The 226,690-nt window shown below is 59.9% G+C and carries 205 protein-coding genes, 5 tRNA genes and 7 pseudogenes (1 of these 217 cut by a window edge); 71 read left to right on the forward strand and 146 right to left on the reverse strand.

Annotated features, from left to right (window positions below):
- Positions 1-42: 42 nt before the first annotated feature.
- A complete protein-coding gene (locus tag HHJ17_RS11720; RefSeq protein ID WP_366557540.1) occupies positions 43-351 on the reverse strand; it encodes a type II toxin-antitoxin system prevent-host-death family antitoxin in 309 nt (102 codons plus the stop codon).
- A gap of 54 nt (positions 352-405) precedes the next feature.
- Between HHJ17_RS11720 and HHJ17_RS11725 the strand changes: the two genes are divergently transcribed.
- Together HHJ17_RS11725 and HHJ17_RS11730 are read left to right on the forward strand one after the other, a co-directional pair.
- Positions 406-678, forward strand: a complete 273-nt coding sequence (locus HHJ17_RS11725) for a type II toxin-antitoxin system Phd/YefM family antitoxin (protein ID WP_296505905.1) — start codon at positions 406-408, stop codon at positions 676-678.
- Positions 675-992 carry a type II toxin-antitoxin system RelE/ParE family toxin gene (locus tag HHJ17_RS11730; protein ID WP_296505906.1) on the forward strand — a complete coding sequence of 106 codons (318 nt, stop codon included), beginning with the start codon at positions 675-677 and terminating at the stop codon, positions 990-992. Before HHJ17_RS11725 ends, HHJ17_RS11730 begins: the two co-directional genes overlap by 4 nt.
- A gap of 10 nt (positions 993-1,002) precedes the next feature.
- On the opposite strand, the gene HHJ17_RS11735 is transcribed toward HHJ17_RS11730, so the two are convergent.
- From HHJ17_RS11735 to sucC, 7 genes are all read right to left on the reverse strand, one after another.
- Positions 1,003-3,369 carry an ATPase, T2SS/T4P/T4SS family gene (locus HHJ17_RS11735; RefSeq protein ID WP_296505908.1) on the reverse strand — a complete coding sequence of 789 codons (2,367 nt, stop codon included), beginning with the start codon at positions 3,367-3,369 and terminating at the stop codon, positions 1,003-1,005.
- Between the two features lie 9 nt (positions 3,370-3,378).
- Complete coding sequence (locus HHJ17_RS11740) at positions 3,379-4,032, reverse strand: FHA domain-containing protein (protein WP_296505909.1); 654 nt, start codon at positions 4,030-4,032, stop codon at positions 3,379-3,381.
- 45 nt (positions 4,033-4,077) lie between these two features.
- The gene (locus tag HHJ17_RS11745; RefSeq protein ID WP_296505911.1) at positions 4,078-4,866 is read right to left on the reverse strand and encodes a Stp1/IreP family PP2C-type Ser/Thr phosphatase; all 789 of its coding nucleotides are present in this window, start codon (positions 4,864-4,866) and stop codon (positions 4,078-4,080) included.
- A 6-nt stretch (positions 4,867-4,872) separates the two neighbouring features.
- Positions 4,873-7,263 carry a serine/threonine-protein kinase gene (locus tag HHJ17_RS11750; protein ID WP_296499205.1) on the reverse strand — a complete coding sequence of 797 codons (2,391 nt, stop codon included), beginning with the start codon at positions 7,261-7,263 and terminating at the stop codon, positions 4,873-4,875.
- Between the two features lie 73 nt (positions 7,264-7,336).
- The gene (locus HHJ17_RS11755; protein ID WP_296499202.1) at positions 7,337-8,032 is read right to left on the reverse strand and encodes a TerC family protein; all 696 of its coding nucleotides are present in this window, start codon (positions 8,030-8,032) and stop codon (positions 7,337-7,339) included.
- Positions 8,033-8,156: 124 nt separating this feature from the next.
- Positions 8,157-9,053 (reverse strand): succinate--CoA ligase subunit alpha, encoded by an 897-nt coding sequence (sucD, locus tag HHJ17_RS11760; protein WP_296499198.1) that lies wholly within the window; start codon positions 9,051-9,053, stop codon positions 8,157-8,159.
- A 9-nt stretch (positions 9,054-9,062) separates the two neighbouring features.
- Positions 9,063-10,232: an ADP-forming succinate--CoA ligase subunit beta gene (sucC, locus tag HHJ17_RS11765; RefSeq protein ID WP_296499196.1), complete on the reverse strand. Its 1,170-nt coding sequence runs from the start codon at positions 10,230-10,232 to the stop codon at positions 9,063-9,065.
- Between the two features lie 189 nt (positions 10,233-10,421).
- On the opposite strand from sucC, the gene argC reads away from it, so the two are divergent.
- Positions 10,422-11,357, forward strand: a complete 936-nt coding sequence (gene argC / locus HHJ17_RS11770) for an N-acetyl-gamma-glutamyl-phosphate reductase (RefSeq protein ID WP_296505912.1) — start codon at positions 10,422-10,424, stop codon at positions 11,355-11,357.
- A 75-nt stretch (positions 11,358-11,432) separates the two neighbouring features.
- Here the strand turns inward: argC and recX are convergent, their stop codons facing one another.
- Together recX and recA are read right to left on the reverse strand one after the other, a co-directional pair.
- Complete coding sequence (gene recX, locus HHJ17_RS11775; RefSeq protein ID WP_296505914.1) at positions 11,433-11,882, reverse strand: recombination regulator RecX; 450 nt, start codon at positions 11,880-11,882, stop codon at positions 11,433-11,435.
- 90 nt (positions 11,883-11,972) lie between these two features.
- Positions 11,973-13,067, reverse strand: coding sequence for a recombinase RecA (gene recA, locus HHJ17_RS11780; RefSeq protein ID WP_296505916.1), 1,095 nt, complete (start codon positions 13,065-13,067; stop codon positions 11,973-11,975).
- Between the two features lie 153 nt (positions 13,068-13,220).
- On the opposite strand from recA, the gene HHJ17_RS11785 reads away from it, so the two are divergent.
- From HHJ17_RS11785 to HHJ17_RS11795, 3 genes are all read left to right on the forward strand, one after another.
- The gene (locus tag HHJ17_RS11785) at positions 13,221-13,694 is read left to right on the forward strand and encodes a MarR family transcriptional regulator (protein WP_296505917.1); all 474 of its coding nucleotides are present in this window, start codon (positions 13,221-13,223) and stop codon (positions 13,692-13,694) included.
- A gap of 84 nt (positions 13,695-13,778) precedes the next feature.
- A complete protein-coding gene (locus HHJ17_RS11790; protein ID WP_296499184.1) occupies positions 13,779-14,453 on the forward strand; it encodes a response regulator transcription factor in 675 nt (224 codons plus the stop codon).
- A 45-nt stretch (positions 14,454-14,498) separates the two neighbouring features.
- Positions 14,499-15,956, forward strand: coding sequence for a sensor histidine kinase (locus tag HHJ17_RS11795; RefSeq protein ID WP_296505919.1), 1,458 nt, complete (start codon positions 14,499-14,501; stop codon positions 15,954-15,956).
- A gap of 2 nt (positions 15,957-15,958) precedes the next feature.
- Here the strand turns inward: HHJ17_RS11795 and HHJ17_RS11800 are convergent, their stop codons facing one another.
- Genes HHJ17_RS11800 through HHJ17_RS11810 form a run of 3 tightly spaced genes read right to left on the reverse strand, consistent with a single transcriptional unit; the run spans position 15,959 to position 17,952 of the window.
- Complete coding sequence (locus HHJ17_RS11800) at positions 15,959-16,615, reverse strand: SPOR domain-containing protein (protein ID WP_296505921.1); 657 nt, start codon at positions 16,613-16,615, stop codon at positions 15,959-15,961.
- 33 nt (positions 16,616-16,648) lie between these two features.
- A complete protein-coding gene (locus HHJ17_RS11805; protein ID WP_296505923.1) occupies positions 16,649-17,461 on the reverse strand; it encodes a biotin--[acetyl-CoA-carboxylase] ligase in 813 nt (270 codons plus the stop codon).
- An 8-nt stretch (positions 17,462-17,469) separates the two neighbouring features.
- Positions 17,470-17,952 carry an SET domain-containing protein-lysine N-methyltransferase gene (locus HHJ17_RS11810; protein WP_296499173.1) on the reverse strand — a complete coding sequence of 161 codons (483 nt, stop codon included), beginning with the start codon at positions 17,950-17,952 and terminating at the stop codon, positions 17,470-17,472.
- A 111-nt stretch (positions 17,953-18,063) separates the two neighbouring features.
- Here HHJ17_RS11810 and HHJ17_RS11815 point away from each other — a divergent pair, with 111 nt between their 5' ends.
- Positions 18,064-21,042 carry a DNA topoisomerase III gene (locus tag HHJ17_RS11815; RefSeq protein ID WP_296505924.1) on the forward strand — a complete coding sequence of 993 codons (2,979 nt, stop codon included), beginning with the start codon at positions 18,064-18,066 and terminating at the stop codon, positions 21,040-21,042.
- A 186-nt stretch (positions 21,043-21,228) separates the two neighbouring features.
- Positions 21,229-21,687, forward strand: coding sequence for a YbhB/YbcL family Raf kinase inhibitor-like protein (locus HHJ17_RS11820; RefSeq protein WP_296499411.1), 459 nt, complete (start codon positions 21,229-21,231; stop codon positions 21,685-21,687).
- A gap of 99 nt (positions 21,688-21,786) precedes the next feature.
- On the opposite strand, the gene HHJ17_RS11825 is transcribed toward HHJ17_RS11820, so the two are convergent.
- The 3 genes from HHJ17_RS11825 to HHJ17_RS11835 all read right to left on the reverse strand — a co-directional run bounded on the left by HHJ17_RS11825 (position 21,787) and on the right by HHJ17_RS11835 (position 23,840).
- Entirely contained in the window at positions 21,787-22,917 is a 1,131-nt protein-coding gene (locus HHJ17_RS11825; RefSeq protein ID WP_296499168.1) for an ABC transporter substrate-binding protein, read from the reverse strand.
- Positions 22,918-22,988: 71 nt separating this feature from the next.
- Positions 22,989-23,396, reverse strand: coding sequence for a YchJ family protein (locus tag HHJ17_RS11830; RefSeq protein ID WP_296499166.1), 408 nt, complete (start codon positions 23,394-23,396; stop codon positions 22,989-22,991).
- Between the two features lie 24 nt (positions 23,397-23,420).
- Entirely contained in the window at positions 23,421-23,840 is a 420-nt protein-coding gene (locus HHJ17_RS11835; RefSeq protein ID WP_296499162.1) for a TfoX/Sxy family protein, read from the reverse strand.
- 80 nt (positions 23,841-23,920) lie between these two features.
- Here HHJ17_RS11835 and HHJ17_RS11840 point away from each other — a divergent pair, with 80 nt between their 5' ends.
- The 4 genes and pseudogenes from HHJ17_RS11840 to HHJ17_RS11855 all read left to right on the forward strand — a co-directional run bounded on the left by HHJ17_RS11840 (position 23,921) and on the right by HHJ17_RS11855 (position 26,323).
- The gene (locus HHJ17_RS11840) at positions 23,921-24,301 is read left to right on the forward strand and encodes a hypothetical protein (protein WP_296499159.1); all 381 of its coding nucleotides are present in this window, start codon (positions 23,921-23,923) and stop codon (positions 24,299-24,301) included.
- Positions 24,302-24,485: 184 nt separating this feature from the next.
- On the forward strand, positions 24,486-24,707 hold the full coding sequence (locus HHJ17_RS11845; RefSeq protein WP_296499156.1) for a helix-turn-helix domain-containing protein: 222 nt from the start codon (positions 24,486-24,488) through the stop codon (positions 24,705-24,707).
- 192 nt (positions 24,708-24,899) lie between these two features.
- A pseudogene (locus tag HHJ17_RS11850) lies at positions 24,900-25,040 on the forward strand (IS256 family transposase); the annotation flags it as partial.
- Between the two features lie 113 nt (positions 25,041-25,153).
- On the forward strand, positions 25,154-26,323 hold the full coding sequence (locus HHJ17_RS11855; protein ID WP_296499153.1) for a hypothetical protein: 1,170 nt from the start codon (positions 25,154-25,156) through the stop codon (positions 26,321-26,323).
- On the opposite strand, the gene HHJ17_RS11860 is transcribed toward HHJ17_RS11855, so the two are convergent.
- From HHJ17_RS11860 to HHJ17_RS11880, 5 genes are all read right to left on the reverse strand, one after another.
- A complete protein-coding gene (locus HHJ17_RS11860; protein WP_296499150.1) occupies positions 26,305-26,538 on the reverse strand; it encodes a hypothetical protein in 234 nt (77 codons plus the stop codon). The genes HHJ17_RS11855 and HHJ17_RS11860 overlap by 19 nt on opposite strands.
- Positions 26,539-26,572: 34 nt before the next feature.
- The gene (locus tag HHJ17_RS18785; protein WP_366557541.1) at positions 26,573-26,848 is read right to left on the reverse strand and encodes a transposase; all 276 of its coding nucleotides are present in this window, start codon (positions 26,846-26,848) and stop codon (positions 26,573-26,575) included.
- Between the two features lie 380 nt (positions 26,849-27,228).
- Positions 27,229-29,433: a hypothetical protein gene (locus tag HHJ17_RS11870; RefSeq protein WP_296505927.1), complete on the reverse strand. Its 2,205-nt coding sequence runs from the start codon at positions 29,431-29,433 to the stop codon at positions 27,229-27,231.
- A gap of 496 nt (positions 29,434-29,929) precedes the next feature.
- A complete protein-coding gene (locus tag HHJ17_RS11875) occupies positions 29,930-30,235 on the reverse strand; it encodes a hypothetical protein (RefSeq protein ID WP_296505928.1) in 306 nt (101 codons plus the stop codon).
- Between the two features lie 186 nt (positions 30,236-30,421).
- Complete coding sequence (locus HHJ17_RS11880; RefSeq protein WP_296505930.1) at positions 30,422-30,925, reverse strand: HAD domain-containing protein; 504 nt, start codon at positions 30,923-30,925, stop codon at positions 30,422-30,424.
- Between the two features lie 482 nt (positions 30,926-31,407).
- Between HHJ17_RS11880 and HHJ17_RS11885 the strand changes: the two genes are divergently transcribed.
- Together HHJ17_RS11885 and HHJ17_RS11890 are read left to right on the forward strand one after the other, a co-directional pair.
- Positions 31,408-31,572 (forward strand): hypothetical protein, encoded by a 165-nt coding sequence (locus HHJ17_RS11885; protein WP_296505932.1) that lies wholly within the window; start codon positions 31,408-31,410, stop codon positions 31,570-31,572.
- Between the two features lie 71 nt (positions 31,573-31,643).
- On the forward strand, positions 31,644-32,795 hold the full coding sequence (locus HHJ17_RS11890; RefSeq protein WP_296505934.1) for a replication initiation protein: 1,152 nt from the start codon (positions 31,644-31,646) through the stop codon (positions 32,793-32,795).
- 247 nt (positions 32,796-33,042) lie between these two features.
- Here the strand turns inward: HHJ17_RS11890 and HHJ17_RS11895 are convergent, their stop codons facing one another.
- The 36 genes from HHJ17_RS11895 to trpE form a co-directional block, all read right to left on the reverse strand.
- Positions 33,043-33,807 carry an HNH endonuclease gene (locus HHJ17_RS11895; RefSeq protein WP_296505936.1) on the reverse strand — a complete coding sequence of 255 codons (765 nt, stop codon included), beginning with the start codon at positions 33,805-33,807 and terminating at the stop codon, positions 33,043-33,045.
- A 42-nt stretch (positions 33,808-33,849) separates the two neighbouring features.
- Positions 33,850-35,535 (reverse strand): ATP-binding protein, encoded by a 1,686-nt coding sequence (locus HHJ17_RS11900; RefSeq protein WP_296505938.1) that lies wholly within the window; start codon positions 35,533-35,535, stop codon positions 33,850-33,852.
- A gap of 1 nt (position 35,536) precedes the next feature.
- Positions 35,537-36,739 (reverse strand): HEPN-associated N-terminal domain-containing protein, encoded by a 1,203-nt coding sequence (locus HHJ17_RS11905; protein WP_296505940.1) that lies wholly within the window; start codon positions 36,737-36,739, stop codon positions 35,537-35,539.
- Positions 36,740-36,823: 84 nt separating this feature from the next.
- Positions 36,824-38,821 carry a hypothetical protein gene (locus HHJ17_RS11910; protein WP_296505942.1) on the reverse strand — a complete coding sequence of 666 codons (1,998 nt, stop codon included), beginning with the start codon at positions 38,819-38,821 and terminating at the stop codon, positions 36,824-36,826.
- Between the two features lie 13 nt (positions 38,822-38,834).
- The gene (locus HHJ17_RS11915) at positions 38,835-43,838 is read right to left on the reverse strand and encodes an N-6 DNA methylase (protein WP_296505944.1); all 5,004 of its coding nucleotides are present in this window, start codon (positions 43,836-43,838) and stop codon (positions 38,835-38,837) included.
- Positions 43,839-43,916: 78 nt separating this feature from the next.
- Positions 43,917-46,775 (reverse strand): SNF2-related protein, encoded by a 2,859-nt coding sequence (locus tag HHJ17_RS11920; protein WP_296505945.1) that lies wholly within the window; start codon positions 46,773-46,775, stop codon positions 43,917-43,919.
- Positions 46,776-46,793: 18 nt separating this feature from the next.
- Positions 46,794-52,103 (reverse strand): DEAD/DEAH box helicase, encoded by a 5,310-nt coding sequence (locus HHJ17_RS11925; RefSeq protein ID WP_296505946.1) that lies wholly within the window; start codon positions 52,101-52,103, stop codon positions 46,794-46,796.
- Positions 52,104-52,291: 188 nt separating this feature from the next.
- The gene (gene dcm, locus HHJ17_RS11930; protein ID WP_296505947.1) at positions 52,292-53,758 is read right to left on the reverse strand and encodes a DNA (cytosine-5-)-methyltransferase; all 1,467 of its coding nucleotides are present in this window, start codon (positions 53,756-53,758) and stop codon (positions 52,292-52,294) included.
- Positions 53,759-54,129: 371 nt separating this feature from the next.
- Positions 54,130-55,941, reverse strand: a complete 1,812-nt coding sequence (locus tag HHJ17_RS11935; protein WP_296505948.1) for a recombinase family protein — start codon at positions 55,939-55,941, stop codon at positions 54,130-54,132.
- A 236-nt stretch (positions 55,942-56,177) separates the two neighbouring features.
- Positions 56,178-57,521 carry a site-specific integrase gene (locus HHJ17_RS11940; RefSeq protein ID WP_296498142.1) on the reverse strand — a complete coding sequence of 448 codons (1,344 nt, stop codon included), beginning with the start codon at positions 57,519-57,521 and terminating at the stop codon, positions 56,178-56,180.
- 323 nt (positions 57,522-57,844) lie between these two features.
- Positions 57,845-57,920: transfer RNA gene (locus HHJ17_RS11945), tRNA-Phe, on the reverse strand.
- Positions 57,921-57,975: 55 nt separating this feature from the next.
- Positions 57,976-58,653 (reverse strand): response regulator, encoded by a 678-nt coding sequence (locus tag HHJ17_RS11950; protein WP_296498145.1) that lies wholly within the window; start codon positions 58,651-58,653, stop codon positions 57,976-57,978.
- 38 nt (positions 58,654-58,691) lie between these two features.
- A complete protein-coding gene (locus HHJ17_RS11955) occupies positions 58,692-60,983 on the reverse strand; it encodes an ATP-binding protein (protein ID WP_296498146.1) in 2,292 nt (763 codons plus the stop codon).
- The gene (locus HHJ17_RS11960; protein ID WP_296498149.1) at positions 60,980-61,591 is read right to left on the reverse strand and encodes a DUF4390 domain-containing protein; all 612 of its coding nucleotides are present in this window, start codon (positions 61,589-61,591) and stop codon (positions 60,980-60,982) included. Before HHJ17_RS11960 ends, HHJ17_RS11955 begins: the two co-directional genes overlap by 4 nt.
- Positions 61,572-62,897: a 16S rRNA (cytosine(967)-C(5))-methyltransferase RsmB gene (gene rsmB, locus HHJ17_RS11965; protein WP_296498151.1), complete on the reverse strand. Its 1,326-nt coding sequence runs from the start codon at positions 62,895-62,897 to the stop codon at positions 61,572-61,574. Before rsmB ends, HHJ17_RS11960 begins: the two co-directional genes overlap by 20 nt.
- An 8-nt stretch (positions 62,898-62,905) precedes the next feature.
- The gene (locus HHJ17_RS11970; protein ID WP_296498154.1) at positions 62,906-63,466 is read right to left on the reverse strand and encodes a LemA family protein; all 561 of its coding nucleotides are present in this window, start codon (positions 63,464-63,466) and stop codon (positions 62,906-62,908) included.
- A gap of 113 nt (positions 63,467-63,579) precedes the next feature.
- Positions 63,580-67,797, reverse strand: coding sequence for a DNA-directed RNA polymerase subunit beta' (gene rpoC / locus HHJ17_RS11975; protein ID WP_296498156.1), 4,218 nt, complete (start codon positions 67,795-67,797; stop codon positions 63,580-63,582).
- Between the two features lie 24 nt (positions 67,798-67,821).
- Positions 67,822-71,934 carry a DNA-directed RNA polymerase subunit beta gene (gene rpoB / locus HHJ17_RS11980; RefSeq protein WP_296498159.1) on the reverse strand — a complete coding sequence of 1,371 codons (4,113 nt, stop codon included), beginning with the start codon at positions 71,932-71,934 and terminating at the stop codon, positions 67,822-67,824.
- A 229-nt stretch (positions 71,935-72,163) separates the two neighbouring features.
- Positions 72,164-72,535: a 50S ribosomal protein L7/L12 gene (rplL, locus tag HHJ17_RS11985; protein WP_296498161.1), complete on the reverse strand. Its 372-nt coding sequence runs from the start codon at positions 72,533-72,535 to the stop codon at positions 72,164-72,166.
- A 42-nt stretch (positions 72,536-72,577) separates the two neighbouring features.
- Complete coding sequence (gene rplJ, locus HHJ17_RS11990; RefSeq protein ID WP_296498164.1) at positions 72,578-73,114, reverse strand: 50S ribosomal protein L10; 537 nt, start codon at positions 73,112-73,114, stop codon at positions 72,578-72,580.
- A 269-nt stretch (positions 73,115-73,383) separates the two neighbouring features.
- The gene (gene rplA / locus HHJ17_RS11995) at positions 73,384-74,079 is read right to left on the reverse strand and encodes a 50S ribosomal protein L1 (RefSeq protein WP_296498167.1); all 696 of its coding nucleotides are present in this window, start codon (positions 74,077-74,079) and stop codon (positions 73,384-73,386) included.
- Positions 74,080-74,511, reverse strand: coding sequence for a 50S ribosomal protein L11 (gene rplK, locus HHJ17_RS12000; protein WP_296498170.1), 432 nt, complete (start codon positions 74,509-74,511; stop codon positions 74,080-74,082).
- A gap of 128 nt (positions 74,512-74,639) precedes the next feature.
- Positions 74,640-75,248: a transcription termination/antitermination protein NusG gene (gene nusG, locus HHJ17_RS12005; protein WP_296498174.1), complete on the reverse strand. Its 609-nt coding sequence runs from the start codon at positions 75,246-75,248 to the stop codon at positions 74,640-74,642.
- Positions 75,248-75,631, reverse strand: a complete 384-nt coding sequence (secE, locus tag HHJ17_RS12010; protein ID WP_296505949.1) for a preprotein translocase subunit SecE — start codon at positions 75,629-75,631, stop codon at positions 75,248-75,250. Before secE ends, nusG begins: the two co-directional genes overlap by 1 nt.
- Positions 75,632-75,742: 111 nt before the next feature.
- Positions 75,743-75,818, reverse strand: a tRNA-Trp gene (locus HHJ17_RS12015).
- A 10-nt stretch (positions 75,819-75,828) separates the two neighbouring features.
- Positions 75,829-77,019 (reverse strand): elongation factor Tu, encoded by a 1,191-nt coding sequence (tuf, locus tag HHJ17_RS12020; protein WP_296497000.1) that lies wholly within the window; start codon positions 77,017-77,019, stop codon positions 75,829-75,831.
- Between the two features lie 99 nt (positions 77,020-77,118).
- Positions 77,119-77,193, reverse strand: a tRNA-Thr gene (locus HHJ17_RS12025).
- A gap of 26 nt (positions 77,194-77,219) precedes the next feature.
- A tRNA-Gly gene (locus HHJ17_RS12030) sits at positions 77,220-77,293 on the reverse strand.
- An 89-nt stretch (positions 77,294-77,382) separates the two neighbouring features.
- A tRNA-Tyr gene (locus HHJ17_RS12035) sits at positions 77,383-77,468 on the reverse strand.
- 65 nt (positions 77,469-77,533) lie between these two features.
- Positions 77,534-78,262 (reverse strand): uracil-DNA glycosylase, encoded by a 729-nt coding sequence (locus tag HHJ17_RS12040; RefSeq protein WP_296498200.1) that lies wholly within the window; start codon positions 78,260-78,262, stop codon positions 77,534-77,536.
- A gap of 140 nt (positions 78,263-78,402) precedes the next feature.
- Positions 78,403-79,197, reverse strand: coding sequence for an indole-3-glycerol phosphate synthase TrpC (gene trpC / locus HHJ17_RS12045; protein ID WP_296498178.1), 795 nt, complete (start codon positions 79,195-79,197; stop codon positions 78,403-78,405).
- Complete coding sequence (locus HHJ17_RS12050; protein WP_296498180.1) at positions 79,190-79,330, reverse strand: hypothetical protein; 141 nt, start codon at positions 79,328-79,330, stop codon at positions 79,190-79,192. The genes trpC and HHJ17_RS12050 overlap by 8 nt, the downstream gene beginning before the upstream one ends.
- 1 nt (position 79,331) lies before the next feature.
- Positions 79,332-80,378, reverse strand: a complete 1,047-nt coding sequence (gene trpD, locus HHJ17_RS12055; protein ID WP_296505950.1) for an anthranilate phosphoribosyltransferase — start codon at positions 80,376-80,378, stop codon at positions 79,332-79,334.
- Positions 80,379-80,455: 77 nt separating this feature from the next.
- Positions 80,456-81,040: an aminodeoxychorismate/anthranilate synthase component II gene (locus HHJ17_RS12060; RefSeq protein WP_296498185.1), complete on the reverse strand. Its 585-nt coding sequence runs from the start codon at positions 81,038-81,040 to the stop codon at positions 80,456-80,458.
- Positions 81,041-81,062: 22 nt separating this feature from the next.
- Positions 81,063-83,279: a diguanylate cyclase gene (locus HHJ17_RS12065; protein WP_296505951.1), complete on the reverse strand. Its 2,217-nt coding sequence runs from the start codon at positions 83,277-83,279 to the stop codon at positions 81,063-81,065.
- Complete coding sequence (trpE, locus tag HHJ17_RS12070; RefSeq protein WP_296505952.1) at positions 83,276-84,787, reverse strand: anthranilate synthase component I; 1,512 nt, start codon at positions 84,785-84,787, stop codon at positions 83,276-83,278. The genes HHJ17_RS12065 and trpE overlap by 4 nt, the downstream gene beginning before the upstream one ends.
- A gap of 365 nt (positions 84,788-85,152) precedes the next feature.
- Here trpE and HHJ17_RS12075 point away from each other — a divergent pair, with 365 nt between their 5' ends.
- On the forward strand, positions 85,153-85,737 hold the full coding sequence (locus HHJ17_RS12075) for a chalcone isomerase family protein (protein ID WP_296498192.1): 585 nt from the start codon (positions 85,153-85,155) through the stop codon (positions 85,735-85,737).
- A 124-nt stretch (positions 85,738-85,861) separates the two neighbouring features.
- On the forward strand, positions 85,862-87,637 hold the full coding sequence (locus HHJ17_RS12080) for a methyl-accepting chemotaxis protein (protein ID WP_296498195.1): 1,776 nt from the start codon (positions 85,862-85,864) through the stop codon (positions 87,635-87,637).
- On the opposite strand, the pseudogene HHJ17_RS12085 reads toward HHJ17_RS12080, so the two are convergent.
- From HHJ17_RS12085 to HHJ17_RS12120, 8 genes and pseudogenes are all read right to left on the reverse strand, one after another.
- Positions 87,634-88,089, reverse strand: a pseudogene (locus tag HHJ17_RS12085) (HAD-IA family hydrolase); the annotation flags it as partial. The gene HHJ17_RS12080 and the pseudogene HHJ17_RS12085 overlap by 4 nt on opposite strands.
- Positions 88,090-88,163: 74 nt before the next feature.
- Complete coding sequence (locus HHJ17_RS12090) at positions 88,164-89,249, reverse strand: IS630 family transposase (RefSeq protein WP_296505953.1); 1,086 nt, start codon at positions 89,247-89,249, stop codon at positions 88,164-88,166.
- An 81-nt stretch (positions 89,250-89,330) separates the two neighbouring features.
- Positions 89,331-89,477 (reverse strand): annotated as a pseudogene (locus HHJ17_RS12095) (phosphoglycolate phosphatase); the annotation flags it as partial.
- Positions 89,478-89,562: 85 nt separating this feature from the next.
- On the reverse strand, positions 89,563-92,166 hold the full coding sequence (gene gyrB, locus HHJ17_RS12100) for a DNA topoisomerase (ATP-hydrolyzing) subunit B (protein ID WP_296499421.1): 2,604 nt from the start codon (positions 92,164-92,166) through the stop codon (positions 89,563-89,565).
- A 154-nt stretch (positions 92,167-92,320) separates the two neighbouring features.
- A complete protein-coding gene (dnaN, locus tag HHJ17_RS12105; protein ID WP_296499422.1) occupies positions 92,321-93,427 on the reverse strand; it encodes a DNA polymerase III subunit beta in 1,107 nt (368 codons plus the stop codon).
- A 95-nt stretch (positions 93,428-93,522) separates the two neighbouring features.
- Positions 93,523-94,923: a chromosomal replication initiator protein DnaA gene (dnaA, locus tag HHJ17_RS12110; protein WP_296499423.1), complete on the reverse strand. Its 1,401-nt coding sequence runs from the start codon at positions 94,921-94,923 to the stop codon at positions 93,523-93,525.
- Positions 94,924-95,066: 143 nt separating this feature from the next.
- Positions 95,067-95,915, reverse strand: coding sequence for a 3-hydroxybutyryl-CoA dehydrogenase (locus HHJ17_RS12115; protein ID WP_296499425.1), 849 nt, complete (start codon positions 95,913-95,915; stop codon positions 95,067-95,069).
- A gap of 74 nt (positions 95,916-95,989) precedes the next feature.
- Positions 95,990-96,241: a hypothetical protein gene (locus HHJ17_RS12120; RefSeq protein WP_296505954.1), complete on the reverse strand. Its 252-nt coding sequence runs from the start codon at positions 96,239-96,241 to the stop codon at positions 95,990-95,992.
- Between HHJ17_RS12120 and HHJ17_RS12125 the strand changes: the two genes are divergently transcribed.
- The 8 genes from HHJ17_RS12125 (at position 96,240) to HHJ17_RS12160 (ending at position 105,153) form a co-directional block, all read left to right on the forward strand.
- Positions 96,240-98,078 (forward strand): alpha/beta fold hydrolase, encoded by a 1,839-nt coding sequence (locus tag HHJ17_RS12125; RefSeq protein ID WP_296499427.1) that lies wholly within the window; start codon positions 96,240-96,242, stop codon positions 98,076-98,078. The two genes, HHJ17_RS12120 and HHJ17_RS12125, sit on opposite strands and share 2 nt — an antisense overlap.
- Positions 98,068-98,508 (forward strand): hypothetical protein, encoded by a 441-nt coding sequence (locus HHJ17_RS12130; protein WP_296499428.1) that lies wholly within the window; start codon positions 98,068-98,070, stop codon positions 98,506-98,508. Before HHJ17_RS12125 ends, HHJ17_RS12130 begins: the two co-directional genes overlap by 11 nt.
- Before the next feature lie 65 nt (positions 98,509-98,573).
- Positions 98,574-99,353 (forward strand): enoyl-ACP reductase FabI, encoded by a 780-nt coding sequence (gene fabI / locus HHJ17_RS12135; protein ID WP_296499430.1) that lies wholly within the window; start codon positions 98,574-98,576, stop codon positions 99,351-99,353.
- A 55-nt stretch (positions 99,354-99,408) separates the two neighbouring features.
- Positions 99,409-100,830, forward strand: a complete 1,422-nt coding sequence (locus HHJ17_RS12140; RefSeq protein WP_296505955.1) for a bifunctional enoyl-CoA hydratase/phosphate acetyltransferase — start codon at positions 99,409-99,411, stop codon at positions 100,828-100,830.
- Between the two features lie 9 nt (positions 100,831-100,839).
- Positions 100,840-102,018 (forward strand): acetate/propionate family kinase, encoded by a 1,179-nt coding sequence (locus HHJ17_RS12145; protein ID WP_296499432.1) that lies wholly within the window; start codon positions 100,840-100,842, stop codon positions 102,016-102,018.
- Between the two features lie 108 nt (positions 102,019-102,126).
- Positions 102,127-102,504: an oxidoreductase gene (locus tag HHJ17_RS12150; protein ID WP_296499433.1), complete on the forward strand. Its 378-nt coding sequence runs from the start codon at positions 102,127-102,129 to the stop codon at positions 102,502-102,504.
- Between the two features lie 193 nt (positions 102,505-102,697).
- On the forward strand, positions 102,698-104,707 hold the full coding sequence (gene htpG, locus HHJ17_RS12155; protein ID WP_296499435.1) for a molecular chaperone HtpG: 2,010 nt from the start codon (positions 102,698-102,700) through the stop codon (positions 104,705-104,707).
- A 287-nt stretch (positions 104,708-104,994) separates the two neighbouring features.
- Positions 104,995-105,153: a hypothetical protein gene (locus HHJ17_RS12160; RefSeq protein WP_296499436.1), complete on the forward strand. Its 159-nt coding sequence runs from the start codon at positions 104,995-104,997 to the stop codon at positions 105,151-105,153.
- A gap of 82 nt (positions 105,154-105,235) precedes the next feature.
- Here HHJ17_RS12160 and HHJ17_RS12165 read toward each other — a convergent pair whose 3' ends face one another.
- From HHJ17_RS12165 to HHJ17_RS12180, 4 genes are read right to left on the reverse strand one after another with little or no spacing between them, the layout of a single operon-like run.
- Entirely contained in the window at positions 105,236-106,303 is a 1,068-nt protein-coding gene (locus HHJ17_RS12165; protein ID WP_296499438.1) for a serine/threonine protein kinase, read from the reverse strand.
- Between the two features lie 32 nt (positions 106,304-106,335).
- Positions 106,336-108,870: an ATPase, T2SS/T4P/T4SS family gene (locus HHJ17_RS12170; protein WP_296505958.1), complete on the reverse strand. Its 2,535-nt coding sequence runs from the start codon at positions 108,868-108,870 to the stop codon at positions 106,336-106,338.
- 33 nt (positions 108,871-108,903) lie between these two features.
- Positions 108,904-110,379, reverse strand: a complete 1,476-nt coding sequence (locus HHJ17_RS12175) for a bifunctional serine/threonine-protein kinase/universal stress protein (RefSeq protein ID WP_296499440.1) — start codon at positions 110,377-110,379, stop codon at positions 108,904-108,906.
- Entirely contained in the window at positions 110,376-111,128 is a 753-nt protein-coding gene (locus HHJ17_RS12180) for a metallophosphoesterase family protein (RefSeq protein ID WP_296499442.1), read from the reverse strand. Before HHJ17_RS12180 ends, HHJ17_RS12175 begins: the two co-directional genes overlap by 4 nt.
- A 143-nt stretch (positions 111,129-111,271) precedes the next feature.
- Between HHJ17_RS12180 and HHJ17_RS12185 the strand changes: the two genes are divergently transcribed.
- Positions 111,272-111,688, forward strand: a complete 417-nt coding sequence (locus tag HHJ17_RS12185) for a potassium channel family protein (RefSeq protein ID WP_296499443.1) — start codon at positions 111,272-111,274, stop codon at positions 111,686-111,688.
- Here HHJ17_RS12185 and HHJ17_RS12190 read toward each other — a convergent pair.
- Together HHJ17_RS12190 and HHJ17_RS12195 are read right to left on the reverse strand one after the other, a co-directional pair.
- A complete protein-coding gene (locus HHJ17_RS12190) occupies positions 111,685-112,113 on the reverse strand; it encodes an organic hydroperoxide resistance protein (RefSeq protein ID WP_296499445.1) in 429 nt (142 codons plus the stop codon). The two genes, HHJ17_RS12185 and HHJ17_RS12190, sit on opposite strands and share 4 nt — an antisense overlap.
- A 99-nt stretch (positions 112,114-112,212) precedes the next feature.
- Positions 112,213-112,668 carry a MarR family transcriptional regulator gene (locus HHJ17_RS12195; protein ID WP_296499447.1) on the reverse strand — a complete coding sequence of 152 codons (456 nt, stop codon included), beginning with the start codon at positions 112,666-112,668 and terminating at the stop codon, positions 112,213-112,215.
- A 233-nt stretch (positions 112,669-112,901) separates the two neighbouring features.
- Here HHJ17_RS12195 and HHJ17_RS12200 point away from each other — a divergent pair, with 233 nt between their 5' ends.
- The 5 genes from HHJ17_RS12200 (at position 112,902) to HHJ17_RS12220 (ending at position 118,648) form a co-directional block, all read left to right on the forward strand.
- Positions 112,902-114,494, forward strand: coding sequence for a choline dehydrogenase (locus tag HHJ17_RS12200; RefSeq protein ID WP_296499448.1), 1,593 nt, complete (start codon positions 112,902-112,904; stop codon positions 114,492-114,494).
- 125 nt (positions 114,495-114,619) lie between these two features.
- Positions 114,620-115,978, forward strand: coding sequence for an FAD-dependent oxidoreductase (locus HHJ17_RS12205; protein WP_296499450.1), 1,359 nt, complete (start codon positions 114,620-114,622; stop codon positions 115,976-115,978).
- Positions 115,975-117,063 carry a hypothetical protein gene (locus HHJ17_RS12210; RefSeq protein WP_296499452.1) on the forward strand — a complete coding sequence of 363 codons (1,089 nt, stop codon included), beginning with the start codon at positions 115,975-115,977 and terminating at the stop codon, positions 117,061-117,063. The genes HHJ17_RS12205 and HHJ17_RS12210 overlap by 4 nt, the downstream gene beginning before the upstream one ends.
- 10 nt (positions 117,064-117,073) lie before the next feature.
- Entirely contained in the window at positions 117,074-117,874 is an 801-nt protein-coding gene (locus HHJ17_RS12215) for a lysophospholipid acyltransferase family protein (protein ID WP_296499453.1), read from the forward strand.
- Between the two features lie 6 nt (positions 117,875-117,880).
- Positions 117,881-118,648 carry a glycosyltransferase family 2 protein gene (locus HHJ17_RS12220; protein ID WP_296499456.1) on the forward strand — a complete coding sequence of 256 codons (768 nt, stop codon included), beginning with the start codon at positions 117,881-117,883 and terminating at the stop codon, positions 118,646-118,648.
- On the opposite strand, the gene HHJ17_RS12225 is transcribed toward HHJ17_RS12220, so the two are convergent.
- The 14 genes from HHJ17_RS12225 to HHJ17_RS12290 are packed head-to-tail and all read right to left on the reverse strand — an operon-like array spanning position 118,601 to position 131,112.
- On the reverse strand, positions 118,601-119,923 hold the full coding sequence (locus HHJ17_RS12225; RefSeq protein ID WP_296499458.1) for a cation:proton antiporter: 1,323 nt from the start codon (positions 119,921-119,923) through the stop codon (positions 118,601-118,603). The two genes, HHJ17_RS12220 and HHJ17_RS12225, sit on opposite strands and share 48 nt — an antisense overlap.
- A gap of 18 nt (positions 119,924-119,941) precedes the next feature.
- On the reverse strand, positions 119,942-120,661 hold the full coding sequence (gene fabG, locus HHJ17_RS12230) for a 3-oxoacyl-ACP reductase FabG (RefSeq protein WP_296499459.1): 720 nt from the start codon (positions 120,659-120,661) through the stop codon (positions 119,942-119,944).
- A complete protein-coding gene (locus HHJ17_RS12235; protein ID WP_296499493.1) occupies positions 120,661-121,065 on the reverse strand; it encodes a hydroxymyristoyl-ACP dehydratase in 405 nt (134 codons plus the stop codon). Before HHJ17_RS12235 ends, fabG begins: the two co-directional genes overlap by 1 nt.
- 56 nt (positions 121,066-121,121) lie before the next feature.
- Positions 121,122-121,916, reverse strand: coding sequence for a beta-ketoacyl synthase chain length factor (locus HHJ17_RS12240; protein WP_296499460.1), 795 nt, complete (start codon positions 121,914-121,916; stop codon positions 121,122-121,124).
- Between the two features lie 3 nt (positions 121,917-121,919).
- On the reverse strand, positions 121,920-123,113 hold the full coding sequence (locus HHJ17_RS12245; protein ID WP_296499495.1) for a beta-ketoacyl-[acyl-carrier-protein] synthase family protein: 1,194 nt from the start codon (positions 123,111-123,113) through the stop codon (positions 121,920-121,922).
- 18 nt (positions 123,114-123,131) lie between these two features.
- Positions 123,132-123,803, reverse strand: coding sequence for a phosphatase PAP2 family protein (locus HHJ17_RS12250; RefSeq protein WP_296499461.1), 672 nt, complete (start codon positions 123,801-123,803; stop codon positions 123,132-123,134).
- A gap of 33 nt (positions 123,804-123,836) precedes the next feature.
- Positions 123,837-124,634 (reverse strand): polysaccharide deacetylase family protein, encoded by a 798-nt coding sequence (locus HHJ17_RS12255; RefSeq protein WP_296499462.1) that lies wholly within the window; start codon positions 124,632-124,634, stop codon positions 123,837-123,839.
- Positions 124,627-126,975: an MMPL family transporter gene (locus tag HHJ17_RS12260; protein ID WP_296499463.1), complete on the reverse strand. Its 2,349-nt coding sequence runs from the start codon at positions 126,973-126,975 to the stop codon at positions 124,627-124,629. Before HHJ17_RS12260 ends, HHJ17_RS12255 begins: the two co-directional genes overlap by 8 nt.
- Complete coding sequence (locus tag HHJ17_RS12265) at positions 126,972-127,571, reverse strand: LolA-related protein (RefSeq protein ID WP_296499464.1); 600 nt, start codon at positions 127,569-127,571, stop codon at positions 126,972-126,974. The genes HHJ17_RS12260 and HHJ17_RS12265 overlap by 4 nt, the downstream gene beginning before the upstream one ends.
- Positions 127,568-128,512, reverse strand: coding sequence for an acyl-CoA synthetase (locus HHJ17_RS12270; RefSeq protein ID WP_296499465.1), 945 nt, complete (start codon positions 128,510-128,512; stop codon positions 127,568-127,570). The genes HHJ17_RS12265 and HHJ17_RS12270 overlap by 4 nt, the downstream gene beginning before the upstream one ends.
- Positions 128,509-128,814 carry a hypothetical protein gene (locus HHJ17_RS12275; RefSeq protein WP_296499466.1) on the reverse strand — a complete coding sequence of 102 codons (306 nt, stop codon included), beginning with the start codon at positions 128,812-128,814 and terminating at the stop codon, positions 128,509-128,511. Before HHJ17_RS12275 ends, HHJ17_RS12270 begins: the two co-directional genes overlap by 4 nt.
- Positions 128,811-130,154, reverse strand: a complete 1,344-nt coding sequence (locus HHJ17_RS12280; protein WP_296499467.1) for an AMP-binding protein — start codon at positions 130,152-130,154, stop codon at positions 128,811-128,813. Before HHJ17_RS12280 ends, HHJ17_RS12275 begins: the two co-directional genes overlap by 4 nt.
- 5 nt (positions 130,155-130,159) lie before the next feature.
- Positions 130,160-130,822, reverse strand: coding sequence for a hypothetical protein (locus tag HHJ17_RS12285; protein ID WP_296499469.1), 663 nt, complete (start codon positions 130,820-130,822; stop codon positions 130,160-130,162).
- Positions 130,822-131,112: a phosphopantetheine-binding protein gene (locus tag HHJ17_RS12290; RefSeq protein ID WP_296499471.1), complete on the reverse strand. Its 291-nt coding sequence runs from the start codon at positions 131,110-131,112 to the stop codon at positions 130,822-130,824. The genes HHJ17_RS12285 and HHJ17_RS12290 overlap by 1 nt, the downstream gene beginning before the upstream one ends.
- A 431-nt stretch (positions 131,113-131,543) precedes the next feature.
- On the opposite strand from HHJ17_RS12290, the gene HHJ17_RS12295 reads away from it, so the two are divergent.
- The 6 genes from HHJ17_RS12295 to HHJ17_RS12320 all read left to right on the forward strand — a co-directional run bounded on the left by HHJ17_RS12295 (position 131,544) and on the right by HHJ17_RS12320 (position 136,217).
- Entirely contained in the window at positions 131,544-133,004 is a 1,461-nt protein-coding gene (locus HHJ17_RS12295; RefSeq protein WP_296505960.1) for a hypothetical protein, read from the forward strand.
- Positions 133,005-133,026: 22 nt separating this feature from the next.
- Positions 133,027-133,410 carry a YcfL family protein gene (locus tag HHJ17_RS12300; protein ID WP_296505962.1) on the forward strand — a complete coding sequence of 128 codons (384 nt, stop codon included), beginning with the start codon at positions 133,027-133,029 and terminating at the stop codon, positions 133,408-133,410.
- Positions 133,411-133,470: 60 nt separating this feature from the next.
- Positions 133,471-134,070 (forward strand): penicillin-binding protein activator LpoB, encoded by a 600-nt coding sequence (gene lpoB / locus HHJ17_RS12305; protein ID WP_296505964.1) that lies wholly within the window; start codon positions 133,471-133,473, stop codon positions 134,068-134,070.
- Positions 134,071-134,083: 13 nt separating this feature from the next.
- On the forward strand, positions 134,084-134,986 hold the full coding sequence (locus HHJ17_RS12310) for a hypothetical protein (RefSeq protein WP_296505966.1): 903 nt from the start codon (positions 134,084-134,086) through the stop codon (positions 134,984-134,986).
- Positions 134,987-135,002: 16 nt separating this feature from the next.
- A complete protein-coding gene (locus HHJ17_RS12315) occupies positions 135,003-136,025 on the forward strand; it encodes an alpha/beta hydrolase (RefSeq protein ID WP_296505968.1) in 1,023 nt (340 codons plus the stop codon).
- 63 nt (positions 136,026-136,088) lie between these two features.
- Positions 136,089-136,217, forward strand: coding sequence for a hypothetical protein (locus HHJ17_RS12320; protein ID WP_296505970.1), 129 nt, complete (start codon positions 136,089-136,091; stop codon positions 136,215-136,217).
- Here the strand turns inward: HHJ17_RS12320 and HHJ17_RS12325 are convergent.
- The 8 genes from HHJ17_RS12325 to HHJ17_RS12360 form a co-directional block, all read right to left on the reverse strand.
- Complete coding sequence (locus tag HHJ17_RS12325; protein WP_296505974.1) at positions 136,195-137,835, reverse strand: DEAD/DEAH box helicase; 1,641 nt, start codon at positions 137,833-137,835, stop codon at positions 136,195-136,197. The two genes, HHJ17_RS12320 and HHJ17_RS12325, sit on opposite strands and share 23 nt — an antisense overlap.
- Positions 137,836-138,174: 339 nt before the next feature.
- Positions 138,175-138,330, reverse strand: coding sequence for a hypothetical protein (locus HHJ17_RS12330; RefSeq protein ID WP_296505976.1), 156 nt, complete (start codon positions 138,328-138,330; stop codon positions 138,175-138,177).
- Between the two features lie 235 nt (positions 138,331-138,565).
- Positions 138,566-139,537, reverse strand: coding sequence for a hypothetical protein (locus HHJ17_RS12335; protein WP_296499478.1), 972 nt, complete (start codon positions 139,535-139,537; stop codon positions 138,566-138,568).
- A gap of 13 nt (positions 139,538-139,550) precedes the next feature.
- Positions 139,551-140,051, reverse strand: coding sequence for a type I-E CRISPR-associated protein Cas6/Cse3/CasE (cas6e, locus tag HHJ17_RS12340; RefSeq protein ID WP_296499480.1), 501 nt, complete (start codon positions 140,049-140,051; stop codon positions 139,551-139,553).
- On the reverse strand, positions 140,048-140,473 hold the full coding sequence (locus HHJ17_RS12345; protein ID WP_296499482.1) for a hypothetical protein: 426 nt from the start codon (positions 140,471-140,473) through the stop codon (positions 140,048-140,050). Before HHJ17_RS12345 ends, cas6e begins: the two co-directional genes overlap by 4 nt.
- Positions 140,470-141,117, reverse strand: coding sequence for a hypothetical protein (locus HHJ17_RS12350; protein WP_296499483.1), 648 nt, complete (start codon positions 141,115-141,117; stop codon positions 140,470-140,472). Before HHJ17_RS12350 ends, HHJ17_RS12345 begins: the two co-directional genes overlap by 4 nt.
- Before the next feature lie 182 nt (positions 141,118-141,299).
- Complete coding sequence (locus HHJ17_RS12355; protein ID WP_296499485.1) at positions 141,300-142,136, reverse strand: ABC transporter permease; 837 nt, start codon at positions 142,134-142,136, stop codon at positions 141,300-141,302.
- Between the two features lies 1 nt (position 142,137).
- Positions 142,138-143,061 carry an ATP-binding cassette domain-containing protein gene (locus HHJ17_RS12360; protein ID WP_296499487.1) on the reverse strand — a complete coding sequence of 308 codons (924 nt, stop codon included), beginning with the start codon at positions 143,059-143,061 and terminating at the stop codon, positions 142,138-142,140.
- A 97-nt stretch (positions 143,062-143,158) separates the two neighbouring features.
- On the opposite strand from HHJ17_RS12360, the gene purT reads away from it, so the two are divergent.
- Entirely contained in the window at positions 143,159-144,397 is a 1,239-nt protein-coding gene (gene purT, locus HHJ17_RS12365) for a formate-dependent phosphoribosylglycinamide formyltransferase (protein ID WP_296499489.1), read from the forward strand.
- A gap of 117 nt (positions 144,398-144,514) precedes the next feature.
- On the opposite strand, the gene HHJ17_RS12370 is transcribed toward purT, so the two are convergent.
- A complete protein-coding gene (locus HHJ17_RS12370) occupies positions 144,515-144,817 on the reverse strand; it encodes a DUF2007 domain-containing protein (RefSeq protein ID WP_296499491.1) in 303 nt (100 codons plus the stop codon).
- Between the two features lie 177 nt (positions 144,818-144,994).
- Here HHJ17_RS12370 and HHJ17_RS12375 point away from each other — a divergent pair, with 177 nt between their 5' ends.
- Positions 144,995-145,243 (forward strand): DUF3297 family protein, encoded by a 249-nt coding sequence (locus tag HHJ17_RS12375; protein WP_296497308.1) that lies wholly within the window; start codon positions 144,995-144,997, stop codon positions 145,241-145,243.
- A gap of 41 nt (positions 145,244-145,284) precedes the next feature.
- Here HHJ17_RS12375 and HHJ17_RS12380 read toward each other — a convergent pair whose 3' ends face one another.
- Positions 145,285-145,638 carry a diacylglycerol kinase gene (locus tag HHJ17_RS12380; protein WP_366557550.1) on the reverse strand — a complete coding sequence of 118 codons (354 nt, stop codon included), beginning with the start codon at positions 145,636-145,638 and terminating at the stop codon, positions 145,285-145,287.
- 258 nt (positions 145,639-145,896) lie between these two features.
- Entirely contained in the window at positions 145,897-147,231 is a 1,335-nt protein-coding gene (locus tag HHJ17_RS12385; RefSeq protein ID WP_296497302.1) for a ferric reductase-like transmembrane domain-containing protein, read from the reverse strand.
- Positions 147,232-147,444: 213 nt separating this feature from the next.
- On the opposite strand from HHJ17_RS12385, the gene HHJ17_RS12390 reads away from it, so the two are divergent.
- The 6 genes and pseudogenes from HHJ17_RS12390 to HHJ17_RS12415 all read left to right on the forward strand — a co-directional run bounded on the left by HHJ17_RS12390 (position 147,445) and on the right by HHJ17_RS12415 (position 150,639).
- The gene (locus HHJ17_RS12390; RefSeq protein WP_296497300.1) at positions 147,445-147,711 is read left to right on the forward strand and encodes a type II toxin-antitoxin system Phd/YefM family antitoxin; all 267 of its coding nucleotides are present in this window, start codon (positions 147,445-147,447) and stop codon (positions 147,709-147,711) included.
- A complete protein-coding gene (locus HHJ17_RS12395; protein WP_296497298.1) occupies positions 147,712-148,167 on the forward strand; it encodes a PIN domain-containing protein in 456 nt (151 codons plus the stop codon).
- A 218-nt stretch (positions 148,168-148,385) separates the two neighbouring features.
- Positions 148,386-148,598 carry a hypothetical protein gene (locus HHJ17_RS12400; RefSeq protein ID WP_296497295.1) on the forward strand — a complete coding sequence of 71 codons (213 nt, stop codon included), beginning with the start codon at positions 148,386-148,388 and terminating at the stop codon, positions 148,596-148,598.
- A 559-nt stretch (positions 148,599-149,157) separates the two neighbouring features.
- Positions 149,158-150,204: an FRG domain-containing protein gene (locus tag HHJ17_RS12405; protein ID WP_296497293.1), complete on the forward strand. Its 1,047-nt coding sequence runs from the start codon at positions 149,158-149,160 to the stop codon at positions 150,202-150,204.
- A 40-nt stretch (positions 150,205-150,244) separates the two neighbouring features.
- A pseudogene (locus tag HHJ17_RS12410) lies at positions 150,245-150,466 on the forward strand (type II toxin-antitoxin system HigB family toxin); the annotation flags it as partial.
- Complete coding sequence (locus HHJ17_RS12415; protein ID WP_296497290.1) at positions 150,463-150,639, forward strand: hypothetical protein; 177 nt, start codon at positions 150,463-150,465, stop codon at positions 150,637-150,639. The pseudogene HHJ17_RS12410 and the gene HHJ17_RS12415, both read left to right, overlap by 4 nt.
- 6 nt (positions 150,640-150,645) lie before the next feature.
- Here the strand turns inward: HHJ17_RS12415 and HHJ17_RS12420 are convergent, their stop codons facing one another.
- The gene (locus tag HHJ17_RS12420; protein WP_296497288.1) at positions 150,646-152,139 is read right to left on the reverse strand and encodes an AMP nucleosidase; all 1,494 of its coding nucleotides are present in this window, start codon (positions 152,137-152,139) and stop codon (positions 150,646-150,648) included.
- A gap of 146 nt (positions 152,140-152,285) precedes the next feature.
- On the opposite strand from HHJ17_RS12420, the gene HHJ17_RS12425 reads away from it, so the two are divergent.
- The 5 genes from HHJ17_RS12425 (at position 152,286) to HHJ17_RS12445 (ending at position 156,347) form a co-directional block, all read left to right on the forward strand.
- Entirely contained in the window at positions 152,286-152,861 is a 576-nt protein-coding gene (locus HHJ17_RS12425) for a lipocalin family protein (protein ID WP_296497286.1), read from the forward strand.
- A gap of 71 nt (positions 152,862-152,932) precedes the next feature.
- Positions 152,933-154,495: a glutamate--cysteine ligase gene (gene gshA / locus HHJ17_RS12430; RefSeq protein WP_296497284.1), complete on the forward strand. Its 1,563-nt coding sequence runs from the start codon at positions 152,933-152,935 to the stop codon at positions 154,493-154,495.
- Between the two features lie 373 nt (positions 154,496-154,868).
- Positions 154,869-155,576 (forward strand): VOC family protein, encoded by a 708-nt coding sequence (locus HHJ17_RS12435; protein ID WP_296497282.1) that lies wholly within the window; start codon positions 154,869-154,871, stop codon positions 155,574-155,576.
- A gap of 210 nt (positions 155,577-155,786) precedes the next feature.
- Positions 155,787-155,975 (forward strand): DUF3330 domain-containing protein, encoded by a 189-nt coding sequence (locus HHJ17_RS12440; RefSeq protein ID WP_296497280.1) that lies wholly within the window; start codon positions 155,787-155,789, stop codon positions 155,973-155,975.
- Positions 155,976-156,158: 183 nt separating this feature from the next.
- Positions 156,159-156,347 carry a hypothetical protein gene (locus HHJ17_RS12445; RefSeq protein WP_296505977.1) on the forward strand — a complete coding sequence of 63 codons (189 nt, stop codon included), beginning with the start codon at positions 156,159-156,161 and terminating at the stop codon, positions 156,345-156,347.
- A gap of 40 nt (positions 156,348-156,387) precedes the next feature.
- Here the strand turns inward: HHJ17_RS12445 and HHJ17_RS12450 are convergent, their stop codons facing one another.
- The 4 genes from HHJ17_RS12450 to HHJ17_RS12465 form a co-directional block, all read right to left on the reverse strand.
- Complete coding sequence (locus HHJ17_RS12450) at positions 156,388-157,140, reverse strand: PEP-CTERM/exosortase system-associated acyltransferase (protein WP_296505979.1); 753 nt, start codon at positions 157,138-157,140, stop codon at positions 156,388-156,390.
- Between the two features lie 247 nt (positions 157,141-157,387).
- The gene (locus HHJ17_RS12455) at positions 157,388-158,335 is read right to left on the reverse strand and encodes a PEP-CTERM sorting domain-containing protein (RefSeq protein ID WP_296497275.1); all 948 of its coding nucleotides are present in this window, start codon (positions 158,333-158,335) and stop codon (positions 157,388-157,390) included.
- Between the two features lie 150 nt (positions 158,336-158,485).
- A complete protein-coding gene (locus tag HHJ17_RS12460; protein WP_296497272.1) occupies positions 158,486-159,931 on the reverse strand; it encodes a hypothetical protein in 1,446 nt (481 codons plus the stop codon).
- Positions 159,928-160,656, reverse strand: a complete 729-nt coding sequence (locus tag HHJ17_RS12465; protein WP_296497269.1) for a PEP-CTERM/exosortase system-associated acyltransferase — start codon at positions 160,654-160,656, stop codon at positions 159,928-159,930. Before HHJ17_RS12465 ends, HHJ17_RS12460 begins: the two co-directional genes overlap by 4 nt.
- Before the next feature lie 351 nt (positions 160,657-161,007).
- Between HHJ17_RS12465 and dbpA the strand changes: the two genes are divergently transcribed.
- Both dbpA and HHJ17_RS12475 read left to right on the forward strand, forming a co-directional pair.
- On the forward strand, positions 161,008-162,432 hold the full coding sequence (gene dbpA, locus HHJ17_RS12470; RefSeq protein WP_296497266.1) for an ATP-dependent RNA helicase DbpA: 1,425 nt from the start codon (positions 161,008-161,010) through the stop codon (positions 162,430-162,432).
- A 133-nt stretch (positions 162,433-162,565) separates the two neighbouring features.
- Complete coding sequence (locus tag HHJ17_RS12475; protein WP_296497262.1) at positions 162,566-162,805, forward strand: hypothetical protein; 240 nt, start codon at positions 162,566-162,568, stop codon at positions 162,803-162,805.
- A gap of 15 nt (positions 162,806-162,820) precedes the next feature.
- Here HHJ17_RS12475 and HHJ17_RS12480 read toward each other — a convergent pair whose 3' ends face one another.
- Entirely contained in the window at positions 162,821-164,083 is a 1,263-nt protein-coding gene (locus HHJ17_RS12480; protein ID WP_296497259.1) for a DEAD/DEAH box helicase, read from the reverse strand.
- A 192-nt stretch (positions 164,084-164,275) separates the two neighbouring features.
- Here HHJ17_RS12480 and HHJ17_RS12485 point away from each other — a divergent pair, with 192 nt between their 5' ends.
- Both HHJ17_RS12485 and HHJ17_RS12490 read left to right on the forward strand, forming a co-directional pair.
- On the forward strand, positions 164,276-164,602 hold the full coding sequence (locus tag HHJ17_RS12485) for a DUF6172 family protein (RefSeq protein ID WP_296497256.1): 327 nt from the start codon (positions 164,276-164,278) through the stop codon (positions 164,600-164,602).
- 33 nt (positions 164,603-164,635) lie between these two features.
- Positions 164,636-165,601 (forward strand): hypothetical protein, encoded by a 966-nt coding sequence (locus tag HHJ17_RS12490; RefSeq protein WP_296505982.1) that lies wholly within the window; start codon positions 164,636-164,638, stop codon positions 165,599-165,601.
- 21 nt (positions 165,602-165,622) lie between these two features.
- Here HHJ17_RS12490 and HHJ17_RS12495 read toward each other — a convergent pair whose 3' ends face one another.
- Positions 165,623-167,182: a methyl-accepting chemotaxis protein gene (locus HHJ17_RS12495; RefSeq protein WP_296505984.1), complete on the reverse strand. Its 1,560-nt coding sequence runs from the start codon at positions 167,180-167,182 to the stop codon at positions 165,623-165,625.
- Positions 167,183-167,262: 80 nt separating this feature from the next.
- Complete coding sequence (locus tag HHJ17_RS12500) at positions 167,263-167,724, reverse strand: cache domain-containing protein (RefSeq protein WP_296505985.1); 462 nt, start codon at positions 167,722-167,724, stop codon at positions 167,263-167,265.
- A 192-nt stretch (positions 167,725-167,916) separates the two neighbouring features.
- On the opposite strand from HHJ17_RS12500, the gene HHJ17_RS12505 reads away from it, so the two are divergent.
- Positions 167,917-168,084, forward strand: coding sequence for a hypothetical protein (locus tag HHJ17_RS12505; RefSeq protein WP_296497244.1), 168 nt, complete (start codon positions 167,917-167,919; stop codon positions 168,082-168,084).
- 83 nt (positions 168,085-168,167) lie between these two features.
- On the opposite strand, the gene HHJ17_RS12510 is transcribed toward HHJ17_RS12505, so the two are convergent.
- From HHJ17_RS12510 to HHJ17_RS12540, 7 genes are all read right to left on the reverse strand, one after another.
- Entirely contained in the window at positions 168,168-169,841 is a 1,674-nt protein-coding gene (locus HHJ17_RS12510; protein WP_296505986.1) for a cation acetate symporter, read from the reverse strand.
- Positions 169,841-170,158, reverse strand: a complete 318-nt coding sequence (locus HHJ17_RS12515) for a DUF485 domain-containing protein (RefSeq protein ID WP_296497237.1) — start codon at positions 170,156-170,158, stop codon at positions 169,841-169,843. The genes HHJ17_RS12510 and HHJ17_RS12515 overlap by 1 nt, the downstream gene beginning before the upstream one ends.
- Positions 170,159-170,357: 199 nt before the next feature.
- A complete protein-coding gene (gene icmF, locus HHJ17_RS12520) occupies positions 170,358-173,687 on the reverse strand; it encodes a fused isobutyryl-CoA mutase/GTPase IcmF (RefSeq protein WP_296505988.1) in 3,330 nt (1,109 codons plus the stop codon).
- A gap of 164 nt (positions 173,688-173,851) precedes the next feature.
- Positions 173,852-174,568, reverse strand: coding sequence for an ABC transporter ATP-binding protein (locus HHJ17_RS12525; protein WP_296497232.1), 717 nt, complete (start codon positions 174,566-174,568; stop codon positions 173,852-173,854).
- A gap of 18 nt (positions 174,569-174,586) precedes the next feature.
- Positions 174,587-176,530, reverse strand: coding sequence for a branched-chain amino acid ABC transporter ATP-binding protein/permease (locus HHJ17_RS12530; protein ID WP_296497229.1), 1,944 nt, complete (start codon positions 176,528-176,530; stop codon positions 174,587-174,589).
- A 14-nt stretch (positions 176,531-176,544) separates the two neighbouring features.
- Entirely contained in the window at positions 176,545-177,435 is an 891-nt protein-coding gene (locus tag HHJ17_RS12535) for a branched-chain amino acid ABC transporter permease (protein WP_296497227.1), read from the reverse strand.
- A gap of 128 nt (positions 177,436-177,563) precedes the next feature.
- Positions 177,564-178,766 carry an ABC transporter substrate-binding protein gene (locus HHJ17_RS12540; protein ID WP_296505989.1) on the reverse strand — a complete coding sequence of 401 codons (1,203 nt, stop codon included), beginning with the start codon at positions 178,764-178,766 and terminating at the stop codon, positions 177,564-177,566.
- 251 nt (positions 178,767-179,017) lie between these two features.
- On the opposite strand from HHJ17_RS12540, the pseudogene HHJ17_RS18790 reads away from it, so the two are divergent.
- Positions 179,018-179,518, forward strand: a pseudogene (locus tag HHJ17_RS18790) (MBL fold metallo-hydrolase); the annotation flags it as partial.
- A 174-nt stretch (positions 179,519-179,692) separates the two neighbouring features.
- Positions 179,693-180,130 (forward strand): rhodanese-like domain-containing protein, encoded by a 438-nt coding sequence (locus HHJ17_RS18795; protein ID WP_366557551.1) that lies wholly within the window; start codon positions 179,693-179,695, stop codon positions 180,128-180,130.
- 44 nt (positions 180,131-180,174) lie between these two features.
- Here the strand turns inward: HHJ17_RS18795 and HHJ17_RS12550 are convergent, their stop codons facing one another.
- The gene (locus HHJ17_RS12550) at positions 180,175-181,605 is read right to left on the reverse strand and encodes an amidase (protein WP_296505990.1); all 1,431 of its coding nucleotides are present in this window, start codon (positions 181,603-181,605) and stop codon (positions 180,175-180,177) included.
- A 99-nt stretch (positions 181,606-181,704) separates the two neighbouring features.
- Between HHJ17_RS12550 and HHJ17_RS12555 the strand changes: the two genes are divergently transcribed.
- Positions 181,705-182,472 carry a type III pantothenate kinase gene (locus HHJ17_RS12555; protein WP_296505991.1) on the forward strand — a complete coding sequence of 256 codons (768 nt, stop codon included), beginning with the start codon at positions 181,705-181,707 and terminating at the stop codon, positions 182,470-182,472.
- Positions 182,473-182,555: 83 nt separating this feature from the next.
- On the opposite strand, the gene HHJ17_RS12560 is transcribed toward HHJ17_RS12555, so the two are convergent.
- The 7 genes and pseudogenes from HHJ17_RS12560 to HHJ17_RS12590 all read right to left on the reverse strand — a co-directional run bounded on the left by HHJ17_RS12560 (position 182,556) and on the right by HHJ17_RS12590 (position 188,406).
- Positions 182,556-183,059, reverse strand: coding sequence for an AzlD domain-containing protein (locus HHJ17_RS12560; protein ID WP_296497217.1), 504 nt, complete (start codon positions 183,057-183,059; stop codon positions 182,556-182,558).
- A gap of 81 nt (positions 183,060-183,140) precedes the next feature.
- The gene (locus tag HHJ17_RS12565; protein ID WP_296505993.1) at positions 183,141-184,334 is read right to left on the reverse strand and encodes a M20 aminoacylase family protein; all 1,194 of its coding nucleotides are present in this window, start codon (positions 184,332-184,334) and stop codon (positions 183,141-183,143) included.
- A 45-nt stretch (positions 184,335-184,379) separates the two neighbouring features.
- Positions 184,380-186,098 (reverse strand): annotated as a pseudogene (locus HHJ17_RS12570) (copper-translocating P-type ATPase).
- Between the two features lie 102 nt (positions 186,099-186,200).
- Positions 186,201-186,650 carry a DUF302 domain-containing protein gene (locus tag HHJ17_RS12575; protein WP_296505995.1) on the reverse strand — a complete coding sequence of 150 codons (450 nt, stop codon included), beginning with the start codon at positions 186,648-186,650 and terminating at the stop codon, positions 186,201-186,203.
- Between the two features lie 101 nt (positions 186,651-186,751).
- Positions 186,752-187,192: a hypothetical protein gene (locus tag HHJ17_RS12580; protein ID WP_296505998.1), complete on the reverse strand. Its 441-nt coding sequence runs from the start codon at positions 187,190-187,192 to the stop codon at positions 186,752-186,754.
- Positions 187,193-187,272: 80 nt separating this feature from the next.
- Positions 187,273-187,899, reverse strand: a complete 627-nt coding sequence (locus tag HHJ17_RS12585) for an iron transporter (protein ID WP_296506000.1) — start codon at positions 187,897-187,899, stop codon at positions 187,273-187,275.
- A gap of 123 nt (positions 187,900-188,022) precedes the next feature.
- On the reverse strand, positions 188,023-188,406 hold the full coding sequence (locus HHJ17_RS12590) for a hypothetical protein (RefSeq protein ID WP_296506001.1): 384 nt from the start codon (positions 188,404-188,406) through the stop codon (positions 188,023-188,025).
- Positions 188,407-188,610: 204 nt separating this feature from the next.
- On the opposite strand from HHJ17_RS12590, the gene HHJ17_RS12595 reads away from it, so the two are divergent.
- Complete coding sequence (locus HHJ17_RS12595) at positions 188,611-190,701, forward strand: molybdopterin oxidoreductase family protein (protein WP_296506002.1); 2,091 nt, start codon at positions 188,611-188,613, stop codon at positions 190,699-190,701.
- A 5-nt stretch (positions 190,702-190,706) separates the two neighbouring features.
- Here the strand turns inward: HHJ17_RS12595 and HHJ17_RS12600 are convergent, their stop codons facing one another.
- The 18 genes from HHJ17_RS12600 to cydP form a co-directional block, all read right to left on the reverse strand.
- Entirely contained in the window at positions 190,707-191,168 is a 462-nt protein-coding gene (locus HHJ17_RS12600) for a PaaI family thioesterase (RefSeq protein WP_296506003.1), read from the reverse strand.
- A 67-nt stretch (positions 191,169-191,235) separates the two neighbouring features.
- Entirely contained in the window at positions 191,236-192,042 is an 807-nt protein-coding gene (locus HHJ17_RS12605) for a sulfite exporter TauE/SafE family protein (protein ID WP_296506004.1), read from the reverse strand.
- A gap of 10 nt (positions 192,043-192,052) precedes the next feature.
- A complete protein-coding gene (locus HHJ17_RS12610) occupies positions 192,053-192,913 on the reverse strand; it encodes an MBL fold metallo-hydrolase (RefSeq protein ID WP_296506005.1) in 861 nt (286 codons plus the stop codon).
- 25 nt (positions 192,914-192,938) lie between these two features.
- Positions 192,939-193,319 carry a rhodanese-like domain-containing protein gene (locus tag HHJ17_RS12615; protein WP_296497191.1) on the reverse strand — a complete coding sequence of 127 codons (381 nt, stop codon included), beginning with the start codon at positions 193,317-193,319 and terminating at the stop codon, positions 192,939-192,941.
- Positions 193,320-193,441: 122 nt separating this feature from the next.
- The gene (locus tag HHJ17_RS12620) at positions 193,442-194,206 is read right to left on the reverse strand and encodes an extracellular solute-binding protein (RefSeq protein WP_296497188.1); all 765 of its coding nucleotides are present in this window, start codon (positions 194,204-194,206) and stop codon (positions 193,442-193,444) included.
- A gap of 103 nt (positions 194,207-194,309) precedes the next feature.
- Entirely contained in the window at positions 194,310-194,954 is a 645-nt protein-coding gene (locus HHJ17_RS12625) for a peroxiredoxin (RefSeq protein WP_296497185.1), read from the reverse strand.
- Positions 194,955-195,071: 117 nt separating this feature from the next.
- Positions 195,072-196,001, reverse strand: a complete 930-nt coding sequence (locus tag HHJ17_RS12630; protein WP_296497183.1) for an alpha/beta fold hydrolase — start codon at positions 195,999-196,001, stop codon at positions 195,072-195,074.
- Complete coding sequence (locus HHJ17_RS12635; protein WP_296497179.1) at positions 196,001-196,492, reverse strand: hypothetical protein; 492 nt, start codon at positions 196,490-196,492, stop codon at positions 196,001-196,003. The genes HHJ17_RS12630 and HHJ17_RS12635 overlap by 1 nt, the downstream gene beginning before the upstream one ends.
- Positions 196,493-196,511: 19 nt before the next feature.
- Positions 196,512-196,934 (reverse strand): group II truncated hemoglobin, encoded by a 423-nt coding sequence (locus HHJ17_RS12640; protein WP_296497177.1) that lies wholly within the window; start codon positions 196,932-196,934, stop codon positions 196,512-196,514.
- A 9-nt stretch (positions 196,935-196,943) separates the two neighbouring features.
- Positions 196,944-198,380, reverse strand: a complete 1,437-nt coding sequence (gene ccoG, locus HHJ17_RS12645) for a cytochrome c oxidase accessory protein CcoG (protein WP_296497174.1) — start codon at positions 198,378-198,380, stop codon at positions 196,944-196,946.
- On the reverse strand, positions 198,377-198,610 hold the full coding sequence (locus HHJ17_RS12650) for a hypothetical protein (protein ID WP_296497172.1): 234 nt from the start codon (positions 198,608-198,610) through the stop codon (positions 198,377-198,379). The genes ccoG (HHJ17_RS12645) and HHJ17_RS12650 overlap by 4 nt, the downstream gene beginning before the upstream one ends.
- On the reverse strand, positions 198,555-199,076 hold the full coding sequence (locus tag HHJ17_RS12655) for a hypothetical protein (protein WP_296497169.1): 522 nt from the start codon (positions 199,074-199,076) through the stop codon (positions 198,555-198,557). The genes HHJ17_RS12650 and HHJ17_RS12655 overlap by 56 nt, the downstream gene beginning before the upstream one ends.
- Position 199,077: 1 nt before the next feature.
- Positions 199,078-199,380, reverse strand: coding sequence for a cyd operon YbgE family protein (locus HHJ17_RS12660; RefSeq protein ID WP_296497318.1), 303 nt, complete (start codon positions 199,378-199,380; stop codon positions 199,078-199,080).
- A gap of 8 nt (positions 199,381-199,388) precedes the next feature.
- Positions 199,389-199,511, reverse strand: coding sequence for a cytochrome bd-I oxidase subunit CydX (cydX, locus tag HHJ17_RS12665; protein ID WP_296497164.1), 123 nt, complete (start codon positions 199,509-199,511; stop codon positions 199,389-199,391).
- A gap of 23 nt (positions 199,512-199,534) precedes the next feature.
- Complete coding sequence (petA, locus tag HHJ17_RS12670; protein WP_296497161.1) at positions 199,535-200,164, reverse strand: ubiquinol-cytochrome c reductase iron-sulfur subunit; 630 nt, start codon at positions 200,162-200,164, stop codon at positions 199,535-199,537.
- A gap of 34 nt (positions 200,165-200,198) precedes the next feature.
- Positions 200,199-201,335: a cytochrome d ubiquinol oxidase subunit II gene (cydB, locus tag HHJ17_RS12675; RefSeq protein WP_296497158.1), complete on the reverse strand. Its 1,137-nt coding sequence runs from the start codon at positions 201,333-201,335 to the stop codon at positions 200,199-200,201.
- A 22-nt stretch (positions 201,336-201,357) separates the two neighbouring features.
- Positions 201,358-202,914, reverse strand: coding sequence for a cytochrome ubiquinol oxidase subunit I (locus HHJ17_RS12680; protein ID WP_296497156.1), 1,557 nt, complete (start codon positions 202,912-202,914; stop codon positions 201,358-201,360).
- Positions 202,911-203,102 (reverse strand): cytochrome oxidase putative small subunit CydP, encoded by a 192-nt coding sequence (gene cydP / locus HHJ17_RS12685; RefSeq protein ID WP_296506007.1) that lies wholly within the window; start codon positions 203,100-203,102, stop codon positions 202,911-202,913. The genes HHJ17_RS12680 and cydP overlap by 4 nt, the downstream gene beginning before the upstream one ends.
- Positions 203,103-203,307: 205 nt before the next feature.
- Here cydP and HHJ17_RS12690 point away from each other — a divergent pair, with 205 nt between their 5' ends.
- Positions 203,308-204,636 (forward strand): sigma-54-dependent Fis family transcriptional regulator, encoded by a 1,329-nt coding sequence (locus HHJ17_RS12690; protein ID WP_296506371.1) that lies wholly within the window; start codon positions 203,308-203,310, stop codon positions 204,634-204,636.
- Positions 204,637-204,722: 86 nt separating this feature from the next.
- On the opposite strand, the pseudogene HHJ17_RS12695 reads toward HHJ17_RS12690, so the two are convergent.
- The 6 genes and pseudogenes from HHJ17_RS12695 to HHJ17_RS12720 all read right to left on the reverse strand — a co-directional run bounded on the left by HHJ17_RS12695 (position 204,723) and on the right by HHJ17_RS12720 (position 210,558).
- Positions 204,723-205,544: pseudogene (locus tag HHJ17_RS12695) on the reverse strand (MipA/OmpV family protein).
- 44 nt (positions 205,545-205,588) lie between these two features.
- Positions 205,589-206,929, reverse strand: a complete 1,341-nt coding sequence (locus HHJ17_RS12700) for a (Fe-S)-binding protein (RefSeq protein WP_296497150.1) — start codon at positions 206,927-206,929, stop codon at positions 205,589-205,591.
- The gene (locus tag HHJ17_RS12705) at positions 206,926-207,606 is read right to left on the reverse strand and encodes a hypothetical protein (protein WP_296497147.1); all 681 of its coding nucleotides are present in this window, start codon (positions 207,604-207,606) and stop codon (positions 206,926-206,928) included. The genes HHJ17_RS12700 and HHJ17_RS12705 overlap by 4 nt, the downstream gene beginning before the upstream one ends.
- A gap of 165 nt (positions 207,607-207,771) precedes the next feature.
- Entirely contained in the window at positions 207,772-209,169 is a 1,398-nt protein-coding gene (locus HHJ17_RS12710; RefSeq protein ID WP_296497145.1) for a DUF3422 family protein, read from the reverse strand.
- A 37-nt stretch (positions 209,170-209,206) separates the two neighbouring features.
- A complete protein-coding gene (locus HHJ17_RS12715) occupies positions 209,207-209,857 on the reverse strand; it encodes a nitroreductase family protein (RefSeq protein WP_296497143.1) in 651 nt (216 codons plus the stop codon).
- A gap of 164 nt (positions 209,858-210,021) precedes the next feature.
- Positions 210,022-210,558, reverse strand: coding sequence for a DsrE family protein (locus HHJ17_RS12720; RefSeq protein WP_296506009.1), 537 nt, complete (start codon positions 210,556-210,558; stop codon positions 210,022-210,024).
- A gap of 171 nt (positions 210,559-210,729) precedes the next feature.
- On the opposite strand from HHJ17_RS12720, the gene HHJ17_RS12725 reads away from it, so the two are divergent.
- The 6 genes from HHJ17_RS12725 (at position 210,730) to HHJ17_RS12750 (ending at position 215,365) form a co-directional block, all read left to right on the forward strand.
- Positions 210,730-211,260, forward strand: coding sequence for a sigma-70 family RNA polymerase sigma factor (locus HHJ17_RS12725; RefSeq protein ID WP_296506012.1), 531 nt, complete (start codon positions 210,730-210,732; stop codon positions 211,258-211,260).
- Positions 211,261-211,374: 114 nt separating this feature from the next.
- Complete coding sequence (locus tag HHJ17_RS12730) at positions 211,375-212,421, forward strand: permease (RefSeq protein WP_296506014.1); 1,047 nt, start codon at positions 211,375-211,377, stop codon at positions 212,419-212,421.
- 43 nt (positions 212,422-212,464) lie between these two features.
- Positions 212,465-212,701, forward strand: a complete 237-nt coding sequence (locus HHJ17_RS12735) for a thioredoxin family protein (protein WP_296497134.1) — start codon at positions 212,465-212,467, stop codon at positions 212,699-212,701.
- Positions 212,698-213,702 (forward strand): cation diffusion facilitator family transporter, encoded by a 1,005-nt coding sequence (locus tag HHJ17_RS12740; protein WP_296506017.1) that lies wholly within the window; start codon positions 212,698-212,700, stop codon positions 213,700-213,702. Before HHJ17_RS12735 ends, HHJ17_RS12740 begins: the two co-directional genes overlap by 4 nt.
- Entirely contained in the window at positions 213,686-215,008 is a 1,323-nt protein-coding gene (locus tag HHJ17_RS12745; protein ID WP_296506019.1) for a hypothetical protein, read from the forward strand. The genes HHJ17_RS12740 and HHJ17_RS12745 overlap by 17 nt, the downstream gene beginning before the upstream one ends.
- 105 nt (positions 215,009-215,113) lie before the next feature.
- The gene (locus HHJ17_RS12750) at positions 215,114-215,365 is read left to right on the forward strand and encodes a DUF2789 domain-containing protein (protein WP_296506021.1); all 252 of its coding nucleotides are present in this window, start codon (positions 215,114-215,116) and stop codon (positions 215,363-215,365) included.
- A gap of 16 nt (positions 215,366-215,381) precedes the next feature.
- Here the strand turns inward: HHJ17_RS12750 and HHJ17_RS12755 are convergent, their stop codons facing one another.
- The gene (locus HHJ17_RS12755; RefSeq protein ID WP_296506022.1) at positions 215,382-215,618 is read right to left on the reverse strand and encodes a thioredoxin family protein; all 237 of its coding nucleotides are present in this window, start codon (positions 215,616-215,618) and stop codon (positions 215,382-215,384) included.
- Positions 215,619-215,647: 29 nt separating this feature from the next.
- A complete protein-coding gene (locus tag HHJ17_RS12760; RefSeq protein ID WP_296506023.1) occupies positions 215,648-217,096 on the reverse strand; it encodes a permease in 1,449 nt (482 codons plus the stop codon).
- Positions 217,097-217,248: 152 nt separating this feature from the next.
- Here HHJ17_RS12760 and HHJ17_RS12765 point away from each other — a divergent pair, with 152 nt between their 5' ends.
- The 4 genes from HHJ17_RS12765 to HHJ17_RS12780 are packed head-to-tail and all read left to right on the forward strand — an operon-like array spanning position 217,249 to position 223,259.
- On the forward strand, positions 217,249-220,755 hold the full coding sequence (locus tag HHJ17_RS12765) for an EAL domain-containing protein (protein ID WP_296506025.1): 3,507 nt from the start codon (positions 217,249-217,251) through the stop codon (positions 220,753-220,755).
- A 43-nt stretch (positions 220,756-220,798) separates the two neighbouring features.
- On the forward strand, positions 220,799-222,052 hold the full coding sequence (locus tag HHJ17_RS12770; RefSeq protein WP_296506027.1) for an MgtC/SapB family protein: 1,254 nt from the start codon (positions 220,799-220,801) through the stop codon (positions 222,050-222,052).
- Positions 222,049-222,594, forward strand: a complete 546-nt coding sequence (locus HHJ17_RS12775) for a hypothetical protein (protein WP_296506029.1) — start codon at positions 222,049-222,051, stop codon at positions 222,592-222,594. The genes HHJ17_RS12770 and HHJ17_RS12775 overlap by 4 nt, the downstream gene beginning before the upstream one ends.
- Complete coding sequence (locus HHJ17_RS12780) at positions 222,582-223,259, forward strand: tRNA-uridine aminocarboxypropyltransferase (RefSeq protein ID WP_296506031.1); 678 nt, start codon at positions 222,582-222,584, stop codon at positions 223,257-223,259. Before HHJ17_RS12775 ends, HHJ17_RS12780 begins: the two co-directional genes overlap by 13 nt.
- Positions 223,260-223,283: 24 nt before the next feature.
- Here HHJ17_RS12780 and ccoG (HHJ17_RS12785) read toward each other — a convergent pair whose 3' ends face one another.
- Positions 223,284-224,732, reverse strand: a complete 1,449-nt coding sequence (gene ccoG, locus HHJ17_RS12785; RefSeq protein ID WP_296506033.1) for a cytochrome c oxidase accessory protein CcoG — start codon at positions 224,730-224,732, stop codon at positions 223,284-223,286.
- A gap of 265 nt (positions 224,733-224,997) precedes the next feature.
- Between ccoG (HHJ17_RS12785) and HHJ17_RS12790 the strand changes: the two genes are divergently transcribed.
- Positions 224,998-225,462: a MarR family winged helix-turn-helix transcriptional regulator gene (locus HHJ17_RS12790; RefSeq protein WP_296506035.1), complete on the forward strand. Its 465-nt coding sequence runs from the start codon at positions 224,998-225,000 to the stop codon at positions 225,460-225,462.
- Between the two features lie 10 nt (positions 225,463-225,472).
- On the forward strand, positions 225,473-226,690 hold the 5' portion of the coding sequence (locus tag HHJ17_RS12795) for a leucine-rich repeat-containing protein kinase family protein (RefSeq protein WP_296506037.1). Its footprint extends 147 nt past the window's final position; the window shows 1,218 of its 1,365 coding nt (coding positions 1-1,218); its start codon is at positions 225,473-225,475; the stop codon falls past the right edge of the window.

The raw sequence follows: 226,690 nt of genomic DNA on the forward strand, positions 1-226,690 counted from the left end.
ACGTCCTGCCTGGTACTGACCGAGGCTGTGAAACAGCGGGATTTAACCCGTCATCTCGCTGCGCTCGGGGTGGGGGAATTTGAGGTGGCCACAAGTGGGGGAATTTGGGTGGCCATCAGGGAGCGTGACCTTTACTGTTTCGCTACCTTGACGTTCTTTGACGATCTTTGTCAGTTCAAAATCTTCCAACTTATCCAGCAATGCTTCATACGCTCTCGCCGACAACAGATAAGCCGCAGGCTTGTTGTGATTCAGAACGGCAACCGGCGAATCCCCCGCATCTTCAAGGATGCCACTGGGGTTGCGCCTCAAGTCAGTCAGGTTCCTGTCAAGGCGCAAGCCCTCCCTCAAAAAACTTAATTAAGACTAAAATCGGTTTTTACTCTTTTTGCAGGCGCAGCGTTAATGAAACTCTCCACCCATATCAAGCCAATCAGCTATCTCAAAAGCCACACCGCACAAATTGTCAAAGAGCTCACTGAAAGTCGTGAGCCGATGGTCATTACTCAAAACGGCGAAGCCACGCTGGTAGTCATTGACGTCAAGAGCTTTGAGGAGCGGGAAAATACACTGGCGTTGCTAAAGATTTTGGCTCTTGGCAGCCGTGAGCTGGAGCTAGGCAAGTATCAAGATGCAGAGGATGTATTTGCCAACATCGATAAGTCTGATCTCCAATGAAGATTGTCATCCTGGCGTCTGCGGAATATGACTTGAAAGAACTCCGAAGCTACATCATTAAAAACTTCTCGCATGACACATGGCAAAAAACCTATGGCAAGCTAAAAGAATCCATCCGCAATTTAGCAAGTTTTCCTTATCTTGGGTCTATTCCCGAAGAGCTCGAAACACTCAACCTGAGCCAATACCGACAGATACTGTCGGGTATGAATCGCATCATTTATGAAACGAGACAGGACACGGTCTACATCCACATCATTGTTGACTCGCGACGAGATATGAAGTCTTTTCTAATGCGACGGCTTGTGCGGTAATTTGCCCAAATTACTTGATGCACACCTGCCGCACCATCTTGATGTCCGTCAGCCCCAACATGATTTTTTCCATGCCGTCCATCTTCAAGGTGCGCATGCCGCCTTCTACTGCGGCAGCAAAAATCTCGGCGACGCGGGCGCGCTCCTGAATGAGCTTCTTGATGTCGTCGGAGGCGATCAGCAATTCGTGCAGGCCGATGCGGCCTTTGTAGCCGGTCTTGTTGCATTTGTCGCAGCCAACATGACGGTAAAACCGGAGTTGGCCCTCTTGGTCATAGGCCTTATGCCAGCTCTCGATCAGTCTTCGGGTTTCACCTTCAGCGTCAGTTTTCCAGGCAGCCGAGTGCCGGAGTTCATCGGCGTATTCAGCGACAAACAGACGCAATTCTTCTGCGTCCGGCACATACGACTCCTTGCAGTCGCACAGCTTTTTGGCCAGCCGCTGGGCCAAAATTCCTAACAGCGCATCGGCAAAGTTAAAGGGGTCCATGCCCATGTCCAGCAAACGCGTGATGGACTCGGGCGCCGAGTTGGTGTGCAGGGTGGAGAACACCAGGTGGCCGGTGAGCGAGGCTTCCACGCCCATCGCCACCGTTTCTTGATCGCGTGATTCGCCGACCATGATGATGTCGGGGTCGGCCCGCAAAAAGGCCCGCATGACCAGGGCAAAGTCAATGCCGGCTTTGCGGTTGATCTGCACCTGACGCAGTCCTTTTTGGGTGATTTCGACCGGGTCTTCCGCCGTCCAGATTTTGGTTTCCGGCGTGTTGAGGTGCTTGAGAATGGAGTGCAGCGTGGTGGTTTTGCCGGAACCGGTGGGGCCGCAGACATAGAACAAGCCGTAAGGTTTCTCGATGGTCCGAAGAACCCGCTCCTTGTTGTGCGGCGTCAGACCGAGCTTGTCCAGCGGAATGGGCTCGCCACCGGCCAGGATCCGCATCACCACGTCTTCGACACCGCCGGCCGACGGAATGGTGGCCACCCGCAGTTCAATGTCCAGCGGGCCGTATTTTTTGAACTTGATCTTGCCGTCCTGCGGCCGGCGGCGTTCTGAAATATCAAGATCGCACATGATCTTCAGGCGCGTCACCATCGCCTGGCGAAAATGCGCGGGTACCTCGATATACGGTTGCAAGGTACCGTCAATGCGAAAGCGGATGCCGGTTTTAAGCTTGCCTGGCATCGGCTCGATGTGAATGTCCGATACCTTCTGGTGGTAGGCGTCAATGATGACCTTGTTGACGAACTTGACCAGCTCGTTGTCCGCCGCCGCCGATTCCAGCGAGTCGTCGTTGCTGTCATCCATGGGGGCGCCATCCATGTCGGCCAGCAGTTCGTCAATCGAGCCGCCTTCCACCTCGACCCCAAAGATTTGCTTCAGGGTGTCGGCAAACTCGGTTTGCGTGGTAACCCGGTAAGCAAAGCGGGTGATGCGGGGGAAGACCTGCGGCACCACCCGGGCACCGCGCACCGCTTCCGGGTCCACGCACATGATGACCAGCCCCTCGGGCGACTCCTCCAGCGGGATCCAGCCCTGCTCTTCAATGAACTCCCGTTTGAGTGAGCCATGCAGCATTTCCGAGCGAATACGGCCAGAACTGAACGGCTCATAAGGCACACCAAAAAACTTGGCCAGTGAAGCACCAATCTGGGCGGACCGCACTTTGTAATGCGCCATCAAAATATGCTCAACCGAGGTGCCTTCACTGCGCGCCCCCTGCCAGCACTCCTGAAGCTCGTCTGCCGTGATCACTCCATCGGCGACCAGGCCATCGTACTTGGTCGCCTTGCGCCGCAAGCCCACTTCGGCCTTGTGCACGCGCTGCCGAATGGCGGTTGCCAGCGTCTTGCACAACTGGGCAACGCCTTCGACTTCAAGCTCACCAAAAGGTTGGTCACTTTTGTTGTTGATAACCTGCAGCACGCCATGCAGCTTAGTGCCCTCCAGAATAGGCGCCACCAGCATCTGGCGGGTGCGGTAGCCCGAGCGCTTGTCCACTTCTTTCAGAAAGGTCAAGGCCGGGTGGATCTGCTTGAGGGCCTCGTCGTCATACACGTCGGGCAGGTTCAGCAACTGTTTGCTGTAGGCGACGTAACCGGCAATGCTTTGCGGCGTAATCGGCAAGATCAGGTCGCGGCTGCTGTTGAGACCGGTCTTGACCTTGGACACAATGGAGGTCTGATCTTCGTTGACGGCGTAAAGCGTCAGGCGATCGGCATTGAAAAGTTTGCAGATATCGTGGCTGGCCTCCAGCATGATCTGCTCGACATTTTCGGTCTCATGGATGCGGGCCGTGACGTGTTGCAGCTGCTTGTAAAACAGCGCCTCAAACGTCATGCCGCGTTTGACGGCAGGTAACTTGGGCGGTTCAATCATCGAGCCAGATCAGGACTGCACAAACTGCATTTGGGTGCCGGCCAGCTCAATCAGGTCGCCGTTCTTCAGGGCAACCGGTTCCGCCCCGATCGGCAGCCCGTTCAGCGCCGGATTGCCCGCGCCTTCGACGTGGTGAACAAAAAAACTGCGCTGGCGCCGGGTGATCGCGGCAACGGCGACACCGGGTTTACCGATCGTGGTCACCACTTTGGTTAACTGCACCTCACGGCCAGCGGCGGCACCTGACATCACCTTGATGGAGGCATGAAGCGGTTCCGGCGCGGCAGGAGCAGGGGCCAAGGACGGCGCAGAGGAGGCAGTCAAGCCGCCCGCGCTGGCATTGAGCACCGGCGCTTTGTCATAGCTACTGCTGGTAGCGTCGTTGACAAACTTGATCTTGTACTTGCCCACCTCGACGGTGTCACCATCCTGCAGCAACTGCTTCTTGGCAGCTTTGCCATTCACGTAGGTGCCGTTGGTGCTGTTCAGGTCTTCCAGATAGACGTCGCCGCCCTCCATCTGCAGTACCGCGTGCTCGCCACTGACCGCCAGGTTGTCGATCACGATATCGTTGTAGGGACGACGACCCAAGGTGGTGCGGTCCTTGGTTATCTGGACTTCCTTGATCACAACACCGTCAATCGATACGATCATTTTCGGCATGACCGACTCCTGTTCCTGAAACTTGTTATTGGAAATCGCATGAAATTACTTATTTCCGAGCCATCTGGCTATTAATCCGCGCTTCGCAAGCGTGTCTGCGGCTTGTATCAGCAATACCGTGATGTTATCCCGTCCGCCATTTTCGTTGGCCTGGCACACCAGTTCCTCCGACATTTGATCCAGCGACGTTCCGTTTTGCAAAATTTCTGCGATCGATGCATCTTCCATCATGTCAGAAAGACCATCGGAACACATCAAATAGAGATCACCCGCCTCGACATGATGCGCATGGAGCTCCAGCATCACTTCATTGTCGACACCCAGCGCCCGCGTCACCAGATTTTTATTGGGCGATAGGGCCGCCTGCTCCGGCGTCAAGAACCCGGCATCGAGCTGCTCCTGCAAGAGCGAGTGGTCCTTGGTGATCTGCACCAGCTGATTGTCCCGCCACCGGTAGCAGCGCGAATCCCCGATATGACCCACCATCAGCTGGGCATCCTGAAAGACACCCACCACCAGGGTGGTTCCCATGCCCGCATACGCGGGATTGGCGTGGGCGGCATTAAAAATGGAGCGGTTGGCGTTGTCCACGCAAATTTCGATGGCGCGACTGACGACCCCGGCATTGGCCTGGGGGCCGGCTTCGGATAACCAGCGGACCAATTCCGACTTGATGAACGCGGTGGCCATGCCGCTGGCGATCTCGCCCGCGTTGTAGCCCCCCATGCCATCCGCCAAAACACACAAGCGGGTGACCTCATCAAAAGCCACGGCGTCTTCATTGTTCGTCCGCACCCGACCCGGATCAGTTTGCGCGGAAAAGGTGTAATTCATGAAGGGTCAGGCTGTATTTTCTGGTCGGGTATTGCCACCCGATAATACCGCCCGCAAGTCGCGGGCCAATTGATCCCCGTCTTGATAACGCGCCTCTGGGCGCTTGCTGAGTAACCGGGCGATCAAACTCTCCAGCCGTTGCGGCAACTCCGGGTGAATGCTGCGCAGGCTGGGTGCTTCTTCATTGGCAATTTTGTGCATCAGCTCGGCCATGGATTCAGCCCGGAAAGGCAGCACGCCCGTGAGCATCTGGAACAGCATGACGCCCAGCGAGTAAAGATCCGTGCGGCCATCGACCTTTTTGCCAGCCAACTGCTCCGGCGACATAAAACTGGGCGTTCCCAGCACAAGGCCGGTTCTGGTCTTGCTTGCATCGGTGATGCGCGCGATGCCGAAGTCGGTGACCTTGACCGCATCGTGTGCCAGATCAAACATGATGTTGGCGGGCTTGATGTCGCGGTGCACCACCTGCTGCTTATGGGCGTAGCCAAGTGCCTCGGCAATACGCGCCACAATGCTCAGCACCGTAGAAACCGGGAGCAACTGGCCGCTCTTGCAGTAGTGCGTCAAGTCTTGGCCATTGAGGAACTCCATGGCAATGTAGGCGAGCTCGTGGTCTTCACCGGCGTCATAGATCGTGACGATGTTCGGGTGCTGCAGGCGGCCAGCCGTCTGGGCCTCACGAAAAAACCGTTCCCGGGCGTCCGCCAGCGCCTTGCCGGCAAACTCCTCGCTCAAGGCCATGGTTTTAATGGCCACGACGCGTCCAATCTTGGGATCTCGTCCCTGATACACCACCCCCATCGACCCCTTGCCCAGTTCCCGTTCCAGTTGATAGCGACCCAGCATGGCGATTTTTGAGGGGCTTTCAGCCGGATCCACTTTGGGGTTGACGTTCTCGTCATCCTGGCGATCTGCGCGCAAGGCCGTCATGTGCTCACGCACTGCAGAAGCCATATTGAACTGGCGCTTGCGTTCAAAGTCGAGCGCCAAACCATACAAATTACCCATGAGAGCGTCCCCCGCCGGAGCCCGGCGGAAGTGCTCAAACGCCATGTCGAGCTGGCCCTGCCCCTGCAGGGCGAGCCCCATCATCCGGTGGGTCTCCGTCGATTCTTCCTGCACCGTGGGCATGCCCACCTCGGGCCGCAAGAAGCGCTTGATTGTTAAGGCCAGATGCCCGCTGACAAGCAGCATGGCCGGAAAAACCAGCGGCAGCCACAGGGCCATGCCGGTCAGCAAGCCGAATTCCATGCCGAGCAAGGCCATGAACGACAACAAGGTGACGCTGACGGCCCTGCCTGTTGGCAGGCGCGGCAAAACAGCAATCAGGTAGGCGCAAACCAGCAGCAACAGCCCCCACGTCGCCCACCGCCCCCAGCCCGGCTGGACCACAAAATGCTCTTGCAAAATACTGGACGTGACGTGCGCCAAAATTTCCACCGACGACAAGGCCGGATGGCCAGGCACCGCCCACGCTGGACCAACGCCAGCCGCCGTGACGCCAATGAGCACGATCTTGTCGACGTAGCGGGAGGCTGGAATTTTCCCGCTCATCACATCGGCAAACGAGTCCAGTGCAAAGGCCGGCTGGCCGTCACGTCCTTTATAAAACTGCGGCAGCAGGCGCGCCGCGCCATCCGTCCGGAGGCGCAGCTGGCCGATTTGCACGGACCCGTTCTTATTGAACTGGATATCGTCGGCGGTCAGATGGAAGCTCTGGGCGACCGCCAGCAGCGCCAGGGACGGCACGGCTTGGCCCCCGTTATTCAGCAACAGCGCCTCCTGCCGCACGACACCGTCCAGATCCTGTAACTGCTTCAAATGACCGATCCCGGCGACGGCGGTGGCGAGGCTCTCAATCGGTTGCTGTCCGGGTGTCAGCAACGAGGGAATGAGGACGTTGGACGCAGTGTGGAAGCTGCTGGCCAACTGATGATCGGTGTCCAGTGCCACCTCGGCTTCGGCAATCACTCCCAGCAACTGTTGATTGAGCGGAGATGGCGTGCCAGTCGCCTCGCTGGCGGCCAGCAGGCCCTTTATTTGGTGAAGGAAAGGCAGGCCACGCTCAGACGCGGGTTCAAAAAAGAAACCCGTATCCACCATGACGTTTGCCTTCGCCTCCGCCAACTGGTCAATCAGTCGGGCATGGAGGTCGCGCGGCCACGGCCAGCGACCGATGCGGGCAAGGCTCTTGTCATCAATGGCGATGAGGGCAATCTGGTCGGACGGCTGTCGGGCGCTGCGGGTGCTGGCAAAGTCGTAGAAGCGGCGCTCCAGTCCGTCAAAGACGTCGCTCGTCATGTGGAGCGTGACCAGCGCGAGCACAAGCGCCAGAGCAGCCAGGCCATCGGCTCGCCAGAAAGAGCCCGAGCCAGGTAAAGAGAATTTAGTCACGGGCCCGACCCTCCGTCTGAGTAAAAAGCATCTTTGCGGGCGCCGGGGTCTGGCTGCTTGCCACCGTACCGGTTCAGGCGGTCTTTTCCGTGCGCTTTTTCAGCACGCTTCCCACCAGCAAGACCCCCAGTGCACCGGCCAGGCCCAAGCCATAACTCCATACCGCCGTTTGCGGCAACCAATCTCGCACGGCGGGATCACTCAGCGCCATGCTGCCCGCAATCCAGCCCAACAACATGCCGCCCACCGTGATGATGACCGGAAAGCGGTCCATCAGCTTGAGCACCAGCTGGCTGCCCCAAATGATGATGGGAATACTGACCAGCAGGCCAAAAATCACCAGCACCAGTTGATTGTCAGCCCCGGCGCCGGTTGCAACGCCGGCAATGGCGATGACGTTATCAATGCTCATGACCAAATCCGCAATGATCACGGTCTTGACCGCTGACCACAGTTGGTCACTGCCCTGAATATTGGAATGCCCTTCCTCTTCGGGGATCAGCAACTTGACGCCAATCCACAGCAACAAGGCAGCCCCCACCAGCTTCAGAAACGGCACCTGCAGCAGGGTCAAGGCGAAGGCGATGAGGATGACACGCAGCACAATCGCGCCAGCGGTGCCCCACAAAATACCCTTCAGGCGCAGTTGTTTCGGCAACTGGCGGCAGGCCAAAGCGATCACCACGGCGTTGTCACCCCCGAGCAAAATATCGATCATGATGATCTGACCGACAGCGAGCCAAAAATGGGCGGTGAAGAATTCTTCCACGGTGTTCTTTCTCTAGTGATGCCGAAGGCACACAAACAACAAAGCCGGATTGTCCCTCAGGAAATCCGGCTTGCTTTTGAAGATGGCCGCCATGAGCAGCCACATCCGGGTGAACTGTCGCGCCTTACTTCAGCAAGGCCTTCAACAATTTAGCCATTTCGGACGGATTGCGCGTGATCGTGAAACCACACTCTTCCATCACTGCCAGCTTGGCATCCGCCGTGTCGGCGCCGCCAGAGATCAAGGCACCGGCATGGCCCATGCGCTTGCCGGCAGGGGCAGTCACACCGGCGATGAAGCCAACAATCGGCTTCTTCATGTTGAGCTTGCACCAGCGAGCGGCTTCGGCTTCGTCCGGGCCGCCAATTTCGCCAATCATGATGACGGCGTCGGTGTCCGGATCGTCATTGAAGGCACGCATGATGTCGATGTGCTTCAGGCCATTGATGGGGTCGCCACCAATACCGACCGCCGTCGACTGACCCAGACCGATTTCGGTCAATTGAGCCACGGCTTCATAGGTCAGCGTGCCGGAGCGGCTCACCACACCAATGCGACCGGCACGGTGAATATGACCGGGCATGATGCCGATCTTGATTTCGTCGGGCGTGATCAAACCGGGGCAGTTGGGTCCCAACAGCAGGGTCTTCTTGCCGCCAGCGGCTTCTTTGGCGCGCATTTTGTTGCGCAGTTCCAGCATGTCGCGGACCGGGATGCCTTCCGTGATGCAGATCGCCAGGTCCAGATCCGCCTCAACGGCTTCCCAGATGGCGGCGGCAGCACCGGCTGGCGGCACGTAAATAACCGACACGGTGGCGCCGGTATCTTTGGCGGCTTCCTTGACGGAGGCGAAGATTGGAATGCCAAAAATGGATTCGCCAGCTTTCTTGGGGTTCACACCCGCGACGAAACATTCTTTGCCGTTGGCGTATTCCTGGCACTTTTCAGTGTGGAATTGACCGGTCTTGCCGGTGATGCCTTGGGTGATGACCTTGGTGTCTTTATTGATGAGAATTGACATGATGTTTCCTTATGCGGCAGCTTTAACAGCAGCAACCACTTTTTGGGCTGCATCGGCCATGGTGTCCGCGCTGATGATGGGCAGACCGGACTCGGCCAGCATCTTCTTGCCCAAATCTTCGTTGGTGCCCTTCATGCGCACGACCAGCGGCACATTCAGGTTGGTGGCTTTACAAGCCGTGATCACGCCGGTGGCGATGGTGTCGCACTTCATGATGCCGCCGAAGATGTTGACCAGAATGGCCTTGACCTTGGGGTTTTTCAGCATGATCTTGAAGGCTTCCGTGACCTTCTCGGGGGTGGCACCGCCGCCCACGTCCAGGAAGTTGGCCGGCTCAGCGCCGAACAACTTGATGGTGTCCATGGTGGCCATGGCCAGACCGGCACCGTTGACCAGACAACCGATGTCGCCGTCCAGGCTGATGTAAGCCAGGTCAAACTTGCTGGCTTCGACTTCGGCCGGATCTTCTTCGTCCAGATCGCGGTAAGCCACGATTTCCGGGTGACGGAACAGGGCGTTGGCGTCAAAGTTGAACTTGGCGTCAATCGCCTTGATGCCGCCGTTGCCTTCGAGAATCAAGGGGTTGATTTCGACCAGCGACGCGTCGGTGTCCATGTACACCTTGTAGACTTTTTGCAGCACGTCCATCGCTTGCGCGGTTGAGCCGGCAGGCACGCCAATGCTGTCCGCCAGCATCTTGGCTTGTGCATCGGTCAGACCGAGTGCTGGGTCAACGATTTCGGTGATGATTTTCTCAGGCGTGGAATGGGCCACTTCTTCAATGTCCATGCCGCCTTCGCTGGAAACAATCATGGCCACGCGTTGCGAGGCACGATCGGTCACCGCCGACACGTAGTATTCTTTTTTGATGTCAGCGCCGTCTTCAATCAACAGGCGGCGGACTTTTTGGCCTTCGGGGCCGGTTTGGTGGGTGATGAGCTGCATGCCCAAGATTTCACCGGAGATCTTTTTGACCTCGTCGATCGAGCGGGCCAGCTTGACGCCGCCGCCCTTGCCACGGCCACCGGCGTGGATTTGTGCCTTGACAACCCATACCGGGCCGCCCAGTTTTTGAGCGGCTTCCACCGCTTCTTGGACGGTGAATGCCGGAATGCCGCGTGGCACCGGTACACCAGCTTGACGCAAGATTTCCTTGCCTTGGTATTCGTGAATCTTCATGGGGACTCTCTCAGGAGTGGGTGATTTTTTATCCAGCCACAAGCTTTTTTGCTCTGTGGCGGGCACTGGACAACGCAACTTCGGACTGTATCATGCTGCAACGCACCAATAACAGTTCAGCTCGCCGCTTGAATAATTCATAATTATCGAGTGACGATCTGAATTGAAACTGACGAGGAAGACTCAGCCATGCATAAGATATTCATTGACGGCGAAGCCGGCACCACCGGCCTGCAAATTCGGGAGCGTCTGCAAGCGATGCCCGGCATCGAACTGGTCAGCATTGCGCCCGAGTTGCGCAAGGACGCGGCGGCCAAGCGCGCCCTGATGGCCCAAGTTGATCTGGTGATACTTTGCCTGCACGACGAGGCCGCGATTGAATCCGTCGCCATGATTGACGACATGGCGAGGACCAGCGGCCAAATTGGGCCCAAGATTATTGACGCCTCCACCGCCCACCGCACCGCACCGGGCTGGGTGTTCGGCTTTCCCGAGTTGGTGGCGGGGCACGGCGCGTTGGTGGCACAAGCACGCCGCGTCGCCAATCCGGGCTGCTATGCCACCGGCGCCATCGCGCTGATTCGGCCACTCATTGATGCCGGCCTGTTGCCTCAAGATTTCCCGCTCACCTTGCCGTCCATCAGCGGCTATTCGGGTGGCGGACGCCCCATGATCGAGGCTTATGAAAAAGGCGAAGCCCCGGCGTTTGAGCTGTATGGCTTGGGGTTAAAGCACAAGCACCTGCCGGAGATCATGGCCTACACCGGCCTGACGCGCCGCCCGGTGTTTATCCCCTCGGTTGGCAACTTCAAGCAGGGCATGCTGGTGCAATTGCCGCTGCATCTGGACCTGCTGCCCGGCCAGCCCAGCGCCCACGACTTGCAGGACGCGCTGGCCCAGCACTATGCCGGCAGCGAATGGGTCAGCGTCGAGCCGGCCACGCCGGACGACAAGCTGGACGCGGTGGCGCTGGCGGACACCAACAAGATGGAACTGCGCGTGTTCGCCAACCAGGGCGCGCAAGATGGCTTTCGCCACGCCGTGCTGGTGGCCCGACTCGACAACCTGGGCAAAGGCGCCAGCGGTGCGGCGGTGCAAAACATGCAGCTGATGCTGGGGCTGTAACCGCCTTCTGATTGCTATATTATTTATAGCATATTCTACAGGTAAGACGGGGGCTAGCGGCTGATTCGTTATAAATCAGTCATCATGCGCGCCGCCCACCACGCGCCGGATCACATCACCACCGAAGCCGCGTGCGGCCAGAAAACGCATCTGCTTGGCAGCGGCTGACGCGTCCACCGGCGGCGCCCCAAACTTTTTGCGCCAGACCGCCAGCGCCCGCTCATGCTCGGTGGCCTTCAAGCCCACCAAGGCGGCGCTGACGGCGGCGGGGTCCAGCCCCTTGCCTTGCAGTTCTTGCTTGATGCGGGCCGTGCCCAGCTTGGCCGCACGGCGATGCACGACCGATTCAATCACCCGCTGCTCGCTGATAAAGCCTTTGGCTTGCAGTTCGTCCAGCGCCTGCGCCAGCGACCCGGGCTCTTCTTCATAGCTTTTTAGCTTGCGCTCCAGCTCGGCCCGCGAATGCTCGCGGCCGCTGAGCAGCCGCAAGGCGCGGCCTTTCAGAGAAGGCTGGCTAAACGACATGGGGGTCTCCGTCGAACAAGGTGTCAGCCCGTCGTGGCCTGCGCAGGATTGCTACTATTTCAATAGCTTTCTGCGCAGGACCGCTGAGGGCTAGACCGTCTTTTTGCTTGAAACTTTGGCCTTCGCTTCGGGCTCTGCGGCATCGGGCGTCGCACCCGGCAACAAAGGAATGCCCAGCGACAAACGCACCTTGTTTTCAATTTCCAGCGACAAGGCTGGGTTTTCGCGCAGGAACTCGCGCGCGTTGTCGCGGCCCTGGCCGATTTTTTCGCCGTTGTAGGCGTACCAGGCGCCCGACTTGTCCAGAATGTTGGCGGTGACGCCCATGTCGATGATCTCGCCGTGGCGGCTGATGCCTTCGCCGAACAGGATGTCGAATTCGGCGGTCTTGAACGGGGACGCCACCTTGTTCTTGACGACCTTGACCCGGGTTTCGTTGCCGATGGCTTCGTCACCTTTTTTGATGGTGCCGGTGCGGCGGATGTCCAGCCGCACCGAGGCGTAGAACTTCAGCGCATTGCCGCCGGTGGTGGTCTCGGGCGAGCCAAACATGACGCCGATCTTCATGCGGATCTGGTTGATGAAGATCACCATGCAGTTGGTCTTCTTGATATGGGCAGTGAGTTTGCGCAGCGCCTGGCTCATCAACCTAGCCTGCAGGCCGGGCAGCGAGTCGCCCATTTCGCCTTCCAGCTCGGCTTTGGGCGTCAAGGCCGCCACCGAGTCAACCACGATCAGATCGACCGCGCCGGAGCGCACCAGGCTGTCTACAATTTCCAGCGCCTGCTCGCCGGTGTCGGGCTGGCTGATCAGCAAGTCCTGCAGGTTCACGCCGAGCTTCTGGGCGTACTGGATGTCGAGCGCGTGCTCGGCGTCGACAAACGCGCATTGGCCGCCGATTTTTTGCATCTCGGCAATCACCTGCAAGGTCAGCGTGGTCTTGCCGCTGGATTCCGGGCCGTAAATTTCAACCACCCGGCCGCGCGGCAAACCGCCGACGCCCAAGGCGATGTCCAGTCCGAGCGAGCCGGTCGACACCACTTGGATGTCCTCGATCACCTCGCCCTCGCCCAGCCGCATGATGGTGCCCTTGCCAAACTGTTTTTCAATCTGGGCCAGCGCGACTTGCAGGGCCTTGGCTTTTTCGGCATTCACCGGGGTCTGGGCTTTAACGGGTGCGTCCATGAAAATCTCCTTGAATATCAATTACTTAAATCGGGGCTTCAACCTGGCGCACCCTCTGTTGTTAACAACAGGCTGGATGCTTGAACAGTAGTTTATCTTGTGGTTTAAATCTGTAAATAGATTTTTTAGTCAATTTGGCTTACCATTTACGCCATGTTGGATACTTCCCTGCCAGATGGCTGGCGCCAAGCGCACCTGGGACACTGGATGAGCCAGGCCCTGCTGCGCTTTGACGCCCGCGTGCTGTCCCTGATGGCCCGCAATGAAGACGTCCCGTTGGCACTGTCCAACCTGGCGGCGCGCGGGCGTTTGAGCGCCTCCCACATCCACATCACCCGGCATCTGGCCCTTGATGGCTCCCGTCTGAGCGAGCTGGCCCAGCGCGCCAACATGACCAAACAAGCCATGGGCAAACTCGTTGATCAATGTGAAGCCTGGGGTCTGGTCACGCGCCAGGATGACCTCCGGGATGCCCGCGCCCGGCGCATTGTGTTTACCCCCGTTGGGCTGGCTTGGTTACAGGCTTACCGGCAAGCGGTGGCGCAGGCCGAAGAGGAGTTGCGCGCGGCGGTGGGGGCCGAGGTGGCCACCGTCATCGCCATCGGACTGGAGGCTTATGCGGCGTGAAGGTCGCCCCGGAGACGTGTCGGCCTAAAATTACCAAAAACGAGAATGCCGGCATCCGGTGTTCATCCACAAAAGGGGACAACCATGCGAATTCTGATTGCAGAAGATGACCAGGTCTTGGCCGACGGCTTGCTGCGCACGCTGCGCAGTTCGGGCGCGGCGGTGGACCATGTCGCCAGCGGTTCGGAAGCCGATGCCGCGCTCATGACCAACACCGAATTCGACTTGTTGATTCTGGATTTGGGCCTGCCCAAGATGCACGGACTGGAGGTGCTGAAAAAGCTCCGGGCCCGCGGCTCCTCGCTGCCGGTGCTGATCCTGACCGCCGCGGACAGCGTGGAAGAGCGCGTCAAAGGCCTGGACTATGGCGCCGATGATTACATGGCCAAGCCCTTCAGCCTGCAGGAGCTGGAGGCGCGGGTGCGCGCTTTGAGTCGGCGCGGCATGGGTGCTGCCAGCAGCACCATCAAGCACGGCCCCATGATCTACGACCAGGGCGGCCGGGTCGCCACCATCGACGGCGTCATGGTCGAACTGTCAGCGCGTGAACTGGGCTTGCTGGAAGTGCTGCTGCAGCGCGCCGGTCGCCTGGTGAGCAAAGACCAGCTGGTGGAGCGGCTGTGCGAGTGGGGCGAAGAGGTCAGCAACAACGCAATCGAGGTCTACATCCACCGCCTGCGCAAAAAAATAGAAAAAGGACCCATCCGGATTGCCACGGTGCGGGGCTTGGGTTACTGCCTGGAAAAGATCCCGAACTGAACATGACCCCACGCTTGCCGCTGTGGCTGTCGTGACCGCCACGCCGTGAATATCTTCCACCGCGAACAGCGCTCCCTGTTCGGTGAAATCCTGGACTGGATGCTGACGCCGCTGCTGCTGCTGTGGCCCGTCAGTCTGGTGCTGACCTGGCTGGTGGCGCAGAGCATTGCCGGCAAACCGTTTGACCGGGCGCTGGAATACAACGTCGGGGCGCTGGCGCAGTTGGTCACGGTCAGCAACAACCGGGCGCAATTCAACCTGCCGTTGCCCGCCCGCGAACTGCTGCGCGCCGATGACTCGGACACGGTCTACTACCAGGTGCTGGGCTCGCGTGGCGAGCTCCTGAGTGGCGAGCGGGACCTGCCGCTGCCGCCGGAAGAAGAAAAAGCCGTGTTCGGCGAAGTCCGCCTCCGCGATGCCGAAGTCCACGGTATTGACGTCAAGGTCGCCTACACCTGGATCAAACTCAACCTGCCGGGCGCCAAACCAGCGCTGGTGCAGGTGGCAGAGACCATGGAAAAACGCTCGGTGCTGGCGACGGAGATTGTCAAGGGCGTCATGCTGCCGCAGTTTGTCATCCTGCCGATGGCGGTGCTGCTGGTCTGGCTGGCGTTGGTGCAGGCGATCAAACCGCTGAACCAGCTGGAAGAACGCATCCGCGCCCGCAACCCGGATGATTTGAGTCCGATTGACGCCCAGGCGGTGCCGCTGGAGGTTGCCCCGCTGGTCTATTCGGTGAACGATCTCTTGATGCGGCTGAAAGACTCCATCGCGACCCAAAAGCGCTTTCTGGCCGACGCCGCGCACCAGCTCAAGACGCCGCTGGCGGGCTTGCGCATGCAGGCGGATCTGGCGCAACGCGAAGGGGCCAATACCGAAGATCTGAAACAATCGTTGCGCCAAATTGGCCGCGCCAGTATCCGGGCGACCCACACCGTCAACCAGTTACTGGCGCTGGCGCGGGCGGAGAGCAGCGGCGCCGCGATGCCGCGCACCAGTTGTGACCTGGCCGACCTGACCATGGCGGTGGTGCGCGACTGCGTGCCACGGGCGATTGAAAAACACATTGACCTGGGTTATGAAGGCGCACAACCCGACACCGAAGGCGGCCAGTTCGCGGGCAATCCCACCCTGCTCAAGGAACTGATTCGCAACCTGGTGGACAACGCCATCAATTACACCCCGTCCAGCCTGGAAACGCCGGGCGTGATCACCGCGCGGGTGCTGATCGACCGTTTTGGCAAGACGCTGGTGCTGCAGGTCGAGGACTCCGGGCCCGGCGTGCCGGAAGCCGAGCGGGAACTGATCTTCCAGCCGTTCTACCGCGCCCTCGGCACCGAAGCCGATGGCTCCGGGCTAGGCTTGCCGATCGTCATGAAAATCGCCCATCAGCACAACGCCACCATCACCATGGAGGACACCCGGCCCGGGCAGCTGCCGCCAGGGGCTCGCTTCAGCGTGCGTTTTGTGGCCGAATCAAGCGCTGACGTCCCTGCCGCCTAGGGTCAACGGCACGGGCTCCACGCTTTGCCCGCCATCACCGGCTTCAACTCGTCCAAGCGGGCCCGCAGGGCCTCATCGGCCGCCGGCAGCCGCAACAGGGTGCCACTCACCTCCTCGCGCTCCTGCACCACGCGTGCGGTGCGTACACCGCGCCGGCTGAAAGCATCAAGGGCGGCCGTGGCCGCCGCCTGCGTGTTGAACCCGCCCAATGACAGTCCCAAGCCCAGCGCTGGGTTGGTCAGGGGCTCAAACTTCAGGTTCAGGGAGGCCAACTGGGCACGTTTTTTGGCCAACTCCTCGGCGTTGGCGTATTTGCCCATGTAGACAATCCAGCGCGCCGGCTCCAGCGTCTCCTCCAGCGTCCAGCTACCGGCCGGCAAGGTGACCGCCAGCGTGCGGCGCAACTGCGCACTCTGGGTCGCATCAAACAACCCGGCCTGCAGACAGGCGGTCGGCTTGCCGGCGGCACGCGGCGCCTCCGACTGGCTCAGCTCTTGCGCCGTCAGCAGCCGCACCGCATCCGGCCGGATCTGCTGACCCAGCCGTTGCGGCTCGCTCTGCTGTGCCGGCGCAAAACCATAGGCCCGCAAAAAACCTTGTGACCAGGCGAAATAGAGGCCGTTGAGCAGCACCAGGGCCAGAACAATAAATCGCAACATGAGTGTTGAAAAGGTCCAGGGAATGAAGGAAGGCTAGAGCTGTTCGTAGGGCGGCGGCGCCAGGGGGCGCACGCTGACCTCGGAGCTGGTGATTTTTTGCAGCCCCTGCGCCGTCTGCACCTGCAAGGCGCCAACGCCGTCCACCCCCTGCGCAATCCCGCTGGTGCCGTCGCTCAGGGTCACCGTCAGGCCGCCCAGCGCGTCCCGCTCATTGAAGCGGGTCTGAAACGGCGCAAACCCGTGCGCCTCAAACGCCTTGATGGCCTGCACCAGCGGCGCGGCAAGCCGCAACAGCGCCTGCGGCGCATCGATGCCCGGCAAGACTTCCTGCAGCCAGGCCGGTGGCGTCGCCAGACCGGTGGCGTCACGCGCCTTGATGTTGATGCCCACGCCCACCACGGCATAGCGCGCGCCGGGCATGTCGCCCACATTGGCGGTCTCGATCAGAATACCGGCCAGCTTGCAGTCATTCAGCCAAATATCATTGGGCCACTTCAAGCGCAAATCGGGATGCAGGCTCTGCGCCACGCTGACCCCCACGGCGAGCGACAGCCCCGACCAGTCACGCGGCGCCAGAGGCAAGCCCAGTGAAAACGTCAACGAAGATGTTGTTGCCCCCACGCTGGCCTCCAGCCCACTGAACCATTGGCGCCCCAGCCGGCCACGGCCGGCGGTTTGCTGTTCGGCCACCAGCAGCACGGGCTCCAGATGGCCGGCGCGGGCGCGGCGCATCAACTCGGTGTTGGTCGAATCGATCTGCGGCAACACTTCGACCGTGAAGCCCGGCAGGTCCGCCACCACGGCCTCCCAGATTGCCTCTGCCGGCCAGCGTATTGGACTGCTCATGGTCTTGCTCAGCGGCGGCCGCGTTTGGGGGCCAGCAGCGTGCCGCGGCAGTTAGTGGCGCCGCACCAGCACGGGTATTCGGCCTTGAGCTTGGGCGTGTAACGCGCCTCGATGATCAGGCCGTAGTCATAGTTGAGCTCTTCGCCGGCCTGGATGTTGTGCAGGGCCTTGATGAAGATGCGCCCGCCTTGCTCGTCGGCTTCGCAGTTCGGGGCGCAGGCATGGTTGATCCAGCGCGACGAGTTGCCGCCAAACAAGGCGTCAATCACGCGGTGCTCGTCAATGTGAAAATAAAACGTGTGATTCGGATCCTGCGGATCATGCGGGTGACGCGCTTGCGCCTCGGTCCAGCTGATGATTTCGCCCACGTACTCGATGATGGTTTCGCCTTCGGCGATATCCTGCACGGCAAACACGCCTTTGCCGTGTACGCCAGAGCGACGGGTTTGAATGCGGCGATGACTGGCGGCGGCTGCGGCTTTTTGGCTCATTTGGGAACTGGGCAAAAAATTTGGTATGGTGAACTCGTATGGGCGCGTGTGTGCGCGCTCACCTGTGTGTGCGTGCGCCTGTGCGCCCGCGAGAAACTGGATTGTAGTCAGATGAAAACATTAGTAATCGCCGAGAAGCCTTCTGTCGCGCAAGACATCGTCAAGGCGCTCACGCCCGTGGCGGGCAAGTTCGAAAAACATGACGAGCATTTTGAGAACGACCAGTACGTCGTCACCAGTGCCGTCGGTCACCTGGTGGAAATCCAGGCGCCGGAAGAGTTTGACGTCAAGCGCGGCAAATGGAGCTTTGCCCACCTGCCGGTGATTCCACCGTACTTCGATTTGAAGCCGATGGACAAGACCAAGACGCGGCTCAATGCCATCGTCCGGCTCGCCAAGCGCAAAGACGTGGACAAACTCATCAACGCCTGCGATGCGGGCCGCGAGGGGGAGCTGATCTTTCGCCTGATCGAGCAATACGCCGGTGGCGCCAAGCCACTGGGCAAGTCAGTCAGCCGCCTGTGGCTGCAGTCGATGACACCGCAAGCGATTCGCGACGGCTTTGGCGCCCTGCGCAGCAACGCCCAGATGCTGCCGCTGGCCGACGCCGCGCGTTGCCGCTCGGAAGCCGACTGGCTGGTCGGCATCAACGGCACCCGCGCCATGACGGCGTTCAACTCGCGCGATGGCGGCTTCTTTTTGACCACGGTGGGCCGGGTGCAAACGCCCACGTTGAGCGTGGTGGTGGAGCGCGAAGAAAAAATCCGCAAGTTCATCAGCCGCGACTATTGGGAAGTGCACGCCACTTTTGCGGCGCAGGCCGGCGACTACAACGCCAAATGGTTTGACCCCAAGTGGAAGAAGGCGGCCGCCAATGCCGCCGCCGGCAACACCGACGAGATGGACGCCGAACTGAAGGCCGACCGCCTCTGGACCCCCTTTGAAGCAAAGGCGATTGCCGACGCGGTGCGCGGCCAGAAGGCCACCGTCACCGAAGAAAGCAAACCCACCACCCAGGCGTCGCCCTTGCTGTTCGACCTGACCAGCCTGCAGCGCGAGGCCAACGGCAAATTCGGTTTTTCCGCCAAGACCACGCTGTCGATCGCGCAAAGCCTGTACGAACGTCACAAGGCCTTGACCTACCCGCGGACCGACTCGCGCGCCCTGCCGGAAGATTACGTGCCGGTGGTCAAGCAGACCTTCGAGATGCTGGCCGACAGCGGCATGAAACACCTGGCACCGCACGCCGCCACTGCGCTTGCGGGCAACTACATCCGCCCCAGCAAACGCATTTTTGACAACGCCAAGGTCAGTGATCACTTTGCCATCATCCCGACGCTGCAAGCCCCGAGCGGCCTGAGCGAGACCGAGCAAAAGATTTATGACCTGGTGGTGCGTCGCTTCATGGCGGTGTTCTTCCCGAGTGCCGAGTACCAGATCACCACGCGCATTTCAACCGCGGTCGGCCACAGCTTCAAGACCGAAGGCAAAGTGCTGGTGAAACCGGGCTGGCTGGCCATTTACGGCAAGGAAGCCGCAGCCGAGCAACCCGACAACGGCGACAAGAGCGCCGGCAACCTGGTGCCGGTCAAGCCCGGTGAACTGGTCAACGCCCAAGCGGTCGACCCGAAAGCCCTGAAAACCCGCCCCCCCGCCCGCTACTCGGAAGCGACCCTGCTGGGCGCCATGGAAGGCGCCGGCAAAACGGTGGAAGACGACGAACTGCGCCAGGCGATGCAGGAAAAAGGGCTGGGCACACCGGCCACCCGCTCCAGCATCATTGAAGGCTTGATTGCCGAAAAATACATGCTGCGCGAAGGCCGCGAGCTGATCCCGACCGCCAAGGCGTTCCAGCTGATGACGCTGTTGCGCGGCCTGGGGGTGGAAGAACTGTCCAAGGCCGAGCTCACCGGTGAGTGGGAATACAAACTGGCGCAGATGGAACAAGGCAAACTGAGCCGCGAATCTTTCATGGCCGAGATTGCCGCCATGACCGAGCGCATGGTGAAGAAAGCCAAGGAATACGACCGCGACACCATCCCCGGTGACTACGCCACGCTCAGCAGCCCCTGCCCCAATTGCGGCGGCATCGTCAAAGAAAACTACCGCCGCTACACCTGCACCGGCAAAACCGGCACGGAAGAAGGCTGCGGCTTCTCCTTCGGCAAAACCCCGGCCGGTCGCACCTTTGAGGTGGCGGAAGTGGAACAATTCCTGCGCGACAAAAAAATCGGGCCACTGGACGGCTTCCGATCCAAGGCCGGCTGGCCGTTCACCGCCGAGATGGTCATCAAGTTCGACGAAGAGACCAAGAACTACAAGCTCGAATTTGACTTTGGCGACGACAAGAAGGGCGAAGAGTCCGGCGAGCTGATCGACTTCAGCGGCCAGCAAGCGCTGGGCGCCTGCCCCAAATGCGGCAGCGCGGTGTTCGAGCACGGCAAAAACTACGTGTGCGAAAAAGCAGTGCCGACCCTGGCGCAGCCCACGCCGAGTTGCGACTTCAAGAGCGGCCAGATCATCCTGCAGCAACCGATCGAGCGTGAGCAAATGAGCAAGCTGCTGGCGACCGGCAAGACCGATCTGCTGGACAAATTTGTCTCAATGCGCACCCGGCGCGGCTTCAAGGCCATGCTGGCGTGGGACGCCGAGGCTGGCAAGGTCAACTTTGAGTTCGCCCCGAGCAAGTTCCCGCCACGCAAGACCGCCGCCAAACCGGCGGCCAAGGCTGCCGGCACTACCAAAACAGGAGCTGCTCGCGCAGCAACGACGGGGGCTACAGCCAAAAAAGCACCGGCAAAGAAAGCTGCAAGCAAAACGGCAGCGGTCAAGACGCCACGGAAAACGGCGACCAAAACACCTGCCGCCGGCCTGACCCCGAGTGAAGCCCTGGCCGCGGTCATTGGGCCGGAGGCCGTGGCACGGCCGCAAGTCATCAAGAAGCTGTGGGACTACATCAAGGCCAACAGCCTGCAAGACGCGGCCAACAAACGCGCCATCAACGCCGACGCCAAACTGCTGGCGGTGTTTGGCAAGCCGCAGGTGACGATGTTTGAACTGGCGGGCATTGTGGGCAAGCACCTGAGCTGAGGGCGGTTGCGCCGCACTTGATGTGGCGCAACAGGGCAGGCACGCAGGTTCGTACCATCCTGAAGTTTCCACCTTCAGGAGCCCCGCATGAAACCGATCCTTCTGGCCGCCGCCCTGCTCGGCGCCGTCACCCTGAGCCACGGCGCCGGCTTTACGCTGAGCAGCCCCGACATCAAGGCCAACGGCATGATCCCGGCCCGCTTCGAGTTCAATGGCTTCGGCTGCGCCGGCGACAACCAGTCGCCCGCGCTGCAGTGGCGCGGCGCCCCCCCAAACACCAAGGCGTTTGCCGTGACCGTGTACGACCCGGACGCGCCGACCGGCTCCGGCTGGTGGCACTGGATGGTGATCAACATCCCGGCCGAGGTGAGCGCGCTCGCCGCCAACGCCGGTGCGGTCGGCGGCGCCAATCTGCCGAGTGGGGCAAGCCACGCCCGCATCGACTACGGCGTGGCCGGCTGGGGCGGCGTCTGCCCGCCGCAGGGCGACAAGCCGCACCGCTACCTCTTCACCGTGTACGCACTGAAAGACAAACTGGAGGTGCCCGCCGATGCCACCGCGGCCCTGACCGGCTTCATGATCCACGGCAACAGCCTGGGCAAGGCCAGCTTCACCGCCAAGTACGCTCGGCCCAAGGCCAAGTAAACGGTCGCCCCAACCATTCTTACAGATGAAATAGGGCTGTAGCCCTTATGAATAAAGCGCAAGCAGCTATTTAATTTATAGCGGCTTGTTTGACGCCGGCTAGTGAATGAACTTGCCGCCGCGCCCGATGATCGTCAAATCGGTGAAGGTGGAGCCCTGGTGGTCTTTGGCGCTGTAATTGATGGTGAAACCGCCCAGGTTCACATCGTGCATCGATTCCAGTCCGCTGATGAGGGACTCACGCGACAGATTGCGCCCGGCGCGGCGCAGCCCTTCCACCAGCACGCGGGCGGTCAGGTAGCCCTCCATGCTGGAGAAGTCAAACTCTTTTTGGCCCGCCTCCAGCATGCGCTGCTGGTAGTCGCGCACCACGGCGCTGTTCGCCGTATAGGGGAACGGCACTACCTGCGAGATCACCACCCCGGCGCCGACGTCACCCAACTCGTCCGCCAGCGCTTTGGAGCCGACGAAACTGACGTTAAAAAATTGACCACCGTAGCCTTTGACCCGCGCCTGTTTGATGAAGGAGGCCGACGATGTGTAGGCGCTGATCTGCACCACGGCTTCGGGTTCCGCCTTGAGAATCGTCTCCAGCGACTTGGCCACATCGACACTGTTGCGCTCCACCGTGCCGGTCGCCACCGCCTTCAGCTTGCGCTTGGTCAAGGCCCGCACCATGCCCTCCAGACCGGCCTTGCCATAGGCGTCGTTCTGGTAGAACACCGCGATTTTCTTGATGCCCAGGGTCGTCAGGTGCTGCACGATGCGTTCGGTCTCGTCAAAGTAACTGGCCCGCACATGAAACACCTGCCGGTTGAAGGGCTCGCGCAAAGCCTGCGCGCCGGTGAACAGGCCCACCAGCGGCACCTGCTCTTCCGTCAGGATCGGCAGCGCGGCCAGCCCGGTGGGCGTGCCCACCGACCCGGCCAGGGCAAACACCTTGTCCTCGCGGATCAAGGCCTTGACTGCCGCTGCCGCTTTGTCCGGCTCATAGCCATCGTCCCGGGTCAGCAGTTTGATCGTGCGGCCATTGACGCCACCTTGCGCGTTGACGGCATTGAAATACGCCTGCATGCCAAGCTGCATGCGCTGCCCCAGCAGGGCGGCCGGCCCGCTGATGGCGGCGAACTGGCCAATCACGATCTCTTTGTCCGTCACACCGTTCTCGGCCAGGGATAGCGTAGAAGCCAAAACCAGCGTCAAAGAAACCAGCTTTTTGATGATCTTCATGAGTTGCGTCAGTTGTCTAGAATTTCCAGAGCATAACGGCCCCCGCGTTCTGGTCAACTCTCAAGGACTATTTAAGTGCGCTCCGCCATCTGGTCGTCAAGGTAATACCAGCGCTCATTCAGCCGCACAAAGCGGCTGGTCTCATGCATGCGCTGTGCCCGGCCGCTCTCCCGGGAGCGCGCCACAAACTCCACCACCCCGGCGTCGCCCTCCGCGGTCGCGCGCCGCACCTCCAGCCCCAGCCACTTGACGGGCGAAAGCGCCAGTTCAGCCGGCCGCGTGGACGGGTGCCAGGTGGCCAGCAGGTAGTCCACCAGACCCAGCACAAAGGCGCTGTAACGCGAGCGCATCAGCGCCTCGGGCGTCGGCGCATGCACGCCCATGGTCAAACCGGCATGCCAGGGCGCACAACAGGTGGCGTAGGGCCGGCCGCTATCGCAGGGGCAAAGAACCGGGGTTGCGCGCAGGTTTTTCTTCATGCCGCCGATGGTAGCGAATGGCCGCTAGCCCACCGTGCCGCGCGTCTTGGCTTTACTTGCGGCTTTTGCTGCGCCCGCACTCCGGGCGACGGGTTTGGACTGACGCGCCTTCAGTGCCGCTTCAAGCGCCAGTCGGGCCCAGGGGGCCATCAACGCGGGTGACTCCATCGCGTCATCGGGCGCACTGTAGTAGTTCATGCTCATCGGCTTGGCTTTGGCCTGGTAGACAAACCGTTCACAGCCAGCGGCCTCAAAAACCGACCGCGACGCCTCGTCGGCCTTGAGCCAGAGTTTCTCACCCGCCCCCAAATCGGCCAGCACCGCCAGCGTCAAGCCGGCCGTGCTGATGCCATAACCACCAAACATTCGGCGTGCCACGCAAGGGCCGACCGTGGACAGCAAGTCGCAGCAGTACTGGGCAAATTCGTTGGGGGGTGACGCCATGCCAGAACTCTAGCATTCCACTCGGTTGACCGCCTGCAAGCCGGGGAGGTTCATGCGTCGTTGCTGTAGGCGGCGCAGCCATGTCACGCACAGAGCACCGTCTCGGTGCTATGCGATCCGCATTGATGACGTTGGAAGTCAGCAATGCAGTGTTCGAGTGGAGTGAGGTTGACGACCTCAACGGCTTTAGTCGGAGTGCCCGAAGAGACGGCCCGAAATATACCGGAGCCGATGGTTGTGAACGTCAGAAACAGAAATGCCAACCGCATGGGTTGGCATTTTGTAAAGTAAAAACTTTGGTGGCCCGGGGCGGAATCGAACCACCGACACAAGGATTTTCAATGGAGAAAATCGGCTTTTGTGCCGCGCAGCTATCCGCAACTACTAACAAAATCAAGCACTTAACCGCACTCATGCGCAGTCAAACGCAGCTCAGCGCACCCGACCTTCAAAGAGAATGACAGAAAACTGTCAGAAGAATACGCTTCAAGGATTATAAGCCTAGCCCCATCGATGTAAAGCGGACCCCTGCCGTCGGTGCTTCGTCTTGTGGCTCGCCGCTTGCGCTGATGCAGGCCAGGAAAATGTGCGGCCATCACGAGATCTCTTGCCTATACCTTGGATCATTGTTTCCATGGATGGCCTATGACCACCGATTTATCTACGCTGCTCAACAAGTCCGACCTCTGCGCCCACCTGTCGCTGTCCCCGCGGGCCATCGAAAACATGGTCAAAGCCAAGGCCTTTCCGCCGCCGGTGCGCATCGGCAAACATGTCTATTGGAGCGTTACTGCCGTCCAACAGTGGCAGCAGCGCCTGTTCGCAGCCCAGGAAGCCTGGACACCTGGCTGGTCACAAGGCTGCTGACTGCGTTTTGTGCCAGTCCAATAGGCGCTCTGAATTCATGGTGGCACCCTTTGTTGAAGGGTCCCTGTTTTGGGGTTGATATGCGTGAAATGAAAGAAGGCCAAGGACTGCTACGGAAATTGAACGACCGCTTTGCCCAAAGCCGACGGTGACCAGAGACAAAAGCGGTCATTCGCCGTTTAGAAGGAAGGACCCAGTGATGATGCATTGCTGAAATTGTTCTATTTGGCATTAACCAACATCAGCAAGAAATGGACGATGCCGCTCAGAGACTGGAGAGCTGCATTGACCCGGTTTACCATCAAGTTTGAGGAAAGGATGCCAACGCCTTAAAACTCAACGCCCCGTTTACACAAAATTCGGGACACTCTCACGCGCTCTGCTTCATTGTCAGGTACTGCAGCAATAGCCATTGTCATTTTTGTAGCAGCGAATGACAATAGCGCATGAAAACCTTTGATGACATCATCATCCGCCGTCTGGAACTGGCCCAGTCTTATCTCGCTCTTCTGCGTGCCCAGCCCGGGCGGCCCATTGCCTTGTTCGCACCGCGCCGTGTCGGGAAAACCTATTTCCTGGATGGGGACCTGACGCCCGCAGCCGAGAAGGCAGGCCTTTTTCCAGTCTATGCTGACCTCTGGCTTAACCGGTTCGCTCCATTGGCCGCCATCAACCACGCGCTGGAGGAAGCTTTGGATGACGTCAGCGTGCCCAAGACGTCGGCCGGAAAGATTGCAAACACCCCTGTCAAGAAAGTGGGACTCTTCAGTGCCAGCCTGGAATTAGGTGCCGAGCCTGCTCGACGAGAGCTTCCAGCAACACCTGAATTGCGTCTGGACGCCTTGATTACGCGTCTGGCCACGGTATCCGGCAAGCCAGTTCTGCTCATGCTCGACGAAATTCAGTCGCTTTCTCAAGCCCCAAACGGTGAAGCCGCCATCGCGACCGTCCGGTCAGTGCTGCAGAAGCACAAAAAGAAGTTGTACGCCGTTTTCACCGGGTCATCTCAAGAGGCTTTGGGTGCGATGATGGTTGCCGCTGGCGGACCGATGTATCAGTTCGCCCAACTATTGACGTTCCCCAGTCTTGGATCGGACTACTTGAGTTTGCTGGCCGCGCATTACCGGGACGTCCATCCCACCAAAGACCTCAAGATGGTGGACTTGGAGCCGGTGTTCGAACATTTAGGCCACAAACCGGCGCTGATGAAAGACTTGGTCAAGTCGATGTCTGCCGATGGCGTGACCGACGTAACGAGTGCACTCCAGCGTTTCATGGCAGATGACCGCAATGTGGCAGCGTGGCAAGGCTTGTTTGAAAAGCTGTTGCCGCTGGAACAAACTGTCGTGGTCCTGCTGGCGCATGGCATTGCACCCATGGCCAAAGACACACTTGATGTTCTGGCGACCATGCCCGGTCTGAAATCAACCCTGGCAAAAGTTCGCTCTGCATTGAATCGAATGCGCAAATCGGGGCTTCTTTGGAAGCCGCCCCAAGGGACCTTTCAGCTTGAGGACCAGTTGTTTGCGGACTACATTGCCGCCAAGTACGTTTCCAATTTCATTGTTGATCGCAAACTGAAGCTTGCAGTGCCATCTCAAGTTGCGAAGGGTTGAACTGAACTGCCGTTCAAATCTGAATCGTCACTACGGGTACGCCCACTGGCCGCGAAAGCCGCTCGCAAATGAACACTGGCGGCACACACCACCGGTGCTGTGCTGCGCCGCTTGGCCGCTGCGTAATAACCTGAGCGACTGACTTCAAGAGTGCGGCAGGCCTGGCTGACGGTGATGGCCTTCTCTTGCAAGTCTTCAATGAGTCGGTAGCTCATCTGAGTTCTCGGGCAAAGAAGGCCGATGCTTTTTTTATATCTCTACGTCGCCTCGCAGTTGCCGGTTTTCAAGTTCCAACTGCCTGATGCGTTGATGCTCCACGGTCAACGGCTTGCCGGCACCGCTTTGCCCTTGCTGTTCCGCTTCAAATTGGGTGACCCAGCGCCTGACGGCACTTTCGCCAAGTTTCATGTCTTTACAGACTTGACTGATGCTCAAGCCTTGGGTTTTGACCATTTGAGCTACCTGGAGCTTGAAGCTGGCATCGAAGGTTCTTCGGGATTTCGGGTTATTCACGTCTGTCGCCATTTAGGTTTGAAAAAACCTATCGTTGTGTCTTTTTAAATTAGACCACCACAAGCAGTCATTCACCGTTTGGAAGGGAATCGGTTCGGTCGCTGACTACCGATGCCGGGCGGTGGAATTTGAGGTTGCTATCGGCAATGATCTTGAATTATCTGTTTTGGATAATTTAAGATAATTCGGGGCTGGAAGGATCGAGCGACGTAAGGGCTCGATGCCGACGACGGTCTTGTCAGAGCCCAAAACAGACGGTCACGACCTTGAAGACCTGACGTTCGCGGGGTCGACCGGACATGCAACAGCTGTCATTCGGTTTGCGGGATTAACGGGCGATGATTTCGACTGACTTTACGACTGAAAGGGATAGGATCTGCCCGCCTTCGTTATTACCTCGGACCATTACGACCCTTGAGAAGTGCGTATTGGTTTTCCTTAGGCGTGTCAACTGCTGGACGTTTCCAGGATGAGTGATCATAGCCTGGCCCTGTGAAAGATCTTGACGGTAGCTTGCGCCCTGAAACTCTAACCTGCTTAACGTACGCATTCCACGCATGCAATTCAGCAATGGCATTCTCAAAACCATTTTTTTGCAAAAACGCTGCAATGGGGCCAAGTTCGTAATTTAGTCCGTACCTGTCACTCCAAATCTCGAACCACTTACCAAATTCATCTCCGACTTTTAGCCAACGCGAATCTTTGAGAACGGCATCAAATTCGACTTCGTGCGAATACGTTGATTTAGGTGCGGTATGACGGACTTTGCTAACAGCCGGTTTATTTTTCCGAACTACAGAGCCATATCCGTTTGCAAGTCCCGGTGAGATTTCTGGAAATAGAAGCGCCAACAACTTGTCATATTTCCCGTCGCGAAGATAAAAACCTTCGCCAGCACCGATGCTCTGCTTGATATCGTTCACCCATTTTGTGAACCAATCAGGGCGATCGGCCAAATTGGTTGTGCGGTAAGCATTTTCAGCAATCAAGTAAATAGTCAAATTCTTGTAGTTTTCGGTAAAGTTGTCACAGCGAATTTCGTTCATTACATCCAAGATCGATGCTTGCGGATTTGTAATGCTGTGGCCACAGTGAATCGACAGCAGTCGGGGAATGATGCCGCGCTGCGCTCGAATAAGCAACGGGTCTGATGCGCCTGGATAGCCGTGAATCGCTAAATTTCCAGATACCGATAAAACTGATTTTCTTCTATGGTCAATAGCATCGTTTATGGACTCGAACTCGCCCTTGTCAGAATAAGATTTTACGAAGGCATGAACAGCATTCAGATATTCAGTAGCCACTGCCTGCAAAGGCATTGCCATTACACGTATGCGCTCTGCTTTTCCCTGCATGAGTTCAGTAATTTTGGCATCCACTTTGGCTTCGAGAATTTGCTCCTGTATGGCAATTTCAGGATGGTGCAGCCAGCGTTTGGTGTTAATTCCGTGGATGACCAACGCTTTCAGATCTGCCCGTGATATCCGCCCTCCAGACTGGCTTAAGTTGATCTCAATGGTGGGGATGTTTTGTTCACGGATGCGCACCAGCCGCTCATCGGTAATTTGATTGGTCACCGTGACCTCAATCATGATGGCGCCGTACGGATCAGAAACATGGGCAACGACATCAGGAATAACGCGGCCAAACCGCTGCTCCAGTTGCACGTCGAAGATCTGGATTAACTCACTGCTGCGCGACCAAATTTCAGTCATTGGCGTGCCGCCGTCGACATGATTGGTAACAACAGCAATCAGCGCGGAAACCTGGATTTCTTTGGATTCGGCAAGGATCCGCTTGACCTCAAAGTGCAGAAGCGTTTCATGCCGAAATTTAGCATCCACACCAGCCAACAGACTTTCATCCTCGGGGGCTATATCCAAAAGCTCTGCTGCCAGGCGCCGTGCATCCTCTTGCGCTTGCGCTTTAAGTTCTGGATCCTTCCAGTGGTTTACCCAACAAAGGTTTTCGGGAACCAACGTTAGCCGACTTCTCAACTCATCAGGCGACATGGATGCAATGGTCAGGTCATGCAAATCAAGAATCACGGTTGGAATTGGCAGGCCATCAGAATCCAATGATGTTGAAATTGCACCGGTTCCGGTGAGCTGTATGCGCAATTGACGGCCATCATCAAGCGTCAGGATGGCCGCCACCTTGTCATGGAAATCGAAGTCTCGAACGTGAACACGCTCTGGCAGCATCTCAACCCATGCTTCATGTTCAAACCCACTCAAACCAGCTACGCGCCCGTATATTCGCCTGCCAGGCAACATCAGAACACCTTGCTCACGCAGAAGGTGTAACGCCGCCAATCTGGCCGATAGAAACATGCACTCGCTTTTCTCAGCGCCGTTAGGGTGGCGAAAGTGAGGGCGTTTCCTGTATTTTTCCTTGGCGGCATTCACGGCCACCAGCGCAAGATCACAACTTGGACATTCGCATGCGCAGTCGCCACCGGTTCGCGTTGCATCGAGCTCAAGAATGTAAATCGGCTCGCCGGTTGCGATATCCCGCGCCCATGCCATGACTTGGCCAGCGGGAAAGGTTTTGGTGTTGAGCGAATTATTTGTGTTTACAACCCAATTTCGATTCATTCCACATTATCGGCAGCTAAAGGTTTCATTTCTACGGTCATCTCTGCTTCATGCAAAACCACAGTTTCCTACCAAAAACCGAATACACCAAAAGTGACAGCTTTGGGGAATTCGCATCGATAAAGGATCTCTTTGGAGCGACGCTCCCCAATACCAGCTACAGGTCTTGGATTCAACCGGTCGATGCTTTAATTGCCGTTGTCGTTGATTGTCGTAAAAACAGCAATTGCTGTTTTTACGACAACGAACAGCAACGCCCGGTTAGATGTTGACATACAAGAAATTTCCGCCATTCACGAATGCCGGTACAACCATGAGTCCTCTCGTCGGCCTGAACGCTGCTTTGTAACGATAGGGGCAAACGTCGGCCCTTGGTCGTCAAGAGCCATGGCGGTCACAGCCCAAATGGCCCCTGCAGGCACAGCAGGACAGCAAACAAGACGTACTTGCTGGTCATGCCGAAGGGGCTGAGGTGCGACGTGGTGGGCTCCGGATTTCAGCTTAGGCGGTCCAATTTGGCTGAAATCAATTGACTAGCTGCCACGGGGCGGTCTTCAGCGTTGAGGACGCTATCGATTTCAACCAGGGTCAAAGTGCTTCCGTGCAAGACCATCTGCAACTCTGAGGTGACCTCGCGTTTGCGCACGTAGTCCTGTATTTGACGGACAAGGTGCTTCCCTTCGGTTGCATGCGAAAACACGGCAGGTGCTTTCCAGTGAGCCAGGAATTCAGCATCATCTTGACGCCCGTGCATACCGCTGGCGGCATCACGCGTCATTGGGGTGGATTTTGATTTGGCCATGCAATTTCTCTTGATAAGCACCGCACATGCGGCAGAAGATCCCCATTGGTACCCGCTGGCGCACCACGCGAAGCACTTCGGTATTTTGAGCGGTGGGTGCGGGCATAGCCGCCTCAGGCACCACCGCTGAGACGGGTATCGCAGCATGCACCCAGCCGGATTTTGGACACTTGACTTCTAGCTGGGTTACCGGCACATCTCCTTCAACTTTCGTTTGAATTCAATCAGCACGGCTGGCTCGCTGAGACCTTCGTACATATGCGTCTGCACAAATCGTGCCGCGTGCTCCGAAGGCCATCCCTCAGCGTCGTCATCAAGAGCCAGCCAGTCCCGCGGGCGCCGCCGCAAGACGTCTTCGTGCACTTGCTGGCCACGGTGCATATCCTTGAACTCATCGTCTCTCATGTGCCGCGAATGAAAAGTCGCACCGATTACGCGCGCTTGTAGCGAGAGTGGCAGGCGTTTAGTCGTAGCGTCGCAGCCGTAGCGAACCACCCAACTCGTACTCAGCACGATTTGCACTTGTGGGTATGGCTCAAGAATTTGCTCAAGCAGAGATGAATGCTGGAAGAGCGAGTAGCCAGATGGCGCGCAGAGGTACGCGCCTCTCTCCGGGTGCCACAAACAGTTCTCGTGGTGCAACACGCCGTCAAAATCGAGATAAAGCACAAGTGCGTTTGTTCCGTTCACATCTGCTCCATGGGTCACATCAGCGTCCGGCTGCTTTTCGAATTCGTGCCTGTATTTGGTACACGGTTTGTATCCCGACCCCCGTGAGGATCGATACCTCACGAGCTTTCACCCCAGGCCCAAGACGATTAGCGACTTTTGCACGCTGCGGATCTGTGTATTTAGCAAGTAGATGCCGCATTCCACAGAGCTGATGGCCATTCCGGATACGGTCAGCAATATTGTCTGCTGGGGTACCTGGGACAAGATTTTCCAGGCGATTTTCGTGGGGGTCATCATTACGGTGGCCATGGGTCACGTGGAACGCTCTCAGGTAAGTCCATGATTCGAAGCCTCATTTGGACGTAAGGGTAGCCCTGAGATTGAATGCGAGCCATTGGGGGTTTCCTTGATGTCACGAGAAATTCAGATTTGTCAACTTCGGACTCAGCGTGTCATCTGGCCACGCCAAGATGTTCCTGCGTTCTTAATTATTTGGAGACATGCTTCAAGCAGGGAAGCTCATTGGCATTGGCGCGGCTATACCTTTTGAGCGCGCAAAAATTGCCATGAAAGAAACCGTGGCAGCGCGCGAGAGCCATGCCACATTGCACGTCACTGCACGAGTAGCGGCACGGATTATCAAGACCCGCCGCTTCCAGCGGTGAGGAAATATTCGTGAGTAGTACAGAGGCCAGCTAATAGTCTGCTGGAGCGGCATACCCCGAGAGGTGTGCCCATGTCAAACTACGACGACATCATCAAAACTCTGGCTGAGCGCCGGGGAAAAATATCAGCTCGCTTTGATGCAGGCTTGGGAAACTCAGAGCAGGCAATCAGACAAACTATCCAAGCTCTGGATCACCCGGCGAGCCGCTATGTCGATTGCAGCGAAGAAGAGCGAAATAGGGTTCGCCAGGAATGGCAGGAACTGGCTGCCGAACAGGGAGTGAGCCTGGCCACGCCACCCCAGCGCAAAAGAATGCGAAAGGTCCGGCCTCTTCCCGATGCCGTAGTTGAATTCTTTGGGGATTCCAACCGTATTCCATACCGACCCAGGGCCACCGACGACTACAAACACGGGACACGACTGTGTTCATGGCATGTTGCGTATAGGTTGCGTTCAGTTCAACTGAATCCGCCAGGAATGACTCACTGGCTGGTATTCGACTGCGACCATCAAAACGTTGAGCGCTGGCGGTTGGCCGACCTGCCTGAGCCGTCGTTTATTACGCTCAATCCCTTGAACGGCCACCACCACGTGGTCTATCTTCTGAGCAGCCCTGTCTGCACTTCCATCCATGGACGATATAAGCCCATTGCATATCTGCGCGCCGTACGTGAAGCGCTTCGTGCCGCATTGGATGCCGACGAAAACTACACTGGCTTGCTGACAAAGAACCCGCTGCATCTCGCCTGGCTCGTAGTCAAGCCAGCCATCATGCCTGCATACACTTTGGAAGAGCTAGCCGCTGGCCTCGATTTAGAACGAACTCAGAAGCCGCGGAGCAAGTGCAATGATGTTTCCGATTTAGGGCATATCGAAAAGGGCCGGCGCAATCGTGCTTTGTTCGATGCAGTGCGGCAGTGGGCTTACGTAAATGCAAACGACGGCGACGACATAGCGTCCTTTGCGCACCAGTGCAACGAACTGTTCCCCGACCCACTTTCGCACAATGAAGTGGAAACCACCGCAAAAAGCATTGCACGATTTTGCAGCTTACACTTCTCGGGACCACGCCCCCACACCGCCGAATTTCGTGCCCGACAAGCAGATCGGGGGCGCCTGGGCGGTCGGCCACTTACTACTGGGACCACTCGGCCGTGGGAGACCGAAGGGATTTCGCGTGCAACTTGGTACCGCCGGCAGGGGAAAGACCGTAGTGTCTGAGACGTGAGACGAAAGCCATATCAGATGCCCCCGAGAGTAAGAGGTGCAAGCCAGTGAATTTCGGGGCGCAGACCTGAGCACTAGAACTTAGGAACACCAAAGGCAGACGACCATTTCAAATGGCCGGTGTGATTTGTGTGCCACGCAAAAGCGATTCAGTGGTTCACTCTAGGCATGCCCTGCACTCCAAAGATTCGCTGAACAGAATCCGCTCCCCGCCAGCATCTCCATTTACTGCGTACAGTGGTCAGCTGCAAAAATGCTGTCGATGAAAGCGCAAATATGGTCTGTGCTCAGCGGACACCCAACGTAAACGCATGCCAGCGGCAAGTCCCATCTTTTGTTGGTCACTTAGCGTAATGACTTCGGACACCAACAACTCACCCTCATCCGTAAAGCTGACCAGGAAACTGTCGAACAAGACGTCCAGATTGGCGCTGAGTAAAAAGCCGTTGTACACATCCAGCCGCTCTGAGTCAGACGCGCATTCGGCCCACGGTTTGGCGTGGCTGGCACGCAGGGCTTGCGGCAGGGCCAAGCCCGTCACCGAACAGGCTCCGCCCCAATAATCCAACATGGCCTGGCGATAAGCCTGCTGCCCTACCCGCTGGCGCACCATGCGCAGCACTTCGGTGTTTTGTGCGGCGGGTTCGGGCATGGCCGATAGTTCCGCTTGCACTTGCTGCTCAAACGCCGTGACCGCTTGGTTTGGCAGGGCTTGCGACAGCGCGGCGGCACGGCGTAGCCACTGGGCCAGAACGGCCTCCGTCTGCAACACGAATCCATGCGTTACCCGGCCTTCGTTGGGGAAAGTGCGCGCCAATTCCTGCGCCAGCGTGGCCGATCCGGATTGGATAGCCACGTCAAATACATCCCCTACGACTGTCACCGTGACCTGTGCAGGGTGCCGGGCGGAAGCCAACGCCACATGCTCCTCATCCCCTGGCAGCACATGCTCAAAGCCATTGTCATGGCCTGCTTTCTCAATCAAGGTGCGTTGTAGTGGGTTCATATCAGCAAAGCACCGACCCCGAATCGGATATACAGTTGGATTTCATCCGATTTCATCCGATTTCATCCGATCCAATGCACCGATTCGGTAGAAGGAAGCAGGTCCAGCCCCCTCCAAGACCAGTAAATCGGATTGGCACATCCGTTTTAGAAGGCCTTTTACCTGGCCCTCACTCAAACGGCATAGCTCCATCGCCTCGGCGCGCTTGATGCGACCGTGCTGACGGACATAGCTCAGCACCATCTGTTCATTTTGAATAGGTGCGAACCCAGCTTGCCGCGTGTAGGCAGCCTTGTCAGCCACTGCCCCGTACACCGCAGCAGACAGCATGTAAGTGCGTCCCCGGGTGGCACCGTGCGCCTCTACAAAACCAGCTTCGGTCAGCGCCTGCAGCGTGCGCTTGGCCGAAGTCACATCTCGCTGAATACGCTGGGCCAGCTCCTCAGCAGACAAACGCTTCAGCTGACGTAAAGCGCCCAGAGCAATCAGGGAATCGATGGGCATTTCGGTATTACGGCTGCGCTCTTCGTCCACCACCAGACGGCGAAAGTCCAGGTCGGCAGGCTCCGTGGGCATGCGCAACACCACGTTTTGCGAATCGGTGCGGGTGTAGTCGGGCGCGGAGCGGCCAAACTTCAGCATGCCCCGGTAAATCGTGTCCACACCGCGACCGGAGCGCTCCACCACGCCGATACGCTTCATTGCATCGGCCAGCGACCGGTTGCGGGGGCGGGGTTCGGTCACCAGAAGGTTCTGCAGCGTCACGCCATCCACCAAGCCGCCAGGGTTGCTCACCACCAAAGCTTCGTCTTCCAGCCGGATGTGCACGGCCCCCAGACGGTGATAGTCCCGGTGGATCAGTGCGTTGGCCACCGCTTCACGGAAGGCCCCCATGTCCACCATGGGCACCGGCACGCGGAACAGCCCCACCTGCAACTCTTCTTCGGGGTTGTAGGGACGGAAATTGGTTTCCAGCCAGTCCACCGCCTTGAGCAAGGGGTAACGGCGGAATTCGTTGAACTTAACCGACTGCTGCGCCATCACCTGAAAGGCGAACTCATGCGTGGGCACCCATTGCTGCAGCGCAGACTCACGGCCCACCAAAAGCAAACCCGTCAGCGTGGGCAAGCGACTGCCATCGGGCTGACGGGCTGTCAGACCCAACGCACCATCCAAGGCTTCATCGTCCAGCTCCAGCAAAACACGGTCACCACCATATTGCTTGACCGCTTGTCGCAAGCGTTCCCGTTCTAATGGGTCAAAGTCAGCCAACGTGGTGCCCGCCACGGGCTGGGCGGAGACATCCAGCATGCCAAAGCTGCTGGCACGGCTGACACGGTCATGCGGCAGCATGGGCACGCATTCGGGTGTGCCGTCATGCTTGATACGGCGGCGCAAGTACACCCCGCCATTCGTCGCCACTTCTCCTTGTGCCTTGGGCACGTTGATGCGGGCCACAGTCATCCCGCCAGCCTCCACCGACGATACGGTGATGCTGACGGATGGCGACGTTCGCGCAGCCACCATGCCCGCCAACCCCGTCAGCATTAGATGATCGGGGTGCAGGCCGGTAGGCGTGCCATCGTCTTCCACACCCAGCCACAAGTCACCGCCATCTGCATTGGCCAGGCAGACGACTGCCTCCACCAACTCAATGTCTGGCAGACGTTTGCGGTCGCTTTTGAATTCGACGGTGAGGGTTTCGGTTTCTGGAATAGAAGAAGTCATCTCAAATTACGGTGTTACCACAACTATTTACACGACCAGACCTTGACACGTTAAGTTCCATGGCCGCAAATGCCTCATGGGTATGGGTCGCCTGACCATCATCGTACTGCGGGAAAAGAACCAAATTTCTACCATCCTGTGCCACCGCACTGGGGTAAATCAACCCATCCACCCGCTTGCTTTTGGCGTGCTTAAAGGCCTGCGCAAAATACTCGGAAACTACTTGTGTCGGTACATACTCAATATGCTCACTTCCATCGTGGGCTACGGGCTTGGAAATTTCATCCGTGAACTTGTAAAGAAACTGCACCAAGTCATGCTCACGCCTCTTGTCGGAAAAAACTGATGGACACCTGGGGAAGCAACTTAGATCAATGACATGCAAATCGCGGATGGGTGACCATTGGCTAATGGTGACCTGATCCCCCTTCTTTGACCTTGTTTCTGCCAACGCAGTTTTTTCGTCATAGGCCAGGTACAGGTACGGAATGCCAGCCGGATTCATTCTTCCTGCCGATGCTTTCTCTTTAGGAGGTGGGCCTAGTTCCAAAACCGAATGGGGATGCTTGCCGGGCCTAACACGTTGCAAGATCGTTGCTACCGGTAGCTTGCGTACCATGCTGTGTTGACGCACCAATTGCCCCAGAAATGGAAGCATTTCATGCACACTCACCAAGTCATCGCTGTAACTGCGGGGGCGCTTGCGGGTTTGAAAATGGAATCGGCTTTGAAATTTCACCGCATGCGCGAATGACTCCCACGACCAATGGAGGCGCTCATGGTTATACGAACCCATCCAATCCCCATCCGGGGCATCGACCCATCCAGTATTTGCGAATGCCTCGGCCACATCGTTCTTTAGTGCATCCGACCAATCCAGCCCCTCAACATCAAGGACCTGTTCGAGTACGTCTCTTGAAGACATGTATTCAATATTGAACTCTCGGTCATAGGGGCATCCAGCGTTCGCTTCATCGTTGTAGCTGTATTTGACCCCAAACAACACAGCAGCCATCAAAACTGCGATAGGCGCGGCCTTGCGTGTCTTGCTTTTGCAGTATGAACAAGATACGCCACCTAAGTTCTTACGCACCAATTGACGCAGATGCGAGTCTTCGCCTATGCAGTGCTGACACACCCAGGTTTCCGGGTCTTGCCAGCCGCGCTCCTCTTGCTCTAACCATTGGCTTTTGACAATACCCATGGCTATCTCATTGAATTCCACACCACAAATACAAAGCCGCAGACTCAACGCGGATGGTGGTACACCAATCAAACAGAAAACCGATCATTGCCTAAGCTCCGTTTGCATCTGGATTTGTGAATTGAAACGGCTCTTGAACAACAACCCATCATCGCGGCTAGGGTCCAAGGTCAAACGCAGGTAGGGAAGTACCTGAAGGGACTCTGGTGGCGGCGTTGTGGTTGTAATGATGTACTGGAACGGCACCTCTTCCCCATAGCCCTGGGTTTCGATGCGCTCAATCAAATGCAGAAAATCGGCATAGGGGCGAGGTCCCATATCGGCCTCCCGTGGGCAATCGTGAATCAACATACCCGGGAAGGTGCTGGCCGAATTGCTTGCATCCAACAGACACACCAAGTCACCCAACAAAATCTCCAAGACGCGAAATGCCTCACCACCACGAAGCGAGAGGCGGAATGGTCGGAGTTCATCACGCACATCCATGGTCCCGAAGGCCTCCCTCGACAGCAGCTCTTGGGCCAAGGCATCGGTTAGCTCGCCCAGCACACGTTCACGCCCCGATATCTCATGTTGGACAATCGAAAGCTGTGTGCGTGTTGAATCAATTTGTCGTTGAATTGTTGCGCAAAGTTCAGCGGCCTTTACGACCCGTGTAGCAGCCTCTGGCGAACCAGATGCCTGCTCCCAACGAGCAAGCTCTTTCAAAAGCCGCTGACCTCGGTCTTTTTCAACCAGCAATGTGTCACGCCGCAGCTTAGGGGATTTGAGTGCATTGTCTTTGGCGTTAACCTTCGCCAGCGCTAAATTCAACGGCGCATCCAAGTCATTGCGGCGCTTCAGCGCTTGCACGGCGCGCTCTGTCCAATCTTCGGCATTCTTGAGCAAAGCGTTTTGATCACGCTTATCAACAAAACTCAACGTCTTAATTTCTGCCTGTATGTGCTGGCACTGCTGAAACAAAACTTGGCCATATTCACAAGGGCCTGTCGCGCTTTTCAAGTCTTCACGCCTTTTGGCCAACTGCTTGTAGGCAGCCTCATCTCCAAGCCGAGCCGCGTCTGCCATCTTGTATTCGACATCAGCAGCGTTAAACGCATCTTTGACTTGTTTGTACTCAATGCGAACTTGCAACAGGGCTTCCTCCAGCACCGCCATTTCGCGATTCAACTGATCTAACGAGGCTTCGGCTTTCGACTGGGTCTTTGTAATTTCTTGTTCTACGCTGTCTTTAAACAAATCATTGGTAACCATCGGAAGGTCGCGGGGCACTTCCAGCCAAACACGCACTTCCGATTCAATCCGCCCTCGAATCAGGCTAGGTTCTCGCAACAAATTGGTCTGCGCCGTTTGGGCCGCCTCCTGTTCACTTTGCAAGCGACGCAGACGGGCCAGCAAATCCGATTCACGGTTGTCCACCAAACCCAGCACCGCGCGCAAAACGATGGGCGGGTCTTGACGAGGACGCTGTAGCCCTACTCCTTCACCATCTCGCCAGTTAAAAAAACCCTTGAAGCGGGCGGCTTGATCTCTGCCCACCCAGGCCAGCACATGCCGCCACTCAATCACTTGCCCGGTTTCTGGAATCGTCCGGGGCGCAACGCCAGACAACATGGATCCTGAAAGCAGGGTTTCAAATTCCTTGTAGACCATTGACCCACCGTTCGCCAACAGCGATGCCAAATCATCCCCTGGCTCGGCCATTCCTTCGCGGTGGGCATTGAAGTGGCGAAACACGGCGTAAGGCGTGCCTTCAATATGAACAACGGCACCAACTCCTCCCTGAGGCAACTCGGATATCAACTCGGCTCTTAGCTCATCAATCGACTTGCTGCTATCTCCCAAACAATAGCGCAACAAAAGGCAGAGCGATGTCTTTCCCACGCCGTGCCCCGCCGCGTGAATGCCAGCATGCCGACTGGATTCATCCGGCTCGCATGCCCATATCACATTCATTCCACGACGCAGGGAGATGGATCGAATCAGGTGTTCTGGATCTGGCTCCCGAAATAGCTCAAGACGCTCAACCCAAAGACGGGGCTGCGTTCTCTGTGCTGGAAGGTGCTTGCGTAATTCATTCATGGGTCACATGCTCCTATGCGGCTTTCCAACGCAAATCCACTTCCGCAGCCACCTCATGCCCAGCAGGCTGTTGCAATCCGCTGTCCGCCATGCGCAAAAGTGCTTGGGCCACCGCTGGCATATCAGGCTCTAGCGTCAATTCGGGTGGACGTGTGCTTTGGGCAATGATTTCAAATACAGAGCCTTGCTGTTGCACGCGCAAAAAGCCCGCTTTCTCAAACCACTGTAGCCACTGAGACACCCGGCCTACACCCATCGAGCGAAGTTCCGGGTTCGCTTGGTTGTATGCCGTGAGCAGCGCTGCATCCTGAGCAATCAGTCCCGTTACAGGCCACACCCCACTCCGCATAACAGCCACGATATAACTCACATTCAGTCGTGGCAACTTGCCCGTCTGTTCTAGCAAGGTCCACAAGAGCCCCGCGAACCGTGCTTCGTCCTCGCTGCGAATGAGGCCTATTGCCGAATACACGGGCTGCGACTGCTCGCCCGGTGGTGGCACCAACAAGCTTTGATACGGTTGCCCAACAGCATCCGCCAAAGCCATTCGGTCAAATTCTTGCTGTACCAACTGTTGCGTCAAGTATTGATCCGTACCTGGGATGCGTTCCTTGTTCTTGAGCACACGGAAGGTTTCGCTGGGGTAGTCGGCACCCATCACGTCGGCGGGGTCCAGGATGTATCGGAGTTCGTCACGGTCCAGACCATAGAGGCGGGCGTAGTAGGCATCGAGCTCAGCACGCAGAACGGCCCGACGGTCGGGGTCGAAGGCGAAGGGTGGGCCGCTGTAGCCCAGGTCTTGCGCCCAGCCCGACAGGTCGTGCGCGGTGTAGGTGAGTTCGAGCACGCGCGGGACGATGAAGGCGAGGTTGGCTTCGGTGTAGCGGTCGGGAGGCAAGATTGGGAATTGCTTCAAGTAGAAGTAATTCAAAGTAGTTCCACCAATTTTTTGACGTGCCACAAAGTCAAACACCAGTGCTGACAAATTACCCAGAAATGCTGCCGCCTGTCGTGCGGAAATGGAAGTTCCCAGCAGTAACAACGGGATCTTGTTACCTATTCCTGCAAGCGGCATTACTGACGCAATTACCGTCCTTAACACATGACTGCTGGTGATGTCCCGCCACCCCATCAACCACTTCGGACAAGACTTTTGCAGCCAACGCTCGGCCAAGTCCAGTACATCCTGGGCACTTTGCAGCACCATGGCGGGTTCGTACAGGTCGCGATGTCGAGCGGTCAAAGCCAGTATCTGCTCCAGTGCATGCGGATCCACTGCGTACCAAGCGGTACTGGCCCGTTCATTGGACATTGCCACCTCAAAACTCCCCTCGGCGGGCAGGTAGTTGTCATCCACGGGCTTGAAGCATGGTGGGTTATTGCCACACAAGCCCAGTGACACCGGGGCCACTTTCTGGGCATAGGGGTACTGCTGCACAAACGCCTTCCAGGCGGGGTACAAACCCAACTTCGGGTTCACGCTGTGTTGCGCTGCCAGCCAGTGGCCAAATAACAGCTGCGTGGCGCACAGCACCGTGGCCGCTTCATTGCGATCGCGCAAGGCCTTGCGCAAGCCTTCGGGCAGGTTGGTCAAGCGCAACCACACCTCGCGCTGCTCCACCCAGTAGCGCGGGATGGCGCTGCTGTGGGGGTCTTGCTTTTCCGCCAGCGTCATGTCCCGGCTGTCACCATTCTGCGTGTAGGTGGCCCATCGGTGGTCAAACTGGTGGATGAGCTTGGCCTCATAAAGGGGTAGGCGGTTGGAGGTAGTGGTGTTTTTGAAAAGTTCACTGTCACCAGACATGTGAAACATCGCCATGAACGAAATGCCCCATGGGTTTTTCTCTGCTGTCTTGACTTTTGCATCTTTTCCCTTGCCTTCGACCACAGCATCACGGATCAGAACTGGTGCCGCGCGGTACAGCTTGTTAGTCAGCTCGGCATCGCGTCCGCTACGGAACACCGGACAAGTCAGCGTATTGGGATTGATCAAACCAAACTCTGCTTTGGTCAGTTGGAAACGTCTTCTTGGGTCAAGAATTTCTGACGATTTCTGAGCAAAAAACACAAACTCAGCCTGGTCCACTGTACCGAGGGTGACGAGACAGAACCGGAACGAATGGTGAACCGCAGGAAAAATGAACTTTTCGTTGTCGAACGAAAACAGACTCACCAACCGCCCGCTCTGGGTGATGTGGCCAAAGTAGGCCTTGGTACTGTCGTCCGTAGCAATGCCGGTGGGCACGATGAAACCGGCGCGACCTGATGGCGATGTGATTTGCAGAATGGTCTCGGCAAACAAAGCATAGGTGTTCACATCCCCCACACCAGTGAGCGGGTAGCGCCCGCCGTCCACACCATCCACATGCATGAACACACTGGCAGCTTCCGCCACGCGACGTGCGGTGATGAACTCGGCATACAAGCGTTGTTCGGCCCCACTCTCGGTGGGTGTGTGGTGGGCGCTGTCTGTGGGGTAAAGATGCTGACTCAGCACGCCCTCGCTCAACCACTGGATGCGTTGGCTGCGCTCAGCCTTGTTCTTGGCAGCGGCCACCGCCGGATGGCGGGTGGCAAAAAATTCTTCTTCTTGCAGTTTTATGCGCTCCCACGGCGGGTTGCCCAACACGCAGTCAAAGCCACCGGCTGCAAACACTTGCGGAAACGCCAGCGGCCAGTGCAGAACCTGCGCTTGCTGACAGGCAGCATGCGCCCCTGCCACAGCCGCTGCATGCGCGGTTCCCTGCTCTTGCAGGGTATGCGGGGCGGTCAGTGCAGCGTGCAGGGTTTCGCTGGTGGGCACATGCGCGGCGGTGGCCGCAGTTTTGGTCAACAGGTAAGCGCCCACCATCAAATCGGCCGCTAGCCCAAGTGGGCTGTTCGTGGATTGCTCACAAAATTGAATGTAGGCCTGTTCTTTGGCGGCAACTTCTTCCGGGGTGTCGGCGCTCAGGGCCTCAATGGCACGAAGAGTCTGCAGGCCCGTGGCGTTGTCAAACCCCAGCAGCACCTGGCCGCCTTGCAGGTCTTTGGCAATTTGCTTCAGGCCCGCCGCATTTGCCTTGGCCAGCACTTTGCACACAGCCGCATCGTCGCCCGAAAGGGCTTTGAACGCATCTTTGGCAATGCCTTTTTCCAGCGCGTGCAAGTTAGTGAGACCCAGCAGCGCGTCGCCGCATTGCAAGTGGTGGTCCAGAAAGCCCAGCGGGCGGCCTTCTTCAAAGCCTTCCAGCCACAGCGCGGTGCGGGCCAGCTCCACAGCCATGGGGTTGCGGTCCACGCCAAAAATGCAGCGGGCAATGACCTCCCGCAAGGCATGGCGGTAAGCCAACGGGGTGACCGCGCCATCGGGCGAACGCAAGCTGGCCAGGCGCTCGGCCAGGCGGCGCGCAGCAGCCAGCAAGAAGTGTCCGCTGCCACAAGCTGGATCAATCACGCGAATGGCCAGTAAAGTGTCCACCGGGTTGGCGGGGTTGGCGGCCAAGCGCTGCTCAATGACCGGGTCCAGCGCGCTCTTGATGAGCTCTTGCACCAGGCTGTCGGGCGTGTAGTAGCTGCCGGTGAGCTTGCGGTCGTTGCCGGCTGTGCTGCCCACACTGGTCAGGCCCACAAAGCCAAAGCTGCGGGCGTGCAGATCTACCTCGGGCACCAGCTCCAGCAGGCTTTCGTACACGCTACCCAGCTCCTCCGTACCCATGTTGCGGTAATCAATGGGGGCCAAGCTGGCACCGCTCTGGCGTGCCCAACGCAGGCTTTGCATGGCGGCCAGTAGTTCCGCATTGGTGAGCTGTGCGCCATCCAGTGCGGGGCACTGGGCGGGGGCGAACAGCCCGCCCAAGGCAGGCAGACCCAAGCGGGGCTCGCCCTGAGCCAGGCCTTTGAACACAATCTTCACGCCCTGCCACAGATCATCAAACCGGGTGCGGGCGCGGCGGCGCAAAGACATATCGCGCAGACGGGCCAGGGCATAACCCTGGGCATAGGCTTGAGAGGCAGCCAGCTTGGCGCGTGCGGTGGCGGGGTCATCGTCGTTTTGGGGAGCGTTGGGCACCAAGCCACGCTCTTCCACATTAAAGATAAAGATGAATCGGTAGATGAGGCGCAACAGCTGGGCAAAGTAGGCTTCTTTGCTCAGGGAACCGTCTTGCAAGGCTTGGCGCAGGGCATCGTTCGCGGGGTGCTGCACAAAGCCCTGGCCCAGGGTAATGAGGGCTTCGGTCACGCCTAGCCGCAAGCCATCGCGCACGCGAGTTCCCTCTTCTTGGCCAGCTTCGCGCCAGGCCTCCCACACCACGGGGGCGGGAGCATCGGCCGTGCCACCTACCAGACCGGCACGGCTGGCGTGTAGCAAGCGCCAGGCGTAAGCAAACTCGGCAAAGCGCTGGCCGCTGAGCAGGTCCTGGAGGTCAAAGTCCAGGTAACTTGGGCGGGTGAGCGTGGCGGCATCGCGCAGCAGGCGCAGGGTTTTACCGTTGGTGACGATGGCCCACTGGTGGTCTGGGCTGGCGTTGAGCAGTTCTTGCGCCAGTTGGAAAGCTGTCTTTTTGCGGCTGCCGCTGCCCTGAATGGCAAAGCGCGTGTCCGCATCGTCCAGGCCCAAGGTGTGCGGGGCCACCACGATGGGCAGTGCGAGCTCGGGGTTCTGAGGCGAGCTGGCCAAATGGGTAATGGGGTAGCTGCGATCCCCCAAGGTGATGCCAGTGATTGCGCCCACAGCAGCGTAGCCAAAAACATCACGCAGCAACTCGGTCACAAAGGTGGCGGTGGCGTGCTGGGCATCGTAGTCGGTGCGCTCCAGCAGCGGGGCAAAGCTGCGCCACTGGGCGCAAGCGATCTGGAAGGCGCGGCTGTATTCGTCTTTGAGCTTGAGGCCCTTGGGGATGCCGTAATCAGCCTCGGTTTGCAGGCGGGCTTGGCCCAGGGCCGCTTTTTCCAGCATATCGGGCAGGAACAAGCCGCCTTCGAGTTTGAGGGTGGGCAGGTTGAGCGTGGAAGTGGCTCGGCGGACGCTTTTCATGGGCAGGGCAATCTGAATGTCGCTATAAATATAGGAGCTTCTTGCGCAATTTCTACGGGGGCTAGAGGTCGATTTAGCTTATAAAACATCAGGCAGGAGCACGTAAACGCCAATCACATCAACCGGCAAGCAAGGGGCCACGCTGTACTGGCCCACGTCGCGGGCGGCTTCGCGCACGCGGCTATGGTCTGCAAGCAAAACCTTAGCGCGCTCCCGAGCCAAGGCTTCCAGACGCTGGGGGTGGGCCTGCAAAAAGTCCAGCGCAAGCGCCACTTCACGGCTCATGGCCTCACGCGGCAGGTTGCCGGTGGGCTGACATTCCAGCAGCTGGGCGGTGGCGTCGTCACTCAGCCACTCAGGGTTGCTGCGGCCTTTCACGGCCAAGGCGACGGTCTCTTCCGCCATCATTTGGTAAGGCTGGCGGCGGCGCACGTAGCCCAACTGGTGGCGCAAGCGCAGCAGGTAGATGGTGGTGACCACGTCCACCGCATCGGTGATGGTGGCGGCGCACCGCGCGGTAATGCTGGATTCGCCCTGCAAGGCGTTTTCAATCAGGTGGTCGGCAAGCACGGTGACCAGCGGGTGGCTGCGGTGCAGGTCCGCAAAGTCCAGGTTAAGAACGGGCTTGCGGCTATCGGACACCAGGCCTTCGTCGGCCAAGCGCTGGCGCAGGGCTTCGGGCAGGTGCTGGGTGGGCAGGCGGTGGAGTTGGCCGCGGGCGGGCTCCAGCGGGGCGTTCAGGCGGGCGCAGGCACTTTGCACAAAGCGCTGCACATCAGCACTACTTCCAAGGGCGGTTTGCTGTTTTTGCCATTCGGGCAGCACTTCATCGGGCCGGATACGGCGCTGGGCGAAGACGGTGCGGTTGGCCTTGGCTTTTTCCAGGGCATCGGTCCACAGGGTTTGCAAGGGGGCCAGCACCTGCTCGGCCTCGGCAAAGTCAAAACCCAGCTGCTGGCTACGCGATGAGTCGCGCTTCATCAGTGCGGCTTTCACCATGGCCTGGTTGATGCGGAGCTTGTCCTCAGGCATGGGCACCAGTACGCCCAGTTCTTTCTGGATGGCCTCGCCCTTGCGCAAGATAACGTTGAGCACAAAGCCGTCTACCGGGTTGTCCTGGCCATAGAGCATGGTGCAGCGCACCTCGGGGGCTTGCTGGCCGAAGCGGTCTACTCGGCCTTCGCGCTGCTCGTGGCGGGTGGGGTTCCAGGCCAGGTCGTAATGCACCACGGCAGTAAAGAGATGTTGCAGGTTGATGCCTTCGGACAGGCAGTCAGTGGCGACCAGGATGCGGCCACCATTCGTGTCTGCACCCTCCTCCATGCTCTCGATCTTGTCGCGGCGCTCTTCAGGGCTGAGTTCACCCGTCACCACGTCCACCATTACTTTGGGGAAATTCTTTTTCAGCTCGGCAGCCACATAGTGCGCGGTTGCCACATAGCGGCAGAACACCACGGGGGCGAAGCCGTCTTTCACCAGCCCTTCCATATGGGTGACGAGGGCGGCCAGCTTGGGGTCACCTGCTTTGCCGGACAAGCGCTGGGCTTCAAGGATGAGGGCCTGCAAGCGCTGGGCATTTTGCAGGCGGTCGCTAATTTGACCAGCGGGCTCCAGGTCGTTGCTGCCCAGGTCGTCGGCTTGGCCGTCGTGCAGGCGATCGTCTTCAAGCAGTTCATCATCACCTTCAGCCGCCAGGGCTTCGGTTTTGCCTTCCAGGCGGGTAGTCAGCGCCTTGACTGCAGCGGCCGGACTGGAAGCCACGCACCGCAGCAAGGCCAGCGTGGCGTACCAGATCAGGCGGGCGCTGCCTTGCTGAGTTTGCTCCACCGATTCGGCCATCTCGCGGCAGTAAGCTTGTACAGCATCAAAAAAAGCGCCCCAGTCTCCGGTGAGTTTGTAGGTGAGCTCGGTTTTCATGCGGCGGGCAAAGCCACGGCCATCATGGGTTTCAACCTGCCATTCCACAATGTCTTTGCGACGGCGTTGCACAAAGTGACGTGCCAATTGCTGGCGCAACGGGTCATCGGCCGAGGCTCTGGTTTGCAGGCCCAAAAAGGCGGGGTCGAGCAGGGAGAGCAGGTTGTAAAACGCGATCTCATCACCCGAGTGCGGGGTGGCGGTGAGCAGCAGCAGGTGGCGCTCTGCATCTTTGGCAAGGCGTTGTAGCAGCTCAAACCGCAATTGTTTACCAGCACCACTGCTGGCGCAAGTGTGTGCTTCGTCCACGATGATGCATTCAGGAGCGATGGACAAGAAGTGTTCGCGGTGGCGCTCACTTTTGATGTAGTCCAGACTCACCACCACGATGGGGTGCTGGTCAAACAGGCCCACGCCATGGGGCAAATCGCGCTCCACCCGGCTGGCACTGGCAGACGTGAGGGCGATTGCCTGCATATTGAAGTGACCTTGCAACTCCGCTTGCCACTGCTCTACCAAGTGGGGAGGGCAAAGCACGGCTAAACGACTCACTTCGCCACGGTCCATCAGCTCGCGCGCTATGAGACCGGCCTCAATGGTTTTGCCGATACCCACGTCATCAGCAATCAACAGGCGCACAGTGCTCAGACGCAGGGCCATGAGCAGGGGCACCAGTTGGTAGGCGCGCGGCTCCACAGCGATGTTGCCGAAAGAGCGGAAGGGCCCACCACCAGCACGCAGCTTCAGCCGCAAGGCATCGCGCAAGAGCAAGGCGGCAGCGTGGTTGCCGGGCTGCTCAGGGTTGGGCCAGGCAAATGTGGCGGGCTCTACGGGTACAAATTCCAGCTCAGGTATCAGGGTGATGATGTCTTCATCCGCACCGCCCAAGGGGCGCAAGCGCAGCAGGCTGCTGCCGTCAGCTTGCCGGGAATCCAATTGAGTATTGGCCTGCACCACCCACTCACGCCCGCGCGCGCGCACCAGGTTGCCGGGATGGAAATCATGGGTAGCAGTGGTCATGCGTGCAAAGGATTGGAATTAACGAAAGACATGAGGATAAGCGGCGAACTGCTCTGTCCACTGGGCTGAATTAGACATGTTTATGACGGACCAGCCTTTATCGGTGAGCTCGGCCTGCCATGCGGCTTGCAAAGGCTGCAATATCACCAGGGTGCGGGCAGCTTTGTACTGACCCGCCACGATAAGTTGACCGCCGAGCACTGGCAACTGAGTTTGATCCGGCACTTTGTGCCCGCCTGCCTGAAGCGCTTGTTTCCATTGGTCAAAAAGTACGTCATGTGTGCCAGCATCCCCCACCGCGGCGGGCGAGTTAGAAGCGGACGTTTGACTTGGATCAGCAGGTGCGGCAGCTACCTGGGCGTTGGCCAAGACAACCAACATTTCAATGGCCTGCGTGTTGCGGCGGTTGATGTGGTCATGGTCGGGTTGATTGAAATACGACAACAGGCACTGGTAGCAACCGGCTTCGCAAATGCTGTGCCCGTCCTGCGTCTTTTGTTCCAGATCGGGCAAGCCCTCCACCGACCAAGGTCCTGCAGGTTCACTGTAGTGCATCACGCGCAAGGCCGCAGCGGCTACCTGGGCCATGGCCTGGGGCTCTGTGGCTAACCGGGTCAAAACACCGGCACCGCCTTCAGCCGCTTCGTAAAACAGCAGGGCCTTACGGTCGTCCTGTTTGGGCAAGGGCTCGGCTACCAATTCAGATTCTTCAATCTGGAAGGTCATTTCAATGCCGCGCTTGAGTGCGGCTTGTAGGGTGGCCATGGCTTCCAAATCAAGCGGCACGTTGGGGGCCAGGATGAGGATATTGCGATGGTCCTCCACGAAGGGAACGATTTGCTGGTTAGGTACCTTGTCAAGCAAGCCATCGTCACTACTGCCGTCTTCGGTGGCACCTGGCTCGTCTTTCTTGCTCCACTGGCCGGTGATGGGGTTGATGTAGAAACCGAGCTGGTTTTTGTTTTTGCGGCGGCGCCAGCCGCGGTTGATGCGCCAGATTTGCGCCGCGGGAGAATACGTCAGCGCGGCCAAGGCTTGCGCCTCTTCACCGCTGCCACTGCTAATAAGTGACTTGTGCTGCGCGATCTTGCCGTCCAATCCTGGCAGGAAGCGGTAGGTGGTTTGCAGCTCGAAGCCCTGACGCTGGCGGTCTTCATCGTTGATGGAGATGCGCTCAACAGGGATGGTTTCGACAGTTTCAATGCGGTAGAGGTCTCTGACCCAATCGAGGTCGGTCAACAGAGCGCCACAATTTTCGCAGCAGTTTTGGAGTGGCTCAGTGCCATCCTCTCCGCCCATATGGGCATAACCGCACTGGCTGCAGACACGGCTGGCCACGGTAGCCAGGGTGCTATTGCCAGAGATGTGGTCAGACGAGCCGACATTGAGCTTGGCGCGCACCACACGGTACATGCGACCCTGGTGGTAAATGAGACTGCGGGGGCCGAATTCGGACAGCGCCAGAAAACGCGGGCGGCTGACCATGCTGCCTTCGTCATCCTTGCCTTTGGCCCCAGTCCCACCCTTGGCGGGTATCCAGGCCATCAAAGGCAAACGTGGGAAGTTATATCCGGGCAAGAAGCCTTGGCTTGCCAAGTAGCGGTAGGTATAGAAATCAGAGTTCTGACCGTTGCCCGACTTGAGCAAAACACTGTACTGGCGGGCAGCATCACCATAACGGCGCTGGGCATTTTGCTTTTCAGCGTGCGAGGTGGTGTAGCTTTTAACCACCTGATCCGCCATGTCCATTTGCTTGCGTGTGGCATCCACCAATGCACGCCAGCGCTCAAAGGCGGCACTGAAGTCTTGGCCCGCACGCTCAATGGTGGCGGCCACATGGTCGGCGGAGAACCAAGGACTGCTGTTGAGCACGGAAGCAAGTTGGGCAACAAAGCCGTGGGAACTCTGCAGAGCGCGGGCCGTTACCTCGGGGGCATTGAGCTTGTCACGCAGGGCGGGCTGCAATGGTTTATCTACCTGCTCCAAATCGAGCATGGGTGCAATGCTGGTGTCCAGCTGCACCTGTGCGGCAGCCAGCCACACAGCATGCAAGTGGCTTTCAATCAAATCGCGGTTGGCCAGATCCAGGGTGGGCGGCTTGACGATGCCGTGCACCATTTCGGTGGCATGGTGGAAAAACCATTGGTCATGTGGGCTGAGTGCGGCGCAGTAAGTGATGACCAAGGCCTGCTGCCCTGAGCGCCCCGCTCGACCGCTGCGCTGGGCGTAGTTGGCGGGAGTGGGTGGTACGTTGCGCAGGTAGACCGTGTTCAGGGCTGAGATGTCGACGCCCAGCTCCATGGTGGGCGAGCAGAACATGACTGGCAGGCGCTCCAGCGGAGCCTCATGCGCGGGGTTGTCCAGCCAGTCTTTACGGTCTTTTTCGGTGTAGCGGAAGCGCTGCTCCAGCAGCTGACGGCGGGCGGAATCCACTTGCGCAGTGTGTTCTTGGGCCTCAAAGTCGAACAAGGGATGCCCCTGTTGACGCAGGGTCAAGGCCACCGCCTGGTACAGATTGCGGAAGAACTGGTTGTGTTTGCCGTCTTCCAGTGCCCGCGACTCGTCCACCAGCAACCAATCCATGGTGGAAGCGTTGAGGCGCCAGCCAATGACTTGGCTGTCAACGTCAAACTTCTGGACATAGCCATAGTTAGACGCCGCTTGAAGCAACTGCTCCATCAACTCCACCCACTGTGGATCCTTCCAACCGACAACCTGTCCAGCCGCCGCGCTGTCTTTCCAAAATGACGCTGCCTTGAGGTCTTTGAGAAGTCGGGAGCGAGAACCTCCCGGCACCAGGTCGACACGAGGTTTGCCTTTGTATTCAGGGCGTTTGGTCAGGATCAGGTATTTGGCTGTTTCCAGATTCTCATCCGACGCAAATGCCCAACGCTCATTCAGGTACTGGTGCGCTGTCGTCTTGGCCTTGTCTTGTTCCACGGCATCCAGGTAACGCGTTTCCAGGCACAGGCTGCGGCGCATGCTGTCGAAAACCATGCGTGCAAGAATGCCACGCTGCTGCGGACTGATGCGGGTCAAGACGGGGCTTTTGGCAAACAGCGAAGCCTCTGTCGCAAATTCATCAAGTCCCCGATAGGCAATGGACAGCAGGTTGAGCTGGTCCAGATTGGGATTATTGAAACGCCAGCCACGCCGCAGGTCGCGCAAAAGGCGGTAACCGATGATGAAACGCATGGTGCGCTGCGCGTCTTGACGTGCCAGACCCATTAGCTTGGGTGTGCGCAGGTATTCGGCCAGCGTGCCAAAGTCAGTCTTGTCAAACCCCAGCGCCTTAAAGACGGCATCCGCCAGGGTTTCTTCTGTCAATATGCCCTGGTGGTTTTGCAAAGCGCCAATCAGGGCTGAGCGCAGGGTGAGCAAAAACACAAAGTCATTGAAATGCCCCGCCTGCAAGGCGGCATCCTGCCGGTTGTCCGTAAAGCCAAGTAACTTGCGCGGATCAGGTTGGTCGGACGGCATGTCCTTCACATCAAAGAGCTGCCGGATGGCGCTCAGGGTAAGGATCGTGGTCGCCGACGAACGCCCCTCTCCGGAAAGGCTTGCCAGTCGGTTGATGTCTTTGCCATGAACCTCATGGGTTTGGCCACAGTTCAGGCAAAAGCGGAATTTGCCAGGGATGTACCAATAGGACTCACCACGACCCTGCCAGCCCTGCGGACTGACCTGCACGTCTTCCGGAACATATTTTCTGAAGGTACTTTTGACTTTGGGCTCGGCCTTGGCCAGGTCCAACCAGGATTCTGGCAAGTCCTCAATGCTGCCTTTGTAGGACTGACGCAGATTAGATGGGCACAAAAAACCGTAGCGGGCGTTCTCATCATCATCGCCCGAGATGTCGTCAATCTCACGCGGGGTGTATTCCTGCTGGGCCTGACCAGCGCGCCATACGGGGTGGTACTCCTGCCCGCAGTCGCGACAGAAGTGAACCGGGTACAGCTGGGCCCCCTCTTCCTGCCGACCCGGGGCGTAGCGTTGGGCATCCAGGGTGATGTGGCGTACGCCCTCTGGCTCAAGCGTCGCCAGCACCTTGCCAGGGCCGCTGATGAACTGGTGCAATTTGAAGGCGAAGGGTGGCCGACCTTGCAGAGTTTTGACGTCGTGGGCCGCTAGTAAAAAGCGCTGCAAGCCAGCCATGGCCTCATCAAAGGTGCATTGCGCATCGGCCGCCAAACGGCCAGCGGCATCTTTCATCGTGATGGGCTTTGCGCGACGGGGTGGCTCATCTGCGGGTAGCTCAATGCCCAGCGTCAGCTCGACCCAAATGGCCAACGGGTCATCGCTAAAAGCGTCAAAATCTGCCCAAGCATGGGCACATCTCAATAAAACAGCCTTGAGCAGCGACTTGATGGCCTGTACGTCCTTGCCAGGGTTGGTGACACGCTGCAAGGTTTCACCAATCACATCGTGCTCGGTGATGGATGCAGCAAACAACAAACTGGCGACACTTGCCACCGTTTGATTGCGGTCGGCTTGCGTGCCGGTGGAGGACATGGTGGCAGAGGTACCAATACAGACCAGTTGCTCAGCCTTCAGGCGCTCGCGCAAACGACGCACCAACAGAGCCACATCGGCCCCCTGCCGCCCTCGGTAAGTATGGAGCTCATCCAGCACCAGAAATTCAAGCCCCTGGCAGTGCTCGACCACCTGACGGTCTACAGCCTCAAAGCGCGTCAGAATCAACTCCAGCATCATGAAGTTGGTGAGCAGGATGTCGGGCGGGTTGTCGGCAATTTCTTGCCGTTCTGTCTTACTTTCTTGCCCGGTGTAACGGGCCACCGTAAAGGGAGCCTCACCTTTGGGGTAGCCATGCAGGAACTTGTCCAGCTCTTCCAGTTGGCTGTTGGCCAAGGCGTTCATCGGGTAAATAACGATGGCCCGCGTGCGCTTCTGCGGGTCAGTCGCCTTGGCTTTGACGATGCGGTCAATCATGGGAATGAAGAACGCCAGTGACTTACCGGAGCCCGTGCCGGTGGTTACCACGTAGCTTTGCTGGTTCTGAGCCTTGGCCAGGGCCTGCAACTGATGGACATAGAGATGCAAGTCCGATGGCTTACCCTCCGTTTTTCCAGTCTGAAAAATGTGCGCGCAATCAGCGTGCAGTATCCCGTCCGTGGCTAACTGCTGAACCGTGCCACTGCGCTTGTAATTGGGGTTAATTTGAATCAGTGGCTCTGGCCAGTATCGACCACGGGCATATTCTTCTTCTACCTTGGTCAGAATGTCTTGTGCCGCAACCTTGGAAAAGCTGCGTGAAAACGAGCTGTATTCGTCAATGAGCCGGTTGCGAAAACTGAAAACATCATCCATGCCTGAGTCCCTGATTTGTTGGCTGGCATCTGCTTTCCGTAAACGCCACTCCAATTTGTTCGAATTTTCTCCAACTGTAACGGACTCAGAGTTCCCAAACCCGCCCGGTTAAGCCGAGTTCAGGATATCCAGAAGAAAGCAGAAGCGCCAACGGCGCCTCTGCTTTCAAAACGCCCAAATGCCGTGGCCTAACCGGCGGCGATGACCGACTCATCAAGGCCTCCGACGCTTGGGAAAGAGTCGCGCACCTCGCTCTGCGCATGCGTCATTTGCCCCAAAATGGCCTGGCCAAGGCGGGCCACTAATCCCGGCAGCAAGGCATTTCCCATCAAAAACCCCCGTCGTGTGTCCGAAATTCCCGGCAAAGCCGTGAACCCCCTCGAGAAACCCATCAACTCCTCAACTTCTTCGGGAGTCAAGCGTCGCAACCTTCCGTCTGAATGCGCAATTACATGCCGGGTGCGCGAGGCAGAGGCCCCCACCTCAGATGTCAAAACGGTACGTGAAGGCTTGTCGAGCGGGTCCGGAAACGACAGCGCACCTTCACTGAATTGATAGGCGTGGCCGCTTCGACTTACCCTTGCAACGCTTTTGCTTCCTTTTGCATGTTGCCACCGCGACAAAGCATCGCCGTCCAGAAAAAACTTCTCAGCCACGCTGACTGTTTTGGCTACGACTTGCCCAAGGGTTTTGGGGGTGACATTCTCAGCGTATGCTCCATTTGCACAGACAAAATGTGGGCGGACATCCACCGTCCAAACGTTACCGCCCATGCACACACCGGACTTCAGGAAGGGCGTTGTCCCCTTCTTTGTCGGGCAGAAGCTTTCTCCCACCTTTTTGACATCATTTGACACATGCACGTGCTTGAGTTCACCGACCGCTTTTGTCGGAAATGCCTGGCCTAACGGCGACTCGCCGATCAGCCAGTCCAACGGAGCCGCATCGATACAGTGCTGCCACCGCATGTAATCAGACGATGACTCGTGCACTGCAACCATGAAAATCCGACGGCGACGCTGGGGGCTGCCGTAGTCTGCACCGTTAACTACCTGCCAACTGGTGGCATAGCCCAACGCCTGCAGGCTCGACAGCATGGTGGCGAAGTCCCGCCCCTTGCACTTGCCTGGACTGCTCAGTAGCCGGTCCACATTTTCCAGCACCACCATACGAATCGGCTTCCCCGCTTGACGCCGGATATCCAGCAGTCGATGAATTCCCCACCAAAGAACGCCTTTTGCACCTTCGAGCCCTTGGCTTTGAGACAACGGCTTGGCAACCGAGAAATCCTGGCAAGGGAAGCCTCCCACGAGCATGTCTGGGGAGAGCGAGTGCAGGCGACCTAGCTCCGCTTCATCTTGAAGCACCGCAAACAAGTCGCGGTTAACCGGGGCGAGCCCCCAACGGGCCTCATACACGCGGGCTGCATGCTGTGCTTTGCTGCCTGGCTCCCATTGATTGGCCCACACCAACTGAAAGGCTCGTGGTAGCCCTTGGGATATGCGTTGCTGATTGACCCGTTCCAAACCCAGGTGGAACCCACCTACGCCGGCAAACAGCTCGAGAACCCGAAGGGGCGGCTTGTGGTCTTGCTCGTGGCCCTGGCTCGCGCCAAGGGACTGTAAAGAATGCGCGCTGGCATTGTTGTGCGTCATCTATCGACTCCGGTGAAACACCGGTGTCGACGTCAGTGAGCGCTGTGCGACCGCGCAGACTTATGGACTCTGACTGGCGCGTATGAGCACCGGTCAGAGGTATAGGGATTTGGGGGTCACATGATTGCCATGCTCCGATAATTTTTTCGACGCGACCATGGCCGCTCGGTGGCGGTCTGCCCCAAACAGATCGCTTCAACCCTCTTTCGTACGGACTGAATGCATAAACCCTAATTTGTTGCGAAGGGTGACCCATCGGCAACAAATTAGGGTTGCAAAACTCCCTGTATTTACGGTCGCTTTTGACGCCGCCAGCAAAAAGCCCCTGGTCATTGCCCAACACAACGACCAGGGGCGACACAAACGCATCGTCAAGCGGATGAAGTCTCTGTCAAAGGGGGTTCGATTTCATCCACAGTCCAGCTTGGGAACTTGCTGCCTGATGTTGTCAAACGCACCCACAGCACTTCGTTGCCATCCACCAATACTGGCGTGTCCGTGGCCTCTGCCAAGATGGCACCTGGCTTCACATGCACCTCAAAAATTGCTGTGTAGCGATTGGTCTTGCCCCGCAAGATAAGGGCTGGAAAAATTCGGTTCAAAAGAGCCCGAGTCCGCTCGGGGGCGATCGCGTCTGCGAGGAACTGGTCAACCACAGCGCTCAGGTCTATGTCGAGCTGGCGACGAATCGCTTCCACATTCAAATCGCGGAGACCGGTCTCCAGTTCATGGAGCTTGTGCTTGAGCTCCAGCACTTCAGTACGAGTCTTCCGGTACTGCTCCTCCAGCACCGGGTCATCGGCCTCAATTTGCTGCAGCAGCCGGGCTAGGCGAGCTTGGCTGCGCTCAGCTTTTCCCAAATCCTGCTTGGCAGCCTCCAGTTCAGCCTCGCGCCCGCCGACCAAGCGCTCTTTCAAGACCGCGCGATAACGACTCACCACGTCGGCTGAAAGCACCTGCTGGAGTAACCAGCGCAGCATCACGTGTACGCCCTTCATGGACAAATACAAGGGTTGCCGTCCGGGTACGCCAACATTGGTTGCATGCTCACATTGGATGCAATGCAAGGTTCCTGCATTCGAGCGCGGGTGATGGCAAGACAAATACACACCACACGTTCCACACCGGAAAACTCCTGTGAACGGATGCTTGCCGCCGCCATAGGCACCCCGCTGCCCCTTTGTACCCTGGGCGATAAGCTTTTCGGCAACCGGGGGGCTGCGTTTGCCCATCTCCTGGACGACATTCCACTCGTACTCACTCACCAAAGCCAGGTCCGTCATCAGGCGTTGGGCCGTTCGCCGCTCTTCGAGCTTGTCCCTGCCGAAGTTGACTTGGTACAGGCCCTTGTACATTGGGTTTTCCAACAAGCGCCAGATGGCCGACGCCCGCCAGTACAGCTTCTTCTCATGCCCCTCCTGGCGCGATGTCGGAACGCCTCTCCCGTTCAGAATGGCCGCAATCTGGCTCAGACTCATGCCATTTTTCCGATGTCGGAATAACTCCCGAACGACCGTGGCCTCGTCTTCGTTGATGGACCAGATGCACTGTCCGGTAACGTTGCTGCGCACAACGTCGATTTCGTAGCCGTACGGGATGGCAGTGACCATGCTCCCTCGGTCAAACTCCCCGTTCATGCTGCGAAAGACGCGATGCCGCGTCTCGTCGATGAAGAACTCGCTGAACACCGACTTAATGCTGAAGACCAGCCGCGCCGTTTTTTCGTGCGAGTCAAACCCGTCGGCCGTCAACAAGCGCACGTTGTGCTTACTCATGTCGTCCAAGAAGTCCAGTGCTTCCTTGGCACTGCGGGCAAGACGACATTGCTGGTCACAAATCAGCACATCGACTTCACCAGCGCGAATCGCGTCGCGTAACGCAAGATATCGGGTTCGCTTGTGGGTCTTCTTGCCCTGCCCTGATATAGCGTCATCGTTGAAGATGAGCGCATCACAGACAACATAGTCCATGCGTTCGGCCGTTTCCCGGCACATGTGAATCTGGTCATCAATCGACGTCGCTTTTTGCTTGTCGTCCGAATATCGGGCGTAAACGGCAACTCTCATGCCTTGCCCCCTGTTTTCCGGGGTGCTGGTGGATGGGTTGCTTTTGACGGTGGCACTCTCTGTGCTACCGAGTACCGGGGTGACTGGGTCCCAACGGTGGGATTGCTTGTTTTGCATGTATCAGCCTCGCTGTGATGCGGTTTCATGGAAGCAGCGATCTCTGCCAATACCTCGACCAAATCAATAACCTCTGGAATCAGTTTTTTCATGTGTTTCCTGTCCGGACATATGTCCTTTACCTGTGCTGCCAGCCCCGTTGTCACATTTCAAAGTGCAGGGCCATCGACGTATAGGCCAATGCGTGGGGCATGAACACTTCCCCACGCATTGGCTTCAAAAATTTATCCGCAGATTCAGGGACCTGCGCCCCGGCGAACGAATGCGACAACATTGGCCGGCAGGTTTTGCGGCTGCAACGAGGGCGCTCCCGGAAGTGGGCGGACGACTTCTGCGCGGATAACATGCAGCCCTGCTGGTGCGTCGTCGTGATTTAAGGGCCGCCCGTGCAGCAGGCGGGAGACGTCCTCGGGCTTGATGTTGATGTAACGCATCAACTGCGAGTCCGTTTTGTGCCCCGTGATGATTTTGAGCACCGGCATGTTGCCGTGGAGTTCCAAAGCAAATCGTGTTGCGCTCGTATGGCGCAGGTCATGGAGATTGACTCCCTCAACGCCCGCCCGCTCACAGACCCGGTTCCACGCGGCTCGCAGCGCTTCGTAGGTCAGTCTAAAAACGGGCATGGCCGGTTGCACAGGCCCCAAACTCAAAGCATGCTCACGCAACTGACTCATGACCTGCATCGCACCGGGGTTGAGCGGCACCTGACGCCAGCCCGCCTTTGCTTTACGTAACATGAGCAAGCACGTCTCTTCGTTGAAATCCTGCCAACGCACCCGCACCAGCGCTTCTGAGCAACGCATGGCGGATTCAAGCAAAAGTGCGAGAACATTGCTGACGTAAGGGCTGCGGGTCTGTTCCAACGCCGCGCTGATGAGTTTCCATTCCCTGTTGCTGAGCACGCGATCCCGCGCGTTGTCCAAGTCGGGGAGCTCGCGATTGAGGGCGGGATTACCACCGACCAGGGGCCATTTCCAGGTATGAAGCGCATAGTTGAAGAAATGACGCAGCAACGCATGCTCGAGTCGAATCGTTGAAGCGCCTTTGCCTTCGCTCCCTGCGTTATCAATCAGTGTCTGAATATCATGGGAGCTGATATCTGCCACGGGGGTGCCAGCCAACCGTTTACGCAGCGCATCGCTGCGTTGGGTTGTCTGCGCCTGCTTCTGGCGATGCGCACTCAGGCCCTGCGGAATTTTGCGGGGACCGCGAGCACCCTCCAACTCCACGCGCCAGTAAACGACGCTTTTTTCGGTGATTTGCGCCTCATCTTCCACTGAAAACAGTTTGAGGATGGGAAAACCCGCCAGGCGCAGATAGCGGTTGATACGGACTGCCTCCTGTTCGCCGCCCTTCAAGCGGGGCAGGTGTTCACGCCCATAGTCAATGAGCGCCTCGCCCAGCGACGTTTTCCAGGGCCCTTTATGAGCGGGCTTGCCCGTGTTTTTAAGCGCGTGGCGCAAGTTATCCGCCTCACGCCGGGCCAGCGCTTCCGTGGCAAAACCTGTGCGATAGATGTCATCGCCCTTGATGCGCAGGCGGAACGACCAGACACCGCTCTCTTTGTAGGGCTTAGCCATGGGACAGCCCCGCGAAGCGGCAGCGGCTGGCGGCACGGGGAAAGCTGGGGAGGGTCAAGGCCGCGGGGGCGGCTGGATAAAACCCGGTGAAAAGCAACTGCATGGACAACTCCGTAAATAGGGAGTTGCGTATAGCTTCGCAGCGGCATCATGATTTCGACACCACTGCCTGCGCAGTCGACCGCACCCGAGCGCTATCCATCGCAGTGGCTCGCAGGCGTTTTTGCCAGAAAAACGTCAGAAAACCATAAAAAAAGCGACCTTTGAAGGGGTCGCTTTTTTCATCTACCGTCCTAACCTGTTGATTAGCAAGGAGATTGGTTTGGTGGCCCGGGGCGGAATCGAACCACCGACACAAGGATTTTCAATCCTCTGCTCTACCGACTGAGCTACCAGGCCTAAGCGCCAAATTATAGCAGCATCTCTACCCCGAAATTAAGCAGCCAACCACAGGTCAGGCGGCGCTGCGCTTGGACCGCAACAAGTCGACCCCCAACTGCTTCAATTTGCGGTACAGGTGCGTTCTCTCAAGCCCTGTTTTTTCTGCCACCCGTGTCATGGACCCATTTTCTTTGGCCAGGTGGTATTCAAAATAAGCCTTTTCAAATTCGTCGCGTGACTCGCGCAAGGGCTTATCGAGCATGAAACTTTGCTGCGATAGCGGGCCCGTTTCGACGACTAAAACGCCGGCCTGTCCGTCGATGGCCGTCACCTCCAGCACCTGCAAGACGGCCGGGGCCAACAGTGGCGCGACGGGCTTGCGGACCATGCCGCGCGCCAGTCCCTGCTCAACCGCTTTGAGCAGCTTTTGCAGGGTGATGGGTTTTTCCAGGAACGCCAGCGCGCCGATCTTGGTGGCCTCCACCGCGGTTTCAATGGTGGCATGCCCGCTCATCATGATGACGGGCATGGTGAGGGCGCCAGTGGTTGACCACTCCTTGAGCAGCGTCACGCCATCGGTGTCCGGCATCCAGATGTCCAGCAACACCAGATCGGGCCGCTCGCGCACGCGCGCAGCACGGGCTTGGGCGGCGTTTTCCGCCACTTCAACGTTGTGTCCTTCGTCATTCAGAATTTCACACAACAGATCGCGGATGCCGAGCTCGTCGTCAACCACCAGTATGTTTGCCATGATTTAGCGCGTCCCTTGGATATGCCTGGGTCGCCCGGCTAGACCGGTACGACACTCTCGATGGCGAATGATAACGACACTTGAGCACCCACCACTTTACCGTCCAGCACCCGGTTGGCAATATCCACGCGGGAGGCATGCTCGTCGGCGATTTTTTTGACCACCGCCAGGCCCAGTCCGGTGCCCTTGGTTTTGGTGGTGACATAGGGTTCAAACGCGCGTTTGAGGATGTGCTCCGGAAAACCGGTGCCGCAGTCCAGCACGCTCAGGCGAACGCGTCCTGTGCTTTCAATGCATTGGGTTTTGAGGGTCACAGGATGTTCTGCGTCGGTGTAGCCGGCTGTTTCCGTGGCATCCTGCGCGTTCTGCAGCAGGTTGTGCAGCACCTGGCGCAACTGCTGGGCGTCCCCCATCACCCGCGGGTTGCGCGGGTCAAGCTCGGTCTGCACCGGCACCTGGGAGCCTTCGCTGGCATACAGCTGCAACACCTCGGACACCAAGGCATTCAGGTCCAGCGGCTTCAGTTCCGCCGCCGGCAGCCGCGCGTAGTCCCGGAATTCATTCACCAGACGCTTCATGGCCTCCACCTGGTCAACAATGGTTTTGACCGACTTGGTGAGCAGGGCCTGCTCCGCCGGGGCCACCTTGCCCGTCAACTTCATCTCCAGCCGTTCGGCGGACAACTGAATGGGGGTCAGCGGGTTCTTGATCTCATGCGCCAGGCGCCGGGCGACTTCACCCCAAGCCTGCGAACGTTGCGCGGACACGATCTCCGAGATGTCATCAAAGACCAATAGCCTTGTAGCCCCCGGCAATTCTGCGCCACGCGCTACCAAAATAATAGCATCGTCTGCTTGCCTGCCGGTCATGGCGGCGGCGGCGTTTCCCAGTTCGAAGGACTGTTGCCAATGATCCAGGCCATGCTCATTTTGAGCTCCTAGAAACGAATCAAACTGGGCTTGAACCTTCTCGCCAAAGGTCTGCATGCCCTCAATATCGGCCAGGCGCTGGCCTTCGTAAGCCGCCAGCGGCACCCGCAAAATGCGGGTCGCCCCCGGATTGGACGACTGAATGACGCCGTGGGCATCGAGCACCATGACACCCGCTGTGAGGTTGTCGAGAATCGTCTGCAAATTGGCCCGCGCCGCGTTCACCTGCTCCATGCTGGACTCCACTGCCGCGCGGGCATCGGCCAGTTGCTGCGTCATGTCGGCGAACGAGCGGGTCAGGCCATCCAACTCGTCTTTTCCTTGCAGCGAGGCTTTCGGCGTCAAATCGCCGGCGGCCACCTGGCTCACGCCGTCCGCCAGCAGCAACAGCGGGCGCGCAATCTGGTTGCCCAGTACCACGGCCAGCAAGACGGCGCCAAACACGGCCAGAAACAGGCTGAGCGTCAAGGTGCCGATGTACATGCGGCGCAAGCCATCACGCGCCAGCGCCCGTTCCTGGTACTCCCGATTGGCTTCGGTCACCGCCAGCGCATATTCCACCAGCGTGCTGGGCAAGGTCTTGGTCACCAGCAGGAAGCGCGGCTCACTCAACAATCCCAAGCTGGTGCTGGACATCAGCACCAGCGCCTTGATCCGTGCATTGACCGCCTCGCCCGGTACCGCATCATCCAGCCCGTCAATCCAGGTGACGGACTTCTGCGCCCGCGCACTGCGAAACTGCTGCTGGCTGGGCCGCTCCGGATTGAGCTGGTAGCGGGATTGGCCCACGGCGGCAATCAGCTGACCGGAGCCACTCCAGAGGATCACATCACTCGCCCCCAACTGGTCGCGGGCGCGCTCCAGCGGCAAGGCGGCACTGACATTCTGCGTGTCGGCCAGTTGCGCCGCAGCGGCGCGCGCCTTGCTGGCCAAGTCGTTGGACAAGGTTTCCAGCGTGACACGGCCCAGGTTAAGACCGGCATCCAGGGCGCCTTCCACCTTGACGTCAAACCAGCTTTCAATCGAGCGCGACACAAACTGGTAGGACACCACATAAATCAGAACCCCCGGGGCAAACCCGGCCAGCGCAAAAATAGCGGCCAGCTTGACCAGCAGCCGACTGCCAAATTTACCCTGCCGCAGCCGTTTCATCAGGCGGTAGGCAATCCAGATAATGACGACCAGCAGCAGGCCGGCAATCACCATGTTGAGGGTGAAGAGGCGCGCGTAATTGCGCTCGTACATGTCGCGGTTGGTGGTGGCTTGCGTCAACAGGAACAACAGCACCAACCCGACCGCCACCATCGCCGCCAGGCCCGCGCCCACCGTCCAGCGCAGGGTGCGGGAATTCCTCAGGGAGAAGCGGCCGACTAAATCTGTAACTGCCCCTGTGCCGTTCACTTGACGCTCTCCAGCAGCAGCGGCCGGATTGATGAGGCAGAAATGTCCCAGTCAGTCTGGCCTAAGGTGCCAATCTGCAAGGGGCGCGGCAGCTGTGACACATCCAGGCGAAAACGAAAGTCAACCAAATGGTTCTGTTCGAGGTCAATGTCCGAGACGTCGGCTATTTTCCAGCGCGACAGCCGTTGCACGGCCGCCAAGGCGTCGGGCAGGCTCTCGAAGTTCTGATTGAGGGCCATTCCAAGACCGACATTGCTGATCCGTCCGGAGGCCACATTCAGCCGCCAGCGGCGGGTTAGCGGCTGATAGGCCAGCCGCATATGGCGCTCAGCGCTCACCACCTTCTTGTTCATCCAGTACCAGCGTTCGCGCAAGACGTCCGCCTCGGCCACGAAAATGATGGCAACCCCCTTGAGCAGGGCATCCTGGACCGCTGCGGGCAATTCGAATTTGAGCGTGGCGGTCAGTAACACCGCATCGCTGGCACGTTCGAACTTCAGAAGAGAAATTTCTGTGGCCGGCGCTTCCGCCCGCGCCGCTCCAGGATGGGCCCAGACCAGACAGGCACAGGCCAGCAGCCCAATCAGGTCAAGGCGTGCGTTTTTCAAGCAGTGCGTAATAAAAGCCGTCATGGTCACAAGCTAGATTGTCCGGGACGGCATCGCCATTTGCCCCGTTATGGGGCAATAAATGCCCAGGCGAGGGCAGCAAGGTCGCCTGGGTGTTGTGTGCAAGAAACGTTTTGATCTGATCTTCACCCTCGGCCCTGAAAACGGAGCAGGTGCAATACAGCAGTCGCCCGCCCGGCTTCACCAAGGGCCACAAGGCTTTCAACAACCGGGCTTGAATCACGGCCAACTGGCCAATATCGGACTCTCGCCGCAGCCAGCGGACATCGGGGTGGCGCCGCACGATGCCGGAGGCGGAGCACGGCGCGTCCAGCAAAATAGCATCGAACAGCTGGCCATCCCACCAGGCGGCCGTGTTGGCCGCGTCGCCCACCAGCACCTGGGCTTGCAGCTCCAGCCGCTGCAGGGTTTGGTGAATTCGCTCGCAGCGGGCGGGGTCAACATCCAGCGCGGTCACGGTGCAGTCCGCAATCTCCAGCAGGTGCGCCGTTTTGCCACCGGGGGCCGCACAGGCGTCCAGCACACGGAGCGGGCCCATGGCGGTCAGGCCGGACAGCAGCAGTGGCGCGGCGAGCTGCGCGGCGGCATCCTGCACCGACACCACGCCCTGCGCAAAGCCCGGCAAGTCCTGCACCGGTTTGGCTTGCGCCAGGGTAACGCCCGACTGGCCGGCCGCACTGGCGTTCAAACCGGCGTTTGCCAATGTCTGCAAATAAGGCAGCACGCCAGACCGCCGGACATTCACCCGCAGCGTCATCGGCGCCTGGCGGTTGTTGGCCGCCAGAATGGCGCGCCAATCATGGGGCCATTCCTTTTGCAGCCGCTCAATCCACCATTTGGGATGGTTCCACACCGCCACCGGTTTGTTGTCCGTGCTGGCCACCAAACTGTCACGTTCGCGCAAGAAACGGCGCAAACAGGCATTGATGAAGCTGGCCTGGGGCTGGGTTGCCGCACTGCGTTTGGCCGCCTCGACTGCCTGATTGACGAGGGTGAACACCTCATAAGGGGCGTCTTCCTCGCGCCACGCCAAGGCCAGCGCGGTGCACAACAGAGCGTCAGCGGGCGGTGGCGGCGAGCGGCTGGCCAGCAACTGGCGCAGCGCCTCCGCGCGCCCAAGTGAACGTAACACATGAAATGTCAGCGCCTGCACGCCCGGGCGCAAATCAGCCGAGACATCGGCCAGGGCGGCCGTGCCAGATACACCGGAGCGGACGGCCTGCAAGACGCCCGCGACGGCCTGCAATTGTCGCCACAAGGGGATTTTTTGTTCGTTCGTGTCCATCGTCAAACCTATATCGGCTGTGCCGGCTTGAAACCAAATACCCAGGCCAGCAAAAGCGCCGGAAACTGAGCAATGGCTTCGTTGTAATTAACTACCCGTCCGTTGAACTCGGCCCGCGCTAGGTCGACCTGCGAGGCAAGCTGCTCCCACTGCGACTGCAGCGAAGCCGGCAGTGCGGGCCCAGCCAGATCAGCCGGCAAGTTTTGCAGGCGGGACCAGGACAAACGCAGGGTCTCCAGCGCCGTGCCCAAGGCCAGCATCGTCGGTCCCTTCAGAGGCTGTGCATGCACCACTTTCAGCGAGGCATTGAACTGTTCTGCAGCGGCCGTGAGTGCGGCCCAGGCAGCAGAAAAAGCGTCTTGTTCCGGCCTTGCGGCAGGGCCGGCATTGGCCTCACCAGCGTCCGGGCAATTGGTTTTCACCAATTCAAGGTATTGATTCAACAGCCCCTCCAGAGCGGCAAACGCAACCAGACCCTGGGAGCGCAGACGCACCAGCCGGTTGTAGGCCCCCATGGACCAGAACAGCAACACGGCGATGGCCAACCAGACCATGAGGGAATCGCTCATTTCTTTCGCTCTCCAGACCCAGTCAAGTACAAATCTTTAAAAGCAACAATTGAAAACGCCTCAAGCCCGTAGAAAGGGCTTGAGGCGCTATTCTTTAGATAGCAATTCGAGGATTACTCGGTTGCTGAGCCTTCGTTTGCTTCGGTCGCCTCGACCTCACCCGCCAATTCGGCAGCTTCGGCCTCGGAAATGGCGCGACGCTCGGCGTCGTCCATGTTCTCGCGGATTTTGCGAGCTTCGTGATAAGCCATGCCGGTACCGGCTGGAATCAGTCGACCCACAATGACGTTTTCCTTCAAGCCACGCAATTCGTCGCGCTTGCCCATGATGGCAGCTTCGGTCAGAACACGGGTGGTTTCCTGGAAGGAAGCCGCGCTGATGAAACTGTCGGTCGACAAGGATGCCTTGGTGATACCCAACAACAAGTTGGTGAATCGCGCGGGAATCTTGTCTTCGGCGCGCAACGCATCATTGGTGTTGAGCATTTCCGAACGCTCCACTTGTTCGCCGTTGATGTAGGTCGAGTCCCCTGCATTTTCAACGACGACCCGGCGCAACATCTGGCGAACAATCACTTCAATGTGCTTGTCGTTGATCTTCACGCCCTGCAAGCGGTACACGTCCTGCACCTCGTCCACGATGTAACGGGCCAACTCTTCCGAGCCGAGCAGTCGCAAAATGTCTTGTGGATCGGCGGGACCGTCAACAACGCTTTCGCCCTTGTTCACAACCTGACCTTCGTGCACGATGATGCTCTTTTCCTTGGGCACCAGTTCTTCCCAGACGGCACCTTCAGGATCAGTGATTTGCAGACGAATCTTGCCTTTGGTTTCTTTGCCGAATGACACGGTACCGGTCATTTCAGCCAGCACGCCCTTGTCCTTCGGCGAACGGGCCTCGAACAATTCAGCCACCCGCGGCAAACCGCCGGTAATATCGCGCGTTTTCTGACCTTCGATCGGGATACGGGCCAGCACTTCGCCTGGGCCCACGTCCTGGCCATCACGCACTTGAACCAGCGAGCCAATCGGGAAGCCGATCGTCACGGAGTGGTCGGTGCCAGGGATCTTGACTTCGTTACCGGACGCGTCAATCAGCTTGACTTGCGGACGGATAACTTTGGCCGAACCACGGCGTTTGGGATCGATCACCACCATGGTGGACAGACCGGTCACTTCATCCACCTGTTTGGCAACCGTCAGGCCTTCTTCCACATTTTCGAACAGGGCCTTGCCCGCAAATTCGGTAATGATCGGGCGGGTCAACGGATCCCAGTTGGCGAGGATTGCGCCAGACTTCACGGTCTGGTCCGCTTTCACGGCCAGCACGGCGCCATACGGCACCTTGTGGCGTTCGCGCTCACGGCCATGCTCGTCATGAATGACGATTTCACCGGAACGGGAAATGACCACCTGCTCCTTTTTGCCATTCGTCACATAGCGCATCGTGGCGTTAAAGCCGATGTTGCCGTTGGACTTGGCTTCCACGCTGGAGGCAATGGCGGCGCGCGATGCGGCGCCACCGATGTGGAAGGTACGCATCGTCAACTGTGTGCCGGGCTCACCGATGGATTGCGCAGCAATCACACCGACCGCTTCGCCACCGTTGACCAAGCCGCCACGACCCAGATCGCGGCCATAGCATTTGGCGCAAATGCCAAAACGGGTTTCGCAAGTCAGCGCCGTACGTACTTTGACTTCATCCACGCCAAAGACTTCGAGCTCGTCAATCAGGTCTTCGTCCAGCATGGCGCCGGCCGGGGCCAGCACGGAGCGGTTCTCCGGATGCAGGATGTCATCCGCTGCGGTCCGACCCAAAATGCGGTCGCGCAAGGATTCAATGACCTCACCGCCTTCGACAATCGCGCGCATGAGGTAGCCACTGTGCGTGCCACAGTCTTGTTCGGTCACCACCAGATCCTGCGTCACGTCGACCAAACGACGTGTCAGGTAACCGGAGTTGGCGGTCTTCAACGCCGTATCCGCGAGACCTTTTCGGGCACCGTGGGTGGAGATGAAGTACTCCAGCACGTTCAGACCTTCGCGGAAGTTCGCCGTAATTGGCGTCTCGATGATCGAGCCATCCGGCTTGGCCATCAGACCCCGCATACCAGCCACCTGACGAATCTGGGCGGCGGAGCCGCGGGCACCGGAGTCAGCCATCATGTAAATGGAGTTGAAGGACTCTTGCTGCACCTGGTTGCCATGGCGGTCAGTGACCACTTCCTTGGACAACTGGGCCATCATCACCTTGGAGACTTCGTCACCGGCTTTGCCCCAGATGTCCACCACCTTGTTGTAGCGCTCACCGGAAGTCACCAGACCAGACGTGTACTGTTGTCCGATTTCCTTAACTTCCTTCTCGGCGCGATCAATGATGCCCTGCTTTTCAGTCGGCACCAGCATGTCGTCAATGCAGATCGAGATGCCGGCTTTGGTGGCCAGACGGAAACCATACTGCAAGAGTTTGTCGGCAAAAATAACCGTCTCTTTGAGACCGCACTTGCGGAACGAGACATTGATGAGTTTAGAAATTTCTTTCTTCTTCAACGCCTTGTTGATGTTGGCAAATGGCAGGCCCTTGGGCAAGATTTCCGACAACAGGGCACGACCGGCCGTGGTTTCCCACAGCTTGGTCGAAGGCACCAGTTCACCGGTTTCTTTGTCCTTGGTGTACTCGGTCAAACGCACGTTGACGCGAGAAGTCAGCTCAACCTCGCCCGCATCAAAAGCGCGTTGCACTTCACCGGTATCGGCAAAAATCAAGCCCTCGCCCTTGCCGTTGATTTTGTCGCGGGTCGTGTAGTACAAGCCCAGCACCACGTCTTGCGACGGCACGATGGAGGGTTCGCCGTTGGACGGGAACAGCACATTGTTGGAGGCCAGCATCAGTGTGCGGCACTCCACTTGCGCTTCCACGGACAGTGGCACGTGAACCGCCATCTGGTCACCGTCAAAGTCGGCATTGAACGCGGCGCAAACCAGCGGGTGCAACTGAATGGCTTTGCCTTCAATCAGGATCGGCTCAAAGGCCTGAATGCCCAAGCGGTGCAGCGTAGGTGCACGGTTCAGCATCACGGGGTGCTCTTTAATCACCTCTTCCAGGATGTCCCACACCACTGGCGTGCCGGATTCAACTTCCTTCTTGGCGGCCTTGATGGTGGTCGCAATGCCCATCGCTTCGAGACGCGCGAAGATGAAGGGCTTGAACAATTCAAGCGCCATCAGTTTTGGCAAACCGCACTGATGCAGCTTGAGCGTTGGGCCCACCACAATCACGGAACGACCCGAGTAATCGACCCGTTTACCCAGCAAATTCTGACGGAAACGACCACTCTTGCCCTTGATCATGTCGGCGAGCGACTTGAGGGCGCGCTTGTTGGCGCCGGTCATGGCTTTGCCGCGACGACCGTTGTCCAGCAGCGAATCCACTGCTTCTTGCAGCATGCGCTTTTCATTGCGGGCAATGATCTCGGGCGCCTTCAATTCGAGCAGGCGACGCAGACGGCTGTTGCGGTTGATGACGCGGCGATACAGATCGTTCAGATCGGAGGTGGCGAAACGGCCACCGTCCAATGGCACCAGCGGACGCAAGTCCGGCGGCAACACCGGCAACACATCCAGCACCATCCACTCGGGCTTGATGCCGGATTTTTTGAATGCTTCAAGCAACTTGAGGCGCTTGGTGTTTTTCTTGATCTTCAGCTCGGAGCCGGTGGGGTCGTTGCGCAGCTTTTCGATCGAACCGTCAATGTCAATGCTTTGCAGCAAATCCTTGATGCCTTCGGCACCCATCTTGGCTTGAAACTCATCGCCATATTCCTTGAATTTGGCGTCGTAGTCATCTTCCGACATGATGCTGAATTTCTTCAGCGGGGTCATGCCGGGATCGGTCACGACATAAGCTTCAAAGTACAGCACGCGTTCAATGTCACGCAGGGTCATGTCGAGCACCAGGCCCAGACGTGACGGCAGCGATTTCAGGAACCAGATGTGCGCACAAGGCGCTGCCAGGTCGATGTGGCCCATACGCTCGCGGCGCACTTTGGTCTGGGTCACTTCAACGCCGCACTTCTCGCAGATCACACCACGGTGTTTCAGACGCTTGTATTTACCGCACAGGCATTCGTAGTCCTTGATAGGGCCAAAAATCTTGGCGCAAAACAGGCCATCGCGCTCTGGCTTGAACGTGCGGTAGTTGATGGTTTCCGGCTTTTTGACTTCACCGAATGACCATGAACGAATCTTCTCGGGAGAAGCCATGCCAATCTTGATGGCATTGAAATGCTCATCTGGCGTGAACTGCTTGAACAGGTCGAGTAATGATTTCATGTTGAATCCTTTTCTTGTCCGTGCTTAGCTGCGTTCCAACTCGATATCGATACCGAGGGAGCGAATTTCCTTGACCAGCACATTGAACGACTCCGGCATGCCGGCTTCGATCGAATGCTCACCCTTGACAATGCTCTCGTACACCTTGGTACGACCCACCACGTCATCGGACTTGACCGTGAGCATTTCCTGCAGTGTGTAAGCAGCGCCGTAAGCTTCCAGCGCCCAGACCTCCATCTCACCGAAACGCTGGCCACCAAACTGCGCTTTACCGCCGAGTGGTTGCTGGGTCACGAGACTGTAAGGACCGGTGGAACGGGCGTGCATCTTGTCGTCCACCAAATGGTGAAGCTTCAGGTAGTGCATGTAGCCGATCGTGGTTGGACGATCAAACGGGTCACCGCTGCGACCGTCAAACAGATTGGCCTGCGTACGGGCGGCCGTCAGCCCCTTGGCCTTGACGATGTCATCCGGGTAAGCCAGTTTCAGCATGTCGCGGATGTCCTCTTCCGAGGCACCATCAAACACCGGGGAGGCAAACGTGACACCGCCGCTCAGGTTGAGGGCCATCTCCAGCACCTGGTCGTCGCTCAGCTTCGACACATCTTCCTTGCGACCGGCGCCGTTGTACAGCGTGTCGAGGAATTTGCGCAGGTCCGCGAGTTTGGACTCTGCCTGCAGCATGTCGCCGATACGTTGGCCAATGCCTTTTGCAGCCCAACCCAAGTGCACTTCCAGCACCTGCCCGATGTTCATCCGCGAAGGCACGCCCAAGGGATTCAGAACAATATCGCAGGGCGTGCCATCCGCCATGAACGGCATGTCTTCGACCGGGACGATCCTGGAAACCACCCCCTTGTTACCGTGGCGGCCGGCCATCTTGTCGCCCGCTTGCAGATGACGTTTGACAGCCAGGTAAACCTTGACCATCTTCAAGACACCGGCAGGCAACTCGTCACCTTGCGTCAATTTCTTGCGCTTCTCTTCAAACGAGAGGTCGTAGCTGTGGCGGGTTTGCTCCTGGGAATTCTTGATGCTTTCCAGTTGCGTCGCGATGTCATCATCAGCAGGGCGAATATCGAACCAATGGAACTTGTCCACCGAGCTCAAGTACGCCTTGTCGATCTTGGTGCCTTTGGCGAGCTTTTGCGGTCCGCCATTGGCAATCTTGCCGGTCAACAATTTTTCCATCCGGTCAAATGCATCCGCTTCCACAATGCGGAGCTGGTCATTCAAATCCAGGCGGAAGCGCTTGAGTTCGTCATCGATGATCTGTTGCGCACGGCGGTCACGCACGATACCTTCGCGGGTGAAGACCTGCACATCGATCACAGTCCCTGATGAGCCCTGACCCACGCGCAATGAGGTGTCTTTCACGTCACTGGCTTTTTCACCAAAAATGGCGCGCAGCAATTTTTCTTCCGGTGTCAAAGTGGTTTCGCCCTTAGGCGTCACTTTGCCGACCAGCGTATCACCCGGCTGAACTTCAGCACCGACATAGATGATGCCCGACTCGTCCAGACGGTTGAGCTGTTGCTCGCTCAAATTCGGGATGTCGCGGGTAATTTCTTCGGAGCCCAGCTTGGTGTCACGCGCCATGACCACCAATTCCTCGATATGAATGGAGGTGTAACGGTCTTCGGCGACCACACGCTCACTGATCAAGATCGAATCTTCGAAGTTGTAGCCGTTCCAGGGCATGAACGCCACCAGCATGTTCTGGCCCAAAGCCAGTTCACCCAGGTCGGTCGATGCACCGTCGGCAATCACGTCGCCCTTGGCCAACAAGTCACCCTTTTTGACAATCGGGCGCTGGTGAATGTTGGTGTTCTGGTTGGAACGTTGGTACTTGATGAGATTGTAAATATCCACACCGACTTCACCGGCTTGTGCTTCGGCGTCGTTCACGCGAATCACGACACGGGTCGCATCCACATAGTCCACCACGCCACCCCGGGTAGCGGTCACCACGGTGCCGGAGTCAACTGCCGCCACCCGCTCAATGCCGGTGCCAACAAATGGTTTTTCCGGACGCAGAATCGGCACCGCTTGACGTGACATATTGGCGCCCATCAAGGCGCGGTTTGCATCATCGTGCTCAAGGAAAGGCACCAGGGAGGCGGCCACGGACACGATCTGTCCAGGAGACACATCCATGTACTGGACGCGCTCGGCACCGACCAGGATCGACTCACCCGCTTCACGCGCCGAGATCAACTCGCCGGTGAGCAGGCCTTCTTTGTCCAGTGTGGCATTGGCCTGCGCGATAACGTATTTGCCTTCCTCAATGGCGGACAAATAGTCGATATCCATCGTGACCTTGCTGTCCACCACGCGACGATAAGGCGTTTCAATGAAGCCGTATTCGTTCAGGCGGGCATACAGGGCCAGCGAATTGATCAGACCAATGTTTGGACCTTCAGGCGTTTCAATCGGGCACACACGACCGTAATGGGTCACGTGCACGTCACGCACTTCAAAGCCGGCACGCTCACGCGTCAAACCACCTGGGCCAAGAGCCGATACGCGGCGCTTGTGGGTAATCTCCGACAGCGGATTGGTCTGGTCCATGAACTGTGACAGCTGGGACGCACCGAAGAATTCTTTCAGAGCAGCCGAAATCGGCTTGCTGTTGATCAAATCATGCGGCATGAGCGGCTCTTGCTCAGCCTGGCCGAGACGCTCTTTCACGGCTTTTTCAATCCGTGCCAGACCCGTGCGGTATTGGTTTTCGGCCAATTCGCCAACACAACGCACGCGCCGGTTGCCAAGGTGGTCGATATCGTCCACTTCACCGCGACCATTGCGCAAGTCAACCAGAATCTTGACAACGGACAGGATGTCTTCGTTGGTCAGCACCATGGGGCCGGTCGATTCCGGACGACCCATCTTGGCATTGAACTTCATCCGGCCAACACGCGACAGATCGTAGGTGTCGGGGTTGTAGAACAAACGCTGGAACAGTGCCTGCACAGCATCTTCTGTTGGTGGCTCGCCGGGGCGCATCATGCGGTAGATGGCGACGCGTGCGGCAAATTCATCCACCGTTTCGTCGCTGCGCAGGGTTTGCGAAATGTACGCACCCTGATCCAGTTCATTGGTGTAAATACACGGCAAATCCTGAACGCCTGCGGTGCGCAACTTCTTGAGCAGCACTTCAGTGATCTCTTCGTTTGCCTTGGCCAGAATCTCGCCGGTATCGGTGTCGACGAGGTTGCGTGCCACGACGCGACCCACCAGGAAATCCTCCGGGACGCTGACGTGCGTGGTACCGGATTGCTCCAGTTCGCGGGTATGACGTGCGGTGACCCGCTTGTCTTTCGCCACCACCACTTTGCCGCTCTTGTCCGTGATATCAAAACGGGCCACTTCACCGCGCAGGCGCTCAGCCACAAACTCCATCTGGGCACCACTGTCCATCAGACGGAAATTGTCATTGACGAAGAAGTTCGCCAGAATGGACTCGTGGTTCAGGCCGATGGCCTTGAGCAGAATCGTGACCGGCATCTTGCGGCGACGGTCCACCCGGAAGTACAGAATGTCTTTCGGGTCGAATTCAAAATCGAGCCAGGAACCACGATAAGGAATAATGCGTGCCGAAAACAGCAGCTTGCCCGAACTGTGGGTTTTACCCTTGTCGTGTTCAAAGAAAACACCCGGCGAACGGTGCAACTGAGAAACGATCACGCGCTCCGTGCCGTTGATGATGAACGAGCCTTTGCCAGTCATCAGGGGCACTTCGCCCATGTAGACTTCTTGCTCTTTGACCTCTTTGATCACCTTGTTTTGCGAGGTCGAAGATTCACGGTCATAGATAAACAGTTGAACCTTGGCCCGCACAGCCGAAGCAAATGTCAGCCCACGGGTCTGGCATTCACGCACGTCAAACGCGGGCTTGGCCAAGTTGTATTCGAGATATTTCATCTCGACAAAACCGTTGTGGGAGATGATCGGGAAAGCCGCTTCAAAAGCAGCCTGAAGACCCTCTACAGTTCGCTTTTTCGGCGGAACATCGGCCTGTAAGAATGCCGTGTAGGCATCCTTTTGCATTTGCAACAGGTAGGGTATTTCGAGCACGCTATCGCGACTGCCAAAATTTTTGCGAATGCGCTTGCGTTCGGTGTATGTGTAAGCCATGAGATCTCCGGGCAAAGACTAAGGAATCCTGGGGTGCTTCTTGGTGATTGGCCACTACCAATCATTGGCGGACGGCTGCACATTGCGTGCAACCCGAACCAAGGCATCTTCTGAAGTCGGGGTCAGAAGACACTGAAAAACAGACTTTTACTCTGTTTTTCAGTGCGCTCTTATAAGCGCCAAAGGCTGGGGGCTCTTTTGGAGCACCCAGCCTTTTAGCGAAGATCGATTATTTCAATTCGACCTTGGCACCAGCTTCAACCAGCTTCTTCATAGCGGCGTCAGCGTCAGCCTTGGAGATGCCTTCTTTGACATTCTTTGGAGCGCCGTCCACCAGATCTTTGGCTTCTTTCAGGCCCAGGCCTGTGATTTCGCGCACAGCCTTGATGACCGAAACCTTGGCTGCGCCTGCTTCGAGCAGAACAACGTTGAATTCAGTCTTTTCTTCAACTGCAGCAGCAGCAGCGCCGCCAGCAGCAGGTGCAGACATGGCTGCAGCGCTTACGCCAAATTTCTCTTCGATGGCTTTCACCAGGTCGTTGAGTTCCATGACCGTCATGCTGTCCAGCGCGGTCAAAAATGCGTCTTTATCGAATGCCATTTTTATTTCCTAACAATATTGGTTACCACATGCAGGAGGCTATCAAGCCTCAACTGCCTCAGCAGATGCTTCTGCGGGTGCTTCTTCCACACCAGCGCTTCTTTGCTCCGCGATCGCTGCCAGCACACGTGCCGTACGCGAAATCGGGGATTGCATCAAGCCCAGCAACTGTGCCAGCAACACTTCCTTGGAAGGGATGCTTGCCAATTGCTTAACGCCGTTCACGTCCAGGGCTTTTCCGCCGTATGCACCACCGCGAATCACCAACTTGTCATTGGTTTTCGCGAAGTCAGCCACCACTCGCGCGGCAGCCACTGCATCTTCAGAAAAGCTATAGATCAGCGGACCGGTCATCAGGTCAGACACGACGTCAAATCCGCTACCGGCAACAGCACGACGAGCCAAGGTGTTTTTCAACACACTCAGACTTACGCCATTGCTGCGCGCGGTGGAGCGCAATTTGGTCATGTCAGCGACCGTGATGCCACGGTACTCCGCCAGCACGAGCGTTTGAGCTTTTGCGGCGAGGCCAGTCACATCACTGATGACCGCTTCTTTCTCACTGCGATTAAGACTCAAGGTCTACTCCTTCAAAATGTACTTGTCAGCAAATTGCCTTCAAGTACGCCACATTGCAGCGACCAACTGTTTCGGAACTTATTCCATCTGCAGCGGGATCGCCATCTGCGTTGGCTGAGCCTTGGGTGAACCCAGTGCCCACTGATTAAGTGCTTACCCGTACCACTACGGCCTGCACACCAACGGTCTTGGATGACCCGCCCACATTTCGCAATATGAGCAGCCCACCACATCGGACCACCTTTTCAGGCGGTCTGAATTTTTTGCAATTACGCTGCGATGGTTTGCAGGTCCACGCGGACACCGACACCCATCGTTGACGAAACTGCCACTTTTTTCAGGTATACACCCTTGCTGGTAGCGGGCTTGGCCTTGGTCAAGGCGTCCACCAGTGCAGCCAGATTGCCTTGCAGCTTGTCTGTGTCGAATGAACGACGACCGATCGTGGAGTGAACAATACCGGCTTTGTCAACACGGAACTGCACTTGACCGGCCTTGGCGTTCTTCACTGCGGTTGCCACGTCAGGCGTGACGGTACCCACCTTGGGGTTAGGCATCAAACCACGTGGGCCAAGAATCTGACCCAAAGTACCGACGACGCGCATGGCATCAGGGGCAGCAATCACGATGTCAAACGGCATATCGCCAGCCTTGATCATGGCAGCCAGATCGTCCATACCGACGATGTCAGCACCAGCAGCCTTGGCTTCTTCAGCCTTGGCGCCTTGTGCGAACACGGCGACACGTTTGGTCTTGCCAGTGCCATTGGGCAGCACGACAGCGCCACGCACCACTTGGTCAGACTTCTTGGCATCAATGCCGAGCTGCACCGCCACGTCGATGGATTCATCGAACTTGGCGTTGGCACACTCTTTGACGAGGCCCAGAGCATCTGCCAGCGGGTACAGCTTGTTGCTGTCAATCTTGCCCTGGAAGGACTTTTGTTTTTTGGTGAGCTGGGTCATTTAAACACCCTCCACAATCACGCCCATCGAGCGGGCAGAGCCAGCGATGGTGCGAACAGCTGCGTCCATGTCGGCAGCGGTCAAGTCTTTCATCTTGGTGTTAGCAATTTCTTCGAGCTGTGCGCGCGTGATCTTGCCGACCTTGTCAGCCTGTGGACGGGCAGAACCCTTGTCAATCTTCACAGCCTTCTTGATCAGAATCGACGATGGTGGCGATTTGATGATGAAGGTAAAACTCTTGTCCGCGAAAGCGGTAATCACCACGGGCAGTGGCAAACCCGGCTCAATACCTTGGGTCTGGGCGTTAAACGCCTTGCAGAACTCCATGATGTTCAAACCGCGTTGACCCAATGCAGGTCCGATGGGTGGTGATGGGTTGGCCTTGCCTGCTGGAACTTGCAGCTTGACAAAACCGACGATTTTTTTCGCCATGATTTTCTCCTTACGGGTGATATCGCCCTGACCGTGCTTTATATGCGCAGGCCCTGGCTCCCCGGGGTTAACGACTCACTAACTACATTCGCACCGAGTCGAAAAGTGCGAAATCCAATATTTCAAATTCAGGTCTTTTCGATCTGCGAGAAATCAAGCTCTACAGGTGTGGAGCGGCCGAAAATCGTGACAGCGACGCGGACCTTGCTCTTTTCGTAGTTGACGTCTTCCACCGAACCGTTGAAGTCGGTAAAAGGACCATCCTTGACGCGCACAAACTCACCCACCTCAAATTCAACTTTGTGGCGTGGCTTCTCGGTGCCTTCCTGCATCTGGTTGACGATCTTCATCACCTCGGCTTCTGATATCGGAGCCGGACGGTTCTTTGCGCCACCCACGAAACCAGTTACCTTGTTGGTGTGCTTGACCAAGTGCCAAGTCTCATCGTCCATGACCATTTCGACCAACACATAACCCGGAAAGAACTTGCGTTCAGTCGTCTTCTTCTGGCCGTTCTTGATCTCAACCACCTCCTCCATGGGAACCAGAATACGGCCAAATTTGCTTTCCATCCCGGCGCGAGTGATGCGCTCGATGATGTTCCGCTCGACTGCTTTTTCCATACCTGAATAGGCATGGACCACATACCAGCGCAGATCAGGATTAGTCGGCGCCGTCGCCAGAATTTGCGCGGCTGCGGGCGTATCGTTTGACGGAGTTTCTACAACATCATTCATTATTTTTTCCACCCCAGAATTAAGTCATAAAACACCCACTCGAGCGTTTTGTCAGTCAACCAGAGAAACAAGGCCATGACCAGCACAAAGACAAACACATAGGCCGTCATTTGAATGGCTTCTTTGCGTGCCGGCCAGACGACTTTTTTAACCTCACGCCAGGCATCCCGACCAAAGGCGTACAGCGCTTTGCCCGGCTCAGCGGTGAAAAATACCACGACGGCAACAGCCAAACCCAACAGCAAAGCACTCCACTGAGCCAGCGGTCCTTGCTTGCCAAGTAAATAATAGGCCGCCAATGCGGCGACAACCAATGCAACTGCTGCAGCCAACTTGGCCTTATCGATGCCGGTACTGACAGTTTGAACTTGTGTGGTGGCCATTTTTCTCTATCTCGCGCTTTCTCTACGTCAAATCAAACTCAGTCGTCATCAGACGCTGAAGCCCGCTATTCGCATAGCGGGCTTGGAATCCACCTACTCTACACAGTCAGGTGGCAGGGGCGGAAGGAATCGAACCATCAACCTTCGGTTTTGGAGACCGACGCTCTGCCAATTGAGCTACGCCCCTACTGAAAAAATTACGCGATGATCTTGGCAACCACACCGGCACCGACCGTCTTGCCACCTTCACGGATAGCAAAACGCAGACCTTCTTCCATGGCAATCGGGTTGATCAACTTGACGGTGATCGACACGTTATCGCCTGGCATGACCATTTCCTTGCCTTCTGGCAACTCGATCGCACCGGTCACGTCCGTGGTACGGAAGTAGAACTGGGGACGGTAGTTGTTGAAGAACGGGGTGTGACGGCCACCTTCATCTTTGGACAAGACATAGATCTCGCCCGTGAAATGGGTGTGTGGCTTGATCGAACCGGGCTTGCACAGCACTTGGCCGCGCTGCACGTCTTCGCGCTTGGTACCGCGCAACAAGATGCCGACGTTGTCGCCTGCTTGACCTTGGTCGAGCAATTTGCGGAACATTTCAACACCGGTGCAAATGGTTTTCTGCGTGTCATTGATACCGACAATTTCGATTTCTTCGCCGACTTTAACAATACCGCGTTCGATACGACCGGTCACCACGGTGCCACGACCCGAGATCGAGAACACGTCTTCCACTGGCATCAGGAAGGCACCGTCGATGGCGCGCTCTGGCAGGGGAATGTAGGTGTCGAGTGCATCAGCCAGCTTCATGATGGCTTCTTCGCCCAGCGGACCCTTGTCACCTTCCATGGCGAGCTTGGCGCTGCCGTGGATGATAGGGGTGTCATCACCAGGGAAATCATACTTGTCGAGCAACTCGCGAACTTCCATTTCAACGAGTTCGAGCAATTCAGCATCGTCGACCATGTCGCACTTGTTCAGGAACACGATGATGTAAGGCACGCCGACCTGGCGCGCCAGCAGGATGTGCTCGCGGGTCTGAGGCATGGGGCCGTCAGCAGCGGAACAGACCAGAATAGCGCCGTCCATTTGGGCCGCGCCAGTGATCATGTTTTTAACGTAATCAGCGTGTCCTGGGCAGTCAACGTGAGCGTAATGGCGGTTAGCCGTTTCGTATTCAACGTGCGCAGTATTGATGGTGATACCGCGGGCCTTTTCTTCAGGTGCTGCATCGATCTGGTCATAGCCTTTGGCGGTGCCGCCAAATTTAGCGGCCAGCACCGTGGTGATGGCGGCGGTCAGCGTAGTTTTACCGTGATCGACGTGGCCAATCGTGCCGACGTTGACGTGCGGTTTGGTACGTGTGAATTTTTCTTTTCCCATTATCAGACTCCGAAAAGTAACTGGACTGTCAAATCAAAATTATCGTACATCAACCAGCACCAACATCAAGTCAGCACACCAAATTGACACACCCGAAACTGGTGCCCATTCCGGGAATCGGACCCGGGACCTCTCCCTTACCAAGGGAGTGCTCTGCCACTGAGCCAAATGGGCATACTCAACCTAATAACAGGCAACCATGGAGCGGGGTAGGAGAATCGAACTCCTCGCTTTAGCTTGGAAGGCTAAGGTATTACCACTATACGAACCCCGCACTGGCTTGCACTGCAAGCAACCGCTACCGATTCTTCACGCACATTTAAGCGTGCACCCCAACGGCTATCTGTCAATTAATCCATTCACTGGTGGAGAGGGCTGGATTCGAACCAGCGTACTCGTAAGAGGGCAGATTTACAGTCTGCTGCCATTAACCACTCGGCCACCTCTCCAGCGTGAGCCACAGATTATGCCATGAATAATCAAAGCTCTCCGATACTTTTCATGAAACTTAGATTTACCAAGCGATCGGCGCGCTGCCCTGCTGCTGTAAAAAAGCATTGGCCAAGCCAAAATGGCCGCAGCCGATGAAGGGCTGCGGTGGCCGCAGGGCGGACAGCGGCGAGGGGTGATTGGCGGTCAGCACCAAATGTTTCGCCTGCGCCAGGCCGCTATGGTCGGCATGCGCCGCGATCAGGCTCTGCTTGGCCTGCGCATGAGCCCCCCACAACATGAACACGACTGGTTTTTCCTGGCGGGCCACGGCTTGGACGATGGCGTCCGTCAGCGCCTCCCAACCGCGCCGGGCATGACTGGCCGGCAGTCCCTCTTCGACCGTGAGGCAGGTGTTGAGCAGCAGGACGCCCTGGCGCGCCCAGCGCACCAGCGAGCCATCGCCGGGCACAGGCAGCGCCGCGGCGCCAAGCCGGGGGTCGCGGGCGATTTCCTTGAACATATTGCGCAATGACGGCGGCGGCTTGACGCCCGGTGCCACCGAAAACGCCAAGCCCTCGGCCTGCCCCGCTCCGTGATAGGGGTCCTGCCCCAGAATGACGACCTTGACTTGCGCCAGTGGTGTCAGCGCCAGCGCCCGAAATGGCTGCGGCGGATAAATGCAGGCGCCACTCGCCAGACGCGCCCGCACGAACTGCCCCAATTCGTCGGCGGTTGCACTGGCCAGAAAATGATTGACCAGCGGCCGCCAGTCATCGGCCACCGGCCAGCGCTCCGGCGCCCATTCGGTCAGCCGGGGCGGCGCGCCGACGGGGTTTGTCGGGGCCTTCAAATCAAACGGGAAACTGGCCTGTAGCCCTTGTGGAATGGGCACAAGGCCTCCTGAAAAAATAGCAAATCAAAAATTGCAATAGACCGCGCTAGTCAGCGCCTTCAGGCGGCGGCGAACAGGCTGGCGAGCGCCTCACCCGGATCAGACGCCCGCATGAAGGCCTCGCCCACCAAAAACGCATTGATGCCAGCCGCCCCCAGGCGCAGCACATCTTCGCGGGTCTGGATGCCGCTCTCCGTCACCAGCAGGCGGTCGGCCGGCACATCGCGCATCAGCGTCAAAGTGGTGTCCAGCGACACTTCAAAGCTCTTCAGGTTGCGGTTATTGATGCCGATCAAGGGGGTTTTGAGCTTCAAGGCGCGTGCCAGTTCGGCCGCGTCATGCACTTCCACCAGCACCGCCATGTCCAGGCTGCGCGCAATCGCCTCAAATTCTTTCATCTGCGCGTCATCCAGGATGGCGGCAATCAACAAAATGGCATCGGCGCCCATGGCACGCGATTCATAGACCTGATAGGCGTCCACAATGAAATCCTTGCGCAGCACCGGCAACTGGCAAGAGGCCCGGGCCTGCTTCAGGTAGTCCACACAACCCTGGAAAAACGGCACGTCAGTCAACACCGACAAACAGGCGGCCCCATGCTCGGCATAGGTTTGCGCGATATCGGCGGGAATGAAGTCCTCGCACAGCACCCCCTTGGACGGACTGGCTTTTTTGATTTCCGCAATCACGGCCGGCTTGCCCGCGGCGATTTTGGCGCGCAGGGCGCCGACGAAATCCCGCGTCAGCACGCGGGACTCGGCATCGGCACGCACCAGTTCCAGTGATTTTTTGTTCAGCGCCGCAGCGACTTCTTCGCGTTTGGCGGCGACGATTTGGTTCAGGATGTCAGTCATGCTTGGGCGGCTCCTGCGAGCCGTTCTTCAAAATGTTGATAAAAACGCGGTGCATCACCAGACCCACCACGATAAAAAGGGCGGAGACGCCCAGCACAATCCAGGCGCCCTCGCCGTGTAAAAGGCGGGCCATGTCAGACCCCGCTCAGCGCCTGCGCCGTCGCCACCAATTGCGCCAGCTTGGCCTTCGCCGCTCCTGATTCAATAGCTGCTCGCGCTTGTTGCACGCCGGCCGCCATCGAATCGACCACATTGGCCGCATACAAGGCGACGCCGGCATTGAGAATCACAATATCGCGCGCTGCACCGGGCTGATTGTCCAGCACGCCCAGCAACATGGCTTTGGACTGCTCCGGCGTCTCCACTTTGAGGGCGCGGTTGCTGGCCATGACCATGCCGAAATCTTCCGGGTGAATTTCGTATTCGGTGATTTCACCGTTTTTGAGCTCGCCCACCAGCGTGGCGGCGCCCAGTGACACCTCGTCCATGCCGTCCTTGCCATAGACCACCACGGCGTGTTCGGCGCCCAGCCGCTGCAGCGCGCGCACCTGAATGCCGACCAGATCCGGGTGAAACACACCCATCAGAATATTGGGTGCGCTGGCCGGGTTGGTCAGTGGCCCGAGCAGGTTGAAGATGGTCTTGATACCGAGTTCTTTGCGCACCGGCGCCACGTTTTTCATGGCCGGATGGTGATTCGGCGCGAACATGAAACCGACGCCGACCTCGGCAATGCACTGGGCAATCGCGGCGGGCGACAGGTTGATGTTGATGCCGAGCGAGTCCATCACATCGGCGCTGCCGCTCTTGCTGCTGACGCTGCGCCCGCCGTGCTTGCTGACCTTGGCGCCGGCAGCGGCGGCGACAAACATGGCGCAGGTCGAAATATTGAAGGTGTGCGAGCCATCACCGCCGGTGCCGACGATGTCGACCAAATGGGTTTTGTCGGCCACCTGCACCTTGGTGGAAAACTCGCGCATCACTTGGGCGGCGGCGGTAATTTCACCGATGGTTTCCTTCTTGACGCGCAAACCGGTGATAAAGGCCGCGATCATCACCGGCGACCACTCGCCGTTCATGATCTGGCGCACGATGTGCAGCATCTCGTCGTGAAAAATTTCCCGGTGCTCAATGGTGCGCAGCAGGGCTTCTTGTGGCGTGATCTTGTAAGTATTGGGCATGGTAATTAATATGAATGATTTAGGCCTCTAGCCCCCGTGCTACCTGCGTAAGAAGCTATTTTATTCATAGCAATCACTCACACCCGCGGTGCCAGGAAGTTTTTCAGGATGGCGTGGCCGTGCTCGGTCAGGATGCTTTCCGGGTGAAACTGCACGCCTTCAATATCGAGCGTGGTGTGTTTGATGCCCATGATCTCGCCATCCTCGGTCCAGGCCGTGATCTTGAGGCAATCGGGACAGGTCGGGCGCTCAATCGCCAGAGAGTGGTAACGGTTGACGGTGAACTGCGCCGGCAGACCGGCAAACACGCCGTCCTGCGTGGTGTGGATGACGCTGGTCTTGCCGTGCATCAACTGCTGCGCCCGGATGATCTTGCCGCCGAAAGCCGCGCCAATCGCCTGGTGCCCCAGGCAGACACCCAAAATCGGCAGCTTGCCGGCGAAATGCTGGATGGCGGCGACCGAAATACCGGCTTCGGCGGGCGAACAGGGGCCGGGCGAGATCACCAGCCGGTCCAGTTGCCCGGCCTGGAGCCGCGCGTCAATCTGGTCGAGCGTGATTTCGTCGTTGCGGAACACTTCCACCTCGGCCCCCAACTCACCCAGGTACTGGACGATGTTGTAGGTGAACGAGTCGTAGTTGTCGATCATCAAGAGTTTCATGGGGTCTTTCCAGTTGCTAGGTTCAGTGAGCGGCTTGAAACAGTACGAATCGGTCGCGCCCTGCCGTTTTGGCCTGGTACATCGCCGTATCGGCATGACTTGTCAGCGTGGCTTCATCGCGGCCGTGCTCCGGGTAGATGGCAATGCCTGCACTCGACGAGATGCTGACCGTCTGCCCTTCCGCCAAGGTGAAAGGTTGCTTGAGCATTGCGTGGATTTTTTCGGCCACGCCGGTCGCATCTTGCGCCACCTCGATGCTGGGCAGCAGCACCATGAATTCGTCGCCGCCAATCCGGGCCACCGTGTCGGACTCGCGCACGCAAGCCTGCAAACGGTGCGCCACCGCCTGCAACAGTTCGTCGCCGGCCTGGTGCCCGAACTCGTCGTTGACGGGTTTGAACTGGTCCAGATCAATAAACAACAAGGCCAGCCGGCGGCTGTCGCGTTTGGCATGCGCCACCGCCTGATGCAATCGGTCCTGCAGCAGACGCCGGTTGGGCAGGTGCGTCAGCGGGTCATAAAAAGCCAGATGCTTGATCTCTTCATCGGCCGCCTTGCGCAACGTGATGTCGGTGTGGGTCGCCACGTAGTGCGTCACCACCCCCTCTTCGCTGCAGACGGCCGTGATGCAGAGCCACACGGGGAACACGTCGCCGTTTTTGCGCCGGTTCCAGATTTCACCCTGCCAGGCATGGGCATTTTTTATGCCGGCCCAAAGGGCCGCATAAAACGCCGACTCATGCCGACCGGACTGCAAAATCCGGGGCGTCTGCCCCAGCGCTTCGTCTGCGGTGTAACCAAAGAGGTCGGAAAAGGCGTGATTGACGCGAAGAATTACCGCCTGCGCGTCGGTGATGATCATGCTTTCATGCGACTCGAAAGCAATCGCTGCAATGCGCAAATCAGCCTCCCGCAGCTTGCGCTCCGTCACATCCTCGGTCGTTCCGATCAGGCGCGTGGGCGTGCCCGTCCCGTCAGCATGCAGCTCGGCCCGGTTGCGCATAAAACGCAACTGGCCATCCGGGCGCCGAACCTGAAAGGTCAGATCAAACGCCTGTCGTTGTTGGATCGCGGTTCGGGTGGCCGCCCTGATCCGGTCCAGTTCACCCGGCAGTGCAAGCCGCTTCCAGTCGTCGTTGTGGGTGTTGGCCGAGTGCGGGTCCAGTCCAAACAGTTCAAACATCGCGGGGTCCCAATGGTTGCGGCGGGACTTCAGATCAAACTCCCAAATGCCGACACCCGAGGCATCGATCGCCAACTTGAGCCGCTGGTCGCTGACGCGTTGCAGCGCCCGTTGCCGCAGGTAACCGTACAAACCCGCCGCACTCAGCAAGACCAGCAGCAGGTACGCCAGCAACTGGTTTCTGATATCGCGCTGCCAATTGGCAAACAAGGCACCCCAGCCACGGCTGAGCGACACGAGCAGCGGTTTGTCCATCGCCAGGTCCACGGGCTGGATGGTGCGTAAAACAGACAGTCGCTTGTCGCCAGAGGAGATGGCGAGGCCCTCGAAATGGCTGACCGGGCGCTTGCTGGCCAGGTGCTGCCTGAAAAAGGACCCCGGCACCGAAACATTTTTGCCGATCACTTCCGTCAACGCCGGTTGGCTGACAAAGATCTGGCCGTCACCGTGCACCAGCATTGACCGCATGTCTTCGGCATAACGCACCGAATTCAGCAAGATCTGGATGTCCACCGGATCGACCGTGGCCGACACCACGCCCGCAAACTCACCGCGGGGGTCGACGATGGCCCGGGTCAAGTTGATGACATAGGTATTGAGGACCGACTGGAATGGCGCGCTGACGTGAAGCAGCTTGCGATTCTTTGACTGCGCGTGCACCCGAAAATACTCGCGCTGGACAAAATTGCGCCCGATCAACTCTTCACGGTTCGACAGGGTGACGGTCCCCCTGGCATCCAGGACCAAAAAAGTACGCACCGAAGGCATCGAAGCCTCCATGCTCTTGAGCCAGCGGATGGCACGGTCGTGGCCATCGGGCTGGGCCGCCCAATAGGGCAGCTCGGCAGTGACCGATTCCAGCGTCAGGTTCATAGCGACCAGCTGACGCGAAAGGTTGTCTTCAATCACCTTCGACTGGGTCGCCAGCCGCTCGCGCTCCACCGACTCAATGCGCGCATGCTCCTGGTAAAAGTTGAAGACCAGAAAAACGCCGACCCCGCCCAAACAAGCGGCCAGCAGCAACCACGGCCTCCAATAGGTCAGGAAACGGTTCACTCCAGGCCTTCTTCGACCAACTCACTCGCCCGCAACAAGGCGCGCGCCTTGGCTTCGGTTTCTCTCCACTCCAGTTCCGGCACCGAATCCGCCACGACCCCGGCGGCGGCCTGCACGTACAGCGTCTGGTCCTTGATGATGCCGGTGCGGATGGCAATCGCCACGTCCATGTCGCCGGCGTAACTCAGGTAGCCGCAGGCACCGCCGTAGATGCCGCGCTTGGTCGGCTCCAATTGGTCAATCAGTTCCATGGCGTGCACCTTGGGTGCGCCACTGAGCGTGCCGGCCGGGAAGGTCGCCCGGAGCACGTCCATGCTGGTCATGCCGTCATTGAGCGTGCCTTCGACATTGCTCACGATGTGCATCACATGGCTGTAGCGCTCGACGCTGAAGGCTTCGGTTACTTTGACGCTGCCAATTTTGGCAATGCGGCCAATGTCGTTGCGCGCCAGATCGATCAACATCACATGCTCGGCGCGCTCTTTCGGGTCATTGATCAGCTCCACTTCAGCCGCCTTGTCCAGCTCCAGGCTGGCGCCACGGGGCCGGGTACCGGCGAGCGGACGGATGGTAATTTTCTGCTCAGTCTTGCCGTCCAGCGTGACCTGCTCCTGGCGCACCAGAATCTCGGGCGAAGCACCGACCACATGGAAATCACCAAAATGGTAGTAATACATGTACGGGCTGGGATTGAGCGCGCGCAAGGCGCGGTACAGGCTCAGCGGCGACTCGGTGTAGCGCTTTTTGATGCGCTGCCCGACCTGCACCTGCATGAAATCGCCCCCGGCAATCAGTTCCTTGGCGCGCTCGACGGCAGCAATGTAATCAGCCTTGGCAAAGTCGCGCTCGGCCGGGTAGCTTTGCGTCGGCTTGACGATCGGCGCGCTGACCGAGTATTTGAGCTGCTCTTTCAACTCGCGCAGGTGCTTCTTGGTGTTGGCATAGGCTTCCGGGCGGGCCGGGTCGGCGTAGACGATCAGATAGAGCTTGCCTGACAGGTTGTCGATCACCGCCAACTCTTCGCACTGCAACAACAAAATGTCCGGGCAGCCGAGCGTGTCGGGCGGGCAGGAGGCTTCCAGCTTTTTCTCGATGTAGCGCACCGCGTCATAGCCAAAATAACCGGCCAGGCCACCGCAAAAGCGCGGCAAGCCCGGGCGCAGCGCGACTTTGAAGCGTTTTTGGTAGTCCGAGATGAAATCCAGCGGATTGACGCGGGAGGTTTCCACCACCACGCCGTCGGTCACCACCTCGGTCCGCACCTCCAGGCCAAAGCCCATGGAACGCACCAGCGTGCGGGCCGGCAGGCCGATGAAGCTGTAGCGACCAAAGCGCTCACCGCCGACTACCGATTCCAGCAAAAAGCTGTATTTACCGCCTTCTTTGGAGTGCGCCAGCTTCAGGTACAACGACAACGGGGTTTCCAGATCGGCAAAGGCTTCCGCCATCAAGGGAATGCGGTTGTAGCCCTGGGCGCTCAGGCTTTTGAATTCGAGTTCAGAGATCATGCGAAAAGATTCTTTCAATTCAGTGCCGGACCTTGGGCTCGCGGGCTGGGCAGGTGGCCATCAGTGCGCGGTAGGTCCAGCGGGCAGCCCGGTGGGCTGCGGTTCATTCACACAAGGAGAGAGAAAAGTCAGGCTTGCGCCGACGTGTCTTGCTGCGGACGCCAGAGCCAGGCTCCCCGGTCGCGACAACCTGTGATGCGGATGCGGTGAATGAACATGATCTCAGTGTAGCAAACCCTTCACCAGCGGCCGACTCCCTGGTCCGGTCGCCTGGCTCAGAGAAAACCCTGTTGTGCATGACGGCAAACCATCCGAGAATGCCGACACCGCAAAAAGGCACGGTCGTTCTATTCATTAAGGAACCCATGAAGCTCATCAAAAACCTGGCACTGGCCGCTGTCACCGGCCTGTTCGCCCTCACCACCCTGGCCGCCACGCTCGAGATCAATGGCGTCAAGCTGGAAGACACGGCCGACGTGCATGGCAGCCGGCTGCAACTCAATGGTGCCGGCACCCGCTACAAGGGACCGTTCAAGGTCTATGTCGCCGGGCTCTATCTGGGCAAAAAAGCCGGCACACCGGAAGAAGTGGTCAACCAGCTGGCACCGAAACGCCTGAGCATCACCATGGTGCGCGACATTGATGCCGCCGAGCTGGGCAAACTGTTGACCCGGGGCATGGAAGACAACATGGGCAAGGGCGACATGTCCAAACTGATCCCCGGCCTGATGCGCATGAGCCAGATCTTTTCGGAGCAGAAAAAAATGCTGGCGGGAGACAGCCTCCTGATCGAGTGGATTCCCGGCACCGGCAGCGTCATCACGGTCAAAGGCAAGGTGCAGGGCGAGCCGTTCAAGGAAGCCGAGTTTTTCAAGGCCTTGATGTCGATCTGGCTCGGCCCGGCACCGGCCGACTGGAAACTCAAGGACGCGCTGCTCGGCATTAAATAGCCAGGGGGCGGGTTTGTAGGCAGTGGCAGAGGGCAAAAGATACAGCACAATCTGTTCCGCCCGGGCTTCGACTGCCATCCATATGCTTTCTAAGCTGTCATTGACGGGCATTTAGAAAACTTACATGAACAAACTAAAAATATCCTCCCGCCTGGTGATCCTGACCGGCATCCTGTCCTTGTTGCTGGTCCTGATGGGTGTCTTGGGCTTGTATGGCATCAGCAGTTCCAACGAAGGCCTGCGAACGGTTTATGAAGACCGGACCGTCGCTGTGGGACAGCTTTCTGAAGTCCAGCGTTTGCTCTTGCGCAATCGCCTTCGGCTTGATGCCGCGCTGATCAACCCGACACCCGAGGTCATCAAGCAAACCATTTCCGAGATCGAAACGGGTGGCACCGATCTTTCCAAAATTTGGGATGCCTACATGGCGACCAAGCTGACGGGCGAGGAGGAAAAACTTGCCAAGGCATTTGCGGAGAGTCGTGGCAAATTCATCCAGGAGGGTTTGAAGCCTGCGGTGGATGCCCTGAAGGCGGACAACCTGGAAGAAGCCAAACGGGTGGAAATAGGTCCGATCTTCGATCTATACATTCCGGTGCGTCAGGGCATCGAAGCTTTAATCAAACTCCAGCTCGACGAGGCCAAGCAAGAGTATGAAGCGGGTCTCGCGCGTTACGAGAAGGCTCGGCTCCTGGCGATTTCCTTCATCGTTGCCGGACTGGCGTTTGCTCTTTTCTACAGCATGGTTCTGATCAAAGGCATCTCCCGTTCACTTAAACACGCCGTCAAAGTTTCCGATGCGGTAGCGCATGGAGACCTGACCCAGCGCATTGATGTGGACGGCAAAGACGAAATAGCGCAATTGCTGCTCTCTCTCTCGGCCATGCAGACCAGCCTCGCGACGGTTGTCTCCAACGTGCGCCAGGGTTCCGAAGGCGTCGCTACCGCCAGCGCCGAAATCGCGCAGGGCAATAACGATTTGAGTGCGCGTACCGAGAGCCAGGCCAGCGCCCTGGAAGAAACCGCGGCCTCCATGGAACAGTTGAGCGCCACCGTCAAACAAAACGCCGACAACGCGCGCCAGGCCAATCAACTGGCCATGAGTGCGTCGACCGTGGCCATCCAGGGCGGCGAAGTGGTGTCCCAGGTGGTCGAGACCATGAAAGGCATCAACGACGCCTCGCGCAAAATCTCCGACATCATTCAAGTCATCGACGGCATTGCCTTTCAGACCAACATCCTGGCCCTGAACGCAGCGGTGGAAGCGGCCCGCGCCGGGGAACAGGGCCGAGGCTTTGCCGTGGTGGCATCGGAAGTGCGCTCGCTGGCCGGCCGCTCGGCCGAAGCCGCCAAAGAAATCAAATCCTTGATCAACGCCAGCGTGGAGCGGGTGGCACAGGGCACGACCCTGGTCGACCAGGCCGGTACCACCATGACCGAGGTGGTGAGCTCCATCCGGCGCGTGACCGATCTCATGGGCGAGATCAGCGCCGCCAGCAGCGAACAGGCTTCGGGCGTGGCGCAGGTGGGTGAGGCGGTAACGCAGATGGACCAGGCCACGCAACAAAATGCGGCGCTGGTCGAAGAAATGGCGGCGGCAGCCAGCAGCCTGAAATCACAGGCCCTGGAGCTGGTACAGACGGTGGCCGTGTTCAAGCTCGGGGCCCATGATGGCATCACGCTCCCCACCGCTGCGGTACGTTCGCACAAACCGGGCGCCCAGCCCTTCAAGGGCCCCGAGCGACGCGGCGGCGGCATCCCCCAAGGCGCAGCCGCCCGATCGCAGGCACCGAAACCGGCCAAAACTGCCGTGAGCTCGGCCAAGATGGTCGTCGCCAACGCCAAGCCCACCGCTACGAAAGCCGCAGCGGGTGCGGACGCTGACTGGGAAACTTTTTAAGTCAGGCTGCTCAATGAATCGGTGAAGCCATCGGCGTCCACGGCGCGAATCGGTTGGCCGTGGTTGTAGCCGTAGGTGACCAGCAGCACCGGACAGCCGGCCGCGCGCGCGGCCAAGGCGTCGTTGCTGGAGTCACCAATCATCAGGGTTCTGGCAGGCGCAGTCCCCAGCGCCTCGCAGGTTTTGAGCAGCGGCAACGGATCGGGTTTCTTGCGGGCGAAGGCATCGCCGCCAAACGTCAGCGTAAAGAATCCATCCAGCCCCTTGGCCTTGAGCAGCGCCAGCGCAAATGCCGTCGGCTTGTTGGTCAGGCAGGCCAGTTTCAAACCCCGCGCCTGGAACTGCTGCAGGCCGGCCACCACCCCCGGGTAGACCTGCGCATGCCGGCCATTGACGGCCAGGTAATGGCGCTGGTAACTGAGCCAGGCCAGGCTGAAGAGACGCTCTGACTCGTGCGCAGGGGACGCGTCAAGCGGCACGACCTCTGCATCAGAATTAATAGCTACTGGCGCAGTATCGACGAGGGCTAGTGTCCTGAGTTAGAAATTCGCAGACAAAAGCGCTCAATGCTGGTCAGAATCACGTCGGCGGATTTCGTCCAGATAAACGGCTTGGGCTCGGCGTTATTGATTTTTAGGTAGGCGCGAATGGCCTCTTCGAGCTCGCGGGTTGAGCGATGCGTGCCGCGACGAATCTGTTTCTCGGTCAGGGTTGCGAACCAGCGTTCGACTTGATTGAGCCAGGACGCCGAGGTTGGCGTGAAATGAACCTGAAAGCGCGGATGGCGCGCAAACCAGTTGCGAATGGTTGGCGTCTTGTGCGTGCCATAGTTGTCCATCACAAGATGAATGTCCAGATCAGTTGGAACGGATGCCTCAATCGTACGCAGGAATTTCAAGAATTCGCTGCTGCGATGGCGCCGGTGCAATTCCCCTATGACCCTGCCGGTCGCGATGTCCAGGGCGGCAAACAAAGTTGTCGTGCCATGACGCTCGTAGTCGTGGGTGCGCCGCTCAGCGACGCCGGGCGCCAGCGGCAAAATGGGCTGCGTGCGGTCGAGCGCCTGAATCTGGCTTTTTTCATCGACGCACAGCACCATGGCCTTTAGCGGCGGATCAATGTACAGGCCCACGATGTCGCGGGTCTTCTCGACAAACAAGGGGTCGGTGGAGAGTTTGAACGTCTCTTGACGGTGAGGCTGCAAACCGAAAGCGCGCCAAATCCGGCTAACCGCTGTTTGCGACAGCTTCGCCTCGCGTGCCATCATCCGTGTGCTCCAATGGGTGGCATTCATCGGTTGCCCCTCCAGCGTCTTGGCGATGACGGCGTCCACACGCGCGTCGTCTATCGTGCGCGGTGCCCCTGAACGCGGCGCGTCCAGCAAACCATCGAGCCGCGATTGCACGAAACGACCCCGCCACTTGCACACAGTCTGCGGTGTGACCGCGAGCCTGAGCGCCACGGCCCTGTTCTCGGCGCCATCTGAACACGCCAGGATGATCCGCGAACGCAGGGCCAGCGCTTGTGCGGTCTTGCGCCGCCTGGCCCACGCCTGCAGCTGTTCTCGTTCTGATTCGTTCAACACCAACTGCGCTTTTGGTCGGCCTGCCATGTGAGCCTCGCTGTCGTGAATTCAATATTCACAACATAGTCGATATTCAGAATAATTCAACTAATTTCTAACTCATGACACTAGAACACTTTTTATTAAATGCTCCGAGCCTTTGCCGACCAGTCGTGCCACCGTGGCGCGGTCCACCTGATGGCGGGCGAAAGGCGCTGGCAAGTCGGCCAGCATGCCATTGAGCGCCACACAGAAGTCGTCCAAGGTATCGACCATGGTGCCGTCCAGGTCCACGATGACGGCGTCCACATCAAACTGCTTCAACTGAATAGAGTTCCGAACTTCTAACAACCTGCACAATTTAAATATCGATGTTTCCGGCGCGCAGCGCGTTGGTCTCGATGAATTCCCGGCGGGGCTCCACTTCGTCGCCCATCAGCATGGTGAACACGCGATCGGCTTCAATCGCGTCGTCGATTTGCACTTTGAGCAAGCGGCGCACGGTGGGGTCCATGGTGGTTTCCCACAACTGCGAAGGGTTCATTTCGCCCAGGCCTTTGTAGCGCTGGCGTGAGGTGGCGTGTTCGGCTTGGGCCAGCAACCAAGCCATGGCTTCGCGGAAATCGGTCACCTTTTCTTCTTTTTGACGCTCGCCTTCACCGCGCATGACCTTGGCGCCTTCGCTGAGCAAGTCCCTGAAGGTGTTGGCCGCTTCGGCCAGTGCGGCGTAGTCGGAGCCATGGACAAAGTCTTGCGTCAGCACGCTGCTCTTGACGTTGCCATGATGGCGGCGGCTGATCCGCAAAATGGGTTTGTCAGTACGCACATCAAACTCACCGGCGACTTCGGCATCGGGAAGCTTGGCTTGCAGCGCGGCGGCAGAGAGTTCCGCATCCGCCACGGTGTCCAGGTTCAGGACGACGCCATCGGCGACCGAACGCAGGGCTTCGGCGTCCATGAAGTTTTTCAAGCGCGCAATCACGTTTTGCGCCACCTGGTGCTTGCGCGCCAACTCGGCCAAGGTGTCGCCACTGATGGTGGTGCCGTTGTCACCCCCGGTGTGTATCGACGCATTGACCAACGCAATCCGCATCAGGAAGCTGTCCAGCGCGGGCGCGTCTTTCAGGTACAACTCCTCCTTGCCAGCCTTCACCTTGTAGAGCGGTGGTTGCGCAATGTAGATGTGGCCACGTTCGACCAATTCGGTCATCTGGCGGTAGAAGAAAGTGAGCAACAGCGTGCGGATGTGGGCGCCGTCAACGTCGGCATCGGTCATGATGATGATGCGGTGGTAGCGCAGCTTGGCGACGTTGAAGTCGTCGTTGCCGGTGGTGCCGCCGGCCTTGCCGATGCCGGTGCCCAAGGCGGTGATGAGCGTCAGAATTTCGTTGCTGGTCAGCAGCTTTTCGTAGCGAGCTTTTTCTACGTTCAAAATCTTGCCGCGCAGGGGCAGAATCGCCTGGAATTTACGGTCACGGCCTTGCTTGGCAGAGCCGCCGGCGGAGTCGCCCTCGACAATGTAGATTTCGCACATGGCCGGGTCTTTTTCCTGGCAGTCAGCCAGCTTGCCGGGCAGGCCCATGCCGTCGAGCACGCCTTTGCGGCGTGTCATGTCGCGGGCGCGGCGGGCCGCTTCGCGGGCGCGGGCGGCTTCAATGATCTTGCCGACGATGATTTTGGCGTCGGCCGGGCGCTCTTGCAGGTAGTCGTACAGCAGCTTGCTGACGATGTCTTCCACCGGGCCACGCACTTCGGAGCTGACCAGTTTGTCTTTGGTCTGGCTGCTGAACTTGGGCTCGGGCACTTTCACGCTCAACACGCAGCACAGGCCTTCGCGCATGTCGTCGCCGGTGACTTCGACCTTGGCTTTTTTGGCGATTTCGCTGTCGTCAATGTACTTGTTGATGACGCGCGTCATGGCCGCGCGCAGGCCGGTCAGGTGGGTGCCACCATCGCGCTGCGGGATGTTGTTGGTGAAACACAGCACTTGCTCGTTGTAGCCGCTGTTCCACTGCATCGCGACTTCAACGCCAATGTTGGTGTTCTGATCGCTCTGGCGGTCGCCCATGGCGTGGAAGATGTTGGGATTCAACACCGTCTTGCCCTTGTTGATGAAGTTGACGAAGCCTTTAACGCCGCCGGCACCGGAGAAGTCGTCTTCTTTGCCGGTGCGCTCGTCTTTCAGGCGAATTCTGACGCCGTTGTTCAAGAAACTGAGTTCACGCAGGCGCTTGCTCAAAATCTCGTAATGGAAGTCGGAGTTGGTCTGGAAGATTTCCAGATCAGGCGAAAAGTGGACTTCGGTGCCACGTTTTTCGGTTTCGCCAATCACCCGCATCGGGGACACTTCGACGCCATTCACGACTTCGATCAGGCGGTTTTGCACAAAACCTTTGCTGAACTCCATCACATGCACTTTGCCATCGCGACGGATGGTCAGGCGCAGCATTTTGGACAGCGCATTGACGCAACTGACGCCGACGCCGTGCAGGCCGCCGGAGACTTTGTAGCTGTTCTGGTTGAACTTGCCGCCGGCGTGCAGTTCGGTCAGGGCGATCTCAGCCGCCGAGCGCTTGGGCTCGTGCTTGTCGTCCATCTTGACACCGGTCGGAATGCCGCGCCCGTTGTCCACCACTGACACCGAGTTGTCGGAGTGGATGGTGACCAGAATGTCATCGCAATGGCCGGCCAGCGATTCGTCAATCGAGTTGTCCACCACCTCGAACACCAGGTGGTGCAAACCCGTGCCATCCGAGGTGTCGCCGATGTACATGCCGGGGCGCTTGCGCACGGCCTCCAGCCCTTCCAGAATCTGGATCGAGCCTTCGCCATAGGCTTCGGACGCGCCTTCCTGATGCGCATCAATGGTGGGCTGGAAGTTGGAACTGTCGGCGCTACTCTCGCCCGTATGCACGTCGGCCTCGCCGTTGTCGGGGGTCGGAACTGGCTTGTTTTCTTCGGTCATGGCTGGCTTTATTCAGTTGGGGACAGCGCTGGGCTACGCTTCAGTCTGTCTCGCAAAGTTTCAATAATTTCTCAAACTCTTGAATGACTAAACCCGCAATGAACTTTATGTTGATCGCGGGTTCGGGTTTTGTAGGGCTACAAATTATGCGGCGTCAAATACGCATGGGCATCACCACGTATTTAAAGGTGGCGTTGTCGGGGATGGTGAACAAAGCCGAGCTGTTGCCGTCAGATAGCTCCAGCTTCACCATATCCTGGCTCATATTGGTCAGCGCATCAATGAGATAAGTCACGTTGAACCCGATCTCGATACTGTCACCGCCGTAATCAATGTCCAACTCGTCCATGGCCTCTTCCTGCTCGGCATTGTTGGATGCCACGCGCAGCGTGCCGGGTTCAATGTTCAAGCGCACACCCTTGAATTTGTCGCTGGTCAAAATGGCTGTGCGCTGCAGGGTGGCCAGCAAGGCGGTGCGACCCAGCGTGATGCTGTTTTTGTGGTTTTTGGGAATGACGCGGTTGTAGTCGGGAAACTTGCCTTCTACCAACTTGGTCACGAACTCCATGCCGCCAAAGGAGAACTTGGCCTGATTATTGGCAAATTGCATCTCGATCGCGCCTTCGGCGTCGCTCAAAAGGCGTTGCAACTCGATCACCGTTTTGCGCGGCAAAATGACCTCTTGCTTGGGCACTTCGACATCCAGCGTGGCGGAGGCAAAGGCCAGACGGTGGCCATCGGTCGCGACCAGGCTCAGTTGCGTACCTTCGGCGACGAACAGAATGCCGTTGAGGTAGTAGCGGATGTCATGCACCGCCATGGCAAACGACACTTGGCTCAGCAGGCCTTTCAGCGTTTTTTGCGGCACGCTGAACACAGGGCCAAAGTTGGCCGCTTCCTGCACCAGCGGAAAGTCTTCGGCGGCCATGGTTTGCAGGGTGAACTTGCTTTTGCCACCTTTGAGAATGAGTTTGGCGGCGCTCGACTCCAGCGACACCGTCTGATCGGATGGCATGGTGCGCAAAATATCGATCAGCTTGCGCGCCCCCACGGTGGTGGTGAAGTTGCCTGTATCGCCATCCAGCTCGGCGGTGGTGCGGATCTGGATCTCAAGATCGCTGGTGGTGACCTGCAGCGAGGTGCCCGTTTTGCGAATCAATACGTTGGCCAGAATGGGCAAGGTGTGGCGGCGCTCGACGATGCCTGCAACCGATTGCAATACCGCTAAAACTTTGTCTTGTGTGGCCTTCAGGACGATCATGTCAACCTCGTGTTAGATATCTTTAATTCAAATCAGTTACAGACGGGGCGCGTATTGTTGTCAATGCCGCGGGTTCCCCGTTCCCCATCCTACTATCAGCCCTTGAGCGTCTGCTCCAGCACGTGAAGTTGCTGGTTCAATTCGGTCATTTGCTGGCGCTCGCCACCGATCTTGCGCACGGCGTGCAAAACGGTCGTGTGGTCGCGCCCACCAAACAATTCTCCAATTTCCGGGAGACTTTTTTGTGTCAGCTCTTTGGCCAGGTACATCGCAATCTGGCGTGGCCGGGCAATGCTGGCCGGCCGCTTCTTGGAGTACATGTCCGCGATTTTGATCTTGTAGTAGTCTGCCACCGTTTTCTGGATGTTTTCTACCGAAATCTGGCGATTCTGGATCGACAACAGGTCGCGCAGCGCTTCCCGAGCCAGCAAAATCGAGATTTCTTTCTGGTTAAAACGGGAGTAAGCCAGAATCTTGCGCAAGGCACCCTCCAGCTCACGCACGTTGGAGCGCACATTTTTGGCGACAAAGAACGCCACTTCTTCCGGCATATCAATGCCTTCAACCCGCGCTTTATTGATCAGAATGGCGACCCGCATCTCTAACTCGGGCGGCTCGATGGCGACCGTCAAGCCGGAATCAAAGCGTGACACCAGGCGCTCGTGAATATCGGTCAGACCCTTGGGGTAGGTGTCACTGGTCATCACAATGTGTGACTTTTTAGCCAGCAGCGCCTCAAACGCATTGAAGAATTCTTCTTGCGTGCGCTCCTTGTTGGCGAAAAACTGAACGTCATCAATCAACAGCAAATCAAGCGAGTGGTAGCGCTCCTTGAATTCATCAAAAGTCTTGCGCTGGTAAGCCTTAACCACATCCGAGACGAACTGCTCCGCATGGATGTAGAGAACTTTGGCGTTGGGCATGTCCGCCAGCAAGCGATTGCCCACAGCGTGCATCAAGTGGGTTTTACCCAGACCAACGCCGCCGTAGATGAAAAGAGGGTTGTACAAGTGCCCCGGCATGCCGGCGACGTGCATGGCCGCTGCGCGCGCCATGCGGTTGGCGGTGCCTTCGATCAGGGTGTCAAAGGTCAGCGCCGAATTGAGCCGGTTCTTGAGGTTGTTGGGGGTCCGGTCTTCCCCTGACTCGGTCGACTCCTCCATCGCGATCGGCTCCACCGAGCGCTGGGGGGCATGGCTTCTGGCAATGATTTCACGCGGAGCAAGTGCTAACTCTATCTGGACCGACTGGCCTGAAAACTTTTCCAGCAGGCCGGAGATCCGGTTGCTGTATTGCGCCCTGATCCAGTCCAGCTTGAACCGGTTGGCGACAAAGATGGTAACTTTGGAAAGATCGTCTGAGACCTGTGCCGAGAGGGGCTTGATCCAAGTGTTGAACTGCTGCTCAGGGAGTTCCTGGGCCAGTTGGTCGATGCAGGTTTGCCACAGGCTTGGCCCTGCAGAACCAGACTGGCTGGCGTATTGTCCCTCGGTCATTGGTAGTATCAGCTTCTGTGGATAGAGTTAAATTACTGTGCCCTGGATTGTAATTTATCCAGAATTTATCCACAAGCTGAGAGAGCCCATAAACACCGCCCAGCCGCCCGACGTTCAGGTGTGGAACCGCCGGGCGACGCAGGTCAATACTTGTAAACGCCTTGCCCGGATTTGCGGCCCAGACGGCCAGCGGCCACCATTTCCTTGAGTAACGGGCAAGGACGGTATTTGCTATCGCCAAACTCGCTCAAGAACACCTCCATCACGGCCAGACAGACGTCCAGACCGATCATGTCGGCCAGTGCCAGCGGGCCAATTGGCTGATTACAGCCGAGTTTCATACCCGCATCGATGTCCTCGGGCGTGGCCAGACCTTCGGCCAGCACAAAGAGGGCTTCGTTGATCATCGGAACCAGAATGCGGTTGACCACAAAGCCTGGCGCGTTCTTCACCGTGATCGGTGTCTTGCCCAGGGCGGTGGCCATGGCGTGCACGGCATCATGGGTGGCATCGCTGGTTTGCAAGCCACGGATGATTTCCACCAGCGCCATCATCGGCACCGGGTTGAAGAAGTGCATGCCGATAAAACGGTCGGCGCGACCGGTGACGGCCGCCAGCTTGGTGATGGAGATGGACGAGGTGTTGGAGGCCACAATGACTTCTGGCGCCACCAGCGCGTCAATCTGCTTCAGGATTTTGACCTTCAGGTCGTAGTTCTCAGTGGCCGCTTCAATGACCAACTGGGCCGCCTTGAGGTCGTCGTAACTGGTGCTGACCTTGATGTGCGCCAGCGCGGCCTCTTTGTCGGCAGGCGTGATTTTTTCTTTTTTCACCAGCCGGTCCAGGCTGCCCGCGACGGTGGCGATGCCTTTGGCCACGGCGGCGTCTGAAATGTCAACCATGATGACGTTGATGCCTGATACAGCACAAGCTTGTGCAATGCCATTTCCCATGGTGCCTGCGCCAATGATGCCGACGGTAGTGATACTCATGCTGAAGAACTCCAATCAATCAAAAAAGTCAATGTTAACGGCCCACCGCTTGATGTCAGTGCCACTGGCGGAGGTCAAGCGTTCATCATCATCCGCCCAACCCCTGCAAGGGCGACGGTAGCGATGCCGGCAGGGTACCCATAGCGACCATTCGCTACGCGGGTTTGAGATGCCGGTCGGTTGCTATTTTGAGTCCAACCAAGTGATTTTAATAGTTGATCTGCATCAATGATTTCCAGCTTGCCTTCGTGACCGGCTAGTCCACATGGGGTTAACCCGTGCATACTCAACCTTCCACTTCCAACAAGATTCAAGGTCATCGCCATGGAAAAACCGATTTCACCCGCGCAACCTTCTGAACAGCAACGCGAGATTGCCAAGTCGATTGATGAAGCGTTTCATGCGCAGCTGGCCAAGGCCAACATGGGCTTGTCGCCAATTTCACTGACGTTGGCCTATGCGGATTGGGCCATGCACTTGGCCGCCTCCCCGGGTCGGCAAATGTTACTGGGGCAGCAGGCCACGGCACTGTCCAAACAGGCCCTGACCCGTTCATTGCAGCAAGTGCCGCCCGTCGATGCCGATGGCAAGCCGGTCCGCGAAATGGACCCCCGCTTCAGCGACGCGGGTTGGAGCAAGTGGCCCTTCAACGCCATGAAGGAGGGTTTTAAAGCCAGCGACGCCTGGTGGCGCGAGGCGACCCAGGTGGACGGCATGTCCAGACACCACCAGCACATGGTGAATTTCTTCACCCGTCAGGGCCTGGATGCGCTGTCGCCCTCCAACTGGCCGACCACCAACCCCGAAGTGCTGAAGAAGGGCCAGGAGTCCATGGGCCAGAGCTGGCTCAAGGGCTACCAGAGCTATGCCAAGGACCTGATGGAGTATCAGACGGCCCGCCATAGCGCCGATGGAGACACGCTCAAACCGCTCGATTTCGAGGTCGGCAAAGACGTGGCGATAACGCCGGGCAAGGTGGTCTTTCGCAATCACCTGATCGAACTGATTCAGTACACCCCCACCACCAAAAAGGTGTTTCCCGAGCCGCTGCTGATCGTGCCTTCGTGCATCATGAAGTACTACATCCTGGACTTGTCGCCCGCCAACTCGATGGTGCGCTACCTGGTGGGCAAGGGGCACACGGTGTTCATGATTTCATGGCGCAACCCGGATGCCTCCGACCGCGACCTGGGGATGCAGGATTATTTGCAGATGGGCGTGATGGAAGCCATGGCTGCCGTCAAGTTGCACACGGGCGCCCCTCGCATTCACGCCCTGGGTTACTGCCTGGGTGGCACCTTTTTGTCCATCGTCGCCGCGGCGCTCGGTCGCGGCGATCCGCAGGCACAAAGCCTGGTGCGGGGGCAGAACCCGCGGCGGCGCCACGAAGACGTGGCCGGTCTGGACAACCTGCCGGAGCTCGCCACCGTCACGCTGCTGGCGGCATCGACCGACTTCAGCGAACCCGGCGAACTGGGCGTTTTCATCGACGATGACCAGCTCAACACGCTGCGCCAGGCCATGGCACGCACCGGCTATTTGTCGGGTCGGCAAATGGCGGGTTCGTTCCAGTTTTTGAATTCGCGCGACCTGATCTGGTCGCGCAACACGCGCCGCTACCTGCTGGGGCAGGATGAAGTCGGCAACGACATGATGAGCTGGAACGCCGACCTCACGCGCCTGCCCGAGCGCATGCACACGGAATACCTGTCGTCGCTGTTCCTCAACAACGCCTTGGCTTCTGGCCACTACCGTGTCGGGGGTGTGGGCGTGGCGCTGATGGACATCAAGGCACCGCTGCTGGTGGTTGGTACCGTGCGCGATCACGTCTCACCCTGGCAGTCGGTTTACAAGATCCATCTGCTGACCGACACCCAAACCACCTTCATTCTGGCGGCGGGGGGCCATAACGCGGGGATTGTGTCCGAGCCTGGACACGCCCACCGCAGTTACCAAATGGATTGCGTCGAAAAAGGCCACGCCTGGATGGAGCCCGACGAGTGGGTCGCACAAGCACCACTGTTTGAGGGCTCGTGGTGGGAAGCCATGCACACCTGGCTGCAGGAGCGGTCGGGCACGCCAGTGCCGGCCCCGACCATTAAGCCGGCCAGCGTGCTGTGCGATGCGCCCGGTGAAAACGTGATGATTCGCTATGCCGACTGAGCCGCCGTCGGAAGAGGATCCGCAGGCCCAGCGCCTGCACCAAATGGAATCGTCCATCGAAGAACTGAACACCCGCATTGCCCGTCTCGCGATTGGCTTGGGCGTGTCGCTCCAGAACGAGACTGAAATCGCCCGTGTCATGAGTCAGCAACACACGGCCGCAGCGGTAACGACCGAGCGCCGCGACAGTCCGGACCGGCGGGAGGCCTCCCGCACGGGTTCAGGCCCGGACCGCCGCGCGTCCCACATGCGGGAAGAATTGCGCGGCCTGATGGTGCTGCGTTACAGCGTCGAGACGCGCTATGTGGACGAGGTCGGGGTGACCGCCACCCGCCAGATTTTGGTCGAGGCCGAAGCGCACATGGAACGCGTGGGTTTTCAGCCCGGCGCGGACGGCATCAACCTGGACCGGCTGTTTAACGAGTCCTGACACGACCGCGTCACGCGGTTCGCCTACCTTGGTTGCACCAGCGGCTAATTTTTTGAAATGATGACATGACGACTGACCTCCATTCCTTCAGCCTGGCCGGCAAAAAAGGCCTCATCCTGGGCCTGGCTAACGAACACAGCATTGCCTGGGGCTGCGCCCAGTTGGCGCGCCAGCAGGGTGCCGAGGTGGTGGCCTCGTGCCTGAATGACAAGGCCCGGCCCTTCATTGAGCCGTTGACTGCCGCCGCCGGCATCGACCTCAAGACCTGTAACGTTGAGCAGCCTGGCGAGTTGCAGGCGCTGGTAGACCACGCAGTGGCCCGTTTGGGTCGACTGGACTTTGTGATTCACTCCATTGCCTGGGCCCCGCTGGAAGACTTGCGCGGCCAGGTGATTGACAGCACCAGCACCGGTTTTGCCCGTGCCATGGAGGTGTCATGCCATTCGTTTGCCACGCTGGCCAAGTTCTGCGCGCCGCACATGACGGACGGCGGCAGCCTGGTGACCATGACGTACCTCGGCGCCGACGAAGCCGTGCCTCACTACGGCCTGATGGGTCCGGTGAAAGCGGCGCTGGAGTCGCTGGTGCGCTACATGGCGCTGGAGCTGGGGCCGCAGCGCATCCGGGTGCATGCGGTGTCGCCTGGACCGATCATGACCCGCGCTGCCTCCGGCATTGCTTCGTTTGACGAGCTCATGGGACATGCCATCGAGAAGGCCCCGCTCGGCCGTCTGGTGACGCTGGAGGAGATTGCCCAGCTTTGTGCCTTCCTCTGCACCGATGCCTCCTCCGGCATGACCGGACAGACCATTTATGTCGATGCCGGCTGCCACGCCGTGGCGTGATTGCCCGCTATCCCCCGTCAACTCTCCTGCCCCTGTTGTCAAGTAACCCATTGCCATGAATCTCACCATGAACACTGATCTGATTGAAAACGTCACCTACGATGAAATCACGCTGGGCCAAAGCGCCCGCCTGCTGCGCACGCTCACCTTGGCCGACATTCAGGCCTTTGCCGCCGTGTCGGGCGATATCAACCCGGCCCACCTGAATGCTGAATACGCCAACGACACCTTGTTCCATGGCGTGATTGCCCATGGCATGTGGGGCGGTTCCTTGATCTCGGCCCTGCTGGGGACACAGTTTCCCGGCCCCGGCACGATTTACCTGGAGCAGGTGCTGCACTTCACCAAACCCGTTCGCATTGGGGACACGCTCACCGTGACGGCCACCGTGGTCAGCAAGGACGACGCCAAAAAGCGGGTGGAGCTGGACTGCCAGGTGGTCAACCAAAAGGGTGACCGCGTATTGCACGGCACCGCCCGCGTGCTGGCCCCGACCCAAAAGGTGAAGTTACCGCGCATCAATGCCCCGCTGATCCAGTTGTTTGACCCGGAGGCCCGCTTCAAGGAACTGCTGGCGCGCAGCAAAGGGCTGGCCGCAGTGCGCTGTGCCGTGGTGCACCCCTGCGACGCGGAGTCGCTCAGCGGCGCCATGGATTCCGCCGGCTACGGCTTGATCGTGCCGGTGCTGATTGGCCCCGAGGTGCGCATTCGCCACCTAGCCCAGGAAGCCGGCATTGACCTGACCGGCGTCGAGATTATCTCGGTGTCGCACAGCCATGCCGCCGCCGAAATGGCCGCCGATATGGCGGTCAAGGGTGAAGTGGAGGTGCTGATGAAAGGCAGTCTGCACACCGACGAGTTGATTCACGCCGTGCTGGCCCGGCCCGCGCTGCGCACCGGGCGGCGCATGTCGCATGTGTTCCGCTTTGACGTGCCGCTCTACCCCAAGCCACTGCTGATCACCGACGCCGCGCTCAACATCCACCCCACGCTGCAGGAAAAGGTGGACATCATCCAGAACGCCGTCGACTTTGCCCGCATCATGGGCATCGAAACGCCCAAGGTGGCCATCCTGTCGGCGGTGGAAACCGTCAACCCCAATATCCCCTCCACCATTGACGCTGCCGCGCTGTGCAAGATGGCCGACCGCGGCCAGATCAAGGGTGCCATCCTGGATGGCCCGCTGGCATTTGACAACGCCATTTCGCTGCACGCCGCGCAGGTCAAGCACATCAATTCACCAGTGGCGGGGGATGCCGACATTCTGGTGGTGCCCGACCTGGAGTCGGGCAATATGCTGGCCAAGCAGCTGGAGTATCTGGCCGGGGCCAGCGGCGCTGGCCTGGTGTTGGGTGCGCGCGTGCCGATTGCCTTGACCAGCCGAGCCGATGGCCCGATGAACCGGGTCGCCTCGGCGCTGCTGGCCCAACTGGCGGCCCACAATGCGCGGCGCGACCAGCCGCGTCAAGCCTGGTAAGGCGCGGCCATGGCGATTCTTTCCGTCAATGCGGGTTCGTCCTCGCTCAAGTTTGCTATCTACCCGCTCACCGCTGGCCAGGTGGAGAGCAGTGTGCTCACCGGCTGCATTCAAGGGCTGGAGCCGGGCGGTGCGCCAGTGTTGGACTGGACCTTTCAGGGCAACAAGAAACACCTGCAACTGCCCGCCACGACCGATGATCCGTTTGAGCAGGCCCTGCGCAGCCTGAGCGAACTGCTGACGCGCAAACCCTCCATTCCCGACATCCAGGCCATCGCCCACCGCGTGGTGCATGGCGGGCGGGATTTCTCAAACAGCGTGGTGGTGACCGAGGCGGTGCTGGCCCGGCTGGACCGGCTCAATTCGTTGGCGCCCTTGCACCAGCCGCACAACCTGCAAGGCATTCGGGCCTTTCAAAAAGCATTCGCTGCCACGCCCCAGGTGGCGTGCTTTGATACCGCCTTTCATGCCACGCTGCCCGAGGTGGATTACAGCTTTGCCCTGCCGTCGTCGCTGACCGCGCAGGGCGTGCGCCGTTATGGCTTTCACGGCCTGTCGTACCAGTACATCATGGGCGTGCTGCAGCAACGCAGTGAGCAGGCGGGCGGCCGCGTCCTGATGGCGCACCTGGGCAACGGTGCCAGCCTGTGCGCTGCCCAGGACGGCCGCAGTTGCGCCACCACCATGGGCTTTTCGGCGCTCGACGGCCTGATGATGGGTACCCGCAGCGGCTCACTCGACGCCGGCGTCCTGCTCTACCTGCTGGAGCGGGGCTGGGACCACGACCGGCTGCAAACCCTGCTCTACAAACAAAGCGGCTTGCTCGGGGTCTCGGGCATCTCGGCCGACATGCGCCGCCTGCGGGCCGATGGCAGTGCCGCCGCCCAGCGGGCCATCGACCTGTTTACCCACCGGGTGGTGCGCGAATCGGGTGCGCTGGTGGCTTGCCTGCAAGGGCTGGATGTGCTGGCCTTCAGCGGCGGCATTGGCGAACACGACGCGGTGCTGCGCGCCCAGGTCTGCGAACGGTTGAGCTGGCTGGGGGTAGAGATTGACCCCGATCTCAACCAGCAGGCCACCGGCGACGCGGTGCTGGCGATTCACTGCCCGGACAGTCGCGTGCAGGTCTGGGTGATCCCGACCGACGAGGGCTTGGTGGCTGCGCAAGAGGCGGCGCGCTTGATGTGAGAAATAGCGGGTTCCGTCCCGCTGAGTTGGGCGTCACGCCAGAGCGAGCCAACCTCGTTTTTTTGTGACATACAGTACAAGATTCGATACTTCTGGAAATTAAAAATCATGAAAAAAATTCGCATTGTTTTGATCGGCGCTGGTGAAACCGGTACCCCGTTGCTGCGCCAGTTGCTGGGTGTAGATTTTGTCGAAGTGGTCGGCGTTGCCGATTTGAACGACGACCAGCCCGGCATCACGCTGGCCAAGGCGCAAGGGGTGCCCACCACCAATGACTTCATGACCCTGCTCAGCCTGGGCGAGGCGATCGACATCGTCATCGACGTGACCGGCGTGGCCAAAGTGCGTGACCAGTTGCGCAGCCACATGCAGACCTCGGGCAATCACCACACCATCATCATGCATGAGCTGATTGCCGTCTTGTTGATGTCGCTGTCACAAGGCAAGCTGGTGTCGATGAAGCACAACGCCGTCGATTACGTCTGAGAATCGACCGCCATGGCCCGCTGGCCGGCGTCATAATCTGAACTTTCGACCGGCTTAACCGGCCTGCACCGCCGCTTCGGGCCTTATTTCCCGTCGTTGCCCCTTGAAATCTGGCCCGCTGGCCCATAGCTGCGGGTTGATCGCAGTGCCGAGCCTGCGACAGAATTCCGTTTTTGACACCTATTCAACTCCCATGACCAAACAAACTCTTTCCTTTCAGGCCGAAGTCGCCCAGTTGCTGCACCTCGTCACCCACGCGCTGTACTCCAACAAAGAGATTTTTCTGCGCGAGCTGATCTCCAACGCCTCTGACGCCTGCGACAAGCTACGCTTTGAAGCCATCAACGACGGCGGCCTGTACGAGAACGACACGGAGTTGAAAGTCAAGGTCACTTTCGACAAAGACGCCAAGACGCTGACCATCACCGACAACGGCATCGGCATGAGCGCGCAGGAAGCCATTGACCACCTCGGCACCATCGCCAAGAGCGGCACCAAGGACTTTGTCAGCAAGTTGTCGGGCGACCAGAAGGCCGATTCGCAGTTGATTGGCCAGTTTGGCGTCGGTTTTTATTCCGGTTTTATCGTGGCCGACAAGATCACGGTCGAATCGCGTCGCGCCGGCATGAAAGAAACCGAAGGCGTGCGCTGGATCAGCGGCGGTGCCGGCGACTTTGAAGTCGAAACCATCACCCAGGCCCAGCGCGGCACCAGCGTCATCCTGCACTTGCGCGACGACGCCCTGGACTACGCCAGCGCCTGGAAACTGAAAGGCATCATCGCCAAGTATTCCGACCACATCAGCCTGCCCATCTTGATGGAAAAGGAAGAGTGGAAAGACGGCGAGCTGATCAACGCGGGTGACGAAAACGGCGGCCGCCAGCCCGGCGCCATGCTCAAGACTGGCGAGTGGGAAGCGGTCAACAAAGGCAACGCCATCTGGGCGCGCGCCAAGAAGGACATCACACCCGAGCAGTACAACGAGTTCTACAAACAGATCAGCCACGATTTTGAAGCACCGCTGGCCTACACCCACAATCGGGTCGAAGGCAGCACCGAGTACACGCAGTTGCTCTACATCCCCGGCAAGGCGCCGATGGACCTGTTCAACCGCGAGAAGTCGGCCGGCGTCAAGCTCTACGTCAAGCGCGTCTTCATCATGGACGACGCCGAGGCGCTGCTGCCGACCTACCTGCGCTTTGTCAAAGGCGTGGTCGATTCGGCCGACTTGCCACTGAACGTGTCGCGTGAACTGCTGCAGGAAAGCCGCGACGTCAAAGCCATCCGCGAAGGCTGCACCAAGCGCGTGCTGGGCATGCTGGAAGACCTGGCGAAGCACGACAAGTTGCCCGAAGCTGCGGCTTCGGCTGAGGGTGTGACCGACACCACCGCAGGGGTTACCGATGTCTTGAGCGAAGCCGACAAGGCGGAGGCGGCCGCCAACGCCGGCAAATACAGCAAGTTCTACAGCGAATTTGGCGCCGTGCTGAAAGAAGGCCTGGGCGAAGACTTTGGCAACAAAGACCGCCTGGCCAAGTTGCTGCGCTTTGCCTCCAGCACCACCGACACCGTGAGCGTCAGTTTTGCCGACTACAAAGCGCGCATGAAAGACGGCCAGGAAGCCATCTACTACATTACCGCCGATTCCGCCTCTGCCGCCAAGAACAGCCCGCAGCTGGAAGTGTTCAAGAAAAAAGGCATTGAAGTGCTCTTGATGACCGATCGTGTCGACGAGTGGGCGCTCAATTACATGCACGACTTTGACGGCACCCCGCTGCAAAGCGTGGCCAAGGGCGCAGTGGACTTGGGCACGTTGCAAGACGAGACCGAAAAGAAAGCCGCTGAAGAAGCCGCCGAAACTTTCAAGCCCTTGCTCGCCAAGCTGAAAGAAGCGCTGAAAGACAAAGCGCAAGACGTGCGTGTCACCACCCGTCTGGTCGACAGCGCTGCCTGCTTGGTGGTGCAAGACGACGGCATGAGCACGCAACTGGCGCGCATGCTCAAGCAAGCCGGTCAGGCCGCACCGGACGTCAAGCCGGTGCTGGAAGTGAACGCCGAACACCCGCTGGTGAAAAAGCTGGATGGCTCGGTGCACTTCAACGACCTGGCGCACATCCTGTTTGACCAGGCCTTGCTGGCCGAAGGCGGCATGCCGTCTGACCCGGCGGCGTATGTGAAACGGGTGAATGCGCTGTTGGTTTGATTTTTATAGATCAAATCGGCCTCTAGCCCTCGTACTCATTGCGTAAGTAGCTACTAAAAAAGTAGCGAATGAAATGCAAAAAGCCCCGCCAGTCGATCTGACTGGCGGGGCTTTTTCTTTTAAGTGATGGCAATGCTGTGCCGGTATTGGCCTGGAAAATTGATCGGCACAGCCACCGCCTACCGAGTTGCACTGGAATACTGGACCCGCTTTAACGCCCAAACCCTTAGCTTGTGGCGGCTTGCGCCGCGCGTTTTCAGTTAGACTGAACCAAAGGAATCATCACTATGGCAGGCGTATTCGGTAAAGATCCCAACATGAAGAAAAGCAACCACGCGGAGCTTGAAAGGCTCAACCTGGAGCGCAAGCGCAAGTTGGCAGAAGCGGCCGTCAAGTTCACCCAAAAGAAACCTGCCGCGCCAAGCAGCGAAGCCGCCGTGAAATAACGGCTATGCAGAAAAAATGAAGGCCCCAATTAAGGGGCCTTCATTTTTTCTGCTCTGGCTTATCAGGTCGAGACCGTGAACCTCACGCCACCAGCGGTTCTTCCTGCATCGCTTCCAGCTGCTCTTCCAGCATCTGCACCTGGCCTTTCCAGTAGTCGCTGGAACCGAACCACGGGAAGTTAATGGGGAAGGTGGGGTCGTGCCAGCGGCGCGCCAGCCAGGCGCTGTAGTGAATCAGGCGCAGGGTGCGCAGCGGTTCGATCAGCGCCAGTTCACGGCGGTCAAATTCGCGGAACTGTTCATAGCCATCCACCAGCGCGCCCAGTTGCCGGTTTTGTTGCTGGCGGTCGCCACTGAGCAGCATCCACAGGTCTTGCACGGCCGGGCCGCTGCGGGCGTCGTCCAGATCGACAAAGTGCGGGCCGGGGCCGGCGCTGGCCGGCGACTCCAGCGGCGTCCACAGGATGTTGCCGGGGTGGCAGTCGCCGTGCAGGCGGATGCGCTGGATCGGCTCGGAATAAGGGTCTTTTTGGCCGCCAGCCCCTGTCAAGCATGCGTAACCAGCTATTAAATCCAGAGCATCCTGCGAGACTTTGGCCCAGGCGGATTGCACGTCCAGCGGCACTTTGTCGTTTGCTAGCAGCCACTCGCGCGACTCGATGCCGAAGCTTTGCAGGTCCAGCGCCGGGCGGTGGACAAAGGGCTTGGCGGCGCCGACGGTGTGAATGCGCGCCAGAAAGCGGCCAATCCACTCCAGCACGTCGGGGTCGTCCAGTTCCGGCGGGCGGCCGCCGCGGCTCGGACTGACGCTGAAGGCAAAGCCGCCAAAGTGATGGAGCGTGGTGCCGTTCAACACCAGCGGCCCGACCACCGGAATCTCCGACGCCATCAGCTCGGCTGAGAACGCGTGTTCTTCCAGAATCTGCGCTTCGCTCCAGCGCTCGGGGCGGTAAAACTTGGCGACCACCACCGGGCCGTCTTCCAGGTGCAGCTGGTAAACGCGGTTTTCGTACGAACTTAAGCCCAGTTGCCGGCCATCGCCATAAAGGCCAACGCTGGCCAGCGCGTCCATGACGACGTCGGGCGTGAGGGCCTCGAACGCGTGAAGACCAGGGGAGGAAGCAGAAAAATTGGGGGTGAGTGGCGCCATGCCGACATTGTCGGGCCTATCGCCCCCCGGCATCACTGGTTACTGTTGGCGCGCACCTCTTCAATGGTGGTCTGACCACCGAGGACTTTGTAGATGCCGTCTTGCCGCAGGGTGCGCAGGTGCCCGTGTTGCATGCCTTCCAACTGGAGCTGCTCGGGCCGGGCGCCGGTTTGGATCAGGCGGCGCAGGCCGGGCGTGACCATCATCAACTCGTGAATGCCGACTCGACCCCGCAAGCCGGTGTCCTGGCATTTGCTACAACCCGGGGCGCTGTAGTGCGTCAACTGCCCGTTGTGCCCAAATTCGTCCAACCACTCGGCCAGGACTGACTCCCGCGCCGGGCGGAGTTCAGGGGCAAACGAGTGCAGATAGTCTTCAATCAGTTCCTCGACGAAGACCTCTTCGGCTAGCGCGGCCGTGCGGCAATCGGGACACAGCCGACGCACCAGACGCTGCGCCAGCACCGCTAACAGCGAGTCGGCAAAGTTGAACGGGTCCATGCCCATGTCGATCAGCCGGGTGACGGTCTCGGCCGCGCTGTTGGTGTGCAGGGTGGACAGCACCAAGTGGCCGGTGAGCGAGGCTTCAATGGCAATCTGAGCCGTTTCCTTGTCGCGGATTTCACCCACCATGATGATGTCTGGATCGGCCCGCAAAAAGGAGCGTAGCGCTTTGGCAAAGGTCCAGTCAATCTTCGGGTTGACCTGCACCTGGCGCAAATCGGGTTGGGTGATTTCAATCGGGTCTTCGGCTGTCCATATCTTGCGCTGCGGCGTGTTCAGATAGCCCAGCACGGAATGCAGGGTGGTGGTCTTGCCCGAACCGGTGGGGCCGACGCACAACACCATGCCGTAAGGCCGGCTCACGGCCTCGCGCAGATGAGTAAAGTTGGTGGGCGAGAGGCCGAGTTTCTCCATGGCGATGGGTTTGGCCGATGACAGCAGCCGCATCACCACGTCTTCTAAGCCGGCGTAGGTCGGAATGGTGGCGATACGTAATTCCAGCCGATGGTGGCTGGAGAACTTGGCAAAGTCGATCTTGCCGTCTTGTGGCTTGCGGCGCTCGGAGATGTCGAGGTCGGCCATGATTTTCAGGCGCGCCGTCAGGGCCGCGCGGTAGGTGTGGGGTAACTCCAGATAGTGCGACAGCACACCGTCTTTGCGAAACCGGATGCGGGTCTTGGTGCGCCCCGGGTGGGTTTCGATGTGGATGTCGGACACGCCCCGGTTGTGCGCCTCAATGATCATGGTGTTGATCAGGCGAACCAGCGAATTGTCAGACTGCTCAATCTGGTTCTCGGCCACCTCTACATCGCCTTGGTTGAGCTCCATGGATTCCAGTAACTGGCTGGTACTGGCGAGGTCGGCGGGCTGGTGGTCGGTGTTGTGTAGCGCGTCGTTCGGTTGCGTGCTTAGCAAGCCAAATTTTTCATACATCCCAATCAGCGATTGCGCAATATCTACGTCATCCCCCAGTGTGGCGATGACGCGCGCCTGCATCACGAATTCGAGCTCTTCGAGCATGTCGCGCCGCGTTGGGTCACTGGTGGCCACCACCAGCAGGTGGTCGAGCAGCAACAGCGGCATGACACCCAGCCGCTGCGCCATGGGGAGTGCAATCTTGCGTAGCGCTTCCGCCTCAATCGGGAATTGCGTCACATCCACCACCGGGTAACCCATCTTGCGGGCGAGCGCCATGTTCAAGTCGCGCTTCGACAGGAATCCCATGTTGACCAGCAGCTGCCCCAGCGGCACCGAGCGTTCGGTTTTTTGCTTTTCGAGGGCCTGGCCCAGCTGCTCTTCGTCGATGTAGCCCAGTCGGGTGAGCGCCTCGCCGACCCGGATCATCGGTATCTTGGCTTGCTGGTCCAGCGCCACCAGCAGCTGTTCGGAGGTGACGATGGCGTTCCCGACCAGGTGGTCACCCAGTTTGCGGCTGCGCAGGTTTTTTTGTTCGGTGGCCGCTTGCTCCACCTGCTGCTGGGTCACGGCCCGCTGCGCCACCAGCATTTGCCCGATGTGCTCGCCAAAATTCACGCTCAGGTAGGCGCCGCGCGGGATAAACACCCGCTCCACACTGCCCTTGGCGTTGAGTGGGGTGAACACAAACAGGCCAAAATGGGTTTCTACATACCCGACGGTCTGACCGGAGGCGGTGCTGCCATTTTCCAGATGCAAGTGGTATTCGACCGTCGAGCGGTAGCCGAAGATATCGGAAAACTGGGTTTCGGTGACCACCGCTTCGGGGTGAACCGGCTCCTTCAGGGTCAGGCGTAGAAACTGTGAAAACCTCAAGTGGGTAATCGATTTTCCGGGGGGAATCTGGATCGTGATGGTCTGTGCAGCGGGGGTGAGCGCAGACAGCAGGCAGCTGCGAACCGCGCCGTTGAGTCCCATCACCTCACAGACTTGCGGCTCAGTCCAGGGCGGTGCATCACGGTAAATCGCGTAGGGCGGCGAGGGCCAGTAAAACCCATTGAACTTGCTGCTGGCCTCCAGCATGCTGAAGCCGGCGTTTGGCACCAAGGGTGCGGGCACCGGCTCTGAAGATAAGTCGAACGAGTTCATTGGTGACATATTTCAAGTTGAATAAACGAAGGCCTAAAACGGCGCGTCCAGATCCCGGTTCCAGGCCGGTTTCATCTTCGCGGCCTGCTCCACCAGCCGCTCGAACGGCAAGGTCTGCTTGACCAGAATGATGGTGCAGGGCGCGTCCATCGCCACCTTGATCGGCACGGTGGCGACAAAGCGCTGCGTTTTCAGGCCATGCGTGGCGGCGCCCATGACGATGAGGCTGACCTGGTTGCCGGCGGCGTAGTTGACCAGCGCCTGCGCCACATCGCCCGATTCGAGCACGTGGTACGAGGTTTGGCGGCCCGGCATGTCCAGCGGCTGCGCCCACTGGCGCAGGCTGGCGAGGTAGCGCCGGTGCACGCTGGTTTCGCTCTTGTGATCACTGGAGGTACTGGTCTGGCCGGGGGAGATGACGGTCACGCAGGCCAGGCGTGCGCCGGGACGCGTGCCCAGCGAACGCGCCACCGCCTGGCGCAGCGAGTACAGGGTGGCGTCGCTCACATCTTTGTGCGGAATCGCCACCATGATGATCGGCACTTCTTCAATCTGGTGCGCTGGCAGCGGGCTGGGCTGGTAGTGCATGCCGGCGGCCTTGATCCAGCGCTTGAAATGGGTGCCAAAGCCGGTGCCTTTGAGGTTGCGGCCGAGCTCGGTGATGGTGATCTGTTCCGGGTGGCGCAGGTCAAACGCCAGATGGGCTGCCGACGGGTAGCGTTTCGCCGCCTCGGGCTCCAGGCAGCGCAAGATCACTTCCTGCAGCCACTCGGGCAACTGGGGCTGCAACTTGCGCGGCGGCGGCGGGTCCATCCACAGCCGCTGGCGCAGTCCGCCGGGCGTCTGTGGTGCGCCAAAGGGCAGCTCGCCGGTGGCCAGCTGGTAGAGCATGACGCCAATGGCAAAAATGTCGCTGCGCGGGTCACCGCGCACGCCGACCACCTGCTCCGGCGCAATCCAGGCCGGCGAGCCGACCGCCTTGCGCAGCTGCTCGGCCAGCAGATCGGGGTAGAGCGCGTTGCACGACAAGCCAAAGTCCAGCAACACTGCACTGCCATCGGGCCGGATCAGCACATTGGCCGGTTTCAAATCCAGGTGCACCGTGTTTTGCTGGTGCAAGCTGTGCACCGCCAGCGCCACCGCCTCGCCCAGGCGGGCCAATTCATCCGGCGCCGGGCGCTCGGGCGCTTCCAGCCAATGCTCCAGGGTTTGGCCAGACACGTATTCCATGACCAGATAGGGCACGTTTTCCAGGTCGCCCGCCGCCACAAAGCGCGGCACATGCGGGCCCGACAGGGCTTGCATGATCTGGTGTTCGACTTCAAAGCTGATGATGTTTTCGGCGCCGTCGCCAGCCGTCATGCGCGGAATTTTCATGGCCATCGGAAAACCCGGATCGCTGGCCCCTTCGGTGTAGCGCACACGGTAGATGTGGGCCATGCCGCCGGAATGGATGCATTCTTCAATCGTAAAACCGTCCAGCTGGGCGCCGGGTTCCAGTAGTTTCATCGTCCCTGCTCCAGCCGGTCGGCAAAGTAGGCCGGTAGCCCGGCCCGTCGGATCGCCGCCGCCGCCGCATGGTGGTCGTAGGCGACGCGTTGAAAGGTCAGCTGCAATTTGCTGGTGTCAAACAGGGCGTACATGGCCTGTGGATTGCCGTCGCGCGGCTGCCCGACCGAACCGATCGTGGCCAGCCAGTGCCGATGACGCGGCACCGGCACTGCGACGCCCGGGGTGGGCATGAATTTCATCAAGCCCGCGCCGACGCCACGGTAGTACAGGGTCTGCATGTGGACGTGGCCGCCAAACACGTAGCGCACCTCCGGTCTGTCGGCTGCCGCGTCCAGGCTGGCCGCGGCCGCGCGCTCGTCATACACATAGCGCCACAGCGCCGGGTCGTCCACGCTGGCGTGCACCAGCAGCATGGTGTCCTGCTGCAGCGTCAGGGGCAAGTGGTCCAGAAAGAGCCGCTGGCTGTCACTGAGTTGTGCGTGGGTCCAGGTGGCCGTGCTTTCGCCCACGGTTTTAACCTCTGCTGGCGGGGCGACCGCCATCGCGTCGTGGTTGCCCTTGATCAGCAGCGCGCCGCCGGCCGCCAACGCCTGCGCGCGTTCGACCACGGCGACGGGGTCAGCGCCGTAACCGACCAGATCGCCCAACAGGGCAAATTGTTCTGCGCCCTGGTCGCGGGCATGCGCCAGACAGGCCTCAAAGGCGTGCAGGTTGGCGTGAATGTCTGACAGCAAAGCCAGCTTCATGGCGCTCCTTGATGGTTGCTTTTGTGTGTGAGCCCGCATCATGCCCGATCCTACGGGCGCTGCGTCGGCCTATCCGCAAGCGCACGTCTTTTTAAGAAGCGACGCGTCGCACGGGCACCAATGCCCTGTACAGTCGCCCCACTATGAAATGGCAACACCGTACACGATTCATTACCCGGCGCGGGCTGATTTACTCACTGCTGCTGTGTCTGGTGATCCTGGGCTTGGGTGGCGTGGGGTTCTGGATCCTGGAGCCGAGCGCCATCACGCTGAGCGATGGCTTGTGGCTGGCCTTTACCACCGCCGCGACGGTGGGGTATGGCGACATCGTGCCCAGCACCCACGCCTCGCGCGCATTTTCGGTGCTGGTCGTGTTGCTGGGCCTGGCGGTGCTGTCGCTGGTCACCGCCTCGGTGGCGGCCATGTTCGTTGAAACCGAAGAGCGGCAGATCGAGCGCGACCTGATGCACGAGATTAGCGCGCTGCGCACCGAGGTCCGCAGTTTGCATGATGAGTTGCGTGAGCTCAAGGCCCCGCGCCCGCACAGCGGACGCGATTAGGCCAGCGTCAGCATCACCTCAATGTTGCCACGCGTGGCGTTGGAGTAGGGGCAAACTTCGTGCGCCTTGTTGATCAGGGCCAGCGCGGCCTCGCGCCCCATGCCCGGCAGGCTCACCACCATTTGCACCTCAATGCCGAAACCGGCCGGAATCTGGCCAATGCCCACCGTGGCATTGATGGACGCATCCGCTGGCATGGCCAATTTTTGTGTACTGGCCACAAATTTCATGGCGCCAATGAAACAGGCGCTGTAGCCGGCGGCAAACAGCTGCTCCGGGTTGACGCCGCCGCCCGCACCGCCCATTTCTACCGGCACGCGCAGCTTGAGGTCCAGCAAGCCATCCGATGAGCGGATGGTGCCGTCCCGACCGCCTGTGGCGGTTGCGTGGGCTTGGTAGACAACTTTTTCGACTTTGGTGACCATGGTGTTTCCTTGAAAAAAGCTTCTTGAATCGAAGCGGGTTAAAAAGAGAAGGACGAGAGGGGGTGGGTGAGGCGATGCGCGACGGCCCTCAACGCGTCATCAAGCCGCCAATTGGTCGCGCAGGGCTTGTACTTTTTGGGTCAGCGCCATCAGCTCTGGAATGGCGTGGTGGGTGGCACGGATGACACACGCCGGCACCTGGGCGGCGCGGGTTTTGAGCGTGCGGCCGGTGGCCGTGAGGGTGACGTGCACCCGCCGTTCGTCTTGCGCGGAGCGGGTGCGCCGCAATAAATCGGCGGCTTCCATGCGCTTGAGCAGCGGCGTCAGCGTGCCGGAGTCCAGAAACAGGCGTTCGCCCAGCTTTGACACCGTTACATCGTCCTGCTCCCACAGCACCAGCATCACCAGGTATTGCGGGTAGGTCAGCCCCAGTTCGGCCAGCAACGGCTTGTAGAGCTTGGTCATGGCGAGCGAGGCGGAATACAGCGCAAAGCACAACTGGTTGTCCAGCAGCAGGGCGGCATCGGTTGGCGTGGTGCGGGGTTGCGTTGACATGACTTAATTATAGTTCGCAATTAAATTGCGTGCAATTTAATAACCGGGGGTGTGCACCCATACGCCAAAGAAACAGGCGACTGGCAAAGCGCTGGCGAGTGGATCCGACCGGAGGTCCGGCTGTTCCGAGGCGCTGAATCGACGCAATGGGCCTGCTCACGCCTCCTGAAGTTTGCGGTAATGTACGACCCTGGCACACAGCAAAAGAATTCATCAAGTGCCCGGAGGAACCCATGTTTGACTACATCATCATCGGCGGTGGCTCGGCCGGCTGCGTGCTGGCCGCGCGGTTGAGCGAGAACCCCGACATCAACGTGGCCCTGCTCGAAGCCGGCCCGGTCGACCGCAGTGTGTTGATCCACTGCCCGGCCGGCCTGGCCCTGTTGGCCAAGACCGGTCAAGCCAACTGGCAATTTGACACCGTGCCCCAAGCCGGGCTGAACGGACGAACCGGTTACCAGCCGCGCGGCAAGGTGCTGGGCGGCTCCAGCTCAATCAACGCCATGGTGTACACCCGCGGCCACCGCGCTGACTACGACCACTGGGCGGCGCAGGGCAACCCCGGCTGGTCCTATGACGAGGTGCTGCCGTACTTCAAGCGTGCCGAACACAACGAACGCGGCGCCGACGCCTTCCACGGCGGCGGCGGCCCGCTGAATGTGATGGATTTACGCAGCCCGCACCCGGTTGCCCCGCTGTTTGTGCAATCCGGTCTGGAAGCGGGTTTTGCTCACAACCCCGACTTCAATGGCGAGCGCCAGGAGGGTGTCGGCCTGTATCAGGTGACGCACAAAAACGGCGAGCGCTACAGCGCGGCCAAAGCCTACCTGACGCCCAACCTGGATCGCCCCAACCTGCAGGTGTTCACCGGCGCGCACACCACCCGCATCTTGCTGGAGCGCAAACGCGCGGTCGGCGTGGAATTTCATCAGGACGGGCAGGTTAAGCAGTTGCGGGCGGCGCGCGAGGTGCTGCTGTGCGCCGGCGCCTTGCAGTCGCCCCAGATCTTGATGCTGTCCGGCATTGGTCCGCACGCCCACCTGCTGGAAAACGGCATTGCCACCTTGCACGACCTGCCGGGCGTCGGGCAAAACCTGCATGACCATATCGACGTGGTGCAGGTGGTGCATGCGCCGCAGGCCAAGGCATTGTTTGGTCTGTCCTTGACGGGGGCGGCGCGTGTTGCTCAAGGAATTTTTGAGTGGCGCCGCCATCGCACCGGCCTGCTCACCAGCAATTTTGCCGAAGCGGGGGGCTTCATCAAGAGCCAGGCCAGCGAGCCGATCCCGGACCTGCAGCTGCACTTTGTCGTTGGCAAACTGGTCAATCACGGGCGCACCACCCCTTTGGGGCACGGCTACTCGTGTCATGTCTGCCTGCTGCGTCCACGCAGCCGTGGCAGCGTCCAGCTGGCCAGCAAAGACCCGCTGGCGCCGCCCTTGATCGATCCCAACTTTTTGGGCGAGCGCGACGATATGGACCGTCTGCTTCGCGGCTTCAAACTGATGCGTCACATCCTGGCGCAACCGGCCTTGGCGGCCCTTCATGGCAAAGAACTGGCGGTGTCCGCCCGCGCCCGCACCGATCTCGAGATCGAGCACTTCATCCGCGATCACGCGGACACCATCTACCACCCGGTGGGCAGTTGCCGCATGGGCAATGGTCCGCTGGACGTGGTGAATGCCCAGTTGCGCGTGCGCGGCATCGATGCCTTGCGCGTGGTGGATGCCTCCATCATGCCGCGCGTGGTGGGCGGCAACACCCATGCGCCGGTGGTCATGATCGCGGAGAAAGCGGCCGACATGATCAAGGTGGCGCAGACCTGATATCGCGGTCATCCTCCGTGGCGTGCCGGCCACGGGTCCCTGCACCAGGGTCAGCGCTGCTCGTTGGCGGCTAGCGAACGATTAGCGATGGTTTTAATACAATCGAACCTCCTGAAGGGTCCAAATTGAATACTCACACCGATAACCATGCAACGGCCGCAGCGGTCACTCCCTCCGAATGCGATGTGCTCGTCATCGGCGGCGGACCTGCGGGCGCCACAGCGGCGACGTTGCTGGCTGAGCGGGGTTACAAAGTCACCCTGCTGGAGAAAGCCCATCACCCCCGCTTTCATATTGGTGAATCGCTGTTGCCCGCCAATTTGCCTTTGCTGGAAAAGCTCGGCGTTGCCGACGCGGTGCGCGCGATTGGCATGGAGAAATGGGGCGCCCAATTTGTCTCCCCGGTCCATGAGCACGAACAGACGGTCGATTTCGCCGATGCCTGGGATAAATCCATGCCCATGTCGTACCAGGTGCGGCGTGCTGACTTTGACGAAATCCTGATTCGCAATGCGGCCGCCAAGAACGCGAACGTGATTGAAGGCTGCCAGGTCAAAGAAGTCGTGTTTTTGCCCGACTCACAAGGGGCCCGGGTGCAGGCCCGGCACGACGACGGGCGGGAAGAATGCTGGAACACCCGCTTTGTGCTGGATGCCTCTGGCCGCGATACCTTTCTCGGCAATCGCATGAAAATCAAGCACAGCAACAAGAAACACAACAGCACGGCCGTCTATGCGCACTTTTCAGGGGTGAAGCGCAATGAGGGAAAAAATGCAGGCGACATCACCATTTTCTGGTTTGAGCATGGCTGGTTCTGGTTTATTCCACTGACCGATGGCTTGACCAGCATCGGTGCCGTGACCTGGCCTTATTACCTGAAAACGCGCGCTCAAAAACCACTGGATGTGTTCTTTCAAGAAACCATCGCCCTGTGCCCCAAACTGGCGCAACGCCTCGAACAGGCGCACATGGAAACCACAGCGGAGGCGACGGGTAATTTCTCCTACGTCTGTGAGCGCACGCATGGCGACAACTATCTGCTGCTGGGCGATGCCTTTGCCTTCATTGATCCAGTGTTTTCCTCCGGCGTGATGCTGGCCATGCAAAACGCGTTTGATGGTGCCGATACGGTGGACACCTGCCTGCGCCATCCGGCACAGACCGCCGCCGCCTTGAAAAAATTTGACCAACGCATGCGCCACGGACCCAAAGTTTTTTCCTGGTTCATCTACCGCGTGACCAATCCCACCATGCGCGAGATGTTCATGAATCCAGGCAATCCGTTTCGCGTCAAAGAGGCCTTGCTCTCGGTGCTGGCGGGCGATGTCTATGGCACAACGCCCACGGCGCGGTCCATCGTGATGTTCAAGGTTATCTATTACTTGGGTTCGTTATTTAATTTCAAACGTACGTTTGAGGCCTGGAAAATGCGTCGGCACAATATCCGGCCCGTTGAGGCCACGCGTGCTGCGGTGAACGGATGACGATGGATTTGGCGGTATTGAGCAACCAGCACCTGTCGCTGGTGGCGTTGGGGCAACTCAGTGAGGCGCGCGCGCGCCATGTGCTGGGTGCCATTTGCTATGTTGCGGCGCCGCTGACCGAGTCCGCAGCACCCCGGATCGACGCCCCGTTGATCCGGGTGTTGATGCCCCCTTTGGCAGAAATGAAATCGGCCCCCTCGGGTCAAGCGGACACGATGGCCGCAGCCGCAGCCGCTGACCCGGTCTGCGACGTCTGGTTCAGTGGTTCGGCTTTGGAACCGGGGCAGCGCGGTGACATTCGGTACCGCCACGATGGCAGCACCTTGTTTGGGGTGATCGAACTCGCCGAAAGCGCGCCCGAAGCCGGCTCGACGTCGACGCCGCTGCAGCACACCACGGAACGGGCCTACCGGCAAATTTTTGAGCTGCTGGAAGCGCTTGAGTACCCTTATTTGTTTCGCCTGTGGAACTACATGGCGGACATCAACGGTCAAAGCCATGGGCTAGAGCGCTATCGCCAGTTCAATCAGGGGCGCCAAAAGGCCTTTATTGCGTGCCGGCGCGACGTGGTGGGCAATGTGCCGGCCGCTTGTGCGCTGGGTGCCGTCAGCGGTCCGTTGACGATCGCTTTTTTGGCCGGGCGCCAGTCGCCGCTGGCGATCGAGAACCCACGCCAGATCAGTGCCTTTGCCTATCCCGACCACTACGGTCCGCGCAGTCCGACCTTTGCGCGTGCCAGCCTGGTTCGCCTGGGTTCTGAGGCGGTGTTGTTTGTCTCGGGGACGGCCAGCATTGTGGGTCATCGCACCGTGCATCCCGGCGACGTGCAGGCGCAGACCCGCGAAACCCTGACCAATATTGAAACCATTGTTCAGGTCGCCAATCAGCAAGTGGCCAAACCCCTGTTTTCGCTCCGCAATCTTCTGTACCGTGTTTACGTGCGTCACAGCACCGATCTGGCGGCCATTCGAGACGTCATGCAAGAGCGGATGGGGCCGCAGTTCAATGCGGTTTTCCTGCAAGCGGATGTCTGCCGGCACGACTTGCTGGTGGAGATGGAAGCCAGCGCATCGCTTCCCGCGTAGTCGAGCCCTTATGCGCAAAATTATTGGGCTCTACGACTATCTGGTGCTGTACCTGGGCCTGCTTTGGCTGGGCTTGCTCTGTCTGGGGTGGACCTTGGTGGCGGTGGTGCTCTACCCGCTGTTGCCGCTGCACCGGGGCCGTGCCCTCGGCCGCTGGGTCATCATGGTCCTGTTTCGTTGCTATCTGGCCAGTTTGAGTGCCTCGCGGCGCTGCCATTTTGACCTGACCGCACTCGATGCCCTGCGCCATGAAGGTCCGCTCATTATTGCGCCCAACCATCCGAGTTTGCTGGATGCCGTGATGGTGATTTCCCGGTTGCCCAATGTCGCCTGCGTGATGAAATCGAACTTGATGGACAACGTTTTTCTGGGGGCCGGTTCACGCTTGGCACGTTACATCGGCAGCGAGCCGGTGCGCAACATGATCCATTTGTCGGTTAATGATTTCCAGAATGGCAGCCACTTGTTGTTATTTCCCGAAGGCACCCGGACAACGCGCGACCCCGTGAATCCGCTGCGCGGCAGCATCGGCTTAATTGCCCACCAGGCGCAAGTGCCGGTGCAAACCGTTTTGATCGAAACCGATACCAAGTACCTGAGCAAAGGCTGGCCCTTGTTCCGCAAGCCGGTCTTGCCCATCACCTACCGGGTGCGCTTGGGACGCCGCTTCGATCCGCCGACCCATACCCATCGCTTCATGGCTGAATTGCAGGACTACTTTGCAAGCGAATTGATCCAAGGTTCCGCTTTTCATCCCCCCGGCGCACTGTCCGGCAAAGAGGTCGGCGCGCCGACCTCACCTCCCAACTGAATCTCTATGACCGCATCCACAACTCATGTTGTCATCATCCCCAGCTACAACCCTGGCGCGAAAGTCTTTGAAACCGTGCGCGATGCGCGCCAATACTGGAATCCGGTGTGGGTCGTTATCGATGGCAGTACCGACGGCACTGCGGCCGGCCTGCATGACATGGCCGCCCAAGACAGTGCGCTGCGCGTCATAGAACTCCCGCACAACCAGGGCAAGGGGGCGGCCGTGTTGCACGGGCTCCAACTGGCCGCGCAAGCAGGCTTCACCCACGCCCTGACGATGGACTCGGATGGCCAGCACCCGGCCGATTGCATCCCCGCGTTCATGGCGGCCTCCGCGCAGCAACCACAAGCCATGATTTTGGGCGTGCCGGTGTTCGACGCCAGTGCTCCGACTTTGCGTGTCAAAGGTCGGCAGGTGTCCAACTGGTGGGCCAATCTGGAGACCTTGTGGGCCGGTATCGGCGATTCGCTGTTCGGCTTTCGGGTCTATCCGATTGCGCCGCTGTGCCAAGTGATGCGGCGGCAACCCTGGATGCGCCACTTCGATTTTGACCCGGAGGCGGCGGTGCGACTGTGCTGGAGCGGCGTGAAGCCGGTCAATTTACTCGCCCGTGTGCGCTACCTGCGCGCTGATGAAGGCGGCGTCTCGCACTTCCGCTATTTGCGCGATAACGTCTTGCTGACCTGGATGCACACGCGGCTTTTTGTCGGATTTGTGCTGCGCTTACCCGCGCTGCTCATGCGCCGTGCGGTCGGTTTTTTCCGAGCGTGACGGCACCGGGATGCCGATGCGCGGCAGCCAGACCCGCAGCAGCGGCGAGGTCACCACGGTACTGAAAATGGCCATGATGACCAGGATGGTGAACATCTGCTGCGAGATCACGCCGAGGTCGTAGCCGACGTTGATGACGATCAACTCCATCAGGGCGCGCGTATTCATCATCACGCCCATGACTTTGCCCTCCTCGTGATTCATGCCGGCCGCCCGGGCGGCCAGGTAAGCACCGCCAAATTTGCCCAGGGTGGCGAGGAAGACTATGAGCGCACACCAGCCCCAGGCCGCCAGGGTATCCAGGCTGCCGATATTGGTGCGCAGCCCGGTGTAGGTGAAGAAGATGGGCAGAAAAAACACCATAACAAACGGGCTGATGCGGGTGGTCCAGGCGCGGACAAAGGCATGCTCATCGTGCAACAGTACGCCCATCATGAAGCCGCCGAAAATGGCAAAAATGCCCAACTGGTAGGTGGTCATCGCGGACAGGAAAATGCCTGCCAGCACAATGCCCAGCAGGTTGTGCGACAACACGCCCGAGTGCGCATTGCAGCGGTGCAGGATGCGCTTCATCAACGGGCGAATCACCCACCAGCTGGCCAGAAAGAAGCCCAGCACCAGCGCCACTTTGAGGGCAAAGCTGGGTGCATCAAAGTTGGACAGGGACAGCGTGGTGATCAATGCCAGCAGCAGCCAGCCGATGACGTCGTTAATGGCCGCCGCACTGATGGCGATGACGCCAATCGGAGTGCGCGTCATGTTGAATTCCATCATGATGCGCCCGAGAATCGGCAAGGCGGTGATCGAAAACGCAGTGGCCACAAACAGCGCCGTACCCAGCGGGTGCGCGCCCGGTGACAACGAGGCGGCACTGGCTTGGCCGACGATAAACCCCAGGGCAAAGGGCGCCACCATGCTGAAGCTGGCGATCCACATCACGGCCCGGCGGTTACGCCGTGCGCTCAAGTGAGAAAAGTCGAACTCCAGACCAATCTGAAACATCAGCAGCACCAGCCCGATTTGCGACAGCATCTGCATCGGTTCCGGCGCGCCGGAGTGAAACACGTACTGAAAGACATCGGGGGCGAGCAGGCCAAAGAGCGAGGGCCCCAGCAGGATGCCGATCACGATTTCACCCACCACCATGGACTGCCCGATGCGCAAGGCAACACCGCCGCCAATGCGGGCGGCCAGCACGATCACCGTGAGTTGCAGCAGTGTGAAAAACAGCAGGGCTTCGGTCTTGTGGGTGGACAGCGTGGAGGCAATGGTCATAAATTTGAGGGTGACCGGTTAAATCATGCCGCCATTGATGGAGATGATCTGACCGGTGATGTAAGCCGCCTGCTCCGAGGCGAGAAAGCCAATCAGGTCTGCGACTTCCGAGGGTTGACCCACCCGCTTCATCGGTACCAGGCGGGCGATGTCGTCGGCCTTGAACGCCGAAGCGCTCATGGCGGTGTCGATAATGCCGGGGGCGACGGCGTTCACGGTAATGCCGCGACTGGCCACTTCTTGCGCCAGTGATTTGGTGGCCGAATTGATGGCGCCTTTGGCCGCCGAATAATTCACCTGGCCGCGATTGCCGGTAAGCGCCGCGATCGACGAGACATTGACAATGCGGCCCCAGCGACTGCGGATCATGGGCATCATCAAGGTGTGGGTGACGTTGAAAAAGCCATTCACTGACACATCAATCACCCGGTGCCATTGCTCGGCCCGCATGCCGGGAAAAATGGCGTCGTCGTGGATGCCGGCGTTATTCACCAATATCTGGATCGGCTTGTGTTCGATGATCGGCGTCAGCGCATCGGTCACGGCACTGCTGTCCGTCACGTCGAACACCAGGGCTTCGGCACTGCCGCCCCCGGCGCAGATGCGGTCCACCAGCCGCTGTGCCGCCTCCAAACCATGATGGGCATGCACATAAACATGGCAGCCGTCGGCCGCGAGTCGCTGACAGATCGCGGCACCCATGCCGCCACTGCCGCCTGTAACTAATGCAGTTTTCATTAAGATTCTCCGGGAGTGAGTGCCGCCGCATTGAGTACCACGGCGGCGCGTCCTGCCAGCAGCAGTTGACCCGCTGCGCTAACGTTGAATTCGTACAGGATGTTGTTGGGGCTGGCGGTCAGACAGCTGGCCTCAATCCATAGATCGGCGGCAATGTCGTCCAGGCGCGCAACGTGCAGCGTCGTGCTGCGCACACTGACCAGGTAGCCGGCGCGGGGGGTGTCGAGGCTGGGCCCGGCCAGTAACGCGCCATGCAGGGCCATGGCCTGTGCCGCATATTCAATGCCGCAGACCGCACCTAGCCGGCCATGGGCGCGTAACGGATTGGTGCTGTCGCGGTGGCTGATGGCATCACACTGGACCTTGAGCTGATCCCAGGCCAGTACGCTGTTCAGCAGGCACATGCTGCCCTGGTGGGGCACATGGGCGGCAATCCAGGCGTGGTCGCGTGGGGCGAAGTTCAACACGGGGTCACGGTCACGGCAAGACGACTGCTGTCAAGGTAATCCAGCACGAGGTGTTCTTCTGTGCGCAAGGCCAGGGCGCGCAACAAGGGCAGGCCGCGGGCGGCCGGGATGCCTGAACGCAATTGCTCAAGTGCCGGATTTTGCAGGGTGTGCGCTGCGGCGTCGGTCAGGGCCACACGAATGTGCGCCAGACTGTGTTGACTGGGCTGCGGTGCCAATACCAGCGCGATACCAATGGCATCGCTGATCGGGCGGACGCTGTGCAAGGGCTCCGGGTAGGGGGTGTCATAGGCCAGCAGGACGGTCCGGGTGTTGTCTATAACGACCAGGGACAAGGCTTCAAGCAGCCCCGCGCAAAAACTCGCATCGAACGCACTTAAGACGGACGCACTGGTCATCGCCCCCGTAGCGATACCCCAATAACCGGCGGCGGCATTGTGGGTTGAGTTATGAAATCGGGTGGGGGAAATGGAGCGGTCATCCGAGGCCAGCACTTCACAGATGGCATGGCAGTTTTCGCCATCGCCACTGGAGGCGGAAAAAACGCTCGTGAGTTGGGTAGCATCCTGCTCTGCCATGGCGATCGCTTCCAGGCCAATCGCCAGAGTGAGCCGGACAATGGCACCACTGCGGCGGCGCTCTGCGGCGGGCAATAAGGTGGGTACCGGCAACACAGTTTTGCTGGCTTGATAGGGCTGCTGGCCCAAGAAAATGGCGCGGGCACTCGGCCAGTTATTCAAGCCAGGCCCCAGCAGACCAATACCTTCAATGTAGGCGGAGAGTGTCATGAATTATTTGGCTCTTCCAAAAACCAGGCTGCAATTGGTACCACCAAACCCAAAGGAGTTGCTCAGTACATGTGAGAGGGGTTGTTCGCGGTTGGTCATCAGGTAATTGAGGTTCAGCTTGGGATCAAGATGCTCGGTATTCAAGCCCGCTGGCAGCAAGTTGTTTTGCAGTGCCAGCGCACAAATGACGGCCTCAAGGCCACCCGCTGCCCCGAGTGTGTGGCCGGTGGCGCCTTTGGTTGAACTGCACGGGGTCTGCGAGCCGAACAGGGCCAGCACGGCTTTGCCTTCGGCGTCGTCATTGCTTTGGGTTGCTGTGCCGTGAAGGTTGATGTAGTCGATATCAGCGGGGCGCAAGCCCGCCATCTTGAGCGCATCCTGCATTGCCATGCGTGCGCCCAGACCTTCCGGATGCGGCGAGGAGATGTGATAGGCGTCGCTGGATTCGCCGACACCGAGTAACAGCACAGCATCCGCATCAAGAGGCTCGGGCAGGCGTTCCAATAAGGCAAAGGCGGCGGCCTCCCCAATCGAAATACCGTTGCGGTTGGCATCAAATGGGCGGCAGGCCTGCCCGGAAAGCAAGCCCAAGGAGTTAAACCCATACAAGGTGGTCAGACACAGGGAGTCGACGCCACCGACGACCGCCGCGTCAATAAAACCAGCGGCCAGCATCCGGCGCGCCGAGCTGAACACTTTGGCGCTGGACGAGCAGGCCGAGGACACCACGACCGCCGGTCCCGTCAGATCAAAGTAGTGGCTTGTGAAGTCGGCGACGGAAAAAGTGCTGTGCGTGCCGCGGTAATTGAAATCCGGTGGCAAGGCGCCAGTGACGGGGTCACGCCGGCGATAGGCTAACTCGGTCTGCAAAATGCCCGCCGTGCTGGTGCCAATAAAGACGCCGACACGCGAGGCGCCGTAGCGCTCGACCGCCGCCTTGACGGCAGTGGCAAAGCCATCTTGCTCCAAGGCCAGTTGTGCGAGCCGATTGTTACGGCAGTCGAAGGCGGCCAGTGGCGGGCGGAGCCTGACAGCATCAACACCTGGCACTTCGCCGGTGTACGTCTTCAAATCGACCGTGTCGAAGGTGCAGGGCAGCAGGCCACTGCGGCGCTGGCGCAAGGCATCCAGTGTTTCCAGCAGGCCCCGACCGATGGCACTGGTCGCCGTAAAGCTAGAGAGGTGAAGCGATTTCAGCATGAAATTAAACCAAAATCAAAGAGGAATTTGAACACAACGCCGCTGCCGTAATGACAGTTGCGCCACCAGTATGCCCAATAACAAGCCCGCCACGACATCCACCACAACATGCTGCCGGATGGCAATGGTCGAATAAATAATGCCGGTGCACCATGCCCAATTGACGTAGCGTAGCCAGTTGGGCACCCCAAACCGACTCAAAATAAAATTCAGCCAGATGGCTGAAAAAGTCGCGGTGGCCACATGCAGTGACGGGCAGGCATTGCCGGCTGCATCCATGTTTTTGAGATAGTCCATGCCGGGGTACAGGGCCCAATCAACTTGAGATGCCGGCACTGAAGTTGGCCAGAAATAAAAAATCAGCAGACCAATCAGGCAATTGATCGCCATCGCGGCGGCATAGTCAAACAGTTCGCGCCGAGTGCCCAGTATGGCGGGCGGCAATGAAACATAGACCCAGAGCGAAACATACAGCGGCATGGCCGACGGTTGGAAACTGATTAAATGGTCCAGCACGGTGAGCGGCATCACGGTGATTGGAAACGAGGGGCTTTTCAGCAGGTAGAGGTAAGCGCCAAAAAACAGGGCAATGAACAAGGGCGTGACCATTGCCTTGAGCCACAGATGCCGGGGCAAGGCAATGGCGACCTGGCGATACCACGCCAGCGGGGCAAGGGAATTATTCATGGGCTCGTCATTAGAAGGTGTGAGATGCATCAATTACACCTGCTGCAGTGTCACAAACCGCAAATTATTCGCCACGGCGGCGTCCAGTAATGCCGGTAGAACTTCCAGGATGACCGGCGTGCCGGCACGCGTGCGTGCGGCATTGCCATCATGCAGCAGCAAGATAGCACCGGGGCGCAGTCCTGCGACTAAGGTGTTGGTTACTTTGACAGCGTTGCTCACGCGTGTGTCGAAGCCGCGCACGGACCAGCTCACCAGTTGCAAGCCCAAGCGGGTCAGTACCGGGTCAAGGAACGGGTTACGAAAGCCGGCAGGGGCCCGGAAGAACCGGGGACGTTGCCCGGTGAGGCCTGTCAGCGTGTCTTGCGCCGCTTGCAACTCTTTGGTGATGCCCTTCAATCCCATCAAAGCGAAATTATGACGATGACGTTGACTATGGTTTTCAATCGCGTGCCCGCGTCTTGCGATTTCGCGGCACAGCTCGGGATAGCGTTCAGCGCGCGCACCAATGACAAAAAAAGTAGCCCGGACACCATAACGTTCAAGCACCTCAAGGACCTGTGGCGTCACCACCGGATCGGGGCCGTCATCAATCGTCAGCGCGATTTCATGACGTGCCGCCGCAGCTGCGGGCAGTTGCGTCCAGTTCGACCCCATTCCGTGGCTTCGCGGCGAGAGCCCCAGCAGCATGAGAACCATGTGATTGGCGAGCATGACTGCCAGCACCCAGCGCCAATGCATGGGCGACACCAGCAAAGCCAGCACCGCCACACCATGCAGCCATAGCGTGCTGCGTATCAACCAAGTGGGGCGCCAAGCTGATTCAAGCACGGGACGAGCGGGCAAAAATTGCGGCGTAGATCAGGGCCAGAACCACACCCGGCGCCACGGTGACGCCCATCGCCTGCAAGATGGAGACTTTGGAAAACGCCAACAGGCCAAAACCGGCAACGGTCGTGAGATTGGCAAACAGCATGGACGCCAAGGTACTGGGGGTCACTTTTGAATCAGCCTCCTTTTGATCAAAAAACAGGGCGTAATTGGAGCCTACGGCCACCACCAGCAGCAAACCAACCAGATGCAAGATCATCAGCTGCTGGCCGAACAGCGCCAAACCTGCTGTGACCGTGATCACGGCGGCCACCATGGGGGCAATGATGCGAACTGCGCGGGAGGCAGAACGGGTCACCACCAGCAACAAGCCGAAGATGACCGTCAGTCCGCCCAGTGACAACACAATCGCCTCGTTCAAATAGCCGGCGAACAGTCGATCGGCCTCGACTTTCATGTCCATGAACAAGACACTGGGCAGCTGGGCCGCGTTCAGTGCCGATCGAATGCTGTCGGCATTGATATCCTGGTCGGCCAGCGCGGTCAATGGCAATAAAGCACTCCAGTGGCCTTCTTGCTGAACCAGCAGGGCATCCACCGCCATGGCCATGGACGTTTTTTCAAGATCCGCCGCCTGCAACAAAGGTTGCTTGCTGGCCGCTTCGACATCGGCCAGAAAAGAGGCAAACAGGATGGGTTTGACCGGCAAGCCCTGCACTGCTTGCGCCAGATTGGCTTGCAGCACGGCCGTCGCGGGTAGGCTGGCCTGCCTTAAACGTTGGCTCGCCAGACTCGGCAGATAGCGGCTGGGACTCTCAAAGCCGGCCAGATGCCCGCCATTAACCTGGGTTTGCAGCACGGCGGCAACCCGCTCGCTGGCTTGCAACACGTCTTCACGGCTGGCGCCCGAAACCACGACCAGATACCGCACATCGGGTGCGCCGGTGTCCGAGCGCAAACGGGTGTCGAGTTGCACATCCGATTGTGAAATCGGACTTAACGAAGAGATATTGCTGCTCCACAAGGTTTCCCGGTGTTGAATCAAAATCGCCAGCGCCGACACCAGCACAATGAGTGCGGGCCAGCGCAGTGCGGCCGCCCGCTGTACCAGCCACGACAGACGATGGCCAATGAACGACACATCGCGAATGTGGAAACGCGCTGGCAGCAGGTGGGGCAACACATAGCGCGTCATGCCGGCGGCGGTCAGCAGACCCACGGTGGAATACAGCCCCAGTTGGGCCAAGCCAGGAAAGCCCGACCACAGCAATGAGGCGAAGCCCACGATGGAGGTCAAAACGCCCAAGCGGATGGTGGGCCAAAACTTCTTGATCCAGTTTGGCCGATCGCCTGCGACCTGTTCGGATTGCACAAAAAGGTAGATGGAGTAATCCACCGCTTCGCCAATCAGCGCGGTGCCAAACCCCAGCGTGATGCCGTGGACGGTACCAAAACCCAGACTGACAGCAGCGATCCCGGCCAGCGCACCGCTGATGACCGGCAAAAACCCCAACACCAGCGCGAGCAACGAGCGATAAACCAGCAGCAGCAGCGTCGCAATCAAAAGGATGCTGATGAGCGATAACCACGAAACCTGTTCTTTGATGGTGTCACGCGATTTCACCGAAAACACCCCGGGGCCCGTCATTTCGAGCTTGCTGCCTGGGCTCACCCCAGCGACGGTGTTGAAGGCCTGCTGAATGGCCGTCATGGTCGATTGCTGGGCATCCGTATCGGCACCCGAGGCGCGGGTTTGCATCAAGAGCAGCGCGCGCTTGCCGTCGGGCGAGGCCCATGCCCCCTCCAGCATGGCGGGTTGCCGATTGCCATTGAGTTGGCCCAGCAACTGCATCATTTCCCCGGTCGGATCGCGCGGCAGCATAGACTTGACCAAGAGCCCGGCCGGCGAGGCGAGCAGATCGAGGCTCTCGCTCAAGGCGTCATGTAATCCGGCCACGCTGAAGCGCTCCGGCGTCACAGCCGGGCTCAGCAAGTAACGATTGTTGAAAAGATAAGCCTGGTCCCGCTCGGCCGTCACCGGCTCGCCGTTATTGACGCTGACAAACGCCGGGTTCGAGCGCAGGTTTTTCGCCAGTTGTTTGGACTGGTTAGCGCGGGTGCTTGCATCGGTCCCTTCAATGCTGACCAAGATCAGCCGTGAGGCCAGACCATCGCGGATTTGCTCCAGCAACAGTTGCTGCTCCGGGGTGGGGCTGCGCGGCAAGAAGGCCGATAAGTCGTTGGTGAATTGACTGCGGCTGATGATGACGCCACAAGTCAGGACAAACGCCAGCCAGACAAAGATGGCGATCCGGCCCTGGCGCCCAAGCGCTGCCTTCATGGTGTCGCGACTTTCTCGATCTGCATGACGGAACTGTCGCCATCGACTTGCGTGACATGGATGCTGCGGAGTTCATCGCGCACCCCTGTAATGCGGATCAGCGCAACGACTTGCTTCATCTTGCTGTCCAGCGGCACCAGTTTCAGTGTCCAGCCTTGTGCCGCGCCTTCCAGGCTCAGTTGGTAGCTGCGTTCCAGGGCCTTGCGATCGCCGGCGAGCGTGCCACGAATGCTGTCAATGAAGGCGGTCAGTTCAGGATAGGTCTGCAACTGCAATTGGATTTTTTGCCGACCGCGTTCAATTTGCAGGTTGTCCCCGTTCACCACCATGGTTTCGAGTTTGGGTTTGAGGGTGCGTTTTTCCAGCCGATCCGGCGCGGTGTAGAGCAGATCGCCGGACGATTCAACCGGCTGCTCAAGGATGGCGATGGATTTTTTCTCAACGAAACGGGCATGACCTGAACGCGTTTGCGCCAGGCCGTTCATGAGTTGGTCAAGATCCCAATCGGCAGCATAGCTGGGTGCCGACAGGACGACAACCAGCAGCCCGGCGAAGAGCCCTAACAATGGACGAAGGTGGGAGCGAGTAAAAATCATTTTGTTTTTGCGTCAGAGATGGCAGCGGGTGGTTGCCAGAAATCAAAAAAATTAAACCAGTTGTAGGGTGCCTGGCGACAATATTGATCGAGCAGCGCGGCATAGCGGACGACCGCGGCCTCGACTTCGGCCCCGCGTTGCCCGCCAGGCGTTTTGGAAAAATCAGCCAGGGGTTCAAAGTTGATCTGGTAGCGATTGCCGCCCAGATACAAGCCGACCATGAACACCACGCGGCGACGCAGCAAAGCAGCCATCCGAAACGAACCCGTCGGGAAGTAGGCCACGCTACCGAGCAAGGGGATCGGCAGCATTTTATTTTCACCGAGCGTGCGGTCGGCCAGCACGCCAACCACGGCACCCTCATCCAGTTTGTCACGAACCAACAGCATCGAGTCGATACGACCGAGACCGATGATGTCCGTCGAGGCTTGTGGATTGATGGCCGCCAGCATGGCATTGATTTTCTGGGCGTTGTCTTCGTGCATGACCATGCTCACGCGCAGGTTGGGTATTTGTCGGCCCATGGCGCGAATGACTTCAAAGCTGCCCATGTGGGCGCCGATTAAAAACAGCCCACCCTCCTCGGCGAGCATGTCCTGCAGCGCGGCTTGCCCATGTAGCTCAATATCGAATAAATCAAAGCGCTGGTTGATCAGGTAGATGCGGTCGTGAATGGTGGCTGCAAAACAGAAAAAATGCCGGTACAGGTCAGACCATTTGACGCGTCGCCCCAGCGCGCGTTGCAAATACGCTTGTGAGGCACGGCGACTGGTGGGGGCAAACAACAGAAAATACGCCGCGATGAGATGCAGCACGATTCGCCCGGCCGGCCGCCCCAGGCGCAGCGATATCCAGGTCATGATGCGCAGCATGAGCATATTGCTGCGCTCAGGCGTGCGCATCCAGACGGAGGTCTCGGGGGTGGACGACGCTGACGTCATGCCACCGTGCCCAGCATCACACTGCCCGTCGCGATCTTGCGTTGCTCCGCCAGAATGTCGAAGCGTATCGAGCCATTGGCCAGCACCTCGCTCAATAGCACGACGGCAACCCCCGGGGTCAAGGGGCTTAAAAATTTGACCGAACGCAATTCGCAGGCGCTCAAAGACCAGCCCGTGGCGTCTGCAATTGCCAGCAAGGCCTCGTCCAGCAACACCACGCCGGGCACGATCGGGTTACCGGGGAAGTGCCCCGCGAAGGCCGGATGTTGCAGATCAATCGGGAGTGCAGTGTGCGTGATCATGGGCGCTCACCGAGCTGTGCCTGAATCAGGTTTTTTAAGGCCTCGCGCGGCAGTTTGCCCGTGCTGTTGCGCGGCAAGGCCGTGACAAAGAGCAAGGGGCGCGGCAAAAATACCGGGTCAATGTGCGCACGCAGCGCCGTCAGTATTTGGGGGGCGCTTAAGGTCGGTGCAACCACGCAGGCCGCCAGCCGCATGACGTGATCGTCCGATAGGCCGTCAGGCATATAGAACGCGCCGTCCACAACGCCGGCAATGGCGTTCAGCACATGATTCAGGTGGGCCAGCGAACTGCGTTTGCCGGCAATATTGATCATCTCGGCCGTGCGTCCGTGCAGCAAAAAACAGTCATCATGCGTGGGTTCAATCACGTCATTGAGCACGATCGGTTGAATCACATGCCCCCCCGAAGCCGTGACCAACTCGCCTTGCTGGCTAAGCTTGATGCCGGCGAACAAGCGCCACTCACTGGTTTGGGTCGGTCGCCGTGTCGCGAGGGTGCCGGTTTCGGTGCAGCCGTAAATTTCTTGCAACGGGGAGCCAAAACGTGCTTCTACCTCGTGCGCCAGGGTCAGCGACAACGGTGCCGTCGCCGAGAGTGTCTGCGCGACTTCCGGCAGTTTGAGCTCGGCATCGAGCAACATGCGCAGATGCACGGGGGTGGAGACCAAGACGCGCGGCGCCGGCATCTCCGCCAAGGTGGCAACGATATCGGCCGGATAAAACGGCTGCGCACTGCACAGGGCGTGGCCGCTTAAAAGGGCAATCAAAACCGTTGATTCAAAACCATACATGTGTTGCGGCGGCACCGTCCCGACGATCGCATGGGCAGGTGCCGTCGCCGACAAGCCGATGCGCTCGGCTTGCGCCAGGACACTGCGCACCAGTGCACCCCAGTATTTTTGATGCGGCACCGGCGTGCCGGTCGACCCTGACGTGAAGACCACCGCCACCAATTGGGCGCTGTCAATCAGGGGAACGACAGGATCGACATCCGCCACATCAGTTGCCTCTGGATAACGAAACTGCGGCAACGCAATGCTGCAGTTCAGCGTGTCATGCAGGCAAAAGACGTCTGGCGCAAAAGCCAGCATTTGCCGAATCATTTCCGGCGTGTGGGTGGAGGGCAGCAGGCTCACCTTGCCTTTGACAAGGGCCGCAGCCAGCCCGACGGTGAAGCGGTAACGGTCGCCGCACATGTTCAGGATGTAGTGCCGTGGCGGGAGCAGCTGGGCCAGCGCGTTGACATCCGCCAGAAAGCGGGCGACGGTGATCGCTTGTCCTTCATGCCAGGCCACGATTTGATCTGGGCGCGTGTGACCCATCAGCGGCAAACGAGTCATGGTGTTCACTCGGCGTGCTGCGTTCTGGTCATTGGCTTGCTTTTGTTTTTCCAGATTCGGAACGTGTCGGCAATAGGACTGAGGCTTCTCTCGGGGAGCAACTTCCTGCGTACCCAATGTTCCGCAATGAACATTAACGCCACCAGTGGCAACGTCAGAAAATTGGCAAAAACGGACCAGGTGGTTAAGGGGGTGAGGAAAAAGAGCAGCGTAGAAACAGTGGCCATGAGCCCGAAAAACCAGCTCCAGGCCCATGTCACCTGATGCGCGTAGTGCGCATGCTGGGGTGTGATTTCGCCATGCGCCATTTCCGCAAACTGCGTGCACAGCGGTTTGCGTCCTGCCACCAGCGTTCTGGCAAAGGTCATGAACAGAATGCACTGCATGCCGGCATCTTGTAGCCAGTACAACACGCCAAAATGCTGTTCCAGCAAGGTCCAGCTGCTGGCCCCCGCCGCGCCGGTCATGGCGAACAAAGACAGCCAGAGCCAGCGGGGTGACGACTTCAAGGCATACACCAGGCCGATGACAAATACCGGGGCAACCGCCACGACCGCGCCAAACTGGCCGTTGTGCGCATTCACATTGGTGTAGTGCGCCAACACCGGATACCCAATCAGCAACAAGCCAATACCGAACCAGCGCGCCATGCGGACGGCGTTTGACATCAGCGCGTTCTCTGGCTGGCGATGTAAGCAGTCAAACTTGCCAGTGAGCTAAAGAAGCTTTCATTGTCCTGGTTATCCGCACGCATTTGCAGGCCGTAACGCTTGGAAATGACCAGTGAAATTTCCAGCACGTCGATTGAATCCAATCCCAGTCCATCACCATACAAAGGCGCATCCGGTGCAATTTCAGTCGCTTGGATATCGAGGTTCAACGCCTCCACGATCAACTGCGCGACTTCAAGTTGCAGCGCCTGATCATTGGCAAAGGGCGGGGATGTTGTTTCTGTCATATATATTGAATTGCTGATTTACTGGGCATTTTATCTTCCTGCCCGTCAATTTCCAACTTGCCTTATCTCGCCTTGTTACAAGTTGGAGCTGGTGATCGCGCGCGGGAGGCTGCCTTCGAGTACTTGCGTGTTGGCGAGGAGCATGTGTAATCCACGCCCAAGGCTGAGCGGGGTCAATCCAGTTCCTATTGAATCCCCGTCTTGCCAAAACGCGCATGACGATCCAGCGTAATGCCATTTGATGACTGGATGAAGCCGCTGGATGACGACTTCTTTCAATGCAAGCAATGTGAGTTTGGAGTAAGGAGGCTCGTACATAATCGTAACGAAATGTAATATTAAAAACAGGGAGTTAAGCGATGTTCGTTATCAATCCACGCCGTTGGTTGACGGTGCTAGGTGTTGCGCTAGCTTTGTCAGGCTGCGCGAATATGAAAAGCCACGATGCACTGACCAGTCAAATGCAGACGGCGCAGAAAACCAGTGGCATTCCCGGCGCGTTAAAGACGCTTGAGGCCTCGGCCACCAGCGTGGATGAGAAATCCGCACTGCTCTACAACCTGGAGCGTGGTGAACTGCTGCGGTTGGACCACAAATACAACGACAGTACCCAAGCCTTCCTGCTGGCCGACAGCAAGGTCAAGGAATGGGAAGAGTCGACCAAGACCAATCCGCAAAAAATGTTGTCGATGCTGGGTGCAGGCACCATCAGCGAACGCCTGAAGGTTTACGAAGGCCAGGATTACGAAAAGGTCTGGTTGACTACTCGACTGGCGCTCAACCGGGTGGCCGCTGGCGATCTGGACAACGCCCGGGTCGACATCAAACGCACCCACGAACGTGAGGCACTGATTGCTGAGTACCGTGCCAAGGAAACGGCAGCCGCTGAAGAGGAGGCCAAGTCCAAGGGTAAAGGCGCGGTCGGTAAGGAAATCAACGGTTACCCGGTTGAAACCCTGAACGACCCCGAAGTGCTGGCGCTGAAAAACGGTTATCAAAATGCCTTAAGCCATTACCTCGCCGGCTTTTTGTACGAAGTGATGAACGAGCCTGGTATGGCGGCACCGGGTTACCGCAAGGCGATCGAACTCAAGCCTGAAACCGGCGTGCTGGAAGAGGGCCTGCGCGGTCTGGACGCACGCACCAGCTTCACCCACAAGCGCCGCCAGCGCATGACCGATGTGTTGTTTTTGGTGGAAGCAGGCGACGCCCCGGCCCGCAAGCCCAGGGCCTTCACGGTTCCGGTCCCCACGCCGGGTGGATTGCGCACCGTGAGTATTTCGTATCCGACGATCGAACCGTCAACCGACCCGCTGTTGACTAATCTCTCGGTCGCTGGCCGCGAATTCAAACTGGAGAAGGTGGTTGATGTCAACGTGATGGCGCGCCGTGCGCTCAAGGACGAAATGCCTGGCATGGTGTTCCGCGGCGTCACGCGTGCCCTCGTCAAGGGGGTCATGCAGGATCAGTTGCAGAAAAATGCGGGGCTGCTGGGTGCCCTCGTGGGTTCGATCGCATCGGCTGTCACCGAGCAGGCCGATGACCGCTTGTGGCGCATGCTGCCTGGCCGGGTCTATGTGGCACGGGGTTACTTGCCTGAAGGGGAGCACAAGATCCAAATCAACGGCCGCGACTTCAACATCAACGTCAAGGTGAACGGGCAATATGCCATCGTGCCTTTGCGCTTGTACGACAAGGATGTGCTGGTGGGTGACGTTGGCAACTTCGGTGCGCTCGCTGAACAGCCATTGGTGGCGGTGGCAGATATCAAGCCAGCGGCTGCAAGCGCCGGCACAACACCCAAAGCCAAGTCCAAACAGGCGTCCAGGAAGCCGGTAGCGAAACCTGTGGCGATCAACATGGCCACCACGACGGACAAAACTGTCCCATAACCGTTCCAAAACAAGTTAAAAAATGATTTTTACAAAGAAACTGATAGTGGCGCTGGCAAGCACGCTGGCGCTGGCGGCCCATGCCCAGCACGACGCCGGAACCCCCGTTGCCGTGGCCGCCAAGGTGGCACTGCGCGGTGATGCCAATGGCGTGCGCATTTCCGAGATGCGGGTGGTTCGACGCAACGACATCCTGATCGTTCAGGCGGATCTGGCCAACAGCGGCAACTCTGACCGGACGGTGTTCTACCGTTTTCGCTGGCTTGACAACATCGGCAGCCAGGTGGGCGATGGCGAGTCGTGGAAGCAAATGGGTTTGCTGGGCCAGGCCCAACAAACCGTCAAGAGCGTGGCGCCGTCCTCGGTCGTTACCGATTTCCGCCTCGAAATGAATGTTGAACGCTGAATCCCACACGCCGCGCCGCCCCGTGCCACGTCCTGTCAAAACTATCAAGGAAAACCTATCATGTCCCGTCTGATCACCTCCGCCCTGTTGCTGTGCGCCACCGTGGGCCTTTCGGCCTGCCAATCCCTTTCCTCGCCGGTCGTGCGCCTGGACCGCCAGGTGAACTACGGGGACGCCAAGTCGGTTGAACTCGTCACCAACGAATTCGGTTCGACCGATCTGCAGATGATTGCCGAAAAAATGGTCGGCAGCCTGCTGGAAACCGGTATTTTCCAGGGCCGCCCCACGGTCACCATCTCGACGGTCAAGAACAAGACCAGCGAGTACATCGACACCACCAATGTCATGAACTCGATCCAGACCACACTGGTCAAGTCGGGCAAAGTGCGTTTTGTTCGCTCCATCGCTGAAATGCAGCAAGGTGTGGACGAACTGCAGCGCCAGAACCAGAGCGGCATGTACAAGCAGACCAGCACCGCCAAGATCGGCAAGATGACGGCCGCCAAATACACGCTGGAAGGCGAGCTGACCAGCATCGTCAAGCAAAACGCCAGCACCAAGGACGTGTTCTACAAGTTCACGCTCAAGATGATCGATGTGGAAGAAGGCTCGATCGAATGGCAGGATGAAAAAGAAATCCGCAAAACCAGCAAGCGCTGAACCGGGCCACACCATGCAACGACGCACTTTCATCCCCACCCTCTCGGCGCTGGCACTGTCCCTGGGCCTGCTGGCCGCCGCGCAGGCGCAGGCGCAGCCCATGTCGCGCATTGCCGTGACCGACTTGGCCTACACCCAGGCCGTTTCGGAATATTTTGTCGCCGCCACCTACAAGGAAAGCAGCCAATTCCAGGCCACCCGCTACAGCGCATCGGGAAACCACCAGGCCAGCGGCGCCTACGTGGCCGGCAGCTACAGCTACATGGAGCAGCGTGAACTCGGCTCCTTCACCAACGACATCAAGGGCGCGCTGCTCAAGGGCACGTCGTTCCGGCTGGTGCAGGGCAAGGGCTTTGACGCCGGCAACCCGCAGCCGACCAAGGCCGAGCAGGCACTCAACCAGTTGCAAACCGGCAAGGTGGCCAAGCCGGTGCGCCAGCCCGAGGTCAAGGACATCATCGCGCGCATCAAAAAAGGTGAGTTCAGCGGCGCTGACTATGTGCTGTTTGGCACCTTGTCGCACGTCGAGTTTCGCGACCAGTTTTCTCCACTGCAAGGCACCACCAGCGCCACCGTGCAATATGGACTGGACTTGCTGGCCGACTTTTCGTTGATCAACACCAAGACCTTTGAGATCAAGGCGTCTTTTTCGGCCCAAGGCGCCGGCAATGACACCAAGCTCTTGTCCAACCGGGGCGACATCCAGCCGCCGAACCGGGCCAAAGTGATGCGTGAAACTTCGCAAAGCCTGGCACTGAACGTCTACGAGCAAATCGTTTCACAGCTGGGCTATTCCGACCCGAACCTGGCCCGGGGTGTCCGCTCTGGCGTCCAGATGGTGCCGGGGCAGGCCATGTCTGGCATGTCGCAGGGGCAACCGGCACCGCAAGCCGACCAAGTGATGATCCTGAAATAACGCGACGACTCAGCGCGTGCGAGTGCGGATCAACCAGCGCATCGTCGCGCCGCGCCTGCGCTCGGTCATCCTGACCCTGCTGCAGGCGGTCGCCCTGCTGGGCGCGAGTGAAGGGGCGAAAGCCGTGACCGGCGCCATCCCGGACCCCGCGCCGACGCTCCCCGCTGTATGGTTGCTCGGTACTTTGCCTGGTGCCCGCCCGGGTGTGCAGCTGGCGGTGCTCACGCGTCCGGCTTTGGTCCCTCCCGCCCGTTACCGGGTGGTGGTGCTACCGGGTTCGGGTTGTACCGGCTGGCTGCCCGTGGCGGCGCGCTATTTCGCCGGACTGCTGCATGCCGAGTTGCTGGTGCTGCACAAGCCGGGGGTGAACGTCAACGCCGGCCCGGCGACCGAGTGCACGACAGCCTTTGTTCAAAATGACACCCTGTCCAGTTGGCGCGACCACGCCCGGGCGGCCTTGCAGGCGCACCACACCCGTTTCCAGCTCAACCCTCCGCCGGGCTCTGGGCTGCCCGTGCTGCTGCTGGGTATTTCCGAAGGGGCAGAGCTGTTGCCCGATCTGGCCGCTGACCTGTCGAATCTGGCTGGCGTGGTGATGATTTCTGCCCCCGGACTCGATCCGCGCGACGCCGGCGAGCTGCAGGCACAGCGTCTCGGGCAATGGCCGGCCTGGCAGGCACTGGCGCGGGCCCAAGCCTCAGAGGCCAGCGACGACACCGTGTTGGAGGGGCGCACGCTCGGCTACTGGCGCGACTTTTGGCACTGGCGGCTGGCCGATCCGCTGCGGGAGGCGCCGTGGCCGTTGCTGCGCGTCTGGGGTGACGCCGATAAGCTGGTTTCTGTTACTGCGTATCAGCATTTTGCGCAGCAACTCACGACCCGTGTTGCGCCCTTTTGTGACCTGCGCTTGCCTGGTGCCGACCACGGCTTGCAGAGCGAACAAGACGGTCCGCGCGATGGTCTGCAATGGTTGTGGGCCAGGCTTGAAGTGTGGGCGCGCAAGCCAAGCGCTGGTTTTTGTGAGCAGGTGCTGCCTTGATGACTAACAGTCTGGCGTTGGCTGTGGCCTTGTTTGGTCAGCACCTACGCGCAAGTGGTAACTTTGGACTCCATTTCCTACCTGCTGATGGTGCCGCTGTTTGTGATGCCGCCGGTGATGCAAAAAATTGCCATCTATTCCCCCATGAACTGGGGTTTGGCCTGTTGCCTCACCACACTCGCACGCCGTTGAACTGTTGGTAGTGTTCGCTCGCCACCGACACGACGCCGTCAATGATCTCCAGCTTGCCCGCGTCCATCAATGCATGCAAATCGCGGCGTAGCAAAATCCCCTCGGTGTGATTGGTACGCCAGCCGCCTTTGCTCCCCAGGTGCGCAGCCTCCAACGCAGCAGGCTCATCGCAACCGCTGATCGGGCAACGTCCACCAAACTTTTCAACCATGCGTTTCCTGAACTCGGCCTGCCGGGTGCGCAACTCCACCGTGCCAAAGCGCGACTGATAGGCAGGGACAAACCGGATTGGCAGGGCCTTGACGAACTCCGCCCGGTCAAAACGGCTCTCCAGCAAGTGCAGCGTGCATACGGCATCCGGTGTGCGCAGGCCGCGTGCCAGCCCCTGCCGGAAGCGCCGCGCCGCCATGTTGCGGCTGTCCACATAACGGCTCACCTCATGGCCGTCCAGATTGGTCGGAGAACCATACGGCGCCTTGGGCATCACCACATGGCGCCAGCGAATCGGCGTGTCCAGCCCGGCCCAAGCGCCTGCCGCCACCAGCACATGACTCTCATTGGCCGCCATCCGGGCGGCAGCCTGACCGGTTGATTCAAGTTGCCCGGTAGCGGCGTCCATGCCGCGCACCGTCGCCTCCGGCATCAACGCCCCCAACTGCGCCGCATCGTCGTGCGAGGTGACCATCACCAGCACCGCCCCTTGCAGCGTCGCCACATGCGCGGCCACTTTGGCCAGATGATCCGGCGCCTCCTTGTTCCAGGCCTCGCTCATGATGTCCAACTGGCCGTGCCGCGCCGGTTCAATTGCGGCGCTCCACGGGCTGGTGTCGTGCAGGCCAAAAGCGCGTTTGAAGTCGTCAAACGTGCCGTTAACCGTCAGCGTGGCGGAGACAAAAATCAGTCTTGGGTGCATCAACAAGCGCTTGAGCACCCGCGCGGGCAGCTTGTGGATGAGGCGCAAAGAACCGTCCTCGTCCAGCCCCACGGTTTGATACCAAACCGGGTCGTCCAGCGCGTCCAGAATGCCGCGGCAGGCGGCTTTGACAGCTGCTGGTTCCTCCAGTTCGGCCAAGTGGCGCGGCAGTTCTTTCAACACCGACTCAATCGTTGTGCGGTGGTTGCTGCCGGGTTTGACGCCCAGCACGCCGAAAGTGAAGGCATCCACCGCGCAGTCAAAGCGCAAGGCCGCCGCATCGGGCAACTGGTCGGCCTCGTCGAACAGCACGGCATACCGATCCTTCAAGCCCAGCAAAGCGCCATCGGCCAGCACGTCAATCAAGGCGGCTTGGTGCGTGCAGATCAACACATCGGCTACGCGGCAGGCCTGCTTGTGGGCCAGGTACTGCGCCAGCGTTTCGAAGTTGCGGCGTGGCGTGAAAATCTCGACCGACTGGCCGCTGCGCACCGCCGCCATGTCGCCCGATTCCAGCAACTGGGTCGCCAAGGCACGGGTGGGCACGCAGACCGCTACCGGCTTGCCGGTCGCCAGCAACGGCGCCAGATAAGCCCGCGTTTTGCCCAACCCCGCCGCGCCTTCCAGCAACAACGGCGCCCCGCCACTGGCCAGATGCGCCTCGACCCGACTGGCGAACTGCGTTTGCTCTTTGCTTCGATACATGCTGACTCCCTTGTTTTTGTAACCACGCCAATAAAGGGTGGCTTGACCGACAACGCCTTTTTCCAGGACTTCGAGAACCTTCCAGTAACCACATAAATAAATGTGTGGCTTGTTCCCAGCGCAATGCCGGCTTCACCAGCAAATGCTTCCAGTAACCACACAAATAAATGTGTGGCTTGTTCCCAGCGCAATGCCGGCTTCACCAGCAAATGCTTCCAGTAACCACACAAATAAATGTGTGGCTTGTTCAACGGCGCAGGTGATGTTACTGGTGCCAGTCTTCCAATAACCACACAAATAAATGGTGGCTTGTTCCTTGCCTTTTGCCGATCGCGTCGTTCAGCATTTCCAGTAACCACGCAAACAAATGGTGGCTTGTTCGATCGGTGCCAGCGGCCACTCCACCCGGATCTTCCAGTAACCACGCAAATAAATGGTGGCTTGTTCCCCCTGCACATAGCCCAAGGCGTTGATGTACTTCCAGTAACCACACAATGGTGGCTTGTTCTTTAAAGTCGCCGTACCAGAGCATGTTGCCCTTCCAGTAACCACACAAATAAATGGTGGCTTGTTCGTTGATTCAGTTCATACGCAGCCGCCTTGACTTCCAGTAACCACACAAATAAATGGTGGCTTGTTCTCACTGGGTGTAACCCGTTGCTTTGTCTTCAAAAAAGCGGTTTTGAATCTCAAAAAATCTGATGCTGAATGGCGACCAAAACCCTGTGGTTCAGACTTTCTCCAACATCAACGCCGCCCCGCCCGCTGTCCAATTGACCTTCGACGGTGCGTAGCCGCCCACACTCACCACGCCCAGCAGCACACCCTCCTGATCCGATAGCTCGAAGTTGCCCGCCACCTCACCGCAGCCGCGCGCGGTTTGCCCGCCCAGCACCGGCGAGCGGCTGAACAGGTCCAGCGCCGCCAGCAACGTCGCAACGTCCCTAGCGGTGGCCTTGTCGATGATGATGCGGCTCTTCAACTCGATGCCGGCCGGCATCGCTTCGTAGCTGGTCAAGGTTTTGGTCGAGTTTTTCATGTCGCCCATCGCCAGCACCAGCGCATCACGCTGCGCTTCGGTCAGGGCCAGCGCGGCTTTGAGGTCGGTCACGTCTTGCCCCGCTTTCTCGGCCTTGCGCACTTGCGTCACCATCTTCTTGACCAGCGCTTCAGCGGCGGCGCGTTTGGAGTTGTTGGTGTTGCGGTCCACAAAGCGATTCACCTCCTCGGGGTCCATCAGCTCCAGCACATCGGTGTCGCTGTCCAGGTCTTTGCGCACGCCGGCAAAGGCTTCGGGCGCTACATCGATCACCGGCATGAAGTGGCCCACCGACAGCCGCGACTTGACGCCCAGCCCGGCGCCGAACAGGTCCACGATGTGGTTGTCGGCCCGGCGTTTTTTGAGCGCGACCAGATCGATTTCTTCATTGGCCTCGCTGGCGGCGTCCTGTCCCAGCATGGCTTCGTAAACCTGGTGCAGCGTCCACGGTTGGCCGGCGGCAGCAGCGGCTTCCATCAGGGGCTGCACGGCCAGACGGCGCAGTTTGCCGCGCATCGTGGTGGCTGGGATGTAGGCGGTTTTCTTGGGGTGGCCGTCGCTGTCCACGCCGCGCGTCATCTTGGGGTGGCCGTCCTGGTCCGGCAATTTGATGGAGACGGGTTGCACCGTGGTCAGTGTGGCGTTGATGATGATTTTTTTCATGTGAATGCTCCCTTTAAATGGATAACAGCGAGAAACCGAAGGCTTTACCGGTGCTGCCCACGCCCGCCCGCAGCGCAGCCTGAAAAGCGGTGGCGTCGGTGACCTTGAGCACGCCGGTGAAGTCGGTGGCGTCGAGCGTGAAATTGCGGCCGGATTGGTCTGAAACGCGGGCGATGTCGCTGGTGCAATGCACTGCGACCACCTCAAAACCGTGGCGCAGTCCCTGTTTGCCCAGCCATGCTTGCCGGGCCGCGTGATCGCCGCGCGGCGGGTAGATGTGGCGCCCGCGCACCTTGCTGGCCACGCAGGCGCGCAGACTGAACAAGCGCAACTCGCCCGCTGGCACTTCAGGCAAGACCAGCCCTTGGGCGTCCAGCGGCGCAGCGGTGCGGATGGTGAGCGTGTCGCCGTTGTCGCGCCAGAGATGGGGCGCGCCGTTGGTCAGCGCCGCCACCATGCGGTGAATGGGGTAGCCTTTGATAGACGCGGGCTTTTTGATGCTGAACTCTTTCATGGTTTGACTCCTTTCACGACGGGTGGGCGAACCGTCCAATCTTCGGTGCTGGCGCCTGATTTGGTGCAGATGCGCACCAGCCGCTGGTCCACGGACACAAAGATGGATTGCGCGGCAATCGGTGCTTTGTCGAACAGCATGAAGATGCGGGGTGCCCGCCCGTCCCAGTTGGCAAGTTCAGCGGCAAAGGCCTCGAAGCGCGTCAGGCGCGACTTCTGAATCACGGGCACGTCCAGGTCCAGTTGTAAGGTGGCCGAGCCGGGCCGCACGATGGCCCAGCCTGATTGCATGCGACTGAGCGAGGCTTTGCCGGTCATGGCGTAAGAGCCGCGCAGTACCTGCCCGACATCGGCCCAGTGGTCGCCCGTGGGTTGGATGAAGTGACGACCAAAGTTTTCCATGAAGAAGGCTGCCGTGCTCATAAGGCAACTCCCTTGGGCACAGCGCAAATAGCGCGGTGCTGCGGTAACCAGTAAGCCGGGCGCCAAGCGGCATCGGCCCGCACTGCGTTGGCGTCACCGTGCCACATGGGCAGCGGCACCGGACGCAGCGGCTGGCCGGTGGCGTCGGTAATGCCATCCAGCTCAGACTCCATGAGCTGCCAGCCCCGCACTTGTCCGAAACCGGCGGTGCGCTTCTTGCCAATGAATTCGACTTCTTGCAGCAGCTCCAGCACTTGCTCCGGGTCGCCTTCGGCATGCCACTGGATGGATTGAGCCGTGATCGTCTGGTAGCCGTTCATGACATTGCCAAAGTCGCTGCGCCGGGTCAGGCCGATGTGGCGATGGGGCTGGCCGTTTTTGCCCTGCTTGATGAGGTCGGGGTCCAGGTCATGGGTGGCGCGCAAGCCCGCAATGAACCCATGCTTGCCCAATTCAATCGTGCCGACAGGCCGCGCCACGCTGGCGTGGTACAGACCGTCTCGACATCGTATGGGTATGGCGGCGTGGGCCTTGTCCACGTCTTGCAAGGTGTCAAACAGGATGGCGCCCAGCAACCCGTCGAGGGTGAGCGTGCTGATGATGGCGGGCGTGACCAGCTCAACCTTGATGGTGAATCGTTCCATGTATTCCCTCCCTGGGAATTTGTTGTCGTAGACAAGCATTTAACCATTCGGGGAATGGGCGGCTGATTTCAATTGCCAAAAGTTAGCAACAAGACCAGCGCCCTTTAGTGGATGTATTTCTTTATAAAAACGGGCTGTAGCCCCCGTTTGGTATGCGCAAGAAGCTATTAAATTAATAGCGACTAACCGCGAAACCGCTTGCGCGTCAACGCCAGCGCCAGCCAGAAACCACCCACCGCATAAGCGACCAGCACCGCCACATGGCGCAGCGCATGCGTTGGCCACTGGTCCATGAACAGGGGGCGCACCAGTTCGACGGCGTTGGTCAGCGGCAGCCATTGCGAGATGGTGCGGACCACGACCGGCAGTTGCTCCAGCGGAAAAAAGATGCCGCTCAGGAACATCATGGGCGTGAGAAACAGGGTGAAGTAGTAGGTAAAAAAGTCATAGCCCTTGGCCAGCGCGTTGAAAATCAGCGCCAGGCAGCTGAAGGTGATGCCCACGCCCAGCAGCACCGGCCAGGCGACCAGCAACTTCGGGCTGTAACTGATGCCCAGCACCAGCATCACGCCCAGAATGGCGGTGACGGTGAACAGGGCCTTGAACGCCGCCCACAGCATTTCGGCCAGCACGATGTCGTCCAGCGTCACCGGGGCATTCATGATGCCATCCCAGGTTTTTTGCACATGCATGCGCGAAAACGCCGAGTACAGCGCCTCGAACGAGGCCGCCTGCATGGCGCTCATGCAGATCGAACCGCTGGCCAGAAACAAAATGTAGGGCACCTGCACGTCACCCGACGGCCCCGGCAGCGTGACTTGTCCCACCAGCGCCCCCATGCCGTAGCCAAAGGCCACCAGCCACATCAGCGGCTCGGCAATATTGCCGACCAGGCTCGGAATCGCCAGTTTGCGCCAGACCAGCAGGTTGCGTAAAAAGACCGGCCAAAAGCGCAGCGACAGTTGCGGTGCGCGCCACACGCTTTGCGCGGCGGAAGTATTCAATGTACGGGTCGGCATGTTAGGCATCTTCCCTGATTTGGCGACCGGTGAGCTTGAGGAACAAGTCCTCCAGATTGGCCGGCCGGTGCAGTGTGCGCAGTTGCGGGTAAACGGTGAGCGCCTTCAGCAGAGGCGCGGCGTCTTGCGTGTAGAAAAATACGGTTTCGCCGCTCACCTCCACGCGGGCGGCCAGCGCCCGCAGCGGCGCATGCATCAGCGCCAGGGCGCCGGTGCCATAGACTTCCACCACATCCGGCTCCAGATGCTGGGCGATCAGGTCGCGCGGCGCGCCTTCGGCAATTTTTTTGCCGTGGTCCAGCACCAGCAGGCGCGAACACAGGCGCTCGGCCTCGTCCATGAAATGGGTGGTCAGCAGAATGGACTTGCCCTGCTGCAGCAGCAATTGCAGGCGCTCCCACATCAGGTGCCGCGCTTGCGGGTCGAGCCCGGTGGTGGGTTCGTCCAGCAGCAACAGCTTGGGGTCGTTCACCAGGGCACGCGCCAGACTGAGGCGGCGCTTCATACCACCGGACAGCTCGCCGGGCTTGGCGTTCGCCTTGTGCGTGAGGCTGGCGAACTCCAGCAAGGCGGGGATGCGCTCCCGAATCTGCTTGTCCTTCATGCCAAAGTAGCGGCCATACACCAGCAGGTTCTCGGCGCAGGTGAAATCCGGGTCCAGCGTGTCCATCTGGGTCACCACGCCAAGCTGGGCCTTGATGGCGAGTGCATCACGCGGCATTTGCAGATCAAAGGCGGTGATGCTGCCGGCGTCCGGCACGCTCAAGCCCAGACACAGGCGGATGGTGGTGGTTTTGCCGGCGCCGTTGGGGCCGATCACCCCCAGACATTCGCCCGGCGCGATGTTGAAGGACACGTCGTCGACCACCGTGCTGTCGCCGTAACACTTGCGCAAACCCTGCACAGATAGAATTGAAGATTGCATGGTTTGATTGTCGCCCAGGCCACCCTCCAGGGGCAACGCAGCCTCTTTTTTCAACCCTGTTCCTTCATTTTCCGGACGCGGCAACGCGCTTTGACCCATGACCACACTCGGCACTCCTCTCTCCCCTCACGCCACCAAGGTGATGCTGCTGGGCTCTGGTGAACTGGGCAAGGAAGTGCTCATTGCGCTGCAGCGCCTGGGCGTGGAAACCATCGCCGTCGACCGTTACGCCAACGCGCCCGGCCAGCAGGTGGCGCACCACGCGCGCACCATCACCATGAGCGATCCGGCCCAGCTCAAGGCCCTGATTGAGGCCGAGCGGCCGCACCTGGTGGTGCCGGAGATCGAGGCCATTGCCACGCCCATGCTGGAACAACTGGAAGCCGCCGGTGTGGTGCGCGTGATTCCCACGGCCCGCGCCGCCCGCCTGACCATGGACCGCGAAGGCATCCGCCGGCTGGCGGCCGAGACCTTGGGCCTGCCGACCAGCCCGTACCAGTTCTGCGACTCGCTGGCCGAGCTGCAGGCCGCCATTGACGGCGTGGCGGGCCCGGGCATTGGCTACCCCTGCGTCGTCAAGCCGGTGATGAGCAGCTCCGGCAAAGGCCAAAGCAAGATTGACGGCCCGGCCGATGTGCAAAAAGCCTGGGACTACGCCATGGCCGGTGGCCGTGTCGGCGCTGGCCGCATCATCGTCGAAGGCTTCATCGACTTTGACTACGAAATCACCCTGCTGACCGTGCGCGCACTGGGCGCCGACGGTCAGGTGGAAACCCATTTCTGCGCGCCAATTGGCCATATCCAGGTCAGCGGCGACTATGTGGAAAGCTGGCAGCCGCACCCGATGCCCGCCACTGCCCTGGCGCGCGCGCGCCACATTGCCCAAACCGTGACCGACGACCTCGGTGTCGGCTTGGACGGTAAGCCCTCCGGGCTGGGCTTGTATGGCGTGGAGCTGTTCGTCAAGGGCGAGCAGGTCTGGTTCAGCGAAGTGTCGCCGCGCCCGCACGACACCGGTTTGGTGACGCTCACCACCCAGGTCCAGAGCGAGTTCGAACTGCACGCCCGCGCCATTCTGGGTTTGCCGGTCAACACCGCGCTGCGCAGCCCCGGCGCCAGCGCCGTGATCTACGGCGGCGTCGAAGCGCAAGGCATTGTGTTTGACGGCGTCGACGAGGCGTTGCGCGTGCCGAATACCGACCTGCGCCTGTTCGGCAAGCCCGAGAGCTTCACCAAGCGCCGCATGGGCGTGGCGCTGGCGTTTGACGCCGATGTGCAAGTGGCGCGCCAGAACGCCAAGCTGGCCGCGTCCAAGGTCAAGCCCCGCGTTGCCTGAGAGAGTTGCTATTTAATTAATAGCTACCTGCGAGCAGTGGACGGGGGCTAGAGGCTGTTTTAATATAAATTTCTTCTGCCTGACAGGTCGGGCACGCGGATCGAAAAGCGCAACCGGTCAGCGCGGCATCAGGGCGGCGCAGTTCCAGCACTGCTCGAAACCGCCTTCCACCAGTTCGCCGCAACTACAAAACCAGCGGTGTTGCGGCACATGTTGCAGGTGATACAGCAGTTCGCGCGCCCGTGCCTCCTGCGTTGGATGCTGAATCCAGACCTCTGGCAGGCATTGATCGGGCGGCAGTTGTCCGGCCACGCCGGCCAGGTACTGGCGCTGCACGCTGGCCGCGATGCCTTCCACTTCAAGCGCATCGGCCCACAGCGTGGCCATCGCAAGATTGGGGGCTTGGGTCAGGCGCAGCATAGAGCCCCAGCATAGGCTGCTTTGGGGCGCCATGGAAGCGCAATGTGCGCTTTCGCTGACGGGCCGCGAAACTGAATTCAGGCTCCATGCGCTGTTTGAGCAGGTGCGCCAGACCAGGCAAGGGCCAAATCATGGAAAATCGATGCCAATTCGCGTTAATTTTTAATTAAGAGATCCATGAACGAAACCACTCAACTCCCCCCTCTGCCCGACCATCTCTCCGCTGATGCGCGCAGTCCGTTTCACGTTGCTGCCGTGTTTGAACATGACATTGGCATTCGCTTGAATGACAAGGAGCGTTTGGATGTCGAGGAGTACTGCATCAGCGAAGGCTGGGTGAAGGTGCCCGCAGTCAAGACGCGGGACCGCAAGGGCAATCCGCTGCTGATCAAGTTGAAAGGCAAAGTCGAAGCGTTTTATCGATAAGCGACTTCTGCATGTTCAGCGGGAGGAATCCCTCACTTACGTCAGAGCAGGATCACGGCCCAGACCGCAAAAATCAGTGTCAACGCCACCAACTGCGCAGCGCTACCCATGTCTTTGGCCTGTTTGGAAAGCGGATGCAGGGCAAATGAAATGCGGTCAATCGCCGCTTCGATGGCCGAGTTGAGGAGCTCAACAATCAGGGCCAGAAGCAGCACGGCGATCATCATGGCGCGCTCAGCGCGGCTGACGTCCAGCAGGAAGGCGAGCGGGATCATCACCAGGTTGAGCAGTATCAGCTGGCGGAAGGCGGCTTCCCCCTTGAAGGCCGCCAGCAGCCCGTCCAGCGAGTAGCCGGCGGCATTCAGAATGCGGCCAAGTCCTTTGCGGCCTTTCAAGGCTTGACTGGTCGTGTGCTTGTCGCTCAGGTCCGCCGACAGCGGTTCCGGCGCGGGGGCTGGCGTCTGGACTGCGGTGGGTGACGGTTTCAGGTTGACAGATTCAGTCATGGGCTACTGAGGTAAGGAAGGGGTCCACCCCATGTCCAGCGGGCAGAAAATAGGGGTGTCCGAGGCGTGATGGGCTCTGGACGGACGGTGTATTTTGCCTGATGCGTGACGGGATGGCGGCGTTGCCGTGGTCCTCATTCCAACGCATCAGCGCATCTGAAATAACTCTTGATGAAACGCGGCGTCGGCAAATCCGTGCGCGACAAAGTCGTCACGCAGGGCCTGTCCAAAGCCCGGGGGGCCACAGAACCAGATACTGGCCGATTGCCACGCCGGGACCGCCGCACGAATTCGTTCCGCATCCAGCCGGCCATCCTTTGGACTCACCAGCAGATGCACCCGAACATGGGCCGCTTGGGCGTCGGCCATCAGTTTTTCGATCGCCTCGGGTGCGAAATCAGCCGTCGGATGGAACAAGTCGATCTCTTGGGCCCCAGGCGTTTGCGCCAGTTGTTTCATGCGCGCGACAAACGGCGTGATGCCAATGCCAGCCCCAATCCAGATTTGACGTGGCCGCTGATCGCGGAAATCGAAGCAGCCGTAGGGCCCCTCCACCGTTGCCAGCGTGCCGACCTGGAGCTTGTCGCGCAGCCGACTGGTATGGTCCCCCAAGGCCTTGGTGATGAACACTACCCGCCGGTCCTGCGGGTTCCAGGCCGAGGCAATGGTGTAGGGATGCGCCCCTTCGCGCTTGTTGGACGTGACGAAAGCAAACTGTCCAGCGGCATGCCCCGCCCAGCCCTCCTCCAGCAGCATCGAGATTTCAAGCACCCGCAGTTCCGGGTAGTAAATGAGCGACTCGATTTTTCCGGCGGTCCGCCGCTGGGCGCCGATGCGGCCGGACAGCGCCAGCACGGCCGCCCAGGTTCCCCCCAGCAGCAACAAAGCCATCACCCAGCCCACCGGCTGCAACCAGTAGTCGAATTTGATCAGCACCACCGAGTGATAGACCAGCACCGCATAGACCGCTGCCAGCCAGGTATGGGTTTTGGTGAACAGGTGATACGGAAAACGCTTGATCAAGGCCAGGGCGATCAGTAGCACCGCCGCATAAAACGCCCACTCGCCGAGAAATTCGGCCGTACCGCGCTGTCCGCGCAGCCAGGCCTCGATCGTGCCCAAAGTCTGGCCCGTCGGGGCCTTGCGCTCCGGCCGGGTCAGCCAGCCCCAGCCCACCATCCATTTGGTGCCCGTCACCCACCACCAGTGGATGACGCCGGCGACCAGCGCCGTGATCCCGAGCCACTTGTGCAAGCGGTACATCTTGTCGAGTCCGTCCAGATGCGGCTCCAGCCACTTGGGTCGAATCGCCAGCAGCATGGCCACGCTCATGGCGCCCATGGCGATCACGCCGGTGAGTTGAACCAGGACCGTGCGAAACGAAAAATAGGTCAACGGGGTAGGCGCCAAGGTGTCGGCCAGCAACCATAAACCGGTGAGGGCGAGCAGCAGGAGCAGCAAGCTTAATTTGATGCGTTTCATTTTCAATCTCGATCAGATGGATCTTCGATACCGGACGTCCGAAGTTCTGACGATGATAGGGCGGGCGTGTTAACTCAGGGTGAAGTTGCCGCATCAGTCTTGTTCAGCAAGCCCGAGCGCGTCAGGTGGCCCAGTCACTCCTTTGGCAAAAAAGCATTCCGATTCGCGTAGCTTCTCATATACTGTACAGTCCGTACGCTTTAGGGGTTCATCATGTCTGCCAATGCCAGCTATGGCTTAGAACAAGCCCGTATCCAACTACCCGCCATCGTTGCCGATGCCCAGGCAGGCCATGCCAGCATCATCACGCGGCATGGCAAGCCGTATGCCGCCATCGTGCCCATCCAGGATTTTCAAAAATCACAGCCCGCCGCTGATGCCTCTGGTTTATTGGCGCTGCGCGGCACAGGTCGTGGCTTGTGGGGTGCCGATGTGGGTCAAACCATTGCCGAATTGCGCGACGAGTGGGACAACGCATAAATGAAAAGCAAAGTGCATCGCCTGTGGTCGGGCCTGCCGCAAGGCGCCACGGTGATGGTCGATACGGCCCCCTTTATTTACGTGCTTGAATCCCACTCGCAATTTGCCGATCAATTTGTGGGTTTGTTCGAGGCCGCTGCCGCCGGTGATTTGACTATTGCGCTATCCACCATCACGCTGGCGGAGGTCTTGACCGGTCCATTCAAGGCGGGCCAAACCGCGCTGGCCAAGCGCTACGAAAAAGCCCTGTCGCAATACAACGTGATTCCGGTTTCCACGCCGATTGCGGTTTTGGCAGCGCAGTTGCGTGTGCAATATCGATTAAAACTGCCCGACGCGATTCAGTTGGCCACCGGCCTGGATATCGGCGCTGCCGCATTTGTGACGCATGACCGTGACTTTTCCCAAGTCACCGGGGTCGATATTTTGACAGGTGAAAGAGGGTTGGGCGCATGAGTTGAACCAGCTAATCTACTACTAAATTAGTAGCTGCTTACGCATACTGGACGGCGGCTAGAGGCTGATTTCTCTTAAAAAATCAGCGCTGGGTTCAGATTGCGAATGCGACTCGCCAATCTGCTTGACACCGCCCAGGACGACATTGGGCTGACCCGCATGAATGAGCGGCTGCCCAAGCGGGTTCGCGCCAGGAAGACCACGCCGACGGGGGCGCTGTGAAATCACCCGGCAACATCAAACTGCAAGTCGATGTTTGCCTCGGGCGGGCCCTGGCCCTGGCGGCGTTGGCCGACGTGGTCAAGTCGGTGTCCGACTGGCGGACGGTGGCCCGCCATGCGACCGTGGGCCTGCACAGCCATGAGTTGGACGACTTCGCCCCTGCCTTCGAGCATGAGCAGATGGACGCAGCACGCAAGCTGCTGGGGTGAGAAGGCTGAGCAGCGGCAGATGCGGCGATTTTTTGGGCGTCAAATCAGCCGCTAGCCCTTTTTTAATATGCGCAGGAAGCTATTGATTTAGTAGTGGGTTTGTTTCTGGTGATGGTGCTTATTCGTCACAAACCAGGCGGCAGCATTGGTTTTTTGAATGGTTGGATGGCAGCGGACGCCGGTATTCAAAATGCGCCCCCAATTTTTTAGGTCAGCTCCATTGAAGCCTAGAATCGATCGAAACGATCTGCGGGGTTTGTCGGAATTTTTATACCTGTATGGAAATTCAAAAAAGTCGCTGAAATCAAGGCTACAAGCCGTTCTCCGGAGGAGTTCATGTCCAGTTTATCCCGCAGTGCCCAGATTATTCCGCAGGTTTTGCGGGATACATTACGTTAGCCACCTTAATCCCATCCGATAACAATGTCCGCCAAGACTGCCGGATTGCAACTCCATCTCGACGAAGAGCGGCGGCGTGATCTGATTCAAGACAAGGTGGAAGGTAGATTGAATCGTTACCAACGAATGCGTGTGCGGCTATGACAGCGGGACAAATTTGATGCTCATGGAACAAGGTAAACGTCTTCTCTCCGTGATGGAGTATGCGCACTTGTTGATGCCGATGAATTTTCCCGACGATGAGTCGTGGATCAACCGATATGGCATCGTGTCTGAGCTTGGCGTAGATCTGCTGATTCCGGTAGCGACTTCTGCTGGCCGCTACCGCTTTATGCCCGGTCCGGAGTTCTCGCCTAGGCTTTACCGTGGGCAGAATCAAATTTTCTCAACGTGCACGCCTTCGATCTTCAGGGCGAAGAGTGACGTTGAGGCTCTTTACTGGGTTGCCAAGAGCATCGAACTTTCAGCGGTGATGGATCGTCACCCGGCAACAAGTGATTTGATGGCGTATCAGATTGCAGGGCTGGATTTTGCACTGAGCATTGAGTCCATTGCGCAGCATTACCAGTATCCAACACAACTGCTGGATTTTTCACGGTCGCGAGATGTGGCGATGTTTTTCGCAACCTGCGCATACGATCAAGCTGGTGGTGTCTTTTCACCTCTCCAATCTGGTACCGCTGCTTTCTACACGGTGGATTTGCGGGAATTGATTCTGCAGCGTGGTGGGCATAAAAGTTTCTTGCCGCTAGGGCTGGATCCGCTGCCTCGGCCTGAAGCGCAACGTGCCCTTGCTGTGCGTTTGGGGCCAGATGAGAACCTGAACGACATGCCATGGGTACAGCACCAAACGATTGAAATCACACCAGCGCTTTCTCGACACTACTTTGACGTGTTCGATGGAGGGAAGAAGCTGTTCCCGGATAACCCTTTCGACGATCACATTGCCGCGTTGCGCACCAACCGCACCTTGCCTCTGCAAGCCCTTGAATTTGGCATTGGACAAGGACTGCTGCCTGCGCATTCCGCTGGCGTTACAGGCGCGCGTCGTGCATTGAGGGCAGCAGGGTATGCCGTTGAAGACCGTGCTATCGATATTGACGAAAGCGTAATGCGGGCTGCTGCGGACGAGTGGGCCGTGCGCAAGATGGGTTATTTCAGCCGTATTCGCATTCGTTTGGCAGCTGACCATCTGGTGATTGAGTGATCTCAGTTATCTGTAGTTTTGGCGTGATCCCAAGTTTAAGGATGCCAGTCATGCGCAATGGAAGACCCCGCAGGACATCAAGCTCCGGTATGCGAGTGCCAGTTTTGTGGCCGCCAACAGGGTGGTGTTCAACATCAAGGGCAATGATTACCGCTTGGTGGTGGCCGTGGCCTACCGCTTTGCGGCCTTGTACATCAAGTTTGTTGGTACGCACGGAGAGTACGACGCCATCGACGCTTCCACTGTGGAAAATTTGCCATGAAAAAGAACGTTTCCCCAATTCGCCCGATACGCACAGAAGCCGATTACCAGGCTGCGCTGCAATTGATGGCGCCCTATTTTGACAACGAGCCCGAACTGGAGAGCGATGTCGGCGCGCACTTTGAGGCCATGGTCACACTGATTGAGGCCTACGAGGCCAAGCAGCCGGGTTGAACTTTTCTACTGAAATGCCACCTCGGCAAAGCTGCGCAGCTTGCGGCTGTGCAACTGATCCACCCCTTGCTCGCGCAGCAGTTCCACCGCTCGAATACCGATGCGCAGGTGCTGGTCGACCCGTTCGCGGTAAAAGTGATTCGCCATGCCCGGCAGCTTGATCTCGCCGTGCAGCGGTTTGTCGCTGACACATAACAGCGTGCCGTAGGGCACCCGGAAGCGAAAACCGTTGGCGGCGATGGTGGCGCTTTCCATGTCCAGCGCCACGGCGCGGCTCTGGCTGAAGCGGCGCTGCGGGCCGTTATCGGGCAGCAGTTCCCAGTTGCGGTTGTCGGTACTGGCAACGGTGCCGGTGCGCATGATGCGTTTCAGCTCCGACCCTTTCAGCTGCGTCACCTCCGACACGGCGGCTTCCAGCGCGACCTGAATCTCGGCCAGCGCCGGAATCGGTACCCACAGCGGCAACTCTTCGTCCAGCACATGGTCTTCGCGCACATAGCCATGCGCCAGCACGTAGTCGCCCAGTTGCTGCGTGTTGCGCAGGCCGGCGCAATGGCCGAGCATGATCCAGGCGTGCGGGCGCAGCACGGCAATGTGGTCGGTGATGGTTTTGGCATTGGCCGGGCCAACGCCAATGTTGACCATGGTGATGCCGCTGCGGTCGGCGCGCACCAGGTGGTAGCCCGGCATTTGCGGCAGGCGGGGCGGCAGTTGACCCAGCTCGTCGCCGGCCACGGCTGCGGTGCCGACGCGGCGCGTCACCACGTTGCCGGGCTCGATGAACGCCATGTATTCGCTGGCCGGGTTGGCCATCGCCTCATGCCCGAGCCGTACAAATTCGTCAATGTAGAACTGGTAATTGGTGAACAACACAAAGTTCTGAAAATGCTCGGGCGCGGTGCCGGTGTAGTGGCGCAGACGCTGCAACGAATAATCCACGCGCGGCGCGGTGAACAAGGAGAGCGGCAGGGCCTCGCCGGGGCGCGGCTGGTAAGTGCCGTTGGAGATGCCATCGTCCATGGCGGCCAGGTCCGGCAAATCAAACACGTCGCGCATCAACTGGCGGCGTTCCATGCTCAGACTGCCCTCGATGTGGTCGTGCTCGGCGAACGAAAAGTGCACCGGGATCGGCTGTGAACTGGTGCCCACTTCCAACTCGACCTGGTGGTTATCCAGCAGCAGGGTGAATTGTTCCAGATAGTACGGGGCATACAGGTCCGGTCGGCTCAAGGTGGTCTCAAAGCGGCCGGGGCCGGCCACAAAACCGAAGCTCAAGTGGGCACTGTGCGCCGATTTCAGGCGCGACACGGTGTCGGTCTGCACCCGCACAAACGGGTAGCAGGCGCGCACATGGCCGGGCAGCGTGTCGCCCGCCACAAAGCGTTGCATGGCTTCGCGCAGGTGGGCAATGTTGGTGTCATAAATTTCACGCACCTTGGCCAGCGCGGCGGCCGGGTCGGTGAAACGGGCGGGGGCGATGAAGGCAGGCAGATAAGGCATAAGGTAATTGTCCATGGCGCAAGCCGAGCCAGAGGTAAAAATGACCTCCAGTATCGTGGACAAAGGCAAAACGTTTTATTCTTGAGGCTTGGTAACCGGCTTTGGCCACCCCGCTTTGGTGGCCTGTTTCATGGACCCCTTCCATCATGTCCCCCGTTCATCGCCCCTTTTTTTCCGCCTGGCGCGCCCTCGGCGGGTCGGCCCTATTGCTGATCGCCGTGCTGGGCCTGAGCGCCTGCTCCACCGCGCCACCGGACGGCATCACCGCCGTCACCCCGTTCGATGTCAACCGCTACCAGGGCAAGTGGTACGAGATCGCCCGCATGGACCATTCGTTTGAAAAAGGGCTGAGCGATGTCAGCGCCCACTACCAAATTCAAGCCGATGGCAGTGTCAAAGTCATCAACCGAGGCTTTTCCAAGTCAAAAGACAAATGGAGCGAAGCCGTGGGGCGCGCCCTGTTCACCGGCGACCCCCAGCGGGCATCGCTCAAGGTGTCATTTTTTGGCCCGTTCTATGGCGGCTACCATGTGGTGGCGCTGGACCAGCAAGACTACCGCTGGGCCTTGGTGGTGGGACCCGATCGCGACTACGTCTGGATCCTGGCCCGGGACAAACAACTGCCTGCCGCCGTGCGCGAGCAGCTGTTGGCCAAGGCCCGGCAACTCGGGATTGCGGTCGAAGCGCTGATCTGGGTGGACCAGACCCGCCATGAGGGTTAGCGGCGGGCTGGCGGAGCCAGACCCCAAAAACTGCCATACTGCCAGCCGATATAACGAAGAAGAATGCGTCCATGTTGAAGTTCACCTGCTGTGATGCGGTCCAGCAATTTTCCCGAAGCGGGCAAGCCCAGGTCTTGACGGGCATTACCCGCGGCTACGAGCGCGAATGCCTGCGCGTCGATGCTGCCGGCCAACTGGCCGCCACCCGCCACCCGGCGGAACTCGGCTCCAAGCTGACGCACCCGTGGATCACCACCGACTACGCCGAAGCGCTGCTGGAATTCATCACGCCCCCCAGCCAGGACCCGGACTTTCCCCTGCAGTTCTTGCGGGATATTCACCGCTACAGCGCGCAGCACCTGCACGGCGAGTACCTGTGGGCCGGCTCCATGCCCTGTGTGCTGGGCGAAGACAAAGACATCCCGATTGCCGACTACGGCCGTTCCAACGCCGCCCGCTTCAAGGCCGTCTACCGCGAGGGCCTGGGCCTGCGCTACGGCCGCCGCATGCAGACTATTGCCGGGGCGCATTACAACTGGTCCTTGCCCGAGGCGTTCTGGGGGGCGCTGAAAGACTGCTGCGCGGCCACCGGCCGGCCGGAAGAGTTTGTCAGCGAGCGCTATTTCGGCTTGATCCGTAATTTTCTGCGCTACGGCTGGCTGATTCACTACCTGTTTGGCGCCTCGCCCGCGATCTGCTCGTCGTTCCTGCAGGGCCGCAAGTCGGATTTACTGGAACTGGCGCCCGGCACCCTGTACGGGCCGTACGCCACCAGCCTGCGCATGAGCGATCTGGGCTACCAGAACCGGGCCCAGGCCAACCTGCGCGTCAGCTTCAATTCGCTGGCCGAGTACACGCAGGCGCTGGAAACCGCCATCCGCACGCCCGATCCGTTTTATGCCGAGCTCGGCGTGCGCGACGGCGATCAATGGAAGCAGCTCAACGCCAACCTGCTGCAGATTGAAAACGAGTTTTACGCCGGCATTCGACCCAAGCGCATCGGCAAAAACGGCGAACGCCCGGCCAAGGCGCTGCAGACCTACGGCGTCGAATACGTCGAGGTGCGCCTGTTTGACCTAAACCCGTTCATCGACATCGGCATTGCGCCGGAGCAAAGCACCTTTGCCGATGTGCTGCTGCTGATGTGTTTGTTCCGCGACAGCCCGCCCATCACCAGCCGCGAGCAAAGTGAAAACGACGAAAACAAAAGCCGCGTCGTCAACCAGGGCCGCCAGCCCGATCTGCACCTGCTGGCGCACAACCGGCAACTGCCGTTTCGGCCACTGGCACACGAACTGTTTGACGACATGCAGCCTTTTGCCGAGATGCTGGACGCCGCCTATGGTGGCAACCGCTACGCCACGACGATGCAGCGCCTGCGCGGCCGCATCGACGACCCCGACAGCACGCCTTCGGCGCAGGTGCTGGCGGCGACGCGGGAACACGGCGGTTTTTCCAACTTTGCCATGCACCTGGCGCAGCAACACACGCGAGGCTTGCAAGCCCAAACGCTGGACGCCAGCACCACCGCCAAGTTTGCCGCCAGCGTGGCCGCCTCGTTGCGTGAGCAGCAGCAACTGGACGGCGCCGAGCAGGGCCCCTTTGAAGACTTCGTGGCCCGCTACTACGCCTGATGGGTTAGGGCGGCCGACGCCCGCCCTACTTCATGGCCCGGTGATAGCAGCGAAGTACCAACGACGACAGCCGTAGCGGGGTGTTGCGCACCAGCGCAGGCAGCCACGGCGGCGAATTCAGCGCAAAACGGGTAGACCAACGAATAACAGGCCGCAGCCAACGGGTCGATGCAACAAAGCGACGCTGATCTAGCATGGTCATCAAGCAGTGTGCTTGCCTCAAAATTAACCCGATTTTCATCCCGCGCTGATAACCTTGCCCGTCAGGCGTCAAATTTTGCTGTCAGTCGCTCCCGCAGCACTGGCGACACCGGCCATTACCGGGGTGGAACGCACGGTAGATGCGGGCCGGCGTGGATGGTATGGTCAGGCTATGAAAACACAAATTGATCACTTGGTCGTCGTGGCGAAAACGCTGGAACTTGGGGTGCAGTGGTGCGAGGCCACGCTGGGCGTGACGCCCGGCCCGGTTGCGGAGCATGCGCCGTCTGGCACCCACAGTCGCCTGTTCAAAATCGCCTCACCCGCCAACCCGCTGGCTTATCTTGAAATTATTGCGATCAATCCCGACGCAAAACGGCCCGCCAATGCGCCGTCCAAGCGCTGGTTTGACATGGATGATGCGGCGCTGCAGGCCGCCGTCGCCAAGGCGCCGCAGCTGGTTCATTTTGTCGCCAATACGTCCGACATTCAGGTTGCCCGCAACGCCTTGAAAGCGCAGGGCATCGATCTGGGGCCCGTGGTGCATGACAAGCGCCATTCACGCCGTGGCGTGTTGCAGTGGCAAATCACGGTGCGTGAAGATGGGCAACGGCTGTTCAACGGCGCGCTGCCGAGCTTGATTCAATGGGGCAAGCCCGATGCGGCCGAACCGCTGCGTCTGCACCCGAGAAACAGCCTGCCACGCTCGGGCGTGACGCTGCAGAGCATCACCATCACCCACCCGACCGCCGTCAAGCTGCAAGCGGCTTTTGAGGCCATCGGCCTCACCGGCATTGCGGTCGAGACCGGCCCGGCCAACATCACCGCGACCCTGCACACGCCCAAAGGGCTGGTCGCGCTGCAGAGCCACGGGATTTAACACTTCGGCCGCCTGAGCGGTCAGGCCCTACCTTCCCGGCCATGCGGGGCCGTCGTGGGCGGGCGTCAACGATGGCCGGGTTGCCGGCGAAGCAACGGCGTCCACTTTGGGGTCTGGTTTGCGAATACGCAAAGGCAATCCCCACGGATGCCAGCATCCTTAGGCGGAGTTTTGGGGGCGTCGCCCGCGCTGGATTAAACGGAGGGAGCCATGGCTAACAATGACAAACCGGTCAAAGTGGAGCGCGTCTTATGCAAGATCTGCCTGACAGAAATTCCCATCACCGAAGCGATCATCCCTGAAGCAACCGACTACGTTGCGCACTTTTGCGGCCTGGACTGCTATGAAAAGTGGAAGAACCAGAGCAAGAAGCCCGAGGCGCCAGTCGACAAAACATGAATCCTGCGCCAAAGGTGTCCATGCCTAAGAAAAATCCAGGAGACAGTCATTTCTAACGTCGTCTCTGCGACCGCAGAAGGCGGCCAATGTCGTGGCGGCAATTTTTTGTTTTGCGGCATGTCCCGTGGCTCATGCCGCAGGGTTGGCGGATCTCGCCGCCATTGACTGCATGATGATTTCGCAGTGGGTGCCAATACCAACTACTCGTCGTTCAACAGCAAGGCCGGACAGGGTGACGCGTTGCTTAAAGACGGCACCAGCCAAACGCTAGGAATTGGTCTGACTCCGTCCAAAGATAGCGCCATCGCCGTCGCTATTCAGCATGACATGTTGCCGGAGTTTGAGCCTGAATTTGGACGGTTCAAACTCTGAATATTTCTGCCCGCCTGTCGTTCTGATTCAAACACCTGCTTCAGGCTGTTTTTGTACTCTGCCACTCCGGCTGCTGAAGCCAGGACAACATTTCCGGGGCCCGCGTGCCAATGTATGTCTCCACTTCTTTCAGATTAGCGAGGTAAGGCGCCACCAATCCATAGTAGTCGGCCTCAGGTCCTATCGGCCTGAACAGGACGTTCAAGCGCAACAGCGCGCGCGCCAAAGGTCGCTCCATGGCGGCATACCAGTGACCGATGTTATTGGTGCGACTGTAGGCGTACATCTGGCGATACAAAGTCAGTAGAACTTGCGAGGCACCAAGGCGCTTGGCCCCTGCGCAAACGGCGGTCTTCTGGCCTGCCATCACGCCATCACGCTTGTTACTGCGCAGACGTCGGTAATCTCGGCGCAGCATGAGACGACTGATCTCGGCGGTCTCGCCCGGTACCGGAAGAACCGGGCCTTCGCTAGAAGTAGCGCAGTGCTGTTGAAACGGAAAACGCTGGTCGACATCCGGACGAACGAGCCGAACATAACCTACCAATTCTTTATCCGCGTCATACGCGTAAAAGTGCGCAGCGGTGTCGTCATGCTCGTCGGTCTCGACCCCATCAGGGTAGTCGTCTGGAGACAGAAAACTACACTCCAGGCAATAGACCTGGTAGCGGAGTTCAAGCGCGCTTCTCAGGGCGCGATCGGGGGTGGGACGACTCCAATGATCGGGGCAATAGCCGGGGTCGCTGGGCCTTCCGGTCCGATGCTGCGTTGCTTCAGTGGGATGTAACTTCATGGGGTGAGTAACCACGGTTCAAAAATGAGAAATTTTAAGTAGGAATGAATGAAAACGTAGCGCTTGTTACGGACTGTTTCAAGAGTCTTCTCTTCCTAGGTGGACCTGATGCATTGAACGCGAGGACCCCCTTGCTGTCTAACTACTGTGTGGTTTTACCGCCCCAACATCCTTGCTCAAAAACAAAAAAACCGGGAGGTTTTCACGTCCCGGTTCATCAAATTCCTACAAAGGAATTGTTACTTCTTCAAATTTTATTACGGCGTGAAATGGCACCCACGCCCAGCAGAGCCAAGGCGACCAAAGCCAGTGAACCGGGCTCGGGAATGGCTGATCCGACCACCTCAGCGGCCGAGAGAACGGACCATCCTGCAGCGGCTGCCGCGCCTCTCGCCAGACTGAACGTGAAGTCGGCGTGGGCATCGTGCGCCCCGCCATTCGGGTCTAACAGACCATTCGTGTTGAAGGTATTCAAAGCCGATCCGCCGGTAAAGTCCAGGTAACCCGAACTGCCACCAGCGATCGTCCCGTTGATGTAGCGGCCTTCGAAAGTCGACGTAGGATCTCCCAAAATAACACCCGGGGCAAAAATTCCAGAGAGAAATAAAGTACCGGTATCGCTGATCGATGGATACAGAAGGGCATTGAGGTCTTTGGTTGCCGTCACGACTGGCCCGAGCGCCGTATTAGGACCTGCCGCATTTTGGAAAATTTTGAACGTACCGCCTACCGAAGTTACTGACGTTGTGCAACCGCCAGGGTTGCCTGCGTTACACCCCGTGCCATTTCCTAACCCATTGGCGGCGACCGTCACCGCGCGATCCGTCAGGTTGCCGAACACACCGGTGAGGAAACCGTCTGCTCCGCCAGCCGTGAAGTACGGGGTCAATGATCCATACTTGGTGATTGACTGGATGGAGAAAATGCCCATCGTGTCGGCACTGTGATTTGAGGCAATGACCGCACCATTGTCCAGGCTACCCGGTGCTTTATTGATGCCAGCGACCGCATCGCAGTCAGCAACGCTCGTGCACTTAACGCCGGGCGTATTGCCGTACCCGGTGGTGGCCGAATCGAGATTCTGCAAAATCAGGGTGTAGTCGCCAGACTGGATGGTTAAGGCGTTGGCGGCACCGGCCATTCCTAGCGACAAAGCGGCGCTTGCAATGGCCGCATTTACTTTTGACTTGATCATGATGCTTCCTAATAAAATGGAATCAGGTTGACTCAAGTACCAGTAGCATGAACTATGCCGATTGCCGAAAATTCGCTAAGTCATTGATAAGTAAGAAAAAAATATGGACTCGCTCAAATCGGGGTCGACCGGTGTAAAAAATGTCGACAGTTAGGAGGCGGTCGGCGCCAGGTAGGAAAACTTGCGCTCAAAGTCCAGCAGCGGTCGGTAGGGGAAGGTCAGCGGCGCCAAGAGTTCCAGGTCAACGGGGACGGACAACTGTTTCCGGGCGAGTGTGAGCAGTTGCGTGTGCAGGCCGGGATCTTGTGCCGCGCGTTCGCTGTTGGCCTGGAGGGTCAATTTGACGCCACCCCGGTCGTCCTGGTTGATTCGAAAAGCGCCCGTCAGTTGGTCTGCGATGCCGTGGTCGGCGTAGATCAGTTCCTTGATGCATTCGACCGAGGGCAGGCCGACCAGTCGGTCTTTGATACGGCCTTTGACCGCGACCACGGGCAACCAGGGCCGTGCGCTTCCCGCGAGCCTGGCGGCCTGCGTCACCTCTTGCTGATTCACCAGTTTGCCCAAGTCGCCGCTCACATACCTGGGCAGCGCAATGATGGCTTGTGTGTCGAGCATCGTGAAGCACAGTTCACCAAAACCATCCGGACCTGGGTTTAACACTTCGACATGGCAACGCAGCGGGTTGAAACAGAAAATCGACGGGGCCGACGTACCATCTGTCGTACCGCTCAACAGTTGCGCGACCTGCGGCTGCGTTCGCATGGCGCGGCGCATGCGAATGGTGTCACGGGTTTCAAACAACAGGTTGAGCCCAAGCTCACCGGCGCCAAATGAGCTGCCGATGATGCGGTGCGGATCATGGTCGAGGTCAATCCCCAAGCGTGCGGCAATGTAGTCGCGCTGGGCTTCAACCAACACCTCTTCACCCACAATGACGCTGGTATTGAGTGCCTTCCAGTCGACCCCGGCCACGTGCGCCTCGTCCAGCAAGCGCCGAATGAACAAGGGGTCGGTACACAGCAGCGTTTGCGCAAAGCGCGGACCCAGGTCGCGCAGGATGGCGCAGGCCATGTCCTCGCGCACACTGACGTTGGCAACCGTGACGGCACGCGAGTTAAACACCACGCCCATGGGCAGGCAGTTGACCAGCAGGGTGGTGTGCTGATCGACCTTGAACATGTCTTGCAGGCCAAGATCGATGTCAAACCACGAAGTCTCATGCTGCGCGCGCGCGGTCAGCCGGAAGCCGAAGCTGCGGCCACTGCGGCCCGAACTGGTCAGTACATCGGCGATTTCCTGGGCGGGCAGGGGCCGGGCCAGTTGCGCCAGTGTGAAGCGCTCAAAGGTATTGGCTTTGGTCAGTACCGGCAACGATGCCAGTTCGGTTTGGGCGTCCAAGGTGGACGGCTCGATTTGCTGTTCTTGCAGCAGGGTGCGGTAGGCGGCACTGTGAACGGCGGCTTGCATGACCGCCCGGACGGCGCCGCGACGTGAGCGGGCCAGCAGGCGCTCGCCGTCCATCCGCCGGGCGTAATGGAGTGTGATTTTGCGCAGCCATCGCAAGGCGACCGCGGGCAGCAGGGGCAGCAGGTTCACTTCGTTTCCATGGGTTCCGGCCTTTGCATCCAGGCCAGCAGTTCCGGTTGACGCTTGCCGACTTTGGCCTCGGTTTCGTACAAATCGGCCAGGTAGGGCGTGACCGGGCCGTAATAGTCGATCAGCAGTCCGATCGGGCGAAAGTCAAAGTCCAGCTGGGTCAAAATTCGGGCCAGGTTGCGCTCCATCGCCGCATACCAGTAACGAATGCCATTGGTGCGGCTGAACGCATAAATCTGACGGTACAAACTCAGCAGGATCTGGGGTGACTGGCTGCGCATCTCATGGTCTGGCGCCGCACTGCTGCTTTCCAGATTAAACCCACCCAGTGTATCGCCCCGCCGACGCCGGTAGTCGTGGTGCACGATCAAGCGACTAACCTCTGCGGATTGCGAGGACGGCGGCAGGGTGACGCCTTCCAGCAAACTGGTGCAGTGACTCTGAAAGGGGAAGGTCTGTGATCCGCTTGGGTGAACCAGCCGTACATAACCCACCAGCTCATCCTTTAAATTGAAAGTGCAAAAATGGGCTGCACTCGCGTCGTATTGATCCGACTCGAGGCCATCTGGATAATTGTCGGCCGAAAGAAAGCCGCGTTCCTGGCAGTAGATTTGAAAGCGCAGTTGGTAAATTTGGCGCATCAACGCCTCATCTTGACCAAATCGGACTTGGTGACTTCGGAAATAGGGCGCAAATTCAGCCTGCTCTGGCAGCGGGGCGGTCATACAAAATCCTTTCGACGTGCATCGCTGAAAAAATAGGGGGTCCTGGCGATGAGGGTGGATTCAGGTTCGAAATACGGCCGTTTGCCGCCTCTCGGCTAGCACACTGCTGAGTTCAAATCGGTCAGTCTGCGGCGGGTGGTCCGTCGGGCGCTTGCGAAATATCAAGCGCGGGAGCCGTCAAGTTGCGGTCTTGCCTGACCTGACCACATCATCAGGGGTGACGCCACGTTTAGACCATTTAGCCTTGTAGCCCCCGTTGTATCTGCGTAAGCAGCTATGAATACAGTAGCGGCTAATACTCTCGCCGGGCTTGCTGTGCGGGCCCATGGGCAGGTTACGGATAATCACCCCATGAGCACAATCGAACCCAAGGTGGCCACTGCCACCGCCAAGCCGTCTTCCAGCACCAGTTTCGCGACCCTGGCGCTGAACCCCGCCACCCTGGCCAACCTGGAACAACTGGGCTATCTGGAGATGACCCCGATCCAGGCCGCCAGCCTGCCCACCGCCTTGGCCGGCAAAGACCTGATCGCGCAAGCCAAAACCGGCAGCGGCAAAACCGCCGCCTTTGCGCTAGCCTTGCTGACCAACCTAAACCCGCGCCGTTTTGCGGTGCAAGCGCTGGTGCTGTGCCCGACGCGCGAACTGGCCGACCAGGTCACCATCGAAATCCGCCGGCTGGCGCGCGCGACCGACAACATCAAGGTCGTCACCCTGTGCGGCGGTGTCGCCTTGCGCGGCCAGCGCGCCTCGCTGGAGCAGGGCGCACACATCGTGGTTGGCACGCCGGGCCGCATCATGGACCATCTGGAGCGCGAGTACCTGAACCTGGAAGCGCTCAACACGCTGGTGCTGGACGAGGCTGACCGCATGCTGGACATGGGCTTCTTCGACGACATCGCCACCGTCACCAAACAATGCCCGAAAGAACGGCAAACCCTGATGTTCTCCGCCACCTACCCGGAAGGCATCGAGAAACTGGCCAAGCAATTCATGCGCGATCCGGTGCTGATCAAGGTCGAGTCCCAGCACACCGAGAACCTGATCGAGCAACGTTTTTACGAGGTGACGCGCCACACCCGGCTGGCCACGGTGGCGCAGCTGCTGAATCACTTCCGCCCGATCAGCACGCTGGCGTTTTGCAACACCAAGCAGCAGTGCAAAGACTTGGTCACTTACCTGCAAGAGCAAGGCTTCAGTGCTTTGGCCCTGTACGGCGAGCTGGAACAGCGCGAACGCGACCAGGTGCTGGCGCAGTTTGCCAATCGCAGCTGTTCGGTGCTGGTGGCCACCGACGTGGCCTCGCGCGGGCTGGACATCACGCAGCTGGAAGCGGTGATCAATGTCGACATCACGCCCGATGCCGAGATTCACGTGCACCGCATCGGCCGCACCGGCCGCGCCGGTGAATCCGGCCTGGCGCTGAGCCTGGCTGCCATGTACGAGATGGGCTTTGTCGGCAAGATCGAGCAGTACCAAAACCGCGAGTCAACCTGGCACAAGCTGGACGAACTCACGCCCACCGGCGAGGGCCCGTTGCTGCCGCCGATGGTGACGCTGCAGATTCTGGGTGGCCGCAAGGAAAAGATTCGCCCCGGTGACGTGCTGGGCGCCTTGACGGCCGACGCGGGTTACACCCGTGAGCAAATTGGCAAGATCAATGTGACCGAATTCACCACCTTTGTGGCGGTGAATCGTGACATTGCGAAGGAGGCCATGAAGAAGTTGAACGAGGGCAAGGTCAAGGGCAAGAGCGTGCGCGTGCGCCTGCTCTAAACCGCCATCCTGTCAGGCAAACACCTACAGGGTTTACAGCCGATCGCTGACTTCAGTTCCTGGGGTCGGCGAATACAGTTCTCTTACGCGCTCAAGTTGACTTAGGGCGCCTTGACCCCACCGGAGAATCTTGATGAACAACACGACATTTATAGCCCTCAATCCCTTCAGCCTGATGATGGAACCCGAGCGTGTGTTGCAAACCATGGAGCGCTCCCAGCAACTGCGCGGCCTGCGCCGCCACAAGCTGCGCCCGCTGGACAAGCCGCTGATTCCTTACACCCAGGAAGCCCTGGCCAGTCGCGCTGCCTTTGACGAAGCCATTGATGCGCAAGACCGCAAAGAACAGGCGCGGGCCTTTCTGCTGAACTGAGTCCGGCGCGGCGGCTTACTGCCCCCGGGCGGCAGCTGCCCGCAGCTTGTCTTTCTTGCTGGGACGCTTGCCCTTGATGCCGCCGTTGGCGGAATCGATCGGAGTGCCGTCCATGGCGGTGGCCGCGGCCACCGCGGTCTGCTGCGGCTCAAAGCCTTCAATCTGTTCCAGTGGCAAGCTCAGGCCCTGGCGTTTTTCAATCAAGCGGAAATGCGCTTCGGTATCCGCGCTGACAAAGCTCAGTGCCACCCCACTTTCCCCAGCGCGGCCGGTGCGACCAATGCGGTGCGTGTAATCCACCGCTGAGCGCGGCAGGTCAAAGTTCACCACCACCGGCAATTGCGCGATGTCCAGGCCGCGCGCGGCGACATCGGTGGCAATCACCACTTTGAGGCGCGACGCCTTGAAATCAGCCAGCACTTGCGTGCGCTTGCCCTGACTCAACTCACCGTGGAACGGCTCGGCGTAAATGCGGGCTTTGCGCAATTTGTCGGCCACCATCTCGGCAGCATGTTTGGTCGCGACAAACACCAGCACGCGGCTCCAGTGGTTTTGTTGAATCAGATGGCGCAACAACTGGGTGCGTTGGCCGGCATCGACCGCAATGGCCCGTTGCACGATGTCGGGCGCGCTCTGCGGCGCCGGCAGCACCTCAATGCGGACCGGGTCGCGCAACAGGGTCTGCGCCAGCGCCTGCACCGCAGCAGGGAAGGTGGCCGAGAAAAACAGGTTTTGGCGTTGCGCCGGCAGCATCGTGAGGATGCGCGCTAGTTCTTCGGTAAACCCCATGTCCAGCAGGCGGTCGGCTTCGTCCAGCACCAGCGTCGTCACACTGCCGAGCGAGAGCGCGTTGTGCTGCACCAGGTCCAGCAAGCGGCCGGGCGTGGCGACCACGATGTCGGTGCCACCGCGCAAGCGCATCATTTGCGGGTTGATGGAGACGCCGCCAAACACAATGGAGACTTTCACCGCGCGGGGCAGGTGTAGCGCCAGTTCACGGATCTCTTCACCGACCTGGGCGCAGAGTTCGCGTGTGGGTACCAGAATCAGCGCCGCGACCCGTCGCGGGCTTTCAAACGGGGTCTTTTCCAGCTGCTGCAGCAGCGGCAGCACAAAGGCCGCGGTCTTGCCCGAGCCGGTTTGCGCCGAGCCCAGCACATCGCGACCCTGCAAGGCCGCGGGAATAGCCGCCGTCTGGATGGGCGTGGGCGCAAGATAAGCTTTGGCGCTGATGGCGCGCAGCAGGGCGGGCGACAAACCCAGGGAAGAAAATGGCATGAGCTGGAATTGGGTTGATTTGAGGGCTTGGCCCTAAGCGCCCAGTTTAAGCGGTTGAGCCCTTGGGGTGGGTGGCGGGATCAGACGTCGCATAATCGAGCGCTTGCAAATCACGCCCGTTTGGGGCGATATCAGACTAATCAGCAGGGGGCAGCCCTTCAGCGCTGTCCCGCAAATTCTCAAAAGGCAATCGTGAAAAAAACATTTCAATTAAACATCGAAGGCAAAAATCGCGACCGCGTGCTGGAAGCGACCAAGCACGAAATCCGCAAATACGTCAAACGGGAACGGCGCGTGCCGTTGCCAGAAGGCGTCGATTTCTGGGATTTTGACTGCAAGTTCGGCACCACCGAAGCAAATGCCGCTGTCGTGCATTTCTCAGCCATCACCAGCCTGATTGACGCCGTCGTCAAAGAAGGCGGCGATGCGTTTTATCTCGAAATTCTGGCCAAGAATGGCTACCGCACCGCCAAGCCCGCCGGTGCCGGGGATGCTGAACCGGAACAGGAACCGTCCTAAATCACGGCCGCCAGCAGCAGGCTGCGCCAGGCAATGAGAATTTTCCCGTGGCTGAACCGCTTTCCGGTGGGCCTGTTTGCCATGCCCGTCGGTTTGCTGGCGCTGGCGGGTGCCTGGCGCCGTGCCGCCGGATTTGGCTGGGCCCTGGCCCTGCCGGTGGCTTCCGCGTTCGCCTGGACCGGGGTTGGCTTACTGGCGGTGTTGTTGCTCCTCTATGGCGCGAAGTGCCTGCGTCATCCCCACACCCTGGTGGCGGAATTCAACCATCCGCTGGTCGGCTCCATCATGGCGCTGGTGCCGCTGTCCTTACTGCTGTGCACGATCTACTTTGGGGTGCCGGGTCATGTTGGCTGGCTGCTGTTTACCCTGCTGGCCTTGACGCTGCAGGGCGTCATTGCCGTGCGCATTGTGGCGATGCTCACCACCCCCTCGTTGCCGGTGGGCGCCGTCACACCCGCGCTGTACGTGCCCCCGGTGGGCGGGGGTCTTGTGGGGGGTATGGCATTCAGCGCACTGGGTTACCCGGGCTGGGCCGCTTTGCTGTTTGGCATGGGACTGGTCAGCTGGGCCTTGCTGGAGGTTCGGGTCCTCAACCGGTTGTTTGAAGGCGACATGCCGGAAGGCTTGCGGCCCTCGATTGGTCTGGAGCTCGCGCCGGCCTCGGTGGCCACCCTGGCCGCCGGGACCATTTGGCCGCTGTTGCCGGGGGATGTCCTGATCGTTGGCCTGGGCATCGCCGCCGGACCGATTGTGGCCGTGATGGCCCGCTACAAATGGTGGTGGGGGGTGCAGTTTTCCATCGGCTTCTGGTCGTTTTCCTTCCCGCTGGCGGCACTCGCCGGGGCCGTCATTGAAGTCGTCCATCGCGGCGGCTGGCCGCCGCTGGTGGGGGGCATCGCGCTGGGCTTCGCCTCCGTTTCAATCGGCTTTCTGGGCTTCAAGACGATGCGGCTGATTCTTCAAAAGCAGCTGCACCGCTCGCTGTTTGCCCACAGCTGAAACGCCCGCCGAGTGATCGGCTCAGGCGACGTGGAACACTGAAATCGTCTGCACCAGACCTGCCGCCTGCACTCGCAACGACTCGGCCGCAGCGGCGCTCTGCTCCACCAGCGCTGCGTTTTGCTGGGTGTTTTTGTCCATGTCGGAGACGGCCTCGTTCACGCCGTGGATGGCATCGGCCTGCTCGGCCGTCGCGCGGGAAATCTCGGCCACCATGGTGCTGACCTGTTCGATCGAGGCCACGATGCGGCGCATCGTCTCGCCCGCCGCATGAACCTTGCTCGTGCCCGATGCGACTTGCTCCACGGAGGCGCCGATCAGACCGCGAATTTCCTTGGCCGCTTCGCCGCTGCGCTGCGCGAGGCTGCGCACCTCGCTGGCCACCACGGCAAAGCCACGGCCCTGCTCACCGGCCCGCGCCGCTTCTACAGCGGCATTCAGCGCCAGGATATTGGTCTGGAAGGCAATGCCATCAATCGTGCCAATGATTTCACTGATGCGCTTGGCCTGCACGCTGATGGCGTCCATGGTCGTCACCACTTCGGCCACATCACTGCCGCCCTGTTGCGCCACACGCGAGGCTTCCAACGCCAGCTGGTTGGCACGCGTGGCCGTTTCCGCATTCAGTTGAATCGTATTGGCCAGATCGGCCACGGAGGATGAAGTTGCCTGCAACGCCGACGCGGTTTGCTCCGTGCGGGTGGCCAGGTCATTGTTGCCAATCGAAATTTCACTGGCAGCGGTATCAATTTGATCCGCGCCGCTGCGGATATTGGCAATCATGGCGTTCAGTCGTTGCGACACCTCGCCCAGTGCGCGAAGCACCTGCCCGGTCTCGTCCCGCCCTGCCTGCACCTCGCGCAAACTCAAATTCCCATCCGCCACGTCACGGGCGATGCCGACCGCCGCCTGCAGCGGCCGCACAATCTGCCGCGCTATAAACCAGGTCACCAGCAGGCCAATCGCCAGTGCAATGGCCGCCAGCGTTACCGAGGCGGCGTTGCCGGCTCGCAGGCTGGCTGTGGCTTGCTCACCTCGGCGTTCGGCCAGTTGCACTTCATGATGGAACAGTTCGCCCAGCAGGCCACGGGTCTCACCATAGGCCGTTTCGGCCGAGCTCATCATGACGGCGGCTGTGCCGAGGTCGGCGTCCTTCATGTCGAGCGTATCGAGGGCTGCCGCCGTATATTTTTTGAAGGCAACGTCGAGGCGCGCCAGTCGTGACGCGGCTTCGACGTCGCCCGACAAGACCTCACGCAGCCGGTTGATGCGCTGCTGGGTCAGTTTGAGTTCACCGCCAATTTTCTCGTCCAGCGCCTTGATCACGGCAGGCTTCAGGCCGGCCCCGGCGTAGGCCACACTTTTCATGACCATGGCATTGGTGCCGACCGCACTCTCTTGTGCCTCGGCGACCAGGGCCACATGCACCAGACTCTGCTGTGTCAGGAAGTCCAGGGTTCGGGACGTCTCGCGTGACATGGACAGGCCATACAAGGCGACGATCAGCAGGCACAACAACACCAGCGCAGGCGCGAGTGCTACTTTGGCCATCAAGGGGAGACGGTCGAAGATTGGTTTCAAAACATATTCTTTCGTGAGGCAATCAACAACACGGCGCCTTGAAGCGCCGTGAGTCAACCGCAGGTAAAGCTTGGAGGACCCTAGCGGTAGGTTCCGACCGACACGCTGCCGTCAAAACCGGGGATGCGCTTGACGTAAGTGGACTTCCCTTCAATTTTCTTGGTGACGGGATGGGCCCAGTCATAGTCAACCCAGCCTTCTCCCTTGGCGGCGGCCAGATCAGTGATTTCGCGCACGAACATCTTGCCGTTCTGATCCTTCAGTTCCATCATGTTTTTGCCAACCAGCTTTTCATTGGCCCCGTGAGCCAAGGTGAGCCCTTTGGCGTCCATGGCAAAGACATAAAGATCCTTCTTGCTCCAGTTGGCCTTGTCGGTGGTGAAGTCCTTGAACGCTTGATCATTGCCCACTTTTTTGATATGGGCCAAAGCCGCATTGGCCAGCGACTTGGCTTCTTCCTTGGTGCCGTGGTCTTGTGCCATGGCCGAAACAGATATAACACCCGCAAAAAGCAGCGTCATCAGAGTACGAAAAAATTTCATGATGGGGTCCTAAAACAATAATACAGATTCCAATGGATATCGTAGCAGTGCAACTTCGCAGAAAAGGAAGAATTCCATAGGGGAAAACGAGCCCCCTCCTATGCGCTTATCCCGAAATGACGGGGGGGCGAAGTACCGTATAAGCCAAGTGCGGGATAATTACGGGTTTCTACAATTCACTGGAGTTATTTCATGGCCAACGTCATCCGTACCGAAAGCGACCGCGTCGCGACCCCCCGTCCTGTTCCACCAAAGGGCGTGTGCTTCACCGCTGGCAAAGGTCAACTGCGCAGCCTCGAGCGTGGTGCAGCGACCAACAACAAGAAAAACCCCGGCAAGCGCGCCAAAAAAGGCGGCTAAGTCAGGTTTGGTGATTTCGCCCGGCGCGGACACACCAAAAAAAGCCCCGCAATGCGGGGCTTTTTTACGTCTGCAGTCAGCGATTAGTGGCTGACGGCCCCATCGGCACCGAAGCCGGTCTGGGCGCGAACCCACTGATCGGCAAAAGCTTCACGTTCTTTGGCTGCACGAGTGCTTTTGTCCGTGATGGAGAAAACATAACCCAACAAGAACGCCAGCGGCATGGCAAACAGTGCAGGCTGATCGTAGGGGAAGATCGGGGTGGCATAGCCAAACACGGTCACCCACACGGATTTCGACAGCACCACCAGCACCACGGCAGCGATCAGGCCACCGTAACCCGCCGCCAAGGCGCCGCGTGTGGTCAGGTCTTTCCAGTACATGGACAGGAACAGCACCGGGAAGTTGCCGGCCGCCGCGATACCGAAGGCCAACGCCGCCATGAAGGCGACATTTTGCTTCTCGAAGGCAATGCCCAGCACGACAGCGATCAAGCCAATGCCGAACGACGCCATTTTTGAAACTTTAATTTCCTGCGCTTCCGACACGTTGCCTTTTTTGATCACACGGGCATACAGGTCATGCGAGATGGCCGAGGCGCCCGCCAGCGCAAGACCGGACACCACCGCCAGAATCGTGGCAAACGCCACCGCCGCCAGGAAGCCGAGCAGCAGGTTCCCGCCCACCGCTTTGGCCAGGTGCATTGCCACCATGTTGCCGCCACCAATGATTTTTCCACCGACCGTGCCGCCTTCGAAGAACTCAGGATTGGTGCCGACAATCACAATGGCACACAGGCCCATCAACAAAATGACATTGAAGAAGAAGCCGACAAAACCAGCCGCGTACAGCACTGATTTACGCGCTTCTTTGGCATTGTTGACGGTAAAGAAACGCATCAGGATGTGCGGCAGACCGGCCAGACCAAACATCAGTCCCATGGCCAGAGAAATGGCATTGATCGGGTCCTGCAGCAGCTTGCCCGGGGCAAACAGCATGTCTTTCAATTTGTGCAGTTCGATTGTTTTCGCGGCCAGGGTGTTAAAGCTGAAGCCAAACTGGGAAAAGGCCAGCACCGTGATGACCGTGCCGCCAAACAGCAGCAGGCAGGCCTTGATGATTTGCACCCAGGTGGTTGCCACCATGCCGCCGAAGGTCACGTACACGACCATCAAAACCCCGACCACAATCACGGCAATGTGATAGTCCAGGCCAAACAACAACTTAATCAGCTGACCGGCGCCCACCATCTGAACGATCAGGTAAAAACAAACCACGGTCAAAGAGCCAATGGCCGCCATCGTCCGGACCTTGCCTTGGTCCAGTCGATAGGAGGTGATGTCGGCAAAGGTGAATTTACCCAGGTTTCTGAGGCGTTCCGCCATCAAAAACAGGATGATGGGCCAGCCGACAAAGAAGGCAATCATGAACAGGTAGGCGTCGTAGCCGTTGGTGTAAACCATGGCCGTCAGTCCGAGCAAGGTCGCCGCCGACATGTAGTCGCCAGCCATCGCCAAACCATTCTGAAAGCCGGTGATACCACCACCGGCCGTGTAGAAATCGGAGGCCGTTTTAGTGCGGCTGGCCGCCCAGTAAGTAATGGCCAGCGTCATGCCCACAAAAATGGCGAACATCACAATGGCTGGGATGTTGAGCGGCTGTTTCTGGGTCGTTTCCATGACCGGACCAGCCAGCGCGGCGCCGGTGATCCCAAAGGCAACGAAGCCAGAGGCCAGTTTGACAAGCGTCTTTTGCATTATTTTTTTCCCTTCGAGGATTCGCGAAGCAGGTCTGCCGTCAGTGCGTCAAACTCTGAATTGGCGCGACGGACATAAACCGCAGTGAGAATCCAGAAGAAGATGAATTGGATCAAGCCAATCAGCAGACCGGTGGTGACATAGCTGTCCCCCAGCTTGATCGCCAGCACGGCCGGATTAAAGGCCACGGTCAGAAAGAGACCGAAGAACAACACCAGCACGATGCCGGTTAAGGTCCAGGCCAAGCGTTCGCGCTTGCTCACCAGTTCCTTGAATTTCGGATTCTCTCGAATCCGCGCATACATTTCAGAGCTCATGCTTCATCCCCCATTTAAAAAACAGTAAATTGATCGATTTGATTGGCGTGATGGGTCGCCGGCAAAAAACAATTGCGCAGGCAGCAGCCGGCAACATGGCGCGGCGACCATCAACAAAGAAAACCCCGGCAAGCGGGCCTTGAAGACGATTCAGCATCCCCCAAGGCCGGAGCCTAACTGCAAATACTTACACTTGTACTTACATGTTGCGTCGGTACTGACCACCGACTTCAAACAAGGCGTTGGTGATCTGGCCCAATGAGCAGACGCGCACGGCGTCCATCAGCACCTCAAACACGTTCTTGTTTTCAATTACCGCTTGTCGCAGGCGTTTCAGCATGGCCGGCGATTCGTCGGCATGCAAGGCCTGGAAAGCCTCCAGCCGCTTGAGCTGATTCTGTTTTTCTTCGTCGGTGGAGCGGGCCAACTCCAACGTGTCATGCACCGCATCGCCATGCGGGTTGCGGAAGGTGTTGACGCCAATGATGGGCAGCTCGCCGGTGTGCTTGAGCATCTCGTAGTGCATGCTCTCGTCCTGAATCTTGCCGCGCTGGTAGCCGGTTTCCATGGCACCGAGCACGCCACCGCGCTCGGCGATGCGTTCAAACTCCAGCAACACCGCTTCTTCCAGCAACTCGGTCAGCTCTTCGATGATGAAGGCGCCTTGCGACGGGTTCTCGTTCTTGGCCAGACCCCATTCGCGGTTGATGATGAGCTGGATCGCCATGGCGCGGCGCACCGAGTCTTCGGTCGGCGTCGTGATGGCTTCGTCGAAGGCATTGGTGTGCAGGCTGTTGCAGTTGTCGTAGATCGCAATCAGCGCCTGCAGTGTGGTGCGGATGTCGTTGAACTGGATTTCCTGCGCGTGCAGGCTGCGGCCACTGGTCTGGATGTGGTATTTGAGCTTCTGGCTGCGCTCGTTGGCGCCGTACTTCTCTTTCATGGCCACCGCCCAGATGCGGCGCGCCACGCGGCCCATCACGGTGTATTCGGGGTCCATGCCGTTGGAGAAGAAGAAGCTCAGGTTCGGCGCAAAGTCGTCAATGTGCATGCCGCGCGCCAGATAGGCTTCCACAAAGGTAAAGCCGTTGCTGAGAGTGAACGCTAACTGACTGATCGGGTTGGCGCCGGCTTCGGCGATGTGATAACCGCTGATGGACACTGAGTAGAAGTTGCGCACCCGGTTGTGCACGAAGTACTCGGCGATGTCGCCCATCACCTTCAGGCTGAATTCGGTGGAGAAGATGCAGGTGTTCTGGCCCTGGTCTTCCTTCAGGATGTCGGCCTGCACCGTGCCGCGCACGTTTTCCTGCACCCACTCCTTGATTTTTTCCAGCTCGGTGTCGGTCGGTTCGCGGCCATTGTCGGCTTTGAACTTGTCGATGTTCTGGTCGATCGCCGTGTTCATGAACATGGCCAGAATGCTGGGCGCCGGGCCGTTGATCGTCATGGACACTGAGGTGGTCGGGCTGCACAAATCAAAGCCACCGTACAGCACCTTCATGTCGTCCAGCGTGGCAATCGAGACGCCCGAGTTGCCGACCTTGCCGTAGATATCGGGACGTGGGGCCGGGTCATTGCCATACAGGGTGACCGAGTCAAAGGCGGTGGACAGGCGCTTGGCCGCCATGCCCGAACTCAGCAGCTTGAAACGCGTGTTGGTACGGAAGGCATCACCTTCGCCGGCAAACATGCGGGTGGGGTCTTCGCCTTCGCGCTTGAAGGCAAAGGTGCCGGCGGTGTACGGGTAGCTGCCGGGCACATTGTCCAGGGCCAGCCACTTCAGGATTTCGCCATGGTCCTCGTAGGTGGGCAACGCCACTTTGCGGATGGTGGTGCCACTGAGTGACTTGCTGGTGAGTGCCGTGCGAATCTCTTTATCGCGAATTTTGATGACGTATTCATCACCGGCATAGGCAGCCTGCATGAGCGGCCACTGTGCCAGCAGCTTCTTTTCCGCCGCGCCCAGGTGCGCTTCGCGTTGCCCGGCCAGATCCATCACCGCCTGGTAGGCATTGACCTTGTTGGCGTCGTCCAGCTGCAGCATGCGGCCAGCTTCCTGCAGTTGCTGGATTTCACGCGCCAGTTTGGCTTGACTGTGGGCGCGCTTTTTGTAGCCGCGCACGGTATCGCTGATTTCGGCCAGATAGCGGGTGCGTGCCGCTGGCACCACCGGCGTCTGATTGGTGCTGTGGCGCACCGAAACCGTTGGCAGGTGCGACACCGGGGCCAGCGCCATGCCCAGCTCCGCCAGCCGGGCCTTCAGGGCCTGGTACAGAGCGGTGACGCCGTCATCGTTGAAACGCGCCGCCATGGTGCCGTACACCGGCATTTGTTCGGCCGGCGTGGTCCAGGCCTCTTTGTTGCGCTGCACCTGTTTGGCGACGTCGCGCAGAGCATCCAGTGCGCCTTTGCGGTCAAATTTGTTGATGGCGACAAACTCAGCAAAGTCGAGCATGTCGATTTTTTCCAGCTGACTGGCGGCGCCAAACTCGGGCGTCATCACGTACAGCGGTACATCCACATGCGGCACGATGGCGGCATCGCCCTGGCCAATGCCGGAAGTCTCGACCACGATCAGGTCGAAGCCCGCCACCTTGCAGGCAGCAATCACGTCGGGCAGCGCGGCACTGATCTCGCTCCCGAAGTCGCGTGTCGCCAGGCTGCGCATGAACACGCGCGGCCCTTGGCTCCAGGGGTTGATGGCATTCATGCGGATGCGGTCGCCCAGCAGCGCCCCGCCACTCTTGCGGCGCGACGGGTCAATACTGATCACGGCCACGCGCAAACTGTCGTCCTGGTCCAGCCGCAAGCGGCGAATCAGCTCATCGGTCAAGGACGACTTGCCGGCACCGCCAGTGCCGGTGATGCCCAGTACCGGTATCTTTTTAGTAGCAGCTAACGCACGTATATCGTGGGTTAGCGCCGTTAATTGCTCTGAAAGTGCGCCTTTGCCCTCACCCGAGGCTTTTTCATTTTCTAGTGCCGTGATCAGTTGCGCCAGCGCGCGCCAGCTCATTTCGGTGTGGCCCTGGATCGCGCTGATGTCGGTGGGCGTGTAGCTGGACAGATCTTTGTCGCACAGCATCACCATCTCGCCAATCATGCCGGCCAGCCCCATGCGCTGGCCGTCTTCCGGACTGAAAATGCGGGACACCCCATAAGCCTGCAATTCGCGGATTTCCGGTGGCACGATGACGCCGCCGCCGCCGCCGAACACCTGAATGTGGGCGCCGCCGCGCTCTTTCAGCAAATCGACCATGTATTTGAAATACTCGACGTGACCGCCCTGGTACGAGCTGATGGCGATGCCCTGCGCATCTTCCTGCAGGGCCGCCGTCACCACTTCTTCCACGCTGCGGTTGTGGCCCAGGTGAATCACCTCGGCGCCCATGCCTTGCAGGATGCGGCGCATGATGTTGATGGCGGCGTCGTGGCCGTCAAACAGGCTGGCGGCCGTGACAAAACGCACCTTGTTCACGGGTCGGTAATTGGCAAGGGCCTTGAAATCAGCAGACAGATCGGTCATGGTGGAGCTCCGGGGGTAACGGGGAAATGAGGCAACAGAATCAGCGATCAGAATCGCATTCGCTGACTTGACGTTTACGTAAACGTCAATCTTAGCGAATTAGCCATGAAAAAGGGCGCTTGCGCGCCCTGTCTAGTGGTAAACCCTGATCAATCCGTCCCTCATCAGCCGCCCAGATAGGCCGCCTTGACTGCCGGATCGTCTTTCAGTTTGTCTGCCGGGCCATGGACCGAAACCCGGCCGTTTTCCAGCACATAGCCGTAATCCGCCACCTTGAGCGCTGCCGCGGCGAACTGCTCGACCAGCAACATGGTGACGCCTTGTGCTTTCAGGCGCGAGATGATGTTGAACACTTCTTCCACCAGAATCGGCGCCAGTCCCATGGACGGTTCGTCCAGCAGAACCACTTCCGGGTTCAGCATGATGGCGCGCGCCATGGCCAGCATTTGCTGCTCGCCGCCCGACAGCGTGCCGGCCAGCTGGTGGGTGCGCTCTTTCAGGCGCGGGAACATCTCCAGTGCTTTTTGCAGATCCGACTCGACATCGCCTTTGGGGCGCGCGTTGGTGTAGCGCACAAAGGCACCGAGGCGGATGTTGTCGAGCACGCTCAAGGTCGGGAACACGCGGCGGCCTTCGGGTGAGTGGGCCAGGCCGAGTTTGGCGATCTGGTGCGAGTCCAGACCGGTAATGTCCTTCCCCGCCAGCGTGATCTTGCCGGACACCGGCTTGATCATGCCCGAGATGGCCCGCATGGTGGTGGTTTTACCGGCGCCGTTGGAGCCGATCAGCGTGACCACTTTGCCTTTGGGCACTTGGATCGAAACACCGTGCAGGACTTCGACCTTGCCGTAGCCGGCTTGTAAATTTTCAATGGTGAGCATGTTGAATCTTCTTCGCTATCAATGCGCGTCTGCGCCGCTGCCCAGATAGGCTTCGATCACGGCGGGGTTGCTTTGCACGTCGGCCGGTTTGCCCTCTGCAATTTTTTGGCCGAAATCCAGCACCGACACCGTGTCTGAAATTCCCATCACCACGTCCATGTGGTGTTCGATCAGGATCACCGTGATGCCATGGTCGCGGATTTTCTGAATCATCTTCATCAGTTCCGGCAAGTCGGCCGGTGGCAGGCCGGCGGCCGGTTCATCCAGCAGCAGCAGGCGGGGATTCAGGCCCAGGGCGCGTGCAATCTCCAGCATGCGCTGTTTGCCATACGGCAGATTGCGCGCCTGCTCTTCGCTCAAGGACGTCAAGCCGACGAACGCTAGCAGGCTGGCAGCCTGCTCGCGCGCTGCCGCATCTTCGCGCCGGTAGCGCGGGGTGCGCAGCATCACATCCAGCGTGTTGCTGCGGAACGTGTGGTGCAGGCCCACCAGCACGTTGTCGGTGGCGCTCATCTCGCCAAACAGCTGGACATTCTGAAAGGTGCGGGCAATACCGGACAACGCAATGCTGGCGGGCGTGTGGCCCGTAACCGGCTGCCCGTTGAACACCACTTGCCCGGCGGTGGGCTGGTAGATGCCGGTGAGCACGTTCATCATGGTGCTCTTGCCGGAGCCGTTGGGGCCGATCAGGCCGTGCACCGTGCCGGGCATGATGCGCAAATCCACCTGGTTCAGGGCTTTAAGGCCCCCGAACTGCATCAAGACCTGCTGCGCTTCAAGCAGCGGACCCGCGCCGGAAAGAGTCTCCGAATGGGGCGTGGTCCAGGCGCGCACCGGGATGCCGGAGCTGCTGCTGGCGTGAGAAGTGGGCTTGATAAAGCGCGCGAACAGATCACGCACAAACCCCACCACGCCATCTTGCAGGTAATAAACCACAAACAGGGTCATCAAACCAAAAATGGTCAGACGCCAGTCGGTGATGTTTTCCAGTTGAAAAGAAAATGCCGCCATCGCCACCGTGGCCACCACCGGCACCGCCAACTCGCGCACCGTTTTTACTTTTTTAGCAAAGTTGTAAGCCGCCATGCCGACCACCGCGACCGCCAGCACCGTGGCAATCTTGCGGAAGAGTTCAATATCGGACAGCAGGCTGGGCAACATCACCACGATCACGGCACCGATCAGGGCCCCGGAACGGGTTTTGCGCCCGCCCATGATGACCGCCAGCAGGAACATGATGGTCAACTCGAAGTTGTAGGTATTGGGCGAAATGTACTCTTCGGAATAGGTATACAACGCACCGGACAGGCCAGCCAGACCGGCACTGATGACAAACGCGTAAACCTTGTACATGTAGACCGAAACGCCCATGCAGTCGCACGCGACCGGACTGTCGCGCAAGGCTTCAAAAGCGCGGCCCAGATGCGATTTCAGCAGACGGTGCACCAAGACCAGCGACAGCAACATCAAGACGGCGACCAGGTAGTAGTACTCCACCTCGTTCAGCTTGTGGCCGAAGAAAACCGGCTTGGTAACCTTGAGGCCAATCGGGCCTTCGGTCAAAAACGTCATCTCGTTGATGAGAATCTGGATGATGGTGCCAAACGCCAGCGTCACCATGGCCAGATAGGGCCCGGTCACGCGCAAGGCCGGCAGCGCCAGCACCGCGCCGAACACGGCGGTAATGCCAATGGCGGCCGGGACCGCCAGCAAAAAGGGCACGCCCAGCTTGAAGAACAAGGCCCCGGCGGCATAGGAGCCGACGCCGAACAGACCCGCATGACCCAGGGACACCTGGCCGGTGTAACCGACCACAATGTCCAAGCCAAACAGCAGAATGGCGTAGATCAGGATGGTCTCGACCAGGTGGATGTAGTAGGGGTTGGGCACCAGCACCGGGAACAACCCGAGAGCCGCGATGCCCAGCACGGCGAGAAAAAAGAATTTGCTTTGAATTTTCATGGTTCCTGTATCCGTCAAACCTTTTTGATGGCCATCTTGCCAAACAGCCCGGCAGGCTTGATCGCCAATACCAGCAGCAACAACACCAGTCCCGGTACATCCTTGTAGCCGGTGGAGATGTAGTAGCCGGTGGTGGTTTCCGCGATGCCCAGAATCAGGCCGCCCACAATCACGCCAACGCCCGAAGTCAGGCCGCCGATGATGGCCACGGCAAACGCCTTGAGCCCGAGCACCGAGCCCATGGTGGCGCCGGTCAGCGTCAGCGGCGCGACCAGCACACCGGCCACCGCCGCCGTCACCGACGACAGGGCAAAGGAGAAGGTAATCACTGCGCCGGTGTTGATGCCCATGAGCGAGGCGGCATCCCGGTCATTCGAGGTGGCGACCACCGCTTTGCCGTAAATCGATTTACGGTTGAAGATCTCAACGATGGCCATCATGGCCAGGGCGCCCACCACCACCACGATTTCCATTGGCAGCACATTGGCGCCAAACAGTTTGATCGGCACTTCAGGCAGCGGCGACGGAAACTTCAGGTCGTCCTTGCCCCAGATGTTTTCCGCGACGTTCTTGAAGATGATGGCCAGGGCGATGGTGGACATGATCCAGCCAAACTCGCTCTTGATCTTGATGGCGGGACGGATTGCAATCCACTCCACCAGCGCGCCTTGGGCTGCGCCAAAGACCACAACCACCGGAATCATCACCCAGTAATTGAGGTAGGGGCCGCCATGAATCGTGCCCGCCAATGACAGGCCAACCAAGGCCCCCAGCATCAGTGACTCGCCCTGACCAAAATTCAGGGTGCCTGAGGTCGCGAAGGTCAGCTGGTAGCCAAACGCAATCACGCCGTAAATCATGCCCAGCGCGATACCGCTGTAGATGAGTTGTAAAAAAATTTCCATACCGAACCTCAAATAAAAACTGGAGAACCCTGCGCAAGAGACCGCAAAATGCCAAAAAAGCCGGGGAGTACCGGCTTTTTCTTAAGAGCGCATCAAGGCTGCGCGAACAGTAAACGCTGGTTCAGCGCTTACTTCTTAGCCGCTTTGGTGCGAATTTCGCCACCCTTTTTCTTGTCTTCGTCATAGGCGTAAATCACCTTGCCGTCCTGCACCTTGCCGATGACCACCATGTTGAGGGTGATCGCCTCGTGGTCGGCTTTGGTGAACGGATGGTTGTAGGTGGTCACAACGCCTTCAACTGGCGCCTTCAGGTCTTCCAGTGCGGCGAGCACTTTGGGGCCTTCGGTGGTGCCGGCTTGCTTGATGGCGGCGGCCAGCAAATAAATCGAGTCGTAGCCTTGAGCGGCCGAGACGGGGGACGGAATGCGGACCACCTTGTAGGCCTTTTGGTAGGCTTCAATGAAGCTCTTGCGCTTCGGTGTATTGGGTTCCTGGATGAAGGTTTGTGGCATCAGGGCACCGTCGGCATTTTTGCCAGCGTTGTCAATGAAGTTGCCCATGGACAGGGTCCAGGAGCCCATCATGGGCACTTTCCAGCCCAGCTTGATCATGCCGTTGGCGATTTGAGCCAGTTCCGGGCCAATGCCGTAGGTGATGACCACTTCAGCGCCGGCTTCTTTGGCCTTCAGCAACTGGGGCGTCATGTCGACGTCCTTGATGTTGTATTTCTCAATGGCAACGGCGGTAATGCCTTTTTCCTTGAGCGCTTTTTCGAGGTCGGCACGACCGAGCTGACCGTAGTTGGTGGAGTCCGCCAGGATCGCTACCTTGGTGAGTTTCTTGCGTCCAATGAGCTCTTCCACAATCATGGTGGACTGGATGGTGTCATTGGCCGAATTACGGAACACATAGTTCTCGGGCTGGTCGGCGAACTGCTTGGTGATGGTGGTCGCGGTGGCCACGTTGTTCATCACCGGGATTTTGGCTTCCTGGTAAAAGCGCTGCGAGGCCAGTGACACGCCGGAATTGATGTAGCCGACGGTGGCCACGACTTTTTCCTTGTTGATCAACTCTTGTGCAATCTGCACGCCGCGCTCGTTTTTGGCTTCGTCGTCACGTTCGATCATTTCGATCTTGCGGCCCAGCAAGCCACCCTTGGCATTGATCTCGGTCACGGCCAGCTTGGCACCGTCACGCATCGACACCCCCATCGGGCTGGAGCCGCCCGTCAGCGGACCTTGCAAACCGATTTTGATGTTGTCAGCCGCAAAGCTCATGGAAGCGATGGCCAGGGCGACGGAACTGAAAGCGAGGTTACGAACAAATTTCATGCAAGTCTCCAACTAGTGGTGTTGTGAAAGGAACGGTTAACGACCGTCGACTTACTTATTATCCGGAGATCACGTCGCGAACTCCTAGGTGAAAACCACGACGAAAACGGCTTTTAAATCACAAGAACTTTTAATTTTTTTCAATCAATGCCAGGCCAGCCGCTGCCGGCAAACCACTCCTGGACCGAATCCTTTAGAGTGTTGTGACTGTTTCGACCCTACCGCCTCTCCTTTTTCCCTTTGTGCGCACCATGAAACCTATCCAACTTTTTGACCCGGCTTCCAGCACCTACACCTACGTCTTGTTTGACGAGATCAGCCGCGAGGCCCTCATCATTGACCCGGTGGACGTGCAGCTGGAGCGTGATCTGGCGACGCTGCGCCAATATGGCCTCAAGCTGCGCTGGACGGTGGAAACCCACGCCCACGCCGACCACATCACCAGTGCCGGCCAGCTGGCCGAACTCGCGGGGGCCAAAACCGCAGCGCCCGAGGGCTGTGGCATCCGCACCGCAGCGATGCAGCTCAAAGACGGCGACATCCTTTCTTTTGGCGACGAGCAGCTCAAGGCGCTGCACACGCCCGGCCACACCGCGGGCAGCATGAGCTATCTGTGGCGCGAGCATGTCTTCACCGGTGACACGCTGCTGATCAACGGCTGTGGCCGCACCGATTTTCAGTCCGGCAGTGCCGAGGCTTTGTTCCACAGCCTGACCCAGGTGCTGTTTGCCTTGCCGGCGGCCACCACGGTCTGGCCGGGGCATGACTACCAGGGCCGCAGCCACTCCACCATCGGCGCCGAGAAGGCCGGCAACGCCCGGGTGGCGGGCAAGACGCTGGCCGAGTTCACGGCCACCATGGCGGCGCTGAATCTGCCGAAACCGAAGCGGCTGGACGAAGCGGTGCCCGCCAACCTCAGCTCCGGCCTGCGCCATGACGCCGGCGGTGAAGCGCGGCTGAATGCGCGTCCGGCGCCGGGTTACGCCGGCGATGTGTCGCCGCAACTGGCCTGCCAATGGTGGCAGGCGGGCGATGCCGTGCTGGTGGACGTGCGCAGCGACGCCGAACGGGCCTGGGTTGGTTTTGTGCCGGGCGCCGTGCCGCTGGCCTGGAAGCAGTGGCCGGGCATGGCGATGAATGCCACTTTTGACGAAGGCCTCAAGGCCGCGGTGCCGGCCGGCAAAAAAGTGGTGTTGCTGTGCCGCAGCGGCGTGCGTTCCATTGCCGCCGCCAAACGCGCCACCGAACTGGGGCTGGAGGCCTACAACATTCTCGAAGGCTTTGAAGGCGACCCGGATGAACAGGCGCAGCGCGGCCGCAAAGGCGGCTGGCGCTTTCACGGCCTGCCCTGGCGCCAGGGCTGAGACGTCCATCCGACAGTCGTTGCACGGCCAGGCCGTGCTGCCGTTCAAACGGCCGGTGGCTGGCGCGTCAGCACGTCTTGCGCGGCTTGTTCGTAGGCGTAGGCCAGTTGCAGCAGCGCCCAATCGCCATGCGGCCGGCCGATCAGTTGCAGGCCCATCGGCAGGCCGCGGGCATCAAAGCCCACCGGCACACTGATGCACGGCAAGCCGGCCAAGGTGGCGTAAATCACCACCTCCATCCAGCGGTGGTAGGTGTCCATCTCGACGCCGTTGATGTGGCGGGGCCAGCGCTGCTCGGCCGCAAACGGCCAGACCTGCGCCACCGGCAGCGCCAAAAAGTCATGCGTCTCGAACAGCGAGAGCATGTGCTGGTAAAACGACGTGCGTTGCACGCTGGCGCGCAGGAATTCGGTGCCGGTCAGGTTGCGCGCCTGCTCATACTCCCACAGCGCCTCGGGCTTGATCTGCGCGCGGTTCTTCGGGTTCAACAAAAACGGGGCAATGCGCGCCGCCACCAGGGCTTTGCGCCAGACCAGCCAGGTCTGCCAGATCGGCTCGGCTGGCGTGCCCAGCGCCAGCGGGGCCACCGCACAACCGAGGGACTCCAGCCGCCGCAGCCCCTGCTCACACACGTCCAGAATGCCGGGCTCCATGGCGAGATAGCCCGACAGATCACCGAGCCAGCCAATCCGGCTATTTTTACAGTCAAAACCGGCCAAAGCCCCCGTGAAATCTTCGCCGTCAGCTATTGAAAGAGGAGCGCGCGGATCAAAGCCGGCCTGCACCGCGAGCAGCTGGGCCACATCTTGCACGGTGCGTCCCATCGGTCCTTCGGTGCCCAGCTGGTTGACCCAGGCATCCTGCACCGGCCACATCGGGACCCGGCCCTGGCTCGGGCGCATGCCAAAGACGTTGTTCCAGCCCGCCGGGTTGCGCAGGCTGCCCATGAAATCCGAGCCATCCGCCACCGGCAACAGGCGCAGGGCCAGTGCCACCGCCGCGCCGCCACTGCTGCCGCCCGCCGAGCGCGTGGCGTCATAGGCATTGCGGGTGGTGCCAAACACGTCGTTGAAGGTATGCGAGCCCAGGCCGAATTCGGGCGTATTGGTCTTGCCGACCACGATGCAGCCGGCCGCTTTCATGCGCTGCACCATCAAGCCATCCTCCTGGGGCACAAAGTGGCGCATCAGCGGCGAACCCAGCGTGGTGGGAATCCCCGTCGCGTTGGCCAGGTCCTTGATGGCCTGCGGCATGCCATGCATCCAGCCCATCGACGCACCGCGCGCCAGTTGCGCATCCCGCTCGTCGGCCTGGCGCAGCAACACATCGCCGCTCTGCAAGCTGACGATCGCCTGGTGCCGCGGGTTGACCGCCTCGATCCGGTGCAAATAGGCCTGCATCACCTCGCGGCAAGAAACCTGGCCGCCATGAATGGCGCGCGACAGGGCGTGGGCGGAGAGTTCGACGATGGACATTAGTGGGCGCTCGGTTGAACTGCCGAGTTTAGAGTCGTGGACAGGGCCTGAAAACGCGGGCCACGCAGGCCCATCGCCGGTTTGAGGATAATCACGCCCATGACCTTCCTGGCAATCGACGTTGGCAACACCCGCCTGAAGTGGGCGCTGTACCAAACCCCCCACCGCCAAGCGCCCCTGCTGGCGCAAGGGGCCGAGTTTCTGGAGAACATTGACAAGCTGGCCGACGGTGCCTGGGCCGCCCTGCCCCCGCCCGACCGCATGCTGGGCTGCATCGTGGCCGGCGACGCCCTCAAACGCCGGGTCCAGGAGCAGATGGAAATTTGGGAAGTGGAGCCACGCTGGGTGGTGCCCCGGGCGGCCGAAGCCGGCCTGACCAACGGCTACGACGTGCCGTCGCGCCTCGGCGCTGACCGTTGGGTGGCGATGATCGGCGCCTGGCACCGCTCGCTGGCGCAGGGCCCGGCGCGACCGATGGTGGTCGTCATGGTCGGCACCGCCGTCACGGTGGAAGCGATCGATGCCGGCGGCAAATTCCTGGGCGGCCTGATTCTGCCCGGCCACGGCATCATGCTGCGCGCCCTGGAGTCCGGCACCGCCGGGCTGCATGTGCCGACCGGTGACGTCTGCGAATTCCCGACCAACACCAGCGACGCCCTCACCAGCGGCGGCACCTATGCCATTGCCGGCGCGGTGGAACGCATGGTGCAACATGTGCGGAGCCACTGCGGGGCCGAGCCCAAATGCGTCATGACCGGCGGCGCCGGCTGGAAGATGGCGCCCAGCATGTCGGTCCAGTTCGAACTGGTCGATAACCTGATTTTTGACGGCCTGCTGGAGATGGAAGCGCGCCGTTTTAATGGCTGAATAGGCTGCAGCCCCCGTTCAGAATGCGCAAGTAGCTATTAATACAATAGCAATTCAATCAGGCGCAAGCAGGGCGGACTCGCTCAGCCCAACCCATACTGCCAGCCGAAAAAGACCGCCAGCCCGACCATGATGGTGAGCAGTTGCTGTCGTGTCGCGGCGCACACGATCACGGCGGCAATGGCGGCGACCAGTTGCGGGTTATGCCAGCTCAGCTCCAGGCCTTTGCCCTGCGGCGCCAGCACCATCGGCACAATAATCGCCGTCAGCACCGTGACCGGCACGAAACTCAGCGCCTGTCGCAGCATCGGTGAAAACACCACGCGGTCGCCCAGGATGAAGATGATGGCTTTGATGAAGACGGTGATCACCCCCAGTCCGGCCTGCCCGGCCAGCAGCCCGATGGCGATGAACTGGCTGGAGCCGGCGAACACGCTGAGCGACATCATTTGCCCCTGCCACGGCGCCAGCTGGGTGGTACCGACCAGCGCCCCAAAAATCATGCCAAAGGGCGCGGCGCCCACCAGCATCGGCACGGTATCGCGGGCGCCCGCCAGCAAACTGGCGCGGGAAGACGGTTGTGACATCAGGACTCAATGACTAAATAGGCGCTAGCCCTTGTGGGCTATGCGTAGAAGGCTATTTATTTAATAGCAAATAATTTAACATTACGCCTCGGCCTTCAACCACGCTTCCGCCAGTCGCACCCAGTAGGTGGCGCCCAGCGGAATCAGCGCATCGTTGAAGTCATAACTGGCGTTGTGCAGCATGCAAGGGCCGCCGCCGTGGCCCAGGTCGCGGTGGGCGCCGTCGCCATTGGCGATGAAGCTGTAGCAGCCCGGTTTGGCCATCAACATGAAAGAAAAATCTTCCGCCCCCATGGTCGGTTCCTGCACCTGCACGTTCTCTTCGCCGACGATGCTCGCCATCACCTGGCGCGCAAATTCGGCCTCTTTGGCGCTGTTGATGGTCGGCGGGTAGTTGCGCGCAAACTCAAACTCGCCGGTCATGTCGAAGGCGGCGCAGGTGTGCGCGACGATCTGGCGCATGCGCTGCTCGATCAGGTCCAGCACCTCCAGGCTGAAGGTGCGCACCGTGCCCTGCAACTCACAATGGTCGGGGATCACGTTGGTCGCGACCCCGGCGTGGATCATGGTGACGGAAATGACGCCGGCATCAATCGGTTTTTTGTTGCGGCTGATGATGGTCTGAAAGGCATGCACCAGCTGGCACGCCACCGGCACCGGGTCGATCGCGTTATGCGGTAAGGCCGCATGACCGCCCTTGCCGTGGATGGTGATTTTGAATTCGTTGCTGGAGGCCATTACCGGCCCCGGGCTGGCGGCAAATTTGCCCAGTTCCGAGCCGGGCCAGTTGTGCATGCCAAACACCGCGTCCATCGGGAACTGTTCAAACAAACCGTCGCGGATCATCTCGCGGGCGCCACCGCCGCCTTCTTCGGCCGGCTGGAAGATCAGGTACACCGTGCCATCAAAATCGCGATGGGTCGCCAAATGCTGGGCCGCCGCCAGCAGCATGGCGGTGTGGCCGTCATGGCCGCAGGCGTGCATCTTGCCGGCGTGCTGGCTGGCATGGCTGAAGCTGTTGACCTCCTGCATCGGCAGCGCGTCCATGTCGGCGCGCAAGCCAATGGCGCGCTTCGACGTGCCATTTTTGACAATGCCGACCACGCCCGTGGTGCCCAGCCCGCGGTGCACGGGAATGCCCCATTCGGTCAGCTTTTGTGCCACCACCTCGGCGGTGCGGACTTCGGCAAAACACAACTCGGGGTGAGCGTGCAGATCGCGCCGCAGGGCGGCGATACCGGCGGCCTGGGCCACGATGGAATCAATAAGTTTCATAGCTGCTCCTGACTTCTGAGTCTAAAGCCAAGCGCCACCGCAATCTCAAAAACGACTGCGTCGCAGGCGCAGCGCATTGCCGATCACCGACACGGAACTGAAACTCATGGCCAGCGCCGCGATCATGGGCGACAGCAGCCAGCCGGTCAGCGGGTACAGCACCCCGGCCGCAATCGGGATGCCCAGCGTGTTGTACAGCAGGGCGAACAGCAAATTCTGTTTCATGTTGGCCACCGTGGCCTCCGGCAGCGCGCGGGCGATGGCGATGCCGCGCGCCCTTCTTTCTGCAGTCGTTCGACCAGGCGCAGTTTGTCCGCCGGTTTGACTTCGCCATGCACTTCGTCAATGCCAAGACGGGCGGCGACGGCTTTGAGCGTTGCCAACGCTTCAAGCGTGCTGGGCTTGATCGGGTCGGACACCGCCAGCAGGCCCGCCAACTGACCCTCGACCGCCAGGTGCATCACGCTGGCGCCTTCGCCGCGCAAGGCCTCGGCCTGTGGCAGCAGGCTCTCGACCGAGACACCGAGCTGCTGCATCAACGTGGTGTTGCCCAGCGCCAGCTAGCGGCCAGGCGCAGCACCTCGTCGGCCGCCAAGTCGGGCGCGGGTACGGCACGCTCAAACGCCGGGCGGCCTTCGGTCAGGGTGCCGGTCTTGTCGATGATGAGGGTGTCGATCTGGCGCAGGTTCTCGATGGCGGCCGCATCACGGAACAGCACGCCCCGCGTGGCCCCCAGCCCCGTGGCCACCATGATGGACATCAGCGTGGCCAGGCCTAAGGCACAAGGGCAGGCGATGATCAGGACCGCCACCGCGTTGATCAGGCCGAAGACCCAACTGGGCTCAGGGCCGAAAAACCCCCACGCGAAGAAAGTCAACCCGGCAATGGCCACGACCGTCACGACAAAGTAGCCCGCCACCAGGTCGGCCATGCGCTGCATCGGCGCTCTGGAGCGCTGGGCTTGCGCCACCATCTGGACAATTTGCGCGAGTACCGTGGATGAGCCTACTTTTTCTGAACGCATGACCAGGGCGCCGCTGGTGTTGAGCGTGGCGCCAATCACGGGGTCGCCCACGCGCTTGCTCACCGGCACGGGTTCACCCGTCAGCATGGATTCATCGACGGAACTGCTGCCTTCGGTCACGGTACCGTCCACCGGCACTTTCTCGCCAGGGCGGATGCGCAATATGTCGCCGACATGAACGTGGCTCAACGGCACGTCTTCTTCACTTCCATCGTCTTTGATACGCCGGGCGGTCTTGGGCGCCAGGCCGAGCAGGGATTTGATCGCGGCCGAGGTTTGCGAACGGGCCTTGAGCTCCAGCACCTGGCCCAGCAAGGTGAGCGAAATGATGACGGCGGCGGCTTCGAAATAGACGGCGACCCGTCCCATGGAGACAAACGAGGCCGGAAACACCTGCGGGACGAGCGTCGCCACCACGCTGTAGACAAAAGCGGCACCGGTGCCCAGACCGATCAGCGTCCACATGTTGGGCTGCGATTCACCACCGATTGCCAACCCCGAAGGAAGAACGGCCAGCCAGCCCAAAGCACGATGGGGATCGCCAGAACCAGTTCAACCCAACTCTGCACCGCCATCTCCATCCACTGCAGGCGATGGCCCAACATGGCCAACACGAAGACGACCGCCGTCAACGGCAAGGTCCACCAGAAGCGGCGCTGAAAGTCGCGCAACTCCGGCTCCAGCGTCATGCCGCACTTGGGGCAGTTACCGGGATGGTCCTGGCGCACCTCCGGGTGCATCGGACAGGTGTAGACCGTGCCAGCCGCAGCGACCGGCGGCGGGGACTCAGCGGGTGGGGCTGGTTCGGCGGGCATGATGCACAGCCGTGGGGCGGCGGCCAGTCAGGTCAGCGCGGCGCACACCCGCTGCAGCCGCTCACGCGCTTCCTGAGCCACCTTGGCCACCTCCGGGTTGTCGGTCATTTGCAGCATCGCGATCGGGTCGATGAAGCCGACCGTCACCTGGCCGTCGGCATCCTGGCGCACCGCCACATTGCACGGCAGCAGCAGGCCGATGTCGGGCTCGGCCGTCAGCGCGCGATGCGCCAGCGGGGGGTTGCAGGCACCCAGGATGCGGTGCGCCGGCACATCGAGGCCCAACTTGTTTTTCATGGTGGCCTGCACGTCGATCTCGGTCAAAATGCCGAAACCTTCCGTCTTCAGTGCGGCACTCACCCGCTCGACAGACGCGGCGAAGTCGGTCTTGCCGAGCTGGGCGTGAAAGCCATAGGACGGGGTCCCGCGCTTCGCATCGGCCTCGCGTGGGTGGGTCGTTGGGGCGTTAGGGTTCATGGGTATTTCCTTTCAGGATGGTTAAGGGAGGGTCTGACGCAGGCACCACGTCATGGAGGAGTTGGCCGTTTTATATTTCACTGAGTCTCGTGAGCCCCGCCTTATTTGGCCGGCTCGGCGGGCATCTGGTCCATCATCATTTTCATCATGGTCTGCATCATCTCCATGCGCTTCTCCATCATCTGCTGACGCGCCCCCATGTCACCGGTCATGCCCGGCATGTCCTTCATTTCTTTCATGTCTTTCATATCGCCCATGCAAGGCATGGACATGCCCCCCATCATGTCCATGCCGTCCTGCATGGTTTTCTTGCGTTCGGCCATCAGCTTGCTGCGTTCTTGCGGGGTCTTGGCGTTCATCATTTTTTCGTGCATGTCGCGCATGGTCTTCATCTGCGCATCCATCCTGCCCATGGAGTCGGGTGCGGCCAGGCAACTGGCCGATGCAGCGCCCATCGGCCTTGGCGGCGCGGTGTTGCAGGCGACCAAGGCGCTGGCGGCGGTGACAGCAAAGGCAAGGGGAATGAATCGAAAATGGGTCATGACAGTCTCCTGTGGGGTTAGCTAATGTTGGGCGTCAATTTACGCCTACTTCATGTTGATGTCTATGTCGCAGCAGGCACTTAGCGGCTTGCCTGCGAGACTTCCGTCAGCTTGCCCTTCACAAGCTTGAAGTGGAACCTGGCGCTTACCGCTTGGGACCACAGGTCTTTGTCTTTCAACTCGCGTTGGAACGTCGGCACCTCCACGGTCACGGTGGCGGCATAGGTGCCATCACCCAGAAGCGCGCTGTTGGCTGAATAGTGCAGGCCGCTGTTGCCCCACATGGGCGGCAAAGGCAACGCGACAGTCTTGCCAGTTTCCTGGTGTGTCGCGGCAAAGTGGATGTTGGCGTAGGGAATGCGCGTCTTGGTTTTGGGGTCGGTCAGCTTTAACTCGACGTGGTAGCGCTCATCGGTATCAGGCACATGGGCGTCCCACAGGGGTGGATTGCCCATCTGCATCCACATCGGTTCGGAACCTTCCAGTTCCAATTGGAAAATCATGTTGCCGGTCGCAACACGGCCGATTAGAACCGCTTTTTTCAAAGGGTCGGCCGCAGCGGCCAGCCGTTTTATCTTGGGTTCAGCAAGTTGTGCCGCCGCGCTTTGCTGACTATGTGGTTGGCTTGGCGCAGGGATTTGGGCCCAGGAACCGGCACAGGCGGCCGCCAGAGCGAAGGTCAAGGCGGTGTAACGAAGAGGTGACATGGTGAACTCCCAGTATGAAAGTCAGGGTGAAAGAACAAGGATTGGGCAAAAAGGATCGGACGCAAAACGCAGGCCCCCGGCTGCACGGATCAATCCGCGCAGCAGCACGTCAGTTCGAACGGGCTAAAGGGTCAGCCGCAGAAAGCGGATGAAGAGGGGTGGTTGCGACCCATCTGGATCACCGGGATCGGGGCGTTGAGATGCGCGATCCGCCAGCAATGGCGCCACCGGCGGAAGCGATACCCGCACAAGGGCGACATCCAGGTGCGCAGGCGCATCCGCGGATGGTTTGACCACGCCCATTTGCTCGGCCGCACAGAAATTCTGACAAGCCTTCTTCTCGGGTGATGAATCGTGCTCGTCGTCCATGACGTCCAGCCCAGAGACCGACATGGACGTGACGCCGGTATCCTGGTGATTGAGGTGACCATGCCGGGCATGATCTTCTTGCACCAGACAGGCGTTGGCAAAGCCCGTGCCCAAAGCCAGCATCCAGACGAACAGCATCACAAGGGCTGTGAATCGTATTCTGCGATGGCTCAAGAAAGGCTTCATGATGGGGCGGCAGCCTAAAGCTAGACCGCATCCTTTAAATTAATCCAAAGGCGAAATTAACTCAGATCAGAATCTTTGGCAACCTTTTCCGTCATGGGTATTCACCTTGCGACGTCCGGGATGCACCAAAATACGGGAACAGCCACCCTACTGCCCATGAACAAAACATCTGCCCCACCGTCTGACCCCACGATCACCCAGGTATTGGGCGCCTGCCCGCACGACTGTCCGGACACCTGCTCGATGCTGACCACGGTGGTGGGCGGCATCGCCATCAAGGTGCAGGGCAACCCGGCCCATCCGCACACCGATGGCGCCTTGTGCACCAAGGTGTCGCGTTATACCGAGCGCAGCTACCACCCGGAGCGTCTGCTGCATCCGCTCAAACGCGTCGGCCCCAAGGGCGCGGGCCAGTTCGAGCGCGTGAGTTGGGAGGTCGCGCTGCACGACATCGCCACCCGTCTGAAAACCATTGCCAGCCGCGGGCCGGACGCGGCGCAAGCCATCCTGCCCTACAGCTACGCCGGCACCATGGGGCTGGTGCAAGGCGACAGTATGTCGGCCCGCTTCTTCCATTGGTTGGGCGCCTCCTTGCTGGACCGCACCATCTGCTCGACCGCCGGGGGCGAGGGCTTGACCCAGACCCTGGGCGGCAAGGTCGGCATGCGGGTGGAGTTTTTTGCCGAAGCCAAACTGATCCTGATCTGGGGCAGCAACTCGATTACCAGCAACCTGCACTTCTGGCGCTATGCCCAGGTGGCCAAGCGCAATGGCGCCAAACTGGTCTGCATCGACCCGCGTTTGAGCGAAACCGCTGACAAATGCCACGAACACCTGGCCTTGCTGCCCGGCACCGACGGTGCCCTGGCGCTGGCGCTGATGCACGAGCTCATCACCCACGACTGGCTCGACCACGACTACCTGGCGCAGTACACGCTGGGCTGGGAGGGGCTGCGCAGCAGGGCTCTCCAATGGTCGCCCGAACGCGCCGCCTTGGTGTGCGGCCTGCTGCCGCAACAGATCCGCGCCCTGGCCCAGGACTACGGCGCCTGTGCGGCCAGCCGCGCGCCGGCGGCGATCCGCATGAACTACGGCTTGCAGCGCGTGCATGGCGGCGGCAACGCGGTGCGCCTGATTGCATCCTTGCCGGCGCTGATCGGCGCCTGGCGCCAGCGGGCTGGCGGGGTTCTGCTTTCCAGTTCAGGCCAATTTCCGGTAAACAAAGCTGCGCTGCAGCGGCCCGATCTGCTGGCCGGCCAAACGCCGCGCACGATCAACATGAGCACGATTGGCGACGACCTGCTGCGCCCGGCCAGCGCTGAATTCGGGCCAGCGATCGAGGCGCTGATCGTCTACAACAGCAACCCGGTGGCGATTGCCCCGGACTCGGCCAAGGTGGTGCAGGGCTTTGCCCGCGAAGACCTCTTCACCGTGGTGCTAGAGCATTTTCAGACCGACACCGCCGACTACGCTGACTACCTGCTGCCAGCCACTACGCAGCTGGAGCATTGGGATGTGCATTCGAGTTACGGCCACACCGATGCCTTGCTGAATCGCCCGGCGATAACGCCGCTGGGTGAGGCCAAACCCAACACGCAAATTTTCCGGGAACTGGCCGCCCACATGGGCTTCACCGATCACTGCTTTGCCGATGACGACCAGGCGCTGTGCCGCCTGGCCTATGGCGAGGCGGTGGATTTTGACGTGCTGCTGGACAAGGGTTTTGCCACGCTGGATCTGGCACCGGCGCCGTTTGCCCACGGCAACTTTCCGACGCCCTCCGGCAAATGCGAGTTCTTCAGCGCGCGGCTGGCGGCGCAGGGGCTGGATGGCTTGCCCGACCATGTGCCGAACCATGAAGCGTTCAATTCATCCCCGCTCTATCCGCTGGCGATGATCTCGCCGCCGGCGCGCAATTTCCTGAATTCCAGTTTCGTCAACGTGAAGAGTTTGCGCGAGCTCGAAGGCGAGCCGCTGCTGGAAATGCACGCGACGGACGCTGCCGCGCGTGGCCTGCAAAGTGGCGACGGAGTGCGTGTTTTCAACCAGCGCGGCGTTTATCGCTGCAAGGTAGCCATTTCCAAACGCGCCCGTCCCGGCGTGGTCAACGGGCTGGGCGTCTGGTGGCGCAAGCTCGGCCTGGATGGCACCAACGTGAACCAGGTCACCAGCCAAAAGCTGACCGACCTGGGCCGTGGCCCTACGTTTTACGATTGCCTGGTGCAGGTCGAGCAAGACACGCTTTAAGCGTCTTACGCGCCAAAGCTCTCCGGCATCTGCACCGCCACCACCTCGCCGCGCGCGGTAGCGACACCGTCGACCAGCACCGTGGCTTCCACGATCACCTTGCGGCCCTTGATCTCCTTCACCCGGCCCCGAATTTCAAGCGTGCTCGCGATGGGGGTCGGTTTCAGGTAGTCGACGTGCAACGAACCGGTGACGAAGCGAAACGCAGGCAGCGTGTCCATGTCGCGGCCCTCGGCGCGGTACATGGCGGCCGCGGCCGTGCCGGTGCTGTGGCAGTCGATCAAGGAAGCAATCAAACCACCGTAGGTAAAGCCGGGCACGGCCGTGTGCTGGGGCAGCGGCGTGAAGCGCGTGACGGTCTCCTCGCCATCCCAAAAAGTCTTGATCTGGTGGCCGTGCGCGTTCAGCCGGCCGCAGCCGTAACAATGCGCCAGATTTTCCGGGTAGTAGTCTTGAAAAGCTTTCATGGATTCTTTCAGGGTTAAAAATGTGGAGCGCCTTTGTTGCGCGACCCGGTGGGACGGGCCCAAGCAATCAGGACACAACCCAGCCAGCCGCTCTGGCCAGCATCAATGCCGCCACCCCCAAGCTGAACCAGGCAAACGCCTGTTGCAGACGGGCGGCGTTGAGCTTGCCGGCCAGCTGGCGTCCCAGCAGCAAGGCCAACACGGCGCCCAAGGCGAACGGCAGCGCCACCGCCCAGGGCAGCGAGCCGTGCCAGGCCGCGGCGGAAACCCCGCTCAGGGAAACCAGGGCAATCACCGCCAGCGACGTCACCTGAACACTGCGCATGTCCAGATCGGTGTACCGCGTCAGCGCCGGGACGATGACAAAACCGCCACCGACGCCGAGCAAGCCGCTGAGCAGTCCCGAGATCAGGCCGGTGCCAGCCAGCGCGCGGGCGCACGGCAGCGTCCAGGTCAGGCGTTGATCCGCATGGCTCACATGGCAGGGCACGGCCACCGGGCTTTGTCGGCTCGGCGGCGGGCGTTTGAGCATGCGCCACGCGGTGTAAATCAGCACCAGGGCGAAGGCGGCCAGCAACGGCCGGTTCGGCAGCCGCTGTGCCATGAAGACGCCCAGCGGCGCCACCAGCATGCCGGCCACCCCGATCAAGCCGGCGGCGCGGTAGCGCACGATGCGCTGGCGCAGTCCCAGCGTCGCACCTAAAGCGGCGGCCAGGCCGACCGCCACCAAACCCACCGGCGCCGCTTGTTGCACCGGCAGGTGCAGGCCAAATACCAGCAGCGGGATCGCCAGTACGCCGCCGCCGGCGCCGGTCAGGGCCAGCATGGCGCCAATGATGGCACCGAGTGCAATCGCCAGGGTCATGGGTTCCATCGGTGGGCGCTCAGAGGACGTTGATTGGAATCTTGAGGTAGCGCACGCCGTTGTCTTCCGGCGGCGGCAGTTGGCCCGCCCGCACATTGACCTGCACGGAAGGCAACAGCAGCCGCGGCATTGCCAGGATTTTGTCGCGCGCCGTGCGCATGCTGACAAACTCGGCTTGCGTGATGCCGTCATGCACATGGATGTTTTTTTCGCGCTCCTGCCGCACGGTGGTGACCCATGCCGGTGCGCGTCCCGCCGGGGGATAGTCGTGGCACAGATGGAGTTGTGTCTCGGGCGCGAGGGCCAGCACCTTGTGGATTGAGCGGTACAGGGTGGCGGCGTCGCCGCCGGGAAAGTCGCAGCGTGCCGAGCCGTAGTCGGGCATGAACAGCGTGTCGCCGATAAACGCATGCTGGCCCACCACGTAGGTCAGACAGGCCGGGGTGTGGCCCGGCGTGTGCATGACGCGGACGTCGAGGGCCCCGATTTGGAACAACTCACCGTCCTCAAACAGGTGATCAAACTCAGCGCCTTCGGTGTTCATGTCCGGGGCATTGAAGAGCTTCTTGAATACCGCCTGGACGTCGCAAATATGGCGCCCGATGCCCATTTTTCCACCCAGTTGCGCCTTGAGATAAGGCGCGGCCGACAAGTGATCGGCGTGGGCGTGCGTCTCCAGCAGCCATGCCACCGTCAGCCCCGCTTGCCGGACATGCTCGATGACTTTGTCAGCGCTGGCGTGTGAAGTACGACCCGACTTCGGATCGTAGTCCAGCACACTGTCGATGATGGCCGCACGGCGCGTCACCGGGTCGGACACGATGTGCGTGACAGTGGCCGTGTCGAGATCAAAGAAGGATTGGATGGTGGGTTCTTGCATGGGGTGGTTCGGCGGGCGGCTCGTGTTAGCCGAAGGTCGGCACGCTGGGTTTCACGACCGGTTTGCCGGCACCCGACCAGGCGTCAAACCCGCCGCTGATGGACTGGACCTGCAGATAGCCCATCTCATGCAGCGCGCAGGCCGCCAGTGCGGCGCGGCCGCTGGTCTTGCAGTACAACACGATCTTGAGGTCGCGCGAGCTGAGTTCCGGGGCGTTGCTGAGCTTGAATTCCAGCATGCCACGCGAGGCATGAATGGCGCCGGGCAGGTGGCCCGCGCCGTACTCGTCGGCCTCGCGCACGTCGAGCAACACATCGGCCTCACGAATGGCCTGGTCGGCATCCGCAAGAGAGACTTCCTGAATGCGTGACTTGGCAGCGGTAACGAGGTCGTGAACAGTTTTCATCGGAGCTTCTTTCTGATTCAGGTTAAAACAATAGCCACCACACGGGTGGTTTGCCGGCTATATTTTCGGTTTTTGGCGCAGGCACGATCACCACTTGACCCGGGCATTCATGGGGTGGGCGCTTAAGCGACCCAACCCCATTTTTTGAAAATCGCTGCACCAGCGGGGGATGCTAAGAAATCAACGAATTCCTGGGCTGTGGCTTTCGTCTTGCCCAGCGTCGTCAAGACAACCCCCGTATCACGGAAAACGGCATACTCAGGTTCAATGCGAACAACATCCGCCAAGCTGGGGTTGGCTACTTGCCAAATATTCCAAATGAGCCACACGTCTATCTCGGGCTTGTCAATCCATTGCTGACGCGCTTCAGCGCTGTTTTTGGCGTAACCCACAATATTTTTACGCATGTTCTTGACGGTATTGATGTTGCCCTTGCGCCCGGCCATATCTTCCCAAACACCGTTTTGCCCTGCGCCGTTGACCACTAAAATTTTCACGCCCGGCTTAAGCAAGCTGTTAACACCGGTGATTTTTTGGGGGTTGCCTGGTCGGACCAGAATGGACAGGGGTCTGAGGTACAAGGGCTGTACCTCCGTATGTGAGATGCTGCCGCCCAAGGCTTGAACAAAGTCGGTCATCATGGTTTCTGAACCACTGTAGATGATGTCAGCATCATTTTTTGCCTTGTCCACCCATTGCGGTGTAGGGCCAGCCGTGACTTCAATCTTGACCCCCGTTTTCTTTTCAAACGCAGCGGCAGCCTCTTTCATGGCCGGCGCTGGACCGCCCGGACCATAGACGCGCAATGCGTCTTGTGCGTGTGCTGTGGTGATGGCGGCAAAAGCGCAGATCAAAACAGGAAAAATAGCTTTCGAAAATAATTTCATGGTTTCACTTTTTCAGTCAATGACTGATGTTTACAAGATGTATACGACCCGTCTTGATGGTCAAAAGAGACCCCCGGCGGAAAGCAAAGGGTCGACAAATTAATTACAGCGATTTGGTCGAGTAGTACCAGTCCGTCGTGTCGTAGCCTTCAGTGAGGCGCTTGTCGGCGGCCGCTGCGGTCTTGGGTGGTGGCACGATCACGGGGCAGCCTGGCGTCCAGTTTTCAGGTGTGGCTACGCCGTTGGCATCAGACGTCTGCATGGCGGTCAGCAGGCGCACGAACTCGTCAATACTGCGGCCATTGCTCATGGGGTAGTACACCATGGCACGCAAAATACCTTTGGGGTCAATGAAGAACGTTGCGCGCACGGCCTGCGTGTCGGCGGCGCCCGGGTGGATCATGCCGTAGGCGCGGGCCACATCCATCTTGATGTCTTCAATGATCGGGAATGGAATGTCAACGCCAAATTTTTCCTTGATATTGCGCGTCCATGCCAAGTGTGAAAACAGGCTGTCAATCGACAGGCCGAGCAACTCGCAACCCATCTCGGTGAACTTGGGTGCGGCCTTGGCAAACCCGATGAACTCCGTGGTGCAGACGGGTGTGAAATCGGCGGGATGCGAGAAAAGAATCAGCCACTTTCCCTTGTAGTCGGCGAGCGTGCGGTCGCCATGCGTGGTCTTGACATTGAAGTCAGGCGCCTGCTCGTTGAGATGGGGGAAGCTGACTTGTTGAACATTTTCCATAACTAACTCCTTGGGTAAAACTCATTTAACTGAGACTGTCACTTTCGACACCTGAATATTAAGCGCTTGCTTATATTTAATCCAATGCATTGCGGTAATCCTCACGATAGCTAATGCTTATCGACTTTCTAAAATTGATTGCGATGGATCAACAGCGTGCACAGCGGCGTCCTGTAGCGGGGCTGAAACCGCCTGCTGCAAAAAGCCAATGACCTGCGGCAGATGTTCCTCCATGGCCTGACCGGAATCGTGCCCGCCCTTCATTGCAATGCGGCGCACCTGCCCCGGTCGCCCCGCCGCCAGCAGGCGTCGGGCGTCGTCGAAGGGCACGGTCGCATCGTCTGTCCCGTGCACCAGCAGCACCGGGCAATGCGCCCGTGCCATGCTGTGCAGCGGGGCAATGTCGTCAAAGCGCGCGCCAATGACGCGCTGCACATGGCGCAGCACGTACCAGCCCAGCACCGGGTAAGGGATGCGGGCGGCCCCCAGAAAACGACGCATGACCTCACGCGGATGCGCAAAGGCGCTCAGGCTAACCACCGCGCGCAGGTCGGGGCGCCGTGTCGCGCTGAGCAACGCCGCCCCGGCACCCACGGAGTGGCCGATCACGGCCAGGCGGCGGCCATCCACGCAGGACTGCCGTTGCAGCCAGTCCATGCCGGCTTCAATGTCTTCGGCAAAGCGGGGCAAGGAGGTGAAGGCTTCGCCATCACTGTCGCCATGGCAACGGGCATCGACCAGCAGCACGGCAAAGCCTGCCGCGTGCAGCGGCGCGGCGGCGGGCAACATCAGGCTGGCATTGGCGCCCCACCCGTGCATGACCACCACTGCCGGGGCCGGGGCCCCACCGGGCGCAGGGACAAACCAGGCAAACAACGTTTTTCCGCCCGCCGAAGGCAGCCGCACGGACTGCGCCACCAGCCCCCATGCCGCCGGGCTGTCCTGATGCGGGAGCCGCGGCGCGCGCAGCCCGCGCAAGATCAGGGCATGCACCCCGGCGCGACCAGCCCATACACCGGCCAAGGCCAGCGCGCCTGCCAGCAGCATCAGGGCGCCAGTCCCAGCGCCTGGCGCAACTCGGCCTCAGTCTGGGCGTAGCGCACCTGGGTAACCTGGCCGTCTTTGAGCGTCAGCACGGTGGCCGCGCCAGGACGACGCGGCAGATCAGCCACGGCAGCCGCCTCGCGCGCCAGCCCGATCGGGAACGGCAGCTCGCGCAGTTTTGGCAGCGCAAACATGCGCGTGACGATGCTCGGCATGGCGCTGATGTCGGCAATATAAATCGCCTGCAACCGGTCCAGCACCCCGGCGCTTTGTCCCTTGAAAACCTGATTGACAAAATCACTCGGCGCTTTTTCGGCCGTAAATACCAGCATTTGGGTCGACGCATTGAGTGCAACAGGTTTGCCATGCTGGTCTTCAAGGACCCGCGCTGGCATCGGGTTACCAGGGACCAACGGTGCCGCGCCAGCCCACAAGGGGACGCACGCGGCTGCGCACCACAGGGCGCGGCGCAATTGAAAGGCGAATGGTTTCATGTGATCTGACTTTCGTGACTCAGGCCGTACAACTGTGGCTGCCATCGGTGTTGACCAGATGATTGGCCATCTGGGAAAAAGTTTCAATCAGACGGGCGCGAAACGCGACGTCCGCCACCTGCTCGGTCAGCGCCTGCGTCATGCACAGCATCCACTCGTCGCGCACCACCGAACCGACTGCGTAGGGGGCGTGGCGCATGCGCAATCGCGGATGCCCCTTTTTTTCGATGTAGAGAGACGGCCCGCCAAACCAGCCCGACAGAAATTCGAACAGACTCTGGGCACTGCCGTTGAGGCTTTCCGGGTGCATTTGACGCACGGTGTAGGCCTCGGGCAGCTCATCCATCAACGCATAAAAGCGCTGCACCAGGCGCTGCACGCCGGCCTCGCCGCCCAGCGTGTCATAAAGGGTTGTGGTTGCTTCAGCAGCAGTTTGTGGCATAGCCCATCCTTATCTAGGAACCAAGAAAACCGATTTTTCCGTCAAGTGACCCGCCGAGTCCAGCGCGTCAATCTGAAACTGCATCGCATGCGAACCCGGAGCCGCCACATCCGCCGGCGCCTGCACCCGCACCGGCACCACCCGCGCCTCGGTCGAGGCCACCATCACCACGTCTTCCGACGTCACCACCAGGCCTGGCAGACCAGACACGGTGATTTTGTAGTGTTGCGGCGCCTCGGTGGCGTTCATCACCTGCAGACGGTACACGTTCTCGATCTTGCCACCGGCCACTTCGCGCGCCATGACGCCGCGGTCGCGCACCACATTCACCTTGAACGGTGTACGCAGTGCCAGACTAACCAACATGGCCATGACGATGGTAGCCAGAATAGCGGTGTAGACCAAGACCCGCGGCCGCAGCACATGGCGCAAGGTCTGCGCCTGGGTCCAGTGCTGCTGCATGGCGTTCTCTGTCGTGTACTTGATCAGGCCGCGGGCGTAGCCCATTTTGTCCATCACGGTGTCGCACACATCGACGCAGGCGCCGCAGCCAATGCACTCGTACTGCAGGCCTTTGCGGATGTCAATGCCGGTGGGGCAGACCTGGACGCACAGACTGCAGTCGACGCAGGCGCCCAGATTCAGCGTGGTGATATCGGCCTTGCGGGAGCGGGCGCCGCGGGGCTCGCCGCGCTCCTCGTCATAGGTGACGATCAAGGTGTCTTTGTCAAACATGGCGCTTTGAAAGCGCGCGTACGGGCACATGTGTTTGCACACCTGCTCGCGCATGAAACCGGCGTTGCCGTAGGTGGCAAAGCCGTAGAAGAAGGTCCAGAACACTTCCCACGAGCTCATGCTCATCTGCAGAAACTCCAGGCCCAGGTCTTTGATCGGGGTGAAGTAGCCGACAAAGGTGAAGCCGGTCCACAGCGCCACCGCCAGCCAGACCAGGTGTTTGGCGGTTTTGCGCCCCACTTTGTCGAGCGACAGCGGCTTGGCGTCGCGGCGCATGCGGGCCGAGCGGTCGCCTTCAAACTTCTTCTCGATCCAGAGGAAGATTTCGGTGTAGACCGTTTGCGGGCAGGCATAACCGCACCACAGGCGGCCGGCCACGGCGGTGAAGAGAAACAGCGAGAGCGCGGAGATGACCAGAATGCCGGTCAGGTAGATGAAGTCCTGCGGGTACAGCACCAGGCCAAAGATGTAGAAGCGCCGGCTCCCCAGATCAAACAATATGGCTTGCCGTTGGCCCCATTCGAGCCATGGCAAGCCATAAAACACGAGCTGGGTCAGGAACACCATGCCCCAGCGCCAACTGGAGAACAGGCCCGAGACGCTGCGGGGGTAAATCTTCTCGTGCGAGGCGTACAGTGAAATCAACACTTCTTCCGCCTCTTGCGGCACGATGGGGATGACTTTTCTGACCTCGTGGGTTTCGTTATTCACGTGGTTTCCTTCAATTGATCGGTTTCACTGGCGTGGGGCTGCTGCAGGTGGCCCAGCACGGGCGGGTCGGGCAGCGCCGCTATTTGCGCTAAAAATTCATCGCGGGTCAGCCCGGCAAACAAGGGATGCCAGCGCCGCTGCTCCAGCACCGTGCTGACGGCGCGGGCGCGCTGCTCATGGCCGGCGAACAGCAGAGTCTCGTCGGGCAGGTTGAAGACGCGTTGCGTCACGCTGTCCCACAAGGCCTCGGGCGCGGCCGGACTGGGCTGGTGCGGCCGGACGGGGCTGGTGCGGGCAGGCCTGCACGGCCAGCAGGCCACCGCAAAACAGCCGGTCGCGCCAGGCAAAGCTCAGGCAGGTGGCAGTGTGGCCGGGCGTGGCCAGCACGCGCACCAGCTCATGGCCGAACGGCAGCACGTCGCCATCGGCGGCGCTGCGTGCCAAGCCTTCGGCATGGCCTTGCAGCAGCGGGGCCTCCAGCCGGGCCAGCAGCGCTTGTTCCTGCGGTTGCAAATGGTCGTGCTGGTGGGTGCGCAGCACCCAGCGCAAGCGCAACTCGCGTTCGGCCAGCAGCGCTGTCAGGACGAGCAGATCGGCCCCGCGCAGGTCAATCAACACGGCCTCACGCGTGTCGAGGTCGGCCAGCAAATAGGTGAGCTCACCACTGGCTTCGTCGTGAAGGATGCGGAAATACATATCAAACTCCCCAGCGCAGCCAGGCCGCCACGATCAGCCCCAACGAACAAGACCAGCCCGAGAACAGCCGGCGCCAAAGCCAGTGGCGTGGCACGAAGCCGACCCCGTGCACGAATCCAGCGCTCATGGCACAGAACAGGGCCATCGCCAAGCCATGGTCGACCGTCCCATTGGCGCGCGCAAATACCAACGGATAAATGCTTCCCCCCAGCATGATGACCAGCGCCGCGATCAGGCTGGGCAGATGAATGGCCGCCCGGTCTGGCACGGTTGGCGCAACCCCTTCATGCACAGCCGATGACATCACCGGCGTCACCATGGATCGTCCCCTTTACGCGCCTGTGCGCGGGCCGCCTCATTCTCGCCCCACATGGCGTTAAGAATGGCCAGCAAGACGGCAAAGCCGACTCCCAGTATCCAGGCGAAATACCACATTTTCTTCTCCTTTATGTTAATGTTCAGGCGGCGCTTGCGTCGTCTTCACCGATCAGCAGTCGGCTATCAGAGAGGTATTTGTGCGGCGGCACTTCCAGGTTGCTTGGTGCCGGTTTGTTTTTGAAGACGCGGCCCGCCAGGTCAAACGTGGAGCCGTGGCAGGGGCAGAAGAAGCCGCCCTGCCAGTCGCCACCCATGCTCGGGTTGCTGGAGCCGGCCGGCACTTTGCTGGGCGAGCAGCCGAGGTGGGTGCAGATGCCCACCGCGACAAATACTTCGGGCTTGATGGAACGGTGTTCGTTGCGCGCGTAGTCAGGCTGCTGATTGACTTTTGACGCCGGGTCGACCAACTGGCTGTCCAATGCGGACAACGCAGCCAGCATCTCCGGCGTGCGGCGCATCAGCCACACCGGCTTGCCACGCCATTCCACCATCTTGAGTTCGCCGGGCAGGATGTCTGCAATGTCGGCCTCCACGCTCGCGCCCATGGCACGGGCGCGTTCGCTGGGCGCAAAGCTGGTAACAAACGGGACCGCTGTCGCTACCGCGGCCACGCCTGCGGTGGCGGCGGTGATCAGGACCCACTTGCGACGCTCGGCATCGTGTTCATGGGTAGGGTCGGCAAGGGAGGTAAAGGCAGGGCAAGTCGTCATGACATTCTCTTGGTTGGCAAGCTAAAAGGGAGGGTCAGTACGCGGCATGCTCGTGTTCCTTGATGAAAGCGGCGGTTACTTTGCCGCGCATGACGCGGTAGGCCCAGGACGTGTAGAGCACGATCAGCGGCATGAAAATCAGCGTCGCCCAAAACATGATGCCCAGGCTCAGGTGGCTGGAGACACTGTCCCACACCGTCAGGCTGGCGGCCGGCATGGAGCTCGACGGCATGATGAAGGGGAACATGGAAGCGCCCGCCGTGCCTATCACGCCCACCAGGGCCAGCGACGAAGCCACAAAAGCGCTCAGCGTGTGACGCGCCAGCAGCAAGCCAGCCGCCAGCAGGGCACCTGCCACACCCAGGGCGGGCAGCAGCCAGATCAAGGGCTGGCGGCCATAGTTGGCCATCCAGGCGCCGGCCTCGCGCACCACCGTCTTGCTCAGCGGGTCTGGCAGCGCGGCGGGATCGATGACCGAGGAAATGCGGTAGCCGTCAATGCTTTGCAGCCACACGCCCGCCGCCACAAAAGCCAGCACCATGATGATCGCCGCCCCGATGGCACCCTTGATCGCCCGCGCCTGAATCACGCCTTCGGTACGGTGCGCCAGATAGGTGCCGCCGTGCATCGTGATCATGGCGCTGCTCACCACGCCGGCCAGCAGGGCAAACGGGTTGAGCAACTGCCAGAAACTGCCGGTGTAGGTGGAGACCAGGTAGTTGTCGAACTGAAACGGCACACCCTGCAGCAGGTTGCCAAAGGCCACGCCAAAGATCAACGGCGGCACCGCGCCGCCGATGAACAGGCCCCAGTCCCAGGTGCTGCGCCAAGTGGCGTTGTGAATTTTGCTGCGATAGTCAAACCCAACCGGGCGGAAGAACAGCGCCCACAGCACCACCAGCATGGCCCAGTAAAAACCGCTGAACGCCGTGGCATAGACGAGCGGCCAGGCCGCAAAGATGGCACCACCACCGGTGATGAACCAGACCTGGTTGCCTTCCCAGTGCGGCCCCACGGTGTTGATCACCACGCGGCGCTCCAGGTCGCTCTTGCCGACAAAGGGCAGCAGCGTGCCCACGCCCATGTCGTGGCCGTCCATGATGGCAAAGCCCACCAGCAGCACGCCCACCAGCAGCCACCAGATGATCTTGAGAGTTGAGTAGTCAAGCATGTGTTTTTCCTCTTGTGTTCAATCAGGCGTGGGCGGGTTCCAGGTCATAGCGGCCGGTACCCAAACTGCCGGGCCCCATGCGCGCAAACTTGACCATCAGAAACATCTCCACCACCAACAGCACGGTGTAGAAACCAATATAGCCGGCAAGCGAGCCATACAGGCTGTTGACGCTCAGCGTGGACACGCTCATATGGGTCGGCAGCACGCCGTAAATCGTCCAGGGCTGGCGTCCGTACTCGGCCACAAACCAGCCCAGCTCACACGCAATCCAGGGCGCGGGCAGCATCCATAACGCCCACTTGAGCAGCCATGATTTTTGCATGTTGACGGATTTGAGCGTGTTCCAGAAGGCCAGCCCAAACAGCAGCAGCATCGCAAAACCCAGACCGACCATGATGCGGAAAGCCCAGAACATCGGCGTCACGCGCGGCACGGTGTCGTTCACCGCGCGCTCAATGATCGCGGGCGTGGCCTGGTTCACATCAGCCACATATTTTTTGAGCAGCAGACCAAAACCAAGGTCGGCCTTGTGACCCTCGAACACCTTTTTCGCCACCGAATCATCGCGATGGGCACGCAGGGCTTCGAGTGCGTTCACGGCCACAATACCACGCAGAATACGTTCACGGTTCTTGGTCTTGATCTCGTGGATGCCGGGAATTTCTTTGCTGATGGAGCGCGTGCCGATCAGGCCCATGAGCCACGGAATCTCGATTTCCCAGTCGTTCTTTTGTTCGGCTTCGTTGATGTCGGCCACCAGCGTCAGGCCAGCCGGTGCCGGTTTGGTCTCCCACATGGCTTCCATGGCCGCCAGCTTGGTCTGCTGGGCCTCGCCCACGGTGTAGCCAGATTCGTCCCCCAGCACAATCACGCTCAGCACCGACGCCAGGCCAAAGGCGGCGGCGACGCGAAAGCTGCGTTTTGCAAATTCAACATCGCGCCTTTTGAGCAAATACCAGCTGGAGATGGATAGCACAAACATGGCGCCCGTCACGTAGCCGGCCGACACCGTGTGCACGAACTTGGCCTGTGCGTCGGGGTTGAACACCACAGCCCAGAAGTCGACCATTTCCATGCGCATGGTCAGGTAACTGAACTCGGAGCCCACGGGGTTTTGCATCCAGCCATTGGCAATCAAGATCCACAGTGCGCTGAGGTTGGTGCCGATCGACATGAGGACCGTTACCATCAAGTGCTGCGTTCGGCTCAAGCGATCCCAGCCGAAGAAAAACAGCCCGATCATGGTCGATTCGAGAAAGAAGGCCATCAGCCCTTCAATCGCCAACGGCGCGCCAAAAATGTCGCCTACATAGTGCGAGTAATAGGCCCAGTTGGTACCAAACTGGAACTCCAGCGTGATGCCGGTGGTCACGCCCAAGGCAAAGTTAATGCCGAACAGCTTGCCCCAGAAGCGCGTCATGTCCTTCCAGACCACGTTGCCCGTCATGACATAAACGCTCTCCATGATGACCAGCAGCCACACCATGCCAATGGTCAGTGGCACAAACAGAAAGTGGTACAGGGCCGTGGCGGCAAACTGCAGCCGTGACAGGTTGACCAGTTCTTCAGAAATCATTGCGGTAGTCCTTTGGCCGGGATGGGGGCGCTCTGCAAAAACTGCGCGGCCACGCTGTTTGTGTCCACCGTCACACGTTGTTCCCGCACAAAACCCCACCACAGCGCCACCAGCACGGCGAGCTTGATCACCAGCACCACAGCCAGTTTTCTAACGAGGGTTTTGTCCAGAGGTTTCATGACAGTCATTACGCTTATCCCTACTGTATATCAAGAACCGCGCCACAACGGCGCCCGTTTGAATCCCGTTTTAATTCAAGGACTTACGTTTTCAAGCGGCCTCTGTCGCCTGTTTTTCAGGGGAATTACTGCCACAATTGGCAAAAGCTGCCATTTTTGGCATAAGCTGACATTCCTCACACAAGGAGCCCCTGTGAAGCCATTGCCCGAACTCATGTCGTATTTGGAAGGATTGAGCGAGCCGCACATCCTGTTTGACACGCAGTACCGCATCCTGGCCGCCAACGCCGCTTACCGGCGTCAGTTCAGCCCCGAGCGCAGCGTGGTCGGGCGCACCTGCTACGAGGTCTCGCATCGTTTTAACGTGCCGTGCGACCAGGCGGGCGAATCGTGCCCCTTGCTCAAGGCGCGCGAATCCGGCCAGCGCGAGCGGGTGCTGCATCTGCACCACACGCCCAAGGGCGAGGCCTACGTCAATATTGAACTGGCGCCGCTGCTGGATGCGACTGGCCAGCAGGCCTTCTACATTGAAAAAATGGAGGCGCTGCGTGTGGCGCAGGGCCAGTCGGCCGCACAAGGCCTGATTGGCCGGGCGCCCGCCTTCCAGCACATGCTGGCGCTGGTGGCCCGTGTCGCGCCGTCGCAGGCGACGGTCTTGTTGCTGGGGGAATCGGGCACCGGCAAAGAGTTGGTGGCCCGTGCCGTGCACGAGACCAGTCCACGCGCCCACCGCGCCCTGGTGGCGGTGGACTGCGCCAGTCTGCCGGAAAACCTGTTTGAGTCCGAGCTGTTTGGCCACGAACGCGGCGCCTTCACCGGCGCCAACACCGCCCGCGGTGGGCTGGTGGAGGCGGCCAGCGGCGGCACGCTGTTTCTGGACGAAGTGGGCGATATTCCGCTGGTGATGCAGGTGAAGCTGCTGCGCCTGCTGGAGACCGGCACCTACCGCCGCGTCGGCAGCACCGAGCAGCGCCATGCCGATATTCGCGTGGTGTCAGCGACCCACCGCGACCTCGACCGGATGGTGGCGGCGGGAACCTTTCGGGAAGACTTGTACTACCGGCTGAGCACCTTTCCGATCCACCTGCCGTCCTTGCGCGAGCGCCGTGACGATATTGGGCTGCTGGCGGCGGCCCTGCTGGAGCGGGTGGCGCCGCAACGCAAGCTGCAGATCAGCGAACCGGCGCTGCGCCTGCTGCAAGAGCAGGACTACCCCGGCAATGTGCGTGAACTGCGCAACCTGCTGGAACGCACGGCGCTGCTGTGTGACGGCGACACGCTGGAAGCCGGCCATGTGCAGCAGGCGCTGCGGTCCGGCCGGCGCCCGGCCGCTGCGCCGCCACGCAATCTGCCAGCGCCCGATCGCGCCACCGCCGCCAGCGATACCGCGGACATCCCTCCGGTGCCCGGCGCCCTCAAGACGCTGGAGCGCGCAGCGCTGCAGCAATTGGTCAGCGGCCACCAGGGCAGCCGGGCCGCGCTGGCCGCCCAACTGGGCATCAGCGAGCGCTCGCTGTACCGCAAGCTGAAGGCACTGCAATGAGTGCAATTCACTATAAATTTTATAGCTGCTTACGCAATAAAGATAAGGGATAGCGCCCTATTTCTTATAAAAACAGCCAAGCCAGCCTAGTCCACCGCGCGCCGCTCGGAGCGGCTCAGCGTCCACGTCAATCCGATGCCGGCGCTGGTGCCCTGCGATTGCAGGAAGAGCGGACTGGCGCGGTTGGCGCCACCGTCATAACGCTCGTAGCGGACAAACGCAAACACGCGCACATCCGGCGTCAGGTCTTAGGAGGTGGCCAAGCCCAAGCGGGTCGCAATCAGGCCGGCCTGCGCCTCGTAAGCCGGGCGGGTGGTGTTGGCAAATTCCGGCGCCACGCCGTAAAAATAGCTGTTCAGCCGGCGGTCACCAAAGACCAGGCTGCCACTGGCAGAACCGCGCCAGCCGGCGTGGACATCACGGCTTTCATAGACCAGCTCAGGCTCGAACGACGCGCCTTGGGGATGCACGCCACGCTTGAGTTCCAGCACGGCGCGCACCGGCAACTCCAGCCGCAGCTGGCTGCCAGGGGTTGGCCGGGCCAGGATCAGCTTCAGGCGCGGACCAAATTCGACCAGGGTGCCCAGGTCCGGCATGCCGCGGCGCGCGGCAATGTCTTCGGAGTTGGCCGGCAAGGAGGCGGCAAACCCGATATCGAACTCATAGTCATCCGACCGCAATACGCGGGCGCTGATGCTGCTGCGGTCAATGCGCAGCACCTCGCCGCGGTACATGGCATAGGGCAGGATCAGGGCGCGGGACGAACGCTCGGTTGACGCCGGGTAAGCGGGCATGGACACGACACCGCCGGCCACGCCGACCTCCCACAACGGCAGGCCGCCGTCCTGCGCCTGGGCGCTCAGTGCGGCGGCCCAAAAAACAGCACCAATCAGGGCAGACAATTTCATGGCGATTCCTGATCCGCCCCTTGGCAGCGTGCGGACTTCACTGCTCAGGTGGGCAATTGCCGCGCCACCATCTCCACCACGCTGTCGATCTTGGTGTTCCACTGGTCCGCTTCGGCGCCAGCCATGAAGTTCAGGCGGCAACTGGCGCAAGAAACGACGACGGTGTCGGCCCCGGTGGCCTCGATCTGTTCGCGCTTGATGGCCCAGGCCTTGTGGCGCAGGCCTTCGGCGCGGTTCAGCAGGAAGACGCCGGCGCCACCGCCGCAGCACCAGTTCTTCTCGGCCGTGGGCGTGGTCTCAATCAGGTTCATGCCCAGCGCCTGGAGCGCGGCGCGCGGCTCGTCCATCACCCCGCCATGGCGGGCGAGCTTGCAGGCGTCGTGGTAGGTGATCTTGCGGTTGGCTTCTTCCCCCTTTGCCGGCAACAGCTGCAGGCGCCCGCTGCTGATTTCGCGGCCGATGTATTCAGAGACCGCCAGCACCTCAAACGGCAGCGGCTGCCCGTCAGCCAGTCGGCCCTCCCAGCGCAGCGCCGGGTAGGCGTGGCCGCACTCGGGCAGGATGACCGTTTTGGCGCCAATGACGAGCGCCTCGTCAATCAGGCGTTGCGTGGCGGCATGCTGCAGCGCCTCGCTGCCCGAAAGCAGGCCGAAATTGGCCGCCTCGAAACCGGCGCTGCGCAGCGTCCAGCGCACGCCCAGATGGTTGAGGATGCGCGCCGTGGCGGCGAGCGCGTCCTGGTACAGCAGCACGTCGATCACGGTGCTCACCAGCATCACGTCGGCCTTCGGTTCGTCCAGCGGCAGCGCAATGCCCTGGCCGCGCAGCACGTCCAGCGTCTGCTTGAGTTCCGTCGGGCCGACGCCGAACACCGTGCCGCGGCCGGCTTGCTCCTGCGCCACTGCCTGCAATTCGAGCGGCGCCAAGCCGGCCTCAAACAACGCTTCCCGCATGACATTGACGCCGCGTGCCGTGTTGACGCCCATCGGGCAGATCATGCTGCAGCGGCCGCATTCGGTGCAGGAGTCGTAGACCAGTTCCTGCCATTCCTTCAGGTCGTCCACCGTGATGTCGGGCGTGAACAAACGCTTCAAAGGCGCGAAGGCCGAGGTCTCGCGCGCATGCACCCGGCGCAGCAGATCGAGCTTGCGGCTCGGGCTGTACTTGGGGTCCTGCGTGCTCTGGTAAAAATGGCAGGCTTCCGAGCAGTAGCCGCAGTTGACGCAGGCTTCAAGGTCGAGCGCCAAGCCGCGGTCGGTCTTGGCGCGCATGACGGCTTTGGCCTTCGTCACCCGCTCAGCATCGGTCAGCGCCGTGGGCTGCGCCATCTCGGGCAGGTGGTGAATGGCGTCCAGAAAGCCGTGAAAAATGTCCATGTTAATCATGAGCGCACCCCGCGACGACCGAAGAAAGTGGCCAGTTGCATGCGCGCCGGCAGCACCCAAAAGGCATGCATCAGCTTGCCAAACGGAAACCACACCAGCAGCAGTTCCAGCGTCAGCAAGTGCACCGCCAGCGGACCGCGATAAATCGCATGGTCACGCGCCAGGATGGTGGCGGACGGGTCGCCAATCACCGCCATGCCGGTGATGAAGGGCAGAAAGGTGACGGTCCAGGTGATCCAGTCGTCGGCGTTCGAGATTTTCTTCAGCACCGGGTCGGTCAGGCGAAACATCATGGCCAGCAGCAGCGAGACGATGGTGGCACCGGCGGCCAGGTACATCACCAGGTCCGGCAACGCCGGCCACGACAGGCCGACCAGACGATGGACAAAGGCAATGTGCGGCGCGTAGCCCAGCAGCACGAGTGCCAGCCCGATGTGAAACACATAGGGATTGAAGGTGACCAGCGTGGCGCTGGGGTGAAAGCCGCCGCTTGGCACCATGCGGGTGAAGGCCGCGCTGAGGGCGGCCCCGGTGCCGAAGGCCTGGCGCGCCGGCGCACCGGGCGCGGGCAAGACCGGCAGGCGCCACAGGGCAAAGAGGCGCCAGCAAACGCCTACGACGAAGATCACAAGCGACACGATCAGCAAGGGACCGCGTACCCAGTCAAGGAAATCCATGAGACACCTTTTTCAAAATTCAACGTTGAACACTACGGCGCATCTTGCGGCCGTCCATTGCTGTTCGTCAAGCCGGGGCCACGCGACGGGCGGTGCGGAGGCGGTACGGCAGGCAGCCCCGGCCGCATTCGACCTGATGGCAAAAGTGGCCGCACATTTGGGATATCAGTGCTCGGCGTGCAGCTTGGCGTGAATGCGCCGCGTCGTGTACCAGACCGCCCACAGCACCAGCGGCACCAGCGCGCCGGCCGCCATTTCCGGGTTCAGCGGCACGCCCGCCGCCTTGAGCGCCTTGCCGCCATAGAGCAGCAGGCTGATGACGTAATACGAGATGGCGGCGATCGACAGCCCTTCCACCGTGCTTTGCAGACGCAGCTGCAGCTCCTGCCCGCGTGTCAGCTTTTCCAGCAGTTGCTGGTTTTGCACTTCGGTGGCAATGTCGACCCGTGTGCGCAGCAGCGCGCTGGTGCGCGACACCCGTTCCGACAGCGAGGCCAGCCGCTGCGCCGTCGCCGCCACCGTGGCCATGGCCGGCGACAGGCGCCGCTGCATGAACTCGCCAATGGTCTGGGTGCCGGAGATCGCTTTCTCGCGCAGCTCGGTGATGCGCTGGCCGACCAGCGTGTCGTAGGCCCGCGTCGCCGAGAAGCGGTAGATGTGCTCGGCCGTGGCGCGCTCGACCCGGGCCGCCAGCGAGACCAGCGTGTCGAGCAAGTCCTGATCGGAGGCAGTCTTGTGTTCCAGCCGCGCCGTGATGCCGGCCAGCGCGTCTTCGGCCTCGGCCAGCATCGGCCCGAGTTGCTTGGCCACCGGCAGGCCACGCAGCGCCATCAAACGGTAGGTTTCCAGCTCCAGCAGGCGCTGCGAGATGCGCCCGGTGCGGGTCTCGCTGGTGCCGGGCGGCGCCACCACCAGCATGCGCTCAAAACCGTCGGCGCCGATGCGGAACTCGGTTAGCGCCCACGAGTGGCCCTGGGCCTGCCCTGGCGTCAGCAGCGGGTTCGGCACATGGCCCAGCTGCGAAGCCACCACGGTGCGGCCGCCAAACCAGGCTTGCGCCTGCGCCATCAGGGCCCGCTGGTCGGTCAAATCGCCGTGCAGCATGGCCATCTGGATGGCGGCCACGGTACGTCCGGGAATGCTGCGCAGCCAGTCCGGCGCCACCACCAGGGCCGACAACAAATCCGGCTCTTCGGCCCCGAGCAGCGCCCCGGCGGGCAGCGCCTGCACGATGGAGTAACGCGTGAACTCGGTGTGCCGCTCCCACTTGACGGTGTAACCCTCAAAACGCAGCCGCAAAAAATTGCCGTGTAAACGGTCCAGCGGCAGCTCCTGCTGGCCGGGCAGGCGGCGCAGATGGGCGCATTCCTGCTCGCGCGTGACGCCCGCATTCAGCACCGCCACGTAGATGATGAGCGCCGGCAGGCGCACCCGCGCCGACGGCCGCGCATGCACCTCGTTGTGCAGCGTGACCCGCAGCGGATCATCCGGCGGCAGCAGGGAGGTCAGGGGCGCAAGAGCGGTTGGAGCGGACCGGGGGTCCAGTGGGGCGGTAGGTTGCATGCGGGCTATTTTGCCGTCAATCAGCACGGGGGCAGGTTCAGGCCAGTTCCGACACGTAGTCCGCCACCATCGGCCGCAGCCGTGGCGGTTTGTGTTTGCTCACTGTCCCGATGTTGATGCAGCACACCGCCTGTTCGTACTCGTGCAGGCCGAACAGGGTGCGCAGAGGCGGCGAGGCCAGCGCCTGGCCGCTGGTCAGGCCGGTGCCGAAACCGGCGGCATGGGCCGACAGCACGATGTTCTGAATCGCGCAGCCAAAGGACACCAGCCGCTCGGCATCGCTCACCTCCGCTTCACCCGCCTCGGGGTGTTGGGCACCCTGCGCCGGTGCACTGTCTTTCGGCGCGTTCGGGTCGGTCAGTCGCGCAATAGCCAGCATCAGAAACGGGGCGCGGTGCGCCTTCTCGCGCGCGCTGTCGATTTGTGCCGGGGTGGCGTTCGGGTCGCGCGCCAGCAGCGCCAGCCCAAACACCTCGGCCAGCTGCTCACGCCGGGCGGCCGGCACGATGACGAAGCGCCAGGGCAGCAACTGGCCGTGGTCCGGCGCGGCGGCCGCGGTGCCCAGAATGTCCTGCAGTTGTTGTGGCGAGGGGCCGGGCGCCAGCAGCCGCCGGGGCGAGACGTTTTGGCGCGAGTGGATCAGCGCGTTGGCAAATTCCGATAACTCTTTGCCAGTCGGGATGTCCATCAGGCGTTCCTTGGTTGAGTGCAGCAAGCGCGCGGTTTTGACAGCCGCGCAGTACGGCAAGTTTGCCCTACTGCGCCAGGTCGTGCCAGCAAGACCGTCGAACTGGCGGGAATCTCCCGCCAGACGCTGCGGGAGAAAATTTCGATCCGTTGAACAACGAACGTTTAACGAATCTTGTCGATGGAAAACCTTTTTTCATTCACCTGCGGCGTGATCAGGGCGTAGCCGCGGTTTTGCCAGTGCATCAGCTCGGTGATGGCCGAGGGTGTTACCTCTACAAAATCATGCAGGTCATTGGCGGTGTATTGGTAGTCCTGCATCGCCAGACCGCACACCTTGAACTTCACGCCCATGCCCGCGTAGTAGCGCATGCGTTGCACCACCTCGGTGTACTGCGCTTCGTTCTTGCGTGCCAGCGTCACAATCTCGGTGCCGTGCAGCAGCACGATGACGCTCATGTCTTCCGGAAACATGCTGTAGGGGGCCTCGGTCAGCGGGTTGACCAGGCTGCGCAACCAGTAGAGCGCAGACCCCAGTTTGGCCGGATCGTCCAGGTAGATATCCACCAGCGCTTTGGGATTCTGGTAAGGCGTCTGGATGAATTTCGCCTGCGCCATGGCGGGCGGGCTGGCCAGGCCACACAGCAGCGCGGCCGTTGTGCACAGGCGACCAAGAAACCAACGGGGGGTGAGGCGTCGCACGGCATTCTCCTTCGGAATAAAACTTGGCTGCTGGTGTCGGCCTTTCAGCCCGGCTTTTTCAGGTTATTGTTAGCTGGCAAGGCAATTTCTGCAAGGCCGGGGATTCCCGGGTTGTGAGCGAAAATAGTGCGACTTGCCGTCCGTGCCTGACAACTGTTGACTGGAGCCACGATGAATTGCCTGACCACTGCCTGGAGCGCCCACGAGCCCGAGTTACGCGGCTGGCTGCGGCGTCGGCTGGACAATCCGGCGGAGGCCGATGACCTGCTGCAGGACTTGTTTCTCAAAGCCCTGAGCCAGGGCGAGCAGTTTTGTTCCGTGCAAAACGCGCGCGCCTGGCTGTTCGAGGTGGCCCGCAACACGCTGGCCGATCGCCTGCGGGTGACGCGCGACACCCTGGCCTTGCCCGAGGACTTGCCGGCACCGGCGGACGAGCTCGATACGGTGGACACCCTGACCGCCTGCCTGACGCGCGTGCTCAGCGAGTTGAGTGCCGAAGACCGCGAGGCCATCACGCTGTGCGATCTGCAGGGCCTGTCGCAAGCCGAGTTTGCCCAGCGCCGCGGCCTGAGCCTGAGCGGCGCCAAGTCCCGCGTGCAGCGGGCGCGGCAACGCCTGCGCGAGCGCATGACGCAGGGCTGCCAGGTGCAGCTGAGCGAGTCCGGCCAGGTGAGCGACTTCGTGCCGCGCCCGTCCACCTGAAGATGCTATGTTTTTAATAGCTATCTGCGTAGGATCGACGGGGGCTTGCGGTCGATTTGATATATATTTCTATAAAAACTGCGTCTTTCGGCGTGCTGGTTCGTCTTCTTGGGTATGAATTCCAAAACTCTTACGCTGAAAAACTGGCCGGCGCGCCAGCCCCTGGCCTTCCTGCTGCTGGCGCTCGTGGCCTGGCTGGCGCTGTACCAAACGCTGATGCCGGCCTCGGAGGCGCTGGTGGCGGCTTTGCCGGTGGACCGCAGCAGCCACTTGGGCGGGGCCTTGCAGTTTTTCTTGTACGACACGCCCAAGGTGCTGTTGCTGCTGACCGGCGTGGTGTTCGTCATGGGCATGATCAACAGCTACTTCACGCCGGAGCGCACCCGCGCCTTGCTGGCCGGTCGCAGCGAGGGCGTGGCCAATGTGATGGCGGCGTCCTTGGGCATCGTGACCCCGTTTTGCTCGTGCTCGGCGGTGCCGCTGTTCATCGGTTTTGTGCAGGCCGGCGTGCCGCTGGGGGTGACGTTTTCGTTCCTGATCTCGGCGCCGATGGTCAACGAGGTGGCGCTCACCTTGCTGTTCGGCCTGTTTGGCTGGAAAGTGGCGCTGCTGTACCTCGGCCTGGGCCTGTCGGTGGCGATCGTGGCCGGCTGGATCATTGGCCGCCTGAAGATGGAAGCCTACCTGGAAGACTGGGTGCGCGACATGCCCCGGACCTCGGCCGCGTTTGAAGCGACCGGCCTGACGCTGGCGGACCGGCTGCAAGGCGGCTTCAATGCCGTGCGCGAGATTGTGGGCAAGGTCTGGCCCTACATCCTGGGCGGGATTGCCTTGGGCGCCTTGATCCACGGCTATGTGCCGGAAGATTTCATGGCCAGCTTCATGGGCCGCGACGCCTGGTGGTCGGTGCCGCTGGCCGTCATCATTGGCGTGCCGATGTACACCAACGCCGCCGGCATCATTCCGATCGTGCAGGCGCTGCTGGCCAAGGGCGCGGCCCTGGGCACGGTGCTGGCGTTCATGATGAGCGTGATTGCCTTGTCGCTGCCCGAGATGATCATCTTGCGCAAGGTGTTAAAAATCAGGCTGATTGCCACGTTTGTCGGCGTCGTGGCGAGCGGCATTTTGCTGGTCGGCTATGTCTTCAACGCCGTGCTGTAACGCGGCGCCCCTTTCATTTTTTACTTTCTCAGCAGGAACCCTCATGGACATCAAAGTACTCGGCACCGGTTGCACCAACTGCAAAAACACCGTTGCCCTCATCGAGCAGGTGGCCCAGGCCAAAGGCGTCACCATTCAGCTGCAAAAGGTGGAAGAGCTGCGCGACATCATGGGCTATGGCGTCATGAGCACGCCCGGCGTCGTCATCAACGGCAAAGTGGTGCACGCCGGCGGTGTGCCCAGCCGCGACAAGATTGAACAGTGGTTCACCGCGCAATGAGTGACGACCACGACCACGACCACGACCACGATCACGGCCATGCGCATGCGCACAGCCACGCCCCGGCCAACTTCAACCGCGCTTTTGCCATCGGCATTGTGCTCAACATCGTCTTTGTGGCGATTGAGGCGTTTTACGGCTGGCGCATCAACTCGCTCGCTTTGCTGGCCGATGCCGGTCACAACCTGAGTGACGTGGCCGGCCTGGTGCTGGCGTGGGGCGGCGCACTGGCCGGTCGCTTGCGACCGGATGCGCGGCACACCTACGGCTGGCAGCGGGCCTCGATCCTGGCGGCGTTCCTCAATGCGCTGCTGCTGTTGGTGGCGATGGGGTCGCTGGTGTGGGAAGCGGTGCATCGGCTGGCTTCGCCGCAGCCCATGGAGGGGCTGACCATCATGGCCGTGGCGGCGGTCGGCATCGTGGTCAACACCGCCACCGCGCTGCTCTTCATGCGCGGGCGGGAACAGGACTTGAACATCCGTGGCGCCTTCCTGCACATGGCGGCTGACGCCCTGGTGTCGGCCGGTGTCATGGTGGCGGGTGGTCTGGCCTTGTGGCTGGGCTGGAACTGGCTGGACCCGGTGATGAGCCTGTTGATTGCCGTTGTCATCGTGATCGGCACTTGGGATCTGTTCCGGCAGTCGCTGCACCTGCTGTTCGACGGAGTGCCCGACAGCGTGAATCCGCAAGCGGTGTACGACTTTCTGGCGGCACTGCCCGGCGTGGCGCGCGTGCATGATCTGCACATCTGGGCGACGGGCACGTCGCAAGTGGCCCTGACTGCGCATCTGGTGATGCCGCACGGGCATGCCGACGATGTTTTTCTGAAGCACGCGACCGATCAGTTGCACGCCCGCTTCGAGATCACGCATGTGACGTTGCAGGTGATGCAGGAGGCCTTCACCACGCCGTGTGCCGCACCACCGGACCTTGACGCCAGCGCCCGGCTGGCGGTTGAAATAACCGATGCGCACCCGGCGCACCATGGCCATGCCCACTGAGGCATCCCCCGTCACCTTGCCGCTCAACAGTTCGGCGGAAGCCCTGAACCGGGGCTGTTTTTGTCGCACCCTGAACCAGACCCGTTTGCAGGCGCACATTGAGGGCGATCCGAGCCTTCACGGGCTACTGCACAACATCGCGCAGACGCGGCCGCACCTGTTCTCGTCCACGGTGGTGTTTCTCTCCAGCGCGATGGAACAACAGATCACGGCCACCGTGGCGGCGATCGAGCGCGTCGCTGCGCTGCCGGCCTATCGGGCCCAGGCCTTGGCGCGCGCGCCGGCCATCGCGCAGCAGGCATTGGGTCCGCTCGGTGCCTGCATGGGTTATGACTTTCATCTGGAAGCCGGCGGCCCCAAGCTGATCGAGATCAACACCAACGCCGGCGGTGCCTTGCTCAATGCCGCGCTGGCACGCGCGCAACAGACCTGTTGCGCGGCGATGGACTGGGCCTTCACGCCCAATGCCCGCCTTGACTCGTTGGAGCAGACGTTTTTTGACATGTTCCTGGCCGAATGGCGCCGCCAGCGCGGCAACCCGCCGCTGGGCTCGGTCGTCATCGTGGACGACGATCCGGCTGCGCAATACCTGGCGCCGGAGTTTGAGATGTTCCGGCAACTGTTTCAGCGCCAGGGCGTGGCCGCCAGCATTGCCGACCCGAGCGAACTGGTGTGGCGAGACGGCCGGCTGTGGCACCGGGACGCGCCGGTGGACTTGGTCTACAACCGCCTGACCGATTTTTATCTGGCGGAACCGGCGCACCAGGCTTTGCAAAGCGCCTATGCGGCCGGTGCCGTGGTCCTGACACCCGACCCGCACGCCCATGCCATGTACGCCGACAAACGCAACCTCATCGCCCTCAGCGAGGACGAGTTGCTGGCCGCCTGGGGCGTTTCAGCCGCCGACCGCTGCCTGCTCGCGGCGGGCGTGCCGCAGACCCGGCTGGTGACGCCGGAGCGTGCCGATGCGTTGTGGGCGCAGCGCCGCCAGCTCTTTTTCAAGCCGGTGGCCGGCTTTGGCGCCAAGGCCGCTTACCGCGGCGACAAGCTGACGCGCCGGGTCTGGGGCGAGATTCTGGCCGGCGACTTTGTGGCGCAGGCGCTGGTGCCGCCGAGCGAACGCCTGATTGAAGTCGACGGTGTCCAGGCCGATCTCAAGTTCGATATTCGCGCCTACACCTACGCCGGCCAGGTGCAACTGCTGGCGGCCCGCATGTACACGGGGCAGACGACCAACTTCCGCACGCAAGGCGGCGGCTTTGCCCCGGTGATCGTGGTGCCGCCCGACCGAGTGGCTCATGTGTGAAGTGTTCGACGGCAGGGCCCCGAATTTTGACAACCATCAACAAGACCGAAAGCTCAGCCGCGTTCTCCAGTCCAAAAAATCACTGGAAATGCTGTAATAGTCACCATGAATACGCCACTACACCATTTCTCAGAGCTTTTTGCCCAATTGGGCCTGCCAGCCGATGAGCAGGAAATTCGGCAATTTATTGCGACGCACACGCCGCTGGCCGAAAACATCGCGCTCGCGGATGCGCCCTTCTGGACCAAGCCCCAGGCCGCCTTCCTGCGCGAAGAAATTCTCAAGGATGCCGACTGGGCGGAGCTGGTTGACCAGCTGAATGTGGCGCTTCGAGCGGCACCCTCCAAAGGCCTCTGAGCGGACGCGCCGGCGGTCAGGCGGTCAGCCACTGCCGGACTTCGGCCTGGGTCGGAATGCGGCCGCTGCTGACCAGCTTGTCGTTGATCACCAACCCGGGCGTGGACAACAGGTCATAGGTCATGATGGTTTTCATGTCGGTGACTTTGATGAACTCGGCCTCCAGGCCGGCGCTGGCGGCGGCCTCGCGCGCCACGGCTTCCAGCTTTTTGCAATTGGCGCAGCCGGAACCCAGAATCTTGACGGTCAACATACTGTTTCTCCTTAGGAATCACCAGGGTTTCACGTCGCCTGCGTGGCGCGCTGTTGCCGACGCTGCAACCAGGCGAGGGCGACGGTGAGCGTCGCGGCAAAGGCGGCCAGGCCCAACATCAGCCAGAGCAGGCTGACCCCATCCACCCACATGCCGTACAGCAGTCCGGCGCTGATGCTGAACATCGCCACCCCGCCAACATAAGTCAGGGTTTTGCGGCGGCCAATGACGGCGGCCACCATCAGGATGCTTTGCAGGCTCAACTCCGGGTCGGCCATCAGGTAGGCCAGCAGCGGGCCGCGGTGCATGCCGAGGTCCAGAAACATGCGTGCCACCGGCACTTCCACCAGCGTGGGAAAGTACATGAACACACCAAAGACGACGGCCACCGCATTGGCCAGCAGGTTGTTCTTGCCGGCCAGCGCCTGAATCCATTCCGGCTGGATCAGCTGCCGGATAACACCGACCACAAACACCCCCACCACCAGCAACAAAAAGATCTGTTTCACAAAGCGCCAGGATTCCCACAACCAGGCCTGCCAGTCATTGGCGTTCAGACGCCGGGCATAGTGCAGCACCGCCCACAGGGCCAGCGCGACGGCAAACAGGCGGCCGGTCAGGGCCAATTCCAGCCCGTCGGCACGCGGGGTGAAACGCAACGCCGCCACGGCCAGGGTGGCGGCGGCCAGCCCCAGGGTGGTCCAGGTCCAGCGGTTCGCGCCTTCGACGATGTTCTCCAGGCCCTTGTAGGCGGTCGCACCCATCAGCAACAACAGCACGATCAGCAACGAGCCCTGCACGCTCACGCCCTCCTCCCCCTTGGCCGCATCGAATGGCACCCAGTGGAGCAGCGTGGCTTGCCAGGCCTCCATCCAGGGCAATGGCAGGTGCACGGTGGCCAGCGTGGCAGTCAGCGGCCACAGCTTTAGCGTGCCGGCGATCAGCAAGGCCACCAGCGCCAGCAGCACGCCGGTGGCGGCGGGGCCGACGCTGGCCTGATTGGCAAACAAGGCATCGGTTTGCGCGTCGTGGCGGGCGTCATCGCGCCAAAACAGCAGCGCCATCAACAAGCCAATGCCGATGCCAAAAAACAGGCTCAGTACAAACCGCGCAAAGGCGAACTCGACCCCCAGGATGCTGCCGGTGTAGGCCAGCGCCAGGATGTTGCCCGCAGGCGCAAAGAACAAAAAAGTGATGGCCGGACCGAGGCCCGCGCCCTTGCGGTAAATGCCCGCGAACAGCGGCACGATGGTGCAGGAGCAGACCGCCAGCAGCGAGCCTGCGGCGGCGGCGGCCGGATACGACACCTGGCGCGGCGTGCTGCGCCCCAGCCAACGGGTGATGCTGGCCTTGGGGATCAGCGCCGCCATGGCGCCGGCGATGAAAAACGCCGGCAGCAGGCACAACAGCACATGGGCCGCCAGGTAGGCGGCCAGGTTGCCCAAGCCACCGTTCAACAACTGCAAGACCAAACTCATGGGCCAATCGCTCCGGGAGACGTTGGCCGCATCATCTTCTCGCCCAAGGGTTCATGTCTTGAGTAGTATCAAGTCATGCTGATTGAAGATAATCGCCTTCAACGCATTGGCCAATCCGCTATCTTTACCTGGCAACTGATTAATCAAGCCCCATGAACTTTCGTATCCTTCAGTTGCAGTCACTCAAGACCAGAGTGACCTTTTTCACGCTGGCCATTTTTCTGATCGGCCTCTGGTCGCTGGCGTTCTATGCCAGCCGGATGCTGCGGGAAGATATGCAGCGCCTGTTGGGCGAACAGCAATTCTCGGCGGTTTCTATTTTGGCCGCCGAGGTCAATCAAGAGCTGGAAGACCGGTTGAAAGCGCTGGAAACCGTCGCCGGCAGCATGACCCCGGCCATGCTGGGCCATGCACCTGCCATGCAGGCGCTATTGACACAAAACGCCGTTTTTCAGGCGTTCTTCAGCGGCGGCATTTTCGTCGTCCAACGGGATGGCACGGCGATGGCCTCGCTGCCGCTTTCAACCGAACGGGTCGGTGTCAATTTCATGGACCGCGATTACATCGCCACCGCACTCCAGGATGGGAAATCGACGCTGAGCAAACCGGCCCTCGGCAAAGTGCTTCAGACGCCGGTTTTCGCCATGGCGACCCCCATTCGCGATCCTCAGGGCAAGGTCATTGGCGCCTTGGCGGGTGTGGTTGACCTGAGCAAACCCAATTTTCTGGACCGGATTACCAACAGCAACTACGGGAAGTCGGGCGTCTACCTGATTGCGGCGCCTCAGCACAATCTGTTTGTCACCGCCTCTGACAAAAGCCGCATCATGCGGGCGCTGCCTGCGCCTGGCCTTAACCCGATGCACGACAAATACGCCAAGGGTTACGAGGGTTACGGCACGCTGGTCAATTTCCGTGGCGAGGAGGAGTTAACGGCGGCCAAAGGCATTCCGGTGGCCGGCTGGTTCATGGGTATAGCGCTACCGGCCGCCGAAGCCTTTGCCCCGATTCGGGCCATGCAGCAGCGCATGCTGTGGGCTACGTTTCTCCTGTCGCTGCTGGCGGGGGGGCTGACCTGGTGGCTGTTACGGCGCCAGCTCTCACCGATGCTGGCGGCCGTCAAAACGCTGGCCACGCTGTCGAATTCAAAGCAGCCCCCGTCACCCTTGCCCATCGCCACGCAAGACGAAATCGGCGAACTGATTGGGGGCTTTAATCGTCTGCTGGAAACCCTGGGGCAACGGGAGGCCGTACTGAGACAAATCCTTGATACCTCCAGCGTGGCAATTTTTCTGGTCGATAAAACAGGGCGCATCGTGCAAGCCAACCAGTGCATGGCCGAGATGTTTGGATGGTCGCTGGATGCACTGGAAGGGCGTGAGTACGTCGCCCTGGTCCACCCCGCGGAACGCGAGCTAGGTCGGCAGAAGATGCTGGCATTGCTGGCCAGCGCCGTCACCTCGGTGGATTTGGAGCGACTTTATTGGCGGGCTGACCAATCTGAATTCTGCGGCCACCTGACGGGCCGGCGTTTCTACGACGCCAACGGTGAGGCGCAGGGTTTGGTGGGCGTCATTGCGGATATCACACAGCGCAAACAGGCCGAAGAAAAACTGCACCTCGCCGCCAGCGTCTTCACCCATGCCCGTGAGGGCATCATGATTACCACCGCGGACGGCACGATCATCGACGTCAACGACGCCTTCAGCCGCATCACCGGCTACAGCCGTGATGAAGTCCAGGGCAATAATCCGCGCATCTTGAGCTCCGGTCGTCATTTGACAGAGTTTTATGCCGCCATGTGGGGCGCTCTGATAGAGAAAGGCCACTGGTATGGCGAAATCTGGAACCGGCGCAAAAACGGCGAGGTCTACGTCGAGATGCAAACCATCAGCGCCGTGCGCGATGCCCAGGATAACGCTCTGCAGTATGTGGCGCTGTCCACCGACATCACCGCGCTCAAGGCGTACCAAAGTCAGCTGGAGCATATTGCGCACTATGACGCGCTAACCAGCCTGCCCAACCGCGTGTTGCTGGGGGATCGCTTGCACCAGGCCATCGCGCAGACCCAGCGCCGTGGGCAGCGGCTGGCGGTCGCCTATCTTGACCTGGATGGTTTCAAGGCCATCAATGACCGCCATGGCCATGAGGCCGGTGACCAGTTGCTGATCGCCTTGGCCGCCCGCATGAAGGAGTCGCTGCGCGAAGGCGACACGCTGGCCCGAATGGGCGGCGACGAGTTTGTCGCGGTGCTGCTCGACTTGTCGGAGGTGGCCGACAGTGTGCCGATGCTGAACCGCTTGTTGGCCGCGGCGGCGCAACCGGTGCATTTTGGCGAGGCCGTGCTGCAGGTTTCGGCCAGTCTGGGGGTCACTTTCTTCCCGCAGGCAGAAGACGCCGATGCGGATCAATTGTTGCGCCAGGCCGACCAGGCCATGTACCAGGCCAAACAGGCGGGCAGGAACCGTTACCACGTCTTTGATGCTGAGCAGGACCGCAGCGTGCGCGGTCATCACGAAAGCGTGGAGCGTATTCGCAAGGGGCTCACCGAGCATGAATTCGTGCTGTATTACCAGCCCAAGGTGAACATGCGCAAAGGCACCGTCATTGGTGTCGAGGCCCTGATTCGCTGGCAACATCCGGACAAAGGCCTGCTGGCCCCGGCGATGTTCCTGCCGGTCATTGAGACTCATCCGCTGGCGATTGAACTGGGCGAGTGGGTGATCGACACCGCCCTGCGCCAGATGACGCAATGGCAGGCGGACGGACTGGCTATTCCGGTCAGCGTCAATATCGGCGCCCGTCAGTTGCAGCAGACCGACTTCGTCGAACGTCTGCGCCAGATTCTGGTGGCGCACCCCAAGGTCAGACCGGGTGACCTTGAACTGGAGGTGCTGGAAACGAGCGCACTGGAAGATCTGGTGCACGTCTCCCAAGTTATTCAGGCCTGCCGGGAAATCGGGGTCACATTTGCATTGGACGACTTTGGCACGGGCTATTCTTCACTGACCTATCTGAAGCGTCTGCCGGTGACCCAGCTCAAGATCGATCAGAGTTTTGTGCGCGACATGCTGGACGATCCGGATGATCTGGCTATTCTGGAGGGGGTGATTGGCCTGGCCAGCGCTTTTCGCCGTCAGGTCATTGCCGAAGGGGTAGAGACCGTGGAACACGGAACGATGCTGCTGCAACTGGGCTGCGATTTCGCCCAGGGTTATGGTATTGCCCGCCCCATGCCGGTCAGTGAGTTGCCCGGTTGGACCCAGGCCTGGCGCACCGATCCGGCCTGGGTCAACCAGCCTTGCGTCAGCCGCGACGATTTACCCCTGTTGTTTGCCAGCGCTGAACACCGCGCCTGGATTTTGGCCATCGACGCGTGCCTCAAAGGGACGTGTGAAACACGGCCGCCACTGGATATCCATCAGTGCCGTTTCGGCGCATGGATGGCAAACGAGGGGCTGGCCCGCCATGCTGCCCAGCCGACCTTTACCGCCATCGATTCGCTGCACCGGCAGGCGCATACGCTGGCGGCCGAATTACTGGAACTGCAAGCTCAAGGCAAGAATCTGGAGGCGCTGCAGAGATTGGGTGAGCTCCATGGTCTGCGAGACGCTTTGCTTGCGCAACTCCAGGCGCTGGTTCAGCTGGGCCGACGGTAGGCGTAGACTGAGCTGATAACCCTTTAGTTGCCCAGGAAACCTCATGGAAGATCCTCATTTAGCGCTTCGTTTTGCCGTGGCCATTGGACTCGGTGTGCTGCTGGGGCTTGAACGTGAGCGCACCAAAAGCGAGGACGGCGGCGCCGGCGTGCGCACCTTTGCACTCATCTCGCTCAGCGGCGCCATCGCGGGCTATCTGGGCGAGAACCTGGGGCTGGATTGGCTGGCGGTGGCGATGTTCTTCGCCATCACCGTACTCATCGTCGGGATGTATGTGGTGACGGCGCAGCGCGGTGATACCGGCATTACCACCGAGGTGTCGGCGTTGCTGGCTTTTCTGCTGGGCCTGCTTTGTGCCCACGGCCAACTGCAGCTGGCGAGCTGGGTGGCGGTGGCGATGGCCTTGCTGCTAGCACTGAAAGACTGGCTGCATCAGCTCGCCAGCCGCATCAACGCCACGGACGTTGAGGCCACCCTCAAGTTCAGCATTGTCACGCTCATCATCTTGCCGCTGGTGCCAGATATCAACTACGGGCCGCCGCCGCTGGACGTGATCAACCCCTACAAGATCTGGCTGATGGTGGTGTTGATCTCGGCCCTTAACTTCAGCAGTTACCTGCTGATCAAGATCGTTGGCGTCGAGCATGGCGTCGGCCTGACAGGGCTGCTGGGCGGGTTGGCCTCCAGCACGGCGGTCACCCTCGGGTTTTCACAACGCAGCCGACAAGCGGGCGAGGATGCCTCGTCGCTGGCGCTAGGCATCGTGCTCGCCTGGACGGTGATGTTTTTCCGCGTCGCCATCATGACGGCGCTGATCAGCTGGGAACTTGGTCGCCAGATCGCCTTCCCGATTGGGCTTTTGTGCGTGGCGAGCTTGGGCGCATGTTATTGGTTGTGGCAGCGCAATAAACGCCGCGAGCGCGGTGAGGTGAAGCCCGGCAGCAATCCTTTTGCGCTGGATGAGGCCATCAAGTTTGGCTTGTTGTTTGGCGTGGTGTTGCTGGTCTCCAGGGCGGCGCAAGTCTATCTCGGAGAAGCGGGCTTGTACCTTGCCGCTGCCGTCGCAGGCTTGACCGACGTTGATGCCATCACGCTCGCCATGGTCAACCTGGCCCAGAGCGATGCCCGAAATTTGCAGGTCGCAGCGCGCGCCATTGTCATTGCCGTCATGGCCAACACCTTGACCAAGAGCGTCATGGCGGTTGGCCTGGGCTCACCCGAACTGCGTCGTATCACGCTGCCGATTGCGGTGCTGCTGATGATCACGGGCACCGCGGGCGTGTTGCTGCTGGTATGAAAAAAAGCACGCCTCCCGTCCACCAGATCGAGTTGCGCATCGTCGAGCTCTCGGAGTTGTTCAATTCGATGGACCCGACGCCGTTTCATCACCGCGACCTTGATATTGATGCGCAAGAGTTCCTGGAAAGTTGGGCGCTGGAGTTTCCGCAGGGCAGTCACTTTCGGATCATTGTCCACATCGAAAAGATGCCGAAGGAAGACCCGGCACCGCTGGTCGCCGAGGCGATTCACAACTATTTTCAATACAAAGTCGTGCTGCTGAAACGCAATCTGCGCGTGCTGCTGCAGGAGGGACGCACCAGCCTGTTGATCGGGCTGTGCTTTCTGGCGCTGTGTCTGTTGGGCGCTGATGCGCTGGCCGGTTTTTCGAACAACACTTTTCTCCGGGTCTTGAAGGAAAGCCTGCTCATTGGGGGCTGGGTCGCCATGTGGCGGCCGATGCAGATTTTTCTGTACGACTGGTGGCCGATGGTGCGGCGCGGCCGGATCTACAGCAACCTGGGACGCGCCAGCGTGCATGTGGCACCGTGGAAAGACTAGGGGTGCAGCCCTCCGGAACCGCCGCATCCCGCAGCAAACGCTGCATCTGCGCGATCTGCCTGCGACCGCAAAGCACCTGCATTTGCCATTGGATTACACCAACGGAACATGCGGTTGAGGTGGTGGTTTTGCAGCATCCGCTGGAGGTGGCAAATGCCAAAGGCAGCGCGCGGTTGTTGCATCTGAGTCTGCCGCACAGCCGGCTGGTGACAGGCGAAGTGTTTGTCGAGCAGGCGCTGCAAGCCCTGTTGACGGCCCCACTGCAACCGCAGGCCGCAACGCACAACCCGAAGCAGGCGATTCTGCTGTATCCGGAGACACCGGAAGATCCGGCGCGAGGCCTGTCGGCGTCGCCTGTTTTAGCGCCGGCCTTGTTGCGCGATCCCTCGCAATTGCGCCTGATCGTGCTGGATGGCACCTGGCGCAAAAGCCGCAAGATGCTTTACCTCAACCCGCTGCTGCAACACCTCCCGCGTCTGCCGCTGCGCGACATGCCCGCTTCGCACTACCTGATCCGCAAAGCGCATCGCCCCGATCAACTGTCCACGCTGGAGGCGACCTGCGCGGCGTTGATGCAGCTGGAGGGACGCGCCGCACCGTTTCAGCCCTTGCTGACGGCGTTTGATGGCTTTGTGGCGCAGCAGTTGGGCTATCGGGACCAATAGTCTGGCGGATGCTTGCGAAAAGCTTTAGCGCGGTACTAAAAACACCGATTTTTCAATGAGGTGTCCGGGCGAGTCCAGCGCGTCAATTTCGAACTGCATGACGTGTGAGCCTGGGGTGGCGGCATCAAACGGCAGTTGCACCCGCACCGGCAACCAGCGCGCCTCGGTGGCTTCCACGGTGACGACATTTTCGGAACTCAGCACCAGACCGGGCAGACCCGTCGCGGTGATTTTGTACCGGTGGGTCGATTCGGTCGCGTTCATCACCTGGAGTCGATACACATTTTCGATCGTGCCGCCCGCCACAATGCGCGTCATGACGCCCCGATCGCGCACCACATCGACCTTGAACGGCGTGCGCAACGACAGACTGACCACCATGGCCAGCACCATGGTGCCCAGCACGGCGGCATAAATCAGCACGCGCGGCCTGAGCACATGACGCAGGGTTTTGGCTTGGCTCCAGTGCTGGCTCATGGCGTTTTCAGTGGTGTACCGGATCAGCCCGCGTTCGTAGCCCATTTTGTCCATGACCGTGTCGCAGACATCGACGCAGGCACCGCAGCCAATGCAATCGTGCTGCAGACCGTTGCGAATATCGATACCGGTCGGACAGACTTGAACACACAGGGTGCAGTCCACACAGGCGCCCAGGCTTAACGTGGAGAGTTCATCCTTGCGTGACCGGTTACCCCGTGGTTCACCGCGTTCCTTGTCGTAGGTGACGATCAGGGTGTCGTTGTCAAACATGACGCTTTGAAATTGCGCATACGGGCACATGTGTTTGCAAATCTGTTCACGCATGAACCCCGCATTGCCGTAGGTGGCAAAGCCGTAGAAAAAAGTCCAGAAGACTTCCCATGAATTCACGCTCATCTGCAAAAACTCGCCACCCAGTTCCTGGATCGGCGTGAAATAGCCGACAAAGGTAAAACCAGTCCACAGCGCCACGGCCAGCCACAGCAAATGTTTGGTACTTTTGCGCAGCACCTTGTTCGCGGACATCGGCTGCGCATCACGGCGCATGCGGGCCGAGCGCTCCCCTTCGACCTTCTTTTCGATCCAGAGAAAAATCTCGGTGTAGACCGTTTGCGGACAGGCATAACCGCACCACAAACGGCCGGCCACCGCGGTGAACAGAAACAGCGACAGGGCGGAGATCACCAGAATACCGGCGAGATAAATAAAATCTTGCGGGTACAGCACCAAGCCAAAGATGTAGAAACGCCGGGTGCCGAGATCGAACAGCACCGCTTGGCGCTGCCCCCACTCGAGCCACGGCATGCCATAAAACACCAGCTGGGTCAGGAACACCATGCCCCAGCGCCAGCGCGCGAACAGACCGGAGACACTGCGCGGATAGATCTTCTTGTCGCTCGCATAAAGAGAGAGCAAAGCCTCGTCGCCTTCAAATGCCTGGCCAATGGGTATGTACCCCTCTTGCGGGAGGATGGGGATGACTTTGCGGGTCATCGTTTCATTCTTGTTCAAAGGCGATCTTTCTGAGAGTCGGTTTTTGAAATGCATACGAAATAGCACCGCGATAAGGTGGGCTTTCAATCAGATAGTCCGACCGGTCGGTGATGACATTCGTCGCCATCACTTGTTGCGCCTTGGCAGATCTGTCTGCTCGTGGTGTGAGAGCCTATTTGCGCCCGGGTGGGGCGATTGAGCGGGCTCCGAATGTATCACAATATGATATATATTTATAATGGAACCTCTCAATAACCCTTTGCCCATGATCCCATTGCCTACCGCCCCTTTAAAGAAATCGCAATACGAAGCGCTCTCGGAGTTTCGTTATCAATTGCGACGCTTTCTCCATTTCAGTGAGACGGCGGCCAAGGAGGCCGGACTGACGCCTTTGCAATATCTCTTGATGTTGCACGTGCGCGGTTTCCCCGGCCGTGATTGGGCCACGGTGAATGAGCTGTCCGATCGTCTGCAAATGCAGCACCATGGCGTGGTCGCGCTGCTGACGCGCTGTGAAGAGGCCGGCTTGGTGCTGCGCCAGAAAAGCAAGACCGATCGGCGCATGGTCGAGGTCCATCTGCAGGCCAAAGGCGCGGCGCAACTGGAACGTCTGGCCGCGCTGCACGATGCGGAGTTGCGCTCGTTGGGCGATACGTTTCAGGTGGCGCGCATCACCGCGTTCAATGATGCGGATGCGGATGCGCAGTGCAAGCCCGGGCGAGACGCATGAGGCGTTTTCCATGAACACCCTTGAGCTACTTTGCGCCGGAAAACTGGCCGGAACCCAGCGCCTGAAATTAGCGTGTGGACTGGCAGAATTTCCGCGTGAGATTTTTGATCTCGCCGATACCCTGGAAATCCTCGACCTGTCCGGCAATGCGCTGTCCACATTACCGGATGACCTGCCCAGGTTGCACCGGTTACGCATCCTGTTTTGTTCCGACAATCAATTCACCGCATTGCCGGCCGTGCTCGGGCAATGTGCGCAACTCGCCATGGTGGGCTTCAAGGCCAACCAGATCCGGACCGTCTCCGGCGCAGCACTGCCCCTCGCGTTGCGCTGGCTGATCCTTACCGACAACCAGATCGAAGAACTGCCGGCCGACATCGGGCGTTGCGCCCAGTTGCAAAAACTCATGCTGGCCGGTAACCGCTTGCCGGCCTTGCCGCCCGCGATGGCGGCCTGCACCCAACTGGAGTTATTGCGCATTTCGGCCAACCAGCTGACCGAACTCCCTGCTTGGCTGCTCACGCTGCCCAAACTGTCCTGGCTGGCCTATGCGGGGAATCCGTTTTGCGAGAACAGGGAGGTGACGGCTTTCAGCGCGCCGCCCCTGACCAGCATCCATTGGGACCAGTTAACGCTGCAGCATCAACTGGGTGAAGGCGCATCCGGCGTGATCCACCAGGCGCAGTGGCGGCGCCGCGCGGGTGCGCAACAAGTGGCGGTCAAGCTTTTCAAGGGTGAGGTCACCAGCGATGGTTTGCCGCAAAGCGAAATGAGGGCCTGCATCAGCGCTGGCACACACGCGCACCTGATCCCGATCCTCGGCCAAGTGCATGATCACCCGGCCGGTGTGAGTGGCATGGTCATGTCTTTGATTGACCCGGCCTTTCGCAATTTGGCCGGACCGCCCAGCCTGGATTCCTGTACCCGCGATATCTACGCCGCGGACACCACGTTTGAGTTAACGACGGTGATGCGCATGGCGCTCGGCATCGCGTCGGCGGCGCGGCATCTGCACGCACAAGGCCTGATGCATGGCGATTTGTACGCTCACAATATCTTGCACGCGGGTCAAGGCCGGGCTTTGCTGGGTGATTTTGGCGCCGCTTCTTTTCTGGCACCGCAGGACCGGCAACAGGCCATTGCGCTTCAACGTCTTGAAGTGCGTGCCTTTGCCTGTCTGCTGGAAGAGTTGCTGGAGCGCTGTAGCGCCGTGGCTGACGCACGCCTC

Source organism: Rhodoferax sp. (assembly GCF_012927445.1).
Lineage (GTDB): Bacteria > Pseudomonadota > Gammaproteobacteria > Burkholderiales > Burkholderiaceae_C > Rhodoferax.

What these genes read in the sequence shown, in the direction of transcription:
- HHJ17_RS12345 (WP_296499482.1), bottom strand. Translation starts at nt 140,473, where the DNA reads ATGAGCACGGCAGCCTTCTTCATGGAAAACTTTGGTCGTCACTTCATC.
- icmF (WP_296505988.1), bottom strand. Translation starts at nt 173,687, where the DNA reads ATGACCGATCTGTCTGCTGATTTCAAGGCCCTTGCCAATTACCGACCC.
- HHJ17_RS11810 (WP_296499173.1), bottom strand. Translation starts at nt 17,952, where the DNA reads ATGAGCCAAAAAGCCGCAGCCGCCGCCAGTCATCGCCGCATTCAAACC.
- HHJ17_RS12165 (WP_296499438.1), bottom strand. Translation starts at nt 106,303, where the DNA reads ATGGCGCCACTCACCCCCAATTTTTCTGCTTCCTCCCCTGGTCTTCAC.
- cydB (WP_296497158.1), bottom strand. Translation starts at nt 201,335, where the DNA reads ATGCTTGACTACTCAACTCTCAAGATCATCTGGTGGCTGCTGGTGGGC.
- HHJ17_RS12125 (WP_296499427.1), top strand. Translation starts at nt 96,240, where the DNA reads ATGGAAAAACCGATTTCACCCGCGCAACCTTCTGAACAGCAACGCGAG.
- HHJ17_RS11870 (WP_296505927.1), bottom strand. Translation starts at nt 29,433, where the DNA reads ATGAATCGAAATTGGGTTGTAAACACAAATAATTCGCTCAACACCAAA.
- HHJ17_RS12250 (WP_296499461.1), bottom strand. Translation starts at nt 123,803, where the DNA reads ATGAATAATTCCCTTGCCCCGCTGGCGTGGTATCGCCAGGTCGCCATT.
- HHJ17_RS12710 (WP_296497145.1), bottom strand. Translation starts at nt 209,169, where the DNA reads ATGCAACCTACCGCCCCACTGGACCCCCGGTCCGCTCCAACCGCTCTT.
- HHJ17_RS12560 (WP_296497217.1), bottom strand. Translation starts at nt 183,059, where the DNA reads ATGTCACAACCGTCTTCCCGCGCCAGTTTGCTGGCGGGCGCCCGCGAT.
- HHJ17_RS12285 (WP_296499469.1), bottom strand. Translation starts at nt 130,822, where the DNA reads ATGTCAAACGCCGTCCGCATGGCGCGCTGGTTCGGTATTGGCTTGTTG.
- HHJ17_RS12390 (WP_296497300.1), top strand. Translation starts at nt 147,445, where the DNA reads ATGTCTGCCAATGCCAGCTATGGCTTAGAACAAGCCCGTATCCAACTA.
- HHJ17_RS12500 (WP_296505985.1), bottom strand. Translation starts at nt 167,724, where the DNA reads ATGAAATTTTTTCGTACTCTGATGACGCTGCTTTTTGCGGGTGTTATA.
- HHJ17_RS12620 (WP_296497188.1), bottom strand. Translation starts at nt 194,206, where the DNA reads ATGAAATTATTTTCGAAAGCTATTTTTCCTGTTTTGATCTGCGCTTTT.
- HHJ17_RS11735 (WP_296505908.1), bottom strand. Translation starts at nt 3,369, where the DNA reads ATGATTGAACCGCCCAAGTTACCTGCCGTCAAACGCGGCATGACGTTT.
- fabI (WP_296499430.1), top strand. Translation starts at nt 98,574, where the DNA reads ATGACGACTGACCTCCATTCCTTCAGCCTGGCCGGCAAAAAAGGCCTC.
- cas6e (WP_296499480.1), bottom strand. Translation starts at nt 140,051, where the DNA reads ATGAAAGAGTTCAGCATCAAAAAGCCCGCGTCTATCAAAGGCTACCCC.
- HHJ17_RS11800 (WP_296505921.1), bottom strand. Translation starts at nt 16,615, where the DNA reads ATGTTGCGATTTATTGTTCTGGCCCTGGTGCTGCTCAACGGCCTCTAT.
- HHJ17_RS12385 (WP_296497302.1), bottom strand. Translation starts at nt 147,231, where the DNA reads ATGAAACGCATCAAATTAAGCTTGCTGCTCCTGCTGCTCGCCCTCACC.
- HHJ17_RS12590 (WP_296506001.1), bottom strand. Translation starts at nt 188,406, where the DNA reads ATGCTGTTCGTCTGGATGCTGGCTTTGGGCACGGGCTTTGCCAACGCC.
- HHJ17_RS11950 (WP_296498145.1), bottom strand. Translation starts at nt 58,653, where the DNA reads ATGGCAAACATACTGGTGGTTGACGACGAGCTCGGCATCCGCGATCTG.
- HHJ17_RS12290 (WP_296499471.1), bottom strand. Translation starts at nt 131,112, where the DNA reads ATGACAGAAACAACATCCCCGCCCTTTGCCAATGATCAGGCGCTGCAA.
- HHJ17_RS12395 (WP_296497298.1), top strand. Translation starts at nt 147,712, where the DNA reads ATGAAAAGCAAAGTGCATCGCCTGTGGTCGGGCCTGCCGCAAGGCGCC.
- HHJ17_RS11740 (WP_296505909.1), bottom strand. Translation starts at nt 4,032, where the DNA reads ATGCCGAAAATGATCGTATCGATTGACGGTGTTGTGATCAAGGAAGTC.
- HHJ17_RS12210 (WP_296499452.1), top strand. Translation starts at nt 115,975, where the DNA reads ATGACGATGGATTTGGCGGTATTGAGCAACCAGCACCTGTCGCTGGTG.
- HHJ17_RS11845 (WP_296499156.1), top strand. Translation starts at nt 24,486, where the DNA reads ATGACCACCGATTTATCTACGCTGCTCAACAAGTCCGACCTCTGCGCC.
- HHJ17_RS12295 (WP_296505960.1), top strand. Translation starts at nt 131,544, where the DNA reads ATGAAAAGCCACGATGCACTGACCAGTCAAATGCAGACGGCGCAGAAA.
- HHJ17_RS12765 (WP_296506025.1), top strand. Translation starts at nt 217,249, where the DNA reads ATGAACTTTCGTATCCTTCAGTTGCAGTCACTCAAGACCAGAGTGACC.
- HHJ17_RS11970 (WP_296498154.1), bottom strand. Translation starts at nt 63,466, where the DNA reads ATGAGCGATTCCCTCATGGTCTGGTTGGCCATCGCCGTGTTGCTGTTC.
- HHJ17_RS12790 (WP_296506035.1), top strand. Translation starts at nt 224,998, where the DNA reads ATGATCCCATTGCCTACCGCCCCTTTAAAGAAATCGCAATACGAAGCG.
- HHJ17_RS12735 (WP_296497134.1), top strand. Translation starts at nt 212,465, where the DNA reads ATGGACATCAAAGTACTCGGCACCGGTTGCACCAACTGCAAAAACACC.
- ccoG (WP_296506033.1), bottom strand. Translation starts at nt 224,732, where the DNA reads ATGACCCGCAAAGTCATCCCCATCCTCCCGCAAGAGGGGTACATACCC.
- HHJ17_RS12680 (WP_296497156.1), bottom strand. Translation starts at nt 202,914, where the DNA reads ATGATTTCTGAAGAACTGGTCAACCTGTCACGGCTGCAGTTTGCCGCC.
- cydX (WP_296497164.1), bottom strand. Translation starts at nt 199,511, where the DNA reads ATGTGGTATTTCGCCTGGATACTGGGAGTCGGCTTTGCCGTCTTGCTG.
- HHJ17_RS11885 (WP_296505932.1), top strand. Translation starts at nt 31,408, where the DNA reads ATGCTTCAAGCAGGGAAGCTCATTGGCATTGGCGCGGCTATACCTTTT.
- recA (WP_296505916.1), bottom strand. Translation starts at nt 13,067, where the DNA reads ATGGACGCACCCGTTAAAGCCCAGACCCCGGTGAATGCCGAAAAAGCC.
- HHJ17_RS12565 (WP_296505993.1), bottom strand. Translation starts at nt 184,334, where the DNA reads ATGAAACTTATTGATTCCATCGTGGCCCAGGCCGCCGGTATCGCCGCC.
- HHJ17_RS12300 (WP_296505962.1), top strand. Translation starts at nt 133,027, where the DNA reads ATGATTTTTACAAAGAAACTGATAGTGGCGCTGGCAAGCACGCTGGCG.
- HHJ17_RS11745 (WP_296505911.1), bottom strand. Translation starts at nt 4,866, where the DNA reads ATGAATTACACCTTTTCCGCGCAAACTGATCCGGGTCGGGTGCGGACG.
- HHJ17_RS11895 (WP_296505936.1), bottom strand. Translation starts at nt 33,807, where the DNA reads ATGAACCCACTACAACGCACCTTGATTGAGAAAGCAGGCCATGACAAT.
- HHJ17_RS11920 (WP_296505945.1), bottom strand. Translation starts at nt 46,775, where the DNA reads ATGACCACTGCTACCCATGATTTCCATCCCGGCAACCTGGTGCGCGCG.
- HHJ17_RS12260 (WP_296499463.1), bottom strand. Translation starts at nt 126,975, where the DNA reads ATGAAGGCAGCGCTTGGGCGCCAGGGCCGGATCGCCATCTTTGTCTGG.
- HHJ17_RS12750 (WP_296506021.1), top strand. Translation starts at nt 215,114, where the DNA reads ATGAATACGCCACTACACCATTTCTCAGAGCTTTTTGCCCAATTGGGC.
- HHJ17_RS12530 (WP_296497229.1), bottom strand. Translation starts at nt 176,530, where the DNA reads ATGAAAATTCAAAGCAAATTCTTTTTTCTCGCCGTGCTGGGCATCGCG.
- HHJ17_RS11830 (WP_296499166.1), bottom strand. Translation starts at nt 23,396, where the DNA reads ATGAAGAAAAACCTGCGCGCAACCCCGGTTCTTTGCCCCTGCGATAGC.
- HHJ17_RS11915 (WP_296505944.1), bottom strand. Translation starts at nt 43,838, where the DNA reads ATGAAAAGCGTCCGCCGAGCCACTTCCACGCTCAACCTGCCCACCCTC.
- cydP (WP_296506007.1), bottom strand. Translation starts at nt 203,102, where the DNA reads ATGACTGTCATGAAACCTCTGGACAAAACCCTCGTTAGAAAACTGGCT.
- dnaA (WP_296499423.1), bottom strand. Translation starts at nt 94,923, where the DNA reads ATGACCGAGGGACAATACGCCAGCCAGTCTGGTTCTGCAGGGCCAAGC.
- HHJ17_RS12700 (WP_296497150.1), bottom strand. Translation starts at nt 206,929, where the DNA reads ATGATTAACATGGACATTTTTCACGGCTTTCTGGACGCCATTCACCAC.
- HHJ17_RS11935 (WP_296505948.1), bottom strand. Translation starts at nt 55,941, where the DNA reads ATGCAAAACAAGCAATCCCACCGTTGGGACCCAGTCACCCCGGTACTC.
- petA (WP_296497161.1), bottom strand. Translation starts at nt 200,164, where the DNA reads ATGACGACTTGCCCTGCCTTTACCTCCCTTGCCGACCCTACCCATGAA.
- HHJ17_RS12180 (WP_296499442.1), bottom strand. Translation starts at nt 111,128, where the DNA reads ATGAAGCTGGCTTTGCTGTCAGACATTCACGCCAACCTGCACGCCTTT.
- HHJ17_RS12170 (WP_296505958.1), bottom strand. Translation starts at nt 108,870, where the DNA reads ATGAACTCGTTCGACTTATCTTCAGAGCCGGTGCCCGCACCCTTGGTG.
- sucD (WP_296499198.1), bottom strand. Translation starts at nt 9,053, where the DNA reads ATGTCAATTCTCATCAATAAAGACACCAAGGTCATCACCCAAGGCATC.
- HHJ17_RS12435 (WP_296497282.1), top strand. Translation starts at nt 154,869, where the DNA reads ATGAAAACACAAATTGATCACTTGGTCGTCGTGGCGAAAACGCTGGAA.
- HHJ17_RS12325 (WP_296505974.1), bottom strand. Translation starts at nt 137,835, where the DNA reads ATGTATCGAAGCAAAGAGCAAACGCAGTTCGCCAGTCGGGTCGAGGCG.
- HHJ17_RS12060 (WP_296498185.1), bottom strand. Translation starts at nt 81,040, where the DNA reads ATGAAACTCTTGATGATCGACAACTACGACTCGTTCACCTACAACATC.
- HHJ17_RS12715 (WP_296497143.1), bottom strand. Translation starts at nt 209,857, where the DNA reads ATGGACATCCCGACTGGCAAAGAGTTATCGGAATTTGCCAACGCGCTG.
- HHJ17_RS12275 (WP_296499466.1), bottom strand. Translation starts at nt 128,814, where the DNA reads ATGATCACGCACACTGCACTCCCGATTGATCTGCAACATCCGGCCTTC.
- HHJ17_RS12425 (WP_296497286.1), top strand. Translation starts at nt 152,286, where the DNA reads ATGTCCCCCGTTCATCGCCCCTTTTTTTCCGCCTGGCGCGCCCTCGGC.
- HHJ17_RS12270 (WP_296499465.1), bottom strand. Translation starts at nt 128,512, where the DNA reads ATGACGTCAGCGTCGTCCACCCCCGAGACCTCCGTCTGGATGCGCACG.
- HHJ17_RS12140 (WP_296505955.1), top strand. Translation starts at nt 99,409, where the DNA reads ATGAATCTCACCATGAACACTGATCTGATTGAAAACGTCACCTACGAT.
- HHJ17_RS12455 (WP_296497275.1), bottom strand. Translation starts at nt 158,335, where the DNA reads ATGATCAAGTCAAAAGTAAATGCGGCCATTGCAAGCGCCGCTTTGTCG.
- HHJ17_RS12415 (WP_296497290.1), top strand. Translation starts at nt 150,463, where the DNA reads ATGAAAAAGAACGTTTCCCCAATTCGCCCGATACGCACAGAAGCCGAT.
- HHJ17_RS12625 (WP_296497185.1), bottom strand. Translation starts at nt 194,954, where the DNA reads ATGGAAAATGTTCAACAAGTCAGCTTCCCCCATCTCAACGAGCAGGCG.
- rplK (WP_296498170.1), bottom strand. Translation starts at nt 74,511, where the DNA reads ATGGCGAAAAAAATCGTCGGTTTTGTCAAGCTGCAAGTTCCAGCAGGC.
- HHJ17_RS12145 (WP_296499432.1), top strand. Translation starts at nt 100,840, where the DNA reads ATGGCGATTCTTTCCGTCAATGCGGGTTCGTCCTCGCTCAAGTTTGCT.
- HHJ17_RS11820 (WP_296499411.1), top strand. Translation starts at nt 21,229, where the DNA reads ATGATCCCGGCCCGCTTCGAGTTCAATGGCTTCGGCTGCGCCGGCGAC.
- HHJ17_RS12190 (WP_296499445.1), bottom strand. Translation starts at nt 112,113, where the DNA reads ATGGTCACCAAAGTCGAAAAAGTTGTCTACCAAGCCCACGCAACCGCC.
- HHJ17_RS12525 (WP_296497232.1), bottom strand. Translation starts at nt 174,568, where the DNA reads ATGCTCACCATTGAAAATTTACAAGCCGGCTACGGCAAGGTCGAAGTC.
- HHJ17_RS18785 (WP_366557541.1), bottom strand. Translation starts at nt 26,848, where the DNA reads ATGGCGACAGACGTGAATAACCCGAAATCCCGAAGAACCTTCGATGCC.
- HHJ17_RS12730 (WP_296506014.1), top strand. Translation starts at nt 211,375, where the DNA reads ATGAATTCCAAAACTCTTACGCTGAAAAACTGGCCGGCGCGCCAGCCC.
- HHJ17_RS12630 (WP_296497183.1), bottom strand. Translation starts at nt 196,001, where the DNA reads ATGCTGCTGGCAGGCGCGCTGGCCTTGGCCGGTGTATGGGCTGGTCGC.
- HHJ17_RS12130 (WP_296499428.1), top strand. Translation starts at nt 98,068, where the DNA reads ATGCCGACTGAGCCGCCGTCGGAAGAGGATCCGCAGGCCCAGCGCCTG.
- trpD (WP_296505950.1), bottom strand. Translation starts at nt 80,378, where the DNA reads ATGCCCAATACTTACAAGATCACGCCACAAGAAGCCCTGCTGCGCACC.
- HHJ17_RS12480 (WP_296497259.1), bottom strand. Translation starts at nt 164,083, where the DNA reads ATGCCATTTTCTTCCCTGGGTTTGTCGCCCGCCCTGCTGCGCGCCATC.
- HHJ17_RS12240 (WP_296499460.1), bottom strand. Translation starts at nt 121,916, where the DNA reads ATGACACTCTCCGCCTACATTGAAGGTATTGGTCTGCTGGGGCCTGGC.
- HHJ17_RS12605 (WP_296506004.1), bottom strand. Translation starts at nt 192,042, where the DNA reads ATGGAACCCATGACCCTGGCGATTGCACTCGGTGCCATCATTGGCGCC.
- trpC (WP_296498178.1), bottom strand. Translation starts at nt 79,197, where the DNA reads ATGACTGACATCCTGAACCAAATCGTCGCCGCCAAACGCGAAGAAGTC.
- sucC (WP_296499196.1), bottom strand. Translation starts at nt 10,232, where the DNA reads ATGAAGATTCACGAATACCAAGGCAAGGAAATCTTGCGTCAAGCTGGT.
- tuf (WP_296497000.1), bottom strand. Translation starts at nt 77,019, where the DNA reads ATGGGAAAAGAAAAATTCACACGTACCAAACCGCACGTCAACGTCGGC.
- HHJ17_RS12660 (WP_296497318.1), bottom strand. Translation starts at nt 199,380, where the DNA reads ATGTCATCGGCTGTGCATGAAGGGGTTGCGCCAACCGTGCCAGACCGG.
- rplL (WP_296498161.1), bottom strand. Translation starts at nt 72,535, where the DNA reads ATGGCATTCGATAAAGACGCATTTTTGACCGCGCTGGACAGCATGACG.
- HHJ17_RS12355 (WP_296499485.1), bottom strand. Translation starts at nt 142,136, where the DNA reads ATGCCGACCCGTACATTGAATACTTCCGCCGCGCAAAGCGTGTGGCGC.
- HHJ17_RS12770 (WP_296506027.1), top strand. Translation starts at nt 220,799, where the DNA reads ATGGAAGATCCTCATTTAGCGCTTCGTTTTGCCGTGGCCATTGGACTC.
- HHJ17_RS12550 (WP_296505990.1), bottom strand. Translation starts at nt 181,605, where the DNA reads ATGTCCATCGTCGAACTCTCCGCCCACGCCCTGTCGCGCGCCATTCAT.
- rsmB (WP_296498151.1), bottom strand. Translation starts at nt 62,897, where the DNA reads ATGGACACGAACGAACAAAAAATCCCCTTGTGGCGACAATTGCAGGCC.
- HHJ17_RS12235 (WP_296499493.1), bottom strand. Translation starts at nt 121,065, where the DNA reads ATGTGCCTGCTGAACAGCGTACTGGCCTGGGATCAGCTCAAGGTCCAG.
- HHJ17_RS12225 (WP_296499458.1), bottom strand. Translation starts at nt 119,923, where the DNA reads ATGACCATTGCCTCCACGCTGTCCACCCACAAGACCGAAGCCCTGCTG.
- HHJ17_RS12440 (WP_296497280.1), top strand. Translation starts at nt 155,787, where the DNA reads ATGGCTAACAATGACAAACCGGTCAAAGTGGAGCGCGTCTTATGCAAG.
- HHJ17_RS12335 (WP_296499478.1), bottom strand. Translation starts at nt 139,537, where the DNA reads ATGAAAAAAATCATCATCAACGCCACACTGACCACGGTGCAACCCGTC.
- recX (WP_296505914.1), bottom strand. Translation starts at nt 11,882, where the DNA reads ATGTCGTTTAGCCAGCCTTCTCTGAAAGGCCGCGCCTTGCGGCTGCTC.
- HHJ17_RS12200 (WP_296499448.1), top strand. Translation starts at nt 112,902, where the DNA reads ATGTTTGACTACATCATCATCGGCGGTGGCTCGGCCGGCTGCGTGCTG.
- HHJ17_RS11910 (WP_296505942.1), bottom strand. Translation starts at nt 38,821, where the DNA reads ATGAATGAATTACGCAAGCACCTTCCAGCACAGAGAACGCAGCCCCGT.
- HHJ17_RS12405 (WP_296497293.1), top strand. Translation starts at nt 149,158, where the DNA reads ATGCTCATGGAACAAGGTAAACGTCTTCTCTCCGTGATGGAGTATGCG.
- HHJ17_RS12610 (WP_296506005.1), bottom strand. Translation starts at nt 192,913, where the DNA reads ATGCAAGAACCCACCATCCAATCCTTCTTTGATCTCGACACGGCCACT.
- HHJ17_RS11805 (WP_296505923.1), bottom strand. Translation starts at nt 17,461, where the DNA reads ATGAGCAGTCCAATACGCTGGCCGGCAGAGGCAATCTGGGAGGCCGTG.
- HHJ17_RS12640 (WP_296497177.1), bottom strand. Translation starts at nt 196,934, where the DNA reads ATGCCACAAACTGCTGCTGAAGCAACCACAACCCTTTATGACACGCTG.
- HHJ17_RS11730 (WP_296505906.1), top strand. Translation starts at nt 675, where the DNA reads ATGAAGATTGTCATCCTGGCGTCTGCGGAATATGACTTGAAAGAACTC.
- HHJ17_RS12515 (WP_296497237.1), bottom strand. Translation starts at nt 170,158, where the DNA reads ATGAGCTCTGAAATGTATGCGCGGATTCGAGAGAATCCGAAATTCAAG.
- rpoB (WP_296498159.1), bottom strand. Translation starts at nt 71,934, where the DNA reads ATGGCTTACACATACACCGAACGCAAGCGCATTCGCAAAAATTTTGGC.
- HHJ17_RS12475 (WP_296497262.1), top strand. Translation starts at nt 162,566, where the DNA reads ATGAACAACACGACATTTATAGCCCTCAATCCCTTCAGCCTGATGATG.
- HHJ17_RS12280 (WP_296499467.1), bottom strand. Translation starts at nt 130,154, where the DNA reads ATGACTCGTTTGCCGCTGATGGGTCACACGCGCCCAGATCAAATCGTG.
- HHJ17_RS12195 (WP_296499447.1), bottom strand. Translation starts at nt 112,668, where the DNA reads ATGTCAACGCAACCCCGCACCACGCCAACCGATGCCGCCCTGCTGCTG.
- fabG (WP_296499459.1), bottom strand. Translation starts at nt 120,661, where the DNA reads ATGAAAACTGCATTAGTTACAGGCGGCAGTGGCGGCATGGGTGCCGCG.
- HHJ17_RS12580 (WP_296505998.1), bottom strand. Translation starts at nt 187,192, where the DNA reads ATGACCCATTTTCGATTCATTCCCCTTGCCTTTGCTGTCACCGCCGCC.
- HHJ17_RS12215 (WP_296499453.1), top strand. Translation starts at nt 117,074, where the DNA reads ATGCGCAAAATTATTGGGCTCTACGACTATCTGGTGCTGTACCTGGGC.
- HHJ17_RS12375 (WP_296497308.1), top strand. Translation starts at nt 144,995, where the DNA reads ATGAACGAAACCACTCAACTCCCCCCTCTGCCCGACCATCTCTCCGCT.
- HHJ17_RS11835 (WP_296499162.1), bottom strand. Translation starts at nt 23,840, where the DNA reads ATGGCGTCACCCCCCAACGAATTTGCCCAGTACTGCTGCGACTTGCTG.
- HHJ17_RS11900 (WP_296505938.1), bottom strand. Translation starts at nt 35,535, where the DNA reads ATGACTTCTTCTATTCCAGAAACCGAAACCCTCACCGTCGAATTCAAA.
- HHJ17_RS12310 (WP_296505966.1), top strand. Translation starts at nt 134,084, where the DNA reads ATGCAACGACGCACTTTCATCCCCACCCTCTCGGCGCTGGCACTGTCC.
- HHJ17_RS11815 (WP_296505924.1), top strand. Translation starts at nt 18,064, where the DNA reads ATGAAAACATTAGTAATCGCCGAGAAGCCTTCTGTCGCGCAAGACATC.
- HHJ17_RS11840 (WP_296499159.1), top strand. Translation starts at nt 23,921, where the DNA reads ATGTCACGCACAGAGCACCGTCTCGGTGCTATGCGATCCGCATTGATG.
- HHJ17_RS12505 (WP_296497244.1), top strand. Translation starts at nt 167,917, where the DNA reads ATGGCCAACGTCATCCGTACCGAAAGCGACCGCGTCGCGACCCCCCGT.
- rplA (WP_296498167.1), bottom strand. Translation starts at nt 74,079, where the DNA reads ATGACCCAGCTCACCAAAAAACAAAAGTCCTTCCAGGGCAAGATTGAC.
- dnaN (WP_296499422.1), bottom strand. Translation starts at nt 93,427, where the DNA reads ATGATCGTCCTGAAGGCCACACAAGACAAAGTTTTAGCGGTATTGCAA.
- HHJ17_RS12725 (WP_296506012.1), top strand. Translation starts at nt 210,730, where the DNA reads ATGAATTGCCTGACCACTGCCTGGAGCGCCCACGAGCCCGAGTTACGC.
- purT (WP_296499489.1), top strand. Translation starts at nt 143,159, where the DNA reads ATGACCACACTCGGCACTCCTCTCTCCCCTCACGCCACCAAGGTGATG.
- HHJ17_RS12420 (WP_296497288.1), bottom strand. Translation starts at nt 152,139, where the DNA reads ATGCCTTATCTGCCTGCCTTCATCGCCCCCGCCCGTTTCACCGACCCG.
- HHJ17_RS11855 (WP_296499153.1), top strand. Translation starts at nt 25,154, where the DNA reads ATGAAAACCTTTGATGACATCATCATCCGCCGTCTGGAACTGGCCCAG.
- HHJ17_RS12185 (WP_296499443.1), top strand. Translation starts at nt 111,272, where the DNA reads ATGAAATGGCAACACCGTACACGATTCATTACCCGGCGCGGGCTGATT.
- HHJ17_RS12090 (WP_296505953.1), bottom strand. Translation starts at nt 89,249, where the DNA reads ATGGCAGGCCGACCAAAAGCGCAGTTGGTGTTGAACGAATCAGAACGA.
- HHJ17_RS12755 (WP_296506022.1), bottom strand. Translation starts at nt 215,618, where the DNA reads ATGTTGACCGTCAAGATTCTGGGTTCCGGCTGCGCCAATTGCAAAAAG.
- HHJ17_RS12555 (WP_296505991.1), top strand. Translation starts at nt 181,705, where the DNA reads ATGACCTTCCTGGCAATCGACGTTGGCAACACCCGCCTGAAGTGGGCG.
- HHJ17_RS12600 (WP_296506003.1), bottom strand. Translation starts at nt 191,168, where the DNA reads ATGAAAGCTTTTCAAGACTACTACCCGGAAAATCTGGCGCATTGTTAC.
- HHJ17_RS12370 (WP_296499491.1), bottom strand. Translation starts at nt 144,817, where the DNA reads ATGCTGCGCCTGACCCAAGCCCCCAATCTTGCGATGGCCACGCTGTGG.
- HHJ17_RS12220 (WP_296499456.1), top strand. Translation starts at nt 117,881, where the DNA reads ATGACCGCATCCACAACTCATGTTGTCATCATCCCCAGCTACAACCCT.
- HHJ17_RS11905 (WP_296505940.1), bottom strand. Translation starts at nt 36,739, where the DNA reads ATGGGTATTGTCAAAAGCCAATGGTTAGAGCAAGAGGAGCGCGGCTGG.
- HHJ17_RS12655 (WP_296497169.1), bottom strand. Translation starts at nt 199,076, where the DNA reads ATGTATTTCCGCATCCTTCACGACGAAGCCAGTGGTGAGCTCACCTAT.
- HHJ17_RS12745 (WP_296506019.1), top strand. Translation starts at nt 213,686, where the DNA reads ATGGCCATGCCCACTGAGGCATCCCCCGTCACCTTGCCGCTCAACAGT.
- htpG (WP_296499435.1), top strand. Translation starts at nt 102,698, where the DNA reads ATGACCAAACAAACTCTTTCCTTTCAGGCCGAAGTCGCCCAGTTGCTG.
- HHJ17_RS11875 (WP_296505928.1), bottom strand. Translation starts at nt 30,235, where the DNA reads ATGGCCAAATCAAAATCCACCCCAATGACGCGTGATGCCGCCAGCGGT.
- HHJ17_RS11825 (WP_296499168.1), bottom strand. Translation starts at nt 22,917, where the DNA reads ATGAAGATCATCAAAAAGCTGGTTTCTTTGACGCTGGTTTTGGCTTCT.
- HHJ17_RS12595 (WP_296506002.1), top strand. Translation starts at nt 188,611, where the DNA reads ATGAACAAAACATCTGCCCCACCGTCTGACCCCACGATCACCCAGGTA.
- HHJ17_RS12760 (WP_296506023.1), bottom strand. Translation starts at nt 217,096, where the DNA reads ATGAGTTTGGTCTTGCAGTTGTTGAACGGTGGCTTGGGCAACCTGGCC.
- HHJ17_RS12150 (WP_296499433.1), top strand. Translation starts at nt 102,127, where the DNA reads ATGAAAAAAATTCGCATTGTTTTGATCGGCGCTGGTGAAACCGGTACC.
- HHJ17_RS12265 (WP_296499464.1), bottom strand. Translation starts at nt 127,571, where the DNA reads ATGATTTTTACTCGCTCCCACCTTCGTCCATTGTTAGGGCTCTTCGCC.
- HHJ17_RS12490 (WP_296505982.1), top strand. Translation starts at nt 164,636, where the DNA reads ATGAGAATTTTCCCGTGGCTGAACCGCTTTCCGGTGGGCCTGTTTGCC.
- lpoB (WP_296505964.1), top strand. Translation starts at nt 133,471, where the DNA reads ATGTCCCGTCTGATCACCTCCGCCCTGTTGCTGTGCGCCACCGTGGGC.
- HHJ17_RS12080 (WP_296498195.1), top strand. Translation starts at nt 85,862, where the DNA reads ATGAACAAACTAAAAATATCCTCCCGCCTGGTGATCCTGACCGGCATC.
- HHJ17_RS11725 (WP_296505905.1), top strand. Translation starts at nt 406, where the DNA reads ATGAAACTCTCCACCCATATCAAGCCAATCAGCTATCTCAAAAGCCAC.
- HHJ17_RS11790 (WP_296499184.1), top strand. Translation starts at nt 13,779, where the DNA reads ATGCGAATTCTGATTGCAGAAGATGACCAGGTCTTGGCCGACGGCTTG.
- gshA (WP_296497284.1), top strand. Translation starts at nt 152,933, where the DNA reads ATGTTGAAGTTCACCTGCTGTGATGCGGTCCAGCAATTTTCCCGAAGC.
- HHJ17_RS12615 (WP_296497191.1), bottom strand. Translation starts at nt 193,319, where the DNA reads ATGAAAACTGTTCACGACCTCGTTACCGCTGCCAAGTCACGCATTCAG.
- HHJ17_RS12510 (WP_296505986.1), bottom strand. Translation starts at nt 169,841, where the DNA reads ATGCAAAAGACGCTTGTCAAACTGGCCTCTGGCTTCGTTGCCTTTGGG.
- HHJ17_RS12575 (WP_296505995.1), bottom strand. Translation starts at nt 186,650, where the DNA reads ATGAACCCTAACGCCCCAACGACCCACCCACGCGAGGCCGATGCGAAG.
- HHJ17_RS12540 (WP_296505989.1), bottom strand. Translation starts at nt 178,766, where the DNA reads ATGAAATTTGTTCGTAACCTCGCTTTCAGTTCCGTCGCCCTGGCCATC.
- gyrB (WP_296499421.1), bottom strand. Translation starts at nt 92,166, where the DNA reads ATGACCGAAGAAAACAAGCCAGTTCCGACCCCCGACAACGGCGAGGCC.
- nusG (WP_296498174.1), bottom strand. Translation starts at nt 75,248, where the DNA reads ATGAATGATGTTGTAGAAACTCCGTCAAACGATACGCCCGCAGCCGCG.
- HHJ17_RS12740 (WP_296506017.1), top strand. Translation starts at nt 212,698, where the DNA reads ATGAGTGACGACCACGACCACGACCACGACCACGATCACGGCCATGCG.
- HHJ17_RS12160 (WP_296499436.1), top strand. Translation starts at nt 104,995, where the DNA reads ATGGCAGGCGTATTCGGTAAAGATCCCAACATGAAGAAAAGCAACCAC.
- HHJ17_RS12175 (WP_296499440.1), bottom strand. Translation starts at nt 110,379, where the DNA reads ATGAAACTACTGGAACCCGGCGCCCAGCTGGACGGTTTTACGATTGAA.
- HHJ17_RS11940 (WP_296498142.1), bottom strand. Translation starts at nt 57,521, where the DNA reads ATGGCTAAGCCCTACAAAGAGAGCGGTGTCTGGTCGTTCCGCCTGCGC.
- HHJ17_RS12450 (WP_296505979.1), bottom strand. Translation starts at nt 157,140, where the DNA reads ATGAAGTTACATCCCACTGAAGCAACGCAGCATCGGACCGGAAGGCCC.
- HHJ17_RS11925 (WP_296505946.1), bottom strand. Translation starts at nt 52,103, where the DNA reads ATGGATGATGTTTTCAGTTTTCGCAACCGGCTCATTGACGAATACAGC.
- HHJ17_RS12120 (WP_296505954.1), bottom strand. Translation starts at nt 96,241, where the DNA reads ATGGCGATGACCTTGAATCTTGTTGGAAGTGGAAGGTTGAGTATGCAC.
- HHJ17_RS12775 (WP_296506029.1), top strand. Translation starts at nt 222,049, where the DNA reads ATGAAAAAAAGCACGCCTCCCGTCCACCAGATCGAGTTGCGCATCGTC.
- dcm (WP_296505947.1), bottom strand. Translation starts at nt 53,758, where the DNA reads ATGACGCACAACAATGCCAGCGCGCATTCTTTACAGTCCCTTGGCGCG.
- HHJ17_RS12690 (WP_296506371.1), top strand. Translation starts at nt 203,308, where the DNA reads ATGTCGTATTTGGAAGGATTGAGCGAGCCGCACATCCTGTTTGACACG.
- HHJ17_RS12360 (WP_296499487.1), bottom strand. Translation starts at nt 143,061, where the DNA reads ATGCAATCTTCAATTCTATCTGTGCAGGGTTTGCGCAAGTGTTACGGC.
- secE (WP_296505949.1), bottom strand. Translation starts at nt 75,631, where the DNA reads ATGGCCACCACACAAGTTCAAACTGTCAGTACCGGCATCGATAAGGCC.
- HHJ17_RS12585 (WP_296506000.1), bottom strand. Translation starts at nt 187,899, where the DNA reads ATGTCACCTCTTCGTTACACCGCCTTGACCTTCGCTCTGGCGGCCGCC.
- HHJ17_RS12075 (WP_296498192.1), top strand. Translation starts at nt 85,153, where the DNA reads ATGAAGCTCATCAAAAACCTGGCACTGGCCGCTGTCACCGGCCTGTTC.
- HHJ17_RS11890 (WP_296505934.1), top strand. Translation starts at nt 31,644, where the DNA reads ATGTCAAACTACGACGACATCATCAAAACTCTGGCTGAGCGCCGGGGA.
- HHJ17_RS11785 (WP_296505917.1), top strand. Translation starts at nt 13,221, where the DNA reads ATGTTGGATACTTCCCTGCCAGATGGCTGGCGCCAAGCGCACCTGGGA.
- HHJ17_RS12050 (WP_296498180.1), bottom strand. Translation starts at nt 79,330, where the DNA reads ATGGCCCGCCTTTTACACGGCGAGGGCGCCTGGATTGTGCTGGGCGTC.
- HHJ17_RS12535 (WP_296497227.1), bottom strand. Translation starts at nt 177,435, where the DNA reads ATGGAAATTTTTTTACAACTCATCTACAGCGGTATCGCGCTGGGCATG.
- HHJ17_RS12465 (WP_296497269.1), bottom strand. Translation starts at nt 160,656, where the DNA reads ATGACCGCCCCGCTGCCAGAGCAGGCTGAATTTGCGCCCTATTTCCGA.
- HHJ17_RS11860 (WP_296499150.1), bottom strand. Translation starts at nt 26,538, where the DNA reads ATGAGCTACCGACTCATTGAAGACTTGCAAGAGAAGGCCATCACCGTC.
- rpoC (WP_296498156.1), bottom strand. Translation starts at nt 67,797, where the DNA reads ATGAAATCATTACTCGACCTGTTCAAGCAGTTCACGCCAGATGAGCAT.
- HHJ17_RS12705 (WP_296497147.1), bottom strand. Translation starts at nt 207,606, where the DNA reads ATGGATTTCCTTGACTGGGTACGCGGTCCCTTGCTGATCGTGTCGCTT.
- argC (WP_296505912.1), top strand. Translation starts at nt 10,422, where the DNA reads ATGCATAAGATATTCATTGACGGCGAAGCCGGCACCACCGGCCTGCAA.
- HHJ17_RS12115 (WP_296499425.1), bottom strand. Translation starts at nt 95,915, where the DNA reads ATGAGTATCACTACCGTCGGCATCATTGGCGCAGGCACCATGGGAAAT.
- trpE (WP_296505952.1), bottom strand. Translation starts at nt 84,787, where the DNA reads ATGATCTCTGAACTCGAATTCAAAAGCCTGAGCGCCCAGGGCTACAAC.
- HHJ17_RS12350 (WP_296499483.1), bottom strand. Translation starts at nt 141,117, where the DNA reads ATGGAACGATTCACCATCAAGGTTGAGCTGGTCACGCCCGCCATCATC.
- HHJ17_RS12635 (WP_296497179.1), bottom strand. Translation starts at nt 196,492, where the DNA reads ATGAAACCATTCGCCTTTCAATTGCGCCGCGCCCTGTGGTGCGCAGCC.
- dbpA (WP_296497266.1), top strand. Translation starts at nt 161,008, where the DNA reads ATGAGCACAATCGAACCCAAGGTGGCCACTGCCACCGCCAAGCCGTCT.